This is a genomic window from Bacillus sp. ChL18, assembly GCF_026241425.1.
GTDB classification, from domain to species: domain Bacteria; phylum Bacillota; class Bacilli; order Bacillales; family Bacillaceae; genus Bacillus; species Bacillus velezensis.
Window position 1 is genome coordinate 111,983 of the sequence record NZ_JAPHWE010000001.1, and the last position, 230,686, is coordinate 342,668.

Genomic DNA, 230,686 nt, shown 5'->3' on the forward strand with positions numbered 1-230,686 from the left:
AAACTGAACAAAGAACAAATTTCAGGCTTATTGGATTCACTTGACTTCACTCCGATTTTTCGGTCAGTGTTATGGGCTGTGGCAATACCATTTTTCATTGTTTTAATAGCATGGTTTTTTTTCTATAGGAGGGAAACAGCAAAAATAGATAAACGATACATCATCTATGTTTTATTGAAAGAGTGTATAGATAACTACGATAAAATAAAGGGTCAAGTAGAACCAATTGAAGAAAATTAAAGGTGATAATAGTAAGCATCCTACGGGGTGCTTTTTGTTCGACAAATTTCGCAAACTATTCCATTGCCCTTTCATTTCATCAATAATAGGGTGGGAGGGAAAGAACTTGGATCAATTTTCATTTGTACAAGAGGCGGTAAGTAAAGGTAATGATTTATCTAGTGACTTGTTTGCTGTTTATATGGATATTGCGTCGACATTTCAGAATTACGAGACAACCTATGAGTATTTGTATGGAAAAACAAAAGAAGATGTTGATGCTAGAAAAAATTCAAATGGTGAACATATATTAATAGAGCCGATTATAATTCCTTCTGTTTCCAGTGCGTTATTTATTGGAATATATGGTGATTTTGAATACTATCTTAATTTAATTTGCAATGCTTATAAAACAAAACATGGTTATAAGATTGATCTAAAAGATATATCAGGAAATGGTATTGAAAGAGCTGTTTTGTATTTAACTAAAGTTGTTCAAGTGAGAGACTTAAAAAAAACACCTGAATGGAATAAAATAAAGCACTGGAATAGAATTAGAAATATTATTGTGCACAATAATCGAGTTATTAGAAATAAAGAAGATGAAGATTCAATTAATTTTTTGAATCTTAATATTAATAAAAAGCAAAATAGAGTGTATCTTTTAATAGATGATTGCAAAAGGTTTCATGATCTTATATTGAATTTTCTACGGATATGTATTTGAGTAGGTTTTTTGTTCGACAAATTTCGTAAATGTTCCATTGTCACTCACTTTTGCCGATAATATGGAGGGAGGGGGTGAACACTATGGATATTTTGCCGTTCAGGGACTTAATTCAAGATGGTTTAGGTAATTATTATGAGATTGTCAGCGTAGAGGGTGATGAACTAACAATAGTTAATTTCATTCTCTATAGAACTTTTACCAGGATTGTTAAAGAGGATTTTATAAAAGACTTCGAGAAATATGAAAATACGGTTTATGTTGGTCAACTTTTCATGGATATGTTAAACAGCAAAATCAATGGAATTAAAGAGGGGAAATTCCCAGGTAACATTTTCTTATTAGAGGATATACTAAAAAAATATAATGTTAGTAATTTACCTTTATACGAGAAACAAGCAAGCATAACTAGTAATTAAAAGCACTCTTCAAGGGTGCTTTTTTATATTCTCTGTAAACTGCGTCCGGTAAATCAGTCGTTGATATTTACTGATTTTGTTTCCATGTAGTTAATAAGAATCATTTATTATGCTCTACCATTTTTCCGCCTCTAATAATGTGTTAACATGTTTTTAATAAATCAGTATCTTTACAGCTAGCACAAGAAAAAAACAAGTTGTTAGAAAGTTGTAAGTAGACAAAATATTTCATATTTTATAAAATGTGGGTGTACTTAAAAACAAGCACCCGGAATTATGCAGATTGGAGAAATCAAAATGACTAATAAGAAAATTATCTTTGACATTATTATGTACATTATTTTCGGTGGGGTAAGTGTTTACTTATTTTCGCAAACTAATTTTGGGACAGGTGCGTTGATTTGTATTATTGTAATTTATCTTGCTGTTATCGGGTATAAAGTCAAACAGTTAGTCAGTCGGGCTGATTCTTAGGGTGCGTTAAGGGGGATTAGTAAGTGAAGAGGAAAAAAGTTTTGGCCGGAGTTTTGGCTGCGTCAATCGCTGCAGGTACAGTTTTACCAACAAGTTCTGCGTTTGCTAAAAACATTGAAGCACCTTCCTATGAACAGTTAAACAAGGATTTTAAAATCACAAGTGAAGTAATTAAGGATGACGGCAAACTAGTGGAGATTCAATACGCCAAACAAGGTGAGAAACACAAAGCTGTACTTAATGCAAAAGATCATACTGTTAAAGTAGATGGTGAATTGCAAAAAGGTTTGAGCTATGATTTTGATGAAAAGAAAGCAGAGATAGCAAATGGCACTCAAAATTCATCAGCGACAGATACATTCACAACAATGGCCGCGAAACCAAAGGCAGGATATAAGTATGTTGGAACGGTGTCTGGTCATACAAAAGAGTCTAAAAATGCAATCACCTTAGTGGGATCTTTATTTGGAACAATTCCTGGGCTTGGATGGGGTGCTAAGGCTGCAGGTGTCTTGTTTGCTTACTGGACCAAAGAACGAATCCCTGACGCTTATTACAAATATGATTTGTATGAAAAAGGTGCAATGACTAACTCATGGTATCAATATACTACAACTCAATTTTTTGAAGATAAAGCACATAAAAAGCCGATGGGTAAACCTTGGACAAGCAGCCCAACAAAAATCGACTTGCCTAATAGCTAACCGGGAAAGCAGGTGTTTAAGCCTGCTTTTTTATATTCTCTGTAAACTGCTTCCAATAAATCTCGGAAATACGAATGGCAGTTAACAGTCTGAGGACGAGGGGCAGTTTAGAAAGAATATGATTGGAGGGATTACATGAAAACAATTAATCAAGCCTTTGAGGAATTAGGAAAGAATCTAAGGTGTGCGGCTGAAAGGATGCCAACACCCAAGTCGCTATCCACAGAAGCTTTTATTATGTTGAGTAAAGGAGATAGAGCATGGAAACAATTTATGCGCGCCCATTTGAGACGTCATGGTTTATTTCGCTCACGTTCTTCTGTTTATCGTGTGTAGTCTGTTCAGGTAAATCAGAAAAGGAATAAGCATGGCAAGGCAACGTGATGAGTTAGACAAAATCTATAATACAGCACGCTGGAAGCGAGTAAAAAAAGCCGTTCTAATTAGGGACGGCTATTTGTGTTGTGAGTGACGTCGTCGTGGATTAATAGGAGACAAATACGGTCCACAATCTCATCACATTAAGAGATGATCCAAGCGGGGCATTTGATCTTGATAATCATAAAACGATCTGTTTAAAGTGTCACAACAGGAGGAACCCGGAAAGAAAGGTGGGGAGAAGGAAAAAACGATTATATGAAAGTAACACTTATAGCGGAAAATATGGAAGGGTTTTTCTCCATAATAGAGAATTTTTAGGGAAGGATATTAAAGCAGGTGAATCATATTCAAAGTCGTATTATCCTAAAAAGACAAAGTTTTTTATGTCCCAACATACTTCGGTAGCCGGCTGGAATGGTTCACTTCCTGATACTTCAACTGGAACATTGGCTCCTGCTCTTGCGAATAAAATAGCAATGCTGTATCCAGAGATAATAAATACTCACAGAAAAAAACAATGCCCTTACTGGCTAAAGCAAATTTCCCGGTTGTACCTGTTGATAAAAGAGAAAAATGGAATCACAGAACGGATCACAACCTTTTAAATCCTTGGTGGGATAAATATTAATAAGTAAGAGGTGGCTCAATGGCGGTTTTTGTTGAAAAAACGATCCAGGGTCTAAAAGAATTAATTGATGAAAAAGACCGCTTGAAAATTTTAGGGAATGAAGGAGCTCTTTTAGAAACAGAATGTACTTTCTTTAAAGGTGCAACAGATCTGGAGATTGAGAGTTTTGAGAAGAAAATAAAAGTCTCACTTCCTGAAGATCATAAAACCTTTTTAAAATTGCATAACGGAGCCAGAATATTTGATTTGTTGATTTACGGTGAGAATGTGGGTGGGGGTTTGCATATTCTTAATTTAGAAGAGATTGAAAAGTATATGCAAAATGGTTTTTTAGAGCCTCAGTTTATTCCCGTCGCACATCTGTTAGACGGATGTTATTTGTTAATTAACAAAACCAAAATGTCCACAGATCCAAACTATTTATGGTTCCGCGGATTTATTGAGTATGAACCAATGCAACTTAATTTTGAGATATTCTTAGATAGGTATATTTTATCTCAGGGATCAAGTTTTTGGGGATGGAATATCTATACTGCTGAGAATTATTATAGGACTCACCAGGGTGATGAGGATTAACCTTTCCTACAGTTGGGTTGGTTCATTTTTACTATTAGACTTCGATTTGAACTTTTAAAAATAGGTTTAATTTGGAAGACGAACCGATTAATTGGTGTATAGAGGATTTATAAAAAGCGCAGATACTCTGCGCTTTTTTATTTAAGTATTTTCCGAATCATTCGCAGCCCGTTTTTGGAAGAAGGATAACGGAAAGCGAAGTCGAAGCGGTTCGTTTGTTTGACGACGCTTTTTTTGTGCGTAAACGTGTTAAAGCTGTCAAATCCGTGATAGCTGCCGATGCCGCTTTCCCCGACGCCGCCGAATGGCAAATACGGCGTCGCAACATGCATTAACGTATCATTGATACAGCCTCCGCCAAACGACAGATTCTCTAAAACAGCGCGCTCAGTTTCTTTGTTTGTGGTGAAGAGATACAGGGCGAGCGGCTTTGGGCGTGATTGGACTTTCTCGATGACTTCATTGATATCGCCGTATGTAAACAGCGGAAGAATCGGCCCGAAAATCTCCTCCTGCATCACTGGAGAGTCATCCTTCACTTGATCTAGAATCGTCGGCGCTATTTTGTGGTGATCAGGATTAAATTGTCCGCCTGTAATCGGGACGCCATCATTCAGAAAGCTGAGCAGCCGCTGATAGTGGCGTTCACTGACGATTTTGCCGTACTGCGGATTTTGTTCAGGCTGAGGGCCGTAAAATTCACTGATCGCACGCTTCATTTCTTCTGTGAGCTTCGTTTTGATATCTTGGTGGACAAATAAATAATCCGGTGCGATGCAGGTTTGCCCTGCATTTGTAAATTTCCCGAAGACGATGCGTTTGGCGGCAAGCTGTATATCAGCATCCTTATGGACAATGCAGGGACTTTTGCCGCCGAGCTCCAAGGTAACGGGAATTAATTGTTTGGCGGCGGCCTCCATGACGATTTTTCCCACGGCAACGCTTCCAGTGAAGAAAATATAGTCAAAGGGCTGCTGTAATAACACAGTGCTGACGTCGGGCCCGCCCTCCGCCATAGCGACATAGTCACTCGGAAAAACGCTGCTGATGAGTTTGGAAAGAACAGCGGAAACCGCCGGGGTATATTCTGACGGTTTAAGAACGACTGTGTTTCCGGCCGCAATGGCTCCAATCAAGGGTGAGAGCGCCAGCTGCAAGGGATAATTCCAAGGCGCAATCACCAAAACGGTTCCATATGGCTCAGGGATAATGATGCTTTTCGAGCCTAGGTGAGTCAGAGGCGTTTTGACTCGTTTCGGTTTGATCCATTTTCCCAGCCGCTTCATCACAAAACTGATTTCCTCCAGTACAATTCCGATTTCTGTCGTGTACGACTCCTGTTCGGATTTGTGGAGATCCTGATAGAGAGCGGCTATGAGATCGGCTTCATGAGTTTTGACGGCTTGTTTCAGCTTCTGCAAAATGTTCAGTCTCGATTCTAGCTGTCTCGTATGCCCCGCCGCAAAATAGGCTTTGTGTTTGCTGACGATAGAGGGGATGCTGTTCATTCAGTCGCTCCTTTTTTGTAAGGTATGATGATTCATTATGTAAAAAATCGCTTCTGCTTGTCAAATGGGATTTTCTAATGTACATGTAGCTGAAAAGCCAGTTGGCACATAAAAAAAGCCCCGGACAGGGGCTTTTTTTAATAAAGAGAGGGAGCATCTGTCCATTATTCTGACAGCCCAAAAGAAAAACCCCGGACACATTGTCATCACAACATGTCCGGGGTTTAATCCAATGCTCTTTAAAGAGCGTTTTACTTAACGGGAGTAGAACTCAACGATAAGCGCTTCGTTAATTTCCGGAGCAAGCTCAGAGCGCTCTGGAAGACGAGTGAATGTACCTTCAAGCTTTTCAGCGTCGAAAGTAAGGTACTCAGGAACGAAGTTGTTTACTTCTACAGATTCTTTGATGATAGAAAGGTTTCTTGATTTTTCGCGAACACCGATTGTTTGACCAGGTTTTACTTGGTAAGACGGAATGTCAACGCGGCTTCCGTCAACGAGGATGTGACCGTGGTTAACTAATTGGCGTGCCTGACGGCGAGTGCGTGCAAGACCGAGCTTGTACACAACGTTATCAAGACGTGCATCTAAAAGAATCATGAAGTTTTCGCCGTGTTTACCAGTCATTTTTGCAGCTTTGTCAAACAATGTGCGGAATTGACGTTCGTTTACACCGTACATGTGACGAAGTTTTTGCTTTTCTTGCAATTGCAAACCGTATTCTGATAGTTTTTTACGCTGTCCCGGACCGTGGGGACCTGGTGCGTAAGGGCGTTTTTCTAATTCTTTACCTGTACCGCTAAGAGAGATTCCTAAACGGCGAGACAGTTTCCAAGATGGACCTGTATAGCGAGCCATAATGTGACTCCTCCTTTGGTTTTATTTTGTGGAAAATAAAAACCGTCTGTTCGATCCGACCGTGCACATTTTGTTTTCATGTATCCTCGCTCCAGCAGCAGAGAGTTACACGATACACCTTACAGCTAAGGAACAAAATGCAAACACAGAAGCTGAACAAAAAGGCTGCAATATTTCACACAAAGAACATTATATGATTTTTCTCCGCCGCCGTCAACCATTTCTCCATGAAGAGTGCCGGTTTATGATATAATGTACAAAAATGAGTAGTACATGTTTAGGTGATAAAAATGAAAAAACAAACAATTGATGAAGTGACGGCCTTTCATCAGAAAATGCTTTCTTTTTTCTTAACGAAATCTGAATCCGTCTCATTATCCGACTCGCTGTTATGGCTGGCCTCAGCTCTCGAATCCTGCTTTACATCTCTTTCATTGACCCTTTCACCGGCAGAATCAACACGTTTCACCATAAAAACAGAAGATGAACCGCATTATGCTCCGCTGAAAGAGAGCGACGGCCGCTTTATGATCAGGAATCAGACGTCCGGCAGATCCTTTTATCTGTGCTCGGAAGGCGGGCTGCCGATCCCGGAATCATTGCCTGAGATCGTTACTCAGTTTATTAATCAATCTGTGAGACAAAGCGGGCTGTTTGACAAAACGAAGCATCAGCGGAAAATTCACAGAATGACAGAAATGTTCCATTCGCTTTTGGACCAAAATGAGGTTTTGGAAAAACTGCAGGCAAGTTTGAGTACGGCTTTCCGGTCTTTCCGTTTTTCACTGTTTATCACGCAGGATCAGGATACGGACAGACAGCTTCCCGCAAAAGAATTACATATGGAAGGAAAAGATGCCGATCCGTCTGCCCTGAAGGTTTATTTATCGGGGAGACTGCTCAGAAAAGGCAGGTCATCTGCTTATCTGCCGATCAAAGGCCAGCAGGGGACTTATGGGGTTCTGAAGACGGAGGGGCTGCAGGATGCCGTTCTTTCGTGCAGTACTCTCAGTGAAATGCTGCTGCTTGCGGGCGCTGCGGGAAAAGCATTTGAAAATGCGCAGCTCTATGAGCAATCGAAAAAAAGCATTGCGAATCTGGAGCTCATTAATGAAACATCGCGCCAGCTGAATCAGCGCCTCAGACTCACTGATACGATGCGGGAGCTCGCCGCCATTATGACCCAATCGTTTCATGCGGAAGAAGTGGCTTTTTTTCATATTGATCATTTTGAGACGCAAAATCTGCTTCCGGGACATACCGCTTTTTTTAAGACAGAACGTGCGAACCCCTATATCAGCATTGTGAAAGAAAAGCTGTTCGAGGGAGAAAAGGGCGTGTTTATCGGCAGCGGAAAGACTGTATTCGGCGAAAACGGTTTCGGCTCGCTGATGGCGGTGCCGATGATCGAAAATGACACCGTCTTCGGGTTCGCGATTTTATTGAAAAAGGATTTGTATGCTTTTACGTTTGAAATGTATAAGCTTTTTCAAGCGCTCATTCACCATGCGACATTGGCGGTCACGAACTCCATGCTGCGCGACAGGCTTGAGCATCTTGTTCAGACAGACCAGCTGACGGAGCTGTATTCAAGAACCTATTTGGATGAGAAAATTCAATACAGCATGAAAATTCATAAACGCGGTGTATTCATCCTCGTTGATATCGATAATTTCAAAAATATTAATGATACATACGGTCATCAAACGGGAGATTCGATCCTGATTCAGGTGGCCTCCGTTATGAAGAACCATATTCGTGAGCATGATGTCGCTGCGAGGTGGGGGGGCGAGGAGCTGGCTGTCTATCTGCCGAATATCAACGTGTCATCCGGAGAACGCATCGCTAAAAGGCTGGTTCGCGCCATCCGGGAAAACACCGAGCCGCGCGTGACGATTTCCTGCGGCGTTTCCTGCTGGTCAAAGACCGGCCCGATGCCGTTGAAATTGCTCGTTCAGCAAGCGGATGAGGCGCTTTATATCGCCAAACGGAACGGCAAAAACCGGCTGATCATCCATCAAAACAGCACGACGACATAAAAAAGGAGCCGGCCTGCCGGCCGGGCTCCTTTTTTTATCCTAATCGTTTTTCAAGCGTTTCAACAAACTTTGCTAAATAGGTTTCGTCCGTTTCATCAAAACGGTTTTTCACGGGGCTGTCAATGTCCAGCACACCGATCACTTCACCGTTTACGCGGATCGGGAGGACGATTTCTGACTGGGAAGCCGCGTCACAGGCGATATGTCCCGGGAACGCATTCACATCGGCAATCCGCTGCACGTCGCCATTAGAGTAGGCAGTGCCGCATACGCCTCTGCCGAACGGAATGCGCACACAGGCAGGAAGTCCTTGAAACGGTCCGAGCACGAGCTCGCCCTCTTTAGCGAAGTAAAACCCCGCCCAGTTGACTTCATGTAATGAATGGTATAAAAGCGCTGACGCATTCGCGTAATTTGCGATCGCATCCGTTTCATCTTCTGTCATGGCTTCGAGCTGTTTAAGCAGAAGCTGATAACTTTTTTCTTTATCTTCGGATTGTTTTTCGACATGAAACATGGAAAACCCTCACTTTTTCTATAATATCAAACAAAGTTCCGGCCGTTCTGCCGGCATTTGTCGAGAAGTTCTTACAGGAACGGCGCCTTTCTGCTTGAATTGTTACACATAAAGGGGTGAGCCGTATGAAAGTAAGCACCAAAGACAAAATTATTAACGCCGCTGTCCAGCTGTTTAACCAAAAAGGTTATTCCGGCACGTCCGTCCGTGAAATCGCAAAGTCAGCTGATGTAAATGTTGCGCACATCTCCTACTATTTTAAAGGGAAAGGCGGATTAATGGAACATTTAGTTTCCGAGTTTTACGAAGGCTATACTGAAGCGCTGGAAAAAGCCGCCGTCAGTATGAACGGTGAAGACGCGCAGGAACGCATCCTGCGGGTGATTTTCGATATTTTATCCTATCAGCACGATAACCGTCAATTAACGCGGTTTGTGTACCGGGAAGTGACGATTGATTCCGTGCTTATCAGGGAAATTATGTCTACTTACTTAATGAAAGAAAAATATATTTTCCAGCTGGTGATTGAAGAAGGGCAGTCACGCCACAGACGGCTGACGCTGCCCGTGCCCCATTTTATTCTGCAATTGAAATCCCTCTTGATGATGCCGTATCTTCAGCCTCAATACATTACGGAGGTGCTCTATATGCAGCCTCATGAACCGTACTTTTATAAAAGGTATTTTGAAGAGGTGAAGATCTGGATCGAAAGCGTGTTCCGACGGCCTGATGCGGCGCTTATGAAGTAATGATGCTTTTGTACGTTTCGTAGGAACTGCCGACATCTTCCGCTTGATGGGCGTCCGACCCGAATATGAGCGGGATTTTTTTTTGCTTCGCCGTCTTAGCCATCCAATCCTCCATGTATACTTCCCCGGCAAACTTCTTTCTGAGCCCGGATGTATTCACATCCAGCTCCATTCCGTGTTCTTTCACGGCGTCAAGACAGCGGGTTGCAAGCTCTCTTATTTGAGGTGACATGCTGTAAGGGAAAAGGCGCGCGAATTTTTTGACGAGCGTGATATGGCCGACCCGTTTTGGCTTAAAGGGGCCGAGCGGTGTTACAATGGAAGAATACACAGTTTCATAGTATTGTTCATATACGGCTTCAACGCTTCCGAAGCGGTCGGCAAGCTGCTGAAAGGCGTGCTCGTCAAAATCCAGGCATATATAAGACGGACCGGTCTTCAAAAAATGAACGGATAAAATGCCGTCATCCAGTGAGGGGCCGTACGTGTTCAGAAACGCCGCGGTTTCCTCTTCATACCCTGTGATAAAATCGGTTTCTAGCCCAGTCAGAATGCTGATTTGTCCATCGTATTCCTTTTTCAGGTGTGACAGCCGCTCCAAATAAACCTCCATCTGTCTGAGATCCATCGCGCTGTCCTGAAGCGGTACGGGATCTTGAAATGACGGAGGAAGGGGGGCGTGCTCTGTAAATGTGATCGAGTCAAAGCCTCTTTCCAGGGCCTTTTCGACATATTGTTTCAGCGCATCCTTCGAGCCGTGAGGGCAAAAAGGCGTGTGGATATGAGCGTCTCGTTTTTCCATTTGTGTCACTCCATTAAAAAATTGCAGAATCCTGCCGAAATTATGCAAAAAGTTTTTGATTTCTGGTCAAAAAATGTTGGTTACATGGTATCATAATAACAATGAAAACGACAGATTTTCTCAATACATATATTGAAATCTTTCTGAATACATAAAACACCCTGACAGATTAAGAGAACAACAAGGGGGCTCATTATGGAGTTAGTCATCGGATTATTGGTTATACTGCTCGCGCTCTTTGCGGCGGGCTACTTTTTCAGGAAAAAAATTTATACGGAAATTGACCGGCTGGAGTCATGGAAGATTGAAATTTTAAACCGTTCGATAGTGGAAGAAATGTCCAAGATCAAACATCTGAAAATGACCGGAGAGACGGAAGAGTTCTTTGAAAGATGGCGCGAAGAGTGGGATGAAATTGTCACAGCCCATCTGCCGAAAGTAGAAGAGCTCCTTTATGATGCCGAAGAGAACGCCGACAAATACCGGTTTAAAAAAGCGAATCAGGTGCTTGTCCACATCGACGACCTTCTCACTGCAGCCGAATCAAATATAGAAGGCATACTGCGTGAGATCAGCGACCTTGTGACGAGCGAGGAAAAAAGCCGCGGAGAGATTGAACAGGTGCGTGAGCGGTATTCAAAAGCGCGGAAAAACCTTCTGGCGTACAGCCATCTCTACGGAGAGCTTTATAACAGCCTGGAGACGGATCTCGACGAAATCTGGAGCGGCATAAAAGAGTTCGAAGAAGAGACGGAAAGCGGCAATTACATCAAAGCGAGAAAAGTGCTGCTTGAACAGGACCGCAGACTGGATCAGCTTCAGACATACATAGATGACGTTCCGAAACTGCTTGCGGACTGTAAACAGACCGTGCCGAACCAAATTGCCAAGCTGAAAGACGGCTACCGGGAAATGACGGAAAAAGGCTACAAATTGGAGCATATTCAAATCGAAAAAGAGCTGGATACACTCACAAATCAATTGAAACGGGCCGAAAACGCGCTATTGGAAGAATTGGATGTCGACGAAGCGTCCGCCATTCTTCAGCTGATTGATGAAACCATTCAATCGATGTATGACCAGCTGGAAGGCGAAGTGGAAGCCGGACAGTCCGTATTAAGCAAAATGCCTGAGCTGATCATCGCGTATGAGAAGCTTGAGGAAGAAAAAGACCGCACAAAAACCGAAACGGAGCTCGTCAAGGAAAGCTATCAGCTGACGGCGGGTGAAATCGGCAGACAGCATGCCTTCGAAAAACAGCTGGAAACGATCGGCCGGCTCCTTGAGCAGGCGAGAGAAAAGCTTGATGGTGAGCATGTCGCTTACTCTCTATTGATTGAAGAAGTCGAGGCCATCGAAAAGCAGATGGAAGAGGCTCAGAAAGAACATGCCGAATACCGTGAAAATCTGCAGGCGCTCAGAAAAGAAGAACTGCAGGCGCGGGAAACGTTGATGCATCTTCGGAAAACCATTTTTGACACGGCCCGAATGCTGCAAAAAAGCAACGTGCCGGGAATTCCTGAACAAGTCAAGGACAAGCTCGAGACGGCAAATCATCATATAGAAGAAACCGTCAGCCAATTGGAAGTGCTGCCGCTGAACATGGAGGAAGCCGCCAAACATTTGGCTGAAGCCGAAAAGGTGGTTGAGGAAGTCAGCGAAGAGGCTGAAGATCTTGTGATTCAGGTGAAGCTGATTGAGCGGATCATCCAGTACGGCAACCGCTTCCGAAGCCAGAATCATATTTTATCCGAACAGCTGAAAGAAGCGGAACGGCTGTTTTACGCTTACAGCTATAATGAAGCTTATGAGATGGCGGCAGATGCTGTTGAAAAAGCAGCTCCCGGCGCCGTGAAAAAAATTAAAGCTGATCAATCTGCTTCATAGACGCATAAGCAAAAACTGCACCCTGATGGAAATCAGAGGTGCAGTTTTTTAGTTTCTCACGGAATATAAAAAGCGCCTGCGGCTGATATACGTCAAGCCACAAGCGCTGAATGTTACGATTTTGCTTTATTTAATTCGATGGGCGGGCTGGTAAAAAACGTGATGATGCAGCCGATGATCGCTCCGGCAATGCCCGGAAGCACCCAGCCGATTCCCATGCTGTAAAGCGGAAGATTTGCGTTTAAGAATGAATCTAATGATCCGAGCGGAATGCCTGCTGCCTTCAAACCGTCCAAGATACTGAACAGCCCTGTTCCGATCAGGCAGGCGATATAGACTTCCCGTCTTTCCTTAAAGATTTTATCAATAAAGGAAAGGACGATAATGACAATCGCCAGCGGGTAAATGGCTGATAAAATAGGAACTGAAAATGCAATAATCTCAGCAAGTCCGAAATTTGAAATCGCCAGACTGAACAGCGTGACAATCGTAACCACCATTTTGTATGATAAAGCGGGAATCAATTTTGAAAAATATTCGCCGCAAGATGTGACAAGCCCGATGCTTGTCGTTAAACACGCAACGGTGATGGCAGAGCCGAGAACGATGTTTCCCAGTGAACCGAACAGGTAATCTGATGAAGCTGATAAAATCTTTGCGCCTTCGCCGATCGGACCTACAGCGTCCGTGCTTGTCGCTCCCAAATAGGCCAAAGATAAATAAATGAATGTCAAACCTGCCGCTGCAATCAGACCCGCTTTAATACAAGCGGCGGCGAGCGCTTTACGCTGGGTGACGCCCCTGCTTTTAACAGCGTTGACGACAACGACGCCGAAGACGATTGAGGCGAGCGCGTCCATTGTTTTATAGCCTTCCAAAAATCCTTTGAACACCGGCGTTCCGGAATATGCCTGATGTACGGCGCCCAGTCCGCCCATCGGAGTGACAATGGCTTTTACGACGATGATTAAAATAATACCGAATTTAATAGGAGTCAAAATCTTTCCGACTCTGTCAACGATTTTGGAAGGATTAAGAGCTAAATAATACGTAATAGAAAAAAAGATCAACGTGAAAACAAATAAAGATAATCTTTCCGGAATGCCGCTTAAAAACGGAACTGCACCGATTTCATATGAAACGGTTCCGGTTCTCGGAATCGCGAAAAGCGGCCCGATTGATAAATAAAGCACAACGGTGAAAATAGTCCCGAATACCGGATGAGCTTTATCGGCAAGCCCTTTTGCGTCTTTGCCCGTTAATGCGATGGCGATAATACCCAAAAGCGGCAGCCCTACGCCGGTCAGTAAGAAACCGCCCATCGCTTTCCAGACATTATGCCCCGCCGCTTGCCCGAGCTCCGGCGGATATATCATATTTCCTGCCCCGAAAAAAAGTGCGAAAAGCATGAAACCGATAATAACGGTATCTTTGACAGGTAGTGAGTGTTTCATAAAAATCCTCCTAAATACTATGTTGAAATATTCTGTCAATTAATTGTCAGATAATATAACAAAACGAACATTACTTATTATATGGCAATGTACAGAGAAGTCAATACTCGATTTATTGCGAATTTATATTTACTTTTGTTATGGTAGCATAAATATCATACGATGTACCGTTTTCATTAAAGGAGTAAAAAAAATGATATATTTAGACAACAGCTCAACGACCGAGCCGTATGAAGAGGTTTTGGAAGTGTATAAACAGACGAGCAGCCGTTATTTCGGCAACCCTTCGTCTCTGCACCAGTTAGGAACTGAGACGGAACAGCTCCTTGAAGCGGCCGCTCAGCAAATAAAAAAAACCTTACGTTTAAAAAATTATGATATTGTATTTACATCAGGCGCGACTGAAGCGAATAACGCGGCGTTAAAGGGAGCAGCCTGGGCAAACATGAGTAAAGGAAGACATATCATTGCTTCGGCGATTGAGCATCCTTCTGTGACGGAGACGCTTGATCAGCTGACAGAGCTGTTCGGCTTTGAAGTCACATATCTTCCGGCCGATCAAAACGGCTTCGTTTCTTTGAAAGACGTCAAATCGGCTATCAGGCCGGATACGATAATCGTCAGCGTCATGCATGTCAATAATGAAGTCGGCTCCATTCAGCCCGTAAAGGAAATCGGCGGGTTTTTGAAGCAGCACCGGAATATTCTGTTTCATGTTGATCATGTGCAGGGTATTCATAAAGTTCCTCTGTCTATAGAAGAAGCGGGCATTGACCTTTGCACCGTTTCAGGGCATAAGTTTCACGGCTTAAAAGGGACCGGAGCGCTTATCGTCAAAAAAGGAACGCGGCTCATTCCGCTTATAACGGGCGGCTCGCAGCAAAAAGGCGTCCGCGCCGGAACAGAACACACGGCAGGCGCCGTTTCCCTTGCGAAAGCGATCAATCTTTCCGCGCGTGACATGAACGAGCGGCTTTCTTCTGTGGAGGCTGCCAAGAATGCGCTCATGGAAAGGCTGAGCGGGACGGACGGGGTCGTCATCAACACTCCCGCCGAAAACAGCGCGCCGCATATCATTAATTTTTCCGTTCCGGGCGTGAAGGCGGAAGTGCTGCTGCACATGCTTGAGGAAAAAGGAATATATGTCTCCACAACCGCGGCATGTTCGGCAAGAGAGCACAAACCGAGCCGTGTTCTTCTGAAAATGAATAAAGGCGAACAGATTGCATCAAGCAGCATCAGAGTCAGCCTGAACTTCAGCCATACGGCTGACATCACGGAGCCGTTTATGGCCGTGCTGGCGCCGGCTGTTCAAAAACTAAAAAAAATGATGAGGTAGCATATGAATTACGATCATATTTTAATCCGTTTTGGTGAAATATCCACAAAAGGAAAAAACAGACGCAGTTTTATTGAAAGATTAAAACAGAATATCCGCCTGGTATTAAAGGATTATAAAAAAGTAAAATACTTTTCAAACCGGGACCGGATGTCAATTACACTTAATGGAGAAAACCCGGAGGAAATTTGTTCCTTATTAAAGAATATATTCGGCATTCAAAGCTTTAGTCTCGCAATTAAATGCGAAAGCAAGCTGGAAGACATTAAAAAAACGGCTTTAGCCGCGATAGAAGGCGAATATAAACCGGGGAATACGTTTAAGGTCGAGACCAAACGGGCTTACAAACAGTTTGAATTAGATACGAATGCGATGAACGCTGAAATCGGCGGCCATATTTTGAAAAACACGGATGGATTAACCGTCGATGTGAAACATCCCGATATTCCGCTTCGGATTGAAATCAGGGAGGAAGCGACATTCCTGACCATTCGTAACGAAAAAGGCGCCGGAGGCCTTCCTGTCGGTTCCGCGGGTAAAGCGATGCTGATGCTTTCCGGCGGTTTTGACAGTCCGGTCGCCGGTTTTTACGCGATGAAACGGGGATTATCAGTTGAAGCCGTACATTTCTTCAGTCCGCCGTATACGAGTGAACGGGCAAAGCAGAAAGTCATGGATCTCGCGGGATGCCTTGCAAAGTTCGGCGGCAGTATGACGCTTCATATCGTGCCGTTTACAAAGACGCAGGAACTCATCCAAAAACAAATCCCGGAGAACTATACGATGACGGCGACGCGGCGTCTTATGCTGCAAATCGCGGACAGAATCAGAGAAGAACGAAAAGCGCTCGCGATCATTACGGGAGAAAGTCTTGGGCAGGTAGCGAGCCAGACGCTTGAAAGCATGTATGCGATCAATGCCGTGACGGCAACGCCGATTTTGCGTCCTTTAATCGGAATGGACAAAACAGAAATCATCGAGAAATCAAAAGAAATCGGCACTTATGAAACAAGCATTCAGCCGTTTGAGGACTGCTGCACCATCTTTACGCCGCCAAGTCCGAAAACACGCCCGAAAAAAGAAAAAATCGAGCACTTCGAAAGCTTCGTTGATTTTGAACCGCTGATTGCAGAGGCCGCTGCCGGCATCGAAACCATCACTGTTTACTCAGAGCAGGAAGCTCACGATAAGTTTGCCGGCCTGTTTTAAAACTGTATACAATTACCAAAGTTTTTTTGAATGAAGACATGTGTTTTATCACATTCTATACTCACAAGGAGGTGATACACATGTCACAACAATCAAACAGCGGAAACAGCAACCAGCTTTTAGTGCCAGGCGCTGCTCAAGCTATCGACCAAATGAAGTATGAAATCGCTTCTGAATTCGGTGTAAACCTTGGACCGGAAACAACTTCTCGCGCTAACGGTTCTGTCGGTGGAGAAATCACAAAACGTCTTGTCTCTTTTGCTCAGCAAAGCATGGGCGGAAGCAGCCAGCAGCAGTTTTAATCACAACTTCACATAATGGCTAAGAGAGCGGGGAATTCCCCGCTCTTTTTTCATGAGTATAGATAGAAGGCGGGAAGCAATTTATGCATATTTTTATTGTAATGGCCTATGTTTATGTATAATGGGGAAAGAAAGTGAGGAGTTGTTCGTGTTAAAACGAGAAGATTTAATCGCCCCAAAGAACTATAACCTTGTAAATGAAATCGAAAAGTTCAGCCGTTCCAAAGAGAAGAACGCGCTTATATGGGAAGATCAAACAGGCGGCAAGAAAGTCTGGACGTATGAAAAATTGATGGAAGAAACGAATAAAATCGGAGCCCGTCTGAAAGGTCTCGGATTTGAAAAAGGCGATAAGCTGATTGTCATGGTTCCGAGAGTGCTTGAAGCGTATGCCGTTTATTTAGCGATCTTAAAAGCGGGGATGGTCGTCATTCCTTGCTCGGAAATGCTGCGCGCCAAAGACCTTGAATACCGGATCAAACACGCCGAAGTGAAAGGCGCTATCGTTTATCCTTCATTTATAAACGCGTTTGACGAGGTGAATACCGAGCAGCTGGTGACATTGTCAATCGGTGAAAATGATGCCGGCTGGAAAAACCTCCTAACGATTGAAGCGGACGGAGACAGTTTTCAAACAGCTGATACAACAAGAGAAGACATGGCGTTTTTGTCCTATACTTCAGGCACGACCGGCCAGCCTAAAGGCGTTGTACATACACACGGCTGGGCCTTTGCCCATTTAAAAACATCAGCCGGTGCATGGCTGGATATTTCTGAAGACGATACAGTGTGGGCCACCGCGGCGCCCGGCTGGCAGAAATGGGTGTGGAGCCCGCTGCTCGCAATTCTGGGAAGCGGCGCGACAGGAGTCATTTATCACGGCAGATTCAACGCCAAGACGTATTTAGAGCTGCTGGAGCGCCATCAAGTAAATGTCTTCTGCTGTACCCCGACGGAATACCGCCTGATGGCAAAAGTGGAGGAGTTGGACAAATATGATCTTTCTGCCCTTCACAGCGCAGTTTCTGCGGGTGAGCCATTAAACCGGGAAGTCATTGACGTATTCCGGAAGCATTTCGGCATTAAAGTGAGAGACGGATACGGCCAAACGGAGAGCACCCTGTTAGTCGGCGTCCTGAAGGACATGGATATTAAGCCGGGAAGCATGGGCAAACCGACCCCTGGAAATCAAGTGGAGATTATAAACGATAAAGGCGAAATATGCGAAACTGGCGAAACGGGCGATATCGCCGTGCATTTGAGCACACCGGCCTTATTCAAGGAATATTATAAAGATCCTGAAAGAACGAAAAAGCAGATTCGCGGAGATTACTTTCTTACAGGAGACCGCGCGAAAAAAGACGAGGACGGCTACTTTTGGTTTGAGAGCCGCAATGATGACATCATCGTCAGCTCCGGATATACAATCGGGCCTTTTGAAGTAGAGGACGCGCTCGTGAAGCATCCGGAAGTGAAAGAATGTGCCGTCGTGGCGAGCCCGGATGAAATCAGAGGTTCAATCGTAAAAGCTTATGTCGTTTTACAAGACGATGAAAAGCGCAGTGACGAACTTGTCAAGGAACTGCAAAACCACGTAAAAACGATTACGGCGCCTTACAAATATCCGAGAGAAATTGAGTTTGTCGAAAGCCTGCCGAAAACGGCGTCCGCAAAAATCAGACGTGTGGAGCTGAGACAGCGTGAAGAACGGCTGAAGGCTGATAAAAAAGCATAATACAGGATAAAGGGTGAGCGGGGATGAAAGCGATTTGGCACGGCGGCACCATCTATACAATGCTGGACAAGAATCATGTCACTAAAGCCGTTTATACCGAAGAAGGCGTCGTCAGGCAGACGGGCAGCTTCCGGGAGCTCCAAGGAACATACGGTTCGCCTGATACAGAGGAAATCGATTTACATGGAGCTGTCATGTTCCCGGGATTTACGGACAGTCATATGCATTTAATCGGACACGGGGAAAAACAGCTTCGCCTCGATTTGTCGCAGCTGACGTCAAAAGAAGCGATATTGCGGGCCGCAAAAGAAGCAGAGCGTGAATTGGAAGATGGCGAATGGCTGATCGGCGAAGGCTGGGATGAAAATCTGTTTGAACGGCCGGTTTACGTCACGAAGCATGACCTTGACCCGCTCTTTCCCGACCGCCCCGTCCTGCTGAAGCGGGTATGCCGGCACGCCGCGGCGGTTAATTCGGCCGCATTGCGCGCGGCGGGAATTACAACCGAAACACCTGATCCAAACGGCGGGATTATCGTCCGGGACGGAACCGGTCCGACAGGCCTCCTGCTGGATAAAGCCCAAGAGCTTGTGACACAGGCCCTGCCGCCCGTCTCACTTCACTATGTCAAACGCGCGCTTCAAACGGCGATTACGGACTGCTGGTCAAAAGGCCTGACCGGCGGGCATTCAGAAGATCTGGCATACTACGGAGACGCGTCCGTTCCCGTTGCCGCGTACGAGTCATTAACCGGCAGCGGCCTTTATCCTTTTCGCGCCCATCTGCTCGTTCATCACGAAGCCGTCGACAGCTGGAGCGCTCTGGACAAAACGACCGGACCTTATCTGGAATACGGAGCGATGAAAATCTTCGCAGACGGCGCGCTCGGCGGCAGAACCGCTCTATTGAAAAAGCCTTATCACGATGATCCGTCAGTTTCCGGCGTTCAGGTGCATGATGACGAAACCCTTGCCGCTCTTGTTTATAAAGCGAGAGAGAAAGGGATGGAGATCGCCGTGCACGCGATTGGCGACCTTGCATTTGAAAAGGTGCTGGATGTTATCGAAAGATACCCGGCAAAGCCCGGACAGCTAGACAGGCTCATTCATGCGCAAGTATTAGATGACGGATTGATTGAAAGAGCCGCCCGGCTGCCGATCGGACTTGATCTTCAGCCGCATTTTGTGGCCAGTGATTTTCCGTGGGTGATTGACAGGCTCGGAGAAGAGCGGATGAAAACGGCTTTCGCCTGGAAAACACTGCTGTCAAAAGGGCTGCTGTGCGCCGGAGGTTCAGATGCCCCGATAGAACCGGCCGATCCGCTTCTGGGCATTCAATCGGCTGTGCTCCGTACGAGCAAGCAGCACCCGGAAGGGCCGGCCTATTATGAAAAAGAGTGCCTGACCGTGTACGAAGCCATTCAGCTTTACACGGAGGGAAGCGCGGCCATCATCCATAAAGAACATAGCCGCGGACGGATCGCCCCCGGCTATGATGCCGACTTTACCGTACTCAGCGGTGATCCGTTCAGAACGGACCCGAAAAAGCTTCATGAATTGGAAGCTGTCAAAACCGTCGTCGGCGGCCGTATCGTATATGAAAAAGAGGACAGGCAGTGATGCCCGTCCTCTTTTTTTATGATAAAAATGATCGTTTTACTTTTTCCCAGAAAGAGTTGTCTTTCAGTTTCACCGTTTTGATTTTTTTATCGGATAGTGTAATCTCAACCTTTTTGACATTCCGCGTGCTGAGCGCTTCATTATCAAGCCCGATAATCGGATGCTCATTGCCGTCCTGCACCACCTGCAGTGTCAGCTTCCGGTCTGAGCTTAAAATAAACGAAGATCCGAGTGTACGGTATGTGTTGTTGTTCAACGACGCCAGTTCGGATACCTGCATGCAGGAAATCAAAGGATCAACAACGGCGCCTGAAACAGATTTATTGTAGGCGGTGCTGCCCGTCGGGGTGGAAATGATCATCCCGTCTCCTCTGAACGTCTCAAAATGAAGATCATCAATTAACACATCCATCACAAACGTTTTAATAATGCTTGAACGGATGGAAACCTCGTTTAAACAGTGAAAATGATTGCTGCCGTCCACCGTGACGTGAATGAGCGGGTATTTTCTGACCTCAAGCTGTTCCGCGGTCATGCTGGCCGCCATTTTTTCAGGCTCATCGCTGTGAAAATCACAGTACAAATGGGCTTTCCCTTTTTTAGCGATGCCGACATACAGGCAGTCATCACGGAGTCCGGTTTTTCTGACGGCTTGCAGAAATGAGCCGTCGCTGCCGATGCTGGCGATAATTCCGGCATCCTCCGGTTGAGCCGCAACTGTAAAACCGTGCGATTCAGCAAGCTGCTTCAAAGAGCTGACTTGTTCTTTTGTTTCGTTGTTTTGTTTGTGGAAAAAATAAACATTGCGGCGAAGATCGGTCATATCCCCATTCCCCTTTGCTGTCATATTTACGTTTTTCTCCCAGCAGGTATTGTGTTAAAATACCTGTGGCAATAGTGTAACATGTTTCCTGTTTATCCGTTAAGGGAAAGCGCTTCATGAAAAAAATGAATCTTTTTTTACGGGGGAACGTACGAATATTGACAGAAAAGGAGGAGAACAAATGAATGCAAAAAGATGGATTGCGCTCGTCATCGCGCTCGGCATTTTCGGCGTATCAGTCATTGCAAGTGTGACCGTCGGGGTGCTGAAGAATATCGGAGATACAGGGTCTGACTTTGCATCACTGACAGATGACACAGAGGAAGTGACGCTGGATAAGGGCAGCCCCGGCAGTAAAATCGCCGTGCTTGAAGTGGACGGCACGATTGAGGATAACGGCGGGTCCGCTGGCCTGCTCAGCTCAGGCGGGTATGATCACAGATCATTTTTAAAACAGGTTGAGCGTGCAAAAGAAGATAAAAGCGTCAAAGGAATTGTGCTGAAAATCAATTCACCTGGCGGAGGCGTATACGAAAGCGCGGAAATACATAAAAAACTGGAAGAACTAAAGAAAGAAACGAAGAAACCGATTTATGTATCCATGGGTTCCATGGCGGCATCGGGAGGCTACTATATTTCAACGGCCGCCGATAAAATCTATGCTTCGCCGGAAACGCTCACGGGTTCACTGGGCGTCATCATGGAAAGCGTCAATTATTCCAAGCTCGCCGATGAGCTCGGCATCAAGTTTGAAACCATTAAAAGCGGCGCGCATAAAGACATCATGTCCCCGACCCGCGACATGACGAAGGAAGAAAGAAAGATCATGCAGACAATGGTCAACGATTCTTATGAAGGATTTGTCAATGTCATTTCAAAAGGCCGGCACATGTCAAAATCCGATGTGAAAAAAATTGCCGACGGCCGTGTCTACGACGGCAGACAAGCGAAAAAAATCGGCCTCGTTGATGAGCTCGGTTTTTACGATGATACGATCAGCGCGATGAAAAAGGACCATAAAAATATGAAAAACGCTTCAGTCATCACATACGAGGAAGGATTCGGATTAGGCTCGCTCTTTTCCATGAGCGCAGCGAAAATGTTTAAAAGCGAAATTGATTTTCTGAATATGAAAGAACTCATTTCGCAATCCGGTTCGCCGCGGATGATGTATCTCTATGCAAAGTAGGGGGGAAGAAAGAATGGACGCGACTTACGAAGGCTTTCACGGCAAAGAAGAGGAAGCCGAACAACAGAGGGCGCCCGAGCAGGCATATGCGGGCTTTTGGATCAGGTTTTGGGCGTTTCTTCTCGATTGGCTGGTGGTCTGGGGGCTAAACCATCTCATCGTTTCACCGATATTCACGCTGATGAAGCTCCCGGCAACAAGCGGAATGTTTACAATCTCAGCTTATTCCGTCACAACCCTGATCGTCTACCTCGCCTATTTTGTGTTCATGACGAAATGGTTTCATCAGACACTCGGCAAGATGGTCTTCGGGTTAAAGGTCACTTCTTTGACGCCCGGAAAGCCGCTGACTTGGAGCACCGTCATTTTCAGAGAAGCGGTGGGGCGTTATATCGATAAAATCTGGATTCTCTATATCGTCATTGCGTTTACGCCCAAAAAGCAGGGCATTCATGATCTGATCGCCGACACAACGGTGATTCACGAAGCGCTGTACCGAAAATAAAAGCAGTAAACCCGGAATAAACGTCCGGGTTTATTTTTTTTGGTTTTGGCGATAATGCTGCTAAGGAAGTGAAGCTTATGGGATATGCCGCAGCAGCTGTTATTCTCATTCTCATTTTGTTCTGGCTGCTCATGAGGATGAAAATCCACCTGACTTTCGAATATCTTCACGATAAAGATAACGACAAACTGACGTTTAAACTCTCGGCCTTATACGGGCTGGTCCGTTTTAAAAAAACGCTGCCCGTCATTAAAGTAAACAGCGAAGACGCGTCAATTGATGTCAAACAGGACACGAAATCAGAAATGAAAGGTCAGAAAAAAGAGAAGAAAAAAATCACATATGAAGATGTCAAACAGAGCATTCACAGAATAGAAATGATTCTGCACCAAGTCTTTCAGATGCGCCAAATCGGCGCCTCATTTCTTGCGGGAGTCCGTGTTACGAAGTTCGAATGGGTGACGGTTATCGGAATAAAGGACGCCGCCGTTACGGGAATCGCCGCCGGCGGATTGTGGGCCGTAAAGGGAGGCCTTACGGCGATGCTGTATGATCATCTGCGTTTCATACATAAACCGGTGTGCGAAGTCATTCCGTCTTTTCAAGTGCCTGCATCCAAGACGCATTTGCAGTGTATATTCTTTTTTCGTTTTGGACATCTTATAGGTGCAGCTTTCAAATTGCTCAAATACGGGCGGAACGGACTTTCTATCATACGAAAGAAACAGCCGGTTCCGGTTGCTTCAAAGAATGATTCATCAGTTTAAGGAGGAGCGCATATGGCAGACCATCCCATTCAAGGTTTAATGAAAACCGCTATGGAAAATTTAAAAGAAATGATTGACGTGAATACAATCATCGGCGATCCTGTTGAAACGCCTGACGGCAGCGTAATCTTAACGGTTTCAAAGGTCGGATTCGGATTTGCGGCGGGCGGAAGCGAGTTTGGAGGAAAGCCGGCTGAAAAAAGAACCGATGATGATGAAAGAAAAGAGCAGAAGCTCCCGTTCGGCGGCGGAAGCGGCGGCGGAGTATCCATTACGCCGATTGCGTTTCTGATTGTCGGAACAAACGGGGTGCGTATGCTTCATTTAGACGAAAACACCCATCTGATTGATAAACTGTTAGACTCCGCGCCTCAAACGATTGAACGCATCCAGCATATGTTTAAAAAGAATGAAAAAGGCCGGAACCAAAAAAGAACGGATATCGATTTATAACAGAAAAGTTAACTGCCGCCCGCAGTTAGCTTTTTTTACGATGCGGCATAACCTTTGCAGTTTGCATAAAACTCGACTATGATAGAGCTATACATAGATAAAGGGAGGAATCAGAATGGCTGAAATTACATTTAAAGGCGGAGCCGTGACGCTGATCGGACAAGAAGTGAAACCGGGTGACCAAGCTCCTGACTTCACGGTTTTGACAAACGGATTAGAAGAGAAGACATTAGCAGATATGAAAGGGAAAGTAACGATCATATCCGTTATTCCTTCCATCGACACAGGCGTATGTGACGCGCAGACACGCCGCTTCAACGAAGAAGCCGCAAAACTCGGTGATGTGAACGTTTATACAATCAGCGCCGACCTTCCGTTTGCACAAGCGCGCTGGTGCGGAGCGAACGGAATTGATAAAGTTGAAACATTATCGGATCATAAAGAGATGTCATTTGGTGAAGCATTCGGTGTTCACATCAAAGAACTTCGTCTTTTGGCGCGTTCCGTATTCGTCCTTGATCAGGACGGAAAAGTCGTTTACGCGGAATACGTAAGCGAAGCGACAAACCACCCGAATTATGAAAAGCCTATCGAAGCTGCAAAAGCGTTAATCAAGTAAAGAGAGAAAAAGAGCTCCGGGTGCTGCCGCGGAGCTCTTTTCATGGCAAGGAGGAAACAGCATGCAACACGACCATGTCGGTCAGATTTATGAACTTTTAGATGAAGCCGCCCAAGTGATAGCAGAAGGCCTTCAGATTTCTTATATTGAGGGGCTTGCGGAAGCGGGAGAGATGTATTTTCTCGAAAAGGCCGACCAGCTTCCGCTTCAGGAAAAGCAAACCGGCGAGCTTAACAGCCTGCTTGCGAAAGCAGACTTCAGAAAATGGGAGCATGAATGGATCCGCAAGGCGTTCCAGCTCGCCATTTTAAAAGGGCTCAAAGATAAGTCCCATCCGAACAGACAGATGACGCCTGATACGATCGGCCTTTTCATCAGTTACCTCGTGAATAAATTTACGGGCGGCCGAAAAGGCCTGACATTGCTGGACCCCGCCTGCGGCACCGGAAATCTTCTGCTGACCGCGGCAAACCAGCTTTCTGACAAAGCGGGAAAAAGCTTCGGCATTGAAATCGACGATGTCCTTCTGAAGATCGCTTATGCTCAGGCGAATCTGCAGGAAAAAGAAATGGAGCTGTTCTGCCAGGACAGTCTTCAGCCGTTATTTATCGAACCGGCCGATGCGGTCATCTGCGATTTGCCGGTCGGCTACTATCCGAATGACGAAGGCGCTGAAGCGTTTGAGCTGAAAGCGGATGAAGGCCACTCTTTTGCTCACCACTTATTTATTGAGCAGAGCGTCAAACATACAAAACCGGGCGGATACTTATTTTTTATGATTCCGAACCATCTGTTTGACAGCGCGCAAAGCGATAAACTGAAGCGGTTTTTTGCGGAAAAAGTGTATATCAACGCCCTTCTTCAGCTGCCGGCTACTATGTTTAAAGACGAAGCGCAGGCAAAGAGCATTTTAATCTTGCAGAAAAAAGGCGAAGACGCAAAGCCGCCGAAACAAGCGCTTTTGGCGAATCTTCCTTCTTTTGCGAACCAGCAGGCGATGCGGGAGATGATGGCAAAATTGGATCAATGGATTCAAACAGAAAAATAATGGCGAAAAAGCAGTGCGAGATGCAAAAACCCGCGCTGCTTTTGCTTTTTAAAATGAATGGAAATCAGGACGATAACACAAATTAAGGAAAGAAAATAACATTCCGTAAGACCGTGCCGTCCATTTGGCACAAATAAAATTTATCAGAAAATATCGACTTCATATTGTAAGCGGTACCAATGTGGATGTTGACTTGAAATGCTGGGTTGACAATGTTTAAATGGAAAAGTCAGATATTTTTTGGACTGCAGTTATGGTCTGGGAAAAAAGAACGAACAAACGAAGAAGAATTTTGATAGGAGCGTCATTTATGTCTAAAATTATTGCAATTAACGCAGGAAGCTCATCTTTAAAATTTCAGTTATTCGAAATGCCTTCAGAAAAGGTGCTAACAAAAGGTTTAGTAGAACGGATCGGTATCGCCGACAGCGTTTTCACAATCTCTGTTAACGGCGAAAAAAATACAGAAGTGACAGATATTCCGGATCATGCGGTTGCGGTGAAGATGCTGCTTCACAAGCTGACTGAATTCGGTATTATAAAGGATTTAAATGAAATTGACGGAATCGGCCACCGTGTGGTTCACGGCGGAGAAAAATTCAGCGATTCTGTTTTGCTTACGGATGAAACAATCCGTGAGATTGAAGAGATTTCAGAACTTGCGCCGCTTCATAACCCGGCTAACATCGTCGGCATTAAAGCCTTTAAAGAAGTGCTTCCGGATGTGCCTGCGGTTGCAGTGTTTGATACGGCGTTCCACCAAACGATGCCTGAGCAATCTTACCTGTACAGCCTTCCGTACGAATACTACGAGAAATACGGCATCCGCAAATACGGTTTCCACGGCACATCTCATAAATACGTGACACAGCGCGCAGCTGAGCTTCTCGGCCGTCCGATTGAAGACTTGCGTCTGATTTCCTGCCACCTCGGTAACGGCGCAAGTATCGCGGCCGTAGAAGGCGGAAAATCCATTGATACGTCAATGGGCTTCACACCGCTTGCGGGTGTTGCGATGGGAACACGTTCAGGAAACATCGACCCTGCATTGATTCCGTACATTATGGAAAAAACGGATCAGACGGCAGATGAAGTATTAAATACATTAAATAAAAAGAGCGGACTGCTTGGCGTATCCGGTTTCTCCAGCGACCTTCGCGATATCGTAGAAGCTTCAAAAGAAGGAAACGAAAGAGCGGAAACGGCTCTTGAAGTGTTCGCAAGCAGAATCCATAAATACATCGGTTCTTACGCTGCGAGAATGAGCGGCGTTGACGCGATTATTTTCACTGCGGGTATCGGTGAAAACAGCGTTGAAGTCAGAGAACGCGTGCTTCGCGGCTTAGAATTCATGGGTGTATATTGGGATCCTGCGCTGAACAACGTGCGCGGCGAGGAAGCGTTTATCAGCTACCCTCACTCTCCTGTCAAAGTCATGATCATTCCGACTGACGAAGAGGTCATGATCGCACGCGACGTTGTCCGCCTTGCACAGTAATGATCGAAAAAAGCACATCCTTTAGGGTGTGCTTTTTTATTGAATGCCCCAGAATCAAACGTTACGATATGTTTAATACATAAACGATGAGGTGAAGCAATGAGTGTGCATGAACATAAACAAGAAGCCCCGTCAGCCGTGCGCTGCAAGGTGATCACAGTCAGCGACACGAGAACGAAAGAAACCGACAAAAGCGGGCGCGTCATGATGGACTTCCTCAGGGAAGCGGGATTTGAAACGGTCGCTTATGACATTGTTAAAGATGAAAAAGATGAATTGCAGAAAGCCGTTTTATCCGGCTGTATGGATGAATATACAGATGCGGTGCTGTTAAACGGAGGGACGGGCATTGCCGAAAGGGATGTCACAATTGAAGCGGTCACGCCGCTGTTTTCAAAAGAACTTCCGGGATTCGGCGAGCTGTTCCGCATGCTGAGCTATACGGAGGACATCGGTTCCGCCGCCATTTTGTCCAGAGCGGCAGCGGGTGTGATCCAAAATACCGCAGTCTTCTGCACGCCCGGCTCCTCAGGCGCCGTAAAGCTTGCGATGAGTAAACTGATTATTCCTGAACTGCCTCATGTGCTCCGGGAACTCCGAAAAGATTTATAAATGTATAAAAAGGCTCTGCTCCGCTCAAAAAATTGGGTGGGGTTTTTTTTATAAAAGGCTTGAAAAAACAGAATTTACTTGTTACAGTGTATACATACAAAATGCATTTTTATTAATTGAAACTAATTTTTATACAAAAGGGAGCTTTTAACATGGCAGAACAAAAAAAGGTTGTATTGGCATACTCAGGAGGTCTTGATACTTCTGTAGCGATAAAATGGCTGCAAGAACAGGGATACGATGTTGTTGCCTGCTGCTTAGACGTAGGGGAAGGAAAGGATTTGGCATTCGTTCAGCAAAAAGCGCTGGAAGTAGGCGCCGTAAATTCCTATGTGATTGATGCGAAAGAAGAATTCGCCCGGGAGTACGCGCTCATTTCTATGCAGGCCCATACAATGTATGAAGGCAAGTATCCGCTCGTATCTGCACTATCCCGTCCGTTAATCGCGAAAAAACTCGTTGAAGTCGCGGAAAAGGAAAACGCGGTGGCCGTAGCGCACGGCTGCACGGGAAAAGGAAACGATCAGGTTCGTTTCGAAGTATCCATCAAATCATTAAATCCTGATCTGGAGGTCATTGCTCCGGTCCGTGAGTGGCAATGGTCGCGTGAAGAAGAAATTGAATATGCCGCAAGCCGGGGCATTCCGATTCCGATCAATCTTGACAGCCCGTATTCCATCGATCAGAACCTATGGGGACGCGCCAATGAATGCGGTATATTAGAAGACCCGTGGGCGGCGCCGCCTGAAGGGGCATATGACCTGACAGCATCTCTTGAAAACACGCCGGACGTTCCGGAAATCATCGAAATCGCATTTGAAGCCGGTGTTCCGGTTTCAATCGACGGCGTAACCTACCCGCTCGCTGATTTAATTCTCAAGCTGAACGAGACTGCCGGAAAACACGGCATCGGCCGGATTGACCATGTGGAAAACCGCCTGGTCGGCATTAAGTCCCGTGAAGTTTATGAGTGCCCGGGCGCGATGACTTTGATTACGGCTCACAAAGAGCTTGAGGATCTGACTTTAGTGAAAGAAGTGGCCCATTTCAAACCGGCAATTGAACAAAAACTGTCTGAAATCATCTATAACGGTTTATGGTTCTCGCCGTTAAAAGACGCGCTGCTTGCATTCTTGAAAGAAACTCAAAAACACGTCACCGGCGTCGTGCGCGTCAAGCTGTTTAAAGGCCATGCCATTGTAGAAGGACGTAAGTCGGAATATTCACTCTACGATGAAAAACTTGCGACATATACAAAAGACGATGCTTTTGACCATCACGCGGCAATCGGTTTCATTGAGCTTTGGGGGCTGCCGACAAAAGTAAACAGCATTGTGAAAAAGAAGGAGCAGATTGAAGCATGAAGAAGCTTTGGGGAGGCCGTTTTCAAAAAACACCGGAAAAGTGGGTCGATGAGTTCGGCGCATCCATCACATTCGACCAAAACTTAGTCAAAGAGGATATTACAGGGTCTCTCGCTCATGCGGCAATGCTGAAAAAATGCGGCATTCTGACGGAAGAAGAAGAAGGCGCCATCCGACAGGGGCTGCAGACCCTCCTGCAAAAAGCAGAGGAAGGGACGCTTGAATTCTCTGTTGATTATGAAGATATCCATTTGAATATTGAAAAAATGCTGATCGAAGAAATCGGACCGCTAGGCGGCAAGCTGCATACCGGCAGAAGCCGGAATGACCAGGTGGCGACCGACATGCATTTGTATTTGAAAGATCATGTCTCGCATATCATCGTGCTAATTGAACAGTTCCAAAAAGCGCTGATCGAAAAAGCGGAGGCCAATGTCGAGACCATTCTGCCGGGGTACACCCATTTACAGCGGGCTCAGCCGATTTCTTTCGCCCACCATCTGCTTGCTTATTTTTGGATGCTTGAACGGGATAAAGAGCGTTTTCGCGACGCTATGAAGCGGATTAACATATCGCCGCTCGGATGCGGGGCGCTTGCCGGAACTACGTTTCCGATAGACCGTAACTATTCGGCGGAGCTCCTCGGTTTTGACTCCATTTATGAGAACAGTCTTGACGGAGTCAGTGACAGAGATTTTATTCTCGAGTTTTTAAGCGGCAGCAGCATGCTGATGACGCACCTTTCGCGTTTATCAGAAGAAATCATTCTATGGTGCTCGCAGGAATTCAGATTCATTGAACTGGATGATACGTATGCGACGGGAAGCAGCATGATGCCGCAGAAGAAAAACCCCGACATGGCGGAGCTGATCCGCGGTAAAACCGGACGCGTATACGGTGATATGATGGGGCTTTTCACGATTATGAAAGGGCTCCCGCTCGCTTACAACAAAGACCTGCAGGAAGATAAAGAAGGCATGTTTGACACGGTGAAAACCGTTGAAGGAAGCCTTCAGATTTTCACGGGCATGATTGAAACGATGAAAGTAAACAAAGACATCATGAAACAAGCGACAAAACAAGATTTTTCAAACGCGACGGAACTTGCCGATTATTTAGCTAAAAAAGGCATGCCGTTCAGAGAAGCGCATGAAGTGGTCGGCAAGCTTGTGTACAGCTGCATTGAAAAAGGAATCTATTTAAGTGATATGGCATTTGAAGAATTCCTTCAAGCCAGCAGTCTCTTTGAAGAAGACATCTATACCGTGCTCGATCCGCATCATGCGGTTGAAAAAAGAATGAGCGCCGGCGGAACGGGTTTTCAGCAGGTAGAACAGGCGCTCGTAAAAGCAAAAGCCTGCGCCGGCATTTAATTTGCTGAAATTTCCTTCATATTTTCCCGTCATATCAGACACCCTACATCTATAAAGATGGGAGGTAGAAGGAATGCGCAAAGAACAAGACCGTTACATCTATGATGAAAAAGAAAGTGAAGAAACGGCCAGGCTCATCTCAGAGGCATACGAAAGCGGTTATGTCGGCATGGAGGAAGCCTCTGCTCCTTCAGAAAATTAAGCTGTCTGTAAAGACGGCTTTTTTTTCGTGCGGTCGAAGTGCAAAAAAGTGATATTGCCGTTTGTTTATAGTAAAGTAGAGGGAGAAACGTCTTGATTTTATTGAAGCGGCAACGTTGCCTGGGGAGGGTATTCAATGTGCGACATGCTCTAATCACTGCCGGTACAAAGGGATTGGGCCGAAAAGTGACTGAAATGCTTCTGGAAAAAGGCTTTTCTGTCACAGTGAATTACAGACAAGACGAAGAAGCGGTCGCCTGTCTGAAGGCGGATTATTCCGGATGCCATGACAGATTGCAATTCGTTAAGGGCGATGTAACCCGGAAAGAAGATCTCATGCGGATCGCCGATGCAGCCCTTCAGCGGTTTGGAAGGATTGACATACTGATTAACAATGCCGGGCCGTACATATTTGAGCGCAAAAAGCTTGCCGATTATTCCGATGACGAATGGTATGACATGCTTGAAGGGAATTTAAGCGCCGTTTTCCATCTGTTTAAAGCGGTTATCCCGGTCATGAGACAGCAGCGGTTCGGCCGGATTATTACATACGGTTTTCAAGGAGCGGACCATGCCCCCGGCTGGCTTCACCGTTCCGCTTTCGGAGCGGCTAAAGTCGGATTGGCTTCGTTAACGAAAACCATTGCGATTGAAGAAGCTGAATCAGGCATTACGGCCAATATGGTCTGTCCGGGTGATATTGTAGGAGATATGAAAGAAGCGTCTATAGAGGAAGCAAGACGGAAAATCGGCAAAGAAAAGACGCCGATCGGCAGGTCCGGAACCGGAGAGGATATTGCGAGAATCATCGCCTTTTTATGTGAAGAAGATTCCGATCTTGTAACCGGAACGGTCATTGAAGCAACAGGCGGGCTGAATGTGATTAACAGGCACCAATCCCTGTAAGTTTTTTCGTTTGTCAAAAAGGGAACTTGATAAATATTAATTTTTTATGAGGTGAAAACAATGAAAGTGACTTATCACGGACATTCTGTCATTCAAGTGGAAACGAAAACCCATAACATTATTTTTGATCCGTTTCTGACCGGAAACAGTCTGACAAATTTGAAACCGGAAGAAGTGAAAGCGGATGTCATCCTGCTTACTCACGGACACAATGACCATGTCGGAGATACAGAGCAGATCGCCAAACAAAACGATGCGCTCGTCATTGCGCCGAACGAGCTGGCCGTTTATCTCGGCTTTAAAGGTTTAAAGGTCCACCCGATGCATATCGGCGGGGCGCGCCAATTTGATTTCGGCAAAGTGAAACTGACACAGGCATTCCACGGATCGGCGGTCACTGATGAAGAAAACAAAACTATTACGTACACGGGGATGCCGGCCGGGATTTTATTGACGATTGACGGCAAAACGATTTTCCACGCCGGGGACACGGCGCTGTTCTCAGATATGAAACTGATCGGGGAACTGAATCACATTGACCTGGCGTTTCTGCCGATCGGTGATAACTTCACCATGGGGCCTGAAGATGCGAAACTCGCGGCTGAGTGGCTGAGAGCGAAACAGGTCGTTCCCGTTCATTACAATACATTTCCTGTCATTGAACAGGACCCTGACGCTTTCGCCGAAAGTCTGCCCGGAGGCGTCGGCAAAGTCATGGCGGCCGGCGAGACCATTGAGCTTGCCTGACATATGTGTCAAAGACCTTCTGAATCAAGCATTCAGAAGGTCTTTTTGTGATGCCGCCTTTTTTCAGGCGTCTCATTGCGAATGAATCCCCCGTACCCTTATAATAAAAGCAGAAGACTGTCCTTAGAGGTGAAACGCTTGGCAACAAAGCATGAACAAATCCTATCATACATAGATTCGCTTCCTGTCGGTGAAAAAATTTCGGTCAGAAGAATTGCGAAAGAAATGAAAGTCAGTGAAGGAACGGCTTACAGAGCAATTAAGGAAGCCGAAAACAAAGGATTCGTTTCCACTATTGAACGTGTGGGGACCATCCGGATTGAACAGAAGAAAAAAGAAAATATTGAAAAGCTGACATACGCCGAGGTCGTCAATGTGATAGACGGCCAGGTGCTCGGCGGAAAAGCCGGTCTGCATAAAACGTTGAATAAGTTTGTGATCGGCGCGATGGAGCTTGACGCGATGATGCGTTATACGGCGGCGGGGAACCTGTTAATCGTCGGGAACCGAATCAACGCCCACCGCCAGGCGCTTGAAGCGGGCGCGGCTGTTTTGGTAACAGGAGGGTTTAATACCGACGACAGCATTATCGAGCTGGCCGATATGCTTGAGCTTCCGATTCTCTCCACGAGCTACGATACCTTTACGGTAGCCGCGATGATCAACCGGGCGATCTATGATCAGCTCATAAAAAAAGAGATTGTGCTCGTGGAAGACATTTTGACGCCCGCAGATCGGACAGTGACGCTGTCCCCTAAGGATAAGCTGGAGAAATGGTACGAAAAAAACTATGAAACCGGACACGGCCGCTTCCCGGTTATCGATCAGCAGATGAAAATCCACGGAATCCTCACATCGAAAGATATCGCGGGGCATGACCGGTCAGTTCCGATTGAAAAAGTAATGACCAAAAACCCTGTCACGGTGATCGGGAAAACATCTGTCGCTTCAGCGGCTCAAATGATGGTTTGGGAAGGAATTGAAGTGCTTCCGGTGACAGACGGGCATCACAAATTGATCGGAATGATCAGCCGCCAGGATGTCTTAAAAGCGCTTCAAATGGTTCAAAAGCAGCCTCAGGTCGGGGAAAAGCTGGATGATATTGTTTCAAGGGGATTTAAAGAAGAGGAAGATGACAAAACGCCGGCCGTTTATCAATATGAAGTCACGCCGCAAATGACCAATCAGCTCGGCACGATTTCTTACGGGGTGTTTACGACGATTTTAACCCAGGCCGCCAGCCGATTTTTACGCTCCCGCAAACGCGGCGAGCTGGTCATTGAAAGCATTACGATTTTCTTCCTGAAGCCCGTACAGATGGAGTCGGTCATTGAAGTGAAACCGCGCATTTTAGAGGCGGGCCGGAAATTCGGGAAAATGGAAGTGGAAGTGTCAAGCCAAAGCGGCATCGTTTCAAAAGCGATGCTCATGGTGCAGCTGATGGAGAGAAGTTAAGGGACGCACCCGGGTCCCTTGGCATTCATTATGCGTGGTCCCTCTCCGCTTCCTTTGCATGGATGGGCTCATAATGCTTATAGGCTTTATACCCGGCCCATGCGCTGCCTGCTCCGATTAAAATGAAGACGCCGCCGATGACCAGGGTCAGGACGGAGTGAAACAGAATCATTTGGTTTACTCCGTACAAAAGCACCAGCGCGCCTAATGCCATACTTGATTTAGCCGAAAAACATTCCTTCTCCAGCGCCCGTTTCGTCTGGATTCCTTTTACTTTGTAATACACGTAAAAGCAGGCAGAAAGCCCGATGAGAAAAACAAAAACCAGCATAAATGAAATCCTCCATTATATGAGTTTGCAAAACCGTTTATACCGTTGCTGAAAGATTTTCCTTTTCCATGGATAAAGAGTATGATTAAATGAATAAAAACGAAAAGGAGAAAACGATGAAATCCGAACTGATCAGAACCATATCATTATATGACACCATTATCTTACATAGACATGTGAGGCCTGACCCGGACGCCTACGGTTCACAGTGCGGCCTTACGGAAATCCTGCGGGAAACGTATCCCGAAAAAAATATTTTTGCCGTCGGACAGCCTGAGCCGTCCTTGTCTTTTTTATATTCCCTCGATGAGGTGGATGACGAAACCTATAAAGATGCTCTTGTCATCGTGTGCGACACCGCAAACCAAGGCAGGGTCGACGATCAGCGCTACCATTCCGGCGCAAAGCTCATGAAAATAGACCACCATCCAAATGAAGATCCGTATGGCGATCTGTTATGGGTCGATACGAATGCAAGCTCCGTAAGCGAAATGATCTATGAGCTGTACCTGGAAGGAAAGCAGCACGGCTGGAAATTGAATACGAAAGCAGCTGAGCTGATCTACGCGGGTATCGTCGGTGATACGGGGCGTTTCTTATTCCCGAACACCACAAAAAAGACATTAAAATACGCGGGAGAGCTCATTGAGTTCCCATTTTCATCGTCAGAGCTGTTCAATCAATTGTATGAAACAAAATTAAATGTGGTGAAGCTTAACGGCTTTATTTATCAAAATGTGTCACTGTCTGAAAACGGCGTCGCTTCCGTTTTCATTAAAAAAGACATTTTGGAGACATATGGAACCACCGCTTCTGAAGCGTCGCAGCTTGTCGGAACACTCGGAAATATTTCGGGTATCCGCGCTTGGGTGTTTTTCGTAGAAGAAGACGATCAAATCAGAGTCCGGTTCCGTTCAAAAGGTCCGGTCATCAACGGAATTGCCCGGAAATACAATGGCGGCGGACATCCGCTTGCGGCCGGCGCATCCATCTTCAGCTGGGATGAAACCGATCAGATTCTTGCTGATCTGGAAGAGGTATGTAACGAACACAAGTAGAGGGGAGACCCTCTTTCTTAGTGTTCATCTGTCACGGGGATGAACCAGCAGCCGAAATCAGTCAGGTCTTCGTAGACGCGGAGATTACAGATTTGGAGTTCTTTTTTTATGAGGGAAGCGAGTGTGTCTGTTTCTGCATATGCGGAATAGCCTTGTCTGATTCGGGCTGCATGATCTTTTGCCAAGCGGCGTTCACTAAAAACCTCCATTTTCCCTTCCTCCCTTCAGAATCATTGAAAATGTCTCATCTACAGTTTATAAAAAAGCGGAGAAAAAAGCGACAGGTCTATGGAAATTTTTTAAAAATGACATAATTACGTCGCAAAAGAAATATGAATTTCGACAGACAATCTCGTATAAATCGTCAGTTCCTTTACTTCAGCCTTAAATTCCTTCTCATTTATGGTGTATATTTTGTTTTCGATCGTCCGTTTTAAAAGTTCCTTTGTTTTATACACGCTTTCAATATCCTTTGTGATGACTTCAGAAATATTATCTTTCACTTGTTCCTCAAATTTCATCTTGTCAGGCTGGGCGATTCTGTATTTTTCCCCATTGATCAGCTTCACATCAACACTTTGGATGAGAAGTCTTTGCTTATTATCCTCATTTAATTTATGAAGATCCTTCTGATAGATGGAGATTTGGTTTTTTAAATCCCGCGCGTGCTCCCGCTGCTTTTCAATTAACGTCACCTGTTCTTCCTGAAACGTTCCGTATGTAAACAGAAAGAACAGCCAGCTGACGATGGCTCCGCACATCATTCCCGCAAAAAAACGCTGCCATCCCGGTTTTTTATAATACTCGGGAATTCTCATGATGACATATTCTCCTGGGTCAGCCATGAAATAATCAGCCAGCCGGTCTGCGCGCCGCCCATTGCTGAAATAATTAAAAGAAGCTGTTTGAAGATGTCGCGCGTGTTGCCTTCAAACAGCCCCCGCTCGAAACTGTATACCGCGTCAAATGTTCCCCCGATGGCCGCGACAAGCGCCCAGATCTTCAGCCTGTTCGCCAATTTTGTGATCGCTGTCAGCGGAGGCTCGCCTGATAAATAAGCCCCGAGGCCGCCGATCAGCGCGCCGCCGAGCAACACACCGAGGGCGATAAAATAACTGCTGATGAAATTCGCCATAAATCCGGCTTCCTGATCCATATATACACCACCTCACTTTTCTATCATATTGAGCGAAACGGACAAGTATGATGATGAGTCAAAAAAAGAACGTTTGTTTCTTAAGAAAACCCGTCTTATAATGTAGAAAGGCAAAATGAACGTATGAGAAAGGAGTGGCGGCATTGTCTTTTGTTCACCTGCAAGTACATAGCGGCTACAGCCTGTTAAACAGCGCCGCTTCTGTAAAAGAGCTTGTTACACAAGCGAAGGAACTCGGATATTCATCATTGGCGCTGACGGACGAAAATGTGATGTACGGCGCCATTGAGTTTTATAAAGCGTGCAAATCAAACGGAATTAAGCCGATTATCGGTCTGACGGCTTCTATATACACGGACGATACGGAGCTTGAAGCACACCCGCTCATTCTTTTAGCAGAGACAAACACCGGCTATCAGAACCTGGTGAAAATCTCAAGTGCGCTGCAATCCATGGCAAAGGGCGGCATGAAGCGAAAATGGATGAAGAGCTATCGTGAGGGGCTGATCGCCATTACGCCCGGTGAAAACGGCTACATTGAAAGCCTGCTTCAAGTCGGGAAGTTTGAAGAAGCGGTCCGGGCTGCCGAAGGATTCCGGGAGCTGTTCGGAGACGGCCGTTTTTATTTAGGGTACCAGCCGTTTAAAGGACATGAGACGTTATCAGAAGAGATTCTCCGCCTGTCAGCCGAAACGGAAATCGCTGTCTGCGCTGCGGGGGATGTCCGTTATATCAAGAAAGAAGATCAAGATGCGTACCGCTGTCTGTGCGCTATTAAAGCCGGAGAGAAGTGGGAGGATCAGAGCGGGGATCTGCCGGACTTATACTTGAGGACGCCTGAAGAAATGGCAGAGCTTTACACGCGGCATCCGGAAGCGATTGAAGCAGCCGCGCGTATCGCCCGGCAATGCCGGGTCGATGTCAGCCTCGGACAGACACAGCTTCCGTCTTTTCCGGCACCGGACGGCAAATCAGCCGATGACTATTTGGCGGAGATCTGTCATGAGGGGCTGCGCCTCCGTTTCGGCACTCCTGATGAGCGCGCTGTCCGCCGGCTTGAATATGAGCTGGACATCATCAGGCGCATGAAATTCAGTGATTATTTTCTCATCGTATGGGACTTTATGAAGTACGCGCATGAAAAGGGCATTGTGACAGGCCCGGGAAGAGGGTCCGCGGCAGGCTCGCTTGTCGCTTACTCCCTTTTCATTACCGACGTGGATCCGCTTAAACATTCTCTGCTGTTTGAGAGATTTCTTAATCCCGAGCGGATCAGCATGCCGGATATTGATATCGATTTCCCTGATACGAGAAGGGATGAGGTCATTCAGTATGTACAAAATAAGTACGGGGCCATGCACGTCGCCCAGATTATCACCTTCGGGACATTGGCCGCAAAGGCGGCGTTAAGGGATACCGGGAGAGTGTTCGGAATCAGCCCGAAAGAAGCCGACCAGCTTGCCCGCCTGATTCCGTCAAAACCGGGAATGACGCTTGAGGAGGCGAGGCGGCAGTCCGCTCAGCTGAACAGGCGGCTGTCCGAATCCGCCGTTCTTCATAAAGTGTTTCAGATCGCAAGGAAAATTGAAGGTCTTCCGCGGCACACGTCAACACACGCGGCCGGGGTCGTTCTCAGTAAAGAGCCGCTTTCGGAAGTTGTCCCTCTTCAAGAAGGGCATGACGGCGTGTATTTAACGCAGTATGCGATGGATCACTTGGAAGATCTCGGTCTTTTAAAAATGGACTTTTTAGGTTTGCGCAACCTGACGCTTATTGAATCCATTAAAACGATGATTGAAAAAGAAACGAATACGAAAATTGATTTTTCCGAGATTTCTTATCAGGATGAAAAAACGTTCTCACTATTGTCAAACGGTGATACGACGGGTATTTTCCAGCTGGAATCATCAGGAATGAGAAACGTGCTGAAGCGCCTGAAGCCGTCAAGACTGGAAGACATTGTCGCGGTTAACGCGCTTTACAGGCCGGGACCGATGGAAAATATTCCGTTATTTATCGACCGGAAACACGGGCGGGCGCGTGTGGAAGTGCCGCACGAGGATGTAAGAAATATTCTCAGTGACACTTACGGCGTCATCGTCTATCAAGAACAGATAATGATGATCGCCTCGCGCATGGCAGGGTTTTCATTAGGTGAAGCGGATCTGCTCAGACGGGCTGTCAGCAAAAAGCAAAAGGACATTCTGGACAGAGAGCGAAGCCATTTTGTTGAAGGGTGCATAAAAAAGGAGTATTCTGTAGTCACTGCAAACGAGGTCTACGATCTGATTGTAAAATTCGCTAACTACGGATTCAACAGAAGCCATGCTGTCGCATACAGCATGATCGGCTATCAGCTCGCCTATTTAAAAGCGCATTATCCGTTATATTTTATGTGCGGGCTGTTGACGAGCGTCATCGGCAATGAGGACAAAATATCGCAATATCTGCATGAAGCGAAGGGGAGCGGGATTCAAGTCCTTCCGCCGTCAATAAACAAAAGCGGTTTTCCGTTTGCGCCGGAAAACGGAGCCGTCAGATACAGTTTGCGGGCCGTTAAAAACGTAGGCGTCTCGGCAGTGAAAGATATTTATAAAGCAAGAACACATAAACCGTTCGAGGATCTTTTCGATTTCTGCTTTCGCGTACCCGCAAAAAGCGTGAATCGGAAAACCATCGAAGCCCTTATATTTTCTGGCGCCATGGACGAATTCAATCAAAATCGCGCCGCCTTGCTGGCCTCCGTTGATGTGGCTTTAGAGCACGCTGAACTTTTTCGTGCAGACGATGACCAAATGGGATTGTTTTTGGAAGAATCGTTCTCCATTAAGCCAAAATATGTAGAGGCTGAGGAATTTCCGCTCGTGGACAAGCTTCGGTTCGAAAAAGAAGCTCTCGGTGTTTATTTCTCAAGCCATCCTTTATCTGCTTTCAGGGATCTCCTGAAAAAAAGGGGGGCGCAAGCGATCACAGCAGCGCGGCAGATGCCGAAGGGGCAGCTGTCAATCGGCGCTTTGCTCGCGGGCATCAAAACGATTCGGACAAAGACAGGTCAGCATATGGCGTTTCTCACATTAAGTGATGAAACGGGAGAAATGGAAGCCGTCGTGTTTCCTGACCAATATAGAAGGCTGTCTCCGCTGTTAGAAGAAGGCGCGCTTTTATTCGCCGCCGGGAAAATGGAAGAGCGTCAGGAGAAGACACAATTCATCATGTCATCCGCCTCTCTTCTTGAGCAGACGGAGGCAGACAGAGCGCCGTCTGTTTACATCAAAATCGAAGGCAGCCGGCACAATCAGGAGTTTTTGGAAAAGATGAAGCGTATTTTACTGGAGCATAAAGGGGAAACCGGCGTTTATCTTTATTATGAAAAAGACAAGCAGACGATCAGGCTGCCGGATACTTTTCATATTCAGGCGGACCATCAGGCGTTATACCGTTTAAAAGAGCTGCTGGGCCGCGAAAACGTCGTGTTAAAATAGTGGTAACAATAATCGTTTTGTTATACAATTGAAACAATTGTGCTATCTTATTTAAAGATTCTGAAATTTTTCACCTCCAGCGATTGTACCAGTCTATGCGGCAGAATATGTAACAAAGTACTTAAAAGGAGTGTTTAGAATGTCATTAAGAGAAGAAGCGTTACATTTACACAAAGTAAATCAAGGAAAGCTGGAATCAAAAGCAAAGGTAGAAGTCAGAAACGCGGACGACTTAAGCCTTGCCTACTCTCCCGGAGTAGCTGAGCCTTGTAAAGAGATTTATGACGATAAAAATAAAGTATATGACTATACAATGAAGGGGAACATGGTAGCAGTCGTAACAGACGGATCAGCCGTTCTCGGTCTCGGTAATATCGGGCCTGAAGCTTCACTTCCGGTCATGGAAGGGAAAGCGGTGCTGTTCAAAAGTTTCGCGGGCGTGGATGCATTCCCGATCGCGCTTGACACAAACGATGTGGACAAAATCATTGACACTGTGAAGCTGCTTGCACCGACATTCGGCGGTGTCAACCTTGAAGATATTGCGGCGCCGAACTGCTTCATTATCGAAGAGCGCCTGAAAAAAGAAACAAACATTCCGGTTTTCCACGATGATCAGCACGGCACTGCCATCGTAACCGTTGCCGGACTTGTAAACGCGCTGAAATTATCAGGAAAATCCATGTCATCCATTAAAGTTGTGGCAAACGGAGCGGGAGCGGCAGGCATCGCGATCATCAAGCTTCTTTACCATTTCGGCGTACGCGACATCGTAATGTGCGACTCTAAAGGGGCGATTTACGAAGGGCGTCCGGCCGGCATGAACGCAGTGAAAAACGAAGTGGCGAAGTTTACAAACCAAGACCGCAACGACGGTTCGCTGCAGGATGTCATTAAAGATGCAGACGTCTTTATCGGCGTATCAGTCGAAGGCGCGCTGACGAAAGAAATGGTGGAAAGCATGGCGAAAGATCCGATTATCTTCGCAATGGCCAACCCGAATCCGGAAATCATGCCTGAAGACGCGCGCGCAGCCGGCGCAAGCGTAATCGGAACAGGCCGTTCTGATTTCCCGAACCAGGTCAACAACGTTCTGGCATTCCCTGGAATTTTCCGCGGGGCGCTTGACGTTCGCGCGACTCACATCAACGAAGAAATGAAAATTGCTGCGGTTGAAGCGATTGCTTCCCTCGTTTCAGAGGAAGAATTAAGCGCTGATTATGTCATCCCGGCTCCATTTGACAAACGTGTGGCTCCTGCCGTTGCGAAAGCTGTTGCGAAAGCAGCGATGGAAACGGGCGTCGCCAGAATTACGGTCGATCCTGAGGAAGTGGCTGAAAAAACAAGACAGCTCACAGTCATCGGCGAATAATAACACAAAAATGAAATGGCAGCGCGTTGGAAAAAAACAACGCGCTGCTGTTCAATATACGGACTGCTGGCATTTTTTTAAGGGCAGGTCTTAAAAAAATTTCAGCAGAATCCTTATTTCTTTTGAAAACGCTGACAGATAAGGCTGAACAACGCTTTTTACGGTATGAAATCCGTCCGTTTCCGTCTGTTTTGCAGCAAAAAATGTCGAATGGAGGATGACACCGTTTGACAAAAAAAGTACAATAGTTTCGGTAAAGTTATTATTAAGTCTATCTAATCGGAAGACATGCAGTGAAGAGAACCCTTCACAAAAGGGAGGTAATCATTTGTTAAAGGATATATTCACAAAAAAGAAAAAATATGCTTCCGTGCCGTCTGAGCAGGCAAAACATGATGTTCCGGAAGGCATTATGACAAAGTGCCCCAAATGTAAAAAAATCATGCTCACAAAAGAGTTAGATAAAAACCTGCGCGTCTGCATGAACTGCGGGCACCATTTCCCGATGAATGCAAAGCAGCGCATTGAAAGCCTCCTGGATGAAGATTCATTCGAAGAATTCAACCAGGGAATGATATCTGAAAACCCGCTCGGTTTCCCGGGATACTTAGAAAAAATCGAAAAAGACCGTGAGAAAACATCGCTGAATGAAGCGGTGGTTACCGGAAAAGGAACCATCAGCGGATTCCCTGCCGTGATCGCGATCATGGATTCAACATTTCGAATGGGCAGCATGGGTTCGGTTGTCGGCGAAAAAATCACGCTTGCAATTGAAAAAGCAAAAGAGGAAAAAGTCCCGTTTATCATCTTTACCGCTTCCGGCGGCGCACGTATGCAGGAGGGGGTCTTAAGTCTTATGCAAATGGCCAAGACAAGTTCTGCATTAAAACTGTTCAGTGAGGAGCAGGGACTGATTATTTCTGTCATGACCCATCCGACGACAGGCGGCGTATCGGCCAGTTTCGCGTCGCTCGGTGATTATAATTTCGCTGAACCGGGCGCCTTGATCGGATTTGCCGGAAGACGTATTATTGAACAGACGATCGGGGAAAAACTGCCGGAAGATTTCCAGACGGCGGAATTTTTATTAAAGCACGGCCAGCTTGATGCGGTGATTCACCGAAACGACATGAAAGACAAACTCGCATTTCTGCTGGACATGCACCAAACAGGAGGTGAGCATGAGTGGCTGCAAGATTAGAATTTGAAAAACCAGTGATTGAACTGCAGACGAAAATCGCCGAACTGAAAAAATTCACCCAAGATTCGGAGATGGATTTAAGCGCTGAAATCGCAAGGCTTGAAGACCGGCTCAGCAAGCTCCAGGATGAGATTTATAAAAACCTGAAGCCGTGGGACAGAGTGCAGATCGCACGCCTTCCCGACCGGCCGACGACGCTTGATTACATTCAATACCTGTTTACCGACTTTTTTGAGTGCCACGGAGACAGAACATACGGAGACGATGCTGCGATTGTCGGCGGAGTCGCCAAATATCACGGCATGCCGGTCACCGTCATCGGTCATCAGCGCGGAAAAGACACGAAAGAAAACCTTGTCCGCAATTTCGGGATGCCTCACCCTGAGGGCTACCGCAAAGCGCTTCGTCTCATGAAGCAGGCGGATAAGTTCAACCGCCCGATTATCTGCTTCATCGACACGAAGGGAGCGTACCCGGGTAAAGCGGCGGAGGAACGGGGACAAAGTGAAGCCATCGCCAAGAACCTGTTCGAGATGGCCGGCCTGACAGTGCCTGTCGTTTGTATCGTCATCGGGGAAGGCGGCAGCGGAGGCGCGCTTGCGTTAGGTGTGGGCAACCGCATGCTGATGCTTGAGAACTCGACGTATTCCGTTATTTCTCCTGAAGGAGCCGCGTCCATTTTGTGGAAAGACTCCAGCCTTGCGAAAAAAGCGGCCGAAACCATGAAGATTACTGCGCCCGATTTATTAGAATTAGGAATTATTGATGATATGATTAAAGAAGTGAAGGGCGGAGCTCACCATGATATCAAGCAGCAGGCGGGCTACATTGACGGTATTCTTAAAGAAACGTTAAAATCTCTTCTTCAATTGAACGCCGAAGAATTGATCTCACAGCGCTATGAAAAATATAAAGCAATCGGGAAAGTTTCGGTTGAGGATCAATATATCGGGGTAAACTGAATAGACGTGAAGCCTATGGCTCACGTTTATTTTTTGTGATTTTTGTGATATTCCTTAAATTTTATTTAAAAACAATTTATTTAATTGTATAATAGGTAAGGTTTCATGGGAGCTCAGGCGTCCCTTTTCATTGTTTTAGGGCAATGATCATGATATGTTTAACATATATATGTTGCTGAGGTGAATAGGAAATGAAGCGTATAGGAGTTTTAACGAGCGGCGGGGATTCCCCGGGTATGAACGCTGCGGTGCGCGCGGTTGTGCGGAAAGCTATCTACCACGACGTCGAAGTGTACGGAATTTATAACGGTTATTCAGGATTAATCAGCGGAAAAATAGAGAAACTGGAGCTTGGTTCGGTCGGTGACATCATCCACCGCGGCGGAACAAAGCTGTATACGGCCAGATGTCCTGAATTCAAAACAGTTGAAGGCCGTGAAAAAGGAATCGAAAATTTAAAGAAACTCGGCATTGAAGGTCTTGTCGTCATCGGCGGAGACGGTTCATACATGGGTGCGAAAAAATTAACGGAACACGGGTTTCCGTGTGTGGGTGTACCGGGTACGATAGATAATGACATCCCGGGAACTGATTTTACGATCGGATTTGATACGGCGTTAAACACCGTAATTGATGCGATTGATAAAATCCGTGACACCGCTACGTCTCATGAGCGTACATACGTTATTGAAGTGATGGGGCGCCATGCGGGCGACATTGCTTTATGGGCAGGTCTTGCAGGCGGAGCGGAATCAATTTTAATTCCTGAAGCGGACTACGATATGCAGGAAATTATCGGCCGTTTGAAGAGAGGGCACGACCGCGGCAAAAAACACAGTATCATCATCGTTGCAGAAGGGGTAGGCAGCGGAGTTGAATTCGGAAAACGCATCGAAGAAGAAACGAACCTTGAAACACGGGTATCCGTTTTAGGGCACATCCAGCGCGGCGGATCTCCAAGCGCTTCTGACCGGGTTCTTGCAAGCCGCCTCGGCGCTTACGCGGTTGAGCTTCTGCTTAAAGGAAAAGGCGGACGCTGCGTAGGTATACAAAACAACAAGCTTGTAGACCATGATATTATAGAAATTTTAGAATCAAAACATACTGTTGAACCAAACATGTATCAGCTTTCAAAAGAACTGTCTATTTAAGGCGGAAGAAGCTGAAGATTTCAGAAGGAAGTGAACGAGTTGAAAAAAACAAAAATCGTTTGTACAATCGGTCCGGCCAGTGAAAGTGTAGAAATGCTGACAAAATTGATGGAAGCGGGTATGAACGTTGCTCGTCTGAATTTTTCACACGGTGATTTCGAAGAGCACGGCGCAAGAATCAAAAACATCAGAGAAGCAAGCAAAAAGCTCGGCAAAAACGTGGGGATTCTCCTCGATACGAAAGGTCCGGAAATCCGTACGCACGATATGGAAAACGGCGCGCTTGAGCTTCAGGCGGGAAATGAAATTATCGTTTCTACGAAACAGGTGCTGGGAACGCTTGAAAAATTCTCAGTTTCTTATGAAGGCTTGGCAGACGACGTGTCAGCAGGGTCTATCATCCTGTTGGATGACGGTTTAATCGGATTGGAAGTGCTAGAATCAAATCCGGAAAAACACGAAATCAAAACAAAAATCTTAAACAGCGGCACGCTGAAAAATAAAAAAGGCGTAAACGTTCCCGGCGTCAGCGTCAACCTTCCCGGAATTACTGAAAAAGACGCCAAAGACATCGTATTCGGTATCGAGCAAGGCGTTGATTTCATCGCTGCGTCATTTGTACGCCGTTCTACGGATGTCCTGGAAATCCGCGAACTGCTTGAAGAGCATAACGCGTCTGACATTCAAATCATTCCTAAGATCGAGAACCAGGAAGGCGTGGACAACCTGGATGCGATCCTGGAAGTATCTGACGGCTTAATGGTAGCGCGCGGAGACCTAGGCGTAGAGATTCCGGCCGAAGAAGTGCCGCTCGTGCAAAAAGAAATGATCAAAAAATGCAACGCGCTCGGCAAACCGGTTATTACTGCGACACAAATGCTTGACAGCATGCAGCGCAACCCTCGCCCGACACGCGCTGAAGCAAGTGACGTTGCCAACGCCATTTTCGACGGCACAGATGCTATCATGCTTTCCGGTGAGACGGCTGCGGGACAATATCCTGTTGAAGCGGTTCAAACAATGTTTAACATCGCCACACGCACGGAAGAATCTCTGAACTACAAAGAAATTCTGTCTAAACGCAGAGATCAGGTCGGCATGACGATTACCGATGCGATCGGCCAATCAGTTGCACACACGGCGATCAATCTGAGTGCGGCAGCTATCGTTACCCCTACAGAAAGCGGGCATACGGCGCGTATGATCGCCAAATACCGTCCGCAGGCTCCGATTGTAGCGGTTACGGTCAATGAGTCTGTATCACGCAAACTCGGCCTTGTATTCGGTGTATTCCCGGCAAGCGGCCAAAACGCGACTTCAACCGATGAAATGCTTGAAGACGCGGTTCAAAAATCACTTGACAGCGGCATCGTGAAACGCGGTGATCTGATTGTCATTACAGCAGGTTCTGTCGGTGAATCAGGCACGACGAATCTGATGAAAGTCCACACTGTCGGCAGCATTATCGCAAAAGGACAAGGCATCGGACGCAAATCTGCATTCGGTCCGGTCGTTGTTGCAAAAAATGCGAAAGAAGCTGAACAAAAAATGACAGACGGCGCAGTATTGGTTGCTTCAAGCACTGACCGCGACATGATCGCTTCACTTGAAAAAGCATCAGCGCTCATCACTGAAGAAGGCGGTCTGACAAGCCATGCAGCCGTTGTCGGTTTAAGCTTGGGCATTCCGGTTATCGTCGGTCTGGAGAACGCAACTTCAGTTTTAACAGAAGGACAGGTTATCACAGTTGACGCTGCCCGCGGCGCTGTGTATGAAGGCCGCGCAAGCGTTCTTTAAACAGCTTTAAAAAAGAGAGGGGGGGTTCTCCCTTCTCTCTTTTGTCTTTAGGCTGATTTTCCTATTCCCATGCGGGCGGTGACGCGCTTTTAGAAGGGCAGGAGGGCAGAAAAATGAGAGTGTTATTCTTACTGTTTATCGTGTGTCCGGCAATTGAAATCGGCTTGTTTCTGCTGGCGGGAAAATGGCTCGGTATTTTTCCGACCTTCCTTCTCATCATTTTGACAGGCGTGTTAGGCGCCTTGGTGGCAAAAAGACAGGGAACCGATGTGTATCATCGGGTGATGCGCGACCTGCAGCACGGCAAAATGCCGGGGGAAGCGCTTCTTGATGGAATATGCGTCTTTTTCGGAGGCCTGCTTTTGATGCTTCCGGGTTTTCTGTCCGATATTGCAGGGGCCTGTCTTCTGATTCCGTTCACTCGGAACCGCATGAAGCCGCTTTTGTTCAAATGGCTGAGAGGAATGTCAAAAAACAAGCGGATCATTATCAAATAAAAACGGCAGCCTTCTTACAGGGCTGCTGTTTTTATTTGGATTGAACAGTAATATAGGCCCATATTTCTTTTAAAGCGCCCGTTGTGATAAAGGCCTGAATGAAAACGAGCAGCGCGGGCCCCGCAGCCAGTCCTAAAATTCCGAACAATTTAAAGCCGGCAAACAGGGCGATTAAGGTCGCAAGCGGATCAAGCCCGATTGACCTGCTTAAAATTTTCGGCTCCGTCAGCTGGCGCTGAATGAGAACCACAATATATAAAACACCGAGACCGATCGCTTGAGGAAGCTGACCGGCAATGGCCAAATACATAATCCAGGGAACAAAGACCGACCCGGCGCCGAGATACGGGAGTAGGTCCACCAAGCCGATAAAAAAGGCGATGGTTGCCGCATGCTCAATCCCTAAAAGAAAAAGTCCGATAAAGACAATGATCATCGTGAAAAGTATGAGCACGGCCTGCGCCTTAATGAAACCTGCCATCGCTTTTTTCAGCTCTCCCGATACGGCCTTGGCGTTTGCCGAAACCCGTTCCGGAAGAATGGAATAAAGCAGCGCCTTCAGCTTATGCCAGTCCTTTGTCATAAAAAAAGTAGCCAGCATTGCGAAAATGAAGACGGCAGCTGTATTGGGAAGGAAGGCAATCCATTTCGGCACCAGCTCCAAAAGATGTGAAAGCATCAGCCCCGCATTTTTAGCGGCTGTATCACCGAGGGTCTGAATATGCGTCACGATGGATGCCTGCTGATTGGTTTCCAGTCCGTTAAATAGGACGGTCAGCTCGTGGTACAATGGCTGAATGCGGGAAGTGAACAGCTCTTCACAATACGTCATAAAGGCGCTGATATGAGGAGGGAGCGTTTTGGCCAGATAGGCGGTTCCCGAAATGATTTCCGCAACGAGAAATGTCGCCGCGCCAAGAAGAATAAGCAAAAAGAAGACCAGGACAATGACAGTATTGACTGACCGGGGCAGCCCCGTCAGTTTGTCCAGCCAGTCAACAACGGGAATGATCGCTGATGACAGAATAAGGGCGATCAGAAACGGATAAGTTAACGGAAATGAGGCGTAACCGGCCGCTAAAGCGCCGCCGGCCGCAGCGAGTACAAACAGCGCGCGGAAAAAAACAGTTGCATAGTGCGGGTTCACATCGATCCTCCTCTCGGTCGGCACGTCCTATTACATTAGTTTATTCGTCAAAAAAAAGGATATGAATACAGATATGATGAAAGAAGGTGCTTTCAGGATGTTTACACAGGCGAATTTATTTTTACTATTATTGCTGGCCATCGCATTGATAGCCAAAAATCAGTCATTGCTTTTTGCCGTCGGCTTTCTCATTGTGATAAAAGCTGTAGGTCTTGATCAGAAACTATTTCCGGTTATTCAGTCAAAAGGCATCAACTGGGGAGTCACCGTCATTACAATCGCCGTTTTAGTGCCGATTGCCACAGGTGATATCGGTTTTAAACAGCTCGGAGAAGCAATGAAATCATATTATGCGTGGATCGCTCTCGGTGCCGGGATCGCGGTTGCCTTAATCGCCAAAAACGGTCTCACCTTATTGGAAAACGACCCTCATATTACAACGGCGCTGGTCATCGGCACGATACTTGCCGTCGCGCTTTTCGGAGGCGTCGCCGTCGGCCCGTTAATCGGCGCCGGAATCGCCTACTTGGCCATGCAAATCGTTAAAATATTCACTTCGTAAAGTAAAAAAGCGGCGTAAAGCTGCTTTTTTTTGTGGAGAAAATTAGAGTTTGCACTTGCGCATTTTGTAATTCAGACAAATGCCATTTGAATGGATTAAAAGCTGATGGAATTTATGCGCTGATACCAAAGCAAAACTTGAAGTGTTGTCAAAATAAGCGGAGACCCTTTCCTTCAATTTGAAAGTTTGTTAAATTTATAATGAGAATGAAAAAACACAATTCGGTTGGTAGTCCGGATGCATGATTTAAAATGTCAGTAACCTTCCCCTCCTCGGGATGTCCATCATTCTTCAGTAAATTTAGGAGGAGGGAATCGTTATGAAATTAACGGTTTACTACGATGGTCAGTTTTGGGTAGGAGTCATTGAAGTTGTGGATGATGGGAAATTAAGAGCAATTCGTCATTTGTTTGGACAAGAGCCAAAGGATTCAGAAATAATGCATTTTGTTAATAATCAACTTTTACAGACTCTCTCCCACACTGAACAAGAAGGGGTTTGTGTTAAAGCAAAATCTAAGAAGTTAAACCCAAAAAGATTACAACGGCAAGCTTCTAAAGAGATGAAAAATATCGGGATATCAACTAAGGCACAAAAAGCGATAAAACAGGAGCTTGAAGCAAGAAAAGAAAAGAAAAAACACCTGAATAGAAAACAAAGAGAAAAAATAAAGGAACAAAAATATTTAATCAGAAAACAAAAAGCAAAAGAAAAGCATAGGGGAAAATAGTTGGAGAGCCCGATGAAGCCCTTCGATTGAAAAGTTGAGCGGCATCAGTTAGTTTCTTCGGACTGTTTTGAAAAAAGAAGTAGAAATCGAGCCCTTCTCGAGATGAGGAGGGTTTTTCTGCATTTATTTAAATTCACTTACATCAGTAAATGAGTCAGTTTCAATTGATGAAAGGTTTGATGAGGATATTTACGGGCTGAAAACAGCAAATGCAGTCAAACGATTCCAGTCTATGTGCGGCATGACTGCTGACGGCATTTTGGCCAAAGACTAGGTAAATTACTAAAGAATCTAAGGTTAGTATTTGGGTTTTAATATTTGAGTAGGGGGAAATAATGCTATCACTTAATAGAGCTTTAAAATTACGTGATTTAGAAGTTTTTCGTGTGCTGAAAGATGGTAACATTTTATCTTACGTAATAATTGAAGATACTCGAAAGCCATTTACAGAAGAAGACAAAAAATTAGAACCATTGTGTTATATGGACGAAGAAGATATTAATGCGATTTTAAATGTTTTTAAGATTTCAATTGTTAATGATGAAAAATTAAATGAAGATGATTCAATTTCTATAAGATCTTACTTTTCCGAATTTGTTAATCATACAAATTTAACGAATTTTATTATTAAAGAATATGTTCAAAAGGATTTATATGATTACGATGATGAAGATGACATCATTTTTTTTAATAGAATTTTACGTAGTATAGGATCAGATTATGTTATCAAAGAATTTGACGATATAAATTGGATTTATTTATCTCAAGATTGATTTCTTATTTAGATTTTGAAGGGGTACAGAAGATAATTTCTGTACTTCTTTTTAAGGAGAAAAATAGACTTCTAGTTTCTCTTTATAGCAAAATCGTAAGTTCAGCACCCGCAAGGGGTGTATATAAGTGCTTTATTGTCATGGATGTTCTATTTCCAAAATCGCTATCATTTTTTGTTATTTTAGGTTAATTAGGAAAATTGAGGTATTTGCAGAAAATAAGAAATTAGTGGAAAATAAATCAAAAGAGGAGGATGGGAATGCATGGTGGAGTCTCAACTTCAAATACAGCGGGGGATTGTTTGTATGAATATTAAAAAAGCAATTTGTTTCTCTGTCTCTGCTTTCGCTATTACGTTCGGTGTAATTGCTTTTGTTGGAAACACGACTCATCTTCATCATAATGCAGCCAAAACTGATAACGAGGTAATACAACTAGCTGCGCGACTGCAAACATGATTTCGAAACAAAAAAAGATGTGGCCTTTTTAGGGCTGCATCTTTTTTTGTCATGTATTTTCGTTTTTTCTCTTTTTAGGCGGGACTGCGGCTGCTGCATTTATAAGCATGGTAACAGGTTATGTGAAGTCCGCAGAAAAATACAAATGGATCGTTATATACACAAAAGCGAAATACGAAGTAACAACAAAGATATATAGAAAATTTGAGCCAACTAAAACCAAGACATGGATTTCTGAAGCTGATCCGAACATTGATTCAGTCGAGTAAACAAAATAACCCTCTTCTCCGGTAAAGAAGGAGGGGGAATTTGCGGTGAAGTTGTCGCGCCTGTCCTTTTAAACTCCCCTAAAACTCCCCCAATTGAAAACATGAGAATACATGGTTTTACAAAGCACTTGAAAACAAACGATTAAATTTATCAACGAAAAGCCTTGATATATAAGGCTTTTAAAACATTTTTAGTTAAAAGTCTACAAATTAATCAGATTATTGTTTATAATAAGAATAGGCTTAAACTTAAATAAGCTTATAAGAATTTGTTATGTTCCTCTATAAGCATACTGGTTATGTAATCGCAACCATTGAAATGTAAGCATTTTCTTAAAGGGGAAAGGGATTGTTTGCATGACTCATTTTAAGTAAGCCGTATGTTTTATATACTCTTTAAAGGGGAATTTTGATTGAAAAGGAGAGGTTGAATATGACAGCAACACGCGGTCTTGAAGGGGTTGTAGCAACAACATCATCTGTAAGCTCTATTATCGACGATACCCTTACATATGTAGGGTACGATATTGACGACTTGACAGAGAATGCAAGTTTTGAAGAAATCATTTATTTGCTGTGGCATCTGCGCCTGCCGAATCAAACGGAACTTGCTGAACTGAAAAAACAGCTTGCGAAAGAAGCTGCCGTTCCACAAGAAATCATTGAGCACTTCAAATCCTATCCCCTCAATAACGTACATCCAATGGCTGCGCTCCGGACGGCGATTTCATTACTCGGTCTGACTGACAGTGAAGCCGATGTCATGAATCCGGAAGCGAACTACAGAAAAGCCATCCGTCTGCAGGCGAAAGTGCCGGGCATTGTCGCCGCTTTCTCAAGAATCCGCAAAGGACTTGATCCTGTTGAACCGAAGGAAGAGTATGGAATCGCGGAGAACTTCCTTTACACCTTAAACGGTGAAGAGCCTTCTCCGATCGAAGTGGAAGCGTTTAACAAAGCGCTCATTCTTCATGCGGATCATGAGCTGAATGCATCAACATTTACGGCGAGAGTATGTGTCGCCACCTTATCTGATATTTACTCAGGCATCACTGCCGCCATCGGCGCTTTAAAAGGACCGCTTCACGGCGGAGCCAATGAAGCCGTCATGAAAATGCTGACAGAAATCGGCGAAGTGGAAAACGCCGAGCCTTATATTCGCAGCAAAATGGAGAAAAAGGAAAAAGTAATGGGCTTCGGACACCGTGTGTATAAGCATGGAGACCCGCGCGCCAAACACTTAAAAGAAATGAGCAAACGCCTGACGAATCTGACGGGTGAAAGCAAATGGTACGAGATGTCAATCCGTGTCGAAGAAATCGTAACGTCGGAGAAAAAACTCCCGCCTAACGTTGATTTCTATTCCGCATCTGTATACCACAGTCTCGGCATTGATCACGATCTGTTCACGCCGATCTTTGCGGTCAGCAGAATGTCAGGATGGATCGCCCATATTCTTGAACAGTACGATAACAACCGCCTCATCCGCCCGCGCGCTGATTACACGGGTCCGGATAAGCAGACTTTTGTTCCGATTGATGAAAGAGCCTGATCAAACGGGAGGCTGGTGATTTTCATGTCGTTAGCCTCTTGTTAATCAAGCCCGGATTGGTTTACAATTTTGATAGAATCTTGAGAAAAGTCATTTTATTTTCTATACAAGAAAAATAAAATGTTTTCTAAATATGAATTACATACTGGGAGGTAATATTGTGTCACAAGGTGAAAAAATTACAGTCTCTAATGGAGTATTAAACGTACCAAATAATCCGATTATCCCGTTTATTGAAGGCGACGGCACAGGCCCTGATATTTGGAACGCCGCTTCTAAAGTATTGGAAGCCGCTGTTGAAAAAGCATATAAAGGCGAGAAAAAAATCACGTGGAAAGAAGTTTATGCCGGTGAAAAGGCTTATAATAAAACAGGTGAGTGGCTTCCTGCCGAAACGCTGGAAGACATCAGAGAGTACTTCATCGCCATCAAAGGTCCTCTGACGACACCGGTCGGCGGCGGTATCCGTTCTCTGAACGTGGCGCTGAGACAGGAGCTTGATTTGTTTACGTGCCTGCGCCCTGTCAGATATTTCACGGGAGTGCCTTCTCCGGTCAAACGTCCTGAAGATACGGATATGGTCATTTTCCGCGAGAATACGGAAGATATTTACGCCGGAATTGAGTATGCGAAAGGTTCTGAAGAAGTTGAAAAGCTGATCAGCTTCCTGCAAAATGAAATGGGTGTTAACAAAATCCGTTTCCCTGAAACGTCAGGAATCGGCATCAAACCTGTTTCTGAAGAAGGCACAAGCCGCTTAGTCAGAGCTGCCATTGAGTATGCGATCGAAAACGGCCGTAAGTCTGTCACGCTTGTCCACAAAGGAAACATCATGAAGTTCACTGAAGGGGCATTTAAAAACTGGGGCTACGAGCTTGCCGAAAGAGAATACGGAGATAAAGTATTCACTTGGGCTGAATATGACCGCATTGTCGAAAAAGACGGAAAAGAAGCGGCTGATAAAGCGCAGAGCGAAGCGGAAGCGGCAGGAAAAATCATCGTCAAAGACAGCATCGCTGATATTTTCCTTCAGCAGATCTTAACCCGTCCGAGCGAATTCGACGTCGTGGCGACAATGAACTTAAACGGAGACTATATCTCTGATGCGCTTGCCGCTCAGGTAGGCGGAATCGGAATCGCGCCGGGAGCGAACATCAACTATGAAACAGGGCATGCGATTTTCGAAGCGACTCACGGAACGGCTCCTAAATATGCCGGCCTTGACAAAGTCAACCCGTCATCCGTCATCCTTTCAGGAGTGCTTCTTCTTGAACACCTGAACTGGAATGAGGCTGCCGACTTGATCATTAAATCTATGGAAAAAACGATTGCTTCAAAAGTAGTAACGTACGATTTTGCCAGATTAATGGACGGTGCAACTGAAGTGAAATGTTCAGAGTTTGGTGAAGAGCTAATCAAAAACATGGACTGAACCTAAAGCAGACTTCTAATGAAGCCAAAAAAGGAGAAGAGAATCATGGGAAAAACACGCAGTAAAGTTTCTGTTATCGGAGCAGGATTTACGGGAGCGACAACAGCCTTTCTTACAGCTCAAAAAGAGCTTGCGGACGTTGTGCTCGTTGATATTCCGCAATTAGAAAACCCGACAAAAGGAAAAGCGCTAGACATGCTCGAAGCAAGTCCGGTCCAAGGATTTGACGCGAAAATCACAGGCACGTCCAACTACGAGGACACAGCCGGTTCTGATATCGTCGTCATCACAGCCGGAATTGCGAGAAAACCGGGCATGAGCCGTGATGATCTCGTATCTACAAACGAAAAAATCATGAGAAGCGTCACACGTGAGATCGTGAAATATTCTCCTGACTGCATTATCGTTGTATTGACAAACCCTGTTGATGCGATGACGTATGCGGTGTACAAAGAATCAGGCTTCCCGAAAGAACGCGTCATCGGACAATCCGGAGTGCTTGACACTGCGCGATTCAGAACATTCGTCGCTGAAGAATTAAACCTGTCTGTAAAAGATGTGACCGGTTTTGTTCTTGGCGGACACGGTGACGACATGGTTCCTCTCGTCCGTTATTCCTATGCGGGCGGCATTCCGCTTGAAACGCTTATCCCGAAAGACCGTCTTGATGCGATTGTAGAACGCACAAGAAAAGGCGGCGGGGAAATCGTCAACCTTCTCGGAAACGGAAGCGCCTACTACGCGCCTGCTGCGTCACTGACTGAAATGGTAGAAGCCATTTTGAAAGATCAGCGCCGCGTGCTTCCGACCATCGCTTACTTAGAAGGCGAATACGGTCATGAAGGCATTTACTTAGGCGTACCGACGATTATCGGAGGAAACGGCCTAGAGCAAATCATCGAGCTTGAACTGACAGACTATGAAAAAGCGCAGCTGAGTAAATCAGTTGAATCTGTCAAAAACGTGATGAAAGTATTGTCATAAGAAAAAAGGGAAGGCTTCCGAATCAGAAGCCTTCCTCTTTTTACAATTAATGAAAGCGTTTTCTTTTTCCCTGAGCGATCCTTTCTCTGAAAATGATCAAAAAGGCGAATTGTCTGAACGGGCAGTATTGGATAAAATGAAATCATAAAGTGATATGCAACACATAAAATAGAGAAAATTGGATGTCGGGGAAAATAGACAGCGGAGGGCGCAGCATGAACAAAAAAATTTTAGTTGTAGATGATGAACAATCTATCGTTACTCTTTTACAGTATAATCTGGAACGGTCCGGCTATGATGTCATCACCGCATCAGACGGCGAAGAGGCTCTGGAGCAGGCAGAGAATGAAAATCCGGATTTAATCGTACTGGATGTCATGCTGCCGAAAGTGGACGGAATCGACGTCTGTAAACAGCTCAGACAGCAGAAAATGATGGTTCCGATCTTGATGCTGACAGCAAAAGATGAGGAGTTTGATAAAGTGCTGGGACTGGAGCTCGGAGCGGATGATTACATGACAAAGCCGTTCAGTCCGCGGGAAGTCACTGCGCGGGTGAAAGCCATTTTAAGAAGGGCTGACATTTCTTCGCTGTCACAAGGCAGAGAAGAGGAAAAGGACGGGCAGATTCTCATCGGCGAGCTGAAAATTCTTCCGGAGCATTACGAAGCGTACTTTAAGTCAGAACAGCTGGAACTGACGCCTAAAGAATTTGAACTGCTTCTGTATTTGGGAAAACATAAGGGAAGAGTGCTGACGAGAGATCTTCTGCTGAGCGCGGTCTGGAACTATGATTTTGCCGGGGATACCCGGATTGTTGACGTTCATATCAGCCATCTGCGCGACAAAATCGAATCAAATACCAAAAAACCCATCTATATTAAAACAATCAGAGGTTTGGGGTATAAACTGGAGGAGCCAAAAATGAATGAATAAAGTCCGTGTGCGTCTGTTCGCTTTACTCGTTGTATGTATCATATTGGTTTTCAGTGTTCTCGGCCTTTTTTTACAGCAGCTTATTTCTTCATCCGCTGAAGAAAGAACGGCGGATCAGCTGAAAAAGGAATCGGTATACATAGCGGGCCTTCTTGACACCGGCCGAATCGGCAATAAAAGCAATGAAACGGTAATCCGTGACGCCGGCCGCACCCTCGGTATAAACGTCGCCGTGCTCAACGAGAAGGGTGACGCCGTATATCATTCCGGCAGTCATGCTGATGATTCAGCCGTAAAGGAGTTCATTTCTCACAATAAAAGTGAGGAAGCCGTACAGTCGAAAAGCAAAGTCATCCGCGGCACTGCCGTAAAAAATGGCGCCGGGAAAATTGCGGGGTATGTACTCGTTTCCTCTGAGATCAACGGCGGTTCAAGCGTTGCCGGAGAAATGTGGGGCATGCTGGCAGCAAGTCTTTGTACCGCTTTTATCATTATCGTTTTCTTTTATACAAACATGACGTCCCGTTACAAAAAATCAATCGACGCCGCGACAAAGGTGGCGACGGAGCTGTCCAAAGGGAATTACGACGCCCGCTCCTACAGCGGCTACGCAAGGCGGTCGGACCGTCTTGGGCGTGCGATGAACAGCCTGGCGGTCGATTTAATGGAAATGACGAGAACGCAGGATATGCAGCGCGATCGTCTGTTAACCGTTATTGAAAATATCGGATCCGGTTTGATTTTAATAGACGGGAGAGGTTTTATCAATCTCGTGAACCGGTCATATACGAAGCAGTTTCATACAAAGCCTGAACGTCTGCTTCGGCGCCTTTACCATGATGCGTTTGAACATGAGGAGATCATTCGGCTTGTCGAAGACATTTTTATGACAGAGACGAAAAAATGCCAGCTGCTCAGACTTCCCATCAATATTGAGCGGCGCTACTTTGAAGTTGACGGCGTTCCGATCATGGGCCCCGACGATGAATGGAAGGGCATCGTCCTCGTCTTTCACGATATGACGGAAATTAAAAAATTGGAGCAGATGAGAAAGGACTTCGTCGCCAATGTCTCCCATGAACTGAAAACACCGATCACCTCGATTAAAGGATTTACGGAAACACTGTTAGACGGAGCGATGAAAGACGAAAAGGCGCTTTCAGACTTTCTGTCTATCATTCTGAAAGAAAGTGAGCGGCTCCAATCTCTCGTGCAGGATTTATTGGATTTATCCAAGATGGAGCAGCAAAACTTTACGATGCGCGTAGAGTCCTTTGACGCTGCAAAAATTCTGCATGAAATTGAAGCGCTTTTGCGGCATAAGGCTGAGGAAAAAGGCATCAGCTTTCAGCTCGATCTCCCGGAAGAGCCGATTTTTGTGACGGGTGACGCGCACAGGCTGAAGCAGGTATTTTTGAATCTGGCGAACAATGCCCTGACCTACACGCCTGAAAAAGGGACGGTGGGGATTTCGGTACATGTGAAAGAAACCGTTGTCGATATCAAAGTGTCCGATACGGGAATCGGCATTCAGAAGGAAGAGATCCCGCGGATATTTGAGAGATTCTACCGCGTGGATAAAGACAGAAGCCGCAACTCGGGAGGAACCGGGCTCGGCCTCGCCATCGTGAAGCACTTAATAGAAGCCCATGAAGGTAAAATCGAGGTCACAAGCGAGCCGGGACAGGGCACTGTATTTACCGTGACGCTGAAGCGGCAGCCGGAAGCGTGATCAGCTTTACAAAGGATTAACAATTTCTTCATGACCTGTTAAACCTATCTTGTTAGGATATAACAGAACCCCTTCATCCAAGGAGCCAATTTTGACGGCGGGAACGTGTTTTCTTGTTCCCGTCCTTTTTTGCGTTTTCACGGGGTTCGCTCATTTTCCTTTCAAATTGAACTTTGTTAAAATAAGAGAAGCTGTGAGATTAAAAAATAGAGGAATGACGAGCTTTTGCTCTTAGGAGGATATTGAATGACGGAACGAAAAAAATTAGTGCTTGTCGACGGAAACAGTCTGGCATACCGGGCGTTTTTTGCATTGCCGCTTTTAAGCAATGAAAAAGGCATTCATACAAATGCCGTATACGGGTTTGCGATGATTTTAATGAAAATGCTGGAAGATGAAAAGCCGACCCACATGCTGGTGGCTTTTGATGCGGGAAAAACCACTTTCCGCCACAGCACGTTTAAAGAATATAAAGGCGGAAGACAAAAAACGCCGCCGGAGCTTTCAGAACAGATGCCGTTCATCCGCGAGCTCCTTGATGCCTACAAAATCAGCCGCTACGAGCTTCCTGAATATGAAGCGGACGATATTATCGGCACCCTTGCCGTATCTGCTGAAAAAGAAGGCTTCGAAGTAAAGGTAGTGTCGGGGGACAAGGACTTAACCCAGCTTGCAACCGGGAAAACGACCGTTGCCATTACGAGAAAAGGCATTACCGACGTGGAAGATTACACGCCGGAGCACGTGCAGGAAAAGTACGGTCTGACCCCTTTGCAAATCATTGATATGAAGGGATTAATGGGGGATTCATCCGATAACATACCGGGCGTCCCCGGCGTCGGAGAAAAAACCGCGATTAAGCTCTTAAAGCAGTTCCATTCGGTTGAGAAACTGCTTGATTCCATTGATGAAGTCAGCGGAAAAAAATTAAAAGAAAAGCTTGAAGAATATAAGGAGCAAGCCCTGATGAGCAAAGAGCTGGCGACGATTATGACAAATGCGCCGATTGAAGTCAAGCCCGAAGATTTAGATTACAAAGGGTTTGACCGTGAACAAGTTGTTGCCATTTTTAAAGAACTCGGTTTTAATACGCTTCTTGAGCGGCTCGGTGAAGAAAGCGGGGAAACGGCGGAAGAAAATTTTGAAGACATCAATGTCGAAACGGCAGAAGAAATCACCGAAGATATGCTCGTTTCGCCGTCCGCTTTGGTCGTCGAACAAATCGGTGATAACTATCACGAAGAACCGATCCTCGGCTTTTCCATCGTGAATGAAACAGGTCTTTATTATATTCCGAAAGAAATCGCCATTCAGTCTGAAGCTTTTAAATCTTGGGCTGAAGATGAATCGATGAAAAAGTGGGTGTTCGACAGCAAACGTTCCGTCGTCGCTTTGCGCTGGCAGGGAATTGAGCTGAAGGGAACGGAATTTGACGCGCTTCTTGCTGCCTACATTATAAACCCGGGCAATTCGTACGACGATGTCGCGAGCGTAGCGAAAGAATACGGGCTGAATATCGTTTCAAAAGATGAAGCGGTATACGGAAAAGGCGCAAAGCGCGCCGTTCCGGCTGAAAAAGAGCTTGCCGATCATCTCGCGCGGAAAGCGTCTGCCGTTAACAGCCTTCGTGACAAACTGCTGCACGCGCTGGAAGAAAATAATCAGCTTGAATTATATGAAGATCTCGAACTCCCGCTTGCGCTTATTCTTGGAGAAATGGAATCAATGGGCGTCAAAGTGGATGTTGAAAGACTGAAGCGAATGGGCGAAGAGCTCAAGGCAAAGCTGAAAGAATATGAAGAAAAAATCCATGACATCGCCGGTGAGCCGTTTAACATCAATTCACCAAAACAGCTCGGCGTCATTCTGTTTGAAAAACTCGGCCTGCCGCCAGTAAAGAAAACAAAAACAGGCTATTCCACTTCAGCCGATGTGCTTGAGAAGCTCGCCGACAAACATGATATCGTCGCTTATATCCTGCAATACAGACAAATCGGCAAGCTTCAATCGACTTATATAGAAGGGCTGCTGAAGGTCACGCGCAAGGATTCTCATAAGGTGCATACACGATTCAATCAGGCGTTGACTCAAACCGGACGCCTCAGCTCAACGGACCCGAACCTGCAAAATATTCCGATCCGGCTGGAGGAAGGGCGGAAAATCCGTCAGGCTTTCGTACCGTCCGAACCGGACTGGCTTATTTTCGCCGCCGATTATTCACAAATTGAATTAAGGGTGCTTGCGCATATTTCAAAAGATGAAAATCTGATCGAAGCGTTTACGAATGACATGGACATTCACACAAAAACCGCCATGGACGTGTTTCATGTCAGTGAAGATGAAGTGACACAAGCGATGCGCCGCCAGGCAAAGGCCGTCAATTTCGGCATTGTTTACGGCATCAGTGATTACGGGCTGTCACAAAACCTCGGCATCACCCGGAAGGAAGCGGGCGCTTTTATAGACCGCTATTTGGAGAGCTTCCCTGGCGTCAAGGCATATATGGAAGAATCGGTACAGGAAGCGAAGCAAAAAGGATATGTCACGACACTTATGCAGCGCCGCCGCTATATTCCTGAGCTGACAAGCCGCAACTTCAACCTGCGGAGCTTTGCGGAACGGACGGCCATGAATACGCCGATTCAGGGAAGCGCCGCCGATATTATTAAAAAAGCCATGATTGACATGGCAGCTGAGCTAAAAGAGAAAAACCTGAAGGCACGACTGCTGCTTCAGGTGCACGATGAATTGATTTTTGAAGCGCCTAAGGAAGAAATTGAAATATTAGAGAAGCTGGTTCCTGAAGTGATGGAGCATGCTTTGGCATTAGACGTGCCGCTGAAGGCGGATTATGCTTCAGGGCCGTCTTGGTACGATGCAAAATAAACAGAGAAAAAGGAAGTGATGATTGTGCCGGAATTACCAGAAGTTGAAACGGTCCGGCGCACTCTGACCGGTCTTGTGAAGGGGAAAACGATTGAATCGGCGGATATCAGATGGCCGAATATCATCAAAAAACCCGCCGAGCCGGAGGAATTCGCGCGGCAGATTGCAGGAGAAACAATCCGATCCATCGGAAGAAGGGGAAAGTTTTTGCTTTTCCATCTGGATCATTATGTCATGGTGTCCCACCTGCGGATGGAGGGGAAATACGGTCTTTATCAGGCCGATGAGCCTGACGATAAACATGTGCACGTCGTGTTTCACATGACGGACGGAACACAGCTCCGCTACCGGGATGTCCGGAAATTCGGCACGATGCATTTGTTTGCGCCGGGAGAGGAATTGAATGCATTACCGCTTTCACAGCTCGGGCCCGAACCCGATGATGAAGCATTTACCGCTGCTTATTTAAAAGAGCGGCTTGCAAAAACGAACCGCGCGGTGAAAACAGCCCTGCTCGATCAAAAAGCGGTCGTCGGCCTCGGCAATATTTATGTCGATGAAGCTTTATTCCGGGCGCGTATTCATCCTGAGACAAAAGCGAACAGTCTGTCAGACGGGCAGATAAAAACGCTTCATACAGAAATTAAAGACACCCTTCAGGAAGCAATTGACGCGGGCGGGAGCACCGTCCGGTCTTATATCAATTCTCAAGGGGAAATCGGAATGTTTCAGCTCAAACATTACGTATACGGCAAAAAGGATGAGCCGTGCAAAACGTGCGGCACGATGATTTCTAAAATCGTGGTCGGCGGAAGGGGGACGCATTTTTGCGCCCGCTGCCAAAAAAAATCATAAACTGAAGCTGTACAAGCAGGCGGCAGCAGAATGACTTTTTTCTAACACAGTTGATGACCTTTCTCCATATATATATTGTGATTCACCCAATAGGCATATGTCACAATTGCCGATCAAGAGAAAGGGAGAAACGGATATGGAGATTGTTTCTTTGCTGCTTTTGGCTTTTGCTGTCAGCTTGGACAGTTTTTCAGTCGGGTTTACGTATGGTTTGAGAAAAATGAAAATCCCGTTCAAAGCGATTGCCGTGATCGCTTGCTGTTCAGCCTCTGTGATGTTTATATCCATGCTGATCGGCCATTTTCTGACAAAGATTTTTCCCGTATCCGTCACGGAAAAACTGGGCGGGCTGATCTTAATCGGAATCGGGGCATGGGTCATCTGGCAATTTTTCAAACCGGCTAAAGAGCCGGATTACTTATTGCATGAAAAAACGCTACTTAATCTTGAAGTGAAATCGCTCGGCATCGTCATTCACATTTTGAAAAAACCGACCAGCGCCGATATTGATCAATCCGGAACCATTAACGGAGTCGAGGCGCTTCTGCTCGGTATCGCCTTATCCATTGACGCGTTTGGCGCCGGACTGGGAGCGGCCATTCTCGGCTTTTCTCCGGTTATGATGAGCGTGACTGTCGGGCTGATGAGCTCGCTGTTTGTTTCACTCGGCATAAACGCGGGGCATTTGCTTTCAAGATGGAATTGGATAGATAAAATGACATTTTTGCCGGGAGTCCTGCTGATTATCATCGGGATTTGGAAAATGTAAGAAGGAGTGGGCTTTTTGAGCTTGGTCATCGGTTTAACGGGAGGCATCGCAAGCGGCAAAAGCACGGTAGCGCGTATGCTGATCGACAAAAAAATAACAGTCATTGATGCGGATGTCATCGCAAAACAGGCGGTGGAAAAAGGAATGCCGGCTTACGGACAAATTGTGGAAGCATTCGGAAAAGACATCCTGCTGGAAAATGGCGATATTGACAGAAAAAAACTCGGTTCTATCGTTTTCACTGACGAACAGAAGCGTCTGAAGCTGAATCAGATCGTTCATCCGGCGGTACGTGCGGAAATGCTGAAACAGCGGGATGAAGCCGTTGCGCGAAAAGAGCAGTTCGTCGTTTTGGATATACCGCTTTTGTATGAAAGCGGGCTTGATTATCTTGTCGGCAAGGTGCTCGTCGTCACCGTACCGGCAGACATTCAGCTCAAACGGCTGATGGAGCGGAATTCCCTTACAGAAGAAGAAGCGATGAGCCGGATAACGTCGCAAATGCCTTTAGCGGACAAAACAAAAAAAGCTGACGCCGTCATTGATAACAGCGGCAGTCTTGAATATACAAAGCACCAGCTTGAGGAAGTATTGAGCGGCTGGGCATAAACAAACACCGTTCGGAAAGCCGAACGGTGTTTTTCTGGTTAAAAATCAAAATTGTCAGGGTCAGGACCGACACGGAGATTTTCGTTCAGATCATCAATCCGCTTCATATCGTCAGCTGACAGTTCGAAATCAAAGACATTTGCATTTTCTTCAATACGGTGTTTTTTAGTTGATTTCGGAATGGTGATGACACCGTTCTGTAAATCCCAGCGCAAAATCACTTGAGCGGCTGATTTGCCGTACTTCTCAGCGATCTCCTGTAAGACGGGATGATCAAGCAGCTGCCCTTGCATCAATGGCGACCACGCTTCAAGCTGAATGCCTTGTTCAGTGCAGAAAGCAAGCAGTTCTTTCTGTGTCAGACGCGGGTGGTACTCCACCTGGTTGATCATCGGCTTGATTTCCGTTTCTTTCATGAGATGTTTCAGATGGTGAATTTGGAAATTGCTGACCCCGATCGCCTTAATGCGTCCATCCCTGTAGAGGGTTTCGAGCGCCCGCCACGCATCGATGTACTTTCCTTCGACAGGCCAATGGATCAAATATAAATCCAAATAATCTAAACCGAGTTTTTCTAAGCTTGTGTCAAACGCTTTTAACGTTTCTTCATATCCTAAATCGGCATTCCACACTTTTGACGTGACAAAAATGTCTTCACGTTTTAATCCCGCTTCTTGCAGCCCTTGGCGGATGCCTTCGCCGACACCTTCTTCATTTCCGTAAATCGCGGCGGTATCAACGCTGCGATAGCCGTGCACCAATGCCGTTTTCACCGCGTTGACGAGTTCCGCGCCTTCCTCTACTTTGAAAACGCCGATGCCGAACCAAGGCATCTCTACTCCGTTATGCAATGTTGCTTTTGCTTGTAAATGTGTTGTCATGTATATATTCCTCCTATTAGTTGTCTGTTGAAACAATCAAAATGCGCTGAAGAAAAACTCACCTCCTTTCAAGGGCAGTGCGATCCCGCTTTTCAAGCTTCCTGCTCCATCCGGTTAATACGACGGCGCTGAGCACCATCAGCGCCCCGATCCAAGCGGTATGAATGATTCCGATTGAGTCTGTAATGATTCCGCCGGCAAACGAGCCGATCGCGATCCCGGCATTGAATGCCGCGATATTTAAGGCTGATGCTGTATCAACGGCGCTTGGCGCAAAACGTTCACTCAGCATCACGACATATACCTGAAGCCCCGGCACATTCATAAACGCCAACAGCCCCATGAAAATAATGGTGATCAGCCCGGCTGTTTTAAACGGCGCGGTAAAAGTCAGAACAAACAGCACAGCAGCCTGGACAATGAACATATAAAACAAGGCTTTCAGCGGATTCCGGTTTGATAAACGGCCGCCAATCATGTTTCCGATGGCAATCGCAATTCCGTAAATGAGCAGGATGGCCGCGACGGTTTCTTTCTGGAAACCGGTTACCTCCTGAAGAAGCGGAGATAAATACGTAAACACGACAAACGTTCCGCCGTAGCCTAACGCGGTAATAATAAATAAAAGCAATAACCGGCCGTTTGTGACGAGTTTGACCTGCTCGGAAAATGCGGTTTTCGTTCCTTTGCGCAAATGTGACGGAACGAGAAGCGCGTTTGTGAGGAATGCGATGATTCCTACTGCCACAATGACGGCAAATGCGATTCTCCATCCGAATTGCTGGCCGAGATAGGTGCCGAACGGAACGCCGGTCACCGTAGCCACCGTCAGCCCCGTAAACATGATAGAAATCGCGCTTGCTCTTTTATGCTCCGGCACGATATTGGCGGCGATTGTTGCCCCGATTGACATGAAAATGCCGTGGGAAAAAGCCGAAATAACCCGTGCCGCCAGTAATATGCCGATTGAGGAAGCGCTCGCTGCGAGTGTATTTCCGGCGATAAAAATTAACATCACCCAGAGCAGCAGCGTTTTCCGCGACATGCCGGATGTGAGAGACGTTAAAACCGGCGCGCCGAATGTCACGCCCAGAGCATACATGGAAACGGTAAGTCCCGCCGTTGTCACAGGTATATGCAGATCTTGAGATATAAGCGGCAGCAGCCCGACGCTGATAAATTCGGTTGTGCCGATCGCAAAAGCGCTGACGGCTAATGCCAGCAGTGCTGGTAAATAGCTTTGGCGATGTGAAGACATCTGTTTTCCTCCTTGAACGATAATGTATGGTTGAAATGATGCCGGGTAAACGATATAAGTATAAGAGTACATTCCTTTTCAGCCGGCAAATGTCATTATGATCGATAGAAGTGTCATTGAAAAGAACGTACTTTTAAGTGCCATAGGCACTTTTTAGTTCCTATAGATGAGGAGGAATTACCGTTGCTGAAGAAAAAATACAATATATCCGTAGAGGCGGCGCTTGAAGTGATCGGCGGAAAATGGAAGTGTGTGATCCTCTGCCACCTCATGCGCGGGAAAAAACGGACAAGCGAATTGAAACGGCTTATGCCGGACATCACCCAGAAGATGCTGACACAGCAATTGCGGGAGCTGGAAGCTGACGGCGTCATCAATCGGATCGTATACAATCAGGTGCCGCCGAAAGTGGAATACGAGCTGAGTGAATACGGGCACAGTCTGGAGAGAATTTTAAACGCGCTGTGTGACTGGGGCGCGATGCATATTGCTAAACGGTACGGCGAGGTGTCTTCCGTTTTAGAGGACAGCATTTTAAATGACAAATTCAAAGAACCGGGACAAATATAAGAAAAAAGCAGGCAGCCTGAGACGCTGATCCTGCTTTTTTTATGGAAGAAAGATCATTTTATATGCAAAAAAACCGATTGAACAACATATTGATCGGTATAAGGGTGGATTTTTATCAAGTTGTACTGGCGGATTTCTTTTAATGTGTTATACTATATATAAATAAAATTAAATTAGAGTGGCATATTAAAAAGGGGTGACCTGAGCATGAAGGTAAAAGTAGCAATCAACGGGTTTGGAAGAATCGGAAGAATGGTGTTCAGAAAAGCAATGGAAGATGATCAAATTCAAATAACAGCCATTAATGCAAGCTATCCCCCGGAAACGCTTGCTCATTTGATAAAGTATGACACAATTCACGGCAAATACGATCAAGAAGTTGAGACCTCCGACGACAGTCTGATCGTCAACGGAAAACATATTATGCTGTTCAATCGCCGGGACCCGAGAGAGCTTCCGTGGAAAGAATGCGGAATAGACATCGTCGTAGAGGCAACGGGGAAATTTAATTCAAAAGAAAAAGCGATGAGCCATATTGAAGCAGGGGCGAAAAAAGTTATTTTAACGGCTCCGGGCAAAAATGAAGACGTTACCATTGTCATGGGAGTAAATGAAGAGCAGTTCAATCCCGATGAACATGTCATTATTTCAAATGCATCCTGCACGACAAACTGTCTTGCGCCGGTCGTCAAAGTGCTTGATCAGGAATTCGGGATTGAAAGCGGCCTGATGACGACTGTTCATGCTTACACGAATGATCAAAAAAATATCGACAATCCGCATAAAGATCTGCGGAGGGCGAGAGCGTGCGGAGAATCCATCATTCCGACTTCTACAGGCGCGGCTAAAGCGCTGTCGCTCGTGCTGCCTCATTTGAAAGGAAAACTTCACGGTCTTGCTTTGCGTGTTCCCGTTCCGAATGTGTCATTAGTGGACCTTGTCTGCGATCTGAAAACAGATGTGTCGGCCGAGCAAGTGAATGCCGCTTTCCAAAGAGCCGCAAAAACGTCGATGTACGGAATTCTTGATTATTCGGATGAGCCGCTCGTTTCTTCGGATTATAATACGAATTCACACTCTGCGATCATCGACGGACTGACAACGATGGTGATGGAAGACCGAAAAGTAAAGGTGCTCGCCTGGTATGACAATGAATGGGGATATTCCTGCCGGGTCGTTGATCTTATCCGTCACGTCGCCGCGCGAATGAAACACCCGTCAGCTGTGTAGACTAAAGATCATGGACATTTGTTAGAAAAACACCCTTAACGGCATATTCGCAAAAAACACACCTTGCAAAATAAACTTAAACACAGTATACTATCTTTCGTGAACTTCTTGCTCGTGACTGCTTCGGAATTACTTAAAGGGTTAGGACCTCTCCGGACTAACTTTCCCCCGTGGTAAATGGCCGGGTCAGTTCTCGGAAATTCACTTTTTTAATTCTTGTTAAGGGGGGTCCATGATTATGGAAACAATGGGGCGTCACGTCATCTCCGAGCTGTGGGGATGCGATTTTGATAAGCTCAATGACATGGATTTTATTGAAAAAACGTTTGTAAATGCTGCTTTGAAATCAGGAGCTGAAGTGCGCGAGGTCGCATTTCACAAATTTGCACCGCAAGGCGTAAGCGGAGTCGTTATCATCTCTGAGTCACATTTAACGATTCACAGTTTTCCTGAACACGGATATGCAAGCATTGATGTTTATACTTGTGGAGACCTGGATCCTAATGTGGCTGCGGATTACATTGCGGACGCATTACATGCAGATACAAGAGAAAACATTGAAATACCGAGAGGAATGGGGCCTGTACAGATTAAACAGGCACAAGCGAAAGTACTGTAATTTTCAAAACGCAAACACAAGGGAGCTAAGCTGAAAAAGCCATTACGCGCTTTGAAGCTGATGCTCCTTTTCTAATGTAAAAAAACAGCATTGCTTTTTCTTTAAGCATTTTTTTTGTAAAATAGAAAAGATAAGGCCGGTCTATCGGCTCTCCCAACAAATAGGCTCATCCTAGAAACGTTGGCGGGCATTTACCGGAAGCTTGCGAACCGCATTACAGCAACGAAACAGATGGGAGCTGATCCAATTTGAAATGTCCTTCATGCCAGCATAACGGTTCCCGCGTACTTGATTCACGGCCTGCGGACGAAGGGAAATCAATCCGCAGAAGGCGGGAATGCGAAGCCTGCCATTACCGCTTCACTACATTTGAGAAGTTTGAAGAGATGCCTCTGATCGTCGTGAAAAAAGAAGGCGTCCGGGAAGAATTCAGCCGTGAAAAAATGCTGCGCGGGTTAATTAAAGCTTGTGAAAAAAGGCCCGTTCCTTTAAAAACATTGGAAGACATGTGCTTTGACATTGAAAAAGAGCTGAGAAACCAAGGTGTATCTGAAGTCAAAAGCGAACTTGTCGGAGAAATGGTAATGGACCGTCTGGCGAAAATCGATGAGGTGTCTTATGTCCGCTTTGCTTCCGTCTACCGGCAGTTTAAGGATATAAACGTGTTTATCGATGAATTGAAAGATTTAATAAAGAAAGAACGCTGAGAGAGCTAAGAGATTGTGTCTGGCTCTTTTCTCATGAGCAAAATTGGCATTTGATAGATCGCAGAAACGGTGTAAAATGAGAGTAGAAACATATCGGAAGGTTTGAGAATCATGGCTGACTATTGGAATGACGTATTGCCTGTAGATCCTTATACGGTCAAAAGCCGTTCGCTTCTTCAGGATGTCGACAGACAGGTTTTGACACATCTGTACCAGCCGCTGATCGGTTCATTTGCATTCTCCCTTTATATGACCTTATGGGGGGAGCTTGAGCAGAACCGCTTGTGGGGAGCGGAATCCACGCACAGGCAGCTGATGGGCATGATGCAGTCAAATTTAAAAAAGATTCATCATGAACAGGGAAAGCTTGAAGGGATCGGGCTGCTGAAAGTGTATATCCGGGAGTCCGAGCAAAAAGAGCGGATGTTTATTTATGAGCTGCTGCCCCCGCTCAGACCGAATGATTTTTTTGAAGACGGCATGCTGAATGTCTTTCTTTATAACAGAGTCGGTAAAACGAAATACCAGCAGCTGAGACAATTTTACACGCATCCTTCCGTCGGCGCGGGCGCAAGGGAAATTACCCGTCCGTTTAATCACGCCTTTGCCTCTTTTCAGCCGAGTGAATGGAAAATGACGCCTGATATGGAAGAGGCGATGAAGCTCCCTGAGGACTATGAGACGGCGTCTGTCGGACAAGCGCCTTCCTATACGGTGACGGAGGAAGTGTTTGATTTTGAGCTTTTCATGGCGGGACTGTCAGAAACGATAATACCGCGCAAATCAATCACACAGGATGTGCGGGAGAGCATTAAAAAGCTTTCATATTTATACGGAATAGATCCTATCTCCATGCAGCACGTCGTCATGACCGCAATTAATGAACAGGATACGATAACGGCCGAAGCGCTGAGGAAAGCGGCCAGCGACTGGTACCAAATTGAAAGAAGCGGAAAGCTTCCGGAACTGATTGATAAAACACAGCCTGTCACCTTGAGAGAAAACCGAACGGAAAAGGACGATTCATTGAACGGCGAACTCATCGCACAGCTTGAGACCATATCACCGAGAAAGCTTCTTCAGGACATTGCGGACGGCACCGAGCCGTCAAAAGCCGACTTGCAGATTATCGCCGATATTATGTTCGAACAAAAGCTTGAGCCCGGCGTCACCAATGTGCTGATTTATTATGTCATGCTGAAAACGGATATGAAGCTGTCCAAAAACTATATCCAAAAAATCGCCGCCCACTGGGCCAGAAAGAAAGTCAAAACGGTACGGGAAGCAATGAAGCTGGCAATAGAAGAGCACAGGCAATATCTTGATTGGGCGGACGGCAAAACAAACGGCGCGGCGCGCGGCAAAAAAACCGTCCGGGAAGAAAAGCGCCCTGATTGGATGAAAGAAGAAGAAACCGGGAAGAAACAAGAACAGCCGGCTCTTTCCGCGCAGGATCTTGAGGAACAGAAGAAAAAAATGATGGAAGAAATGAAAAAACTGAAAAAATACTCTGCCTATTGAGACAGAGAAGCGGGGTGATATTGAATGGAACCGATCAGCCGATCCTTAGAAGGCGTGACGAAAAGACCTGACTTTCAAAAACGCCTGGAACGAATGCAGCAGCAAGTCATGGCTGACGAAGACGTCCAGGCTTTTTTGAAGGAACAGAAAGATGTAATCAATCAAAGCATGATTGACAGAGGGTTAAATAAACTGTACGAATTCGTTCAGCAAAGCAAACAGTGCGCCTTCTGTTCGAAAGACAGCCGGACGAACAGCCTGCTTGAAGGCTATCATCCGAAGCTTGTGATCAACGGGCGTTCCATCGATATTGAATATTACGAATGTCCGGAAAAGAGAAAGCTCGACCGCCAGAAAAGGCAAAAGTCCCTGATGAAGAGCATGTATATTCAGCAGGATCTTCTCGGCGCGACGTTTCAGCAGATCGATATTACCGATCCGAGCAGAGTCGGCATCTTCCAGCATGTGACGGATTTTCTGAAGAGCTATAATGAAACGGGAAAAGGCAAAGGGCTGTATCTGTACGGAAAATTCGGAATCGGAAAGACATTTATTTTAGCCGCCATTGCCAACGAGCTGGCGGAAAAAGAGTATTCATCAATGATCGTATATGTTCCCGAATTTGTCAGAGAGCTGAAAAACTCGCTCCAGGATCAGTCGTTGGAGGCGAAACTGAATATGGTGAAAACCACGCCCGTACTGATGCTTGATGACATCGGAGCGGAGTCAATGACAAGCTGGGTAAGGGATGAAGTTATCGGCACCGTGCTTCAGCACAGAATGAGCCAGCAGCTTCCCACTTTCTTCTCGTCTAATTTTTCACCAGACGAGCTGAAGCATCATTTTACGTATTCACAGCGGGGAGAAAAGGAAGAAGTAAAAGCGGCAAGACTGATGGAGCGGATTTTATATTTGGCTTCGCCCGTCCGTCTTGACGGGGAAAACCGCCGCCGTTCATGATGCCGGCGTCCAATGGGAAGGATTTGAGGGAATGAGGAATAAGAAGGCTGTCACTTGGGCTACGGCTGCGGCGGGAGCGGGTCTTTTGCTGTGGGCAAACCGCAAATATCTGAATCTGTCGCCTAAGGAGATCCGGCTGTGGATATTATCGTTCGGTATTTTTGCGCCGCTTGTGTTTATCGGAATTTCCATCGTCAGGCCTTTTGTGCTGTTTCCCGTATCAATCGTTTCCGTCGCCGGAGGATTGGCGTTCGGCCCGTTTTTCGGCACCGTGTATACGCTGGCGGGCTCAATGGGCGCTGCCGCCGCGTCATTTTTTGCGGCGGGGCTGTTTGCCTTTAATGAGAAAAGCCGTCATGGAAAAATGGAAGCCATTCAAAAGCAGATGAAAACCAATGGCTTCTTTTATATTTTTATCCTGCGCATTCTGCCTGTTAACTTTGATGTGATCAGCTATGCCGCAGGCCTATCGAAAGTCAGGCCGATGACGTATTTTTTGGCGACCGCAGCGGGCATCATTCCGGGGACGATCGTCCTGAATGTGCTCGGCGCGAGCTTTATGTCCGGCAATGTGCTGACCGTACTCTGCGTGATCTTTCTTTACATCGTATTTTTATCGCTTCCCGTTATATTTAAAAAGAAGGTGCGCCATTTGTTCGGCGGTGAAAGCTAACCTTTACGTCTATTTTAAAAACATCCCCCATATACTTGTAACAGATGCCGTAAGGGGGGACAAATATGCTTGAAGTGATCTTTGAAGATGACCACGATACCGCCGCTTTTTTACATCTCATTCAGCAATCGGACGACCGGAGACATTTTATTGTCCGTGAAGGCACAAAAAAAGTCGGAATCGCAAGGTCTGAAACGGCTTTTTGCGTTCAGCGCTTTATTGAGCCGATACTTGTCAGGTTTTTTTTGGAATGCAAAGAAGACGAGCATATGCTTTCGCTTATTGAGGATGCATACTGCTTCACCGATCAGGATGAACAGCAGCAAATCCTTCAGCTTGCACACAGCATTATGGAAGGAGAGTTGGATGATCATCCGTTCGAGCCGAAGAAAGAGCCGCGCACACAGTTTATTTCAGATGCGCTCCGGACGATTTCACTTGATGCGGGTGTTTTTTCCGTGCGTTCGTTTCAGACGTTCCGGCTCGGCAGGTATTATGAGCGGCTCAGAGAATACGCAGAGGCCGCGATAGATGAATACCGGATGGAACAGGAATATCAAAACTTTATTCAGTCTCTGAGAGATTATGTGACATCCAATCCGCCGCGGATGAAGAAAGTCCGCATCGTACATGACCGGGCTTTTACGCTGTGGGAGCTGCGCTATTTGTCAGAACGGGAACAGAAAAAATACATAGACAGACGGTTTGTCCGGGAGCACCCGATGTATATAGATTCCCATCTCCTTGCGCCGCTGATCTCCATTGCGCCTGAGACGGTAGAACTGTATACGGACAAACCGGAGCATATGATGTCCAGAACGATTCAAAACGTGTTTCAGGAGAGGGTGCGCCTTTTTCCGCTGGGCGCGTTTGCAGCCGAGAAGACGGAAGGATAGCCGCACGGACGGCCTTGTGTAGGCGGCAGGGCTGTCTGTGCGAAATCAGACGGAAAACCGAGTTGCATTTTTCTCGCAGACATTTTATAATACATAAAAGATTAATGATTGCTACACGTATTGATAAGGACATGAAGCATTGATACCGGCTTTATAAGAGAGGAGAGCCCTAGGCTGAAAGCTTTCCAGCTATGGATCATTGTCTTTACCGCCTTTGAACTTCAGCTGTGAACGCCGGAAGAAGCGCCAGTAATAGCTGACGGGAACTTCCGTTACAGAGTTTAGAGCCGCAGGTGCCGAAACAATCGGCCGCGCGGAAAAAAGGGTGGAACCACGATTCCGTTTATTTAACCTCGTCCCTTTCATAGGGGGCGGGGTTTTTGATTTGCATAAAAAAGGAGTGACGAAGATGTCAGATATGATCAACATCACATTTCCGGACGGAGCGGTAAAGGAATTTCCGAAAGGAACAACAACAGAAGATATCGCGGCATCCATCAGCCCGGGATTAAAGAAAAAGTCTTTAGCCGGAAAACTGAACGGACAGGAAATTGATTTAAGAACGCCGATTCAAGAGGACGGTGCCGTAGAAATCATTACAGAAGGCACAGAAGAAGGTTTGAACATCATGCGCCACAGCACGGCGCATTTATTGGCCCAGGCGATAAAACGCATTTATAAAGATGTGAAATTCGGAGTCGGCCCCGTCATTGAAAACGGGTTCTATTATGACGTTGAAATGGAGCAGGCGCTGACGCCGGATGACCTTCCGAAGATTGAAAAAGAAATGAAACGCATCGTAGGTGAAAATCTGCCGATCATCCGAAAAGAAGTGAGCCGTGATGAAGCAAAAGCCATGTTTGCGGAAATCGGCGATAATCTGAAGCTTGAACTGCTGGATGCCATCCCAGAAGACGAAACGGTCTCCATTTATGAGCAGGGCGAATTTTTTGACCTGTGCCGCGGCGTGCACGTGCCGTCTACAGGCAAAATTAAAGAATTTAAGCTGCTGAGCCTTGCGGGCGCATACTGGCGCGGCGACAGCAAAAACCAAATGCTTCAGCGCATTTACGGCACAGCCTTCTTTAAAAAGGATGACCTGAAAGAGCATTTGCGGATGCTTGAAGAAGCGAAAGAGCGTGACCACCGAAAACTTGGCAAAGAATTAAAATTGTTCGCCAACTCTCAAAAAGTCGGACAAGGCCTGCCGCTCTGGCTGCCGAAAGGCGCGACCATCCGCCGCGTGATCGAGCGCTACATTGTGGATAAAGAGCTGAGCCTCGGTTATGAGCACGTCTATACGCCTGTTCTCGGAAGCAAAGACCTGTACGAAACATCAGGGCACTGGGATCATTATCAGGATACGATGTTCCCGCCGATGGAAATGGACAATGAAACACTCGTGCTCCGTCCGATGAACTGTCCTCACCATATGATGATTTACAAGCAGGACATTCACAGCTACCGTGAGCTTCCGATCCGCATCGCCGAGCTCGGAACGATGCATCGTTATGAAATGTCAGGGGCGCTTTCAGGTCTTCAGCGCGTACGCGGCATGACGTTAAATGACGCGCACATTTTCGTCCGCCCTGATCAGATTAAAGAAGAATTCATCCGCACGGTCCGTTTGATTCAAGACGTATACGAAGACTTCGGCCTGAATGATTACACATTCCGCCTGTCTTACCGCGATCCTGAAGACACGGAAAAATATTTTGATGATGATGAAATGTGGAACAAAGCGCAGTCCATGCTGAAGGCGGCAATGGACGAAATCGGCCATGACTATTATGAAGCGGAAGGCGAAGCGGCGTTTTACGGCCCTAAGCTTGACGTGCAGGTGAAAACGGCGATCGGCAAAGAAGAGACATTGTCAACTGTACAGCTTGACTTCCTTCTTCCGGAACGCTTTGATCTCACTTACGTCGGGGAAGACGGCAAACAGCACCGTCCTGTCGTTATTCACCGCGGCGTCGTGTCAACGATGGAGCGTTTCGTTGCTTTCTTAATCGAAGAGCACAAAGGCGCCCTTCCGACATGGCTTGCGCCGGTGCAATTCCAAGTCATTCCTGTATCACCGTCCGTGCATCTTGACTATGCGAAAAAAGTGCAGGAGCGCCTGCAGCGCGAAGGCCTGCGTGTCGAGCTTGACAGCCGGGACGAGAAAATCGGCTATAAAATCCGTGAAGCGCAAATGCAAAAAATCCCGTACATGCTTGTGGTCGGTGACCAAGAAGCGGAAAACGGCGCGGTAAATGTCCGGAAATACGGCGAGCAGAAATCAGAAACCGTCTCATTGGACGATTTTGTGAAAAAGGCTGTAGCCGAAGCGAAAAAATAACCGGAAATACAAAAAACCCCGTTCATCCAGAATGGGGTTTTTTTGCGTATAAAATTATCTTTCTTTTTGTTTCTCTATAATCGCAAACAGCTCGTGAAGATCGCTGATCACGTAATCAGGCGCAATGTCCGTATCATTTTTCTTTTGCGTCCGGTTTACCCAGACTGTCGTAATACCTGCCCGTTTCGCTCCCAATATATCAGTATTGAGGTTATCTCCGACCATAATGGCGTCTTCTTTTTTCAGGTTCAGGAGGCCGAGGCAATGTTCGAATATGGAGGCGTCGGGTTTCCCTTTTCCGAAAGCGCCTGAGATGACGATTTCATTAAAATAAGGCGCGAGTTCAGGAACGCCGGCGAGTTTTTCTTTCTGCAGGCTGGGATCGCCGTTTGTCAGCAGAAGCAATTCATAAACACCTTTCAGCTTATCAAGCACAGCAAATGTTTCATCATACACATACGGACGCTGTCTGCGTTCCGCCGCGAAAAACTCCGCCAAATATTCGCCGTAAGCCGCATCGTCTATACCGACGCTTTTTAAGCCGTTCGTCCAGGCGTTTCGTCTGTATTCCGGCGCAATCCGATTCAGCTGTTTAAATCCTTCGCTGACCGGCTCGGAAAAATTCGCCCATAATCCTTCAAACGGATTAATGCCGATCATGACCGTATAAGGATAGGTTTCGTATGACATATACAATTCCCGTGCCGCTTTCCGAACCGCCTCTTCAAATGTATGCGGGTCAAGGCCATATTTTTTTTCCGCTTGTAAACATGTTTCCCTGAATGTTGTTCTGACGCTTTTTTCATCCCATAACAGTGTATCGTCCAAATCAAAAAATACGGCTTTCATGATCTTCTCCTCTTTGTTATATTCTGAAACTCTCTGCCGCAAGGCTCCCGTTTATTCTACAATAGATATATAGACTGTGAAAGATTTGTTTTCAGATGATTTGAAAAAAACAGGCAGGTTTGTGTCAGATTCTGTCTCAGGCTCTGAAACGTGATAAAATAAAATTTGAAAGAACAGGTGAAAAGTATGCTGCATTTGATCATCATGATGCTGGAAAGAGTCGGAATTATCGTCATATTGGGATTTGTTCTGGCTCATACCAGATTGTTCAGACAGGCGCTCCAGCAGCCTGAGAGCTATAAAGGCAAAGCGGTGCTGATTTCAATTTTCTCGCTGTTCAGTATCATCAGCAACTATACGGGAATAGAAATTCAGCGGAATACAATCATGAATAATGACTGGGTGTTTCAAATTAATCCGTCCGGTTCAATTGCCAATACAAGAATTATGGGCGTTGAAATCGGCGGACTCTTAGGCGGCCCGTATGTGGGGATCGGCGTCGGCATACTGGCCGGCCTGCATCGTTTATCACTCGGCGGCGCGACCGCAGTCAGCTGTGCCGTCTCATCCGTTTTAGCGGGCATTTTGTCCGGCTGGATCGGACGGTATTTCAGAAAACGCTATGCGATGCCGACACCGCGGGTGGCCGCGCTTGTCGGACTCGGGATGGAATCACTGCAAATGCTGCTCATCCTCTTGATGGCCAAGCCGTTTTCTGATGCTTGGACGCTTGTGAGCATCATCGGCATCCCGATGATATTGGTAAACGGGTCAGGGACTTTTATTTTTCTTTCGATCATTCAGTCGATTATCCGGAAGGAAGAACGGGCGAGAGCCCTTGAAACCCACAGGGTGCTGATGATTGCCGATCAGACGCTTCCGTTTTTCCGCCAGGGGCTGAATGAAAGCTCATGCAAAAGCGTCGCCGCCATCATTCACAGGCAAACAGGAACGGACGCGGTATCGCTTACGGATAACGAAAAGATTTTGGCGCACGTCGGCGCGGGTGCCGACCATCATATTCCGTCTGAAAGCCTGATCACCGGGTTGTCAAAACGCGTCATTAAAACGGGTCATATTATGAAAGCGACATCAAAGGCAGAAATTGAATGCACGCACGATCCCTGTCCGCTGCATGCGGCGATTGTATTGCCGCTGACGTCAAACGGCAAAACGATCGGGACGCTGAAAATGTACTTTAAAAGCCCGTCAGGTTTAAGCCGGGTTGAAGAAGAGCTTGCAGAAGGACTCGCCATGCTGTTTTCCACCCAGCTTGAACTCGGCGAGGCGGAACTGCAGAGCAAATTGCTGAAAGACGCAGAAATAAAGGCGCTTCAGGCACAGGTCAATCCGCATTTTCTGTTTAATGCGATCAATACGATTTCTGCTCTTTGCCGTACGGATGTGGAAAAAACCCGAAAGCTTCTGCTGCAGCTCAGCGTCTATTTCCGTTCCAATCTGCAGGGGGCAAGGCAGCTGCTCATCCCGCTTTCTAAAGAACTAAACCATCTGCAGGCATATTTATCATTGGAGCAGGCCCGTTTTCCCGGGAAATATAAAATCAGCCTTGAAATCGAACGCGGTTTGGAGGACATCGAAATTCCTCCTTTTGTGCTGCAGATCCTCGTCGAAAATGCGCTCCGCCATGCATTTTCAAGAAAGCAGGACAGCTGTGCCGTCAATGTCAGCGTGGTATCCGCCGGTCAATCGGTTTTAATGCGGGTTGGAGATAACGGGCGGGGAATTGATCCGGAATTGCTGTCCGTGCTCGGAAACCGTCCGCTCCCGTCTAAAGAAGGGACGGGAACCGCGCTTTACAATTTAAATCAGCGGCTGATCGGGCTGTTCGGCCCCAAAGCAGCCCTGCGATTGGAAAGTGAGGCCGGCAAAGGTACGGACGTATCATTTGAGCTGCCTTTGAAACTGATGACTAAAGGAGAAGAACATGCTGAAGGTGTTAATCGTTGATGATGAAATGCTGGCAAGAGATGAATTAGCTTATTTGCTGAAACGGACGAATGAAGTAAGTGACATAAACGAAGCTGAAAATATTGAATCCGCTTTTGACAGCATGATGGATCAAAAACCGGATCTGCTGTTTTTGGACGTTGATTTGTCAGGAGAAAACGGATTTGACATTGCCAAACGGCTGAAAAACATGAAAAATCCGCCGGCCGTCGTTTTTGCGACGGCGTATGACCAATTTGCTTTAAAAGCCTTTGAAGTCGACGCGCTCGATTATTTAACAAAGCCTTTTGATGAAGAAAGAGTGCGCCAGACGATCAGAAAGTTTAAAAGAGTGAAGCAGGACAGGGCAGGTGCCGTCTCAGAGCAGCCGTCCGCAGCCGGAGCGCATAAACTGGCTGTATCAGCCGGTGAATCTATTGTCATTTTAGATACGAAGGACATTATTTTCGCCGGCATGGAAGACGGGCACGTTTCCGTCAAAACGTTTGCCGCGTCTTATTCCGTTCATGAAACTTTGGCTGTCATTGAGAAAAAACTGCCTGAGACGGGTTTCTTGAGAGTGCACCGCGCGTTCATCGTGAATACGGAGCATATTACGGAAATTCATCCTTGGTTTAATTCGACGTACAATCTTATCTTAAAAGACGGCTCTAAAATTCCCGTCAGCCGTACATACGCCAAGGACTTAAAAAAGCTGCTTCATATTATATGAGGCGGCTTTTGCATTTCAGCAGCCGTTTTTTGCATTTCAGAATGAATATTCAGCCGTTTATTATGAAAGCGCTTTAAAAATTGATTTCTCTTTTATAATGGACCTAACAAAGAGAAAGAGGTGAAGAAAATGAGTGCGAAAAAAGTGTACGGATTTCTGACACAAGCATTTATTTTTGCCGTAATTATGCTCATATCTAATGGGATTGCAGCGATTGTCCCCATTCCTATACCCGCTTCCGTAGTAGGTTTGGTGTTATTATTTGTCCTCTTATGCCTGAAAGTGATTAAGCTTGAACAAGTAGAAACGCTGGGAACATCATTAACGTCACTGATCGGATTTTTATTTGTCCCGTCGGGCATCTCCGTGATGAATTCACTTGGCGTCATGCAGCAGTACGGCGTGCAGATCGCACTCGTCATCTTACTCGCCACCATCATTCTGTTAGGGGCGACGGGCCTTTTTTCTCAGCTGATCTTGTCTGTCAGCCAAAAACGTCAGAAGACTGCTCCTGAAAAACAAACGGTGCGCCGTTCCAATCAGGAAAAAGAACTTGTGCAGCATTAGGAGGGAAATCGGATGAGTCCATATTTCGGTATTGTCGTTTCACTTGCGGCCTTTGGCATCGGCACGTATTTATTTAAAAAAACGAGAGGCTTTTTCCTCTTCACCCCGCTGTTTGTCGCGATGGTGCTTGGAATCCTTTTTCTGAAGCTCGGCGGTTTTTCATATGAAGATTATAAAAGCGGAGGAGACATTATTAAATTCTTCCTGGAGCCCGCGACGATCGCTTTTGCCATCCCTTTATACAAACAGCGTGACAAACTGAAAAAATACTGGTGGCAGATCATGTCTTCTATCATTGTCGGCTCTATCTGCTCAGTGACGATTGTCTATTTGATCGCAAAAGGCATTCATCTTGACGCGGCCGTTATGAAAAGCATGCTTCCGCAGGCGGCGACAACGGCAATTGCCCTTCCGCTGTCAAAAGGAATCGGCGGCATCACCGATATCACCGCTTTCGCCGTTATTTTCAACGCCGTTATCGTCTATGCTCTGGGCGCTTTATTCTTAAAACTGTTTAAAGTAAAGCACCCAATCTCTAAGGGACTGGCTCTCGGCACATCAGGACACGCACTCGGTGTTGCGGTCGGTATTGAGATGGGGGAAGTAGAAGCGGCAATGGCAAGTATCGCGGTTGTCGTCGTGGGAGTGGTGACGGTGCTGGTCATTCCGGTATTCGTTCAGCTCATCGGAGGATAAACCCGGGTCATAGACCCGGGTTTTTTATTGTCCGGCAGCATCTGCGGGCGGCAAAGAACGAAATTTCACATTTTTCCTTGCGCTCACACTGGCATCGTGTTAAAATGAAAAAGTTGATCCGGAGAAGTCATTCTTGACTAATGATCCGGTATTGTGTAGAATAGTTATTGAATTGAATATAAATCACAAGCAGAGGCACCCGCTTCTCACCTGATTGACACATTCATGTAGTTGGCAGGTTGACCGTACATTTTTATTTATGCAGATGTTCGTAGTGTGGGTGTGTTGTCATGCCCGCACTTTTTGTTTGCCTGCAGAATGCAGTCAAAAAGCGTTGTGAATCAATTCGAAGAAACTATGGAGGTGGCTCATTATTAGCAAAGATCAATTGGTTAATGAGGGTATCCGTGCACGTGAAGTTCGTCTGATCGGACAAAATGGCGATCAGCTCGGCATCAAGTCCCGTCAGGAAGCACTTGAAATCGCCGGCCGCGCAAATCTTGACCTTGTGTTAGTTGCAGCAAATGCAAAACCGCCTGTCTGCCGCATCATGGACTACGGTAAGTTCAGATTCGAGCAGCAGAAAAAGGACAAAGAAGCACGCAAAAATCAAAAAATCATTAACTTAAAAGAAGTTAGATTAAGTCCGACGATCGATGAGCATGACTTTAACACGAAATTGCGCAATGCGATTAAATTCCTTGAAAAAGGCGATAAAGTGAAAGCTTCTATCCGCTTTAAAGGGCGCGCAATCACTCATAAAGAAATCGGCCAGCGCGTATTGGACCGTTTCTCTGAAGCATGTGCGGAAGTTGCGACAGTCGAAACAAAACCAAAAATGGACGGCCGCAGCATGTTCTTAATGCTCGCGCCGAAAAACGAAAAGCAATAAGGAGGAAATCCCATGCCAAAAATGAAAACTCACCGCGGATCTGCTAAACGTTTTAAAAAGACAGGTTCTGGGAAGTTAAAACGTTCTCATGCATACACAAGTCACTTATTCGCCAACAAATCCCAAAAGCAAAAGCGTAAGCTTCGCAAGGGTGCTATTGTGAGCGCAGGAGACTTCAAACGCATCAAACAACAGCTTGCCAACATCAAGTAATCGGACAAGGAACAATTAGGAGGGAAATATAATGCCAAGAGTAAAAGGCGGAACTGTGTCGCGTCAGCGTCGTAAAAAGGTTCTTAAATTAGCAAAAGGTTATTTCGGTTCAAAACATAGATTATACAAAGTAGCAAACCAGCAGGTCATGAAATCTGGAAACTACGCTTTCCGTGACCGTCGTCAGAAAAAACGTGACTTCCGTAAGCTTTGGATCACTCGTATCAACGCAGCTGCTCGTATGAACGGTCTTTCTTACAGCCGTTTAATGCACGGTCTTAAGCTTTCAGGCATCGAAGTAAACCGCAAAATGCTTGCTGATCTTGCTGTAAACGATCTTACTGCTTTCAATCAGCTTGCTGATGCTGCTAAAGCTCAGTTAGACAAGTAAGTTGAAAAAGCCGCTCTCTTTCCGGGAGCGGTTTTTTTACGTAAAGGGTGACAATCAATGGCTCTCTTCATTTACGCCGTATTGATAAACGGATACGGCTTTTGGATCATGGGCGCTGATAAAAGAAGAGCAAAGGCGCACCGGTGGAGAATATCAGAGAAACGAATATGGCTCACAGCCGCCATGTTCGGCTCACTCGGCGTATGGATCGGCATGCGCACCTTCAGGCATAAGACGAAACACAAATCCTTTTTATACGGGGTGCCGCTGCTTTTTCTCACTGAAGCCGCCCTTGTGCTGATGTATTTGATGTAAAACATAAAAAGCAGGAGAGCTTATCGCTCGCCTGCTTTTTTCGCTTTTTTGATGGGCTGGTCCCAATCAATCTTGCAATTCGGATACCGCTCCAATACCTTTTTTTCGACTTCTTCAAAATCACCTGCAGAAAAGCGGTTCAGCTTTTCCGGATTTTCGGTCCATACAAATATTGTATGGATAAACAGCGGATGATCTTTGGAAGGGATATGCTTTTCTCCTTCAAAGAGCACTCCTTTATAAGTAAGCTGGAGATTTTTTCGCGTGTTTTTCTGTTCGTCAATAAAATAAAAATTCTCTTTTGATTGCGCCAGTCTGAGCCTTCTTTTCGGGTTTGCGTAGAATTTGACGCACATGTAAATAAAATAAATAAGAAGTGCAAGCAAGACAATCCTCAATACTGTAATGGCCATATGTGTGAAGGCACCTCCTCACCTTTGTCATGATCTGATGTAATACGAAAAACAAAACAAAAGGTTTCATTTTTTTAAAAGAAATAGATAAAAACATTTACCCGTTTTTCAGGCGAATTAATCGTATGCTTCAGCATTGGTTTTGTATAATAAGAAGGGTAGTGAAAAAAAGGAGGTTTATTGATGACAAAATTAGATGAAACGCTCACCATGCTGAAAGCGTTAACGGATGCAAAAGGGATACCGGGAAATGAGAGAGAAGTCAGACAAGTGATGAAATCATACATAGAACCATTTGCCGATGATGTCACAACAGACCGGCTGGGAAGCTTAATCGCCAAAAAAACCGGCAAAGAAAACGGTCCGAAAATCATGATCTCAGGGCATTTAGACGAAGTCGGTTTTATGGTGACGCAAATCACTGATAAAGGCTTTCTCCGCTTTCAAACCGTCGGCGGCTGGTGGTCTCAGGTCATGCTGGCCCAGCGCGTCACCGTCGTGACAAAAAAAGGGGACATCACGGGGATCATCGGTTCGAAACCGCCTCACATTCTGCCTCCTGACGCCAGAAAAAAAGCCGCCGATATTAAAGAGATGTTCATCGATATCGGGGCGTCCAGCCGTGAAGAGGCAATGGAATGGGGCGTTCTTCCGGGTGACCAGATTGTGCCGTATTTTGAATTTACAGTGATGAACAATGAAAAGCATTTATTGGCGAAAGCATGGGACAACCGTATCGGCTGTGCGATTGCCATCGATGTATTAAAAAATCTGAAAAACAGTGATCACCCCAATGAAGTATACGGGGTCGGAACCGTTCAAGAAGAAGTCGGGCTGCGCGGGGCGAAAACAGCAGCACATACGATCCAGCCTGATATCGCGTTCGGTGTGGATGTCGGAATTGCCGGAGATACACCGGGAATTTCTGAAAAAGAGGCGCAAAGCAAAATCGGTGAAGGGCCGCAAATTATTCTGTATGACGCGTCAATGGTATCTCACAAAGGGCTGCGCGACCTTGTCGTGAACACGGCGGAAGAAGCGGGAATTCCGTATCAGTTCGATTCCATTGCCGGAGGGGGCACGGATTCAGGTTCCATTCACTTAACCGCAAACGGAGTGCCGGCGCTGTCCATTACGATCGCGACGCGCTACATTCACACTCATGCCGCTATTTTGCATCGGGATGATTATGAGAATACGGTAAAATTGATCACAGAAGTGATTAAAAAATTAGATCGGGAAACGGTTGACCGTATTACTTATCAATAAAGATACGGAAGAATCTGCTTTTTTAAGCAGATTCTTTTTTTTGTCTGTACAAATATGAACCCTGCGTCTACAATAAGAGAAGACATAGAAAAATCTGACAACACTTTTTTGAAAGCGCTTTAAAAAAGGGAGGGTTTACAAATGAAAAACAGATTCAGACGCATGATCCGCTTTTCGTGCGCAGCCGTTACAGCCGGGCTGCTGATGATGTCTTCATCTCCGGCATCTGCCGCGTTTTGGGGGGCATCAAATGAATTGCTTCACGATCCGACAATGGCGAAGGAAGGAAACACGTGGTACGCTTTCGGAACCGGTTTGGAAGGGGAGAGGGGACTTCGCGTCTTAAAGGCGGGCAGCGGCGGCGTATGGACCGTTCAGAAATCAATCTTTACTTCTCCGCTGTCATGGTGGGGCAATTATGTGCCGAATTACGGGCTGAATCAATGGGCCCCCGATGTTCAATATTTTAACGGAAAGTATTGGCTGTATTATGCCGTTTCTTCATTCGGCAAAAATACCTCCGCGATCGGCCTTGCATCATCTACAAGCCTCAGTTCGGGAAACTGGAAGGACGAAGGGCTCGTCATCCGTTCAACAAGCGCCAATAACTACAATGCAATTGATCCGGAGCTGACAATTGATAAAGACGGAAACCCTTGGCTTGCCTTCGGTTCTTTTTGGAGCGGCATTAAGCTGACAAAGCTTGATAAAAATACAATGAAACCGACGGGATCACTTCATTCCATCGCTGCCAGACCGAATAACGGCGGAGCTTTGGAAGCGCCGGCCATCACCTACCAGAACGGCTACTATTACTTAATGGTGTCGTTTGATAAATGCTGTTCAGGCGTGAATAGTACGTACAAAATCGCTTATGGAAGAAGCAAAAGCATCACCGGCCCATATCTCGATAAAAGCGGGAAAAGCATGTCAGAAGGCGGAGGGACGATTCTTGACTCCGGCAATGACCGTTGGAAAGGCCCGGGCGGTCAAGACATTGTGAACGGGAATATTTTAGTGCGTCATGCGTATGATGCCGAAAACAGCGGAATTCCGAAGATGCTCATCAATGATATCGATTGGAGTTCAGGCTGGCCTTCCTATTAATCGAGCAGCCGGGCATGTGTGTCCGGCTTTTTTACTTGCAATAAAAGATTGACAGTTTGATTCCTCCTTAACTATAATAAAATTGTTCGTACAAATAAAAGGATTAAAGTTTTTTAGTTTATATTCGTACGTATATTTTTTTAAAAAATGCAAGCGCTTTATTTTGATGGGAAGGGGAAATGAATGTGCTTCAGAACAAAGAATATGAATTTTGGTTTGTAACGGGAAGCCAGCACTTATACGGAGAGGAAACGCTGCAGCTTGTCGATAAACACGCAAAGGGAATATGTGACGGCCTCAGCGGGGTGTCATCAAGATACAAGATCAGGCATAAACCGGTTGTCACGTCATCTGAAACAATCAGAGAGGTTTTGCGGGAAGCGCAGTATCAAGAAAACTGTGCCGGGGTCGTGACGTGGATGCATACATTTTCCCCTGCGAAAATGTGGATTGAAGGTCTTTCCGCTTTTCAAAAGCCGATGCTTCATCTGCATACCCAGTATCATCGCGACATCCCGTGGGAAACGATTGATATGGACTTTATGAACAGCAACCAATCCGCTCACGGAGACCGGGAATACGGATATATCCAGTCAAGAATGGGGCAGACGAGAAAAGTCATCGCAGGCTATTGGGATGATGAGGAAGTCAAACATGACATTTCGCAATGGATGAACACGGCTGCCGCTTGGAATGAAAGCAGGAATATTAAAGTAGCCCGGTTCGGCGATAATATGCGGAATGTGGCGGTTACTGACGGAGACAAAGTCGGCGCCCACATTCAATTCGGCTGGCAGGTTGACGGGTACGGAATCGGCGATCTTACCGAGGTGATGAACAACGTCACCGACGCAGAAATTGAGGCGCTTTATGAGGAATACGACAACTTGTATGTCATCAGCGACGAAACAAAACGGGATGAAGCAAAAGTTGCTTCCATTAAAGAACAGGCGAAAATTGAACTCGGATTAACGGCCTTTCTCGAACGGGGCGGATATACAGCGTTTTCGACCTCGTTTGAAGTTTTGCACGGAATGAAGCAGCTTCCGGGTCTTGCCGTTCAGCGTCTCATGGAAAAAGGGTACGGATTTGCCGGCGAAGGCGATTGGAAAACGGCTGCCCTTGTGCGAATGATGAAAATAATGGCGGACGGAGAACAAACCTCCTTCATGGAAGATTATACGTACCATTTTGAACCGGGTCGTGCGATGATTCTCGGATCACATATGCTTGAAGTATGTCCGACGATCGCCCTTGATCAGCCGAAAATCGAAGTCCATCCTCTCTCAATCGGAGGGAAGGAAGATCCGGCCCGGTTGGTCTTTAACGGAATCGGCGGTTCAGCCATCATCGCCAGCATCATTGATATCGGTGGGCGATTCCGTCTCATTCTGAATGAAGCGGAAGGCAGGGAAATTGATCATGATATGCCGAATCTCCCTGTGGCGCGGGTGCTGTGGAAGCCGGAGCCATCGCTGAAAACAGCTGCGGAAGCATGGATTTTGGCGGGAGGCGCCCATCATACTTGTATGTCCTTCCGGCTTACGGCTGAACAGATGCTTGACTGGGCTGAGATGGCAGGCATTGAAAGCATCTTTATTTCCCGCAATACCGAAATACATGAGCTGAAAAAAGAGCTGAAATGGAACGACGCATTATACCGGCTGGGAGGGAATTAATATGGCGTATACGATTGGTGTTGATTTCGGCACATTGTCCGGCCGGGCGGTGCTTGTCAATGTCCGCACGGGCGAAGAAATCGCGTCTGCGGTAAAAGAATATACTCATGCTGTCATTGACCGCACGCTGCCGAAGACGGGTGAAAAACTCCCTCGGGACTGGGCGCTTCAGCATCCTGCTGATTATATCGAAGTTCTGGAAACGGCGATTCCGAACCTGCTTGAGCAGGCGGGCGCTGATCCAAAAGACGTGATCGGCATAGGAATTGATTTTACCGCCTGCACGATTTTGCCGATAGACGGCGCGGGGCAGCCGCTTTGTATGCTGCCGGAATTTGAAAGGGAGCCCCACAGTTATGTGAAGCTGTGGAAGCATCATGCAGCTCAAAAACATGCAGACCGTTTGAACACGATTGCCGAAGATACAAATGAAACATTCCTTAAAAGATACGGCGGTAAAATTTCTTCCGAATGGATGATCCCGAAAATCATGCAAATCGCGGAAGAAGCGCCGCATATATACAAGGCGGCAGATCAGATTGTGGAAGCGGCAGACTGGATCGTCTATCAATTGTGCGGTTCATTGAAGCGAAGCAACTGCACGGCCGGCTACAAAGCAATCTGGAATGAGGATACGGGGTATCCGCCGGATCATTTTTTCGAAAGGCTCAACCCGTTAATGAAAACGATTACAAAGGATAAATTAAGCGGCTCCATTTATTCAGTCGGGGAAAAAGCAGGAGGTTTGACCGAAAAAATGGCGGAGCTGACCGGGCTTCTGCCGGGGACGGCCGTTGCCGTCGCCAATGTCGACGCTCACGTGTCAGTGCCCGCGGTCGGTATTACAGAGCCGGGGAAAATGCTGATGATCATGGGAACGTCTACCTGCCATGTGCTGCTCGGCGACGAAGAACATATCGTCCCCGGTATGTGCGGGGTCGTCAATAACGGCATCTTGCCCGGATATGCGGGATATGAAGCGGGGCAGTCCTGTGTCGGCGACCACTTTGAATGGTTCGTCAAAACGTGCGTTCCGAGAGACTATGAGAAGGAAGCTGAGGATAAACACATAGACATTCACGAGCTGCTCAGCAAAAAAGCAGCTGAACTTGTTCCCGGGGAAAGCGGCCTTCTCGCGCTTGACTGGTGGAACGGAAACCGGTCAACCTTGGTGGACGCCGATTTGACGGGCATGTTGCTCGGCATGACGCTGCACACGAAGCCGGAAGAAATCTACAGGGCATTGATTGAAGCGACAGCGTTCGGAACGAGGATGATTATCGAAACGTTCCGGGAAAACGGCGTTCCGGTCGAAGAGCTTTACGCAGCCGGAGGAATCGCCGAAAAAAATCCGTTTGTCATGCAGATTTATGCAGACGTCACAAATATGGATATTAAATTATCCGGGTCTCCGCAGGCGCCTGCACTGGGCTCCGCGATTTTCGGAGCGCTCGCCGCGGGACGGGAAAACGGGGGATTCTCCAATATTGCTGAAGCATGCGCGCATATGGGGAAATTAAAAGACGGCTTTTATGCCCCGAACCGGGAAAGAGCTGAGATTTATGACAGCTTATATGCGGAATATAAAGAGCTCGTACACTACTTCGGCAAAGAAAACAATGTTATGAAACGCCTGAAAGCCATTAAAAACCGTGATTTTGCGAAAGGAGGGAGCCGCCATGCTTGAAGCGTTAAAAGAAGAAGTGCTCGCCGCCAACCTGAAGCTTGAGGAACATAACCTTGTCACGTTTACATGGGGGAATGTCAGCGGCATTGACAGAGAGAGCGGGAGAATCGTCATTAAACCGAGCGGTGTCGATTACAGTGAGCTGACCGCTGACAAACTGGTCGTCCTGAATGAGGACGGAGACATTCTCGAAGGCTCGCTGAAGCCGTCTTCTGACACGCCGACCCATCTTTATCTGTATAAAGCGTTTCCGGCTATCGGCGGAATCGTTCATACTCACTCCCGCTGGGCGACGAGCTGGGCGCAGGCCGGAAGAGACATACCCGCTCTCGGAACGACTCACGCGGATTACTTTGAAAGCGCTATACCCTGCACGAGGGAAATGTATGAAGAAGAAATTGTGAAAGATTACGAATATCATACAGGCAAAGTCATAGCCGAAACCTTTCAAAACGAACCGTATGAACAAAATCCGGGTGTTCTCGTCCACAGCCACGGCCCGTTCTGCTGGGGAACGGACGCGCTGAATGCCCTGCATAACGCCGTTGTGCTCGAAACGGTAGCGGAAATGGCCTACCATTCGCTTATGCTGAACAAACAGCTCAGTCCGATCGACAGAGTGCTGCATGATAAGCATTTTTACAGAAAACACGGGGCGAATGCTTATTATGGCCAAACTTGACGCAGCCGGGTTTCTGATTGATTTAGACGGAACCGTATTCAGGGGGCGGGAGCTGATTGACGGCGCAAAAGAAGCCGTTCATACCCTTCAGTCACTGGGCAAAGCCGTTGTCTTTTTAAGCAACCGCGGCAATCTATCAAGAGCAATGTGCCGAAAGAAACTGCTGGGTGCCGGTATCCGCACGGATGAACGGAGCATCGTGCTGTCCTCCAGTGTGACGGCATCATTTTTAAAGAAGCATTATCCTTTGTCAAAGGTGTGGGTGTTAGGAGAGAAAGGGCTGACTGATGAACTCGCTTTAGCGGGTGTCGCCCTGGCGCAAAACCCGCAGGCGGCAGACTGGCTTGTCATCTCCCTGCATGAAACCGTCACCTATGAGGATCTGAATCTCGCTTTTAAGGCGGCTTCCTCCGGCGCGCGCATCATCGCCACGAACCGGGACCGCTCCTTTCCGAATGAAGGCGGCCATGCCATGGACGTCGCGGGAATGATCGGGGCCATTGAAGCATCCGCCGGAGCAAAAACTGAGCTTGTCATCGGCAAACCGTCTTGGCTGATGGCTGAGGCGGCATGTGAAGCGCTCGGACTTCCCCCTGAGGAATGCGCCATTATCGGAGACAGCCTCGAATCAGATATCGCAATGGGCAGCCTGTACGGGATGAAAAGCGTATTGGTTCTGACGGGGTCGGCCAAACTTGGGGAGCCCCGTCTATATGAACCTGACATCGTCCTTGATTCTATTAAAGACCTGACAGAATTAGCGAAGGAGGGAATCCTTTCATGAAACGTTCTCCTGAGGACATTCAATCCGAGTTTGACAAGGAAGGGGCCAGCCGCTCACCGATTCAAATAGAAGATATCGTGATCGGGGCGAATGCAAAAGAAGAGCTTCTCAGATTTCTGCAAAAAAAATGCTGGAATCATCCGGTCATCGTCTGTGACCGTAACACGTACGAGGCGGCGGGACGTCTGTTTGCGGAAGAATTGAGGGCAGGCGGGATCAAAGCGTCAAAAGTCATCATTCCGGAGCATGAAGCCGGGGCCGCCGCGGCTGATGAGAGGACATTGGTCTATACGCTGATCAATCTCGCGGAAGAGACGGATGTCATCATTGCGGCCGGTGCAGGAACGATTCACGACATTACGCGGTTTGCCGCCTACCAGCGCGGATTGCCGTTTATCTCATTCCCCACCGCTCCGTCAGTCGACGGTTTTACATCGGCGGGAGCGCCGCTCATATTAAACGGAATCAAAACGACGATTCAAACGAAAGCGCCCATCGCCTTATTTGCGGATACGAATGTATTAAAAGAAGCGCCCCGTTCAATGACAGCCGCGGGCTTCGGAGACATGATCGGAAAAATAACATCGCTGGCAGATTGGGAGATTTCCCGCAGGCTTGCGGGTGAGCCGTACTCAGAAGCCGGGGCGAAGCTTGTGAAAGACGCGCTTTGGCAGTGCATTGATCACCGCGCTGACATTGCCATGGGAACGGAGGCCGGCATTCAGATACTGATGGAAGCGCTGATCGTTTCGGGTCTTGTCATGCTTGCGCTTGACCACTCCCGCCCCGCCTCAGGAGGAGAACATCACATCTCGCATTGGATTGAGATGGAAATGCTGAAGGCAAAACAGCCTCCGATTCTCCACGGTGCGAAGGTCGGCTGTGCGTGCGCGGTGCTGAGTGATATTTACAAAGAACTGGCTTGTCACGAAAAGCTTGCTGAACTGCCGCCGCACTTTCGCGAGGCGATTCAATCTGCATATGAAGGGCTGCCCGACGGCAAGACAATTGCCGGGTGGCTCGCATCTGCGGGAGGTCCCGCCTGTTTCGATGAGATCGGTGTGGAAAAGGAGCTTGTCAGCGATGCGCTTAAGCATGCGCACACATTGCGGGACCGTTATACCGGTTTAACCATCATAAATGCAAATGCAGCGCTCTTTGCACATCATTTGCATCTATAGCCGCGCGGCCTAAAGTGGAAGGGGTAATGACATGAAAAAAACGACCGCTGTATGTTTGGTGCTGATGATGCTCTTCTTGTTTACCGCCGGCTGTTCACAAGAACGGACTGCCGGCCGGCCGGGAGAAACGGAGCTGACGTTTTGGACGTTTAACGGTCTGCACGAACAGTTTTATCAGGAAATGGTCAAAGAATGGAATCAGAAATATCCGGAGCGCAAAATCAAGCTGAATACCGTTGTTTATCCTTATGGACAAATGCATGATAATTTATCGGTTTCGCTGATCGCGGGTGAGGGGCTTCCCGATATAGCCGACGTGGAATTAAGCCGGTTCTCGAACTTTCTGAAGGGGAAGGATATCCCGCTTGCCGATCTGACGCCGCTGATTGAAAAAGACCGCGATAAGTTTGTGGAAGCGCGTCTGGCCTTATACAGCAAAAACGGAAAATTGTACGGCCTTGATACACATGTGGGGACGACCGTCATGTTTTACAACATGGATATCATGAAAAAAGCGGGCGTTGATCCCGCCTCCATTAAGACATGGGAAGATTACCGGCGGGCAGGGAAAAAAGTGCGTGAGGCCGCTGGGAAACCGATGGGAACGGTTGAAACAAACGACTCCGCCACATTCCTATCCATGATTTCGCAGCAAGGGTCAGGCTACTACAGCAAAAACGGAAAATTGATTCTGAACAGCAAGACGAATACAGACACACTGAATTATGTAAAGGACATGGTAAATGATAAAACCCTTCTGCCGGCTCCCGGCGGCGGCCATCACAGCGAAGAATACTACGGTTTTATGAATCAGGGCGGGGCAGCCTCAGTGCTGATGCCCATTTGGTACATGGGACGGTTTATCGATTATATGCCTGATTTAAAAGGCAAAATGGCGATTTACCCTATGCCGGCCTGGAAAGAAGGCGGTGACAGATCAGCGGGTTTAGGCGGAACAGCCACCGTCGTGCCGAAGCAGGCTGAACATCTGAAGCTCGCGAAAGAATTTCTCGGTTTTGCGAAAGGTTCGAAGGAAGGGAATATAAAGCTTTGGACGGTGCTCGGCTTTGACCCGCTCCGCTGGGACGTGTGGGATTCAAAAGAATTGAAGGAGAAAAACAAGTACACGGATTTCTTCCGGAACGGTACGTCAATTTTTTCCTCGCTCCTTGAAATAAAAGATGAGATCAATCCGATTTATCTGCATGAAGACTTCTCTAAAGCGGCTGATCTCGTTGTCAGACAAGTGCTGTTCGATGCGCTGAAGACGCAGGAAAAAACACCTAAGGAAGCCTTGGACGAGGCGGCAGAGCAATTAGAGAAATAGGAGAAGCCGCCCTATTTAACAGTGAAAGCGGGGGAGCTTTTATGAGACCTGTAAAGACAGAGACAGCGCAAACCGTTTCTGCAGTCCGGAAGAAGCCGCGCCGGCGCAATGTGCTGTATTCAAAAAAAGCGGTGCCTTATCTTTTTACGGCGCCATTTATCATTTCGTTTCTCGTTTTCTTTTTGTATCCGATCATCAGCGTGTTTATCATGAGCTTTCAGCGGATACTGCCGGGAGAAATTACATTTGTCGGGTTTTCCAATTATACCGCTCTTCTTAATCCAACCTTTTACACCGCACTGTTTAACACATTGGAATATACCTTCTGGACGCTGATCGTGCTGATTCCAGTGCCGCTTCTTTTGGCGGTGATTCTGAATTCGAAGCTCGTCAGGTTCAGAAATGTGTTTAAATCGGCTCTGTTTGTACCGGCTTTAACATCGACGATCGTAGCGGGAATTATTTTCCGTCTGATGTTCGGAGAAATGAATACGTCGCTTGCAAACGAGCTGATGATGAAGCTTGGCGCATCACCCCAAAACTGGCTCAACAACAAAGGTACCGGCATGTTTTTAATGGTGCTGCTTGCGTCATGGAGGTGGATGGGCATTAACATTCTTTACTTTCTGGCCGGATTGCAAAACGTGCCGAAAGAATTGTATGAAGCGGCTGAAATTGACGGGGCGAGTACGTGGAAAAAGTTCCGGCATATTACCCTTCCATTTTTAAAGCCGGTGTCCGTTTATGTGTTAACGATCAGTATTATCGGCGGTTTCAGAATGTTTGAGGAAAGCTATGTGCTTTGGCAGAATAATTCCCCGGGCAATATCGGCCTCACACTTGTCGGTTATTTATATCAGCAGGGGCTTGCATACAACGAAATGGGGTACGGGGCCGCAATCGGAATTGTCCTTTTGCTTGTCATCTTACTAGTCAGCCTTGTTTCACTGAAACTGTCCGGTTCGTTTAAAGGGGAGGGATAAGCGTTGCGTAACAATCACATGTTTTCCGTGTACAGAGTCGCGTTTACCTTGTTTTTTATCATGCTGAGCCTGTTGTATATCTTTCCGATGATCTGTCTATTGCTCGGTTCTTTAAAGCCGTCATCTGAGCTGATGCGCATCGGGCTGAATCTGCGTCTTGATCCGGATGTGATGAGCCTTGATAACTACACCTATTTGTTCAACGGGGGGAGCATTTATTTCAAATGGTTTTTTAACAGCCTGCTGCTCGGCGTTCTCACCACGGTTCTCACGCTGTTTTTTTCCTCTTTGATCGGCTACGGACTCGGTGTCTACGAATTTAAAGGCAGAAATATTATTTTTGTTCTTGTGCTGATCATTATGATGGTGCCTCTTGAAGTGATGATGCTTCCGTTGTTCAAATTGACGGTGGGTCTTCATTTGATCGATTCTTATACGGGGGTGATTCTGCCGTTTATTGTGTCGCCTGTCGCCGTGTTCTTTTTCCGGCAATATGCGCTCGGACTTCCGAAGGATCTGCTTGATTCAGCGAGAATGGACGGCTGCACCGAATTCGGCATTTTTTTCAGAATTATGGCGCCGCTCATGAAACCGGCATTCGGGGCAATGATCATTCTTCAATCTTTAAACAGCTGGAATAACTTTTTATGGCCGCTGATCGTGCTTCGATCGAAAGAAATGTTTACGCTTCCAATCGGACTTTCAGGGCTGCTGAGTCCGTACGGCAACAACTATGACATGCTGATTTCCGGGTCCGTTTTTGCGATACTGCCGGTGATCATCATATTCTTGTTTTTCCAAAAATACTTCATTTCCGGCCTCACAGTAGGCGGAGTGAAGGGATAGAGAGAGGGAGGAAATAATGAAAAAAGCGGGGATTACAGCAGATAAAGAATATATCATCGGTGAAGTGGACAAACGGATGTACGGATCATTTATAGAACATATGGGCCGGGCGGTGTATGAAGGCATTTATGAGCCCGGACACCCGAAAGCCGACAAGGACGGGTTCAGAACAGACGTGCAGGAGTTAATCAAGGAATTGCAAGTGCCGTTCATCCGCTATCCGGGAGGGAATTTTCTCTCAGGCTACAATTGGGAGGACGGCGTCGGGCCGGTGAAGGACCGCCCGCGGAGGCTTGATTTGGCATGGCAGACGACAGAAACGAACGAAGTGGGGACGAATGAATTTTTAACGTGGGCGAAAAAAGTGAACGCCGAAGTGAATATGGCGGTCAATCTCGGGACGAGAGGAATCGATGCCGCCCGGAACCTCGTCGAATACTGCAACCATCCTGAAGGGTCGTACTGGAGCGACTTACGAAAATCGCACGGATATGAAAAACCTTACGGCATCAAAACATGGTGCCTAGGAAATGAGATGGACGGCCCTTGGCAGATCGGTCATAAAACGGCGCATGAATACGGACGGCTCGCCGCTGAAACGGCAAAGGTGATGAAATGGACGGACCCGACGATCGAATTGGTGGCTTGCGGAAGCTCAAACAGCGGCATGCCGTCCTTCATCGAGTGGGAGGCCGAGGTGCTTGAGCATACGTACGAGCATGTGGATTACATCTCACTGCATACGTATTACGGCAACCATGAAAATGATCTTGAAAACTATTTGGCGAAGTCGATGGATTTAGACCATTTTATTAAATCCGTCACAGCCGTATGTGATTATATGAAAGCGAAAAAACGCAGCAAAAAAACGATTCACCTTTCTTTAGATGAATGGAATGTGTGGTATCACTCAAATGAAGCGGATAAAAAAGTGGAGCCATGGATTACGGCCCGGCCGATTCTCGAAGACATCTACAATTTTGAAGACGCACTGTTGATCGGTTCACTGCTGATTACGATGCTGCAGCATGCGGACAGACTAAAGATCGCCTGTCTCGCCCAGCTTGTCAACGTAATTGCGCCTATTATGACTGAAAAGGGCGGAGAAGCATGGAGACAGCCGATCTTTTATCCTTACATGCACGCCTCTGTCTACGGGAGAGGGACTTCAATGAAGCTGCTGGTCACCTCCCCGAAATACGACTCAGCGGATTTTACGGATGTGCCGTATGTTGATGCCGCGGCCGTTTACCATGAAGAGGATGAAGCACTGACCATTTTTGCCGTCAACAAAAGCAAGGAACTGATGGAAACGGAGATAAAGCTGAGAGGGTTTGAAGATTACCGCATTATTGAGCATATCGTGCTGGAGCATCAGGATATGAAAGCGACCAATCAAAAAAACAGAAAAGAAGTCATTCCGCACTCCAACGGAACGTCTTCGGCAAATGCTCAAGGGATAACGGCTCATTTTACTCCGCTGTCCTGGAATGTCATCCGTTTATCAGGAAAATAATGTTCCGAAAAGCCGGGCTGCGCCGCCGGCTTTTTTTTACGCAAAAATCATCTCTTGTTATCTGATAATTGTGATAATATTTAGAAAAAGAGAAAAGGGGCTGGGATTAAATGAATGCGATTACAATCGTCATAGCGTCTATATGTATTCTGGCGATCGCCTATCGGCTTTACGGTACCTTTATGATGGTCAAAGTATTAAAAATCAATGATCAGACACCGACTCCGGCCCATGTGCTTGAGGATGGGAAAGATTATGTGCCGACGAATAAGTGGGTGTCATTCGGCCACCACTTCGCGGCAATCGCCGCTGCCGGCCCGCTTGTCGGACCGATTCTGGCAGCTCAGTTCGGCTATCTGCCCGGGCTTTTATGGCTGTTAATCGGGGCGGTGATCGGAGGAGCCGTGCACGATATTGTCGTATTGTTTGCATCAATGCGGAAAAACGGGAAAACGCTTTCTGAAGTCGCCAAAGAAGAGCTCGGCCCGGTGGCGGGTTTTTGCACGGGTCTCTCGATGCTGTTTATCATTACGATCACGATGGCGGGGCTGTCCATGGTTGTGCTGCACGCGCTTGAGAAAAACCCGTGGGGAACGTTTGCGGTGGGGATTACGATTCCGATCGCGATGGGGGTCGGCCTCTACTATAAAAAAACGGGCAATCTCAAACTCGCATCAACTGTCGGGTTTCTTTTGTTAATGGCCGGTGTTGTCATCGGGCCGCAGCTGCAGACAACGGCTCTCGGGGACATGCTGACACTGGATGCGAAAACGCTTGCAGTGGCGCTTCCTGTCTATGCGTTTTTCGCCGCGGCGCTTCCGGTTTGGCTTTTGCTGGCTCCGCGTGACTATTTAAGCAGTTTTATGAAAATCGGGGTTTTTGCCGCTTTGATCGCAGGCGTCTTTTTCGTCAATCCCGCCATTAAATTCCCGGCCGTAACGGAGTTTATTCACGGCGGAGGGCCGGTGATCGCGGGTCCTGTCTGGCCGTTTATTTCAATAACGATTGCCTGCGGCGCCATTTCGGGCTTTCATGCATTTGTCGGTTCCGGCACAACGCCGAAAATGCTGGATAAATGGAGTGATATAAAGCCGGTTGCTTTCGGAGCGATGCTTGTGGAATGTCTCGTCGGAATTATGGCGCTCATTGCAGCTGCCGCTCTTGAGCCCGCCGACTATTTTGCCATTAACAGCACGCCTGAAATATTCCGCACCCTCGGGATGAATGTCGTCCATCTGCCTGAATTGAGTAAAGAAATCGGGCTCAGTCTGGAAGGAAGAACGGGCGGCGCTGTTACGCTTGCCGTCGGAATGACGTATATCTTTACGGAGATTCCGTTTTTCAGTCATTTGGCTTCATACTTTTTTCAATTCGTCATTATGTTTGAAGCGGTGTTTATTTTAACGGCGATTGATGCGGGAACCCGTGTCGCCCGGTACTTGATTCAAGAGTTTTTCGGAGAGGTCTATAAGCCGCTGAAAAAAACAGACTGGCTGCCGGGCTCAATTTTCTCAAGCGCGCTCGCCTGCCTGCTGTGGGGCTATCTTCTGTATTCGGGCGACATCAGCTCCATTTGGGCGCTGTTCGGCGTATCCAATCAGCTTATGGCGTCTGTCGGCTTAATTATCGGTGCGACCGTCGTATTAAAAATAGCGGATAAGCGGCGCTATATGCTGACATGCCTGATTCCTCTCGCTTATTTGTACGTGACCGTCAACTATGCGGGTTATTGGATGGTGCGGTATGTGTATTTGAACCCCGAAGCGGCGGGATACAACGTGCTGAATGGCGTTTTATCCATTATCATGCTCATTCTCGGGCTTGTGATTATCATTGCGGCTGTGAAAAAATGGGCGAATGTATGGCGTGATCCGAGTGCCAGACTGGAAGCTTCAATACCCGGATAAATCCGCGGCCGTCCGAACATTGCAGCATCATAAAAAAAGCAGAGAGCCGATCGGTCTCTCTGCTTTCATCTTATGACAAATCCGCCGCTTCCAAAAGGTAATCCGCCAAATGAACCGCGCGGACACGGCCTGTTAATCCTTCGCGCAAAATGCCGAGCTGCATTTGCAGAAGGCATCCGGGATTGGCTGTCACGATGACGGCCGCCTCCGTTTTTCCGGCGGCTTTCATCTTGCTGTCTAATATTTTCATAGACATCTCTGACTCTGTTATATTATAAATTCCCGCCGACCCGCAGCAGCTGTCGGCCTTTTCCATTTCTCTGTACTCAGCCCCTTTAATGCTTTTCAAAAGCGTGCGCGGTTCCTCTGACGTATGCATCACATTGCGGAGATGGCAGGAGTCCTGATATGTGACGATATGAGGAGACTGTGCCCGCAGGTTTTTTTGATGGAATTTCAGATCAACCAGTACGGATGAAAAGTCTTTGAGCTTCCGGACGAATTGTCCGGCACGTTCCGCCCATCCGGGTTCATCTTTCAGTAAATGCGGATATTCCTGAAGAAAGGCGCCGCATCCGCCGGCGTTTGTAATAATATAATCAGCGTCAAGCGCCTCAAAAGCCGCGATATTCCGCTTGGCCAGTTCTTTTCCCATCTCTTTTTCTCCGCTGTGCCCGTGAAGCGCGCCGCAGCACGCCTGGCCGTCCGGAACCGCGATTTCACACCCGGCCGCCTGTAAAAGCGCCGTTGTCGCATGATTTGTCGCTAAAAACATCGTATCCATTAAGCAGCCCGAGAAAAATGCGGCCCGTTTTTGGACGGGACCCGCGGCATGAAGAAAACGCGGCCTTTCCTTCATGTCTTTCCGTTTCGGGACGGGCGGGAGCACTTGTTCCATTGTGCGCAGATGTTCAGGCAAAACGCGCAGCATACCGGTTTTTCTGACGGCGGTCTGCAGTCCCGATCTTTGGTATATTCCGAGAAGATTCACGGCTGTCTGCATGCGGTTTTGATGAGGGAAAAGCCCGGTGAAGGCGGCTTTCCGCAAGAGGCGCACGCCCGGCTTATGTTTTTTATTTTGATGAATGATATCCCTCGCTTCTTCAAGCAGCTGTCCGTAATTGACCCCTGCCGGACAAACGGGCTCGCATGCCCGGCATCCGAGACACAGCGAAAGTGAGCGCTCGACATCTTCATCCGGCTCGATCAGTCCGTCAGTGACGGCTTTCATCAGGGCGATCCGGCCGCGCGGCGAATGGGATTCTTGAAATCCCGATTCGATATAGGTCGGACAGGAAGGAAGGCAGAAGCCGCAGCGCATACAGTTCAGCAATTCACCTTCATCCATGCGGTTTTTGAATTCTGTTTGAATGTGTTTCTGCTCTTTAGCCGTTGTCATTTCATCACCACCACGCGTTTCCTTGATGAATTGGCGAATATTTTTCCCGGATTCAGCAGATTTTGGGGATCAAGCGCTTGTTTGATCGCTTTCATGGCGGTGATGCCTTCTGTTTTCAGTTTCATTTCTAAATACGGCGCTTTTACGATGCCGACCCCGTGTTCACCCGTTATCGTTCCGCCCAGCTCAATCGCTTTTTCAAAAATGGCGGCAAAAGCTTTTTCGACACGTTCCATCTCCTCTGTATTTCGGATATCGGTGGTGCACGTCGGATGGAGGTTGCCGTCTCCGGCATGGCCGAATGTGCAGATGGACAGGCCGTATGTTTCTGCAATCTCGTTAATGGCTTTGACCATGCTGGCAATTTGTGATCTCGGCACGGTCGCATCTTCCAGAATCGTTGTCGGTTTCAGCCGGGCAAGGGCTGATAATGCGGACCGTCTGGCCTCTGTAAGCGCGAATGCCTCTTCCTCGGTTTCAGCCGTTTGGACGGATACGGCTGCTCCGTTTTTACAGATGGCTTCGATTTTTTCCATATCTCGTCTGACCGTGTCGATGTCACCGTCCTGTTCGATCAGCAATACCGCTTTTGCGTCGGTCGGAAGCCCGATCTTGGCGTAATCTTCAATGACCTGCAGTGTCGGCTGATCCAGAAATTCGAGTGTCGCCGGAATGATTTTTTCAGCGATGATGGCAGAAACCGATTCCGCAGCCGCTTCAATATGTTCATAGAGTGCAAGCAGCGTTTTTTTCGTTTCCGGCTTCGGAACCAGCTTTAAAGTCGCTTCCGTCACAACGCCGAGCGTCCCTTCTGATCCGACGAAAAGCCGGGTCAGATCATAACCGGCGACATCCTTTGTCAGCTTTCCTCCTGTGCGAATGATATCGCCTGAAGCCAAGACGGCTTCAAGGCCGAGGACATAATCCCGGGTGACGCCGTACTTCAGTCCGCGCAGCCCGCCGGAATTTTCATTAATATTCCCGCCGATCGTCGATATTTTCATGCTGCTCGGATCAGGCGGATAAAATAAACCTTTTTGTTCAACCGCACGGATCATATCTTGCGTGATCACGCCCGGCTGGACGGTTGCCGTCAAATTTTCTTCATCGATTTCCAGAATGCGGTTCATATGTTTGAATAAAAGCACAAGCCCGCCTTCAGACGGACATGTGCCGCCGCATAAGTTTGTGCCTGAACCCCTCGGCACGATCGGAATGTCATGTCTGCTGCAAATCGTTAATATACGGGACACGTCATCCGCGCTGCGGGGGGCGATTACCGCATCCGGCATGGCTTGCAGCTGAGGAGCCGCATCATAAGAATACACAAGACGGCCCGCCGCTGAATCATCATAATTCTCCTTCCCGACCGTCCGGATGAACGCTTCTTTTGCCTCTCGTGAAATCATGTTCTCCCAACCTCCCTGATAAGAAAAGCGTTTTCATTTAATTGTAAAGAAAAACGATTCCGCACACTATGGAGAAACATATGAAAAATGATGATATGATTACGTGATTTTTGTATGTTGATCTAAAAAGCGCAGCGCCAAATAAAAAGCTGTTATATCTTCAGGGCGGTCGAGATTCATATTTGTCAGTGATTCCAGTTTGGAAAGACGGTAGCGCAATGTATTGATATGAATATGCATGTCGTCGGCGGTGCGCTTTAACGATAATTGCCGGTCGAAAAAGGCGCGCAGCGTATCCAGAAGTTCTTCCCGGTCCAGTACATGCTCGAGAACCCGCCGTGAAAACTCCGACCGCGTGCCGGGTGCGATATCGGCAAGACACATATCCAGTTTTAAATCTTCTTCAAAGACGGCCTGCTTGTCATCGATTCCGGCTGAAAGTGCTTTATCCGCCTGTTCGTATGATTCCGTGAGGCGCTCTCCCGGAACGATCCGTCCGATGCCGGCGGTGACAGGCTGCCCGAAAACGGCGCCGATCTTTTTAATGAGCTGTGTTTTGGAAGCCGAATTTGCTTCATGATTAATGAGAATGCGTTCATTTCCCCAGCGGACAAACAGGTCTTCAGGGCATTCGTACTGCCAGAGCCGCCCGAGCTCCTCCGCTTTATATTGCTCATAACGGCCTTGAATGAGTATGATCCGGCGGTATGCGTGAAGGTCTGCGCCGATGAGCTTTGCTTTTTCTAAAAAGCCCGGAGACCATTCTTTCAGCTGCAGCCAATCAACCATAAAGGATTCAAGCATTCTCGCACGCCACTGCGCTTCTTCCATATGGCGCGTTTCTTTAATAAACAGCTCCGTCATTTTTCTGAGCAATTCTCCGAAAGGCAGGATATCGTCAGGGTCTCCTGTCAGGCCGAATACTCCGATCACTTCATGGCCTGAAAAAACGGGGAGGTTCAGTCCTGCTTTTACGCCCTCGAGCCGTTTTTCATCTTCTTTCGTAATGATGACATTCCGTTTTTCGCGCGCGCAGATCAGTGCGCCTTCATGAAACCATCCGGCGCGCGCCTCGTTGGTGCCCGCGATGATCATTCCTTTTGTATCGGCAATAATCACTTCGCGGCTGTACATATGTTTGACTTCGGCAATCAATTTCTTTGCCAGTTCCGGCTGTAACTGCATGGCGATCCCCCTCGCCATTATTATACAAAAAAAACCGGGTGTCCCATCACCCGGTTCATGTTTATTGCGCAGGTTTTAATCCGCCTTCAAGTGTTTTGAGCATTTCATTTTTTTCTGAGTCCGACGCATGCTGCCAAAGAACTTCGAATAAGACGCCGAGGCCCGGAAGCATTTTTTCTTCACCGCTTTGGATGGCGTCAACGATAGTATGCTCCAGCTGATCCTGGTTATTGCCGGTTACATTGGCAATAACGGCGTTGCGTAAATTAAGATCCATTACAACCGCTCCTTTTTTCTGAATGTGATACGCATATTCTTACCGCGCACGCGGTTTATTATGTGCTGTTCTTAAGATATAATAACAACATGCATGAAAAAAGGAGAGCACAGACATAAAGTGAAACGAATCGACTCTGCAAAAAACCAAAAAGTGAAGGACTGGAAAAAACTTCACACAAAAAAAGAGAGACTTAAAACGAATACATTTCTGATAGAAGGAGAGCATCTGGCAGAAGAAGCGCTCAAATCAAAGGGAACGGTAAAAGAAATTCTCGTAAACGATGAGAGCGCCATCCCGGCCGATCTGGACATGAGCATTCCGTGCTACGTGCTGAGCGAAGACGCGTTTTCAGCCGTGACGGAAACAGAAACGCCGCAGCGGATCGCCGCGGTCTGCCATATGCCGGATAAGCAGCCTGATCAGCTGAAGCGGCTGCTTCTGATTGATGCCGTGCAGGACCCGGGGAATTTAGGAACAATGATCAGAACGGCAGATGCGGCGGGCATCGACGCCGTTGTCCTTGGTGAGGGAACAGCAGACCCGTACAATGGAAAAACGCTGCGTTCAGCACAAGGATCTCATTTTCATATTCCCATTTTGAAACGTCCGCTTGATGAGTTCACCGCTGAGCTGAAATCACAAGGCGTCGCGATCTACGGCACGGCGCTTGAAAACGGTGCGGCTTATCAAAGCGTGAAGCCTGAAGAATCGTTCGCGTTAATCGTCGGGAACGAGGGGGCGGGAGTGGACGCCGGCCTTCTGCAAAAAACGGATCTCAACCTGTACGTTCCGCTGTACGGGCAGGCGGAATCGCTGAATGTGGCGGTAGCGGCCGCCATCCTCGTTTATCATCTCAGAGGATAGGTTGCGAAAAGCCTTGGATTTCACTATAATAGATAGCAATAATGTAAAAACCGTGACAGAGGACGTCAATTTTTGCACACACTGCCTTCCAGGGAGAAAATGCCGCTGACTGAGAGCATTTTTATCGCAGCACAAAAATTGATTTTCACCTCTCGAGTTGTCACCGGGACCGCGCCAAACGCGCGTAAAGGTGAACCGGAACGATCGTTTCCGTTATGTCAATGAAGCTGTCGGCAGATGAAGTCTGCCTTAAAAAGGGTGGTACCGCGGCCACAACTCGTCCCTTCTCTCAAGGGGCGGGTTTTTTTGTTTTCTGAAAAAGGCATAGAACGGTTTGGTTTACATAAAAGGAGGATGCATGATGGAAGAGAAGCTTAAACAGCTCGAACTGGAAGCTGCAGAAAAAGTAGAAGCGGCGGGTTCATTAAAAGAAGTTAACGACATTCGGGTGCAATATCTCGGAAAAAAAGGGCCGATTACAGAAGTTCTCCGCGGCATGGGCAAACTGTCCGCCGAAGAGCGCCCGAAAATGGGAGCGCTCGCCAATGAAGTGAGAGAGCGCATTGCAGCAGCCATTACGGCGAAAAATGAACAGCTTGAACAAGAAGAAATGAATAAAAAACTCAGCAGCCAGACGATTGACGTCACATTGCCGGGCAGTCAGGTAAACATCGGCGGCCGCCATCCGCTTACGGTCGTTATTGAAGAAATTGAAGATTTATTTATCGGCATGGGATATACCGTCGAAGAAGGCCCTGAAGTGGAAACGGATTATTACAACTTTGAGGCGCTGAACCTGCCGAAGGAACATCCGGCCCGCGACATGCAGGACAGCTTTTACATTACAGAAGAAATGCTGATGAGAACGCAGACGTCACCGGTGCAGACGCGCACGATGGAAAAGCATAAAGGAAAAGGCCCCGTCAAAATCATTTGTCCCGGTAAAGTGTATCGCCGCGACAACGATGACGCGACCCATTCCCATCAATTCATGCAGATCGAGGGTCTCGTCGTCGACCGCAAAATCAGCATGAGCGACCTGAAAGGCACGCTTGAATTGGTCGCCAAAAAAATGTTCGGCCAAGATCGTGAAATCAGGCTCCGTCCGAGCTTTTTCCCATTCACAGAGCCTTCTGTCGAGGTGGATGTGACCTGCTTTAAGTGCGGCGGACAAGGCTGCTCCGTCTGCAAAAAAACAGGCTGGATCGAAATTCTCGGCGCCGGCATGGTTCATCCGAACGTGCTGAAAATGGCCGGATTCAATCCTGAGGAATACCAGGGTTTTGCTTTCGGAATGGGTGTGGAACGAATCGCGATGCTGAAATACGGCATTGAAGATATCCGCCATTTCTATACCAATGATGTCAGATTCATTTCGCAGTTTAAACAGGCGTAAGAGGAGGATACACATGTTTGTTTCTTATAAATGGTTAGAAGATTACGTTGACTTGCAGGGAATCGACCCGGCCGTGCTTGCAGAAAAAATTACGAGAGCCGGTATTGAAGTTGAGGGTATCGAGTATAAAGGGGAGGGCGTAAAAGGCGTTGTCATCGGACAAGTGCTTGAGCGCGAACAGCACCCGAATGCCGACAAGCTCAACAAATGCCTTGTTGATATCGGTGCGGAGGAACCCGTGCAGATTATCTGCGGCGCCCCGAATGTTGATAAAGGACAGAAGGTTGCCGTTGCAACGGTCGGAGCCGTGCTTCCCGGCAATTTCAAAATTAAAAAAGCCAAGCTGCGCGGCGAAGCGTCTCACGGCATGATCTGTTCCCTTCAGGAGCTCGGCATTGAAAGCAAGCTCGTGGCGAAAGAATATGCGGAAGGCATTTTCGTTTTTCCGAATGATGCTGAAACGGGAGCTGACGCAATGGCGGCCCTTCAGCTTGATGATGCGATTTTAGAATTGGGCTTAACGCCGAACCGCGCCGACGCGATGAACATGCTTGGCGTGGCTTATGAAGTTGCGGCTATCCTCGGCGCAGAGGTAAAGCTTCCGGAGGCTTCATATGAAAAAGCGGCAGAAAAAGCGGCGGATGCTGTTTCCGTTAAGGTTGAAGATACGCAGGCCAATCCGCATTATGCCGCAAAAATCATTAAAAACGTCAAAATCGGCCCGTCTCCGCTATGGATGCAGACGAAGCTGATGAATGCAGGCATCCGCCCGCATAATAACGTCGTGGACATTACAAACTTCGTCCTCCTTGAGTACGGACAGCCGCTTCACGCTTTCGATTACGACCGGTTCGGTTCAAAAGAGGTCGTCGTCAGAAAAGCGGCGGAAAACGAAACCATCGTGACGCTGGATGAACAAGAGCGCAAGCTGTCAAGCAGCCATTTGGTCATCACAAACGGAAAAAAAGCGCAAGCCGTTGCGGGAGTCATGGGCGGAGCTGAGTCTGAAGTCCGCGAAGACACCACTGCGATTTTACTGGAAGCCGCTTATTTCGACGGACAGACCGTCCGCAAAGCGTCGAGAGACCTCGGACTGAGAAGCGAAGCGAGCGCCAGATATGAAAAAGGCATTGATCCGGCCCGTGTTTTGCTGGCGGCTGAACGGGCCTGCAGTCTCATTCAGGCATATGCCGGCGGAGAAGTGCTCTCAGGCACGGTTGAAGAAAATCATCTGAAAATCGAAGCAAACAACATTCACGTGTCTGTTGAAAAAGTGAACGCCGTACTCGGCATGACAATCGCTAAAGAAGAAATCATCAGCATTTACAAGCGCCTCGGGTTTGCAGTCGGTGAAGCTGAAGACGTTCTCGTCGTAACGGTGCCGTCGCGCCGCGGAGATATTAGAATAGAAGAAGACCTGATTGAAGAAGCGGCGAGATTGTACGGGTATGACAATATCCCGTCCACGCTTCCGGAAACGGCCGGCACGACAGGCGGCTTGACACCGTATCAGGCAAAACGCCGGAAAGTGAGACGTTTCCTTGAAGGAGCGGGTCTTTCACAAGCGACCACTTATTCATTAACGAATGATAAAAAAGCGGCCGCTTTTGCGATCGAAAAATCATTCAACACGATGCTTGCTCTGCCAATGAGCGAAGAAAGAAGCATTCTCAGACACAGCCTCGTGCCGAATCTTCTTGAAGCCGTTTCATACAATCTGGCCAGACAGACTGATTCCGTTGCTTTATATGAAACGGGTTCTGTATTTCTGACGAAAGAAGAAAACACAAAACCGGTTGAAAAAGAACGGGTTGCCGGAGCTGTAACCGGATTGTGGCGCAAAAATTTATGGCAGGGTGAGAAAAAGCCGGTTGATTTCTTCGTCGTCAAAGGAATCGTTGAAGGCCTGCTGCATCAATTGAATGTGTCAGACCGGGTTGAATTTGTCCAGTCAGAACGCAAAAACATGCATCCCGGCCGGACGGCAAACATTCTATTGAACGGTTCGCTTGCCGGATTTATCGGCCAGGTGCATCCGGCAATGGAAAAAGAGCTGGATATCAAAGAAACGTACGTGTTCGAGCTTGATCTGCACGCGCTTCTGACCGAGGAAACAGAACCTGTCGTGTATACGCCGATTCCGAAGTACCCGTCCGTCACGCGCGACATTGCGCTTGTGGCAGATAAAACCGTTACAAGCGGACAGCTCGAAGCCGTGATCAAAGAAGCCGGCGGCGCGCTGCTGAAAGAAGTCACCGTATTTGATGTGTACGAAGGTGAGCATATGGAAGAAGGCAAAAAATCCGTCGCCTTCTCGCTCCAATATGTTAACCCTGAACAAACATTGACAGAAGAAGAAGTGACAAAAGTACATGAAAACGTGCTGAAAGCGCTGGAAGAAACGTATCAGGCCGTATTAAGAGGATAAAGAAAAAGCTTGCAGATCACTCTGCAAGCTTTTTTATTATGACCGCTTCCGTTCAACAAGGCGTTTCGCTTTTTGCGTATTGGCAAAATGAAGTTTGGTGAACGTTCTGAGCGCACCTTCTCCCTTATTGATGATCAGCTTGGCGGCAGCTTCATCGACGTGCGGCCCCGCGCCTTTTGGAATCGTCATCCCAGCCTCTCGGGAAAGCTTATCCATTTCAATTAAGAAAGAATATCGCGCAATGATAGAGGCTGCGGCAACGGAAAGATGTATGCTTTCCGCTTTCGTGCTGAAAAACGTTTTTTCTTTTACGATATCCCGTCCGGAAAGATGCTTAAAATAAATGCCGGGCTCTGCGAATTGGTCAATCAAAATCGCTTCCGGTTTAACGCCGTTCATTTTTCTCAGCAGATTGGAAATCGCCTGATTATGAAGGAGCGCCTTCATTTTTCCTTGGCTCATGCCTTTTTCCTGCATCTGATTGTATTTTTCGTTTTTTAACACAAGCAGGCTGTAAGGAATGGTTTTAATTAACAGTTTGGCGATTTCAATAATCTGCGGATCTTTTAAATCCTTCGAATCCTTCACACCGAGTTCTTTCATTAAAGAGAGCTTTGATTTGTCGGCGTAGGCGCAGGCAACTGTTATCGGCCCGAAGTAATCGCCTGTTCCGACTTCATCAGAGCCGATCACTGACATGGAGGCAATGCCCGCCGGGGGAGCGTAGAGCGGGTCGGCCGCTTTTTTGACGGTTTTCTTTGCTTTCGGCGCCTCAGCCGTTCCCCAGCGGGCCGCTTCTGTGCCGGCATTTTTTCCTTGAAAGAGAACCTTGCCCGAGCGGTAGGCTGTAATGGTACAGCCCGGAGGCTTAGCCTGGAAGACGGCGCCCTGCGGAACGGCGGGAGTAAGGGAGCCGGCATAGGATTGTTTCATTTGTTCCATTGCGGAAGCGGATACTTTTATAACAGAATGGGACACGATATAATCTCCTTTTTTGGCACTTTTCACTGTATATACCAGTGTATCATAACAGCCTGAGGCTCGTCTTTCCATTCAAACGATAATCGTGGTATGATAGGAACTAGGATTCTCGCGGAATGGAGGAGAAACGTTGTCTGACGGCAAAAAAACCAAAACGACAGTAAACATTTACGGCCAGCACTTCACCATTATCGGGGAAGAAAGCAAAGCGCACATGCGCCATGTGGCCGGAGTGGTTGATGATAAAATGAGAGAAATCAACGAGAAAAATCCATATCTTGATATAAATAAGCTCGCTGTATTGACTGCGGTCAATGTCGTGCATGATTATATGAAACTGCAAGAAAAATATGAAATACTGGAGCGGCAGCTTAAAGAAAAGGAATGAACACCATATGATAGATATCATCATCTTAGTTTTGCTCTTAATGGGCACATTGCTTGGATTAAAAAGAGGATTTATCCTCCAATTTATATATTTAACGAGTTTCATCCTCTCGATTGCGTTTGCGGCGCTTTTTTACAAAAACCTGGCCCCGCATCTGAGCTTTATACCCGCGCCTGATTTTTCCGGCGGGCAGGCGGCTCTGTCTTTTATTAAAGGAAACGTAGAGACGGCTTATTACAACGCGATCGCGTTTGTCATTTTGTTTATCATCGCAAAGATTCTGCTTCGGATTATCGGAGCGGCGCTTAATATTATCGCCAGCATTCCGGTCATTAAACAGATCAACAAACTGCTGGGCGGGGTGCTCGGATTTCTGGAAGTCTATTTATTTGCGTTTATCCTGTTATACGTCGCATCCGTACTGCCGGTAAGCGTGCTTCAGGATATGCTCGCACAATCGACGCTTGCAAATATCATCACACATCATACGCCGTATCTGTCAGGGCTCCTGCAAGAACTGTGGGCCCAGTACGGGGCATAAAAAACTTCTCTTGACCGGAGAAGTTTTTTTCAAGCTCTGCGCCAGTTGTGCCGGAGGAGAAAAATTTGTATGATGAAAAGCAGGAAACGACTGGGGGGTTAACAGTATGCATAAAAAAGATATCATCAGGCTGCTTGAAACGATTGCGGTCTATATGGAACTGAAAGGGGACAACCCGTTTAAAATATCAGCCTTCCGAAAAGCGGCAGCGGTGCTTGAGCAGGATGACCGCAGCCTGTCGGAAATCGACGACATGATGTCTATATCCGGCATCGGAAAAGGCACTTACGGCGTCATTCGTGAATATATGGAGGAAGGTGTGTCCGGCACGCTTCTCCAATTGCAGAAAGAAGTTCCGGAAGGCTTGGTTCCTCTTTTGAAGCTTCCGGGCCTCGGCGGCAAAAAAATCGCCAAGCTGTATCAGGAACTGGGCGTTCATGACGCGGAATCGCTGAAAGAAGCGTGCGAGCAGCAAAAAGTACAGGGGCTCGCCGGTTTCGGCAAAAAAACGGAGGAGAAAATCCTTCAGGCTCTCGGAGAAGCCGGAAAACAGCCGGAACGTTTTCCGATCGGCTATGCGCTCGGCATTGCTTCAGTAATTGAAGAACATTTGGCCCGGCTGACGGATATTCAGAAATATTCCCGGGCCGGCAGTCTCAGAAGAGCGCGGGAAACCGTAAAAGATCTGGATTACATTATCGCTACAGATCATCCGGAGGCTGTCAGAGAACAGCTTCTTTCCCTCCCGAACGTAAAAGACGTGATAGCGAGCGGGGATACAAAAGTATCAGTCATCCTGACCTTTGAATATGAGACGAGTGTGGATTTCCGGCTTGTGACAGAGGAACAGTTTGCCACCACGCTGCATCATTTTACCGGTTCTAAAGATCACAATATTAAAATGCGCCAGCTGGCGAAAGAGCGCGGTGAACGGATCAGTGAATATGGAGTAGAAACCATAGAAACGGGAGACGTCAAAACATTCCCGAGCGAAGAAGCGTTTTACGCCCACTTCGGTCTGCCGTTTATTCCTCCTGAGCTCAGAGAAACCGGGCAGGAGGTCGACACGTACCGGGAAGAAACGGATCTTGTGGAGCATAAAGCGATAAAAGGCGATCTCCACATGCACTCAGCCTGGAGTGACGGCGCTTTTTCCATCAGAGAAATGGCAGAAGCGTGTATGGCAAAAGGCTATCAGTACATGGCGATCACCGACCATTCCCAATATTTAAAGGTAGCCAACGGGTTAACGGCCGAACGGCTCAAAAAACAGGCGGAAGAAATTGACGCGTTAAATGCTGAATTTGAAAATTTTCATATTTTTAAAGGCGTAGAAATGGACATTCTCCCCGACGGTTCGCTCGATTATGATGACAGTGTTCTGTCTGAAATGGATCTTGTCATCGCGTCTATTCATTCAAGCTTCAGCCAGCCGGAGCATGTCATTATGAAACGGCTTGAACAGGCGCTGACGAATAAGCACGTGGACATTATCGCCCACCCGACGGGACGCCTGATCGGCAGACGGGCCGGCTATGAAGTCGACATCGACATGCTGATTGAACTCGCCGCCAAAACAAATACGGCGCTTGAACTGAATGCAAACCCCGCGCGCCTCGATTTGCGGACTGAGCATCTGATCAAAGCAAATGAAAAAGGTGTGACTTTGGTCATTAATACAGATGCCCATAATATCGAGATGCTCGATGATATGAAAACGGGCGTGACCGCTGCGCGCAAAGGGTGGACGGAGACAAAACATGTGTTAAACGCCCGGCCGCTACACGAGGTCAAAGCATTTCTGACGCGCAATGATTAAGTAAGGAGGATCACAAAACCGTGCAGCAAAAAGTGTTATCATCACTTGAATTTCATAAAGTAAAAGAACAGATTACCGCACATGCCGCCTCATCGCTCGGCCGGGAGAAGCTTCTGCAGCTGAAACCTTTGACGGATCTCTCAGACATCCAAAAACAGCTGGATGAAGTCGAAGAAGCATCCGCGGTCATGCGCTTGAGAGGCCATGCTCCGTTCGGCGGCCTGACCGACATAAGATCCGCTTTACGGCGGGCGGAAATCGGCAGTGTGCTGACGCCGGCGGAATTTACCGAATTGTCTGGGCTGCTGTATGCCGTTAAACAAATGAAGCATTTTATCAGCCAAATGACAGAAGACGGCGTTGGCATTCCGCTGATACAAGCCCATGCAGAAGAGCTGATTACATTAGGCGATTTGGAAAGGGAGATTAACTCCTGCATTGATGACCATGGGGAAGTGCTTGATCATGCGTCTCCCGCTTTAAGGGGAATCCGCACGCAGCTCAGGACGCTTGAATCAAGAGTCAGAGACCGGCTTGAATCGATGCTGCGTTCATCTTCCGCTTCTAAAATGCTGTCTGACACCATCGTTACGATTCGGAATGACCGCTTTGTCATCCCGGTCAAACAGGAATACAGATCAAGCTACGGCGGAATTGTCCACGATACATCTTCATCCGGTGCGACACTGTTTATTGAACCGCAGGCGATCGTAGATATGAACAACTCGCTTCAGCAGGCGAAAGTAAAAGAAAAACAGGAAATCGAACGAATTCTCCGAATGCTGACGGAGCATACGGCTGAACACACACAAGAAATCGCTCAAAATGTGGAAGTGCTGCAGACACTGGATTTCATTTTCGCCAAAGCGAGATACGCAAAAGCAATGAAGGCGACAAAACCACTCATGAACGGAGACGGTTTTATCCGGCTGAAAAAAGCGCGCCATCCGCTGCTGCCCCAAGATCAAGTCGTGGCCAACGATATTGAACTGGGCGGAGATTACTCAACGATCGTTATCACGGGACCGAATACGGGCGGTAAAACCGTTACGTTAAAAACACTCGGGCTGCTGACGATAATGGCGCAGGCAGGATTGCACATACCGGCTGATGAAGGATCGGAAGCAGCCGTATTTGACAATGTGTTTGCCGATATCGGCGATGAACAGTCGATCGAACAAAGTCTGAGTACGTTCTCATCCCACATGGTCAATATCGTCAATATTTTAAAAGACGTGTCTGAAAACAGTCTTGTGCTGTTTGATGAACTCGGTGCCGGAACAGATCCGCAGGAAGGAGCGGCGCTTGCCATGAGCATCCTTGACGAAGTTCACCGGACAAACGCCAGAGTGCTTGCGACAACCCATTATCCGGAACTGAAAGCATACGGATATAACAGACAAGGCGTCATGAATGCCAGCGTTGAATTTGACATCGAAACGCTTTCGCCTACTTATAAGCTTCTGATTGGAGTGCCGGGCCGAAGCAACGCATTTGAAATCTCAAGACGCCTTGGGCTTCCGGAGCATATCATCGGCCAGGCGAAGTCAGAAATGACCGCCGAACATAACGAAGTCGATCTGATGATCGCATCGCTTGAAAGAAGCAAAAAAAGAGCGGATGAAGAACTTTCTGAAACCGAATCAATCAGAAAAGAAGCAGAAAAACTGCACAAAGAGCTTCAGCAGCAAATCATTGAGCTGAACGCCCAAAAAGATAAAATGATGGAAGAAGCCGAACAGAAAGCTGCGGAAAAACTGGAAGCCGCCGCAAAAGAAGCCGAACAGATCATCCGCGAACTCCGGTCCATCAAGCAAGAACACAGATCCTTTAAGGAACACGAGCTGATTGACGCCAAAAAACGTCTCGGAGACGCGATGCCGGCTTTTGAAAAATCAAAGCAGCCGGAAAGAAAGACAGAGAAAAAACGCGAGCTGAAGCCGGGCGACGAAGTAAAGGTGCTCACATTCGGACAAAAAGGGGCGCTGCTTGAGAAAACCGGCGAGAAAGAATGGAACGTCCAAATCGGCATCCTCAAAATGAAGGTGAAGGAAAAAGATCTTGAGTTTCTCAAATCGGCTCCTGAACCGAAAAAAGAAAAAGCAATCACCGCCGTAAAAGGGAAGGATTATCACGTATCCCTTGAACTTGACCTCAGGGGAGAGCGTTACGAAAACGCCCTCAGCCGCGTCGAAAAATATTTAGATGACGCGGTGCTTGCCGGCTATCCGAGAGTGTCCATCATTCACGGAAAAGGCACGGGCGCCCTCCGAAAAGGGGTGCAGGATCTTCTGAAAAACCACCGCAGTGTGAAAAGCTCGCGGTTCGGGGAAGCGGGAGAAGGAGGATCAGGCGTAACGATTGTCGAACTAAAATAAAAAGGGAGTAAACGTCATGAATGCTTTTTGGGAAAATGAGCTTGTTGAAATCGCGGCTTATTACAGTGTAGCCGTCTTGTGTCTCGTCATTTTTCTGACCGTGTTTGAATTGGTGACATCCTATAAAAACTGGGTGGAAATCCAAAAAGGCAATCTTGCGGTGGCAATGGCGACCGGAGGGAAAATTCTCGGTATCGCAAATGTCTTTCAGCACAGCATCGCCCAGCATAATTCGCTTTTGCAAATGATCGGCTGGGGCGTATACGGATTTATTATGCTTTTAATCAGCTATTTTATCTTTGAATTTCTGACGCCCCGGTTTAAAATTGATAAGGAAATTGAAAAAGATAACAGAGCTGTCGGCTTTATTTCATTTGTCATCTCAGTCGGCCTGTCATTTGTGGTGGCCGCCGGGATTTAAGGGGACGGGGAAAAATGGAGAAGCTTGCGAAAGTGCTGCTGTCGGCAGCGGGAATTTTTCTGTTCATCGGACTTATTTATCTGGTCATGACATCTTAATACTGAAAAAAGGCTGCCGAACTAAAATCGGCGGCCTTTTTTATTGAGAATACCAGTTTATGCAGGCCGTATCAGAGCAAATGACGGCTTCCCAACTCATGGCGCGGACAACAGACGGCATGTCTTGATCTTCCATGAGAAAGAGTGTCGTAAAAGAATCATATATGCTCATAAAAGCCGCGCGCCGTTTTTCGTCGGCAATGATCATGTCAGCCCGCAGCAATCCGCATACATCCGAAGCCGCCGTTTGATTGAGTGAAAATATGCCTTTCTCTTCGACAGGCTCATAATAAGTGCAGCGCTTTATGCCTTTTGAACGGAACACATCCAAAAGTCCCGGAATTAAAAATGGTTAAGTAATATCGTCGCTCGGCAAGTACAGATCGGGATGAAGCCGATTAAACAGCCTGGCGGATTCAGGATGTGCATATTCATCCCGAAGTGCCATGACAGCAGTCATAAGCGCAAGCGCCGTCTCTTTTTCAGAGCGCAATCCGCAAACGGTCATGACGGTTTGCCAGGAAACGGGTCTGCCCATCGCGATGATCTCCTCATCACTCGGATACCTATGTTCATAAGGCCGTTTGCGCTTTTGCTCTTCCCACCCATCAGGCATCCGGACAAAGGGATGGAGCAAAAAGGCGGCTGACGTAAACGGCTTCGGCAGCTGGCGCAGGATAGGAACTCCTTCTTCAAAATGCAGCGTTTCCAGCAAACTCAACACCTCCTGAAACTCGAAATTTCACATGAAACGCTTTCCAATTCCAATCACCCTTCTGCTATAATAATAGCGTATAGGAAAACAGAAGGGAGAGGTATTATGCAGTCTGAAAAGCCATGGCTTTCTCAATATCCCGAAGAGATTCCGCATGAGCTTGAATTTACCGATCAAACCCTGCCATCCAATCTGACAAACTCCGCAGCTCAATTCCCGAACCATACCGCCATTTATTTTCTCGGAAAAAAACTCACATTCCAAGACGTTCTCACAGATTCGTTAAAGCTAGCCGCTTTTTTACGCAAAACAGGCCTGAAAAAAGGGGACAGAGCCGCCATTATGCTGCCCAATTGTCCGCAGTCGGTCATCGCTTTTTACGGCGTATTGTTTGCCGGCGGCATTGTCGTTCAGACCAACCCTCTCTACACGGAACACGAGCTTGAGTATCAGCTGAAAGACAGTGCGCCGCGCGTGATCATCACCCTCGATATGCTGTTTCCGAAAGTGATAAAAATGAAAACGTTATCACTCATCGAAGGCATTATTACAACAAGTATAAAAGACTTTTTGCCGTTTCCGAAAAATATGCTGTATACGCTCACGCAAAAACAGCAGGTTCATATTGATTATGACGGCTGCGAACAAATTCACAAATTAGCGGATATTTTAAAAAACGAAAGAGCGGAGGAAGCAGAGCCATTTGATATTGACCCTGTGCATGACATCGCCGTGCTTCAATACACGGGCGGAACAACCGGCTATCCGAAAGGCGTCATGCTCACACATCGGAACATTCAGGCCAATACAGAAATGTGCGCCGCCTGGATGTACAAAATGAAAAAGGGAGCCGAAAAGGTGCTCGGCATCGTGCCTTTTTTTCATGTGTACGGATTGACCGCCGTGCTCAATTTTTCCATTATGCAGGGATGTGAAATGATCCTTCTTCCCAAATTCAATCCTTTGGATACCTTGAAAACAATCGACAGGCTGAAGCCGACGGTTTTTCCCGGGGCGCCGACGATTTACATCGGGCTGTTGCATCATCCGGAGCTGAATAAATATGATCTGTCCTCCATTGAAAACTGTCCGAGCGGTTCAGCGGCGCTGCCGGTTGAGGTCAAACAGAAATTTGAAAAAGTGACCGGAGGAAAGCTTGTGGAAGGCTACGGATTATCCGAAGCATCACCGGTTACCCATTCAAACTTCATCTGGGGAAAAAATAAACCCGGCAGCATCGGCTGTCCCTGGCCCAATACCGACGCCGGAATCTATTCAGAAGAAAAAGGCGGGCTTGCGGAGCCGTATGAACACGGCGAGCTGATCGTAAAAGGCCCTCAAGTCATGAAAGGATACTGGAATAAGCAGGAGGAGACGGCGCGTGTCATCAGAGACGGCTGGCTGTTTACCGGGGATATGGGATATATGGATGAGGAAGGATTTTTCTACATCGCCGACAGGAAAAAAGACATCATCATTGCCGGCGGATACAACATTTACCCCCGAGAGGTGGAAGAGGCGCTGTATGAGCATGAAGCCGTTCAGGAAATCGTCGTAGCGGGCGTTCCTGATTCCTACAGGGGGGAAACGGTGAAAGCATTTATCGTTTTGAAAAAAGGCGCCGAGGCAGATGCCGATGAGCTTGATGCGTTTGCAAGAGAGCGGCTTGCGCCGTACAAAGTCCCGAAGCTTTACGAATTCAGAAAAGAGCTTCCGAAAACGGCCGTCGGAAAAATATTAAGAAGGCGTTTAGTCGAAGAGGAAGATGCTTCCCGTGAAAACAAGGTGCCTTAAAAGAAAAACTTGACAAAATCCGGATTCCTTTTTATCATGAAGTTATGAATGAATAGTCATTCATTTATCGAAGGAAGGAACGATGACATTGAACCAAAAACGGCCAAAGTATATGCAGATTATTGATGCAGCAGTAGAAGTCATAGCGGAAAACGGCTATCACCAATCACAGGTGTCCAAAATCGCCAAGCAGGCCGGCGTTGCGGACGGCACCATCTATTTATATTTCAAAAACAAAGAGGATATACTCATTTCTCTTTTTAAAGAAAAGATGGGCCAGTTCATTGAACGCATGGAAGAAGAAGTGAAAGAAAAAACGACGGCAAAAGAAAAACTCGCTCTCGTTATTAAGCAGCATTTCACACTGCTCGGCAATGACCGCCACCTCGCGATTGTGACCCAGCTTGAGCTCAGACAGTCGAATATCAAGCTGCGCCTGAAAATCAATGATATTTTAAAAGGTTATTTAAACATGCTGGACACCATTTTGACCGAAGGAATCAAGTCGGGGGAATGGAAAGACAATCTCGACGTCCGCCTCGCCCGGCAGATGATATTCGGGACGATAGATGAAACAGTGACAACATGGGTGATGAACGATCAGAAATATGATCTTCCGGATTTGTCAGACAAGGTATTGGAGCTGTTGGTGTCAGGAATTCATCAAAACTAAAGGGGGTTGACGGATGAACAGCCTTTCGATGGCGGTAGAACAATCTGTTGCGGTGATCACCATTAATCATCAGCCGGCCAACGCGCTGTCCGGTGCGGTTTTAGATGAGTTGTCCGGTCTGTTCGACCGATGTGAAACAGATGACAGCGTCAGAAGCATCATCATTCGCGGTGAGGGAAAATTTTTCTCGGCGGGCGCCGATATAAAGGAATTTACGTCGCTTGAGAATCTTGAGCAATCTTCTGCCATGGCGGATAAAGGCCAGCAGCTGATGGAAAGAATTGAAGGGTTTCCGAAGCCCGTTATCGCGGCGATTCACGGCGCTGCGCTCGGCGGCGGCCTTGAGCTTGCCATGGCCTGCCATATCAGAATCGCCACATTGGATGCAAAGCTCGGCCTGCCCGAGCTGAATCTCGGCATTATTCCGGGCTTTGCCGGGACGCAGCGGCTTCCCCGGTACGTCGGTACGGCGAAAGCGCTTGAAATGATCGGCACTTCAGAACCTGTGACCGGAGAAGAAGCGCTCAGCCTCGGCCTTGTCACGATAGGCGCCGAACATGAGGAAGAGCTGCTGCAAAAAGCGAAAACGCTCGCGGGCAAATTTGCGGAAAAAAGCCCGCAGTCGATGGCTTATCTGCTTGAGCTCCTTTATTCAAACAAGATCTATTCTTATGACGGCGGCTTAAAGCTTGAAGCAAAGCGCTTTGGGGAAGCATTTGCATCAGATGACGCAAAAGAAGGCATTCAGGCATTTCTCGAAAAAAGAAAGCCTCAATTCGGTGGGCGAAGATAAAGGGGATAAGATTATGAATCTATTTGTACTGATGAAACGGACGTTTGACACAGAAGAGAAAATCGTCATTGAAGCAGGAAAGATTCAGGAGGACGGGGCCGAATTTATCATTAATCCGTATGATGAATACGCCATTGAAGAAGCCATTCAGCTGAAGGAAGAGCACGGCGGAACCGTTACCGCCGTAACCGTCGGCGGAGAAGATGCGGAGAAAGAACTGAGAACCGCCCTTGCGATGGGCTGTGACCAGGCGGTGTTAATCAATATTGAAGATGATCTGAGCGATCCTGACCAATACTCCATTTCAACTATCTTATATCATTATTTCAAGGACCGGGAATATGATCTGATTCTCGGCGGAAATGTCGCGATTGACGGCGGTTCAGGCCAAGTGGCTCCAAGGCTTGCCGAACTGCTGAACATTCCTTGCGTCACAACGATCACAAAACTGACAATCAGCGGCGATGAAGCTGTGGCAGAGAAAGACAATGAAGGGGATACCGAAATCATTAAAACCTCACTTCCTTTAGTCATCACGGCACAGCAAGGCTTAAACGAGCCGCGCTATCCGTCGCTTCCGGGCATTATGAAGGCGAAGAAAAAACCGCTGGAAGAACTTGAGCTCGATGATCTCGACATTGATGAAGATGAAGCCGCACCGAAGCTCAAAACGATCGAACGTTTTCTGCCGCCGCAAAAAGAAGCGGGCAGACTGATCGAAGGAGAAGCCGCTGAGCAGGCGAAAGAGCTTGTGTCACTGCTGAGAAAAGAAGCCAAAGTCGTATAAACCGATATTAAAGAAACTGGGGGATGTCAGAATGGGAAAAAAAGTGATCGTACTCGGAGAAATTCGTGACGGCGCCTTACGGAACGTCACCTTTGAAGCCATAGCAGCAGGCAAAACCATTTCCGGCGGAGGAGATGTCATCGGCGTGCTGATGGGAAAAGGCGCAGCTGATGCAGCATCAGAACTCATTCAGTACGGCGCCGACAAAGTATTTACGGCCGATGTGCCGGGGCTTTCTCAGTATACGGCGGACGGATATGCCGCGGTTCTCGGGGATCTGATCGAAAACGAAAAGCCTGATGCGGTCATTTTCGGCCACACTTCTATGGGAAAAGATTTGTCACCTAAGCTTGCGGCCCGGTTTGAAACGGGGCTGATTTCAGACAGCACGGATGTAAGCGTTACCGGAGACAACATCGTTTTTACAAGACCGATTTATTCGGGCAAAGCCTTTGAACAGGTGATTTCAACCGATCCGTTCATTTTGGCGACAATTCGGCCGAATAATATTCAGGCATTAGAAAAAGACGCGAACCGGACGGGTGATATTGAAGAGCTTGCGGCACCTCCGGCAGATTTGCGGACGGTCATTGAAGAAGTAGTCAAAAAAACGGCGGACGGCGTGGATTTATCAGAAGCGAAAATTATCGTAGCAGGCGGCCGCGGTGTAAAAAGCAAAGATGGATTTGAACCGTTAAAAGAACTTGCCGAGGTGCTCGGAGCAGCGGTGGGCGCTTCACGCGGCGCGTGTGACGCGGACTATTGCGATTATTCTCTTCAAATCGGCCAGACGGGAAAAGTCGTCACGCCGGATTTGTATATCGCCTGCGGCATTTCCGGAGCGATTCAGCACTTGGCGGGCATGTCAAACAGTAAGGTCATTGTTGCCATTAACAAAGACCCGGAAGCGGAAATATTTAAAATAGCGGACTACGGAATTGTCGGCGATTTGTTCGAAGTGGTTCCGCTTCTGACGCAGGAATTTAAAAATGCCAATATTCATTCATAATCATAAACCCTCTGGCTTATTTGTCAGAGGGTTTTGGTTTGTGTTAATTGGTTCGTACAAATTGCAGATTAATAAAACAACGGATTGACATGTACGAACCAATGTAATAAGCTTTTGTAAAGCGCTTACAAACTTATCCATTCAGCACACATCCCAGATACATAGATCGTCTCTAGTGCTTTCATTCTTATTAAGGGGAAGGAATGATCAAGTTTGTCTCACAATACGGCAGTCATTCAAACTGATATCACACGGGGAACCATTAATAAAAACATATACGGACATTTCGCGGAACACCTGGGAAGAGGCATATATGAGGGCATCTGGGTCGGAAAAGATTCCGATATTCCGAATACCGGCGGGGTCAGGACGGATGTCGCCGCCGCCCTCAAACAGCTTCAGATTCCCGTCCTCAGATGGCCGGGCGGCTGTTTTGCAGATGAATACCATTGGGCAAACGGCGTAGGGAAACGCAAAACCATGCTGAATACCCATTGGGCAGGAACGATTGATTCCAATGAATTCGGCACGCACGAGTTTATGATGCTTTGTGAACTGCTCGGCTGCGAACCGTACATCGCCGGAAACGTCGGCAGCGGAACGGTTAAAGAAATGGCTGATTGGATTGAATACATGACGTTTGAAGCGGGCACGCCGATGTCCGACTGGAGAAAAGAAAACGGGCGGGAAAAACCGTGGAAGCTGAAATATTTCGGAATAGGAAATGAGAACTGGGGCTGCGGCGGAAACATGCATCCTGAGTATTATGCCGACCTTTACAGAAACTTTCAAACCTATGTCCGCAATTACAGCGGTAATGAAATCTATAAAATTGCGGGCGGCGCGAATGTCGACGATTACCGCTGGACTGAAACTTTAATGAAAAAAGCCGCGGATCTCATGGACGGGCTGAGCCTGCATTATTACACAATACCGGGCGACTTCTGGAAGGGGAAAGGATCAGCGACGGAGTTTTCGGAAGATGAATGGTTCATCACGATGAAAAAAGCGGCGCATATGGATGAATTGATCACAAGGCACAGTGCCATCATGGATCAGTACGATCCCGAAAAAAGAGTCGGGCTGATCATTGATGAATGGGGCACGTGGCTTGATCCTGAGCCGGGCACGAATCCGGGCTTTCTGTATCAGCAGAATACGATCCGCGACGCCCTTGTCGCAGCCACGCATTTTCACATTTTTCATCAGCACGCAGACCGCGTACAGATGGCCAATATCGCGCAAACCGTCAACGTGCTTCAGGCAATGATCCTGACAAAAGGGAAAGAAATGCTGTTGACGCCGACGTATCATGTGTTTGATATGTTTAAGGTGCATCAGGACACTTCTTTTTTGGCGACAGAAACAAAAGCAGCCGGGTACGAATGGAATGACGGCCGGCTCCCGCAAGTCAGCATTTCAGCGTCCAAACAGCAAAACGGAGACATACATATCAGCATTTGCAATATCGATCATCTGCACAAAGCTGATGTGAAGATTGAACTGCGGGGCATGAAAAAGACAGGGAAGCCTTCGGGAACGATTCTGCACGCGGAAAAAATGAATGCCCATAATACATTCAGCAGTCCGGAAAACGTCAAACCGAAGCCTTTTTCCGGGTTTGCTCAAAAGGGCGGAAAACTTGAGGCGGAGCTTCCTCCGATGGCGGTTGTATTAATCACGCTGCCTGCGGACCCATCTTAAGTTTTGAACGCCCGCCGCCCGGTTATAATATACTGTATAAAAAAGATTATTTCCGGCGGGTTCGGGAGAAAATAATATAAGCATTAAATTAGCATGAACGAATGGGAGATGCTATACTAAAAATCATCATTTGACAATTGGAGGAATAACAAAATGGCTATCGTAAAAGCAACTGATCAATCGTTCTCAGCTGAAACAAGTGAAGGTGTCGTATTGGCTGATTTCTGGGCTCCTTGGTGCGGACCTTGTAAAATGATCGCGCCCGTTCTTGAAGAGCTCGATCAAGAAATGGGAGACAAACTGAAAATCGTCAAAATCGACGTGGATGAAAACCAAGAAACTGCCGGTAAATACGGCGTCATGAGCATCCCGACACTTCTCGTATTGAAAGACGGAGAAGTCGTTGAAACATCTGTCGGTTTCAAACCGAAAGAAGCTCTTGAAGAGCTTGTAAACAAACATCTGTAAGCCGAAAGCTTCCGTTACGGCAGGGCGATTCCTTTTAAAGGGAATCGCCTTTTTTGATCTTCCAAAAGCTGAGAATGGAGAAAAACAAATGTTCGTGATACACTGAATGGACACGAGAAATGAATGTAAGGAAGGGTAACGTATGAATAAACAACTGAAAGAAAAGCTGGCCCTCCTTCCCGATCAGCCGGGCTGTTATTTAATGAAAGACCGTCAAAAAACAGTCATCTACGTGGGGAAAGCGAAAGTCTTGAAAAACAGGGTGCGCTCTTATTTCACCGGTTCTCATGACGCAAAAACCCAACGGCTTGTGACGGAGATTGAGGACTTTGAATATATCGTGACTTCCTCCAATCTTGAAGCGCTTATTTTGGAAATGAATCTGATTAAAAAATACGATCCGAAATACAATGTCATGCTGAAAGATGATAAAACCTATCCCTTTATTAAAATCACCCATGAACGCCATCCGCGGCTGATTGTCACCCGGAATGTCAAAAAAGACAAAGGACGCTATTTCGGCCCGTATCCGAATGTGCAGGCGGCGCGGGAAACGAAAAAACTTCTGGACCGCCTTTACCCGCTCAGGAAATGCTCAAAGCTTCCGGACCGCGTCTGTCTCTATTATCATCTCGGACAATGCCTCGCCCCATGTGTAAAGGATATATCTGAGGAGACAAACCGCGAGATTGTTGAAGACATCACCCGTTTTTTAAAGGGAGGGCATAACGAAATCAAAAAAGAGCTCAAAGCGAAAATGGCAGAAGCGGCGGAAAAGCTTGAATTTGAACGGGCTAAAGAATTCCGCGACCAGCTTGCTCACATCGAATCGACGATGGAGAAGCAAAAAATGACCATGAATGACCTTCTGGACCGCGATGTGTTTGCATATGCCTACGATAAAGGCTGGATGTGCGTCCAAGTCTTTTTCATTCGCCAAGGAAAACTGATCGAACGCGACGTCAGCATGTTTCCGATGTATCAGGAAGCGGATGAAGAATTTCTGACCTTCATCGGCCAGTTCTATTCCAAAAACAATCACTTTCTGCCTAAGGAAATTCTGGTGCCTGACAGCGTTGACAGGGACATGATCACGGAGCTGCTGGAAACCGCCGTGCATCAGCCGAAAAAAGGCCCGAAAAAAGAGCTGCTTTTGCTTGCGCACAAAAATGCGAAAATCGCTCTGCGGGAAAAATTCTCGTTAATCGAGCGGGATGAGGAACGGTCAATCGGTGCAGCCGAACGGCTCGGCGAAGCGCTGAATATTTACACGCCGCATCGGATTGAAGCGTTTGACAACTCCAATATTCAAGGCACAAACCCCGTATCGGCCATGATTGTCTTTATTGACGGAAAACCGAATAAAAAGGAATACCGCAAATATAAAATTAAAACCGTAACAGGGCCGGATGATTACGGCTCAATGAGGGAAGTCGTCAGAAGAAGGTACACGAGGGTGCTCCGCGAAAATCTTCCGCTGCCGGATTTAATCATCATTGACGGCGGAAAAGGGCAGATTAACGCGGCGCGCGACGTGCTCGAGAATGAGCTCGGCCTTGATGTCCCGGTAGCGGGATTGGCGAAAGATGATAAACACCGAACATCCAACCTTTTGATCGGCGACCCGCTTGAACCGGTGTTTCTGGAGCGGAACAGCCAAGAGTTTTACCTGCTTCAGCGTATTCAGGACGAAGTTCACCGTTTTGCGATCAGCTTTCACAGACAGATCCGGGGAAAAAGCGTCTTTCAATCCGTTCTGGATGATATCCCCGGAATCGGCGAAAAACGCAAAAAAATGCTCTTAAAACATTTCGGATCTGTCAAAAAGATGAAGGAAGCAAGCCTTGACGAGATCAAAAAAGCGGGTGTGCCGGCCGCGGCGGCCCAGCTGCTGTTTAAAAAATTAAAAAAATAGTATTGTGCTTTTCTGAAAAATCTGCTAGAATGTGAACTAATTTCATAAGATCGTGTTATATGGTGAAGATAGAGGTGCGAACTTCAATAGTAAGCCTTTGGAGAATGATGGATTCTGCGAAAAAGGCTGAAAGGGGAGCGTCGCCGAAGTGTATCACATCCCATCGGTGTGATTTGCTGGCCTTGCATTAAATAAATGTAAGGCTGTCAAGAATTCATTTTCTTGGAGGGCTATCTCGTTGTTCATAATCAATCGTAATGATATGAAAAAGCAATGAGAGCTATTCCTCTCATTGCTTTTTTTATTGTGGACAAAACGCTCTTTTCTCCTCACCCGCACGAACCAAAATGTAAAGGGTGGTCTAGTATGGGTCTTATCGTACAAAAATTCGGAGGCACTTCCGTCGGCTCTGCCGAAAAAATTCAAAATGCCGCAAATCGCGCCATTGCTGAAAAGCAAAAAGGCCATGATGTCGTAGTCGTCGTTTCAGCAATGGGAAAATCAACCGACGCGCTCGTTAACCTCGCGGCTGAAATCACATCTGAACCAAGCAGACGCGAGATGGATATGCTTTTGTCTACGGGAGAGCAGGTCACGATTTCGCTTTTGGCCATGGCGCTTCAGGAAAAAGGATATGACGCCGTCTCTTATACGGGCTGGCAGGCGGGTGTCCGCACGGAAGCCGTTCACGGTAATGCGAGAATTACGGATATTGATATCACGGCGATTCGTTCGCAGCTTGCAGAAGGCAAAATTACAGTCGTTGCCGGTTTTCAGGGCGTAACGGAAGACGGAGGCATCACGACGCTCGGACGGGGCGGTTCCGATACGACGGCGGTCGCTCTTGCAGCAGCGCTGGAAGCGGATAAATGCGACATTTATACAGATGTTCCGGGCGTATTTACGACAGATCCGCGGTATGTCCGGTCAGCGAGAAAACTGGCGGGAATTTCTTATGATGAAATGCTGGAGCTTGCAAATCTAGGAGCGGGTGTTCTTCACCCGCGGGCGGTTGAGTTCGCGAAAAACTACCAAGTGCCTTTGGAAGTGCGGTCAAGCACAGAACATGAAGCTGGAACATTAATTGAGGAGGAATCATCAATGGAGCAGAATTTAATCGTCAGAGGAATTGCATTTGAAGACCAGATCACGAGGGTGTCCGTTACAGGCCTTGCAAGCGGATTGACAACACTTTCAACAATCTTCACCGCGCTGGCAAAACGAAACATCAACGTTGACATTATTATTCAGACACAGTCGGACGATGGGGAAGCGGATATTTCTTTCTCGGTGAAAACGGAAGATGCCGCGCAAACGGTCGCCGTGCTTGAAGAATATAAAAACGCGCTTGACTATGAAAAAATTGAAACCGAAAGAAAACTGGCGAAAGTCTCCATTGTCGGGTCGGGCATGGTTTCAAATCCCGGCGTCGCCGCGGACATGTTTGCCGTACTGGCGGAAAAAAATGTACAAGTCAAAATGGTGAGCACATCTGAAATAAAAGTATCAGCGGTTGTCAGCGAAAATGATATGGTGAAAGCGGTCGAAGCGCTTCATGATGCGTTTGAGCTTTCTAAACAGCCGTCTGCCGTATAAACGGGCAGGCAAAAAGGCGGGACTTGGAGTCACCGCCTTTTTTCAATTATACAGGGTCCTTCATATCCCATTTTACAGTCAGGACGACTTTATCCGCTCTCTTTTTTACCTGTTCATAAGATTCTGCAATCTGATCGTTCATCAATTGAATCTGTTCGGCTATAAAACCGGCTTCAAGCTGAAAACAAGGCTCTTTCTGATGTTTGAGCCTGCTGGATACGAGCGGTCCTTCCAGTTCGAATTCCAGTTCTTGTTTTTTTGATCCTGCGTTTGTCAAAGTTCCCCAGCCGGCTTTTTCAAAAAAGGCGGGGATTTCTTCCCACGATTGAAGAGGAAATTTGCGGGCGAGGCGTTTTCCCGCCCAATACATCATGGATGAATGCTCCGGGCCGAGGATATCCGGAAGCACGATTTCCCGGATTAATTCGTAGCCGTATGCGCTGACGTCGAGTTCAGTTAAAGGTTCTAAAGCTGCTTCATAATTATTCTTCATATTATGTATTCCCCTCTCTCCTTCGTTTATTATAGCTTAAACATGGGGGAGGATTACAGGATGATCCTATAAAACACGCGAAAAAATGTGAGAAAGATATCGCAGGAAAATAAAATTTTCCCTCCAGATAATCAATTCCGAAAATTATAATTTATGTACACGTTTTCTTGACGCCCTTTTGAGGGAGGAGTAAAATGAAATTGTCAATAAATTTTAATAAAGTGCTTACAATTGAAACGAAGTGGGGGCAGAGATTTTAGTACATTTCGCACTTAAATCAAACAGGGGGTAAAGTAATGTCTGGGAACAGAGAGTTTTATTTTCGAAGATTGCATTCCTTGCTCGGTGTTATTCCGGTCGGCATCTTTTTGATCCAGCATTTAGTCGTCAACCAATTTGCCGCAAGGGGAGCGGATGCGTTTAACAAGGCGGCCGGCTTTATGGACAGTCTGCCGTTCAGGTATGCGTTAGAAATTTTTATTATTTTCTTACCTTTAATTTATCATGCGGTTTACGGTGTGTACATAGCATTTACTGCGAAAAACAACGCTGGCCACTACAGTTATTTCAGAAACTGGATGTTTGTGCTTCAGCGTGTCACTGGTATTCTCACCCTTATTTTCGTCAGCTGGCATGTATGGCAGACGCGGATTGCCGCGCAGATGGGCGCTGAAGTCAACTTCGATATGATGGCGAATATTCTGAGCTCGCCGTTTATGCTCGGTTTTTACATTGTAGGCGTTTTATCGGTCATTTTCCACTTTTCAAACGGCTTATGGTCTTTTGCGGTCACATGGGGGATCACGGTCACGCCGCGTTCTCAAAGAATTTCGACTTACGTGACGCTGATTATATTTTTAGCGCTTTCATACGTAGGTTTAAAAGCGATTTTAGCGTTTGTGTAAGAGAACTAGATTACTAGAGGGAGAGGGGCTATCATGAGTCAATCAAGCATTATCGTAGTCGGCGGGGGTCTTGCCGGCCTCATGGCGACAATTAAAGCAGCGGAATCAGGCACGGCCGTTAAATTGTTTTCCATCGTTCCGGTCAAACGCTCTCACTCGGTCTGCGCGCAGGGCGGGATAAACGGAGCTGTCAACACAAAAGGGGAAGGAGACTCTCCGTTTGAGCATTTTGATGACACGGTATACGGAGGCGACTTTTTGGCAAACCAGCCTCCTGTAAAAGCGATGTGTGAAGCGGCGCCGTCCATTATCCACTTATTGGACCGCATGGGGGTTATGTTTAACAGAACGCCGGAAGGGCTCTTGGACTTCCGCCGTTTCGGGGGTACACAGCATCACAGAACCGCATACGCGGGAGCGACGACGGGTCAGCAGCTTCTTTACGCACTGGACGAGCAGGTGCGCAGATATGAAGTGGCGGGTCTTGTCACAAAATATGAAGGCTGGGAATTCCTCGGCGCCGTTCTTGACGATGAGCGCACGTGCCGCGGTATCGTAGCCCAAAATCTGACCAATATGCAAATCGAGTCATTCCGTTCTGACGCCGTTATTATGGCGACGGGAGGTCCCGGAATCGTATTCGGCAAATCAACAAACAGCATGATCAACACGGGATCTGCCGCATCAATCGTCTATCAGCAGGGCGCTTATTATGCAAACGGCGAATTTATCCAAATTCACCCGACAGCAATCCCGGGGGACGATAAACTGCGTCTGATGAGTGAATCGGCGCGCGGCGAGGGCGGAAGAGTCTGGACGTATAAAGACGGAAAACCTTGGTACTTCCTTGAGGAAAAATATCCGGCTTATGGAAACCTCGTGCCGCGGGATATTGCGACACGTGAAATCTTTGACGTGTGCGTGAATCAGAAACTCGGCATCAACGGTGAAAACATGGTGTATCTCGATCTGTCGCACAAAGATCCGAAAGAGCTTGACGTTAAGCTTGGCGGCATTATCGAAATCTATGAAAAATTCATGGGCGATGACCCGCGCAAGCTTCCGATGAAAATTTTCCCTGCCGTTCACTATTCAATGGGCGGACTGTGGGTTGATTATGATCAGATGACAAGCATCCGCGGACTGTTCGCAGCGGGAGAATGTGATTATTCAATGCACGGAGGAAACCGTTTAGGGGCGAACTCTCTGCTTTCCGCTATCTACGGTGGAATGGTGGCCGGACCGAATGCGGTGAAATATGTTTCCGGACTTGAAACATCAGCGGAAGACCTGTCTTCTTCATTATTTGATTCCTATGTGAAAAAAGAAGAAGAAAAATGGGCCGATATCATGAAGATGGACGGCGACGAAAATGCTTACGTGCTTCACCGTGAGCTCGGAGAATGGATGACGGCCAACGTCACGGTGGTCCGCCACAACGACAAGCTTTTGAAAACGGATGACAAAATCCAAGAGCTGATGGAACGCTTTAAGAAAATCAATATCAACGATACGACAAAATGGAGCAACCAAGGGGCGATGTTCACCCGCCAGTTCTCCAATATGCTTCAGCTTGCCAGAGTCATCACGCTCGGCGCATATAACCGAAATGAAAGCCGGGGAGCGCACTATAAACCGGATTTCCCTGAAAGAAATGACGATGAGTGGCTCAAAACGACGATGGCTAAACATGCCGGTCCGTTTGAAGCTCCGGAATTTGAATATCAGGATGTCGATGTATCACTGATTGCGCCCCGTAAACGCGACTACTCGAAGAAGAAGGTGGCGAAATAATCATGAGTGAGAAAAAGATACGGTTTATCATTACACGTCAGGATACGCCCGAAAGCGCGCCATACGATGAAGAATTCGAAATCAATTACCGCCCGAATCTGAACGTGATTTCCGCCCTGATGGAAATCCGCAGAAACCCCGTGAATGCAAAAGGAGAGAAAACCACTCCGGTCGCATGGGACATGAACTGTCTTGAAGAAGTATGCGGCGCCTGCTCCATGGTCATCAATGGGAGACCTCGCCAGTCATGCACGGCGCTGATTGATAAGCTGGAACAGCCGATCCGTCTGAAGCCGATGAAAACATTCCCGGTTGTCCGTGACCTTCAGGTTGACCGCAGCAGAATGTTTGATTCACTGAAAAAAGTGAAAGCATGGGTGCCGATTGACGGAACTTACGATTTGGGGCCGGGGCCGAGAATGCCGGAAAAACGCCGCCAGTGGGCATATGAATTGTCTAAATGCATGACATGCGGCGTCTGCCTCGAAGCCTGCCCGAACGTCAACAGCAAGTCGAAATTCATGGGGCCTGCCCCGATGTCGCAAGTGCGTCTGTTTAACGCCCATCCGACGGGCGCGATGAACAAAGCAGAACGTTTAGAAGCGTTAATGACAGACGGCGGCCTCGGAGATTGCGGGAATTCACAAAACTGTGTTCAATCCTGCCCGAAAGGCATTCCGCTTACGACTTCAATCGCTGCTTTGAACAGAGATACCAATTTACAAGCATTCCGTAATTTCTTCGGAAGCGACAGAGTATAAGAAAGAGAAAAAGAGCCTCTTCCGCACGGGAGAGGTTTTTTTATAAGGAGCTGAAGGTGATGAAACAACCGCAATATATTGATATCCCGTTTGAAGAATGGAGACAGTCGTTTTCTTTCTTTACTGAAGTATCGGTTCGTTTTTCAGAAACGGATATGTTCGGCCATATGAATAATGTAACCCCTTTCATCTATTTTGAAGAAGCACGGATCGCTTATTTTAAACAGCGAGGCATAACGGCGCAAAACTCGGAAACGATGACGGTCGTCGCAAGCCAGCAGTGTGACTATATGCGTCAGGTGATGCCGTATGAAAATCTGCGGATTTATGTGAAAGCAAGCGCTGCCGGAAATGCGTCCGTCACCCTTCATTACCTTGGAGAAAATGAGTCGGGCCTCCCGTGCTTTACAGGTTCCGTCGTTATGGTTCAAGTGTCGAAGAAAAGCGGCAAAGCGGTCAGCTGGACGGAGCGGGAGAAAGGCATTCTGCTCGCCTGAACGGATAACTATTTCTCTAAGAGACGTCACCTCCGAAGCGCCCTTTACATATGATATCTTGACTATATAAACCCATTCGTTTCAGATTCGCTCTCACCTTAGCAAGGAGGGTTACAATACTTGAAGGAGAAAGATTTTCAATCAAAGCCGCTGCTGACCAAAAGAGAAAGAGAAGTATTCGAATTGCTCGTTCAAGACAAGACAACAAAGGAAATTGCAAGCGAGCTATTTATCAGTGAAAAAACTGTACGGAATCACATTTCAAATGCCATGCAGAAGTTAGGTGTGAAAGGGCGTTCGCAAGCTGTTGTCGAGCTTCTTAGAATGGGTGAGCTAGAGCTCTGATTCTTGCCGGTTTTCCTTCTTTTCGAGAAGGAGCCGGTTATTTGCGTTGGCGCCCGGGCTGATGGGCATGCGGTGAAAATCCCGTTTTTCCTTTTTCTCCGTCAGTCTTGCATTTTCTTAAAAAAAGAAGGAAAATAGACACGGAGCGCATAGCCCAGAAAGATCCTTGAGTGAGGGATGGACAAATGACATCAAAATCTGTAGAGCATGTTGCGGATATCGAAAAATCACTCCGCCATATCGCTGCGATCATTAAACAAAAAGGAAGAGAAATCCTTAACCAATATGCAATTACACCGCCGCAATTCGTGGGGCTTCAATGGCTTTATGAATTAGGGGATATGACAATAGGCGAATTATCAGGCAAAATGTATTTGGCTTGCAGCACGACGACGGATCTGATAGACCGCATGGAAAAAAATAAGCTTGTCGAGCGGGTCAAAGACCCGGCTGACAGACGGGTCGTCAGAATTCATCTTCTCGCTGAAGGAGAGCGCATTATCCAAGAAGTGATTTTGAAAAGACAGGCTTATTTGCGGGATATGTTTGCGACATTTTCCGAAGAAGAAACAGCCGCTTTCGAAAAATCATTATTGAAACTGCAGCATGAAATGAAAAGAAAATGAGGCGATTTTGTTGGAACAGCCGATAGGAGTCATTGATTCCGGGGTTGGCGGGTTAACCGTTGCTAAGGAAATCATGAGACAGCTACCGAAGGAAAATATCATCTATGTGGGAGATACAAAACGCTGCCCGTACGGCCCGCGTCCTGAAGAAGAAGTTCTTCAATACACGTGGGAAATGACCGATTACCTGCTGGAAAACCACCATATCAAAATGCTCGTGATCGCCTGCAATACGGCCACGGCCATTGCCTTGGAGGATATTCAGCGCAAAACGGATATTCCGGTTGTCGGCGTCATTCAGCCGGGTGCGAGAACGGCGATAAAGGTCACGAAAAACCAGCATATCGGTGTCATCGGCACGGTCAATACCATTAAAAGCAGAGCGTATGAGCAGGCGCTGCTCGGGTTAAACGCAGAACTTCAAGTTGAGAACACGGCTTGTCCGCTGCTCGTGCCGTTTGTGGAAAGCGGACGGTTTCTTCAGGAATCAGCGGAGGAAGCGGTTGAAGCATCGCTTGAACCTTTAAAAGGTACATCAATTGACACCTTGATTTTAGGATGTACGCATTATCCGATTTTAAAAGATCCGATTCAGAACTATATGGGAGAGCATGTAAAAATCATTTCCTCCGGAGACGAGACGGCGAGAGAAGTGAGCACCATCTTGTCTTATAAAGGTTTGTTAAACCAATCGAAACATGCACCGGAGCATCAATTTCTTACAACGGGAGAGCGGAACGGCTTCGCAAAAATTGCCGAAGACTGGTTCGGCCACGAAATCGGCCATGTCGAGTGCATCTCCCTTCAAGAGCCGGTCAGAAAATAAATCAAAAAACCCGCTGTTTACGGCGGGTTTTTTTGCGCTTCCCGGTCTATTTCCCGGATAGGGCTCGTATACATCATAGTACAAACAGCCTTAGGAGGGAAAAGTATGCTGAAAAAAGGACCTGCAGTCATTGCTGCAACATGTCTTACTTCGGCTTTTGTGTTATCTGGATGCGGTTTGTTTCAATCCGATAAAACAGCCGGGGAAATTGACCCGCCTCAAGACATTTCATATGTAAAGGATGAAGCGGGAATTCAGGCAAAACCAAAGCAGTCAGAGAAAAACGGCACTTCTAAAGCCGACCAGCCGGCCAATACAGTCATGCGAGAGCTGTATCTGATTGATAAAAACGGCTATGTCGCAGCACAGACACTGCCACTTCCGAACAGTGAGGGAACCGCAAAGCAGGCCCTTGAGTATTTGGTTCAGGGAGGGCCTGTGTCAGAAATCCTGCCGAACGGCTTCAGAGCGGTGCTCCCTGCGGATACGACGGTAAATGTCGATATTAAAAAAGACGGCACTGCTGTCGCTGATTTTTCGAAGGAATTTAAAAACTATAAAAAAGAAGACGAACAAAAAATCCTGCAATCGATTACATGGACGCTTACCCAATTCAGCTCAATAGATAAAGTCAAAATCAGAATCAACGGGCACGAGCTGAAAGAAATGCCTGTGGGCGGCACGCCGATTACGGGCGACTTAAGCAGAAAAGACGGGATTAATATTGAAACGGCCGGAGTGAATGATCTGACAGACACCCACCCGCTGACTGTATATTATCTGGCGGAAACAGAGACGAGCGAATACTACGTGCCTGTCACAAAGCGGATTGACAATTCGGAAACAAATGACATCACCGCTGCCGTTGAACAGCTCGCCGGCGGACCGGGCAAAGCAAGCGGGCTTTTGACGGACTTTAATAACGATGTTAAACTTCTCAGCAAGCCGAAAGTGAAAGACGGCCAGGTTACACTGGACTTTAACAGCTCCATTTACGGAAGCGCCGACGAAAAAACAAAAATGGTATCATCGGGCGTACTGGACAGCATCGTCCTCACGTTAACCGAACAGCCGTCGATCAAAAGTGTTTCTATAAAAGTAAACGGAAAATCAGAACTGGTGAATGAAAAAGGAGAATCCCTTTCAAAACCTGTTTCGAGGCCGTCACAAGTGAATACGGGTAGTTTTTAATTTGCGATTTTTGATATACTAGTAAAAAAGAGGTTAGCGTTCCGGCTGCCTCTTTCTTTATTCACAATCCGGAACAAAAGGTTTATGTACATATAATCGGAGGTAAAATATGAGACACGACGGAAGACAGCACGATGAGCTGCGCCCTATCACATTTGATTTGGATTTTATCACTCACCCGGAAGGCTCTGTTTTAATTACAGCGGGAAATACGAAGGTCATCTGTAATGCATCTGTGGAAGACCGGGTGCCGCCATTTTTACGCGGCGGAGGAAAAGGCTGGATCACCGCGGAATACAGCATGCTTCCCCGCGCGACGAATCAAAGAACGATAAGAGAATCTTCAAAAGGAAAGGTCTCCGGCAGAACGATGGAAATTCAGCGGCTGATCGGGCGCGCGCTCCGGGCCGTCGTTGATTTGGAGAAGCTCGGCGAACGGACGATCTGGATCGACTGTGACGTCATTCAAGCTGACGGCGGAACAAGAACGGCTTCCATTACCGGCGCCTTCTTGGCAATGGCCATTGCGATCGGCAAACTCGTAAAAAGCGGCGTTATCAAAACCTCTCCTGTGACAGATTATCTCGCGGCCATTTCTGTCGGGATGGATAAAGAAGAAGGCCTTCTTTTGGATCTGAATTATGAAGAGGATTCGGCGGCTGAAGTCGACATGAATATCATCATGACGGGAAGCGGACGTTTTGTAGAGCTTCAAGGGACGGGCGAAGAAGCCACATTCTCCCGTGAAGATTTAAACGGACTGTTAAGCCTTGCCGAAAAAGGAATCCAGACGCTTATTCAAAAGCAAAAAGAAGTGCTGGGAGAAACATTGCCTGAACTGAAATAAGAAAGAGAGGCCTGATCACCGTGAAAGAAGCCATTATTGCGACACACAATCAGGGAAAAGTGAAAGAATTCAAGGAAATACTCGAACCGAAAGGCTACAGCGTCTCTTCTTTGGCGGAAATCGGATTTACGGAAGAAATTGAAGAAACCGGACATACCTTTGAAGAAAACGCCATCTTAAAAGCGGAAGCCGTGGCAAAAGCCGTCAACAAAATGGTCATTGCAGACGACTCCGGTTTATCGGTGGACAACCTTGGAGGCAGACCGGGCGTTTATTCAGCCCGTTATGCCGGAGAAGCAAAAGATGATAAGGCGAATATGGACAAGGTGCTGTCAGAATTAAAAGGCATCGAAAAAGAGCAGCGCACGGCCCGTTTCCGCTGCGCCCTTGCCGTCAGCATGCCGGGGCAGGAAACAAAAACGGTCGAAGGTCATGTTGAAGGGTATATTGCGGAAGGACCCGAGGGGGATAACGGGTTCGGCTATGATCCCATTTTTATTGTGAAAGATAAAGATAAAACCATGGCCCAGCTGACAAGCGCTGAGAAAAACAAAATCAGCCACAGGGCTGAGGCGCTCAAGAAATTGTCAAAGCTGCTTGATTCATAAGGGGGAGCGTATGCAATGAAAGTGCTGATAATAAGTGACAGTCACGGCCTTGAAGACGAGCTGGAGACGATTGCAAAGCGGCACGAAGACGAAGCGGATCTGATGATTCATTGCGGTGATTCAGAGCTTGACGCCGCACATCCGGCGCTTACGCCATATCACACGGTAAAAGGCAATTGCGACTTTGGCGGCGGGTTTCAGGATGAACTCCTTCTGGACGCCGGTTCAAAGAAAATTCTGGCCGTTCACGGGCATCTTCACGGCATTAAACAGTCACTTTTAACTGTTTTTTACCGGGCGGAAGAGCTTGGGGCGGATATCGTCTGCTTCGGCCATTCACATATTGCCGGGAGTGAAGTGCTCCGGGGCAAGCTTTTGATTAATCCGGGCAGCATCCGTCTTCCGAGAGTCCGCAATGTGAAAAGCTATGCCATTCTTACTCTTACAGAAAGAGAAGGCGCCGTGACATTTTACGACGAAACGGGTCGGGAATTGAAGGACTTGGGGAATACAATCAGTTTTTAACAAGTGATGGGGGAGATTTCATTCTTCCCCATCAAAAGTTTTTAAAAAAATATTGACTTATGATTTGAACCTGTATATAATAAATCTTGTCGCTGATACATAAAGCAAAAGCTGTCCCAGTAGCTCAGCTGGATAGAGCAACGGCCTTCTAAGCCGTCGGTCGGGAGTTCGAATCTCTCCTGGGACGTACAAAAAAAGAGCTGGTGACATCAGAGTGAAAACTGATGCCGCTGGCCTTTTTTATCGGATGACTATATTGTCAATTCGCTGATATCATGGTAAAATGATCAGCAGATATTTGTTTTTCATGTCCCAGTAGCTCAGCCGGATAGAGCAACGGCCTTCTAAGCCGTCGGTCGGGAGTTCGAATCTCTCCTGGGACGTATAAAAAAACCTCAAGCCCTGACAATGGGTTTGAGGTTTTTTTGTACTTTATTTTTTATTTTACGAAACAAAAGTTCCGTATTTGATGAAAATTGTAAAGTAATTTTAATATAAATGAAACTTAACGTAATATTTACCGTAATAAATATATGTATAAAGATACTTAAGGCGCCCTCGAGTGATAAATTATCTAATTTCTATCATACATTTTGTCAATAATCAATAGAAAGACAGCAGGAGGAATTAGCTTTTGAAGTACACATTTGCATATAAAAATCACAATATAGAAACGATCTTTTGCGGAAAAGACGAGCTGTTTGAGGAACTGAAGCAATTTTTAATCACTCAATGCGGTTTAATCATTGTTGAGGTTTCAAGGGCTGATTACTATACGGAGCAGGAAATGAATCAATGGAATGACCGTTATACTTTGTGAATAAGAAAAGAAACCGGCCGTGTGAGACCGGTTTTTGTATCATCTGAATCCGCTTGGAGCGCTGAAGCCCCCGGCATGGCCGCTGAAACCGCCTCCGAGCGCGCCGGGATGTGCCCCGGCGCCGAGGCTTCCGCCGACGTCACTGAAGGTTTGGCCGTAGTACCCGGATGTATAAGGGTATGGGACGAATTGCTGCCCGGCGAATGACAGCGTGCTTTGCGGGGTCTGCTGTCCGTATCCGGATGACGGGAATCCCTGCTGAAAAGAAGGGCCGCCTTGATATGGTGCTGTATGCATCGGGGCCGGAGGATAGTAAGACTGCGGCGGTAAGACCGGTAAAGGCGGAAATCCAGGAGGCAGGCCCTGCATGCCTGATAACATCTTATTCATGACATCACTCATTTCTTACGAGATAAGAACAGTGTATGCGTATATCTGTATAAAGAGCCTGTTCAATCGAACGGAATATCTGACAAGCATGCCGGAAGGACAGAGAAAAATCGTGTAATAAAATGTGACATATTCGTATATGAACGGAAAAATTTCATGTAATCTTGAGAGATTAATAAAAAAATGATAAAAACTTTTAATATTTACAGATCCCTTTGTACCAGTAATGAAAGCGTATACAAAGTAGATTGATTAATCTAAATTGTCTAATAATTATAAAAATGCTGTTGACACTGTCTGCAAACGGGCGTAATATGAGTTCAAACAAAAATAAATAAATGATTCACGCTAAAAAGAAAAATCATAAAACACTGAAAAAACAAACAAAAGAAGGTTCTTTTTTAATAAAAGAGCTGCCATAATAAAAAGCGCAGAAGAGGATAAGTAGCTTTGATGAAGTTTTTCACAGAGAGCCGGTAACGCTGAGAGCCGGTAAAACAAATCAAAGTGAACTCCCCTCAGAGTGCCGGTCTGAAATATGAAGAGTAGGACTCGGCCGAGTGAACGCAATGTTTACTCGTTATCAAAACGGATAATCATTATCCATGAGACGGTCTGCATATGACCGTAAACAAGGGTGGTACCGCGGAGAGCAAAGCCTTTTCGCCCCTTTTGGCTATCGCATGAAATGCTTGGCTGAATGTGGGTGGGAAGGCTTTTTTATTTGCGTCAGCCGGCGCTGCGTTTTATGAATTGGATTTTAGAAGGGAACATTGAAAAGGAGGAACTGAAAATGGGCACAAATGTACAGGCGGATTCTTTGTCTGCCGATTGTACAAAAACAATGAACGGGGCTCTGATGCTGATTGAATCACTAAAGAAAGAAAATGTCGAGATGATCTTCGGCTATCCGGGGGGAGCCGTCCTTCCGATTTACGATAAACTGTATCAATCAGGGCTGGTCCACATCCTGCCCCGCCACGAGCAAGGCGCGATTCACGCGGCAGAAGGGTATGCGCGGATCTCCGGAAAGCCGGGGGTTGTGATTGCAACCTCAGGACCCGGCGCGACAAATTTAGTTACCGGTCTTGCGGATGCGATGATTGATTCACTGCCGCTCGTAGTATTTACCGGGCAGGTGGCCACTTCGGTCATCGGCAGCGACGCTTTCCAGGAAGCCGACATTTTAGGAATTACGATGCCGATTACGAAACACAGCTACCAAGTCCGCCGTCCGGAAGATCTCCCCCGTGTGATTAAAGAGGCTTTTCATATCGCCACGACGGGAAGACCGGGCCCGGTATTAATTGATATACCGAAGGATGTCGCAGCATTTGAAGGGGAATTCAGATATGATCACGAGATCAGCCTTCCGGGTTATCAGCCGGTAAAAGAGCCTAACTATCTGCAGATCCGAAAGCTCGTGGAAGCTGTCAGCAGTGCGAAAAAGCCGGTTATTTTAGCCGGAGCGGGTGTTTTGTACGGTAAAGCTTCAGAAGATTTAAAAAATTATGTCGAACAGCAGCAAATTCCTGTAGCCCACACGCTTCTCGGTCTGGGCGGTTTCCCGGCAGACCATCCTCTATTTCTGGGAATGGCGGGGATGCACGGCACATACACAGCGAACATGGCGCTTTACCACTGTGACTTGTTGATCAGCATCGGAGCGCGGTTCGATGATCGTGTGACCGGAAATCTGAAGCATTTTGCAAAATCGGCCAAAGTAGCGCATATCGATATTGATCCTGCTGAAATCGGAAAAATTATTGAAACGCAGATTCCGGTGGTCGGCGACAGTAAAATCGTCCTTCAGGAATTATTGAAGCAAAACGGAAAACAGGGACAGACAGAGGAATGGAAACAGCAGCTTTCAGAATGGAAAGAAGAATATCCGCTTTGGTATACAGACAACAGAGAAGAGGGCTTGAAACCCCAAAAGCTGATTGAGTATATTCACCAATTCACAAACGGAGAGGCGATTGTGGCGACGGATGTCGGCCAGCACCAGATGTGGGCGGCTCAGTTTTATCCTTTTCGAAAGGCTGATAAGTGGGTGACCTCGGGGGGGCTCGGCACAATGGGCTTCGGCCTTCCGGCGGCTATCGGAGCGCAGCTGGCTGATCGTAACGCCACGGTCGTTGCCATCCTCGGAGACGGCGGTTTTCAGATGACCCTTCAGGAATTAGATGTCATCCGGCAGCTGAATCTTCCTGTCAAAGTGGTTATCTTGAACAACGAATGTCTGGGCATGGTCAGACAGTGGCAGGAAATCTTCTATGAAGAACGCTACTCTGAATCCAAATTCTCGGCGCAGCCTGACTTTGTCAAATTGTCAGAAGCCTACGGCATTAAAGGCGTCCGGATTTCATCGGAAGAAGAGGCGGAAGAAGAGCTTAAAAAGGCGCTTTCATCAAAAGAACCGGTCGTTATTGACGTCCGGGTCGCCAAAAGCGAAAAAGTATTCCCGATGATTGCGCCGGGTAAAGGACTTCATGAAATGGTGGGGGTGAAACCTTGAAACGCATTATCACATTAACGGTGGTCAACCGCTCGGGAGTATTAAACCGGATCACCGGCCTGTTTACAAAAAGACACTATAATATCGAAAGCATCACTGTAGGCCACACGGAAACAAGCGGTGTTTCAAGGATTACATTTGTCGTCCATGTGGAAGGCGAAAATGACGTAGAGCAGCTGACAAAGCAGCTTAACAAACAAATTGACGTCCTGAAAGTGACGGATATTACAAACCAATCGATTGTACAGCGTGAGCTGGCATTAATCAAAGTTGTTTCCGCACCGTCGGCCAGAACGGAAATCAATGGAATCATTGAGCCGTTCAGAGCTTCCGTCGTTGATGTCTCAAGAGACAGCATCGTCGTTCAGGTTACCGGCGAATCTAATAAAATCGAAGCGCTCATAGAGCTTCTCAAACCTTACGGCATTAAAGAAATCGCGAGAACGGGCACAACGGCTTTTGCGAGGGGAACCCAGCAGAAGGCGTCATCCAATAAAACAATTTCAATTGTATAACACAAAAAAGGGAGAGATTAAAATGGTAAAAGTATATTATAACGGTGATATCAAAGAGAACGTATTGGCGGGTAAAAAAGTAGCAATTATCGGTTACGGTTCACAAGGTCATGCACACGCGCTGAACTTAAAAGAAAGCGGAATTGATGTCATTGTCGGCGTCAGACAAGGCAAATCATTTACACAGGCCCAAGAAGACGGTCATAAAGTCTTTTCGGTAAGAGAAGCGGCTGCCCAGGCTGATATCATTATGGTTCTTCTTCCGGATGAACAGCAGCAAAAAGTATATGAAGCTGAAATCAAAGATGAATTGACGGCGGGCAAGTCATTGGTATTCGCACACGGATTTAACGTCCATTTCCATCAGATCGTGCCTCCTGCTGATGTAGATGTCTTCCTTGTCGCTCCTAAAGGGCCGGGACACCTTGTCAGAAGAACATATGAACAAGGCGCAGGCGTACCGGCATTGTTTGCCATCTATCAGGATGTATCAGGCGAAGCGAAAGATACGGCTCTTGCTTATGCAAAAGGAATCGGCGGAGCGCGTGCGGGCGTTCTTGAAACAACATTTAAGGAAGAAACGGAAACGGATTTGTTCGGTGAGCAGGCTGTTCTGTGCGGGGGTTTAACGGCGCTTGTCAAAGCGGGTTTTGAAACGCTGACAGAAGCCGGCTACCAGCCTGAACTCGCATACTTCGAGTGTCTGCACGAACTGAAGCTGATCGTAGACTTGATGTATGAAGAAGGCTTGGCGGGCATGAGATACTCTATCTCCGATACGGCTCAATGGGGAGATTTTGTATCAGGGCCGCGCGTAGTCGATGCAAAGGTAAAAGAATCGATGAAACAAGTATTAACGGATATTCAAAACGGTACATTCGCGAAAGAATGGATCGTGGAAAACCAAGTGAACCGTCCTCGTTTCAATGCGATCAATGCAAGTGAAAACGAGCATCAGATTGAAAAGGTCGGCAGACAGCTTCGTGAAATGATGCCGTTTGTCAAACAAGGCAAAAAGAAGGAAGCGGTGGTCTCCGTTGCGCAAAATTAATGTTTTCGACACGACCCTTCGTGACGGTGAACAATCCCCCGGGGTCAACCTCAATTCCCGGGAGAAACTGGCGATAGCCAAGCAGCTTGAAAGACTCGGGGTGGACATTATTGAAGCGGGATTTCCCGCTTCATCCCGAGGTGATTTTTTAGCCGTGCAGGAAATCGCAAGAACGATTAAAAATTGTTCGGTAACAGGGCTTGCCCGATCTGTCAAAGGTGACATCGACGCAGCCTGGGAAGCGCTGAAAGACGGGGCCAGCCCGCGGATTCACATCTTTATCGCCACCTCTGACATTCATCTGAAGCATAAGCTGAAAATGACGCGGGAAGAGGTTAAGGAAAAAGCGGTTGAAATGGTGAAGTATGCAAAAGAACGCTTTCCGATCGTTCAATGGTCAGCAGAAGACGCATGCCGCACAGAACTTCCGTTTCTGGCTGAAATCGTAGAAAAAGTGATTGATGCCGGCGCGAGCGTCATCAACCTGCCGGACACTGTAGGTTACCTGACGCCGGCTGAATACGGAAACATCTTTAAATATATGAAGGAACACGTTCCGAATATCAGCCGGGTAAAGCTCTCAGCCCATTGCCACGATGATCTCGGAATGGCGGTTGCCAACTCACTTTCGGCAATTGAGAACGGCGCTGATCAAATTGAATGCGCCATTAACGGCATAGGAGAAAGAGCCGGGAACGCCGCACTAGAGGAAATCGCCGTTGCGCTTCATGTCAGAAATGACGCGCATCAAGCCGATTCATCTCTCAATCTTCATGAATTGAAGCGGACGAGTGATCTTGTCAGCAAACTGACGGGCATGGCCGTTCCCCGCAACAAAGCAATCGTCGGAGATAACGCTTTCGCACATGAGTCCGGCATTCACCAAGACGGTTTCCTGAAAGAAAAATCAACATATGAAATCATTTCACCGGAACTTGTGGGCGTGACTGCTGATGCACTTGTACTCGGAAAGCATTCCGGGCGCCACGCGTTCAAAGACCGCCTGAATACGCTTGGATTCCAGTTTGATAGTGATGAAATCAATAAATATTTTACGATGTTTAAAGAACTGACCGAAAAGAAAAAAGAAATCACCGATGATGACTTGATTTCTCTTATTTTAGAAGAAAAAGTGACAGACAAAAAAATCGGCTATGAATTTTTGTCTCTGCAAGTGCATTACGGGACGTCTCAGGTGCCGACTGCAACAGTCTCTTTAAAAAATCAGGAAAACGAACAGCTGATGCAAGAGGCGGCAACGGGGGCGGGCAGCGTAGAAGCCGTTTATAATACGCTCGGGCGCTGCATCGATAAAAATATTGAACTGACAGACTACCGCATCCAATCCAACCGGAAAGGCGAAGACGCGCTGGCTCAGGTTTACGTCAGAGTGACCGTGAACGGAAAAGAATCATCAGGGCGGGGAATCGCGCAGGATGTTCTGGAAGCTTCTGCAAAAGCATATTTGAACGCCGTGAACCGGCAATTGGTGCTGGATTGCAATATAGACGGATTAAAGAGACAGACTGCGGTCGGCTCGTAATAGAAAGGAGAACGTTTGATTTGAAAAAACGCATTGCTTTGCTTCCCGGTGACGGAATCGGACCGGAAGTGGCGGAATCAGCGGCAGATGTATTGAAAAGCGTTGCCGAACAATTCGGACATGAATTTGAATTTGAAAACGGACTGATCGGGGGAGCGGCCATTGACGCCCATCAAAACCCCCTTCCTGAGGAGACGGTGGCTCTTTGTGAAAGATCCGACGCCATCCTGCTCGGGGCAGTCGGCGGACCGAAATGGGACCAAAATCCTCCGGAGCTCAGACCGGAAAAAGGCCTGCTCGGCATCAGAAAAAAACTCGGCCTGTTTGCCAATCTGCGTCCCGTGACCGTATTTGAAAGCCTGTCTGAGGCGTCTCCGCTGAAAAAAGAATATATCAGCGGCGTCGACTTTGTAATCGTCAGGGAACTGACGGGCGGCCTCTATTTCGGAGAACCGAGCAGACAGTATGTCAATGAAGCGGGAGAAAAGGAAGCGGTCGATACTCTTTTTTATAAGAAAGAAGAAATCGCACGCGTTGTCAGAGAAGCTTTTAAGATGGCTGCCGGCAGAAAAGGAAAAGTGACGTCCGTTGATAAGGCGAATGTGCTTTCTTCAAGCAGGCTGTGGCGGGAAACCGCAGAGGAAATCGCAAAAGAATTTCCTGACGTGACGCTTGAACATATGCTTGTCGATAATGCCGCGATGCAGCTCATCTACGCTCCGAGCCAATTTGACGTCATCGTAACTGAGAATATGTTCGGCGATATTTTAAGCGATGAAGCCTCCATGCTGACAGGCTCGCTCGGCATGCTGCCGTCAGCCAGTTTATCAAGTTCAGGTCTTCACTTGTTTGAACCCGTGCATGGATCTGCGCCTGACATCGCAGGTAAAGGGATGGCCAATCCGTTTGCGGCGATTTTATCAGCGGCGATGCTTTTGAGAACATCTTTCGGGCTTGAAAACGAAGCGCAGGCGGTGGAAAAAGCGGTCGCAAAGGTTCTTGCAGACGGCAGCCGTACACGTGATATCGCCCGGGACGGCCAATATGCCGGAACGCATGACATTACTGAAAAAGTAAAAGCCGCATTAGCCGGCTCGAATACAAAATCTATAGTGTGACGCTTTAAAGAAAGCGGTCTTAGTTCATAGGTAGAGGGAGGAAACAAAGATGATGCCTCGAACAATCATCGAAAAGATTTGGGATCGGCATGTTGTAAAAAGCGGTGAAGGAAAACCCGACCTTCTCTATATTGATCTGCACCTAATTCATGAGGTGACGTCTCCTCAGGCGTTTGAAGGGTTAAGGCAGAAGGGAAGAAAGGTCAGACGGCCGCAGAACACATTCGCGACGATGGACCACAATATTCCGACCGTCAACCGTTTTGACATTAAAGATGAAGTCGCAAAGCGCCAAGTAACCGCGCTTGAACGGAATTGCGAGGAGTTCGGCGTCCGTCTTGCGGATCTTCACAGCGCAGACCAGGGGATCGTTCACGTAGTCGGACCTGAGCTTGGTCTGACACTACCGGGGAAAACGATCGTTTGCGGAGACAGCCATACATCGACTCACGGCGCGTTCGGAGCGCTTGCCTTCGGTATCGGCACAAGTGAGGTGGAACATGTTCTTTCCACTCAGACACTGTGGCAGCAGCGGCCGAAAACGCTTGAAATCCGCGTTGACGGAACGCTCCAAAAAGGAGTGACCGCGAAGGATGTCATCTTGTCGGTCATCGGAAAATACGGGGTGAAATTCGGTACTGGATATGTCATTGAATACACCGGGGAAGTATTCAGAAACATGTCTATGGACGAACGCATGACCGTCTGCAATATGTCAATAGAGGCGGGAGCACGGGCGGGACTGATCGCTCCTGATGACACGACGATCGAATATTGTAAAAACCGTAAATACGCGCCTAAAGGCGAAGAGTTTGACAAAGCCGCCGCAGAATGGAAAGCGTTAAAAACCGATCCGGGCGCCGTATACGATCATTCCATCGTGTTAGACGGCAGCGAGATTTCTCCAATGGTAACATGGGGCGTCAATCCCGGCATGGTTCTCCCGGTCGATGCCCAAATACCGGCGCCGGAAACGATTGATTCTGAAGACGGTAAAAAAGAAGCCATCCGCGCGTACCAATACATGGGAATCTCACCGAATCAAAAAATTGAAGATATTAAAGTCGAGCATGTGTTTATCGGCTCCTGTACAAATTCGCGGATGACCGATCTTCGCCAGGCTGCAGATATGATCAAAGGCCGAAAAGTCGCCGACAGCGTCAGAGCCATTGTGGTGCCGGGTTCTCAAAGCGTGAAACAGCAGGCCGAAGAAGAAGGGCTGCACCGCGTGTTTCTCGAGGCCGGCTTTGAATGGAGAGAATCAGGCTGCAGCATGTGCCTCAGTATGAACAATGATGTCGTGCCTGAAGGGGAACGATGCGCTTCCACTTCCAACCGCAACTTCGAAGGCAGGCAGGGAAAAGGCGCGAGAACACACCTTGTCAGTCCGGCGATGGCGGCAATGGCGGCCATTCACGGGCATTTCGTCGATGTAAGAAAGTTTTATCAAGAAAAAACAGTTGTGTAAGGAGTGCGCGAAAAGATGGAACCTTTAAAAACGCATACGGGAAAAGCGGCTGTCTTAAACCGGATCAACGTCGATACGGACCAGATTATTCCGAAACAGTTTTTGAAAAGAATTGAAAGAACAGGATACGGCAGATTCGCGTTTTTTGATTGGAGATACCTTGAGAACGGTGAGCCTGATCCTGAATTTGAATTAAACCGCAAAGTCTATGAAGGCGCGTCCATATTAATTGCCGGAGAGAATTTCGGCTGCGGATCATCCCGTGAGCACGCTCCTTGGGCGCTGGATGATTACGGCTTCAAAATCATCATTGCTCCGTCATTTGCCGATATTTTTCATCAAAACTGTTTTAAAAACGGTATGCTTCCCATCCGTATGCCGTATGATCAGTGGAAAAAACTCGCCGGTCAATATGAAAATCAGTCTCTTAACATGACGGTTGACTTGGAAAACCAGCTCATTCACGACAGTGAAGGAAAAGAGATTTCATTTGAAGTCGATCCGCACTGGAAGGAAATGCTGATTAACGGTTATGATGAAATTTCATTAACGCTTCTGCTGGAGGACGACATTCAGCAGTTTGAATCGAAAAGAAGTTCATGGCTTCAAGCCTGAAAAAAGCCGCCCGGCATCTGTCCGGCGGCTTTTTTCACCGTGCGCGCCATCCTTTCTTGTGTTTCCTGACGCGTGTTGATACACTTGAACAAAATAGCGCCTGAAAGGAAATAAAGTATGACGCATGACAAGAAAAAAGCTGATATCATTCCTTTCCCCCGTCTGAAAGAACGCTTGGTTGATAAAGGGATGGCCGCGATGAAGGATAAACAGTATCAGGAGGCCCTCGAACTGTTTTCAGAGGCGGTAAGCCACGGCGATACCGAGTCCGACGTGCATTTAGGCATGGCGATTTGTTTTCTGGAACTCGGGGAATTGGAAGAAGCAAAACAAGTTTGCGAGAAAATGCTGAATGAAGGGTACGGCCATTATTTCACCGTACTGCAGGTGTACATGACCATTTTAATTCAGCTGAAACAATATGAAGAAGTCAAAAGCACAATTGAAGCTGTGCTGGAAGAAAACCAGCTGCCCGCAGAAAGTGCGGAGCAATTCTACCGGCTGCTCGAATTCAGCCGCAAAATGACCGATCCCGATCAGCAGGATGAAGCGTGGGAGGAGGAATACGAGGACATTCTTGATGCGGAAAAAGTGCTGAACAGCCCCGCTGAACAAATGAATCTGATTCATTCTCTCAAAGACCGCAATATTGCAAAATACACGGGTCTCTTAAAAACGATTCTTCAAGATCCGGGCGCTCATCCGCTTATCAAGACGATGATTTTGACGCTGATGGCGGAGCATGACTACAGCAAGCCGGTCCATATTACAAAATTCGGCGATTCAATGACCGCGATACCGAGTGAAACCGTTCAGCCTGATGCGGCTCCGATTTTGCACCGCGTTCTCCGGGTGCTTGATGAAACGCTCGGCAATGAAAACCCTACATTATACGCTGCCGTCGAGGAGCTGTGGAGAAGGCATCTGTACGTCCTGCACCCTTTTATGCCGAAGTTTTTGAACGCTGATTTATGGGCGGCGGCGCTTCATAAGGTCGGTTACGAGATGCACGGCATTGACATTGAGCCGGAGGAACTTCATATGATGTACGAGTTTGACAGCCGCGAACTCGAAGAAGCCTGCACGATGATTAAGGATATTGAAGAAATTTCTTATTTGTAAATCACGCCATATAGTTGAAAGCGGTAGGCGTTATGTTATAATATAGTGGTTGTATTTATGTATAGCGGTTTAACTGAAATGAGAATTACGGTTGGACAGGCTGCCAGTTCATTACATAATGATTCTGACTCAAAGCGGTTTTTTCTTTGACAAAGCCGCGGATTGCTTTAGAATGGAAGACCGACACAACCTGAATAGATTTTTGGAGGGAAACACATGTCTGTAAAATGGGAAAAACAAGAAGGCAACGAAGGCGTATTAACGGTTGAAGTTGATGCGGATACGTTTAAAACAGCTCTTGATGATGCATTTAAAAAAGTAGTAAAACAGGTTTCTATTCCTGGATTCCGCAAAGGGAAAGTTCCCCGCGGTTTATTCGAACAGCGTTTCGGCGTTGAAGCTCTTTACCAGGATGCTTTAGATATTTTACTTCCTGTAGAATACCCTAAAGCGGTTGAAGAAGCCGGCATTGAGCCTGTAGACCGCCCTGAAATCGATGTTGAAAAAATCGAAAAAGGCGAAAGCTTGATTTTCACTGCAAAAGTGACTGTAAAACCGGAAGTGAAACTTGGCGACTACAAAGGCTTAGGAATCGAAAAAGATGACACTGCCGTTACTGACGAAGATGTACAAAACGAACTTAAAGCGCTTCAAGAGCGTCAGGCTGAGCTTGTCGTGAAAGAAGAAGGCGCTGTTGAAAACGGCGATACAGTCGTTCTTGACTTCGAAGGTTTCGTTGACGGGGAAGCGTTTGAAGGCGGAAAAGCTGAGAACTACTCACTTGAAGTAGGATCAGGTTCATTCATCCCGGGCTTCGAAGAGCAGTTAACAGGCCTTGAAGCAGGCGCTGAAAAGGATGTTGAAGTAACATTCCCTGAAGAGTACCACGCTGAAGAGCTTGCCGGAAAACCAGCTGTTTTCAAAGTGAAAATTCATGAAATCAAAGCGAAAGAGCTTCCTGAGCTTAACGACGAATTCGCAAAAGACATTGACGAAGAAGTTGAAACGCTTGCTGAATTAACTGAGAAAACAAAAAAACGCCTTGAAGAAGCAAAAGAAAACGAAGCTGACGCTAAATTGCGTGAAGAGCTTGTTCTGAAAGCATCTGAAAACGCTGAAGCTGATGTTCCTCAAGCGATGATCGACACTGAGCTTGACCGCATGCTGAAAGAATTCGAACAGCGTCTGCAAATGCAAGGCATGAACCTTGAGCTTTACACTCAATTCTCAGGCCAAGACGAAAACGCGTTAAAAGAGCAAATGAAAGAAGATGCCGCAAAACGCGTAAAATCAAACCTGACTCTTGAAGCGATCGCTCAAGCTGAAAACCTTGAAGTAACAGACGAAGAAGTTGAAGCTGAGCTGACTAAAATGGCTGAAGCTTACAACATGCCGGTTGAAAACATCAAGCAGGCAATCGGTTCAACTGACGCGATGAAAGAAGATTTAAAAGTTCGAAAAGCAATTGATTTTCTTGTAGAAAACCGTTAATATGGTTCATAATAATAGACATAATAAAACAGGGCGCGATTAATTCGTGCCTTGTTTTGTACAATTATGATATAACTCTTTTTCTTGGGGCAAGATAGTCATTGCCGGGCTGTTTTTCGTCATACATATAGAATGTGCAAGTGCGAAACACATTGTTACCGTCTTACTGGAAAGTATGGTAAAATGCAATACATACTCGATCGTAGCAAGAACCGTTTTCTTTTGCCCTTCAGGTAAAAGAAAAAGTGAGACAAGATTAAGGGGTGAAAGAATGTTTAAATTCAACGAGGAAAAAGGACAATTGAAATGCTCGTTCTGCGGAAAAACGCAAGATCAGGTTCGTAAGCTGGTTGCAGGACCGGGTGTATATATATGCGACGAATGTATTGAGCTCTGTACAGAAATCGTAGAGGAAGAGCTTGGTACGGAAGAAGAAGTCGAATTTAAAGACGTTCCGAAGCCGCAGGAAATCCGCGAGATTCTGAATGAATATGTCATCGGACAGGATCAGGCGAAGAAATCACTTGCGGTTGCGGTATACAACCATTACAAACGCATCAATTCCAACAGTAAAGTGGATGATGTCGAGCTTTCTAAAAGTAATATTTCTTTAATCGGACCGACTGGAAGCGGGAAAACACTTCTTGCCCAGACGCTTGCCCGTATTCTGAACGTGCCGTTTGCGATCGCGGACGCTACATCTCTGACTGAAGCCGGATATGTCGGTGAGGACGTAGAAAACATCCTCCTCAAGCTGATTCAGGCAGCGGACTATGATGTGGAAAAAGCGGAAAAAGGCATCATTTATATCGATGAAATCGATAAAGTAGCGCGAAAGTCTGAAAACCCGTCCATTACACGTGACGTATCAGGCGAAGGCGTTCAGCAGGCGCTGCTGAAAATTCTTGAAGGAACGGTTGCAAGCGTGCCGCCTCAAGGAGGACGCAAACATCCTCATCAGGAGTTCATCCAGATCGATACGACGAACATTCTGTTCATTTGCGGCGGTGCATTTGACGGCATTGAACAAATTATCAAGCGCCGTCTCGGACAAAAAGTCATCGGTTTCGGCTCAGATAATAAAGCGGCAGACCTGGAAAAAGAAGAACTGCTTTCTAAAGTTCTTCCGGAAGACTTGCTCCGTTTCGGTCTGATTCCTGAATTCATCGGCCGTCTTCCTGTCATTGCGAGCCTTGAGCAGCTTGACGAAACGGCACTGGTTGAAATTCTGACTAAACCGAAAAACGCACTCGTCAAACAATACCAGAAAATGTTAGAACTTGATGATGTCGAGCTTGAATTTGAAGACGAGGCATTATCTGAAATTGCGAAAAAAGCGATCGAGCGAAAAACAGGCGCACGCGGCCTGCGTTCTATCATTGAAGGCATCATGCTTGACGTCATGTTTGATCTGCCGTCCCGCGATGATATTGAAAAATGTGTCATTACCGGAGCGACAGTCGCAGACGGTGAAGCACCGCGTCTTGTATTAAAAGACGGCACAGTTGTCGGCCAAGATAAAACATCAGCATAACATGACAAAACCTCCTGACTCGAATTGATCAGGAGGTTTTTTTCTTGTCCTGACCCTTCTGAAAATGTTTATTCCGGGCTTAGCTGGGAGATACTAGCGGACAGAGGAATGAATTGGATACATAAATCGTTTTTTCAGGAGGGACCAGCATGAGTTGGACAGGGATCGCATTATTTGTACAGCTGTTTTTCGGGATAGTCATCGGATTATACTTTTGGAATCTGCTCAAAAACCAGCGTACACAAAAAGTGACGATAGATAAAGAATCAAAAAAAGAAATGGAACAGCTGCGCAAAATGCGCGCCATCAGTTTATCAGAACCTTTATCAGAAAAGGTGCGGCCGAAAAGCTTTCAGGACATTGTCGGCCAGGAAGACGGAATTAAAGCGTTAAAAGCAGCGCTTTGCGGACCGAACCCGCAGCACGTCATTATTTACGGTCCTCCGGGAGTCGGAAAAACGGCTGCGGCGCGGCTGGTATTGGAAGAAGCGAAAAAACATAAACAGTCACCGTTTCAAAAGCAGGCTGTTTTTGTTGAACTTGATGCGACGACCGCGCGGTTTGATGAACGGGGGATTGCCGATCCGCTTATCGGTTCAGTGCATGATCCGATTTATCAGGGAGCGGGTGCGATGGGCCAAGCAGGCATTCCGCAGCCGAAACAGGGGGCTGTGACCCATGCTCACGGCGGGGTATTGTTTATTGATGAAATCGGCGAGCTTCATCCGATTCAGATGAATAAAATGCTGAAGGTGCTTGAAGATCGAAAAGTATTTTTAGACAGTGCGTATTACAGTGAAGAAAATACGCAAATACCGAATCACATTCATGATATTTTTCAAAATGGGCTTCCGGCAGATTTCCGTTTGATCGGAGCGACAACGAGAATGCCGAATGAAATTCCGCCGGCCATCCGTTCGCGCTGTCTTGAAGTATTTTTCCGCGAGCTGGAAAAGGATGAACTTAAAATCGTTGCGAAAAAAGCAGCCGACAAAATTCAGAAAGAGATTTCTGACGAAGCTCTCAGTGTGCTGACCACATATACGAGAAACGGACGTGAAGCCGTCAATATGATCCAGATCGCCGCCGGCATGGCGGTGACTGAGGACAGACAAGAAATTACGACAGAAGATATAGAATGGGTTGTTCATTCCAGTCAGCTTACACCTAAAAATGAGCAGAAAATCGCCGATGAACCGCAAGTCGGCATCGTGAACGGACTTGCTGTCTACGGGCCGAACAGCGGCGCATTGCTGGAAATCGAAGTGAATGTCACACCTGCGCAGGACAAAGGAAGCCTGAATATCACGGGAATTGCAGAGGAAGAAAGCATCGGCAGCCAATCGAAGTCGATCCGCCGCAAAAGCATGGCGAAGGGATCTGTAGAAAATGTTCTGACGGTTCTGCGCACAATGGGCATCAAACCTTCAGACTATGACATTCACGTCAATTTTCCGGGCGGAGGCCCGATTGACGGACCTTCAGCAGGTATCGCGATGGCCGCAGGGATTTTTTCTGCGATTCACAGCATCCCGATCGACCATACAGTGGCGATGACGGGAGAAATCAGCCTGACGGGGCTTGTCAAACCGATCGGCGGCGTCATTCCGAAAATTAAAGCCGCAAAACAGGCCGGAGCAAAAACGGTCATTATCCCATATGAAAATCAGCAGTCCATTCTGAAACGAATAGACGGAATCACCATTAAAGCGGTAAAAACGTTCCAGGAAGTGCTGGACGTCATATTGGTTGACCCTCCTTCAGAACAAAAACCGTTTGATATCCAAATGAATAAAGAATCCGTATAAACCCCATTTTTATAATGGGGTTTTTTTATGGAGGACATCTTTTCCTTTTTCAGAACAGAAAGAAAGGGTATACTACGAAGAGACTGTTTTATATACAGGGCAGGCGGATAAGCCGATTTTGCCCGATCCCGGAATTGTACAACGATGAAAAAGTTGTATTATAATGGTTCATACTAAAGTCACGGAGGTGTCAGTCACATGGCAGAAGATACAAAACGCAGCATCCCGCTCCTCCCTTTAAGAGGCTTATTGGTATACCCGACAATGGTTTTACATTTAGATGTAGGCCGTGACAAGTCGGTTCAGGCTCTTGAACAGGCAATGATGCATGATCATATGATTTTTTTAGCCACTCAGCAGGATATTTCGATAGACGAACCGGGTGAAGAGGATATTTTCGCCGTCGGCACTTATACAAAAATTAAACAGATGCTGAAGCTGCCCAACGGTACGATCAGAGTGCTTGTAGAAGGAATTCAGCGGGCGCAGATCCTTGAATACACCGAACTCGAAGATTATACTTCGGTCGATATACAGCTGATGCATGAGGATGATTCAAAAGACGTGGAAGACGAAGCGCTTATGCGGACGCTGCTGGACCATTTTGACCAGTACATAAAAATTTCTAAAAAAATCTCCGCAGAAACGTATGCGGCTGTGACTGATATTGAAGAGCCCGGCAGAATGGCGGATATCGTCGCTTCTCATCTCCCGCTGAAATTAAAGGACAAGCAGGACATTTTAGAAACGGCGGATATTAAAGAACGTCTGAATAAGGTCATCCGTTCCATTCATAATGAAAAAGAAGTGCTGGAGATTGAGAAAAAAATCGGTCAACGCGTCAAACGTTCGATGGAACGCACTCAAAAGGAATACTACTTGCGTGAACAGATGAAAGCCATTCAGAAGGAGCTTGGCGACAAAGAAGGAAAAACCGGCGAAGTTCAGTCGCTCACGGAAAAGATAGAAGAAGCAGGCATGCCTGAGCGTGTCAAAGAAACGGCGCTTAAGGAATTAAGCCGTTACGAAAAAGTGCCGTCAAGCTCAGCGGAAAGCTCTGTTATCCGCAACTATATTGACTGGCTCATCGCCCTTCCGTGGTCGGATGAAACAGAAGATAAACTTGATATTAAAAAAGCCGGGGAAATCTTAGATAAAGAGCACCACGGCTTAGAGAAAGTGAAAGAGCGGATTTTGGAGTATTTGGCCGTGAAACAGCTGACGAAAACGCTGAAAGGGCCGATTCTTTGTCTGGCCGGACCTCCGGGAGTCGGTAAAACATCTCTTGCAAAATCAATCAGTACGAGCATGGGGCGCCGTTTTGTGAGAATTTCACTGGGCGGAGTGCGCGATGAGTCTGAAATCCGCGGGCACCGGCGCACATACGTCGGAGCGATGCCGGGCCGTATTATACAGGGGATGAAAAAAGCCGGCAAACAAAATCCGGTCTTTCTCCTGGATGAGATCGACAAAATGTCGTCTGATTTCAGAGGCGATCCGTCTTCGGCGATGCTTGAGGTGCTGGATCCGGAACAAAACAGCACATTCAGCGACCACTATATTGAAGAGACGTTCGATTTATCGAAAGTGCTGTTTATCGCGACTGCGAATAACCTTGCTTCCATACCGGGACCTCTCAGAGACAGAATGGAGATTATCAGCCTGTCAGGCTACACTGAAAACGAAAAGCTGGAGATCGTGAAAGACCACCTGCTTCCGAAACAAATCAAAGAGCACGGGCTCACAAAGAGCAACCTGCAGATTCGGGATCAGGCGATTACGGACATCATCCGCTACTATACGAGGGAAGCCGGCGTGAGAACGCTTGAACGCCAGATTGCCGCCATTTGCCGAAAGGCTGCGAAAGCCATTGTGTCTGAGGAGAGAAAACGCATTACCGTTACAGAGAAAAATCTGGCCGACTATCTCGGAAAACGGATATTCAGATACGGACAGGCGGAAACCGAAGATCAAATCGGGGTTGTCACGGGGCTTGCGTATACGACGGTCGGCGGAGATACGCTGTCAATCGAAGTGTCATTGTCACCGGGAAAAGGAAAGCTGATTTTGACCGGGAAGCTTGGAGATGTCATGCGGGAATCAGCGCAGGCCGCTTTCAGTTATGTCCGCTCGAAAGCGGAACAGTTCGGAATCGACCCGAAATTCCATGAGAAGTATGACATTCATATCCATGTCCCTGAAGGAGCGGTGCCGAAAGACGGCCCTTCTGCCGGAATTACGATGGCCACGGCGCTCGTTTCAGCATTAACGAACCGTGCGGTAAAACGCGAAGTCGGTATGACGGGAGAAATCACGCTGCGGGGCCGCGTGCTTCCGATCGGCGGACTGAAAGAAAAGGCGCTCGGCGCGCACAGAGCGGGCCTGACTACTATTATTGCGCCTAAAGATAACGAAAAAGATATAGAGGATATTCCAGAAAGCGTCAGAGAAGGACTGAAGTTTATATTCGTTTCTCACCTGGATGACGTTTTGGAACATGCCTTAGTAGGAGAGAAGAAATGAAAGTCACAAAGTCAGAAATCGTGATCAGCGCGGTCAAACCCGAACAGTACCCTAATGGGGGGCTTCCGGAAATCGCGCTGGCGGGAAGATCAAATGTAGGAAAGTCATCTTTTATCAATTCATTAATCAATCGGAAAAACTTGGCCAGAACGTCATCAAAACCGGGGAAAACACAGACCCTAAACTTTTACATCATCAATGATGAATTGCATTTTGTCGACGTTCCCGGGTACGGATTTGCGAAAGTTTCCAAAAGCGAGCGGGAAGCATGGGGGAGAATGATTGAAACCTATATGACGACCCGTGAAGAGCTGAAAGCCTGCGTGCAGATTGTCGACCTCAGGCACGCGCCGTCTGCTGAAGACGTGAACATGTATGAATTCCTGAAGTATTACGGCATTCCCGTCATCGTTATCGCGACAAAAGCGGATAAGATTCCAAAAGGAAAATGGGACAAGCACTTAAAGGTTGTCAAACAGACGCTTGATATGGATCCTGAAGATGAGCTGATTTTATTTTCCTCTGAAACGAAAAAAGGCAAAGATGAAGCATGGGGAGCCATTAAAAAAATGATCAGCCGGTAATGAAAAACCCAAAACGCAGTGCGTTTTGGGTTTTATCGTATAGTTTTGTTCCGCTTGATAAACAATAATAAAAGGCTGATTCCGATGAAAACATACGGCCAGTATGTTTTGAAGTGTTCCGTCGGAATATGGACGGACTCCAGCCATGCCGTAATTTGTTTAAAGAAGTATAAAAAGAGGGAAAAACCAATCATGGCAGCCGCTTCGTATACATATTCTTTTCTGGCTGCCGCAAATAAGGAGAATCCGAAGACGAAGAGAATCATTTCAAAATCTCCCGGCCACCATGAGAGCTCAGGTTTGGCGAAAAAGTGTAAACCTATGCCGAAAAGAAGCATGCCGATCAGGACGTGAGGCCCGGCCGCTTCCTTTTTGCCCTGGTACGAGAGCATGGCGCCCAAGAGCATAAGGAGCACCGGCCATTCCTCCTGATTCGCAAACAGGTGAACCTGTCCGCTCTGAAGCCATGCGAATAATGAAGCGGCAAGCAGAAGTCCCGGTAATAAAATTGATGTTTTTTTCATCCTGTCACCTACCCGCAGTAAAGGATTTTTAGTATGATGATTACAGTGGAAACGAGCTTTTTATACTATAGCACAACATTTTTGAAATCTGTTCACATTTTTTCCGAAGAAACTATGTTATAATCATTCTAAATAATAAATTCTATGTTAGAATGATTATAAATAAATTGCGATGTACGGGGGTGCATGAAAGCGATGCATATTCTTGTTGTGGGAGTAGATTATAAATCCGCCCCTATTGAAATACGCGAAAAAATAAGTTTTCAGCCGGATGAGCTTGCAGAAGCGATGCTCCGTTTAAAAGAAGAAAAAAGCGTTCTTGAAAACATTATCGTGTCAACCTGCAACCGCACCGAAATATATGCGGTGGTCGACCAGCTTCATACCGGCCGTTATTATATAAAGACATTTTTATCCGAATGGTTCTCGCTGCCGAAAGAAGAGCTGTCTCCGTTTCTGAAATTTTATGAGAGCGACGCGGCGATCGAGCATTTATTCCGTGTGGCGTGCGGCTTGGATTCCATGGTCATCGGAGAAACGCAAATACTCGGCCAGGTCCGCTCGAGCTTTAAAACGGCGCAGGCAGAAAAGACGATCGGCACCATTTTCAATGAGCTGTTTAAACAGGCGGTGACCGTCGGCAAACGCACGCATGCCGAAACCGATATCGGCGCCAATGCCGTTTCCGTCAGTTACGCCGCCGTTGAACTCGCGAAAAAAATCTTCGGCTCATTGTCAAATAAGCACATTTTGATTCTCGGTGCGGGAAAAATGGGCGAGCTCGCCGCAGAAAACCTGCACGGTCAGGGCATCGGCAAAGTAACGGTCATCAACAGAACGTTTTTGAAGGCAAAAGCGCTTGCTGACCGTTTCTCCGGAGAAGCGCGCAGCTTAAACCAGCTTGAACATGCACTTGCTGAAGCTGATATTTTAATCAGTTCGACAGGCGCAAGTGATTTCGTCGTGTCTAAAGAAATGATGGAGAGAGCGGGCAGACAGCGGAAAGGCCGTCCGTTATTTATGGTGGATATCGCTGTGCCGAGAGATCTCGATCCGGCGCTGAACGATCTTGAAGGTGTTTTTTTGTATGATATTGATGACCTTGAAGGAATCGTTGAAGCCAACTTACAAGAACGCCGTGAAACCGCTGAAAAAGTCGAGCTGTTTATTGAAGCGGCAATTGTTGAGTTTAAGCAGTGGCTTAATACGCTCGGCGTTGTGCCGGTCATTTCGGCGCTGCGTGAAAAGGCGCTGTCCATCCAGTCCGATACGATGCAGAGCATTGAGCGTAAGCTGCCTCATCTGACGGTAAGAGAGAAAAAACTTCTCAGCAAACATACGAAAAGCATCATTAACCAAATGCTGCGCGACCCGATTCTGAAAGCGAAAGAGCTTGCGGCTGAAGCGGATTCAGATGAAAAGCTGAAGCTGTTTATGCAGATTTTCGATATTGAGGAAGAGGCCGGCCGCCAGCTGGACAAAAGCCTGGATAACCGCCAGACGGTTCATTCGTTTCAAAAGGCAGAAGCAAAAACGGGCTTACGTCCGCTTGTAAGTGAGTGAGGGCTGTATGATTGATACAGCAATGGCAAGACTTAATGAAGCGACAATTGTTATTTATGCAGTAAGCGTCCTTTTTTACTTTATAGATTTTCTTCAACACAACCGGAAGGCTGGGAAAATGGCCTTCTGGTTGCTTTCTATTGTCTGGACTCTGCAAACCGTCTATCTTTCTTATTTCATGTGGCAGACGGGCAGATTTCCGGTCTTGAATATTACAGAGGCCCTTTACTTTTATGCGTGGGTGCTTGTCACGCTCTCACTTGTGGTCACGCAGATTCTGCGGGTTGATTTTATCGTGTTTTTCACGAATGTCATCGGTTTCTCGATGATTGCGATCCATACGTTTTCACCGACGGATCAGCATTCGGCCGCTTTTTCCGGCCAGCTGGTCTCAGAGCTTTTAGTCATTCATATTACAATGGCGATTCTGTCTTACGGCGCTTTTTCCCTTTCTTTTGTTTTTTCGCTTCTTTATCAGTTTCAATATTCTTTATTAAAGAAGAAAAAGTGGGGAAAATGGCTGTTGAGAATTGAAGATTTGTCAAAACTTGATTATATGGCTTACGTTTTAAATGTCATCGGGGTTCCGATGCTGCTGTTGAGCCTGATATTAGGCGTGATCTGGGCGTATGTGTCGCTGGAAACGCTGTACTGGTTTGATTCAAAAGTGCTCGGTTCGTTTATTGTGCTGCTTTTATACAGCTACTATTTATATATCAGAATGATTAAGGAACTGCAGGGAAAAGTGGCGGCGTTATGGAATTCAGCATGTTTTCTCGTGCTGATGATTAATTACTTCCTGCTCGGAAGCCTGTCGCAATTCCATTGGTTCAGTTAACGCACGCGCCCAAACAGATTCGGGAGGAAAGAAAATGAGAACGATTAAGGTAGGTTCCAGACGGAGCAAACTGGCTATGACCCAGACAAAATGGGTGATTAACAAATTGAAGGAATTGAACCCTTCCTATAACTTTGAAATCCGGGAGATTGTCACAAAAGGCGACCGCATCCTCGATGTTACGCTGTCAAAAGTGGGCGGCAAAGGTTTGTTTGTCAAAGAGATTGAACAGGCGCTGCTGCATCAGGAGATTGATATGGCGGTTCACAGCATGAAAGACATGCCCGCCGTTTTGCCTGAGGGTCTTGTCATAGGCTGCATACCGAAACGTGAGGATCCGCGTGATGCGCTGATTTCAAAGGGGCATCAAAAGCTGGACGGCATAAAAGAAGGGGGCATCATCGGCACCAGCAGTTTAAGAAGAAGCGCCCAGATTCTTGCTGAACGCCCTGACCTTACAATTAAGTGGATCAGAGGCAATATCGATACGAGACTTCAAAAGCTTGAAACGGAAGATTACGATGCTATTATTTTAGCGGCTGCGGGGCTTTCGAGAATGGGCTGGAAAGATGATGTCGTATCTGAATTTCTCGAACCGGACCGCTGTCTGCCTGCGGTCGGCCAAGGCGCTCTTGCCATTGAATGCAGAGAGTCGGATGAGGAGCTTTTGAAGCTGTTTGCGCAATTTACCGATGAGTATACGCAGCGCACGGTGGCAGCCGAACGGGCTTTCTTACACGCGATGGAAGGCGGCTGCCAAGTGCCGATAGCCGGGTATGCGTCCGTTAATGACCGGGATGAGGTTGAATTGGTCGGTCTTGTCGCGTCTCCGGACGGAAAGACGATTTATAAAGAAACAGCGGCGGGACATGATCCGGAAGAAATTGGAAAACGCTGTGCGGCGATGATGTCTGAAAAAGGAGCCAAAGCATTAATCGACAGTGTAAAACAGGAGCTCGATCAGGATGGCAAATGACCTTCCTTTACAAGGAAAGACCGTGCTTGTCACCCGGAACAAAAGACAGGCCGCACCGTTCCGAAAAAAAGTGGAGGCGCTCGGCGGAACGGCTGTTTCCGCTTCGCTGATCGCTTTTCAGGAAGCGCTCCCGGATGAATGTGCGGACAGTCTCCGGGAAGACCTTTCTGAGCCGGGCTGGCTTGTGTTTACAAGCGTAAACGGTGTCCGGTTCTTTTTTTCCTATCTTGATCGGCACGGTCTTGCGCTTTCGGGACGGAAAAAAATCGCAGCCGTCGGTGAAAAGACTGCGCGCGCCCTGAAAGAGCGGGGAGCCCGGACGGATGCGATGCCTGACGAGTATGTGGCGGAATGTCTGGCTGATACTTTAAAACGGCACGCATCAGCTGCCGAACCCATTTCAGTGATAAGGGGCAATTTATCACGCGATGTCATAAAAGCGGAGCTTGAGCCGCTTGGCTATCAAATAAGGGAATGGGTGTTATACAATACCATTCAGGATGAAAAAGGCATGGACGAGCTGAGACGGGCTGCATCCCGATCTCATTTTGATTTTATTACGTTTACCAGCTCATCGGCGGTGCATACGTTTATGCACGCTGTCGGAGACGGAGAAAAAGCGTGGGAAAACAGCGGTGCGAGCTATATCAGCATCGGCCCTTTGACAGAGAAAGCGCTCTTGGAATACGGGATCTCATCCCATGTGCCTGACACTTATACGATTGAAGGCATGCTGGACGTCATGTGCAGCATGTCGGGAAAGGATTGATAATGATGAATCAAACATTTAACAGACACCGCCGTTTGCGCGCGAACGCTGCGATGAGAGATTTAGTAAAAGAAACACGTCTTCACCCCTCAGATTTTATTTACCCGTTATTTGTCGTTGAAGGGCTCGAAGGAAAAAAAGAAGTTCCTTCCATGCCGGGGGTTTATCATGTATCACTCGATTTGTTAAAGGATGAAATGGCTGAGCTGATATCGCTCGGCATTAAGTCGGTCATCGTTTTCGGCGTGCCGGAAGAAAAAGACGCCTGCGGAACCCAGGCTTTTCATGATCACGGCATTGTGCAGAAAGGGATTGCTGAAATTAAAAAGCATTATCCTGAAATGATCGTAATCGCTGATACATGCCTCTGTGAATACACGGATCACGGCCATTGCGGCGTCGTGAGAGACGGAGAAATCTTAAATGACGAGTCGCTTGAGCTGCTGGCGCAGACAGCCGTCAGCCAGGCCAAAGCCGGCGCTGACATCATCGCTCCTTCAAATATGATGGACGGTTTTGTCACAGTGATAAGGGAAGCGCTCGACAAAGAAGGATTCACGAATATTCCGATCATGTCTTATGCCGTGAAATATTCAAGTGAATTTTACGGTCCGTTCCGCGACGCGGCTGACAGCACGCCGCAGTTCGGCGACCGAAAAACATATCAGATGGATCCGGCCAACCGCTTGGAAGCGCTCCGTGAGGCTGAATCAGACGCGGCAGAAGGCGCTGACTTTTTAATCGTCAAACCGTCTATGTCATACTTAGATATTATGCGTGATGTGAAAAACCGCCATCACCTGCCGCTGGTCGCATATAATGTGAGCGGGGAGTATTCCATGGTGAAAGCGGCAGCCCAAAACGGCTGGATTAAAGAAAAAGAAATGGTGCTGGAAATTTTAACGAGCATGAAACGTGCAGGAGCCGATCTGATTATGACGTATCATGCAAAAGACGCAGCAAAATGGCTTGCTGAGTAACGATTTCATTTGACGGGAGCTGAGGCAGATGAGAAGCTATGAAAAATCAAAAGCCGCTTTTAAAGAAGCGCAGAAACTGATGCCGGGCGGAGTGAACAGCCCGGTGCGCGCGTTTAAATCAGTTGATATGGATCCGATCTTTATGCAGCGCGGAAAAGGATCGAAAATTTTTGATATTGACGGCAATGAATATATCGACTACGTCCTGAGCTGGGGGCCGCTCATTTTGGGCCACACGAACGACCGGGTCGTTGAAAGCCTGAAAAAAGTAGCCGAGAACGGGACAAGTTTCGGGGCATCTACTGAAGTGGAAAACGAACTGGCCAAATTGGTCATTGACCGTGTGCCGTCTGTTGAAATCGTGCGGATGGTCAGCTCCGGCACAGAGGCGACAATGAGCGCCCTGCGTCTGGCAAGAGGATATACCGGCCGCAACAAAATTTTGAAATTTGAAGGCTGTTACCACGGCCATGGTGATTCGCTGCTGATCAAAGCGGGATCCGGAGTGGCGACACTCGGCCTGCCGGACAGCCCGGGCGTGCCGGAAGGAATAGCGATGAATACGATTACCGTTCCATACAACGACTTGGAAAGCGTTGCACTCGCATTCCGGGAGTACGGTGAAGATATTGCCGGGGTCATTGTTGAACCGGTAGCAGGCAATATGGGCGTTGTTCCGCCGCAGGAAGGCTTTTTACAAGGACTTCGCGACATTACGGAACAGTATGGCGCGCTGCTCATTTTTGACGAGGTCATGACCGGTTTTCGCGTGGATTATAACTGTGCGCAAGGGTATTTCGGCGTGACGCCTGACTTAACGTGTCTCGGCAAAGTCATCGGCGGCGGTCTTCCTGTCGGTGCGTATGGCGGAAAAGCTGATATTATGGAACGAATCGCGCCGAGCGGTCCGATCTACCAGGCGGGAACATTGTCAGGAAATCCGCTTGCCATGACAGCGGGACTTGAGACGTTACAGCAGCTCACACCTGAATCTTACCAAGAATTTGTGAAAAAAGGCGATATGCTTGAAGAAGGCATTTCAAAAGCAGCTGAAACACATGGCATTCCGCACACGTTTAACCGGGCGGGGTCAATGATCGGCTTCTTTTTCACAAATGAGCCTGTCATTAACTATGAAGCAGCCAAATCTTCTGATTTAAAGCTGTTCGCCAAATATTATAAAGGGATGGCTGACGCAGGCGTATTTCTGCCGCCGTCTCAATTTGAAGGATTGTTTCTCTCCACTGCGCATACAATGGAGGATATTGAAAAAACCATTCAAGCCGCTGAGAAAGTGTTCCGGGCGATCAGCCGCTGATACCGAGAAGCCGATGCAAGCAAGACTTGTATCGGCTTTTTTCAATGCCTCCATTATCATATTTCCCCGGATTGCGGCATACACCTTTAGTGACATCTAATTGTATGGATTAGATGAAAGGAGGATATGAACTTGCCGCATAATCACCGATTGCAATTTTCTGTTGAAGAATCAATCTGTTTCCAAAAAGGACAGGAAGTTTCTGAATTACTTTCGATTTCATTAGACCCTGACATCAGAGTGCAGGAAGTAAATGATTATGTCTCAATTAAAGGATCATTAGAACTTACTGGCGAGTACAACATAGATCACAGCAGTCATTTTGAAGAGCTTGATAGGGAGCTGAGGCATGTAGAGGCAGTGAGGGCGAGGGAGGATGGCACGGCCGAGCTCATTCATTGTTTCCCGGTGGACATTACGATTCCGAAAAATAAAGTGAGCCACCTCAATGATGTTTTCGTATTTATCGATGCCTTTGATTATCAGCTGACGGATTCAAGGATCTTAACCATTCAAGCTGATTTGGCAATTGAAGGGCTGCTTGAGGAATCCGAGCCAAAAGAGCCGGAGATCCCTTTGTACGTGGCGCCTGAATTTGCCAGAGAAGAAATGATCAATCTTGCCGGACATCATTCTGAGGACCAAAACGAACCAGAATTAATGATACGCCATGAGCCTGAAATACCTTTGACTGTATCAGAAGAAGCAGCACAAGAAACCGAGAAGAACGAGGAAGAAATCCCGCCTTTAATCAGGCTGGAGGAAGAAGAGCAGGAAGCAGCCCCGATTCTGAGGGAGCGGGAAGAAGAGCAGGAAACTGCCCCGATTTTGAGGGAGCGGGAAGAAGAAGAGCAGGAAACTGCCCCGATTCTGAGGGAACGGGAAGAAGAAGAGCAGGAAGCAGCCCCGATTCTGAGGGAGCGGGAAGAAGAAGAGCAGGAAGCAGCCCCGATTCTGAGGGAGCAGGAAGAAGAAGAGCAGGAGACTGCCCCGATTCTGAGGGAGCAGGAAGAAGAAGAGCAGGAGACTGCCCCGATTCTGAGGGAGCAGGAAGAGGTGCCGAAACCTGTTTCATTTACTGAGCCTCCTCCTCCTGTTTCCTTCCAACACGAAGAAGAGCGGGAAGAAGCTGAGGAGCCTGCAATCATGTCGGCTGTGAGGAATGAACCTGTATTTGAGGATGATTCAGCAGAAGTGCAGGAAGAGCCAAAAGATGATATAGAACCGGTTTTCCCTGCGTTCACTCTGACTCCGCATGCAGAAAAACCAAAAATTGCAGAACAGCCCTTCCTTCAAAAAGAAGAGCAGCCAGAGGCCGAGCCGCTTCTCCGTCAGAGCGATCATGAGGCGGCAGAAGACGAAGATGAGCCTGCGGTTTTTCAAGAAGAGCAGGCGCCCGTTTATCGCGAGTTCGTTCCGGAACGGCAGGAAGAGGAGTTTTACAGCGCTCCTAAGCTGCTTGAAGAAGAGGCTCAGGATGAAGAAGGGTTTGAAATTGAGGTAAGGAAGATGGCGCTGCCGGAGGAGGAAACCGGGAAGCCTCTCGATTTGTCATTTCAGTTTTCCAAACTGCCGCCTGAGGAGCCGGCGCAAGCTGAACAGCCTGAGCCGCTTAAGCCTGAAAGAAAGAATGAAGAAGCGGCACCGGGAACCGAGCAGAAGGAAAATGACAACTCTCATTACTTGACAAAATTATTTACAAGGGAAGAAGAAAAGTTTTCAAGAATGAAAATTTGTATCGTACAGCAGCAAGATACTATCGACCGGGTGTGTGAACGATATGACATAACATCCCAGCAGCTCATCAGAACGAATGCTTTATCGTTTGATGACGAGCTTGAAGAAGGTCAGCTTCTGTATATACCTGAATATAATAACAGCCATGCGTAAGCACAAAGAGGCCGTAAAAATGTGGTGAATGGAATGGAAGCAGTCCAATCAGTGCTTCAGGAATACGGGCTGGCGGCTGAGTATATTGAGCCTGTCAGCCCGCATGTTTGGAAGGTCTACTCAAACTACGGCATTTTTGCTTTGAAACAGCTCAAGCCGGCCCGCAGCAGTGAATTTACGGATATTATGATTGAGATTGAGGAGAAAGGCTACCGATCATTTGTGCCGATCTGCCGCACGTATGCCGGCGATTTTTTTGCGGGAAGACAGACGGAGAATTCTTATTATTTAATGCCTTGGCTTCAGTACGATCAGGAAGAGGAACGGGATCAAAAACATGTTTACCTTTTTAAAGAGGTCGCGAAGCTTCATTCTGCGACTGTGCGGGACATCCAAATCCGGACTGAAGATATCAGCGGCTTTTATGAAGCAACGAAAAGAGATTGGGAAAATGATAAGCTTGTCTATGAACAATTCGCCGACCGGGCGGAAAAAGAGTGGTATCTTTCACCTTTTGAACTGCAGGCTGTTACGTATCTTACAGAAACGGTTTCCGCCGTCAATTTTGCTCTGGAACGTCTGGAAGAATGGTTTGACGCGGCAAAGGGTCATGACAAGACGAGAGCGGTGATCAACCACGGCAGCCTATCGAGCCGCCACTTTCTGTATAATGATGCGGGATCGGGCTTTTTCACGAATTTCGAGAAAGCTGCGCTGGGCCCTCCGCAAAACGACCTGCTCGGCTTTTACTCCAGAATGTTCAGAAGCTATCCGAAAGCATGCCCGGAATGTCTGGACTGGTTTTATACGTATCACAAATCATTCCCGCTCCGTGAAGCGGAAATCAGCCTGTTTCTCAGCTATATGGCTTATCCGTCCGCCATGTACAAAGTGCTGAAACGGTATCAGACCGGCCAAAGGGGCTCTGAAAAAGAAGAGTGCACGCAATTATTAAGAGCGTTTTGGCAGATGAAAAATGTTGAGCCTTTTCTCATGAAGGTTCATCAGATTGAACGGGAGAAAAAAATAAAAGCGGAAAACGAGTCCTCTTCATAACGGGACTCGTTTTTTTATATCCATTCCAAATGCAGGGCGCACGCTAAAAACAGCAGGATGGCAAGCAGCAGGACATCAAAAGTCGTCGGAAAGAAAATCGTCCTGATCCCCTGAAAGATCGTAATCGGGATTATGACTTGCGCGGATACAAGGCGGACCTGTCTGGCCCACTGGGGGAGCGAATAAGAATTGAATTTTTTTCTCACGGGCAATTCCTCCTCACATTCGCCTTTCTATGTATCGTATGTAAGGGAAAGGGCGGGGTGCATGCCCATTTATGTATGATGGCAGCGGTTTTTGGAAAAGATGATTGACGAATCAAAAACACTTTTACTATAATAAAGAACATAATAAATAAGATCATGAGCTGATATAAATACACCTGCTTTGAACGGGAAGAGTACAAGAAAGACGCATGAAGAGAGAGAAGCTACTGTGCTGAAAGGCTTCTTATGCCGTCTCATTGGAAGGTCGCCCGGGAGCATAATTTCTTGAACATACAGTAGAGAAATTCGGGCCGCACCCGTTATCCGTTTAAGTGCATGAACAAATCTGTTCATGAAAAAAGGTGGTACCGCGAAAGAGCTTTTCGTCCTTTATCAGGATGAAGGCTCTTTTTTAGTTGCTCAGCCATTTCTAAACATGCTGGAGGGTTATCATGGATACAAATGAACAAACAATGCCGACAAAATATGATCCGTCTGCGATTGAAAAAGGCCGCTATGATTTTTGGCTGAAAGGAAAATATTTTGAAGCGGGCGGCGATCAAACGAAACAGCCGTATTCTGTCGTCATTCCGCCGCCGAATGTGACGGGCAGGCTGCACCTCGGACATGCGTGGGATACGACGCTGCAAGATATCGTTACGCGTATGAAACGCATGCAGGGCTATGACGTGCTCTGGCTTCCGGGCATGGATCACGCCGGCATCGCCACTCAGGCAAAAGTCGAAGCGAAACTCCGTGAACAGGGCACAAGCCGTTATGACCTCGGCCGTGAAAAGTTTTTAGAAGAAACATGGAAGTGGAAAGAAGAGTATGCTGATTTCATCCGCAGCCAATGGGCCAAGATGGGACTCGGACTCGATTATTCACGTGAACGTTTCACTCTTGATGAAGGGCTGAACAAAGCCGTGCGGGAAGTATTCGTCAAGTTGTACGAGAAAGGCTTGATTTACAGAGGCGAATATATCATCAACTGGGACCCTGCCACAAAAACGGCTTTATCCGATATTGAAGTGATTTATAAAGACGTACAGGGCGCGTTTTATCATTTGCGCTACCCGTTAGCAGACGGTTCAGGCTCAATTGAAATCGCGACCACCCGTCCGGAAACGATGCTTGGCGACACGGCTGTCGCGGTTCATCCTGAAGATGAGCGCTACAAGCACTTAATCGGCAAAACGGTGATTCTGCCGATTACAAACCGCGAAATTCCGATCGTCGGCGATGATTATGTTGATATGGAATTCGGATCAGGCGCCGTTAAAATCACGCCTGCCCATGATCCGAATGACTTTGAACTCGGAAACCGCCACAATTTAGAGCGGATTCTCGTCATGAATGAAGACGGAACAATGAATGAAAAAGCGCTGCAATATAACGGCATGGACCGGTTTGAATGCCGCAAAAAACTCGTCAAAGATCTTCAGGAATCCGGCGTTCTCTTTAAAATCGAAGACCATATGCATTCTGTCGGCCACAGTGAGAGAAGCGGCGCCGTTGTTGAGCCGTACCTGTCCACACAATGGTTTGTCAAAATGCAGCCGCTGGCCGATGCTGCGGTTGACCTTCAGTCAAAAGAAGAGAAAGTTCACTTCGTTCCTGACCGGTTCGAGAAAACGTACCTGCACTGGATGGAAAATATCCGTGATTGGTGTATTTCCCGTCAGCTGTGGTGGGGCCACCGCATCCCGGCTTGGTATCACAAAGAAACAAAAGAAGTGTACGTCGGCCTTGAGGCGCCTGAAGACAGCGAAAATTGGGAACAGGATTCAGACGTGCTTGATACATGGTTCAGCTCCGCGCTTTGGCCGTTTTCTACAATGGGCTGGCCTGATGAAAACGCTGAAGACTTTAAGCGGTATTACTCAACCGATGTTCTTGTAACGGGATATGACATTATTTTCTTCTGGGTATCCCGGATGATTTTCCAAGGTCTTGAGTTTACCGGCGAGCGTCCGTTCAAAGACGTGCTGATTCACGGCTTAATCCGTGACGAGCAGGGCAGAAAAATGAGTAAATCCCTTGGGAACGGCGTGGACCCGATGGATGTCATCGACAAGTACGGAGCGGATTCCCTGCGCTACTTCCTGGCAACCGGAAGTTCACCGGGACAGGATCTCCGTTTCAGCTATGAAAAAGTGGAATCCACATGGAATTTCGCAAATAAAATTTGGAACGCCTCCCGTTTTGCATTAATGAACATGGACGGCATGACGTATGACGAGCTTGATCTGTCCGGTGAAAAATCAGTTGCTGATAAGTGGATCCTCACAAGACTGAATGAAACGATAGAAGACGTAACACAGCTTGCGGATCGTTATGAATTCGGTGAAGTCGGACGCCACCTGTACAACTTTATCTGGGACGATGTGTGCGACTGGTATATCGAAATGGCGAAGCTTCCGCTGTACGGGGAAGATGAAGCGGCGAAGAAAACAACCCGTTCTGTTCTGGCATACGTGCTTGACCAGACGATGCGTCTTCTTCACCCGTTTATGCCATTCTTAACGGAAGAAATCTGGCAGCATCTTCCTCATGAAGGCGAGTCAATCACGATCAGCTCTTGGCCGGTTCCGGTGCCGGAGCATACGGATAAAGAGGCAGCGGCGGATATGAAACTGCTCGTTGAATTAATCCGTTCTGTCCGCAATATCCGGAGCGAAGTCAACACGCCGATGAGCAAGCAGGTTGAGCTTTACATTAAAACAGCTACCGAAGACATTGCCGGCCGCCTTGAAAAGAACCGTTCTTACGTTGAACGCTTTACGAATCCGAGCACGCTGAAAATCGGGACGGATATCGCTGCGGCAGACAAAGCGATGACAGCGGTCGTCACCGGAGCGGAAGTCATTCTGCCGCTTGAAGGGCTGATTAACATTGATGAGGAGATCGCCCGTCTGCAAAAAGAATTCGACAAGCTGACAAAAGAGGTCGAACGCGTTCAGAAAAAACTCGGCAACGAAGGATTCATTAAAAAAGCTCCTGAGCATGTCATTGAAGAAGAACGCGGAAAAGAGAAAGACTACACGGCAAAACGCGAAGCTGTCCGGCAGCGGATTGCAGAGCTGAAAGGCTGATAAAACAGCGGGGCGGTTTCCTAAGAAACCGCCTTGTCGTATAAAAGAGGGGATTTCATTGTTTAATACGTACAAAGAAGCGATCAGCTGGATTCACGGCAGACTCAAGTTCGGCGTTAAGCCGGGCCTTCTCCGTATGGAAAAGCTGATGGAAAAACTGGAACACCCGGAAAAGAACATTCGCGCTATTCATGTGGCGGGCACAAACGGCAAAGGATCTACCGTCGCTTTTATCCGTTCCGTGCTTCAAGAAGCCGGTTATACGGTCGGCACGTTCACATCGCCTTACATTATTACGTTTAATGAGCGTATCAGCGTCAACGGCACGCCGATTTCTGATGAGGAATGGAGAACGCTCGTTAATGACATAAAACCGATAGTCGATGAGCTTGATAAGACCGATGCCGGAACGGTGACAGAATTTGAAATCATTACAGCGTGTGCATTTTTATATTTTGCGAAGCGGGCTGATATCGATTTTGTCATTTTTGAAGCGGGACTGGGCGGCACATTCGATTCAACCAATATTGTGAATCCGCTCCTGTCGGTCATTACAAGTATCGGACATGACCATATGGCGATTTTAGGAAATACCATCGAGGAGATCGCCGGGCAGAAAGCCGGTATCATTAAAAATTCCATTCCGGTCATTACGGGCGTCAATCAGCCGGAAGCACTCGGCGTTATTGAAGCGGAAGCCGAAAAAAAGCAGGCTCCGTATCAGTCACTATATAAAACGTGCAGACTGTTTAATGAAGCGGCGCTTCCGTCCGGTGAAAGCTTTTCGCTGGAAACGGAAACGAAATGCTATGAAAACATTCAAACGTCGCTGATCGGCATTCACCAAAGGCAGAATGCGGCATTGGCGATATTGGCCGCTGAATGGATGAATCGTCTGGGAGCCGCAGCCATTTCTGAAGAAGCAATGCGAAACGGCCTGAAAAAAGCATCGTGGCCGGGCCGGTTTGAACGTCTTCAAAGCCGCCCTTTAGTGTTTGCGGACGGCGCACATAACGAAGAAGGCGTTGACACACTGACAGAAACGATCAGGCAGCGCTTTGCCGATAAAAACGTCCATGTCGTATTCAGCGCATTAAAAGACAAACCGTATCAGGAAATGATTAAAAAGCTTGAAAACGAAGCGGACTCTATTCACTTTGTATCATTTGACTTTCCGCGTGCTTCAAGCGCCGAAGCCCTTTATAACGCAAGCAGTCTAGCGGATAAGAGCTTCGATGAGAACCCGGACAGTGTGAAAGAATGGATAGATCAAAAAGACGGGGCGGATGATGTCATCATCATTACCGGTTCCTTATATTTTATTTCAGAAATGAGAAAGCGGCTTATCTGACAGCCCCTCGGATGCCCGGCAGACCCTTTTCAGGTTTTGCCGGGTGTTTTTATGCTGAAAATATATTTTCAGCCATTTCAGTCAGGTTGTTTTTCTTTGCTATAATCTGAGCCAGATTGATAGTAAAGGTGTGGTCTGAGTGCTTTTGATTCTGTTTTTTCTCGGTTTGATTTTCGGTTCTTTTTTTTATACAGCAGCGTGCCGTATCCCGCTTCGAATCTCGGTTGTTTCGCCGCGTTCAGCCTGTTCGTTTTGCCGCTTGCCGCTCTCCTGGGGGGAGCTTGTGCCCGTCGTTTCTTATATTCTGCAAAGAGGCAGATGCAGAAACTGCCGTGCAAAGCTGTCGGTTATGTATCCGGCGGCGGAATGCTGGACGGCGTGTTTATTCACGGCTGCAGGCATTCATTTCGGTTTCTCAAAAGAACTGTTAGTCGCGCTGTTATTTCTGTCTCTGCTCATGATTGTTACTATGACGGATCTGCAATATATGCTGATTCCTGACAAAGTTCTGCTGTTTTTTCTTCCGCTTTTCATCGCCGGGCGTATGTTTTCTCCGCTGGATTCATGGTACGCAGGGTTTGTCGGAGCCGTTTGCGGATTTTTTCTGCTTGTTTTTATCATGTTTGTCAGTAAAGGAGGCATCGGCGCAGGTGATGTGAAACTGTTTGGGGTGATCGGTCTGACGCTCGGCGTGAAGCTCGTGCTCATTGCATTCTTTCTTTCCGTTATGATCGGAGCCGTATACGGTATGTGCGCCGCAGCCCGGGGCAGGCTTGGTAAAAAGCAGCCATTTCCGTTTGCGCCGGCCATCTCAGCCGGGAGCGCTTTGAGTTATTTATACGGTGAAGAGCTGTTTTCGTTTTACATCAAGCTCGCTTCAGGCGGGGCTTGAAAAATTTGGCGAACGTTTTTTGGACAAGACGACAAAAGTCTTGTTCTTTTTTTTTACGCCTATGCTAAAGTGTGAACCATGATCAGTTCAAGGTACGGCCAAGACGAATGCAAGGGGGAAGAGACGTTGAAAAAAAGGAAGAGCAAAAAGCACAGCAAAGCCAAAAACAATGCCCTTAAAGTAACCATTAACGGACAAGAAGAAACGATGTATGGACAAGAAGATGTGAAAGAAGGCGGGGAGAAGACCGTCACATTTTCAAATTGGGAAGAAACAAAAAAGGCGGAGCAGGAGACCGCCGCCTCCCATGAAGATCCGAAAGAAGAAGATTTCAATTGGGATCATGAGAAGAATTCTGAGGTATTTGAAGATGACCCGAAAGTCGTGCCGCCATACCAGAAGAAAAAAACAGGCCCTCATTTTCCGAAAAAAAAGCAGCCGTCTTCTCCAGTTAAAAAAGCGGTCACGACAATTGCCGTTGCGGCTGTTTTAGGCACCGGGCTCGGCCTTGTCGCCTTAAATATGTCGGGAAGTAAAGAAGCCGCCGCTCCAGCATCAGCTGACAAAGGTTCACAAGGGCAGACGGTGAAAGCGGGAGATGTTTCTAAAGACAAATCTGAAACAGCCGGCACAGGAGATGCGGAATCTTCAGAGGGAAACTATAAAACATATGCGGTGCAGGCCGGAAAATTTTCATCAGAAAAAGGAGCGAAGACGCTTGTTGACCAGCTGACTGAAAAAGGATACTCGGCCGTTTCTTTGGCAAAAGAAGACGGATACACATACGTGATCGCCGGGCTTGCAGCGGAAAAAAGCTTATCACAGCAATTGGGTCAGACACTGATAGACCATGATTTTGAGGCTTGGGGCGGAAAAGAGCTCAGCTTTGCGGTCGATTCAGGACTGGAAAACTCTTTTAAACAGGCATCTGAGCTCTCCGCCAAAGCGATTACCGGCAAAGATCTTTCAAAAACGGAAGTGGCTGAAGCGGCAAAAGCGGCAGACGGCGCAGACGCCGCTGACAAAAAGCAGAAAGAGGCCGTGCTTCAAGCGCTGAAAGAACTGGAAACGTCGGGTTCAGAATCCGGCTGGAAAGCCCAAAAAGAGCTTTTAAGTGTTGTGAAATAGTATCTCATTTCCCGTCATCCGGCGGGATTTTTTATTTTGTCATCAAAAAGTTATTTTTCTGAAATTGTGGTTGCCCGTTTGATTTGGTAGGATAGACAAGTATCTTTTTTTCTTAAGCAAACCCTGAAAGGATGACAATCATGACAAAACGCTTAATACTCGCATCACAATCTCCGCGAAGAAAAGAACTCCTTAATCTTCTTCAGATTCCTTACAGCATTATTGCAAGCCGCACAGAAGAAAAATTAAATCGAAACCTTTCGCCGGAAGAAAACGTCCAATGTTTGGCCGAGCAAAAAGCCGGAGCTGTATTGGCCGAAAATCCCGATGCAGTCGTTATCGGGGCTGACACGATGGTGTGCATAGACGGCGAATGCCTCGGCAAACCGTATGACAGAGAAGAAGCAGCACACATGCTGCGGAGGCTTTCCGGCCGAAGCCATCAAGTCATTACGGCGGTCAGCATTCAGACGCATGACCGGAAAGAAACGTTCTGTGACACGACGGAAGTGACGTTTTGGCCGCTCAGTGAAGACGACATACAGCTCTACATTGAAACAAAAGAACCGATGGATAAAGCAGGTGCATACGGCATCCAAGGAAAAGGCGCGCTTTTAGTGAAAAAAATAGACGGTGATTTTTATTCTGTCGTCGGGCTTCCTGTCGCTAAAACAATGAGAGCCTTGAAAGAATTTAATATAAAAGCTTGATGTTCAAACCGGGAAGGGGAACAAGGAGGGGTTGATCATCCGTGATCTGCCGTTAAAATTAAGAGATTTCCCCGAAAAAGAAAAACCGAGAGAGCGGCTTCTGCACTTCGGAGCCGAACATCTCTCTAACAATGAATTGCTCGCCATCCTGCTGCGGACGGGAACGAAACATGAGTCCGTCATGAACCTCGCTCACCGGCTGCTGCGGACGTTTGACGGGCTGCGACTGTTAAAAGGCGCCTCTGCCCAGGAGCTTTCCAGCATTCCCGGAATCGGCACGGTGAAAGCCGTTCAGATTCTTGCCGCAATTGAGCTGGGGAGCCGCATTCATAAGACATCCGCCGGGGAGCATTGCGTCATCCGCTCTCCGGAAGACGGGGCGAAGTATGTGATGGAGGATATGCGCTTTTTATCCCAGGAGCATTTTGTCTGTTTATATTTAAATACCAAAAATCAAGTCATTCATAAACGCACCGTTTTTATCGGAAGTCTGAATTCATCTATTGTCCACCCGCGGGAGGTGTTTAAAGAAGCTTTCAAACGATCCGCCGCGTCCTTCATTTGTGTTCACAATCATCCTTCAGGAGATCCTACACCGAGCAGGGAAGATATAGAGGTAACCAGACGGCTTTTTGAGTGCGGAAATTTAATCGGCATCGAGCTGCTGGATCATTTGGTCATTGGTGACAAAAAATTTGTGAGTTTAAAGGAAAAAGGATATTTGTAACACTTTTTTTTTCGTTGATTTAAGATATAATAGATTTTATGAGTTTTTCCCTTTAGGGTATTTTTGCTTTAAGAAAGGAAGATACATACATATGTTCGGAATTGGTACAAGAGACCTTGGTATAGATTTGGGAACCGCGAATACGCTTGTGTTTGTTAAAGGAAAAGGAATCGTAGTGAGAGAGCCGTCTGTCGTTGCTCTGCAAACGGATACGAAGTCCATCGTTGCGGTCGGTAACGATGCGAAAAACATGATCGGAAGAACTCCGGGCAACGTGGTTGCGCTCCGTCCGATGAAAGACGGCGTTATCGCTGACTATGAAACAACTGCGACAATGATGAAATACTACATTAATCAGGCTGTGAAAAATAAAGGATTGTTTGCGAGAAAGCCTTACGTTATGGTGTGTGTGCCGTCAGGTATTACGGCCGTTGAAGAACGGGCGGTCATCGACGCGACAAGACAAGCGGGCGCACGTGACGCTTATCCGATTGAAGAACCGTTTGCGGCAGCAATCGGCGCGAATCTTCCGGTATGGGAGCCGACGGGCAGCATGGTCGTTGATATCGGCGGCGGAACAACTGAAGTGGCGATCATTTCTTTAGGCGGCATTGTCACGTCTCAGTCAATCCGCGTAGCCGGTGACGAAATGGACGACTCAATCATCAGCTATATCAGAAAAACATATAATCTGATGATCGGTGACCGTACGGCGGAAGCTATTAAAATGGAAATCGGTTCAGCAGAAACCGGTGAAGAAAATGCGTCAATGGAAATCCGCGGCCGCGATCTTCTGACAGGTCTGCCGAAAACGATCGAAATCACGGGAACGGAAATTGCAAATGCACTTCGTGATACAGTTCTCTCAATCGTTGACGCGGTGAAGAGCACGCTTGAAAAAACACCGCCTGAGCTGGCCGCTGATATTATGGACAGAGGTATTGTATTAACAGGGGGAGGCGCCCTGCTCCGCAATCTCGACAAAGTCATCAGCGACGAAACGAAAATGCCTGTTCTTATCGCTGAAGATCCGCTGGATTGTGTTGCGATCGGCACTGGAAAAGCACTGGAACACATCCATCTTTTCAAAGGAAAAACAAGATAATCAGGAGTTAAATAGAAGAGGTGTATCACGATGCCGAACAAACGGTTAATGCTATTACTTCTGTGTATTATCATATTGGTGGCTATGATTGGATTCTCGCTGAAGAACGGCCGTAATACCACCTGGCCTGAAAAGCTGATCGGTGATACGACGGGAGTATTTCAAAACATTTTTCACACGCCTGCCGAATATTTTGCAGGGTTCTTCGGGGACATAAAAGACCTGAAAAACACGTACAAGGAAAACGAACGCTTAAGACAAAAGCTGGACGGACAGACACAATATGAAGCGAAGCTCCAAGAACTCAAAGATGAAAACAAGAAGCTGCGTGATGAACTCGGGCATGTCAAATCAATTTCCGACTATGATCCGATTTTAGCGACCGTTATCGCCAGAAACCCTGATCAATGGTACAAGCAGATCATGATCAATAAGGGAACGAAGCAGAAAGTGGCCAAAGACATGGCTGTCACGAACGAAAAGGGTGCGCTGGTCGGGAAGATCAAAAGCAGCGGACTCAACAGTTTCACATCCGCCGTTCAGCTGCTGAGCGATGTTGACCGCAATAACAGAGTAGCCACCAAAATCTCCGGCAAAAAGGGAAGCAAAGGCTACGGTTTAATTGAAGGGTATGATAAAAAGAAACAGACTCTGAAAATGACCATCCTTGAGCCGGATGAAAAACGTGAAGTGAAAAAAGGCGACCTCGTGGAGACATCCGGAACGGGCGGCGTATTTCCTCAAGGGCTGACGGTCGGGGAAGTGACCGATGTAGAATCAGATGCTTACGGCCTGACGAAAATCGCTTACGTGAAACCGGCTGCCGACTTGTACGATCTTGACCATGTCATCGTCGTGAACCGAAGCGTAGCAACAGGGGAGGAAGGATCGTGAAACGTTTCCTTCTCCCTTTGATTATGATTTTGGTCTTTTGTGCGGAAAGCATCTATACCGATCTGGTGCGTTTTCCTTTCGTTTCCGTCGAGCAGCAGGTCGTTCCGCATTTTCTTTTGCTTGCGCTGATTTTTATGTCCGCTTATATTAACCAAAAGCATGCGGTGATCTACGGTTTGATTTTCGGATTTCTTTATGACATCAATTATACGGGTGTTTTAGGCGTTTATATGTTTGGTTTTGCCGGTTTATGCTATCTGGCGGCCAAAGCGTTTAAAGTGCTGCAGACAAACGCCCTGATGGTCATTCTGGTTGCGGTGCTGAGCGTATGTGTGCTTGAATTTTACGTCTACGGCATTCAGACGTTAATCCGCAGCGGCACAATGACATTTAACGATTTTGTCATTCAGAGGTTCTTGCCGACAGCTTTGCTGAATATTGCGGGAGCCGTTATATTAGTCCTGCCCTTCAGGCTGTTTTATATAAGTCTGAAGAAAGAATTAAGAGATGAGTAAAAAGGATTTTATCTTTTTTTGACGAAAAGAGTATGTTGTTGAGGTGAACATTGATGAAGACCAAAAAGCAGCAATATGTAACAATAAAAGGAACAAAAAACGGCTTAACATTGCATCTGGATGATGCGTGTTCTTTTGATGAGCTTCTCGATGGTCTTCAAAACATGCTGTCGATTGAACAATATACTGATGGCAAAGGCCAAAAAATCAGTGTTCATATTAAACTCGGGCATCGGTATCTGTATCAGGAACAGGCAGAGCAGCTGACTGATCTGATCGCGTCAAAGAAAGATTTAGTCGTGCATTCAATTGACAGTGAAGTCATCGCCAAAGAAGAAGCGCAGCGGATGAAAGAGGAGCAGGAAATTGTTTCTGTTTCCAAAATCGTCCGTTCGGGCCAGGTGCTTCACGTGACGGGAGATTTGCTTTTAATCGGAGATGTGAATCCCGGCGGTACGATCAGAGCCGGAGGAAATATATTTGTTCTCGGTTCATTAAAAGGGATTGCCCACGCGGGTTATAACGGAAATAACCGGGCTGTGATCGCCGCATCAGAAATGATGCCGACACAATTGAGGATCAATCACGTGTTAAATCGCTCCCCAGACCACATTCAAAAAGGGAACGACATGGAATGTGCTTATTTAGATACTGACGGAAATATGGTCATTGAACGCCTTCAGCAATTGGCTCATTTAAGACCTGATCTAACAAGGCTTGAGGGAGGAATGTGAAATTGGGTGAGGCTATCGTAATAACTTCGGGAAAAGGCGGAGTAGGTAAAACAACAACATCTGCAAACCTCGGTACCGCCTTAGCCATTTTAGGGAAGCGCGTCTGTTTGGTAGACACAGATATCGGACTGCGCAACCTTGATGTCGTAATGGGTCTTGAAAACAGAATTATTTACGACTTAGTAGATGTAATTGAAGGCAGATGCAAGACGCATCAGGCGCTTGTCAAAGACAAACGTTTTGATGATCTGCTTCATTTAATGCCGGCTGCCCAGACAAGCGACAAGACGGCTGTTGTCCCTGAGCAGATCAAATCGCTTGTGCAGGAGCTTAAGCAGGAATTTGATTATGTCATTATTGATTGTCCGGCCGGAATTGAACAAGGCTATAAAAATGCCGTCTCCGGAGCTGATAAGGCGATTGTTGTGACGACGCCGGAAATATCAGCGGTGCGGGACGCTGACCGCATTATCGGACTTTTGGAGCAGGAAGATATCGAACCGCCGCGCCTTATCGTGAACCGCATCAGAAATCACCTGGTGAAAAACGGTGACACGATGGATGTGGATGAAGTTGTTCATCATCTGTCTATTGATCTCCTCGGAATCGTTGCTGACGATGATGAGGTGATCAGGGCTTCAAATATCGGCGAACCGATTGCCATGAATTCCAAAAACCGCGCCAGCATTGCGTACCGCAATATCGCCCGGCGCATTTTAGGAGAATCCGTTCCTTTGCAGGTGCTTGAAGAGCAGCAAAAAGGGATGATGGCGAAAATCAAGTCATTTTTCGGCGTGCGTTCATAATATATACCAGAATACAAAGATCTGATGAAGCCCAGCTTATCAGGTCTTTTTTGTTTTTCAAGAGCGCATATTTGCAATGGACAAGACATAGGATGTACAAACCCAACGATTGCAAAGGATGATGGCGATGAGTCACAGAGCTGATGAAATTAGAAAAAGACTGGCCAAAAGAAGAAAACAGCGGCCTGAATCAAAACGGACTTTCGTTCAAAACGCCCAAACGCAGAATTTTCCCGCGTGGCAGACGGTCAAGGAGCAGGAAAAGCACAAACTTCTTCCGGACTACGAATATCAAACGGAACACCCGCCCGAATTTAACGGACGGCATCCATTGATCAGCGCTCATTCTATTATTTTAAAATGCCTGCTGGCCGCCTGTCTCGTACTGATCTCCGCTATTGCCTATAAAACTGACAAACAGCCGCTGAGTCAGATCAAACCGGCGATCGCACAAACCTTTCAAAAAGAATTTCAGTTTGCTGCCGTAAGCAATTGGTTCGTATCTTCCTTCGGAAACCCGCTCGCTTTTCTTACGCCGGGAACGAAAAAGAAGGACGGTCAGGTGGCGGTCAGTCAGGATATGGCCGTTCCTGCCGCGGGGAAAATCCAGCAGGACTTTCAAAATAACGGAGAAGGCGTCGTCGTCGAAACCGCCAGCGAAGCCATTGACAGCGTAAAAGAAGGCTACATTATGGAAGTGAGCAAAGATAAAAAAACAGGGCTGACGGTGAAGGTGCAGCATGCCGACAATACCAGCAGCATTTACGGCCGGCTAAAAGATGTTAACGTTTCATTGTACGACTTTGTCGATAAAGGGAAAAAGATCGGTTCGATCAAGCTCAACGATAAAAGTAAAGGCCAGTACTATTTCGCGATCCAGGATGGCGATAAATTCATAGATCCGATCCAGGTGATCACATTTGATGAATAAATGGCTCATCCTCCTTTTTAAAATTCATGTCCATCCTTTTCTTTGGATTATCATGGGGCTTGGTCTTATGACGGGGCACATCAAAGCGCTGCTGTGTCTTTTGCTGGTCGTATCCGTTCATGAGCTGGGGCATGCTGCTCTGGCTGTGTTTTTTTCCTGGCGCATTAAACGCATCTTTCTGCTCCCTTTCGGCGGGACGGTTGAGGTGGAAGAGCACGGAAACCGGCCGCTTAAAGAGGAATTCGCGGTCATCCTGGCGGGCCCGCTTCAGCATGTGTGGCTTCAGGCGGCAGCCTGGCTCTTTTTCATGTCAGGCTTTGCAAGTGAGCAGACATTTGAGATGTTTACCTTTTATAATCTCTCCATTCTTTTCATCAATCTTTTGCCGATCTGGCCGCTTGACGGCGGAAAGTTCGTGTTTTTATACTTCTCTAAACAAATGGCTTTTCAAAAAGCGCATCTTCTCAGCCTGCAGACATCGGCCGTTTCCGCGCTTTTGCTCTGCTGCTGGATTGTGCTGGCCGTCCCCCTTCAGGTCAGCGCATGGGTGCTGTTCGTCTTTCTCGCCGCTTCTTTATGGGATGAATATCGGAAGCGGCATTATATTCAGCTGAGGTTTCTTTTGGAGAGATACTACGGCAAAAACCGCGATGTCGCCATGCTGCATCCTTTGACGGTCGCGGCCGACGCCAAAGTAAAGCATGTCATGGCCGAATTCAAACGGGGATGCAAGCACCCCATTATCGTTGAAAAAGCCGGCGAAAAGCTCAGCCAGCTCGATGAAAATGAAGTGCTTCATGCGTATTTTGCCGATAAACGGACAGATTCTTCTATGGAAGACCTGCTGCTGCCTTACTAGAAATAGATTGACATATCCTTTTGGTTCTGATATATTTTTTAATGTTATGGATGTAGCACCAATGCTACAACCGCTCGGGACAGGTGATAAGAGCTTTAAAGCCCCCTGTTGCTGGCGAGTCTTAGTCTAATAGGAGGTGCAGAGAATGTACGCAATCATTAAAACAGGCGGAAAACAAATCAAAGTTGAAGAAGGTCAAACTGTTTACATCGAAAAACTTGCTGCTGAAGCAGGTGAAACAGTGACGTTTGAAGACGTATTGTTTGTTGGCGGAGACAGCGTGAAAGTCGGCAACCCAACAGTTGCAGGCGCGACAGTTACAGCTAAAGTTGAAAAACAAGGCCGTGCGAAAAAAATCACTGTTTTCCGTTACAAGCCAAAGAAAAATGTTCATAAAAAACAAGGTCATCGTCAGCCTTATACTAAATTGACAATCGAAAAAATCAACGCGTAAGCATGATTGAGGCAACAATTCGAAGATCCCGGAATGACGGGGGCATTTTGTCCTTTGAAATGACGGGACATGCCGATTTTGCTGAACATGGACGAGATCTCGTATGCGCCGGGGTCACAGCTGTCGTTTTCGGAGCGGTCAATGCGGTTATCGCGCTGGCTCCTCTCGAACCGATTCTTGATATAGGCGAGGACGGGGGTTATTTCTACTTTGAATTCCCTGAAGCCGCTGATCAGGAAGCTTTGCAAAAAGCGCAGCTGCTGATTGAAGGCATGATTGTTTCTCTTGAAACGATCGAGCGGGATTACAGTGAACACTTACGGTTGACTGCAAACCAAATATAGGAGGTGAGTTACATGCTTAGATTAGATCTTCAGTTTTTCGCTTCTAAAAAAGGTGTAGGTTCTACAAAGAACGGACGTGACTCTGAATCTAAACGTTTAGGCGCTAAACGTGCAGACGGTCAATTCGTAACAGGCGGATCTATCCTTTACCGTCAACGCGGAACGAAAATCTACCCAGGTGAAAACGTGGGCCGCGGAGGAGATGACACTCTTTTTGCTAAAATCGACGGAACTGTTAAATTCGAACGTTTCGGCCGTGACCGCAAAAAAGTGAGCGTATATCCTGTAGCTCAATAATGACACAAAAAACTCCGGTCGTTGACTGGAGTTTTTTTTGCAGTAAGCGGAGTAACATCAAGAATGAAAAGCAGAGGATGCGTGAGTGAACCCCGCCTTGAATGAGGACATCAGCTTCCCATACCCACTGGATATGTTCCCCAAGCAGTGATACCAAAAATGTTTCTGCCTGGCATCCGCATTGTATGCGATCCGAAAAAGGAACATGATGAACCAGGAAAAACAAGTGTTTTTTTAACAAAGCCTTCTCTGTTATAATTCATAGTACACACTTATCAAGACTCCTAAAAAGAAATTAAACGATTGGGAGTGCGAAAATGAAGGATGTATCGAAGAAACAAGAAGAACCTGTAAGCGATGCGGCTCTGATCAATGAGCTGATCCAATTAATGGGCCATTTCCGTCATGATTGGATGAATAAGCTGCAGCTGATAAAAGGAAACTTAAGTTTGCAGAAGTATGACAGGGTCGTTGAAATTATTGACGAAATGGTCATAGATGCAAAGCACGAATCAAAGCTCTCAAACCTGAAAGCCCCGCACTTGGCGTTTGACTTTCTTACATTTAATTGGAAGTCCCGTTATATGAGACTCGAATACGAAGTGCTCGGAGAAATTAAAGATTTATCGGCATATGATCAAAAGCTGTCGAACCTGATGAGAAAACTGTTTCATCTGTTCGGTCTGGCAGTAAGCAATGAAAGTGAAAATCATCTGACCGTATCGCTGCAGACGGATCACCCTGACAGACAGCTTATTGTATATCTCGATTTTCATGGAACGATTGCAAATGCAGATGTGTTTGATGAATTTCGCAAATCCCGGTATGAGGACTTTGATGTCATGCAATTTGAGCTGACCGGCCATGAATGTGTGGCCGAAATTGGAATGAACTAGCGGTTTTTTACGGTTTAGAACGGAGGATATTATGTTTGTAGATCAGGTGAAAGTATATGTAAAAGGCGGCGACGGCGGTAACGGAATGGTTGCGTTCCGCCGTGAAAAATATGTGCCGAAAGGCGGGCCTGCCGGCGGTGACGGAGGTAATGGAGGCGACGTCGTTTTTGAGGTTGATGAAGGACTGCGCACGCTCATGGACTTCCGGTACCAGCGGCATTTCAAAGCGATACGCGGCGAGCACGGCATGTCTAAAAACCAGCACGGCAGAAATGCGGACGATATGGTTGTTAAAGTTCCGCCCGGCACAGTCGTAACGGATGACGATACAAAACAGGTCATTGCCGATCTGACTGAGCACGGGCAGCGCGCCGTCATCGCAAAAGGCGGACGCGGCGGACGCGGAAATACCCGCTTTGCGACACCGGCCAACCCGGCACCGCAGCTGTCAGAGCACGGAGAGCCCGGAAAAGAGCGCTATATCGTGCTTGAACTGAAAGTGCTTGCAGACGTAGGTCTCGTCGGCTTCCCGAGCGTCGGAAAATCTACGCTGCTGTCTGTCGTTTCATCGGCAAAGCCGAAAATCGCCGATTATCATTTTACAACGCTTGTTCCGAATCTGGGCATGGTGGAAACGGATGACGGAAGAAGCTTCGTCATGGCGGATTTGCCCGGTTTGATTGAAGGAGCGCATGAAGGAGTCGGCTTAGGCCACCAATTTCTCCGCCATATCGAACGGACGCGCGTCATCGTTCACGTCATTGACATGTCTGCGATGGAAGGCCGTGATCCGTATGAGGATTATGTGACCATTAATCAGGAGCTCAGTGAATATAATCTGAGGCTGACGGAGCGTCCGCAGATTATCGTTGCGAATAAAATGGACATGCCCGAAGCGGCTGAAAATCTTAAAGCGTTTAAAGAAAAGCTTCAGGATGACCATCCTGTCTTCCCGATCAGCGCGGTGACGAGAGAAGGGCTCCGCGATCTTCTGTTTGAAGTCGCCAACCAGCTGGAAACAACTCCTGAATTCCCGCTGTATGATGAAGAAGAACTGGCGGAAAACCGCGTAATGTACACGATGGAAGACGAAGAAATTCCATTTAACATTACCCGTGATCCGGACGGTGCGTTTGTGCTTTCAGGTGACAGTCTGGAACGCCTCTTTAAAATGACTGACTTCTCCCGTGACGAATCCGTCAAGCGTTTTGCAAGACAGATGCGCGGTATGGGCGTTGATGAAGCGCTCAGAGAACGCGGTGCTAAAGACGGCGATATCATCCGGCTTCTGGAATTTGAATTTGAATTTATTGATTAAAAAAACGGAGAGCTTGCAATGCAGGCTCTCTGATGTAAAAGGGAGGGGTGCAGGTGAAAGAAGAGACATTTTATTTAGTGCGTGAAGACGTTCTGCCTGATGCGATGCGGAAAACCCTTGAAGTCAAAAAGCTGCTCGACAGAAAAAAGGCTGAATCGGTTGCAGATGCCGTGCAAAAAGTTGATTTAAGCAGAAGCGCTTTTTACAAATACCGAGATGCGGTTTTCCCTTTTTACACGATGGTTAAAGAACAAATAATCACACTTTTCTTTCATTTGGAGGATCGGTCAGGCGCGTTATCCCAGCTTTTGCAGGCGGTGGCTGACTCAGGAAGCAACGTGCTTTCCATTCACCAGACGATTCCGCTTCAGGGCAGGGCGAATGTCACGCTCTCAATCAGTACGTCCGCAATGGAAGAAAACATTCATACGTTAATGAATAAACTGAGAAAATTTGATTTTATAGAAAAAGTTGAGATCTTAGGGTCAGGCGCGTAAGGAGAGAAGAGACATGAAAGTCGGTTATTTAGGGCCAGAAGCCACATTTACACATCTAGCAGTCAGTTCCTGCTTTCAAAACAGCGTGACACAAGCACCTTATCAAACAATACCGGCATGCATGGATGCGGCGGTTGCGGGAGAAGTTGATCTTGCATTTGTTCCTTTGGAAAACGCGCTGGAAGGCTCGGTTAACTTAACGATTGACTATTTGATTCATGAGCAGCCTCTTGCGATCGTGGGGGAAATGACGCTGCCGATTCACCAGCATCTGCTCGTTCACCCTTCGAGAGAAAATGAGTGGAAAAAGCTTGAGAAAATTTATTCACATTCCCATGCGATTGCGCAATGCCACAAATTTCTTCACCGGCATTTTTCGTCCGTTCCTTATGAGTATGCGAAGTCAACAGGTGCGGCTGCCAAGTATGTCAGTGAGCATTCGGACCTTCCGATCGGCGTGATTGCAAATGAAATGGCCGCCGCTACATACGGATTGAGCATCGTGAAGCGGGATATTCAGGATTATCAGGACAACCACACGAGATTTGTCATTCTTTCGCCTGAAAAAGACGTCTCATTCGAAGTGAATGCGAAACTGTCTTCACGGCCGAAAACGACGATGATGGTAACGCTTCCCCAAGATGACCAATCAGGTGCGCTGCACAGGGTGCTGTCCGCTTTTTCATGGAGAAACCTGAATTTATCAAAGATCGAATCGCGCCCGACAAAAACGGGTCTCGGCAACTATTTCTTTATTATTGATATTGAACAGGCGATGGATCAGGTTCTCATTCCCGGTGCCGTTCAAGAGATGGAAGCCCTCGGCTGCCGGGTCAAGCTTCTGGGAACATATCAATCATATTCGATATAAAAAAAGCCCTTCAGGGGGCTTTTTTTTAATCTTTTATTAAAATACCCGCGTCGTCCAGCGCTTGGCAGGCTTGGTCAATCCGCTCTTTTGTCGGGGCGCTTAACGTATGAAGGTGCACGCCTCCGGTCAGCTGTGAAAGGTAAGCGGCATTTGTCGAGTTAATGTGATCCATGAATTGTTTGACTTCTTTCCGTGTGCTGACTCTTATGGCGGCGGTTAAATCGCCGTATACGGGGTGTTCAATAATGACGTCTTTTATGGTGACGCCTTCATCGACAATGAGTTCAAGCTCTTCTTCCGTCCGCTCCGGGCCGTGCAGACAGGCGACAATCCGTTCGGCGTTATTTCCGCCGCCGGCATTCATGCTGATGTATAAGTAGCCTTGGCTCGTCGCGATGATCGGCTCGTTTTTTGCTTTCAAGAGTGATATGTCCTGCACGATCACCTGTCTTGAGACATTTGCTTTTTTTGCCAATTCGCCTCCTGTTAATGGCGAGCCGGCTTCTTTCAGCCAATGAAGCAGCATGTCGCGTCTTTTCTCCCCAGTAAGCTTCGTTCCTTCTGTCAAATTGCTGATTCTCCTTTCTTTTGCTCCCATAGCGCCGTAAATGTATGTATCAGCATATCGAGCTGTTCACATGTTGTTTCGTTTCCGAATGAGATCCGGAAAAACTGCCGCGCTTCCCGTTCGGTTTTTCTCAGCGCCTTCATAGCTGAAGAAGGGCCGTGGCTGCCGGCGGAACATGCGCTCCCGGTTGAGATGCAAATATCGTTACGATTACATTCTAACATAATATATTGTCCTTCAAAGGAGTGAAAAAAACACCCGACAATGTGGGGCAGGCATTCACCGCCGGTTTCTTCCTCTGAAAATGAAATGGGAAGGCCTTGACGCCGAATTTGGTCATACAAATAATTCCTCAGCCTGTCAGCATGCTCACGGTGTTCCTCCATATGTTTCACTGCATACTCCGCAGCGGCGGTAAAAGCGCCGATGGCCGGCACATTCACCGTACCGGGCCTGAACCCGTTTTCATGCACGGTATGCGGATAAACCGGGTTCCAGCTGACACCGGGCCGAATGTAAACAGCCCCGGTGCCTTTCGGGCCGTATACTTTATGACCGGAGACGGAAAGGGCGTCGATTCCCGCCTGATCCGCATCAATCGGCAGTTTGCCGAAACTTTGAACACAATCGCAATGAAGCAAAATGTTTCTCTGGTGAAGAAAAGCGGCCAGACGATTCACAGGCTGGATGAGGCCGGTTTCTGAATTGGCGTGCTGTATGGAAACGAGCCCCGTGTCAGGACGGATATGAGCCGCCAGTATGTCCTCGGTTATAAGGCCGTTTTCGTCTGGATATATGATGGTGACATCAATTCCCCGATCAGCTAAAAACGCCGCGGCATTATGGATCGAATGGTGTTCCATTGCGGTCGTAATAAAATGTTTTTTGTAATCGGGCAGACCGTCCAGCAATGATTGGACGGCCAAGATGTTCGCTTCCGTTCCGCCGCTTGTAAAGTAAATGCCGTCTGGCGCTCCGCCGATCAATTTTCCTGCAGAATGTCTGCAATATTCCAGCACGTCCGCCGCTCTTCCTCCGGCGTCATGAAGGCTGCTTGCATTGCCGTATACCTCTGTGCTGAGATGCTGAAAGACTTTCGCGGCTTCTTTGCTTAAAGGCGCTCCCGCCGCGTAATCAAGATAAATCATACAGCCCGTCTCCTATCCGTTTATGTTAAAAAAAAGCTTGAGTTTATTTTATCGTTGTGTAAATATAGGTGTCAAGACAGGTGTAAATATAACAGGAGGGTGATGTATGTCTGAAAAAACAATTATCGTCATTGGTTCGGGGACGGCGGCCCTTGCCTGTGCTTCCTCATTTCCTCCATCATACCAAGTGACCGTCATCACAAAGAGAAACGTATCGAACAGCAATTCGCATTATGCTCAAGGCGGGATTGCTGTTTCATACGCAAAAGATGACTCTATAGAATCCCATGTGAACGATACACTGTATGCGGGATGCGGACACAATGACGTAACAGCCGTGCGGCATTTGCTGAAAAGCGGACAGAGCATGATAAACAGGCTGATAGAAGGCCATTTCCCTTTTGATACGAAGTCGGACGGAACGTTTTGTCTCGGCAGGGAAGGCGCTCATTCCAAAAGGAGGATTCTGCACGCCGGGGGAGATGCGACCGGACGGATGTTGGTTGAGTTTCTGGTTCAGCAGCTGAGGGACGGCATACGGATCATTGAACACGAGACGGTTGTTGATCTGCTGATTGAACACGGACGATGCGCAGGCGTTGCCGTAAAGGATGCTTCAGGGACTGTTTCTTACAGAAGAGCGGATTGTGTAGTGCTTGCATCAGGCGGCTGCGGCAGTTTGTACCAATATCACACAAATGATTCCGCCATAACGGGAGACGGCATCGCTCTTGCCTTCCGCGCTAGAGCTGAGATCACGGATATGGAGTTCACCCAGTTCCACCCGACCCTCCTTGTGAAAAACGGGACTGTGTACGGCCTGATTTCTGAAGCAGTGAGAGGAGAAGGCGGATATTTAGCGGATCGCTTCGGGCGCAGGATCATGGCTGGCAGACACGCGCTTGAAGATTTGGCGCCCCGGGATGTGGTTTCACGGGCGATTTATGAAGAAATGAGGAAAGAAAATCCTGTTTTTATAAATTGCAGCCGAATAGCCGATTTTAAGAAACGTTTTCCGACCATAACAGGTATTTGTCAAACAGCCGGTGTTGATCTTGAAAGCGGGATTCCTGTAGCACCCGGAATGCATTTTTTAATGGGCGGAGTAAAAGCCGATACCTGGGGGGAAACGTCCGTGCCTGATTTGTACGCCATAGGCGAGACCGCCTGCACAGGCTTGCACGGGGCGAACCGCCTTGCGAGCAACTCACTGCTGGAAGCGCTGGCAAGCGGGCAACGATGTGCTGAACATATCACTCAAACGCCGTTAAACGGAAGATATAAAAAAACCCCGAAGAAATCTGACGTCATCTTAGAAGTGCCGGACACAACGCTTCATGTGCTCCAAGCCAAAATGACAACCGGAGCGGGCATCGTCAGGGATAAAGAAAACATGCAGGCGCTGGCATCCTGGCTTAACAACGTATCTGTGCGTCATATAAATGTGAAGGATATCACAATAGAACAAGCCGAGCTATCCTGCTTATGGAAGACTGCGCAACTTGTTGTGACCTCAGCCCTTATTCGGGAAGAAAGCAGGGGCGCTCATTTTCGCGCTGATTTTCCCGGGACGGAGAAAGAGTGGCATGGAAAACAAATCATTCATTCAACATCTGGAACAGTTATCAGAAAAAACGAAAGGATTGGGGAACTATGGACATTCTGCAGCTGAAACAAATGCTGACTCATTTTTTTCAGGAAGATATCGGAACGGGTGATGCGACGTCACAAGCGATTTTTTCTGATCAGCAATGTAAAGCGCGAATCATCGCAAAAACAGACGGCGTGTTTGCCGGAGAAGCCGTTATCCGTGAAGGATGGAAGCTTTTACACGATGATATCCGCATCCGCTCCCTGAAAAAAGACGGAGAACGGATGAAAAAAGGAGACGTGCTTGCTGAAATGGAAGGCCAGGCGGCGGCTCTTCTTACGGGGGAGCGGGTCATTCTGAATCTCATACAAAGAATGTCAGGCATTGCGACAATGACGGATGAGGCCAAAAGGCGTCTTGATGATCCGTCCATTAAGATTTGTGATACGAGAAAAACGACACCCGGGCTCAGAATGCTGGAAAAATACGCCGTTCGGGTCGGAGGCGGCTTTAATCATCGCTTCGGCTTATATGACGGCATCATGATAAAAGATAATCATATTGCCGCCTGCGGATCGATAAAGGCGGCCGTGGAGCGGGCAAGAAAAGCGGCGGGGCAGATGCTTGCGGTGGAAGTCGAAATCGAATCCGAACAGCAGCTGCTCGAGGCAATAGAAGCGGGTGCAGACGTTATTATGTTTGACAACTGTCCGCCCGAGTCCGTCCGGCGTTTTGCAGGCATGACACCGGGACATATCAAAACGGAAGCATCCGGAGGCATAACGCTCGACACATTGCCCGCCTATAAGGGAACGGGCGTCCAATATATTTCACTCGGATTTCTGACTCATTCAGTAAAAAGCGCCGACATCAGCATGGATGTTGAGGCTGCGGAACAGGGGGATTTTTAAGATGTCTATTTTTGACGTGCTAACTGCATCAGCCGAAATGATGCCGAGCCATTATAAAGACATGAGCACCGGAGAAATGGAAAAGCGGGTCGCCGCCATTAAACGGGCTTTCGGAAAGCGTCTGTTCATTCCGGGGCATCACTATCAAAAAGACGAAGTAATACAATTCGCCGATACGGCAGGTGACTCCCTGCAGCTTGCTCAAGTGGCAGAAAAAAATAAAGAGGCGGAATATATTGTGTTTTGCGGCGTGCATTTTATGGCGGAAACCGCTGATATGCTGACTGATGATAACCAAACCGTCATTTTGCCTGACATGCGCGCCGGATGCTCGATGGCTGATATGGCAGATATTCAGCAGACGGACAAAGCATGGCAAGAGCTTCAAGAACTGTACGGTAACACCATTATTCCGTTAACATATGTTAACTCGACGGCGGAAATTAAAGCATTCGTCGGACGGCACGGGGGAGCGACCGTCACCTCTTCGAATGCCCGGAGTGTGCTGAAATGGGCTTTTAAACAAAAAGAGAGAATTTTATTTTTGCCGGATCAGCATTTAGGCAGAAATACGGCCTATGACCTCGGCATTCCGCTGACAGAAATGGCTGTATGGGACCCGGTGCAGAACCGATTGCTTACTGACCATCCGGAAAACATTAAGGTTATCCTTTGGAAAGGGCATTGCTCCGTACACGAAAAGTTTACAGCGGAAAATATTTCACAGCTGCGGCAGCGGGATTCCGGCATCCGCATTATCGTTCATCCGGAATGTTCGCGGGAAGTGGTCTCGCTCAGTGACGACAGCGGGTCTACCAAATACATTATTGATACGATTGAACAGGCTGAACCGGGAAGCAAGTGGGCGATCGGCACGGAAATGAATCTTGTCCAGCGCCTCATTCACTCGCACCCGGATAAACAGATTGAATCATTGAATCCCGATTTGTGTCCGTGTCTGACAATGAACAGAATCGACCTGCCGCATTTATTGTGGTCGCTTGAGCAGCTTGAAAAAGGCGAGCCGAAGGGTGTCATTAAAGTTCCGGAAGCGGTTCGGACAGATGCGCTTCGTGCTTTGAACAGAATGCTGAGTCATACGTAATTATAAAAATTTCCCCTCCTTCCCGAAATTTTTTATCATCATGCCCAGTCCACCGGCATATAGTGTGAAGAAACGTATTGTAATGACAAATGTACCGTTCACGTTTTGTGCATAGGAGGGGAAAACGTTGAAAATTCATATCGTTCAAAAAGGCGATTCGCTCTGGAAAATAGCTGAAAAATACGGAGTTGATCTTGAAGAGCTAAAAAAACTGAATCATCAGCTTAGCAATCCAGACTTAATTATGCCTGGAATGAAGATAAAGGTGCCTTCAGAAGCCGTTCCGGTCAGAAAAGAACCTAAGGCCGGCTTCGGAACGTCTGCGCATAAGCATGAGCATCCATATGCCAAAGAAAAACCGAAATCAGTTGTGGACATTGAAGACACCATACCGGAAGAACCAAAGCCGTCAATTCCGTATGTGCCGCCAATCCCTGAAAAGCATGAAAATGTGCTGCCGGAAGCTGATATGAACCAATATTACCCGTCCAATCAGCTGTTTCAGCCGTGGTCGCCTCCTAAGCCGGAGGAACCGGTGACACATTTTGTCGAGCCGAAAGAAAAAGAGCATGACAATAACATTCCACAACAGGAGGAAATGATCAACATGGAAAACGCGAATTACCCGAATATGCCAAAGGCGCCTGAAGCCGGAAAGATGGAAGAAGAAAACGCCGCTTATCATCTGCCGAATATGCCAAACATTCCGAATGTCCCGTTTCCGAATATGCCGGCCGTTGAACCGCCTTTTATGCATTACCCGATGCCGTGCATGCCTTGTCCTTGTCCGGTTCCGGTGACACCGATGCTGCCGGGTTCTGGATTATGCCACCCTTGCTTCCCGGTAGGCGGAGGTTTCGGCGGTTTTGGAGGAGGTTTTGGAGGCTTTCCGGTAATGCCGATGCCGTTACCGTACGGATTCCATCATCCGGGATTTGGGCCGCAAGCGGGTTACGGTGAATATGAAAACCAGGCCCATGAAAATGCAGAGCATTATGATGGTTCTGCATCTGGTTTCGGCGGTGCTCCTTACGGTCAAATGCCGTATTACGGCGGATATTCGTCACATTACGCAAACGCACCTCATCATGATGGGAAATATAAGGATGATGATTGCGGCTGCCATGATTCACATCATCACCATCATCACCACCACGGTTCACATCACCATCACGCAAATATGCCTGTGCAGCCGTATCCGAATATGGGTGCAAACGCAGGACATTTTATGCCTTACGGCGGAGCAAATCCCAATGTCGCGCCGAATCAGCCGAGTCCAAATCAAGTATTCGGACGGCCGGAGGAAGAAGAAGATTAATGTTTCGGGACGATGTATGTCGTTCCTTTTTTTATGTCCAACTGAGGAATGGACATAACTGACAAGCTTAAACCCGCCGCCCGCCGCACATCCTAAACATGAGCGGAAAACGCTCAAACAGCGATGAATCCACGGGGGGTTTTTCCATTGGGTAAAAAACTGATGACGATCGCGGGCGTTTTAGCCGTGACGGCAAGCTTAACGGCATGCGGAGCAAATAATGCCATGAATGACGGACGCTACAATCAGTCAACACGTCCGGTCGGATATTATTCGAATGATAATGGTAACGGCAGAGGCCAGTACGGAATGGACCATCAAGGACCCGTTTCTGAAATGATGGAAAACCGAAACGGCCGTCATAATACGACAAACGTGTCCGACCAGTACGCGCCTAATGACGGGGTTCCGTTAACGACGGACGGCACATATAACGGCCGAAATGTCAATACGCCGCCGGCAGCAATGTCTTATAATGGGTATGACAACGCCGAAAACATCAGGTTGGCGGCAAAAGTTGCAAACCGCGTGAAAAAAGTAAAAGGCGTACAGGATAGTCAGGTCATCGTGACTGACACGAGAGTCGTCATTGCCGTCAGAACAAATCATCCTTTTACGAAAAATGATGATAAACATGTCAAACATGCGGCCAAAAAATTCGCGGACGGCCGTACAATTCAAGTGTTTACCGACAACGCTACTTTTACAAAGCTGCAAGACATGAACAGAAACAGCCGTTAAACGGACTGCCGGATGATTTCATCCGGCAGTATTTTTATGGATAAATCTTCATCATTTCTTTACATATTCTTAAAACACTCTTTATATTGCGGTGTTAACATAAAAGTAATAAAACGTAACGGAGGGGCCGGGATGAAAAAAACGGAGCATGACAAAAGCCGCGGAGCAAAAACTGTGTATCTGACCGTAAGGGGATACCGGCTCAAACTGACGCCCGGACAAATGAAACTGATTTCAGCCGGCCGGGCATAATCATCGAGGCAGCCCTCATATAGAGGCTGCTTTTTTTCGGCTGGAACAGACAAATGAAAGAAAACGATTAAGCATCGGCATCTTTGGTCAAACTAGCATCAAGAGTTTGATTGAATAAAGAGGTGTTATTGGTGAAACGAATTTGCGGTGCTCGTCTATTGTTTATGCTTATCTTATCAGCTGCGGTCCTGATTTGCGGAGGAAAAGGCGCATACGGGGCGGAGGTTGAGCATTACGGGCCGCTTCGGGTGCATGTCCAGCTGGAAAAGGTCTATCTTGACGGTGATGTCGGCATTGAACATACGGATGAAACCGTTTTAGCGATGGAGGATTTTTGGGCCGCATACGCCGGCTGGACGCTCGTTGAGCAGAAAAAAGGCTTCGTCCTTTTCCGTAAGCATGTTGATGACATTTCTCCGCTCAGTAAGGTTAACGGTTATATCGGTGTCACGGACGGAGGCGTCATCTCCACTTTTCACGGCCGTCCCGGATCGCTGGCTGAGCCGATTCAGTCTTTCTTCCAGATTGATATAGGAAGGCTGGAAAGCCGATTGCAAAAGCACTTGGAACACGGCATACCGTACAGGACAAAAGCGGAGTTTGAGAGCGTGATCGATCATATTAAGACTTACAGCGGCTGACTTTGACGCAAGACATGTGACACATGTCTTTTTTTTTCTGAATGGAAGGTGTCAAAGCGAACATACGTTAACTTTTCTATAAGACTTTGGCTGTTTTTGTGTTACAATGATAAGCAGTCAAAGAGGTGAATAGGTGTGATTGAATTCGTGAAGGGGACGATTGATTACGTATCTCCCCAATACATCGTGATTGAAAACGGCGGAATCGGCTATCAGGTCTTCACTCCGAATCCGTTTATTTATAAGGTAAGCAATCAAGAGACCATTTTTACGTATCATCATATAAAAGAAGACGCCTTTTCTTTGTACGGTTTTTCAACCCGGGAAGAAAAAGCGCTTTTCACAAAGCTGCTGAACGTCACCGGCATCGGGCCTAAAGGGGCCCTCGCCATCCTCGGTTCCGGTGATCCCGGAGCCGTCATCGAAGCGATCGAACAGGAAGATGAAGCCTTTTTGGTGAAATTTCCGGGGGTGGGCAAAAAAACGGCGCGGCAGATTATTCTTGATTTGAAAGGCAAACTGGCCGACGTCGTGCCTGAAATGATTGACAACCTGTTCAATCATGAAGCGCGCATTGAAAAACAAGAGGCTGAAACGGCGCTTGACGAGGCGCTTGAAGCGCTCCGGGTTCTCGGCTACGCCGAAAAAGAAATTAAAAAAGTGCTTCCTCACTTAAAAGAGGAAACGTCGCTTTCAACAGATCAATATGTGAAAAAAGCATTGCAAAAATTATTAAAGTAAGGTGATGTTCATGGATGAACGGCTCGTTTCAAGTGAAGCAGACAGCCATGAATCAATAATCGAGCAAAGCCTCAGGCCGCAGAATCTTGCCCAGTACATCGGCCAAAAGAAGGTGAAAGAAAATCTGCGCGTGTTTATCGATGCGGCGAAAATGAGGCAGGAAACGCTGGACCACGTTCTTTTATACGGGCCTCCGGGTCTCGGGAAAACAACGCTTGCGTCTATCGTGGCCAATGAGATGGGTGTGGAGATGCGGACGACGTCAGGTCCCGCCATCGAAAGACCGGGAGATTTGGCAGCCATTTTGACGGCGCTCGAACCAGGGGATGTGCTGTTTATTGACGAAATTCACAGGCTGAACCGCTCAATTGAGGAAGTGCTGTACCCGGCGATGGAGGATTTCTGCCTTGATATCGTCATTGGAAAAGGCCCGTCCGCCCGCTCCGTCCGTCTCGACCTTCCCCCTTTTACGCTTGTAGGAGCGACGACAAGAGTCGGATTATTGACCGCACCGCTCAGAGACCGGTTCGGGGTGCTGTCGCGCCTTGAATACTATACGCAGGAAGAGCTGACAGATATCGTGTCAAGAACGGCTGACGTTTTTGAAGTAGATATCGAAAAAGCCCCGGCTCTGGAAATCGCCAGACGGTCAAGGGGAACACCGCGGGTTGCAAACCGGCTTCTCAGAAGGGTGAGAGATTTTGCCCAGGTGCTCGGCGACAGCCGCATCACGGAAGAAATCGCTCACGACGCGCTCGAACGTCTTCAAGTCGATGCGCTCGGCCTTGACCACATTGACCATAAGCTGCTGATGGGCATGATCGAAAAATTCAGCGGCGGTCCCGTCGGCCTTGATACGATTTCCGCGACAATCGGCGAAGAACCGCATACAATAGAGGATGTGTACGAACCGTATCTGCTGCAGATCGGATTTCTCCAGAGGACGCCGAGGGGACGGGTCGTGACTCCCGCTGTGTATGAACATTTTCGATTGGAGGCGCCCGCCCGTGACTGACTTTCCGAAGGTTCTCATGGTTCTCGGTGCCGTTTTGCTTATTGCCGGCGCAGTCTGGCACTTAGTCGGAAGGCTGCCCGGAGATATTTTCGTTAAGAAGGGAAATGTTACATTTTTCTTTCCCGTTGTCACTTGTATTGTGATCAGTGTGATACTATCCATTCTGCTTAATTTTTTCGGCAGAATGAAATAACAATAGACAGAATTAAGGTGAAATGATGAAAGTCGATTTATTTGATTTTGAACTGCCTGAACGCCTCATTGCCCAAGTGCCGCTGAAAGAGCGTGACGCATCGCGGCTGATGGTGCTCGACAAACAGACGGGCGGGCTGACGGACAGTTCATTTAAAGAGATTGTAAGCTTTTTTAATGAAGGGGATTGCCTCGTCTTGAACAATACCCGTGTGCTGCCTGCAAGATTATTCGGCACAAAAGAAGATACGGGAGCGAAAGTGGAGCTTCTGTTATTAAAACAGGAAGAAAATGATACATGGGAAACGCTCGTAAAGCCGGCGAAACGCGTAAAAAAAGGAACGGTCCTGACATTTGGCGACGGCCGGCTGACAGCGGTCTGCACAGAGGAGCTTGATCACGGAGGCAGAAAAATAGAATTCCGGTATGACGGGATTTTTTACGAAGTGCTTGAATCACTCGGTGAAATGCCGCTGCCTCCTTATATTAAAGAGCAGCTTGATGATAAAGAACGGTATCAGACCGTCTTTTCAAAAGAAATCGGATCTGCCGCAGCTCCGACGGCCGGACTTCATTTTACGGAAGAGATTCTGGACGAGCTGAAGCAAAAGGGTGTGCGGATTGAATTTATCACACTTCATGTGGGACTCGGCACATTCCGCCCGGTCAGTGCGGATGATGTGGAAGAGCATAACATGCACGCGGAATTTTATGAAATGACGGAAGAAACCGCCGCCTCTTTAAACGAGGTCAGAAAGGCGGGTGGGCGCATTGTGTCGGTCGGGACGACATCAACGCGTACCCTGGAAACCATTGCCGGCGAGCATGACGGCGTATTTACAGCTTCAAGCGGCTGGACGTCCATCTTCATTTATCCGGGATATGAATTTAAAGCGATTGACGGCATGATCACCAATTTTCATCTGCCGAAATCTTCGCTTATTATGCTCGTTTCTGCGCTTGCCGGCAGAGAGCATGTTCTTTCCGCCTACCGTCATGCGGTAGAAGAGGAATATCGTTTCTTCAGCTTTGGCGACGCCATGCTGATTATCTAATTTGAATGACAGGAGGCCTCATACAAAGTGGCTGAACAACCGATACGTTATGAATTTATAAAGGAATGCAAACAAACGGGAGCGCGCCTGGGCAGAGTCCATACGCCCCACGGCTCCTTTGAGACGCCTGTATTTATGCCGGTCGGCACGCTTGCTACGGTAAAGACGATGTCTCCGGACGAGCTGAAATCTATGGATGCGGGCATTATTTTAAGCAACACGTACCATTTATGGCTCCGCCCGGGACACGACATTGTAAAAGAAGCGGGCGGGCTTCATAAGTTTATGAACTGGGACCGCGCGATTTTAACGGATTCCGGCGGTTTTCAGGTCTTTTCATTGAGCAAGTTTCGTAATATAGAAGAAGAAGGCGTTCATTTCCGCAATCACTTAAACGGAGACAAGCTGTTTTTATCTCCGGAAAAAGCGATGGAAATTCAAAACGCCCTCGGCTCTGATATCATGATGGCGTTTGATGAGTGTCCGCCGTATCCGGCAGAGTATGATTACATGAAACGCTCTGTGGAACGGACCAGCCGCTGGGCGGAACGCTGCCTGGAGGCGCACGGGCGCTCAGATGAGCAGGGGCTGTTCGGAATCGTACAGGGCGGAGAATACGAAGATCTGCGGACACAAAGTGCAAAAGACTTGGTTTCGCTTGATTTTCCGGGTTATGCCATAGGCGGATTATCTGTCGGCGAGCCGAAGCACGTCATGAACCGAGTGCTTGAGTTTACAACTCCGCTTTTACCGAAGGACAAGCCGAGATATTTAATGGGTGTGGGTTCACCGGATGCCTTAATTGACGGCGCCATCCGCGGCGTGGATATGTTTGACTGCGTACTGCCGACCCGGATTGCCCGAAACGGCACGGTGTTTACGAATGAAGGGCGTCTGAATATGAAAAACGCCAAATATGAGCGTGATTTCCGTCCGATTGACGAAGAGTGCAGCTGCCATACATGCCAAAATTACTCCCGCGCTTACATCAGACATTTGATCCGCTGTAATGAAACGTTTGGAATTCGATTAACAACTTACCATAACCTTCATTTTCTGTTACACTTAATGGAGCAGGTCAGACAAGCCATCCGGGAGGATCGTCTTGGTGATTTCCGAGAAGAGTTCTTTGAGCGTTACGGCTATAATAAGCCAAATGCGAAAAGCTTCTAAATAAAACCATTCTTGAAAGGAGGGAAACAGATGGGTACTTTAGGCACAATCGTTCCTATTATTTTAATGTTTGCAGTGCTTTATTTCCTGCTCATCCGTCCGCAGCAAAAGCAGCAGAAGGCCGTACGCCAGATGCAGGAAGAGCTGAAAAAAGGGGATACAGTGGTGACAATCGGAGGATTGCACGGCACTGTTGATTCAATTGATGAAAGCAAGGTCGTCATTAAAACAGGTGATAACACCCGTTTAACATTTGACCGCCGCGCAATCAGAGAAGCTTCCGCTGAATAACAGCGAAGCTCATACATACAAAAAAAGAGCGGATTCTCCGCTCTTTTTTTATTACGCTGATCTGCTTCCTTTCAAATTCACTCCGAAAATGCCGCCCAGCATGCTGACTCCCAAAAAGCCGAGATGAAACAAAAGCTGACCGGATGTAAACGTTTTTCCGAACCCTAAATATTGAAACAGCAAGATGATTAATGAAAAACAGACGGCGGTTAACGCTCCGATCATCCAGCCTTTTTCCTTCGCTTTGCCGCCCGATATAAAACCGCCCGCAAATAAAGAAAGAAAGGAAAGCGCGGTGATCAGCCAGCTGAAAGATGATTCTTCCATTGAGGTAACCGTCAGTAAAAGCGAAATCGCCAAACTCGTAAGAAGCATCACCGCAAAGATAGCCACTAAGCCGTACAAGACGCCTCTTCCCACTTGTTTCGTTTCTTCCATTTTTATCTCCTCTCCGCTCTGCGGCCTGATATATGACAAGCCGGAGCCCGTCTTTTTCTAAATGTATTCTCTGAATGTTCGAATTAGACGTAAATGCATGATGTTCAGCCCGTTTCTTACATAATTCAGAGCCGATGGCAAATGCTATGACCGTTGGAGGTGCGATATGGAAGATATTTTCGTTATTACGTTTCGTACGATTGTGCTTTATTTTATCATTCTTGTGATTTTCAGACTGATGGGAAAACGGGAAATCGGAGAACTGAGCATTTTAGACCTTGTCGTCTCCATTATGATTGCCGAGATTGCCGTATTGGCAATTGAAAATGTAAAAGATAAGCTTTTGCATACAATTGTGCCGATTGTCGTTTTAATGATTATTCAAGTAAGCCTTGCTTTTATTTCGCTCAAAAGCCAAAAAATACGGCAGCTGCTTGACGGCAAACCCACCATTATTATAAAACAGGGAAAAATTGATGAACGGGCGATGAGATCGCAGCGCTACAATTTTGACGATCTTCTTATGCAGCTGAGGGAAAATAACATCGATAGAATCTCTGACGTGTCATACGCCATTTTGGAGTCTTCAGGCAAACTGTCGATCGTCAAAAAGAAAAACAATAAGGATAAGCAGATGGAAACATCGCTTATCGTTGACGGGGTCATTCAGAACGAGCACCTGGACAGAATCGGGAAAGATAAACACTGGCTCGAAAAAAATTTAGCAAAAAGAGGATATCGCGATCTTTCGGTTATATCATTCTGCACGTTTACGGACGGCGCTTTTTTTATTGATCTTAAAGATGAAAAAGGGGAGCCATAAATGGGTTTTACCGCGTCACGAACTTGCCGATGACCGGAATCCGGATCAGCTCTTCCCTTTTAATCAGCCTGAATAACAGAAGAAGCGCTATGTACAAAATCGCGGTCATTGCAATCCAGCCTGTGAGATTAACAGCCTCTGACCCTGAAAAATGAACGGCGTGTTTGATGATGCGGCTGACATAACCGCAAATGAATATGACGGCAAAACAGAGCGCGTATTCTTTTATTTTAATGCTGATCGGAAGCACCTTGCTTACGGTGGCCGCATGCAGCAGGGTGACAAGGACCATCCCCGTTACAATCGCAAGTGCGGCGCCCATGATGCCCAAGGAAGGCCTGGTCGCCAAAACAAAAATCAGGCCGGTTTTGACAGCGGCGCCGATAAAACTGTTCATCATGGCGGCCCCGGCTAAATTGAGAGCCTGCAGCACCGCCTGAAGGGGCCCCTGAAAATAGTAAAGCAGAAAAAACGGCGCCATCACTTTAACAAATACCGCCGCATTAGTTGATCCGTACATGACGGACATCAGTTCATCAGCGAAAGAGAATAAAATAACCACCGAAATGCCTCCGCTTAAAAGACACAGCCTCATCGCCTGTTCCAGACGGTATTCGACAACTTGCAGCTTTTTTTGCTCCATCCCTTCACTAATCGCAGGAACAAGCGCCGTTGACAGAGAATAGGTTATAAAGCTGGGCAGCGTCAAAACCGTCATGGCAAATCCGGTCAGCTCCCCGTACTGGCTGGTGGCGGCAGCGGTGGCCACTCCTGCAATCGCAAGGCTCTGCGCGACGACAATAGGTTCAAAAAACCAAGATAAATTTCCGATGAAGCGGCTTCCGGTTGTCGGGAGCGACACGCTCATCAGCTGGCGGAAGGTTTCTTTTCCATTTGCAATCGACTTGAAAAATTGTTTTCTGATTCTGATTGTTTTATTTGCTTTAAAACAAATGAATAAATAAATAAGAGAGGCAAGCTCCCCGATGACAGACGAAATCATGGCTCCGGCTGCGGCATATTCAATCCCGTACGGCAGAAACACCGTCGTGCAGACTGCGACAAGTGAAATCCGCACGATCTGCTCAAGCACTTGGGAAAACGCCAGCGGGTTCATATTCTGCCTTCCCTGAAAGTAACCGCGCAGCACGCTGGAGATCGCGATAATCGGCACGACGGGCGTAATCGCCAGAAGCGGGTAAACCGTGCGCTGATCCGTCAGCATCGTTTCGGACATAATCGGCGCAAAGCATAAAAACAGCGGCGTGAAGATGAGACTTAATATCCCGGTGACGGTAAGCGACATCACTAAAATGTGTTTCATTTTCTGCCGGTCCCCCCGTGCGCTTGCTTCAGCGACAAGTTTGCTGATGGCAACGGGGAGGCCGAATTGTGTCAAAGTGGTGGCCAAGAAAAATGTCGGGGCAGCCATCATGTATAAACCGACCCCTTCTTCACCGATAAACCGGGCGATAACCACCCGGTTGACAAAGCCGAGCATTCTCGTAATCATCCCGGCTGCGATGAGAATAAGAGTGCCCCTTAAAAAAGTCTGTTTTGCCATTTTATAAACCCCTGCCTTCTCAAACTACCTGGAATCATATACAATAAAGATATGCGCCGATGTCGTCCGAGCATGACAAGTCTTCGAGAAAAATGGAAAAAGGAGCGAGCGCCCAGTGGAGAAACATCCCGCCGAAATGTACAAAGATCATTTGCGGCCTTTCTTGTACAGTAAACTTGAAGAGTTCAAAATCCTCGGATACGATGATGTTGAGCACGAGAGTTTATGGTCATACTTAATACATAAAAAGTGGAAACAGAAAAAGGAACTGCCGCTGCATGAATTGGCCGGCAATATTTTATCAGTTAAAATTGGCGATTTTATGAACTATGCAACCGTCGAAGCTTTTAAGTCGTCTAATTGGCTGGAAAGCGATGAGGGTCAGGAAGCTTTAGATGAACTGCTGAGATAATGATTTGACGGCATAGGTTTAAGGAGGAAATACATAATGAAAAAAGGACGCTTGATTGCGTTTTTCCTGATCGTATTATTGATCGGCACAGGGCTGGGGTATTTTACAAAACCGGCTGCCAATAATATTACGTTAGGATTGGATTTACGCGGCGGGTTTGAAGTTCTGTACGATGTGCAGCCCGTCAAAAAAGGCGATAAAATCACAAAAGACGTGCTCGTCAGCACGGTGCAGGCGCTGAACCGCCGGGCTAACGTTCTCGGCGTAAGCGAGCCGAACATTCAGATTGAAGGAAATAACCGCATCCGCGTACAGCTGGCGGGCGTCACGAATCAGAACAGGGCGCGCGAAATTCTGTCAACGGAAGCGCAGCTCTCGTTCAGGGATACGAATGATAAAGAGCTTTTAAACGGCTCTGATCTCGTGGAAAACGGCGCGAAGCAAACCTTTGATCCGACGACGAACGAACCGATTGTCAGCGTTAAGCTGAAGGATGCGGATAAGTTCGGAGAAGTGACGAAAAAAGTCAAGAAAATGGCGCCTAATAATCAGCTTGTGATCTGGCTTGATTACCAAAAAGGCGATTCATTTAAAAAAGAAGTCGGCAAAAAACATCCGAAATATGTATCCGCTCCGAATGTGAGCCAGGAATTAAACACGAAGGATGTCACGATTGAAGGTCAATTCACCGTTCAAAAAGCGAAGGACTTGGCCAATATTTTAAACGCGGGCGCGCTGCCTGTGAAACTGACCGAAAAATACTCTACTTCAGTAGGGGCGCAATTCGGACAGCAGGCTTTGCATGATACGGTAGAGGCCGGCATCATCGGGATTGCACTTGTTTTCTTATTTATGCTGCTTTATTACAGACTGCCTGGACTCATAGCGATAATTACGCTTTCTGTGTACGTGTATATTACGCTTCAAGTGTTTGACTGGATGCAGGCGGTGCTGACGCTTCCGGGTATTGCGGCGCTCATTTTGGGTGTCGGGATGGCGGTTGATGCCAACATCATCACCTATGAACGGATAAAAGAAGAACTGAAACTCGGCAAATCCGTCCGCTCAGCTTTCCGTTCAGGGAACAGACGGTCATTCGCGACGATTTTCGATGCGAACATCACAACGATCATCGCAGCGGTCGTGCTCTTTATTTTCGGGACAAGCTCTGTAAAAGGGTTTGCGACGATGCTGATTCTGTCAATTCTGACAAGCTTTATTACAGCTGTCTTCCTTTCAAGATTCCTGCTCTCCCTTCTCGTGGAAAGCAGATGGCTTGACCGGAAAAAAGGCTGGTTCGGCGTCAAGAAAAAACATATTATGGACATTCAAAAGACCGACGAAAATACTGAACCGCATACGTCATTCCAGAAATGGAATTTCACGAGCAAGCGAAAATATTTCTTTATTTTCTCAAGCGCTGTAACCATTGCGGGAATTATCATCTTACTGGTCTTTAAGCTCAACCTGGGAATCGATTTTGCAAGCGGTGCGCGGATTGACGTGCAGAGCAATCATGCATTGACGGCGCAGCAGGTTGAAAAAGACTTTGACTCTCTCGGCATGGAGCCGGAAAACATCGTGCTTTCTGGTAAAGAGAACCATGTTGCCGCGGCTCGGTTTGTCGGAGAGCCGTCTAAAGAAAAAATCGCTGAAATCAAAACGTACTTTAAGGACAAATACGGATCTGAACCGAACGTCAGCACGGTATCGCCGACAGTCGGAAAAGAACTGGCCCGTAATGCCTTATATGCTGTCGCCATTGCATCAATCGGCATCATTATTTACGTGTCAATTCGTTTCGAGTACAGAATGGCTGTCGCCGCAATTGTATCCCTGCTGTATGACGCTTTCTTTATCATCGCGTTTTTCAGCATTACCAGGCTGGAGGTCGATGTCACCTTTATCGCTGCTATTCTCACCATAATCGGTTACTCGATAAATGATACGATCGTTACATTTGACCGGATACGTGAGCAGATGAAAAAACGTAAGCCGAAGTCATTTGCCGATCTGGAACATATCGTGAATCTGAGCTTGCAGCAAACCTTTACACGTTCGATCAATACGGTCTTGACCGTTGTGATTGTTGTCGTCGTGCTGCTCATTTTGGGCTCATCGTCAATTACAAACTTCTCCGTCGCCTTATTGGTCGGTTTATTGACGGGCGTTTATTCCTCTCTTTACATCGCCGCGCAGCTGTGGCTTGTATGGAAAGGTAAAGAATTTAAAGGGAAAAAATCAATCGAAGAGTAAAATGGGAACAGGCTGTCTTGCAGAAGGCAGCCTGTTTTTTCAGGCCGCATTGAACTTAAAACCTGCATTTGCTATAATGACATACGCTTACATAATCAATCATCATTGTAAAAACATGTAGGAGGGTTCTTATGAACGTTCGTGAGTCGGAGCTTCCGGGCATCGGCCAGAAAGTAGAAGTCATTACGAAAAATCACGATAAAATCAGTATTATTCTTCATGATGACGGCAGAAAAGAGCTCTATTACTTCGATGAGAATGATCATGACGAATGCTTGGCATCCGTTGAATTTAACGACGAAGAGGCGAGGCAGATTTCCGCTATTTTAGGCGGGATGACGTATAAGCCGAAAGCGCTGGAATCTGTGGAAGTCGCGCTTGATGACCTCGTCATTGAGTGGTTTAAAGCCGAATCTCATGCACCGGCTGTCAGCCGTACAATCGGAGATTTGGAGACCAAGAAACATTACAACGTCCAGATTATTGCGATCGTAAAGAAAAACCGGCAAAAACAGCTGAGCCCCGGCATTGATACCGTAATTGAAGCAGGGGACACCCTCGTCATATCGGGAGAAAGAAGCGGACTGAAAAAGCTGGTCCGCGAGCAGTTAACGGCGCGGATTTCCTGAGACCGGGGTTTACTCCCGGGAAAATGGGGGAAAAGATAAGAATGAACAATTGGGGGCAGACGCATGAATAAACAATGGACTATTATATTCGCTTTACTATTTACTTTGATTGTCGCCATCTTTGCTGTCATTAACGTGCGGGCGGTTGAGGTTGATTATCTGTTCGGAACCGCTGAATGGCCGCTGATTTTAGTCATTTTAGGCTCTGTGTTAATGGGAGCGCTGATCGTGTTTTCAGCCGGTATCTTTCAAGTGATGAAACTGAAGCGCGAAATTAAAATGCTGCGGAAAGAAAACAGGTCCGCAGGTGAATTGACGGCTGATTCGGACGGCCAAAAAACAGCCGCGCCGCCGGAAGAAATGCTTGAAGAGAAAAAAGGATCAGAATAACATTTGAAACCCCTCAGTCCGCTCTAGTATAATAGGGTGGTTGAGGGGTGAATTTATGTTAGCGTCAAAAATGCGCTGGGAAATCCAGCAGCCGGATCAGGAAAAAGTCAAATCACTCACAGAACAATTGGACATAACACCTCTTGTGGCATCACTGCTTGTAAAAAGAGGTTTTGATACTGCCGAAAGCGCAAGGCTGTTTTTACATACAAAGGATGCAGACTTTTATGACCCGTATGAATTAAAGGGAATGCGGGAAGCAGTTGATCGGATAAAACTGGCGGTTTCTCAAGGGGAACCGATTATGATTTACGGAGATTACGATGCAGACGGCGTTACAAGCACGTCGGTGATGCTGACGGCACTCAGACAGCTGTCGGCGGACGTTGAATTTTATATTCCCGACCGTTTCACAGAAGGCTACGGCCCGAATGAACAAGCTTTCCGCTCCATAAAAGAGCGGGGATTTTCGCTGATCATTACAGTGGATACGGGAATCGCCGCCGTCCATGAAGCTGAAGTCGCAAAAGAGCTGGGCTTAGACGTCATTATTACCGACCACCATGAGCCGGGACCCGAGCTTCCTGACGTATTTGCGATCATCCACCCGAAGCAGCCGGGCTGCGGCTATCCGTTTAAAGAATTGGCCGGCGTCGGTGTGGCGTTTAAGCTTGCCCACGCGCTTACGGGTTCTTTGCCGGAAGCTATGCTGGACTTGGCGGCAATCGGTACGGTTGCAGATCTGGTGCCTCTTCATGATGAAAACAGATTAATTGCGTCACTCGGGATCGAAAGGCTTCGGACGACAAATCGGCCGGGCCTCAAAGCTCTGATTAAGCTTTCCGGCGGAGATATCGGACAAGCTGATGAGGAAACGATCGGATTTCAGGTCGCACCGAGGCTCAATGCCGTCGGAAGAATAGAACAGGCCGATCCCGCCGTGCACCTGCTGATGACTGAAGATCAGTTTGAAGCGGAGGAACTGGCTTCGGATATTGACCGGCTGAATAAAGAGCGGCAGAAAATGGTGAAAACCATGACCGAAGAGGCTGTTGAAATGGTTCAGCAGCAAGGCGGAAACCCGTCTGCCATTGTAGTGGCAAAAGCCGGCTGGAATCCGGGAGTCGTCGGTATTGTCGCATCGAAGCTGGCTGAACGTTTTTACCGGCCCGCTGTTGTGCTTGGGATAGATGAGGAGCAGGGAATCGCTAAAGGGTCGGCGCGAAGCATCAGAGGCTTCAACCTTTTTACGAGCCTTTCACAGTGCAGAGACATTCTTCCTCATTTCGGGGGGCATCCGATGGCGGCGGGAATGACGTTGAAGGCTGAAGATGTGGCGGAATTAAGGGACAGGCTGAATCAAATGGCTGAAGAAACCCTTACGGAAGAGGATTTTATACCCGTTCAGGAGGTTGATCTTGTCTGCGGCGTAGAAGACATAACCGTTGAAAGCATTACAGAATTGAATATGCTGTCGCCGTTCGGCATGCTTAACCCTAAACCGCATGTGATGGTGAAAAATGCCGTGCTTGATGATGTGCGCCTGATCGGAGCGAATAAAAACCACGTGAAAATGACGGTGAAAAGTGATTCCGCCGTCCTTGACTGCGTCGGCTTTAACAAAGGAGAGCTTGAAGCCGGAGTTGTCCCCGGATCAACGATTTCCATTGTCGGCGAGATGTCCATTAATGAATGGAACAACAGAAAGAAGCCCCAGCTGATGATTAAAGATGCTGCGGTGCCGGAATGGCAGCTTTTTGATATCAGGGGCAAGCGGACGTGGGAAGACACGGTCACCGCGCTGCCGAAGGAAAAACGGGTGCTCATCAGCTTTAACGAAAAAACCGCTCAGAAGCTCCGTGAAAAAGAGCTGTCGGGCGAGCTGGCCGGGATCACTTCGGAATCCGAGGCGGAAGCTCTCCAGCTTGACGGAAAATATGCCGTTTTTCTGGATGTGCCGCCGTCAGCGGATCGTCTGCAGCATTTGCTTGACGGAAAGAAGCCGGAACGGATTTATTTTGTTTTTATCAATCATGAAGAACATTTCCTGTCCTCATTTCCATCGCGGAATGATTTCAAGTGGTTTTACGCATTTCTCTTGAAAAGGGGCGCTTTTGACTTCGGCAAGCATGGTTCAGAGCTTGCGAGACACAGAGGATGGTCAATTGACACAATCAATTTCATGACAAAGGTGTTTTTTGATCTCGGTTTTGTTAAAATAGAAGATGGTGTGCTGTCTGTCGTGAGCGGCGCGAAAAAACGCGACCTGGCAGATTCGCAAACCTATCAGGTAAAACAGCAGCTGATGGAATTAGACCAGAAGCTCAATTATTCCGCAGCCCATGAGCTGAAGGAATGGCTGAATAAGCTGATGAACCAAGGTTCAGAAGCTTATGAAAGTACGAGGAGGACATAGAACAGATGGATCTTAAAAAATACGTAACAATTGTGCCCGATTACCCGAAAGAAGGCGTACAATTTAAAGATATTACGACATTGATGGACAAAGGCGACGTATACCGTTACGCCACTGACCAAATTGTTGAATATGCAAAAGAAAAAGAAATTGATTTAGTTGTCGGGCCTGAAGCGCGCGGCTTTATTATCGGCTGTCCGGTTGCATACGCTCTCGGAGTCGGCTTTGCGCCGGTTCGGAAAGAAGGAAAACTTCCGCGTGAGGTCATTAAAGTCGATTACGGTTTGGAGTACGGAAAAGACGTACTGACAATTCATAAAGATGCGATTCTGCCGGGACAGCGCGTGCTGATTACTGATGACTTGCTTGCAACAGGCGGCACGATCGAAGCAACGATTAAGCTAGTCGAAGAACTGGGCGGCGTCGTAGCCGGTATTGCGTTCTTAATCGAGCTTTCTTACCTTGACGGCAGAGACAAGCTTGACGATTACGATATTTTAACATTAATGAAATATTAACCGCATATGGAAAAAAGCACTCGTGTCAGGGTGCTTTTTTCCTATTATTTCATCATCCTGACAGATTCTTTAGGTGTTTTGAACTTCTGCCCTTTACATCTCTCGTTTTTTTCTTGATAATAAACTAATACAGTTTACATTTAAAAAAGGTGATTCCATGGCGAACGAACAAGTATTGACTGCCGAGCAAGTAATAGATAAAGCGCGCACTTATCTGCCGGAGGAGCAGATTGCGTTTGTTGAGAAAGCTTACCTGTATGCGCAAAACGCGCATCGCGAACAGTACCGCAAATCAGGTGAGCCGTACATCATTCATCCGATTCAGGTGGCGGGAATCCTCGTCGATCTGGAAATGGACCCTTCCACAATTGCGGGCGGATTTCTGCATGACGTGGTAGAGGACACGGATGTCACCCTCGACGACCTGAAGGAAGCATTTTCTGAAGAAGTGGCGATGCTTGTCGACGGCGTGACGAAGCTCGGTAAAATTAAGTATAAATCTCAAGAGGAGCAGCAGGCGGAAAACCATCGAAAAATGTTTGTCGCTATGGCTCAGGATATCAGAGTCATATTGATCAAGCTGGCGGATCGCCTTCACAATATGCGGACGTTAAAGCATCTTCCGCAGGAAAAGCAGCGGAGAATTTCAAACGAAACGCTGGAAATTTTCGCTCCGCTGGCCCATCGGCTCGGGATTTCTAAAATCAAATGGGAGCTTGAAGACACCGCTCTCCGTTATTTGAATCCTCAGCAATATTACAGAATCGTCAACCTCATGAAGAAAAAGCGCGCGGAACGCGAACTTTATGTCGAAGAGGTTGTCAATGAAGTGAAAAAACGCGTCGAAGAAGTGAATATCAAAGCGGACTTTTCAGGCCGTCCGAAGCACATCTACAGCATTTACCGCAAGATGGCGCTGCAAAATAAACAGTTCAATGAAATATATGATCTGCTCGCTGTCCGTATTCTTGTCGGAAGCATTAAAGACTGCTACGCCGTACTCGGCATTATTCATACGTGCTGGAAGCCGATGCCGGGCAGATTCAAAGATTATATTGCGATGCCTAAGCCGAATATGTATCAGTCGCTGCATACGACCGTAATCGGGCCTAAAGGCGATCCGCTGGAAGTGCAGATCAGAACGTTTGAGATGCATGAGATCGCTGAATACGGGGTGGCCGCACACTGGGCATATAAAGAAGGCAAGGCTGCAAACGAAGAAGCGACATTTGAGAAAAAACTGTCCTGGTTCCGTGAAATTCTTGAATTCCAAAACGAGTCTACCGATGCGGAAGAATTTATGGAATCGCTGAAAATCGATCTGTTTTCTGACATGGTATACGTATTTACGCCAAAAGGCGATGTCATTGAACTGCCGTCAGGCTCTGTGCCGATTGATTTTTCCTACAGAATCCACTCGGAGATCGGCAACAAAACAATCGGGGCGAAAGTGAACGGAAAAATGGTGACGCTTGACCATAAGCTCCGGACGGGCGACATCGTCGAGATTCTGACGTCCAAGCATTCATACGGTCCGAGTCAAGACTGGGTCAAACTGGCGCAGACGTCCCAGGCGAAACACAAAATCCGCCAATTCTTTAAGAAACAGCGCCGTGAAGAAAACGTCGAAAAAGGCCGTGAGCTTGTCGAGAAAGAAATTAAAAATCTTGATTTTGAAGTGAAAGATGTTTTAACACTCGAAAATCTTCAAAAAGTTGCCGACAAGTTCAATTTCTCAAATGAAGAGGATATGTACGCGGCGGTCGGGTATAACGGCATTACCGCTCTTCAGGTGGCCAACAGGCTCACCGAAAAAGAACGGAAGCTGCGTGACCAGGAAGAGCAGGAAAAAATCGTTCAGGAAGTCACTTCCGAGCCGAAACATTATCCGCAAGGGAGAAAACGGGAAGCGGGTGTGCGCGTAAAAGGCATTGACAACCTTCTCGTCCGCTTGTCGAAATGCTGCAACCCGGTGCCGGGCGACCATATCGTCGGTTTTATTACAAAAGGGCGCGGTGTATCCGTTCACCGGGATGACTGTCCGAACGTCAAAACGAATGAAGCGCAGGAACGTTTGATCCCCGTTGAATGGGAGCATGAATCACAGGTTCAAAGACGCAAAGAATATAACGTTGAGATTGAGATTTTGGGGTATGACCGTCTCGGGCTTTTAAATGAGGTGCTCCAAGCCGTAAATGAGACGAAAACCAACATCTCCTCTGTCTCCGGCAAATCCGACCGCAATAAAGTCGCTACGATTCATATGGCGATTTTTATTCAAAACATCAATCATCTGCACAAAGTGGTCGAGCGGATTAAGCAGATCAGAGACATCTATTCAGTCCGGCGGGTAATGAACTAAAAGGAGCTTGCTATGAAATTAGTTGTTCAGCGTGTAACAGAAGCAAGTGTGACGGTTGACGGCGCTGTCGCCGGCCGGATCGGACCCGGCATTATGGCGCTTGTCGGCATCACTCATGAAGATACAGAAGAAGATGCCGCTTACTTGGCGGATAAAATCGTGAATCTCCGGATTTTTGACGATGAAAGCGGCAAGATGAATTTATCGCTTTTGGATACGGGCGGGGAGATTTTATCCGTTTCCCAGTTTACGCTTTACGGCGAAACGAAGAAAGGGAGACGCCCGAATTTTATGAATGCGGCTAAACCGGATCAGGCAGTGCTCCTTTATGAAAAGTGGAACGAGCTCCTTCGGGAAAAAGGAGTCAAAGTGGAAACCGGAATATTCGGAGCCATGATGGATGTTCAGCTGACGAATTCCGGGCCGATTACATTGATTATGGATTCTAAACAATAAAAAAAGCTGCCGTTCGGCAGCTTTTTTTATGATTGAAAATAATGTTCCAATCCGCTTTCAATTCCGTCTGTCACTTTTTCCTGGTAAGAGCCGCTATGTATGATTGTTTCTTCTTGCGGTTGACTGAGATAGCCGAGCTCATACAGCATGGCAGGCCGTTTATTTTCCCTCAGGACGTAATAATCTCCAAACAGAACGCCGCGATCCGGGATAGGGGAACGCTTCACTACTTCAGAATGGACGTCTGAGGCAAGCTGGCGATCCTTAGACGGACTGTAATAATAAGCCGTGCTTCCCCGCGTTGACGTATCGGCATAGCTGTCATAGTGAATGCTGATAAAGGCATCCGCATTCCGGTAATGAGAGGTTGAAACCCTGGCCTGCAGGCTGATAAAAGTATCATCCTGTCTGGTGATATACACGTTTGCACCGGATGCCCGCAATTTTTGGGCCAGCAGCTTAGCGGTTTTAATGGTTACGTTTTTTTCAAACTTTCCGGAGTAGCCGATCGTTCCGCTGTCTTTTCCTCCGTGTCCGGGATCAACGACAATCGTTTTGTTTTTAAGTGAGCCGCTGCCGCCTGACGTGTTAGGAGAAGGTGCTTCACCTGTTTCCTCACCGCTTTTTGACGTTTGTACGACCCAGTTTGCCACATATGCGGTTTGTCCGTTTTCAAGCTTGACTTCATACCATTTGCCGCTTGAGCCGACAATCGGGTAGGCTGCGCCTTTATCTGCTCTTTTTACGATAGAAGCGGAAGTCGAGGCCGAGCTCCTTAAGTTGGTGCCGCCGTAAACAATATACGCTTTTTTCGAGGAGCTTGAGCCCGCAGAACCGTCTCCCCAGCCGGATGCGCTGTCCGATGAGTCAGAATCCTTTATGATGTAGTGGCTTGCTGCCCAGCCTTTTTGCCCGTTTGCTTCAATTTTCAGCCAGCCGTGGTCTTCACTTATGATGGAAACCTTTGTTCCGCGTGATAATTTAGTCATAATCGCTGAATCATGTGATGCTGCACTTCTGACATTCAATGAAGAAACGCCGACCGTCCCGTTTTTTGACCCGCTTCGGGCCGAAGTTGCTTTCGTATCCGATCCGCCGCTGTCCGCGGTGACGTATTCGGAAGAAACCCATCCGGTTGTGCCTTGATAAGAAATGTTCACCCATCCGCTGTTCTTGTCCAGCACGGATGCATGTGCGCCTTGCGGAAGTTTGCCGATGACTTCATAAGATGTCCCCGGGCCTTTTCTGATGCGGAGGTCAGGATCGGTCGAAGTGACCGTTCCGCTTGTTGCGGATGAATTGTCTGCTCCCCCGGCTGTTTTTGATATCAGCCAGGAAACGACCCATCCGGTTTTACCGGGGCTCAGCTGAAGCTGCACCCAGTCTCCCTCTTCTTTAGCGATCGGGTATCTTTCCCCTTTTTTTACTTCAGCCTTAATTCCATAGCTCAGGCCGGGACCGCCTCTGACATTGATCTTGTCTGTCGCGATGACCGCTTCTCCCTCTGCGGCGATTGCGGTGTGGAATGACGGAAGAAGCGCTGTGATGATGACGCCGCATAAAATAAGAGCAAGAGTTCTCTTCTTCATGGCTGTCCTCCTTTCTGAACTAACTAAAATACATTCTTGTATAATATCGTATTTTCCTTGCTGAATGTTAAATAAAAATAAAATGGTTTGTTTATACTAGTCATAAATACAGCGAAAAGGTGTGCAAATCATGAAATATCAACCAAAAATGGGACGCGCGCTGCACGATGCGGAAGGAAATCTGCACTTCAGTGATCAGAGCGACAGAGAAAAGGCGGGGTTTCTTGAAGAGACGGCGACGGAGTTCGGTCTCTTATCGAAAGAAGCGGTCGCAAGGAAAAACAGACGGAATAAAACTTGACAGGGGAGTGCAATCCCATTATTATAATAGAAATTGATGTACATAAGTCATGATAACGATTTTGAACCGATAATGGAGAAGAGTAGGTCAGAATGCATGGAGAAGAGAGGAACCGCCCCGGGCTGAAAGCGGATCCGCACTGCATCTTTCTCGAAACAACACTCCGGAGGTTCCCTGCTGAACGCTTTTGCAAGTCATTAGGCAGCGGACGTGAACCTGCGTTAAAGGTCAGAGCGGGGATGCTTCGGCATTCCAACTAGGGTGGCACCACGGGTATAACTCTCGTCCCTACTATACATGTATAGTAGGAGCGGGAGTTTTTTTATTTGAAGAAAGACATTAAGGAGGCCTGTAACATGGCATATCACATTCCGAGAGGCACACAGGACATACTGCCGGGTGAATCAGACAGATGGCAGTTCGTCGAACAAATTATGAGGGAGACGTGCCGCACTTATCAATATAAAGAAATCCGCACGCCGATTTTCGAGCATACGGAATTGTTCGCAAGAGGCGTCGGTGAGTCTACAGATATCGTGCAGAAAGAAATGTACACGTTTGAAGACCGTAAAGGGAGAAGCCTGACGCTTCGGCCGGAAGGAACAGCTGCCGCAGTCCGTGCGTTCAATGAAAATAAATTATTTGCGAACCCGGTGCAGCCGACGAAACTTTATTATGTCGGACCGATGTTCCGTTACGAACGTCCGCAGACGGGGCGTTTCCGCCAATTCTATCAATTCGGAATTGAAGCGATCGGCTCCAAAGATCCGGCCGTGGATGCAGAAGTCATTGCGCTTGCGATGAGTATTTACCGTAAAGCCGGTTTGAAACATGTCAAGCTTGTGCTGAACAGCCTTGGTGACCAGGAGAGCCGCAAATTCTACCGGGAAGCGCTCGTCAAACATTTTGAACCGCGCATCGGAGAATTTTGCTCAGACTGCCAGTCGCGCCTGCACACAAACCCGCTCAGAATTCTTGACTGCAAGAAAGACAGAGAGCATGAACTGATGAAAACGGCTCCGTCCATTCTTGATTACTTAAATGAAGAATCAGCCGCTTATTTTGAGAAAGTAAAACAATACTTAAACGATCTCGGCATCCCGTTCGAAATAGATCCGAACCTTGTCAGAGGGCTTGATTATTATAACCATACCGCTTTTGAAATTATGAGCAATGCCGAAGGATTCGGAGCGATTACAACACTTGCCGGCGGGGGCCGCTATGACGGGCTTGTTGAACAGATCGGCGGACCTGAAGCGCCGGGTATCGGATTTGCGATGAGCATCGAACGTCTGCTGGCAGCCATTGACGCTGAGAAAACAGAGCTTCCCGTCAATCAGGGGATTGACTGCTACATCGTGACGCTCGGAGAAAAAGCGAAGGATTATTCCGTTTCCCTCGTGTACAAACTGAGAGAAGCGGGCATCTCAAGTGAAATCGATTATGAAAATAAAAAGATGAAGGGCCAATTCAAAACGGCTGACCGTCTCGGCGCACGTTTTATTGCGATTTTAGGGGAAGATGAGCTTGCTCAGAATAAAATCAATGTAAAAGATGCGGAAACAGGAGAGCAGCGTGAAGTGGTGTTAGACGAGCTGATACAAGTGTTAAAGGCAGATCAAAAGCAGTGAAGGAGAGGAACGCTATGTTTGGAAGAACATATTATTGTGGCGAGATAACTGAAAAAGCGATTGGCGAAACCGTCAAACTGAAAGGGTGGGTGCAGAAGCGGCGCGATCTCGGCGGCTTGATTTTCATTGATTTGCGTGACCGCTCGGGTATTGTACAAGTCGTGTTCAACCCTGACGTATCGAAGGAAGCCCTTGCCGCAGCGGAAGCAATCAGAAACGAATATGTGCTTGATATCGAAGGCACGGTTTCTGCCCGTGAAGAAGGCACGGTGAATCCCAACCTGAAAACCGGTAAAATTGAAATCAAAGCTGAAGCGGTGACGGTGCTCAGTACGGCGAAAACGCCTCCGTTTCCGATCAGTGACCAGGCGGCTGACGTTTCTGAAGATGTCCGGTTAAAACACCGCTATTTGGATTTGCGCCGCCCGGCGATGTTTCAAACATTGCAAATGCGCCATCAAGTCACAAAATCCATCCGCCATTTCTTGGATGAAAACGGATTTCTTGATATTGAAACACCGATTTTAACAAAAAGCTCTCCCGAAGGCGCCCGTGATTACTTAGTGCCGAGCCGGGTGCATGAAGGAGAATTTTACGCCCTTCCGCAATCTCCGCAGATTTTTAAACAGCTTCTGATGGTGTCGGGCTTTGAACGGTATTATCAAGTGGCCCGCTGCTTCCGCGATGAAGACTTGCGTGCCGACCGCCAGCCGGAATTTACGCAGATTGATATTGAAATGTCCTTTATGAGTCAAGAAGACATCATGGCTCTGGCGGAAGAGATGATGGCGAAAGTCATGCTCGAAACAAAAGGTGTTGAAGTACCGCTGCCGCTTCCGCGAATGACATATGAAGAAGCGATGAACAGCTACGGTTCCGACAAGCCCGACACCCGCTTCGGCATGCTGCTGACGGACGTGTCAGACATAGTGAAAGATACTGAATTTAAGGTGTTCTCATCAGCCGTGGCAAACGGCGGCGTTGTAAAAGCGATCAATGTCAAAGGCGCTGCCGGCGACTATTCCAGAAAAGATATCGACGCGCTCGGCGTTTTTGCCGGAAATTACGGCGCGAAAGGTCTCGCTTGGGTGAAAGTTGAAGCTGACGGCGTAAAAGGCCCGATTGCGAAATTCTTTGATGAAGAGAAGCAGGCAAAACTGGCTGAAGCGCTTGATGCTTCTGAAGGCGATCTGCTCCTGTTCGGCGCTGATAAGTTTGAGGTTGTGGCTCAATCCCTCGGCGCGCTTCGCTTAAAGCTCGGCAAAGAACGCGGCCTGATTGACGAAAGCCTCTTCAACTTCCTGTGGGTTGTGGACTGGCCGTTACTGGAGCATGACGAGGAAGAAGGCCGTTTCTATGCGGCTCACCACCCGTTTACAATGCCTGTCCGTGAAGATCTTGACCTGATTGAAACGGCGCCTGAAGATATGAAAGCGCAGGCTTACGACCTCGTCTTAAACGGCTATGAACTCGGCGGAGGCTCAATCCGTATTTTTGAAAAAGACGTTCAGGAAAAAATGTTCGGGCTTCTCGGCTTTACAAAAGAAGAAGCGGAGGAGGAGTTCGGATACCTTCTCGAAGCCTTTGAATACGGCGCACCTCCGCACGGCGGAATCGCGCTCGGCTTAGACCGTTTGGTTATGCTTCTCGCGGGCCGCACAAACTTAAGAGATACGATCGCTTTCCCGAAAACGGCAAGCGCAAGCTGCCTTCTTACGGAAGCGCCCGGCGAAGTGAGCGACGCCCAGCTTGAAGAACTTCACCTTTCTGTCAAAAGAAAAGTGAAACAGTAAAGATCAGCAGTTTGTTTCTTGAAAATCAAAATCTGCTGTGATATGATTTTGACAAGTTAAATAAAGTCCTGATGTGTTAGTTGTACACCTAGTTTTGACCGAACATTTTTTTGATTTGGGAGCCCGTATTTTTAAATGGCGTACATGCCTCTTTTCATTCGTTAAGAGGACTTACAAGATTTAAAAAAGGGCACCCACCTGCTGAGAGCGGGTTCAAAACGAAGGAAAGCTGCAACGGCACAATTGGGACTTTATTTTTTGTGCGCTAAAACCAGCGGCTTTTTGACAAGCCGAGTTTATAAAACCAGAATGTGGAGTGAGGTTCTTGTTACATCAGTTTTCCAGAAATGAGCTAGCGATTGGAAAAGAAGGGCTGGACACGTTAAAAAACAGCACGGTGGCCGTTCTCGGCGTCGGCGGAGTCGGTTCATTCGCAGCCGAAGCATTGGCAAGGTCCGGAGTGGGGCGGATCGTGCTTGTCGATAAAGATGATGTTGACATTACAAACGTAAACCGCCAGCTGCATGCGCTCTTGTCGACGGTGGGACAGCCGAAAACAGACTTGATGAAAGCGCGGATCGCGGATATTAATCCGGATTGCGATGTCGTCGCCTTAAAAATGTTTTATACAGAAGAGACATATGAGCAGTTCTTTGAGTATCCGCTTGATTACGTCATTGACGCGTCGGATACGATTCATTATAAAATTCATCTGATGAAAGAATGTCTGAAACGGAACGTCCCGCTGATTTCAAGCATGGGAGCGGCGAATAAAACAGACCCGACACGCTTTCAGATTGCTGATATTTCAAAAACCCATACCGATCCGATTGCCAAAGTCGTCCGCACAAGGCTTCGCAAAGAGGGCATTAAAAAAGGCGTACAGGTCATTTTTTCTGATGAAAGCCCGATCGTCATCCGTGAAGACGTCAGAAAAGAAGTCGGGAATGATGAAGCGAAAATCCGCAAAGCGCAAATGCCGCCGTCTTCCAACGCCTGGGTTCCGTCAGTGGCCGGTCTGATTATGGGCGGACATGTTGTCATGGAGCTCTTAAAGGACATCGACATTAAACGGGTTAAAGATAAATAAAAAGAAAAACAGCCTTCTTCAGGAAAGGCTGTTTTTTTATTTGAATCCGCCGTTTACACGAAAGATTTTGGCTGGTATCAAAAAAGACAAGAACACATAGGGTGTCCTTGTCCGGTTATTTTTTCTGCTTCATCAGTTTTTCATACACTTGCTTTATGGCGGCTTCAAATTTCCCCGTTTGTTTCGGTTTATAGTATTGCTTGTTTTTTAACGGATCGGGCAAATATTGCTGTTCGACCCATCCGTTTTCGAAATCGTGAGGATATTGATAGCCGATCCCGCGTCCGAGCTCTTGGGCCCCTTTATAGTGGGCGTCTTTTAAATGTTTCGGCACATCGCCGATTTTACCCGTCCTGATGTCTTTGAGAGCCTCATCAACGGCTGAGATGGCGGAGTTTGATTTTGGCGAGAGGCATAATTCGATTACCGCATTGGCCAGCGGAATTCTCGCTTCCGGAAAGCCGATCCGTTCTGCGGTCTGAATCGCGCTCAGCACCCGGGGGCCTGCCTGCGGGCTTGCGAGGCCGATATCTTCATAGGCGATCACGAGAAGCCTTCTTGATATGCTTTCAAGATCGCCGGCTTCGATCAGACGGGCCAGATAATGAAGGGCGGCGTTTGCGTCCGAGCCTCGGATCGATTTTTGGAAGGCGGATAAGACGTCATAATGCGCATCGCCGTTTTTATCATGAGTATAGCTTTTTTTCTGCAGACATTCTTCCGCTGTTTCCCGTGTAATCCGGACCGTGCCGTCGCTTGATTCCTTTGTGGAGAGCACGGCAAGCTCCAGTGCGTTCAAAGCGGAGCGGACGTCTCCCCCGCACCCTTGTGCGAAATGATCCATCGCGTCGTCGTCCACCGAAACGCTGTAAGAACCGAGTCCCCGGTGTTCATCTGTGAGCGCTCTTTTCAATGCCTGCTTGATCAGATCGGGTGTTAACGGTTCAAGCTCAAATATCTGGGTCCGGCTTCTGATGGCCGGGTTAATGGCATGATAAGGGTTGGCGGTTGTCGCGCCGATTAAAATAATCATGCCGTTTTCTAAATAGGGCAGCAGAAAATCCTGCTTTCCCTTATCAAGCCTGTGCACTTCGTCAAGGATTAAAATGACCTGGCCTGACATTTTCGCTTCCTGTACGACAATCTCCATGTCTTTTTTATTATGAATGACGGCATTCAATTTCCTGAATGCGATGCTTGTCGATCCTGCGATCGCTGTGGCGATGGATGTTTTTCCGATGCCCGGCGGTCCGTACAGGATCATGGATGATAAGTGCTTTGCACGCACCATTCTGCCGATGATTTTATCTTCTTTGACCAAATGTTCCTGGCCGATAATGTCTTCGATATTGGCAGGCCGCATCCGATACGCCAGTGGTTTCATGTACATCTCTCCTTACATATACAGGGTAACGGAAAACGGACGATTAGAAAAGCGAATTGCGGCGGGCCCCGTGTTTCAATGAAAATTAGGATAAGTTATGTTATAATAACAGTTGGTCTATAAGATACTAAACAGATTATTCATATCCATTTACTTGTATAAATTAACAATTAGAATTGACTGGGGTGTTCATATTGAAAATATCGACAAAGGGAAGATACGGGCTCACCATTATGATTGAATTGGCGAAAAAGCACGGAGACGGTCCGACGTCGCTCAAAAGCATCGCCCAAACAAACAGCCTTTCTGAGCATTACTTGGAACAGCTTGTATCACCGCTCAGAAACGCCGGACTCGTAAAAAGCATCAGAGGCGCTTACGGGGGTTACGTGCTCGGGGGCCAGCCTGAAGAGATAACGGCCGGAGATATTATCAGAGTGCTGGAAGGGCCGATCAGCCCGGTAGAAGTGCTTGAGGATGAAGAGCCTGCCAAGCGGGAGTTATGGATCCGCATCCGCGACGCTGTAAAAGACGTGCTGGACAGCACGACGTTAGAAGACCTTGCGAGCTACACGGACGGCGAGCAGGAAGCTTATATGTTCTATATTTAAACCAGAGGTGTATAGACAATGGAACGGATTTATTTAGATCATGCCGCGACTTCCCCGATGGATGAGCGTGTGCTCGAAGAGATGAAGCCCCATTTCTTCGGCAGTTTCGGCAACCCGTCAAGCATTCATTCATTCGGGAGAGAATCCCGGAAATGGGTCGATGAAGCGAGAGCGGACATCGCGCGCGAAATCAGTGCGAAAGAACAGGAAATTATTTTCACAAGCGGCGGCACGGAGGCTGATAATTTAGCGATTTTCGGAACGGCTGCCGCCCGGAAGAATGAAGGAAAGCATATCATTACGACCGCTGTTGAGCATCATGCTGTGTTGCACGCCTGCGAAAAGCTGGAAGAAGACGGCTTTGAGGTGACATACCTTATCCCCGGCCCTTCAGGACGGATCAGTGCAAATCAGGTGAAAGAAGCGCTCCGTGATGATACAATCCTTGTTACCGTCATGTATGGCAATAACGAAGTCGGAACCATTCAGCCGATTGACGAAATCGGAGAGCTGTTAAGCGGGCATCAGGCCTATTTTCACACAGATGCCGTCCAGGCATTCGGTTATATGCCGATTGACGTGAAAAAAAGCAGAATTGACATGCTGTCTGTTTCCGGTCACAAGCTTAACGGGCCTAAAGGGACAGGCTTTTTATATGTAAATCAAGAGGTGAAGCTGTCACCGATTCTTCTCGGGGGAGAGCAGGAACGAAAGCGCCGCGCGGGGACGGAAAATGTACCGGGCATCGCCGGCTTAAAAGAAGCGGTCGTCCTTTCAAACCGTGAGAGGGAAGAGAAAACAGCGAAGTATAAGGAGTTTAAGAACATCATCATGAGCACGCTGGAAAAATCCTGCGTAACAGCGGAGGTGAACGGAGATGCCGAGAAATGCCTGCCTCATATTTTAAACCTTTACTTTCCCGGTGTGCCGGTGGAAGCGCTGCTGGTCAATCTTGACATGGAAGGCATTGCCGTCTCCAGCGGATCTGCTTGTACAGCGGGATCCGTTCTTCCGTCCCATGTGCTTACGGCCATGTTCGGAAGTGAGAGCGGCAGGCTGACTTCGTCAATCCGCCTCAGCTTCGGCCTCGGCAATACGGTGGAACAAATCGAAACAGCCGCCGAAAAGCTTGCCGCCGTCGTTAAACGGCTTGCTTAAAACGGCGGACTTACGTTTTTAATGGAGTGAATGCAAATGGAAAAACGGCCGGAGGATACAAGAGTCGTAGTCGGCATGTCCGGCGGCGTGGACTCTTCCGTGGCGGCCCTTCTGCTGAAGGAGCAGGGCTACGATGTAATCGGAATCTTTATGAAAAACTGGGATGATACGGACGAAAACGGTTTTTGCACGGCGACGGAAGATTATGAAGACGTCATCCGGGTCTGCAACCAGATCGGAATTCCGTATTATGCCGTCAATTTTGAAAAGCAATATTGGGAAAAGGTATTTCAATATTTCCTTGATGAATATAAAGCCGGAAGAACCCCCAATCCGGATGTCATGTGCAATAAAGAAATTAAGTTTAAGGCTTTCTTGGATCATGCTCTGTCACTCGGCGCTGATTATCTTGCGACGGGCCATTACGCCCGCGTGGACAGAAGCGCAGGTACAGTGCGCATGCTCCGCGGCCTGGATGAAAACAAGGACCAGACTTATTTTCTGAATCAGCTCAATCAGGAACAGCTCAGCAAAGTCATGTTCCCGATCGGTGATCTGCAAAAAAGCCGCGTACGGGAAATCGCCAAAGAAGCGGAACTTGCGACAGCTGCGAAAAAAGACAGCACGGGAATCTGCTTTATCGGCGAACGCAACTTCAAAACGTTTCTCAGCCAATATCTCCCCGCTCAGCCGGGCGATATGATGACAATGGACGGAGAAGTAAAAGGGCGTCATGACGGTCTGATGTATTATACAATCGGACAGCGCCACGGTCTTGGAATCGGCGGAAGCGGCGAGCCGTGGTTCGCCGTCGGTAAAGATCTTGAAAAAAACATTCTGTATGTTGATCAAGGATTCCATAATCCGCTTCTGTATTCCGATAAGATCACGGCGACAAATGTCAGCTGGACGCGTCCCGGTCTGATGGACGGCGGCGAAATGACATGCACGGCGAAATTCCGCTACCGTCAGGAAGATCACAAAGTAACGGTGAAAATGACGGGTGATGATGAAGCGGAAGTCATTTTTGACGGGCAGGTACGCGCCGTTACGCCGGGACAAGCCGTCGTTTTTTATGACGGAGAAGAGTGCCTCGGCGGCGGAACGATAGACGACGTTTATAAAGACGGAACAAAACTGTGGTACGTATAACACATGTAAAAAACCTCAACTCGCATGTTGGGGTTTTTTAGCGAAAGGAAGTTAAAAATGGATTATAATAAAATCGGGATTGACGCCATGCAGGAGGGCGATTTTGAAAAAGCGGCAGAGGCCTTTACGAAAGCGATTGAGGAAAACGGGCAAGATCCGGTGCCGTATATCAACTTCGCAAATCTGCTTTCTTCTGTGAACGAACTCGAACGGGCGCTTGCATTCTATAACAGAGCGCTCGAATTGGACAATTCGGCGGCAGCCGCTTATTACGGTGCGGGAAACGTATATGTGATGAAAGAATCGTTTCCCGAAGCGAAGGATATGTTTGAAAAAGCGCTTCGCTCCGGAATGGAAAACGGAGATTTGTTTTATATGCTGGGGACCGTTCTCGTTAAATTAGAGCGGCCGAAGCTTGCACTGCCGTATTTGCAGCGTGCCGTTGAATTAAACGAAAATGACACGGAAGCACGCTTCCAGTTCGGAATGTGCCTCGCAAATGAAGAAATGCTGGATGAAGCTCTGGCGCAGTTTGAGACGGTGATCGAGCAGGACCCAAGCCACGCGGACGCATTTTATAATGCCGGAGTCGCTTACGCGTACAAAGAAAATCGTGAAAAGGCGCTTGAGATGCTGGAAGGCGCAATCGGCATACAGCCTGATCATATGCTTGCGCTTCATGCGAAACAGCTTATCACCCAGTCATAACAAAAGGAGGGAAGGCTCGTGGATCAGCTGAACATCGAAGAACAGCCGTATGTAAAAGGCGTCATTCATACGGTCATTTATCATAATGACACCAACCTGTATACAGTGCTGAAAGTCAAAGTTGCAGAAACGTCTGAGGCGATCGAAGACAAGGTCGTATCCGTAACGGGCTACTTCCCTCTGCTGCAAGAAGATGAGACCTACACATTTTACGGAAAAACCGCCACGCATCCTAAGTTCGGCCTGCAATTTCAGGCTGAACACTTTAAAAAAGAAATTCCGACCACAAAAGAAGGGATCATTCACTACTTATCAAGTGATCTGTTTGAAGGAATCGGAAAAAAAACGGCGGAAGAAATCGTCAAAAAGCTCGGAGACGGCGCGCTCAATAAAATTTTGACGGATGCGTCGGTGCTTTACGATGTGCCGAAAATGTCGAAAAAGAAAGCGGATAAGCTTGCCGGAGAGCTGCAGCGGCATCAGGGGCTTGAGCAGATTATGATCTCTCTGAACCAATACGGTTTCGGGCCCCAGCTATCAATGAAAATATATCAGGCCTACGAAACGGAAACCCTGGAGAAAATTCAGGAAAATCCTTATCAGCTTGTAAAAGACGTTGAAGGCATCGGCTTTGTGAAAGCTGACGAGCTGGGCGGAAAAATGGGTCTGTCAGGAAACCACCCGGAGCGGATCAAAGCGGCAATCTTATATACGATTGAATCGACCTGTCTTTCAGAAGGCCATACGTACATAGAGACAAAGCAGCTGATTATCAATACGCAAACGCTTCTGAATCAGTCAGCTGAAGGCGGCCGCGTCACGGAAATGGATGCGGCTGACGGCATCATCGCCCTCGGGGAGAGTAAGGATATCGTCATTGAAGGAGAACGCTGCTATTTTCCGTCCTTGTTTTACGCGGAACAAAATGTCGCAAAACGCGTGCTCGACATTGCGGCTCAGACGGAGTATGCCGATCAATTTCCTGAATCGGAATTTCTGCTTGCGCTCGGTGAACTGGAAGAACGGATGAATGTTCAATACGCACCAAGCCAAAAGGATGCCATTCAAAAAGCGCTGTCTTCACCCATGCTTTTACTGACCGGAGGACCTGGGACGGGGAAAACGACCGTTATTAAAGGAATCGTGGAATTATACAGTGAACTGCACGGAGTATCGCTTGACCCCGGTGATTATAAAAAAGACGAGACGTTCCCGGTGCTGCTTGCCGCGCCGACGGGAAGAGCCGCAAAACGGATGAGCGAATCTACGGGTCTGCCGGCTGTTACGATTCACAGGCTGCTCGGCTGGAATGGCGCTGAAGGCTTTACCTACAATGAAGATCAGCCGATTGAAGGGAAACTGATCATTATAGACGAAGCGAGTATGCTCGATATCTGGCTCGCCAGCCATTTGTTTAAGGCGCTTCCTAAGCACATTCAGCTCATTGTCGTCGGTGATGAAGACCAGCTTCCTTCAGTAGGACCGGGGCAGGTGCTGAGAGACCTTTTGGCTTCTGAGGTGCTGCCGACCGTGCGCCTGACAGATATTTACCGTCAGGCTGAAGGATCATCCATTGTGGAACTTGCGCATGATATGAAAAAAGGACTACTTCCAAAGGGGCTGACCGCGCCGACTAAGGACCGCTCATTTATCCGCTGTAATTCTTCACAGATTAAAGAAGTCGTGGATCAGGTCGTCTCGAACGCGTTAAAAAAGGGGTATACCTCCAGGGATATTCAAGTGCTTGCCCCGATGTACAGGGGAAAAGCGGGAATTAACGAGCTGAATATGCTTCTTCAAGACATCATGAATCCGCCGAAAGAAAAAAGGCGGGAGCTGAAATTCGGTGATGTCGTCTACAGGACGGGCGATAAAATATTGCAGCTTGTCAACCAGCCGGAAAACAATGTGTTTAACGGCGATATCGGCGAAATCGTGTCCATTTTTTATGCCAAAGAAAATACGGAAAAAGAAGACATGGTCGTCGTCTCGTTTGACGGCAACGAAATCACCTTTACGAAAAAGGATTTCAGCCAGTTTACCCACGCTTACTGCTGTTCCATTCATAAGTCGCAGGGAAGCGAATTCCCGATTGTCGTCCTGCCTGTCGTCAAAGGCTACTATCGAATGCTCAGGAGAAATCTGCTTTATACCGCCATAACAAGAGCGAAAAAATTTCTGATTCTTTGCGGAGAAGAAGAAGCGCTTGAATGGGGCGTCAAAAACAATGATGCCACCGTCAGACAGACGTCGCTTAAAAACAGGCTCACAGAGCAGACTGAAGAGATGGATGCGGAACTGGCCGCCCTGCAAAAAGAGCTGCCGTTCAGTGTATATGATGCGAACATCGGAATGGAAGGTATCACGCCGTTTGACTTTATGGAAGAAAAAGCGTAAATAAAACCCGGAGCATAAACATGCGCCGGGTTTTCGCCTGTGGAAGTCATTTCAAAGTATGCTGCCCGGCTTCTTGGCAAAACCTATACGTGTTCAACAAAAGGTGGTTGATCACACTTTGAGAACATGCCATGCAGCTGAAGGACGAACAGTATATGACGAAAACACCGGGCGCAGTCTCGGGATGATATCGGATGTATGTTTCTCTCTGGACGGCCGGTTTCTCGGTTTCGTGCTGGAGCAGAAACGCCTGTTTCACAACCGCCATCTTTTTTTAGAGGCAAGTGATATAAAAGAGATGGAACAAGAAGCCGTAGCTGCCGGTCATGCTCATTTGCAGCCTTTGCCGAAGAGCTGTTTCACCTTTGAACAGATTAAAATGCAGCCGGTGAAATCGCCCGATGGTGAAATGTTCGGTTTGCTGGAAGATGTATACTTTTGTTTGGACAGGGGCATAATCGTAGCATATGAACTCTCGGACGGCTTCTTTTCAGATCTGGCTGGCAGACGCCAAGTGCGCCGCGCCGCCGATACGCTTATTGAAGCGGGGAAAGAAGGCATCGTCCTGAACGGATAAGAGGTGTAGTCTGTGCTTGTATGTCCGAACTGCAAAAGTAAAGATATCGGCAAAATCGGCGTAAACCAATACTATTGTTGGGGCTGCTTCATTGAGCTGACGGTGGCCAAAGGCAAAATTGCGACACATCAAGTAGAGGAAGACGGCACGTTAAGCAGTCTTGATGATTTGTTTTCTGAAGACGAACGCAGTATCAATTTTTAAAGTTGAAAGGAGATACGCGCGATGGGCAGAACAATGACCTCTCTGTTGGCTTTAGGAGCTGGAGCCGTTATGTATCGTATGGCTTCTCAGTCCGATATGCTGAATAAAAAAGGTATGAAACGGATGAGAAGACGAGTCATGAAAATGTTTTAAGCAGAAAAAAGGATACTTCTCCGGAAGTATCCTTTTTACGTTTGTCTCGCTTCCAGCCGTCTGGCTGCGAGAGACAGGCTGTAATTGACCGCGAAATACATCAGGGCCGCCAGCAGAAAGATCGGGAAAAAATATCCTCCGTCAGCGCTTTGTCCGTTTAAAATCTGCGCGTTATGAATCAGTTCGGGCAGAGCGATGACGACCGCAAGTGACGTATCCTTTAATAAGGAGATAAACTGGCTCACAATCGGAGGAACCATACGCCTGAGCGCCTGCGGCATGACGACGAGAAAAAGAGTCTGCGTGTATGTCAGTCCTGAAGAACGCGCCGCTTCAATCTGTCCTTTGTCAACGGATTGCAAACCGCTTCTGATGATTTCTGACAGCATGGCCGATTCAAAAATCGTCAGCGCCGTGATGGCGGCCGCGGTAATTTCCAGTTTGATCCCGATTTCCGGAAGGGCAAAAAACGTAAAGAAAATGATTAATAACAGCGGCAGGTTGCGGATGGTTTCCACAATGGCCGCTATACTGCCCGAGACGATAGGAATTTTCGCATAGCGCAAAGTGCCGGCGGCAAGCCCGAAAATAAAACTCAGGACAATGGAGATCAGCGCAACATAAAGTGTGACCAAAAAGCCGTCCCATAAAAACAGCAGATGGTCAGGTGTATAGGCGCCGCTAAAATCCATGTTTTTCACTCTCCTTCTCTAATAACTCTTTCCGAGACGTCTTTCCAAATAGTGAACCCCGATGCTGAGCGGGATCGTTAATATCAAATAAAAAAGCGCGACGAAAATATAGACATCAAACACGACAAGAGTGCTTGAGGAAACGAGATCCGCCTGATACATCAAATCGAGTCCCGCCACCACTCCGAGTATTGATGAGTTTTTGACAAGGTTGAGAAATTGGTTTCCGAGCGGGGGAATCACGATTTTTACGGCCTGAGGAAGAATGATATATCTCATCGCCTGACTGTAGGTGAAGCCTGACGATCTGGCCGCTTCCATCTGCCCTTTGGAGACAGTCTGAATTCCGGCTCTGATGGCTTCTGCGATAAAGGCGGACGTATAAATCGTCAGCGCAATCGTTCCCGCCTGAAAGCCGTCCAGTCTCAGCCCGGCGTTCGGAAGTCCGAAATAAAAAACGAATGTGATGAGGAGAAGCGGGATGTTCCGGATAAATTCCACATACGCAGTGCCGATCCATTGAAGGGGTTTGAAAGCCGTGATTCTCATGACTGCGATCAGAACGCCCAGCGCAAAACTGCCTGCCAGCGCGACGAAGCTCGCAAGCAATGTGTGCAGGAAACCGTCCATATACATATCGAAGTTTTCCGTTAAAATTGAAAAGTTCATCTATGTCACTCCTTATAAAACGGGGATGAGCATGGCTGCTCATCCCGCGGTCCTTTCTATTTTGCCGGTTCTTCTTTAATCCATTTTTTATAGATTTTTTCGTACCTGCCGTCGGCTTTCATTTTTTTCAAAGAGGTGTTGATTTCCTTGATGAGTCCGGATTGGCCTTTTTTGACGGCGATTCCGTAAGGTTCATCGGTGAAGGTTTCGCCTGTCAGCTGATATTGTTTATTTTCATCTGCCATGCCGTATAAAATCGCATTATCGGTTGTGAGCGCATCTCCCTGTCCCGCTTTAAGCGCAGTGAACGCTTCGGCGTAATTTTCAAATTCCAGCACTGAGGCGTCAGGCGCTTTTTCTCTGATGTTTTGTGAGGAAGTAGAGCCTTTTACCGCCAATACTTTTGAGCCTTTTCCCAGGTCTTCGGTGCTTTTGATGCTGCTTCCTTTTTTGACGAGCAGGGATTGCCCGGCTTCAAAATAAACATCTGAGAAATCAACTTCTTTTTTCCGCTCATCCGTTATCGTCATCGTGGCGGTGATGGCATCGATATCGCCGTTTTGCAGCATCGGAATTCTCGTTTTTGACGTCACTTCTTTAAATTCCGCTTTCTTCTCATCCCCCAGAATATCTTTTGCGAGCTGTTTTGAGATATCAATATCGAAGCCTTCAATATCACCGGAGCTTGGGTTTTTCAGCCCGAATAACCTCGTGTCGGTTTTGACGCCGAAGATGATTTTGTCTCTGTCTTTAATAGAGGCTAACGTGTCTTTTCCCGTTCCTTTTGAATCCCCGGACGTTTCTTTCCCTCCGCAGGCTGCCAGCATAAAGACGGCCAGCAGTGATATCAATCCGAATGACAACCATTTTGTTACGCGTGACATAAGCGCTCCTCCGTTTCTTTTCAGTGATTTAAAATACGGCTTAAGAATAAACGCGCCCTCTCTTCACGGGGGCTTTCGTAAAATTCAGCCGGTGCAGCTTCTTCTAAGATGGCTCCGCCGTCGATAAACACGATGCGGTCCGCCACTTCTTTTGCGAATCCCATTTCATGTGTGACGACTGCCATGGTCATGCCTTCCTTTGCGAGTGTTTTCATGACATCCAGCACTTCCCCGATCATTTCCGGATCAAGCGCGGATGTGGGTTCATCAAACAGCATAATTTCGGGCTTCATCGCAAGCCCCCTGGCGATGGCGACACGCTGCTGCTGGCCGCCCGAAAGCTGTGAAGGATAAGCGTCCGCTTTTTCCGGTATACCGACTTTTTTCAAATAGTATAAGGCCGTTTCTTTTGCTTCTTCTTTTGATTCCTTAAGCACTTTGATCGGTGCGAGCATGATGTTTTGCAGAACGGTTTTGTGCGGGTACAGATGAAAATGCTGAAACACCATGCCGATATTGCGGCGGACCTGATTTATATCCGTTTTCTTGTCATGGATGGAGACGCCGTTTACCGTTAAGGCGCCTCCATCAACTGTTTCCAGCTGATTAATGCAGCGGAGAAGCGTGCTTTTTCCCGATCCTGAAGGTCCGATGATAACGACGACTTCCCCTTTTTTAATGTGCAGATTAATGTTTTTCAGCACGTGGAAATGTCCGTAGTGCTTATTTACATCCTGAAATGAAATCATGGCCATCCTCCTTAAAAAAACATGAGTCATATTGACTGGACAGTTTTTGAAATCCTTTAACACATTACGATGGTTATACAGATTTTTATGAATATTATTTAGATTATTTCGTAATTTCTGATAATTATTTCCGTCAAGAGGTCTGCGTCATAAGGCGGAGTTTATGAAAGGGGAATAATTCCGGCTTTCTGTCAAAAGATAAAGCAAGAGGTGAAACGTCATGCTTCAAAAACCGCTGCAGCTCTTAATGTGGACGGCTGTATGTCTGCTCGTTTTGTTAACAGTGTATGTCTTTTGCATGCTCGATATGTTATGGTCTCCCATTTGGCTTGTTATAAAATCTCTCTTTATTCCTATATTCATCGCAGTATTTATTGCTTATCTTTTACTTCCGATTACTGAATGGCTTCATAGAAAAGGGATGCCTAGAACTTTAAGCCTGCTTCTGATTTATTGCCTGTTTTTCGGCGGAATCGGCTGGGGGGTTTATAAAGGGGTTCCTGTTTTAATTGAACAGCTGCAGGATCTGTCTGAGAGCATTCCCGGTCTTGCCAAAAACTACAACAGTATGCTGAAGCATCTGCATAATCACACGGATCATTGGCCTGACGGCATGCACCATCGGATGGACAAAATGATTCAGCAGACAGAAACGTTTCTTGCCGGCACGATTGAAAGCACGATCAGAAGCATCCGTTTCGTGCTTGATTATATCCTGATCGCGGCGACGATTCCTTTTCTCGTGTTCTATATGGTGAAGGATATAGACGTCATGAAAAAGACAGTCTGGTATTTGACGCCGAAGTCCTGGAGAAAAAGGGGGAGTGAATTTCTGCGGGATGTGGACGACTCTCTCGGTGATTACATCCGCGGTCAGCTTCTCGTTTGTTTTTTGCTCGGGTTAATAGCCGGCGTTTCATTTTGGCTGTTCGGGCTTCCTTACCCGCTGATTTTGGGTCTTGCCATCGGGATTACGAATGTCATCCCGTATTTCGGTCCGTTTATCGGCGCTGTACCGGCGCTGCTCCTTTCGCTGGCGATTTCTGCTAAAGCTGTGATCATCGTAATCGTCACGATTTTTATTCTGCAATTTATAGAAGGAAACATTTTGAGCCCGCTTATTGTCGGGCGCAGTCTCAGAATGCACCCCGTCGTGATCATGCTGGCGCTCCTTGCCGGAGGAGAGCTCGCGGGCATTCCCGGCATGATTCTCGCTGTACCGGCGGCAGCCGTTTTAAAAGTGACGGCCATACACTTTTTGCGAATCAGGACGGAACATTGACATTCGGGTTCTGCTTGTCTATAATTTCGAGTAGAATACATACGAATCTCGAGTGACGGATATGAGTACGCCGAAGCCCTGTTTAAGAGAGAAGCTCCGATACGCTGAAAGGAGCTTCAGCAGAAGATCGGCGGAAGCTAATCCTGAGTGCAGTTAAAGGCTGCCGCAGTCCTGCGTTACGGGATGAAAGGTGACAGGCCTTTTTCGGCCTGTAATCAGGGTGGTACCGCGAGACAGCTCTCGTCCCTGTGTGAACGCATGGTTTGCATAGGGAGAGAGCTTTTTTGCTGTCGCAAAAGAGAATTTCGGGTAGTGATAAGGAGGAATATAGATGAAACACTTAACTTCTGCTGAAGTGCGTCAAATGTATTTAGATTTCTTTAAAGAAAAAGGCCATGCCGTTGAACCGAGCGCCTCATTGGTTCCGCATGAAGATCCGTCTTTATTATGGATCAACAGCGGCGTTGCGACGCTGAAAAAATACTTTGACGGCCGCGTTGTGCCGGAGAATCCGAGAATTGTAAACGCGCAAAAATCAATCCGTACAAATGATATTGAAAATGTGGGGAAAACGGCGCGCCACCACACGTTCTTTGAGATGCTCGGAAACTTTTCCATCGGTGATTATTTTAAAGAAGAAGCCATCACGTGGGCATGGGAGTTTTTAACGAGCGAAAAGTGGATCGGCTTTGATCCGGAGCTGCTGTCTGTAACGGTTCACCCTGAGGATGAAGAAGCTTATACGCTATGGGCGGAAAAAATCGGCGTTCCGGAAGAAAGAATCATCCGTCTGGAAGGGAACTTCTGGGATATCGGCGAGGGCCCGAGCGGACCGAATACGGAAATTTTCTATGACCGCGGCGAGAAATACGGCAATGACCCGTCAGATTCTGAATTGTATCCGGGGGGCGAAAATGACCGCTATCTTGAAGTGTGGAACCTGGTATTCTCAGAGTTCAACCACAACCCGGACGGCACGTACACACCGCTTCCGAAGAAAAACATTGATACGGGCATGGGGCTTGAACGGATGGTCTCCGTGATTCAGGATGTCCCGACAAACTTTGACACTGATTTGTTTATGCCGATTATTGAAGCAACAGAGCGCATTTCCGGAGATGCTTACGGAAAGGATGCAGTGAAGGATACGGCCTTTAAAGTGATCGCCGATCATATCAGAACGGTCGCATTTGCGGTAAGCGACGGAGCTCTGCCGTCAAATGAAGGGCGCGGGTATGTACTGAGACGCCTCTTGCGCCGGGCTGTGCGATACGCGAAAACCATCGGTATCAGCCGTCCGTTTATGTATGAGCTGGTACCGACTGTTGCGGGAATTATGGACGCTTTCTATCCGGAGGTGAAAGAAAAGCAAGAGTTTATCGCCAAAGTCATCAAAACGGAGGAAGAGCGCTTCCACGAAACATTAAACGAAGGTCTGGCCATTTTATCCGACGTGATAAAGAAAGAGAAGGAAAAAGGCAGCGGCATCATCTCCGGAAAAGACGTATTCAAACTGTACGATACGTACGGATTCCCGGTTGAATTAACGGAGGAATACGCGGAAGATGAGCAAATGAAAGTTGACCATAAAGGCTTTGAAGCCGAAATGGAAAAACAGCGTGAACGGGCGAGAAATGCGCGCCAAGATGTAGGAAGCATGCAGGTGCAGGGCGGCGCATTGCGCGACATTACCGCAGAAAGCACATTTGTCGGCTACAGTGCCGTAAAAGCTGAAGCGAAGGTGATCGAGCTTCTTCATGACGGGCAATTAATCAGCGAGGCGCATGAAGGGGATACCGTTCAAATCCTACTTGACAAAACGCCTTTCTATGCTGAAAGCGGCGGACAGATCGGTGACAGAGGAGTGCTGAGAAGCGAGCAGGCTGTCGTAACCATTAAAGACGTGAAAAAAGCTCCGAACGGTCAGCATGTACACGAAGGCACGGTGGATAGCGGCACGATTCAAAAAGGCGCAAGCGTGACGGCTGAAGTGGAAGATCAAATGAGAAGCGGCGTGGTGAAAAACCATACGGCAACCCACCTTCTGCACCAGGCGCTGAAAGACGTTCTCGGCACACATGTCAACCAAGCGGGTTCACTCGTTACCGAAAACCGTCTGCGTTTTGACTTCTCTCATTTCGGTCAAGTGACGAAAGAAGAACTTGAACGCATTGAAGGAATCGTCAACGAAAAAATCTGGGAGAGCATTCCGGTAGCGATTGATTTGAAACCGATCAATGAAGCGAAAGAAATGGGCGCAATGGCCCTGTTCGGCGAGAAATACGGCGATATCGTCCGCGTCGTACAAGTCGGAGATTACAGCCTTGAGCTTTGCGGCGGATGCCATGTCACGAATACGGCAGAAATCGGTCTGTTTAAAATCGTATCCGAATCAGGGATCGGCGCAGGTACGCGAAGAATCGAAGCCGTAACAGGAAAAGGCGCTTATCAGGAAATGAACAGCCAGCTCAGCCTTCTGCAGCACGCTGCGGACGAGCTGAAATCAAACGTAAAAGACGTACCGAAGCGAATTCAGTCTCTTCAAGCGGAGCTGAAGGAAGCGCAAAGAGAAAATGAATCATTGCTCAGCAAACTCGGCAATGTGGAAGCCGGAGCCATTCTGTCTAAAGTAAAAGACATCGGCGGCGTAAAAGTGCTGGCTGAAAAAGTAAATGCGAAAGACATGAACCACCTTCGCACTATGGTGGATGATCTGAAAGCGAAGCTCGGTTCTGCGGTCATCATTCTCGGCGCCGTGCAAAACGAGAAAGTCAACCTTTCAGCAGGCGTGACGAAAGACCTGATCGAAAAAGGCCTTCACGCCGGCAAAATGGTCAAACAAGCGGCTGAAGTCTGCGGAGGCGGAGGCGGAGGCCGTCCGGACATGGCGCAGGCCGGCGGAAAGCAGCCTGAAAAATTGGAAGAGGCGCTCGCATCTGCGGAAGATTGGATAAAATCCGTTTTATAATCCTTTCAACTAGTGTAGAATGATGATAAGATGAGGACCTCAGGCTGAACTTTGCCTGCGAATTTGGGAAAGAGGTGCAAAACGGTGAGCTCGTTTGATAAAACGATGAAATTTAATTTCTCCGATGATTCTGCTGAAACAAACGTCGAAGAAGTGCTGAATACGGTATATGATGCGCTTCAGGAAAAGGGGTACAATCCTATCAACCAGATTGTCGGATACTTGCTGTCTGGAGATCCTGCATACATTCCTAGGCATCGCGACGCCCGGAACTTAATTCGCAAACTGGAACGTGACGAATTAATTGAGGAATTGGTAAAATCCTATCTAGAACAGCATAAAGAGGCGTAAATACATTCATGAGAATATTGGGACTTGATCTTGGAACGAAAACACTCGGCGTAGCTTTAAGCGATGAAATGGGCTGGACCGCTCAGGGCATTGAGACGATAAAAATAAACGAGGCTGAAGGAGATTACGGTCTGGACCGTTTATCCGAGCTGATGAAAGACTATAATGTAGAGAAGATCGTGCTCGGTTTTCCGAAAAACATGAACGGGACGATCGGTCCGAGAGGCGAAGCCAGCCAAACATTTGCGAAACTGCTTGAAACAGCGTACAATGTCCCTGTTGTGCTGTGGGACGAGCGTCTGACGACGATGGCGGCTGAAAAAATGCTGATCGCGGCTGACGTCAGCAGGCAAAAACGAAAAAAAGTCATTGATAAAATGGCGGCTGTCATGATCCTTCAAGGATATCTGGACAGTTTAAACTAAGAGGTGAAAGAAATGGAACACGGCGAAAAACACATTACAATTGTCGATGATCAAGGCAACGAACAGCTTTGCGAAGTGCTGTTCACATTTGAAAACGACACATTCAACAAATCTTACGTACTTTATTATCCGATTGATGCTCAAGACGATGATGAAATCGAAATTCACGCTTCAAGTTTCGAACCGAACGAAAACGGTGAAGACGGCGAACTGATGCCGATTGAAACCGATGAAGAGTGGGAAATGATCGAAGAAACGCTGAACACGTTTTTAGCGGAAGAAGACGAAGAATAAAATGAACGGAAAAAGCCGGAGCGCATATGCGCTTCGGCTTTTTTTTGTAATAAATTGCCGAATGCACATGAATCATGTAGTATAAGAGCTGTTGGGAGGAAAATACTTGTATGAATATCAATCAGACTAAAAATTCATTTCCGCGTAAAAACAAAAAAACGACGATAATACTGTCCTCCGTGATCGCTCTGCTTATCATCATTTGCGGTGCTTTTTTCTATGGGAAATCTCTGCTGTCCCCGGTTGACAAAGGCAGCAAAACGGCAGTCAATATTAATATTCCGAGCGGTTCTTCCGTTTCGGCAATCGCTGAAATTCTTGAGGATCAGCATGTCATCAAAAGCAAAAAAGCATTTCAGCTGTATGTGAAGTATAAAGGCGCTTCCGGGTTTCAGGCGGGATTTTACCACCTGAATAAAGGAATGGATGCGGATACGATTATCAAAAAACTGACCGCGGGATCAACGGGATATGCCTTTCAGATCTCCGTTCCTGAAGGAAAACAGCTTACACAGATTGCGGATGCGATCGCAAAAGAAACATCATATTCAAAAGAAGAGATCATGGCGAAACTGGATGACAAAACATTCATCGGCAAACTGAAAAAACAGTTTCCTGATACGATAACGGACGCACTTTCAAACAAGAAGCTCAAGCATCCGCTCGAAGGCTATCTGTATCCGGCCACATATCCGTTTAATGATCCGGATGCATCGCTTGACACGATTTTGACGGCAATGATTCAGGAAACAAACACCCGTATCGAAACGTATAAATCTGAACTGGAAAAAAAGAAACTTTCCGTCCATAACGCTCTGACGATGGCATCACTTATTGAAGAAGAAGCCACCGCCAAAGCCGACCGTCACAAAATCGCCAGCGTTTTTTACAACAGGCTCGAAGAAAAAATGCCGCTGCAGACTGACCCGACGGTATTATATGCGGCCGGTAAGCATAAAAGCCGGGTCTACTACAAAGACCTGAAAATTGATTCTCCGTTTAATACGTATAAACATAAGGGGCTGCCGCCGGGACCGATTGCAAATGCCGGTGATTCATCATGGGAAGCGGCTCTCCGCCCTGACAAAACGGATTATCTTTATTTCCTTGCAAAATCAAACGGCGAGGTCGTTTTCACCAAAACATTAAAAGACCATAATAAAGCGAAGGAAAAGTATATTTCCAAAAAAGACAGCGAATAAAAGGAGGGCAAAAGCTCTCCTTTTATTCCATTCTGAAAGGTTTTATGATAAAATATATCGGGTTGTTTACTTATGGATAAAGAAGTGTCTTAAGAGAGTGTCCCCGCGGATTCGTCAGGGGCACTCCTTTTTAGAACGGAGGCTGTTTGCCGTGAATGATCGGTATGAACAAATAAACGAGTATATAAACGCGATGCTGAAGCCTCGGCCTGATAAAGTGAAAAAGCTTGAAGCCTATGCAAAAGAGCACCATGTTCCGATTATGGAAGAAGCGGGCATTGAAGTGCTGCTTCAAATGCTGTCGATTCAACAGGCGAAAAACATTTTGGAAATCGGCGCGGCAATCGGATATTCCGCCATACGGATGGCGCTTGAGCTTCCGGATGCGAATATTTACACGATTGAACGGGACGACAAACGCTATGAAGAAGCTGTGAACAATATAAAAGACTTTGAAATGGAAAACCGGATTCACGTAATGCACGGGGATGCGCTGGAACTTTCTGAGTCTGTCCGTGTCACGGCTCCTTATGATGCCATTTTTATCGACGCGGCCAAAGGCAAGTACACGAACTTTTTTGAGCTCTATGAACCGATGCTTGCGCCGGATGGAGTCATTTTTACGGACAATGTTCTGTTTAAAGGGCTGGTGGCACAAAATCACTCGGACATTGAGCCGAAAAGAAGACGGAAGCTTGTTGAAAAAATTGATCAATATAACCAATGGCTGATGGACCGGCCTGACTATCAAACGGTCATACTGCCGGTCGGAGACGGCATCGCCATCAGTAAAAAGAAGAGGTGAAGGATCATGAAAAAACCTGAACTTTTGGTGACTCCGACTTCTGTACAGGATATTCTTCCGCTCATTCAAGCGGGCGCAACGGCCCTGTTAGTCGGAGAACAGAGATACGGCCTGAGACTGGCCGGTGAATTTTCAAGAGAAGATATAAAAGAAGCCGTAAAGACAGCTCATCAGGAAGGCGCGAAAGTGTATGCCGCCGTCAATGCTATTTTTCACAACGAAAAAGTGGACGAGCTGAACGGCTATCTTGCCTTTTTGCAGGAGGCCGGCGTTGATGCGGCTGTTTTCGGTGATCCGGCCGTTTTAATGGCGGCGCGTGAAGCGGCTCCCGAGCTTAAACTGCACTGGAGCACGGAAACAACGGGAACCAACTACTATTCCTGCAATTACTGGGGACGCAAAGGCGCACGGCGGGCAGTGCTGGCTAAGGAATTAAATATGGACAGCATCATTGACATAAA

226 protein-coding genes, 2 tRNA genes, 1 other RNA gene, 1 pseudogene, 1 riboswitch and 6 other annotated features (2 of these 237 cut by a window edge) are annotated in these 230,686 nt (G+C 47.2%); of the genes and pseudogenes, 195 read left to right on the forward strand and 35 right to left on the reverse strand.

Going from position 1 to position 230,686, the window contains the following annotated elements; translation table 11 throughout:
- The 7 genes from OQ477_RS00720 to OQ477_RS00745 form a co-directional block, all read left to right on the forward strand.
- Positions 1-240: the final stretch of a hypothetical protein gene (locus tag OQ477_RS00720; protein ID WP_265971089.1), read on the forward strand. Its footprint begins 402 nt before the window's first position; 240 of the gene's 642 nt are visible here — the last part of the coding sequence; its start codon lies off the left edge, out of view; its stop codon occupies positions 238-240.
- Between the two features lie 106 nt (positions 241-346).
- Positions 347-946 (forward strand): hypothetical protein, encoded by a 600-nt coding sequence (locus tag OQ477_RS00725; RefSeq protein WP_265971091.1) that lies wholly within the window; start codon positions 347-349, stop codon positions 944-946.
- Between the two features lie 83 nt (positions 947-1,029).
- On the forward strand, positions 1,030-1,365 hold the full coding sequence (locus OQ477_RS00730) for a hypothetical protein (RefSeq protein ID WP_265971092.1): 336 nt from the start codon (positions 1,030-1,032) through the stop codon (positions 1,363-1,365).
- Positions 1,366-1,662: 297 nt separating this feature from the next.
- Positions 1,663-1,839, forward strand: coding sequence for a hypothetical protein (locus tag OQ477_RS20895; protein ID WP_045506830.1), 177 nt, complete (start codon positions 1,663-1,665; stop codon positions 1,837-1,839).
- 23 nt (positions 1,840-1,862) lie between these two features.
- The gene (locus OQ477_RS00735; protein ID WP_044801556.1) at positions 1,863-2,543 is read left to right on the forward strand and encodes a hypothetical protein; all 681 of its coding nucleotides are present in this window, start codon (positions 1,863-1,865) and stop codon (positions 2,541-2,543) included.
- A 135-nt stretch (positions 2,544-2,678) separates the two neighbouring features.
- Positions 2,679-2,879: a hypothetical protein gene (locus OQ477_RS00740; RefSeq protein WP_265971094.1), complete on the forward strand. Its 201-nt coding sequence runs from the start codon at positions 2,679-2,681 to the stop codon at positions 2,877-2,879.
- Positions 2,880-3,570: 691 nt separating this feature from the next.
- Positions 3,571-4,128 carry an SMI1/KNR4 family protein gene (locus tag OQ477_RS00745; protein ID WP_265971096.1) on the forward strand — a complete coding sequence of 186 codons (558 nt, stop codon included), beginning with the start codon at positions 3,571-3,573 and terminating at the stop codon, positions 4,126-4,128.
- A gap of 137 nt (positions 4,129-4,265) precedes the next feature.
- Here the strand turns inward: OQ477_RS00745 and OQ477_RS00750 are convergent, their stop codons facing one another.
- Positions 4,266-5,636 carry an aldehyde dehydrogenase gene (locus tag OQ477_RS00750; protein ID WP_265971097.1) on the reverse strand — a complete coding sequence of 457 codons (1,371 nt, stop codon included), beginning with the start codon at positions 5,634-5,636 and terminating at the stop codon, positions 4,266-4,268.
- A 255-nt stretch (positions 5,637-5,891) separates the two neighbouring features.
- A complete protein-coding gene (gene rpsD, locus OQ477_RS00755) occupies positions 5,892-6,494 on the reverse strand; it encodes a 30S ribosomal protein S4 (protein WP_003152406.1) in 603 nt (200 codons plus the stop codon).
- Between the two features lie 290 nt (positions 6,495-6,784).
- On the opposite strand from rpsD, the gene OQ477_RS00760 reads away from it, so the two are divergent.
- Positions 6,785-8,533, forward strand: a complete 1,749-nt coding sequence (locus OQ477_RS00760) for a sensor domain-containing diguanylate cyclase (protein WP_265971098.1) — start codon at positions 6,785-6,787, stop codon at positions 8,531-8,533.
- Positions 8,534-8,567: 34 nt separating this feature from the next.
- On the opposite strand, the gene OQ477_RS00765 is transcribed toward OQ477_RS00760, so the two are convergent.
- Entirely contained in the window at positions 8,568-9,050 is a 483-nt protein-coding gene (locus tag OQ477_RS00765) for a GAF domain-containing protein (protein WP_061581285.1), read from the reverse strand.
- Positions 9,051-9,175: 125 nt separating this feature from the next.
- On the opposite strand from OQ477_RS00765, the gene refZ reads away from it, so the two are divergent.
- Complete coding sequence (gene refZ / locus OQ477_RS00770) at positions 9,176-9,799, forward strand: forespore capture DNA-binding protein RefZ (protein ID WP_007408038.1); 624 nt, start codon at positions 9,176-9,178, stop codon at positions 9,797-9,799.
- Here refZ and hisJ read toward each other — a convergent pair.
- On the reverse strand, positions 9,789-10,601 hold the full coding sequence (hisJ, locus tag OQ477_RS00775; RefSeq protein ID WP_265971099.1) for a histidinol-phosphatase HisJ: 813 nt from the start codon (positions 10,599-10,601) through the stop codon (positions 9,789-9,791). The two genes, refZ and hisJ, sit on opposite strands and share 11 nt — an antisense overlap.
- Before the next feature lie 195 nt (positions 10,602-10,796).
- Between hisJ and ezrA the strand changes: the two genes are divergently transcribed.
- Complete coding sequence (gene ezrA, locus OQ477_RS00780) at positions 10,797-12,488, forward strand: septation ring formation regulator EzrA (RefSeq protein ID WP_265971100.1); 1,692 nt, start codon at positions 10,797-10,799, stop codon at positions 12,486-12,488.
- Positions 12,489-12,601: 113 nt separating this feature from the next.
- On the opposite strand, the gene brnQ is transcribed toward ezrA, so the two are convergent.
- Positions 12,602-13,942, reverse strand: a complete 1,341-nt coding sequence (gene brnQ / locus OQ477_RS00785) for a branched-chain amino acid transport system II carrier protein (RefSeq protein ID WP_007613107.1) — start codon at positions 13,940-13,942, stop codon at positions 12,602-12,604.
- Between the two features lie 193 nt (positions 13,943-14,135).
- On the opposite strand from brnQ, the gene OQ477_RS00790 reads away from it, so the two are divergent.
- From OQ477_RS00790 to OQ477_RS00810, 5 genes are all read left to right on the forward strand, one after another.
- The gene (locus OQ477_RS00790; protein WP_265971102.1) at positions 14,136-15,281 is read left to right on the forward strand and encodes a cysteine desulfurase family protein; all 1,146 of its coding nucleotides are present in this window, start codon (positions 14,136-14,138) and stop codon (positions 15,279-15,281) included.
- 3 nt (positions 15,282-15,284) lie between these two features.
- Positions 15,285-16,490: a tRNA uracil 4-sulfurtransferase ThiI gene (gene thiI / locus OQ477_RS00795; protein WP_007408042.1), complete on the forward strand. Its 1,206-nt coding sequence runs from the start codon at positions 15,285-15,287 to the stop codon at positions 16,488-16,490.
- Between the two features lie 80 nt (positions 16,491-16,570).
- Positions 16,571-16,792 carry an alpha/beta-type small acid-soluble spore protein gene (locus OQ477_RS00800; RefSeq protein WP_007408043.1) on the forward strand — a complete coding sequence of 74 codons (222 nt, stop codon included), beginning with the start codon at positions 16,571-16,573 and terminating at the stop codon, positions 16,790-16,792.
- A 148-nt stretch (positions 16,793-16,940) separates the two neighbouring features.
- On the forward strand, positions 16,941-18,527 hold the full coding sequence (gene mbcS, locus OQ477_RS00805) for an acyl-CoA synthetase MbcS (protein ID WP_032866515.1): 1,587 nt from the start codon (positions 16,941-16,943) through the stop codon (positions 18,525-18,527).
- A 23-nt stretch (positions 18,528-18,550) separates the two neighbouring features.
- Positions 18,551-20,146 carry an amidohydrolase gene (locus OQ477_RS00810; RefSeq protein WP_265971106.1) on the forward strand — a complete coding sequence of 532 codons (1,596 nt, stop codon included), beginning with the start codon at positions 18,551-18,553 and terminating at the stop codon, positions 20,144-20,146.
- A gap of 16 nt (positions 20,147-20,162) precedes the next feature.
- Here OQ477_RS00810 and OQ477_RS00815 read toward each other — a convergent pair whose 3' ends face one another.
- Positions 20,163-20,969 carry an NAD kinase gene (locus OQ477_RS00815; RefSeq protein ID WP_265971108.1) on the reverse strand — a complete coding sequence of 269 codons (807 nt, stop codon included), beginning with the start codon at positions 20,967-20,969 and terminating at the stop codon, positions 20,163-20,165.
- A gap of 181 nt (positions 20,970-21,150) precedes the next feature.
- Between OQ477_RS00815 and sppA the strand changes: the two genes are divergently transcribed.
- The 14 genes from sppA to OQ477_RS00885 all read left to right on the forward strand — a co-directional run bounded on the left by sppA (position 21,151) and on the right by OQ477_RS00885 (position 33,706).
- A complete protein-coding gene (gene sppA / locus OQ477_RS00820; RefSeq protein ID WP_007613097.1) occupies positions 21,151-22,158 on the forward strand; it encodes a signal peptide peptidase SppA in 1,008 nt (335 codons plus the stop codon).
- 13 nt (positions 22,159-22,171) lie between these two features.
- Positions 22,172-22,663 (forward strand): RDD family protein, encoded by a 492-nt coding sequence (locus OQ477_RS00825; RefSeq protein ID WP_007408048.1) that lies wholly within the window; start codon positions 22,172-22,174, stop codon positions 22,661-22,663.
- Positions 22,664-22,740: 77 nt separating this feature from the next.
- Positions 22,741-23,430, forward strand: a complete 690-nt coding sequence (locus tag OQ477_RS00830; protein ID WP_025649721.1) for a DUF2953 domain-containing protein — start codon at positions 22,741-22,743, stop codon at positions 23,428-23,430.
- Between the two features lie 12 nt (positions 23,431-23,442).
- Positions 23,443-23,883, forward strand: a complete 441-nt coding sequence (gene ytfJ, locus OQ477_RS00835) for a GerW family sporulation protein (RefSeq protein WP_003152423.1) — start codon at positions 23,443-23,445, stop codon at positions 23,881-23,883.
- A 115-nt stretch (positions 23,884-23,998) separates the two neighbouring features.
- Entirely contained in the window at positions 23,999-24,502 is a 504-nt protein-coding gene (tpx, locus tag OQ477_RS00840) for a thiol peroxidase (protein ID WP_007613091.1), read from the forward strand.
- Positions 24,503-24,563: 61 nt separating this feature from the next.
- Positions 24,564-25,550, forward strand: a complete 987-nt coding sequence (locus OQ477_RS00845) for a class I SAM-dependent methyltransferase (protein WP_130570710.1) — start codon at positions 24,564-24,566, stop codon at positions 25,548-25,550.
- A gap of 310 nt (positions 25,551-25,860) precedes the next feature.
- Positions 25,861-27,048: an acetate kinase gene (locus OQ477_RS00850; RefSeq protein ID WP_029326031.1), complete on the forward strand. Its 1,188-nt coding sequence runs from the start codon at positions 25,861-25,863 to the stop codon at positions 27,046-27,048.
- A gap of 99 nt (positions 27,049-27,147) precedes the next feature.
- Positions 27,148-27,660, forward strand: a complete 513-nt coding sequence (locus tag OQ477_RS00855; protein WP_265971109.1) for a MogA/MoaB family molybdenum cofactor biosynthesis protein — start codon at positions 27,148-27,150, stop codon at positions 27,658-27,660.
- A gap of 152 nt (positions 27,661-27,812) precedes the next feature.
- On the forward strand, positions 27,813-29,024 hold the full coding sequence (locus tag OQ477_RS00860) for an argininosuccinate synthase (RefSeq protein ID WP_003152428.1): 1,212 nt from the start codon (positions 27,813-27,815) through the stop codon (positions 29,022-29,024).
- A complete protein-coding gene (gene argH, locus OQ477_RS00865; protein ID WP_265971110.1) occupies positions 29,021-30,397 on the forward strand; it encodes an argininosuccinate lyase in 1,377 nt (458 codons plus the stop codon). Before OQ477_RS00860 ends, argH begins: the two co-directional genes overlap by 4 nt.
- A gap of 73 nt (positions 30,398-30,470) precedes the next feature.
- Positions 30,471-30,599: a hypothetical protein gene (locus tag OQ477_RS00870; RefSeq protein ID WP_007408056.1), complete on the forward strand. Its 129-nt coding sequence runs from the start codon at positions 30,471-30,473 to the stop codon at positions 30,597-30,599.
- A 137-nt stretch (positions 30,600-30,736) separates the two neighbouring features.
- Positions 30,737-31,504 (forward strand): SDR family oxidoreductase, encoded by a 768-nt coding sequence (locus OQ477_RS00875; protein ID WP_265971111.1) that lies wholly within the window; start codon positions 30,737-30,739, stop codon positions 31,502-31,504.
- A 60-nt stretch (positions 31,505-31,564) separates the two neighbouring features.
- Positions 31,565-32,251, forward strand: a complete 687-nt coding sequence (locus tag OQ477_RS00880) for a metal-dependent hydrolase (protein ID WP_007613083.1) — start codon at positions 31,565-31,567, stop codon at positions 32,249-32,251.
- A gap of 138 nt (positions 32,252-32,389) precedes the next feature.
- Positions 32,390-33,706: a CBS domain-containing protein gene (locus tag OQ477_RS00885; RefSeq protein ID WP_007408058.1), complete on the forward strand. Its 1,317-nt coding sequence runs from the start codon at positions 32,390-32,392 to the stop codon at positions 33,704-33,706.
- A 28-nt stretch (positions 33,707-33,734) separates the two neighbouring features.
- Here OQ477_RS00885 and OQ477_RS00890 read toward each other — a convergent pair whose 3' ends face one another.
- Positions 33,735-34,037: a YtpI family protein gene (locus OQ477_RS00890; RefSeq protein WP_003152434.1), complete on the reverse strand. Its 303-nt coding sequence runs from the start codon at positions 34,035-34,037 to the stop codon at positions 33,735-33,737.
- Between the two features lie 116 nt (positions 34,038-34,153).
- On the opposite strand from OQ477_RS00890, the gene OQ477_RS00895 reads away from it, so the two are divergent.
- On the forward strand, positions 34,154-35,095 hold the full coding sequence (locus tag OQ477_RS00895) for a DHH family phosphoesterase (protein ID WP_003152435.1): 942 nt from the start codon (positions 34,154-34,156) through the stop codon (positions 35,093-35,095).
- 17 nt (positions 35,096-35,112) lie between these two features.
- Here OQ477_RS00895 and OQ477_RS00900 read toward each other — a convergent pair whose 3' ends face one another.
- The 3 genes from OQ477_RS00900 to OQ477_RS00910 all read right to left on the reverse strand — a co-directional run bounded on the left by OQ477_RS00900 (position 35,113) and on the right by OQ477_RS00910 (position 36,251).
- Positions 35,113-35,304: a hypothetical protein gene (locus tag OQ477_RS00900; protein WP_007408061.1), complete on the reverse strand. Its 192-nt coding sequence runs from the start codon at positions 35,302-35,304 to the stop codon at positions 35,113-35,115.
- Positions 35,305-35,409: 105 nt separating this feature from the next.
- Complete coding sequence (gene ytrI / locus OQ477_RS00905) at positions 35,410-35,913, reverse strand: sporulation membrane protein YtrI (protein WP_007408062.1); 504 nt, start codon at positions 35,911-35,913, stop codon at positions 35,410-35,412.
- On the reverse strand, positions 35,910-36,251 hold the full coding sequence (locus OQ477_RS00910) for a YtrH family sporulation protein (RefSeq protein WP_003152438.1): 342 nt from the start codon (positions 36,249-36,251) through the stop codon (positions 35,910-35,912). The genes ytrI and OQ477_RS00910 overlap by 4 nt, the downstream gene beginning before the upstream one ends.
- A 143-nt stretch (positions 36,252-36,394) precedes the next feature.
- On the opposite strand from OQ477_RS00910, the gene dnaE reads away from it, so the two are divergent.
- The 7 genes from dnaE to OQ477_RS00945 all read left to right on the forward strand — a co-directional run bounded on the left by dnaE (position 36,395) and on the right by OQ477_RS00945 (position 46,713).
- Positions 36,395-39,733, forward strand: coding sequence for a DNA polymerase III subunit alpha (gene dnaE / locus OQ477_RS00915; RefSeq protein WP_265971112.1), 3,339 nt, complete (start codon positions 36,395-36,397; stop codon positions 39,731-39,733).
- A 139-nt stretch (positions 39,734-39,872) separates the two neighbouring features.
- Positions 39,873-41,105 carry an NAD(P)-dependent malic enzyme gene (locus OQ477_RS00920; RefSeq protein WP_007613079.1) on the forward strand — a complete coding sequence of 411 codons (1,233 nt, stop codon included), beginning with the start codon at positions 39,873-39,875 and terminating at the stop codon, positions 41,103-41,105.
- Between the two features lie 328 nt (positions 41,106-41,433).
- A complete protein-coding gene (gene accD, locus OQ477_RS00925) occupies positions 41,434-42,306 on the forward strand; it encodes an acetyl-CoA carboxylase, carboxyltransferase subunit beta (RefSeq protein ID WP_071181928.1) in 873 nt (290 codons plus the stop codon).
- On the forward strand, positions 42,291-43,268 hold the full coding sequence (gene accA, locus OQ477_RS00930; RefSeq protein ID WP_007408067.1) for an acetyl-CoA carboxylase carboxyl transferase subunit alpha: 978 nt from the start codon (positions 42,291-42,293) through the stop codon (positions 43,266-43,268). The genes accD and accA overlap by 16 nt, the downstream gene beginning before the upstream one ends.
- A gap of 191 nt (positions 43,269-43,459) precedes the next feature.
- Positions 43,460-44,419, forward strand: coding sequence for a 6-phosphofructokinase (gene pfkA, locus OQ477_RS00935; RefSeq protein ID WP_007408068.1), 960 nt, complete (start codon positions 43,460-43,462; stop codon positions 44,417-44,419).
- Positions 44,420-44,458: 39 nt separating this feature from the next.
- Positions 44,459-46,216: a pyruvate kinase gene (gene pyk, locus OQ477_RS00940; RefSeq protein ID WP_007613076.1), complete on the forward strand. Its 1,758-nt coding sequence runs from the start codon at positions 44,459-44,461 to the stop codon at positions 46,214-46,216.
- A 113-nt stretch (positions 46,217-46,329) separates the two neighbouring features.
- On the forward strand, positions 46,330-46,713 hold the full coding sequence (locus tag OQ477_RS00945; protein WP_012118168.1) for an FxsA family protein: 384 nt from the start codon (positions 46,330-46,332) through the stop codon (positions 46,711-46,713).
- 31 nt (positions 46,714-46,744) lie between these two features.
- Here the strand turns inward: OQ477_RS00945 and ytvI are convergent, their stop codons facing one another.
- Positions 46,745-47,860, reverse strand: coding sequence for a sporulation integral membrane protein YtvI (gene ytvI / locus OQ477_RS00950; RefSeq protein ID WP_038459470.1), 1,116 nt, complete (start codon positions 47,858-47,860; stop codon positions 46,745-46,747).
- A gap of 97 nt (positions 47,861-47,957) precedes the next feature.
- On the opposite strand from ytvI, the gene OQ477_RS00955 reads away from it, so the two are divergent.
- From OQ477_RS00955 to coaE, 14 genes are all read left to right on the forward strand, one after another.
- Entirely contained in the window at positions 47,958-48,422 is a 465-nt protein-coding gene (locus OQ477_RS00955) for a DUF441 domain-containing protein (RefSeq protein WP_007408072.1), read from the forward strand.
- A 319-nt stretch (positions 48,423-48,741) separates the two neighbouring features.
- A complete protein-coding gene (locus OQ477_RS00960; protein ID WP_265971113.1) occupies positions 48,742-49,152 on the forward strand; it encodes a YjdF family protein in 411 nt (136 codons plus the stop codon).
- Between the two features lie 163 nt (positions 49,153-49,315).
- Positions 49,316-49,426 carry a peptidoglycan-binding domain-containing protein gene (locus OQ477_RS20900; protein WP_416346524.1) on the forward strand — a complete coding sequence of 37 codons (111 nt, stop codon included), beginning with the start codon at positions 49,316-49,318 and terminating at the stop codon, positions 49,424-49,426.
- Positions 49,427-49,487: 61 nt separating this feature from the next.
- Positions 49,488-49,925: a terpene synthase gene (locus tag OQ477_RS00970; protein ID WP_265971114.1), complete on the forward strand. Its 438-nt coding sequence runs from the start codon at positions 49,488-49,490 to the stop codon at positions 49,923-49,925.
- Positions 49,926-50,189: 264 nt separating this feature from the next.
- Positions 50,190-50,384 (forward strand): hypothetical protein, encoded by a 195-nt coding sequence (locus OQ477_RS00975; RefSeq protein WP_265971115.1) that lies wholly within the window; start codon positions 50,190-50,192, stop codon positions 50,382-50,384.
- A 702-nt stretch (positions 50,385-51,086) separates the two neighbouring features.
- Positions 51,087-52,205, forward strand: coding sequence for a citrate synthase (citZ, locus tag OQ477_RS00980; protein WP_265971116.1), 1,119 nt, complete (start codon positions 51,087-51,089; stop codon positions 52,203-52,205).
- 160 nt (positions 52,206-52,365) lie between these two features.
- On the forward strand, positions 52,366-53,637 hold the full coding sequence (icd, locus tag OQ477_RS00985) for an NADP-dependent isocitrate dehydrogenase (protein ID WP_003152454.1): 1,272 nt from the start codon (positions 52,366-52,368) through the stop codon (positions 53,635-53,637).
- A gap of 45 nt (positions 53,638-53,682) precedes the next feature.
- Positions 53,683-54,621 (forward strand): malate dehydrogenase, encoded by a 939-nt coding sequence (gene mdh, locus OQ477_RS00990; protein ID WP_003152455.1) that lies wholly within the window; start codon positions 53,683-53,685, stop codon positions 54,619-54,621.
- Positions 54,622-54,836: 215 nt separating this feature from the next.
- On the forward strand, positions 54,837-55,556 hold the full coding sequence (locus OQ477_RS00995; protein WP_014418615.1) for a response regulator transcription factor: 720 nt from the start codon (positions 54,837-54,839) through the stop codon (positions 55,554-55,556).
- Positions 55,549-57,288 carry a two-component system histidine kinase PnpS gene (gene pnpS, locus OQ477_RS01000; protein WP_265971117.1) on the forward strand — a complete coding sequence of 580 codons (1,740 nt, stop codon included), beginning with the start codon at positions 55,549-55,551 and terminating at the stop codon, positions 57,286-57,288. The genes OQ477_RS00995 and pnpS overlap by 8 nt, the downstream gene beginning before the upstream one ends.
- 246 nt (positions 57,289-57,534) lie before the next feature.
- A complete protein-coding gene (gene polA, locus OQ477_RS01005) occupies positions 57,535-60,174 on the forward strand; it encodes a DNA polymerase I (protein ID WP_265971118.1) in 2,640 nt (879 codons plus the stop codon).
- 24 nt (positions 60,175-60,198) lie between these two features.
- Positions 60,199-61,029 (forward strand): DNA-formamidopyrimidine glycosylase, encoded by an 831-nt coding sequence (mutM, locus tag OQ477_RS01010; protein WP_265971120.1) that lies wholly within the window; start codon positions 60,199-60,201, stop codon positions 61,027-61,029.
- Between the two features lie 136 nt (positions 61,030-61,165).
- Positions 61,166-61,798: a sporulation membrane protein YtaF gene (gene ytaF, locus OQ477_RS01015; protein ID WP_003152461.1), complete on the forward strand. Its 633-nt coding sequence runs from the start codon at positions 61,166-61,168 to the stop codon at positions 61,796-61,798.
- 15 nt (positions 61,799-61,813) lie between these two features.
- Positions 61,814-62,407 (forward strand): dephospho-CoA kinase, encoded by a 594-nt coding sequence (coaE, locus tag OQ477_RS01020; RefSeq protein ID WP_032873708.1) that lies wholly within the window; start codon positions 61,814-61,816, stop codon positions 62,405-62,407.
- 38 nt (positions 62,408-62,445) lie between these two features.
- On the opposite strand, the gene OQ477_RS01025 is transcribed toward coaE, so the two are convergent.
- Together OQ477_RS01025 and OQ477_RS01030 are read right to left on the reverse strand one after the other, a co-directional pair.
- Positions 62,446-63,288 (reverse strand): aldo/keto reductase, encoded by an 843-nt coding sequence (locus OQ477_RS01025; protein ID WP_003152464.1) that lies wholly within the window; start codon positions 63,286-63,288, stop codon positions 62,446-62,448.
- A 58-nt stretch (positions 63,289-63,346) separates the two neighbouring features.
- Positions 63,347-64,546: an MFS transporter gene (locus OQ477_RS01030; protein ID WP_265971124.1), complete on the reverse strand. Its 1,200-nt coding sequence runs from the start codon at positions 64,544-64,546 to the stop codon at positions 63,347-63,349.
- 183 nt (positions 64,547-64,729) lie between these two features.
- Between OQ477_RS01030 and OQ477_RS01035 the strand changes: the two genes are divergently transcribed.
- From OQ477_RS01035 to thrS, 9 genes are all read left to right on the forward strand, one after another.
- On the forward strand, positions 64,730-65,116 hold the full coding sequence (locus tag OQ477_RS01035) for a winged helix-turn-helix transcriptional regulator (RefSeq protein WP_003152469.1): 387 nt from the start codon (positions 64,730-64,732) through the stop codon (positions 65,114-65,116).
- Between the two features lie 207 nt (positions 65,117-65,323).
- On the forward strand, positions 65,324-66,346 hold the full coding sequence (locus OQ477_RS01040) for a glyceraldehyde-3-phosphate dehydrogenase (protein ID WP_007408083.1): 1,023 nt from the start codon (positions 65,324-65,326) through the stop codon (positions 66,344-66,346).
- 238 nt (positions 66,347-66,584) lie between these two features.
- A complete protein-coding gene (gene speD / locus OQ477_RS01045) occupies positions 66,585-66,965 on the forward strand; it encodes an adenosylmethionine decarboxylase (RefSeq protein WP_003152471.1) in 381 nt (126 codons plus the stop codon).
- A 248-nt stretch (positions 66,966-67,213) separates the two neighbouring features.
- On the forward strand, positions 67,214-67,672 hold the full coding sequence (gene nrdR / locus OQ477_RS01050; protein ID WP_003152473.1) for a transcriptional regulator NrdR: 459 nt from the start codon (positions 67,214-67,216) through the stop codon (positions 67,670-67,672).
- 111 nt (positions 67,673-67,783) lie between these two features.
- A complete protein-coding gene (locus OQ477_RS01055) occupies positions 67,784-69,193 on the forward strand; it encodes a replication initiation and membrane attachment family protein (protein WP_265971125.1) in 1,410 nt (469 codons plus the stop codon).
- A gap of 24 nt (positions 69,194-69,217) precedes the next feature.
- On the forward strand, positions 69,218-70,153 hold the full coding sequence (gene dnaI, locus OQ477_RS01060) for a primosomal protein DnaI (RefSeq protein ID WP_012118157.1): 936 nt from the start codon (positions 69,218-69,220) through the stop codon (positions 70,151-70,153).
- A 31-nt stretch (positions 70,154-70,184) separates the two neighbouring features.
- On the forward strand, positions 70,185-70,826 hold the full coding sequence (locus OQ477_RS01065) for a TVP38/TMEM64 family protein (RefSeq protein ID WP_265971126.1): 642 nt from the start codon (positions 70,185-70,187) through the stop codon (positions 70,824-70,826).
- A gap of 65 nt (positions 70,827-70,891) precedes the next feature.
- On the forward strand, positions 70,892-71,722 hold the full coding sequence (ytxC, locus tag OQ477_RS01070; RefSeq protein ID WP_045208428.1) for a putative sporulation protein YtxC: 831 nt from the start codon (positions 70,892-70,894) through the stop codon (positions 71,720-71,722).
- A 409-nt stretch (positions 71,723-72,131) separates the two neighbouring features.
- A complete protein-coding gene (gene thrS, locus OQ477_RS01075; protein WP_265971128.1) occupies positions 72,132-74,063 on the forward strand; it encodes a threonine--tRNA ligase in 1,932 nt (643 codons plus the stop codon).
- A gap of 54 nt (positions 74,064-74,117) precedes the next feature.
- On the opposite strand, the gene OQ477_RS01080 is transcribed toward thrS, so the two are convergent.
- A complete protein-coding gene (locus OQ477_RS01080; RefSeq protein WP_014418604.1) occupies positions 74,118-74,912 on the reverse strand; it encodes an HAD family hydrolase in 795 nt (264 codons plus the stop codon).
- A gap of 186 nt (positions 74,913-75,098) precedes the next feature.
- Here OQ477_RS01080 and OQ477_RS01085 point away from each other — a divergent pair, with 186 nt between their 5' ends.
- The 8 genes from OQ477_RS01085 to OQ477_RS01120 all read left to right on the forward strand — a co-directional run bounded on the left by OQ477_RS01085 (position 75,099) and on the right by OQ477_RS01120 (position 80,666).
- Positions 75,099-76,880: a sensor histidine kinase gene (locus OQ477_RS01085; protein WP_017418328.1), complete on the forward strand. Its 1,782-nt coding sequence runs from the start codon at positions 75,099-75,101 to the stop codon at positions 76,878-76,880.
- Positions 76,858-77,592: a LytR/AlgR family response regulator transcription factor gene (locus OQ477_RS01090; RefSeq protein ID WP_007613024.1), complete on the forward strand. Its 735-nt coding sequence runs from the start codon at positions 76,858-76,860 to the stop codon at positions 77,590-77,592. Before OQ477_RS01085 ends, OQ477_RS01090 begins: the two co-directional genes overlap by 23 nt.
- A gap of 129 nt (positions 77,593-77,721) precedes the next feature.
- Positions 77,722-78,159, forward strand: a complete 438-nt coding sequence (lrgA, locus tag OQ477_RS01095) for an antiholin-like murein hydrolase modulator LrgA (RefSeq protein ID WP_007613022.1) — start codon at positions 77,722-77,724, stop codon at positions 78,157-78,159.
- 12 nt (positions 78,160-78,171) lie between these two features.
- Positions 78,172-78,855, forward strand: a complete 684-nt coding sequence (gene lrgB, locus OQ477_RS01100; protein ID WP_007408093.1) for an antiholin-like protein LrgB — start codon at positions 78,172-78,174, stop codon at positions 78,853-78,855.
- A gap of 181 nt (positions 78,856-79,036) precedes the next feature.
- Positions 79,037-79,167: a sequence feature (ribosomal protein L20 leader region), on the forward strand.
- A 58-nt stretch (positions 79,168-79,225) separates the two neighbouring features.
- A complete protein-coding gene (infC, locus tag OQ477_RS01105) occupies positions 79,226-79,747 on the forward strand; it encodes a translation initiation factor IF-3 (protein WP_071543361.1) in 522 nt (173 codons plus the stop codon).
- Positions 79,748-79,759: 12 nt separating this feature from the next.
- A complete protein-coding gene (gene rpmI, locus OQ477_RS01110; RefSeq protein ID WP_003152493.1) occupies positions 79,760-79,960 on the forward strand; it encodes a 50S ribosomal protein L35 in 201 nt (66 codons plus the stop codon).
- Between the two features lie 31 nt (positions 79,961-79,991).
- Positions 79,992-80,351, forward strand: coding sequence for a 50S ribosomal protein L20 (rplT, locus tag OQ477_RS01115; RefSeq protein ID WP_007613019.1), 360 nt, complete (start codon positions 79,992-79,994; stop codon positions 80,349-80,351).
- A 57-nt stretch (positions 80,352-80,408) separates the two neighbouring features.
- A complete protein-coding gene (locus OQ477_RS01120) occupies positions 80,409-80,666 on the forward strand; it encodes a DUF1294 domain-containing protein (protein ID WP_061862462.1) in 258 nt (85 codons plus the stop codon).
- Between the two features lie 20 nt (positions 80,667-80,686).
- Here OQ477_RS01120 and OQ477_RS01125 read toward each other — a convergent pair whose 3' ends face one another.
- Positions 80,687-81,079: a hypothetical protein gene (locus tag OQ477_RS01125; protein WP_003152498.1), complete on the reverse strand. Its 393-nt coding sequence runs from the start codon at positions 81,077-81,079 to the stop codon at positions 80,687-80,689.
- Between the two features lie 183 nt (positions 81,080-81,262).
- On the opposite strand from OQ477_RS01125, the gene OQ477_RS01130 reads away from it, so the two are divergent.
- The 12 genes from OQ477_RS01130 to cstA all read left to right on the forward strand — a co-directional run bounded on the left by OQ477_RS01130 (position 81,263) and on the right by cstA (position 96,047).
- A complete protein-coding gene (locus OQ477_RS01130; RefSeq protein WP_007408096.1) occupies positions 81,263-82,348 on the forward strand; it encodes a M42 family metallopeptidase in 1,086 nt (361 codons plus the stop codon).
- A 141-nt stretch (positions 82,349-82,489) separates the two neighbouring features.
- Positions 82,490-83,455, forward strand: coding sequence for a glycoside hydrolase family 43 protein (locus OQ477_RS01135; RefSeq protein ID WP_265971131.1), 966 nt, complete (start codon positions 82,490-82,492; stop codon positions 83,453-83,455).
- Between the two features lie 185 nt (positions 83,456-83,640).
- Positions 83,641-85,134 (forward strand): L-arabinose isomerase, encoded by a 1,494-nt coding sequence (araA, locus tag OQ477_RS01140; RefSeq protein WP_265971132.1) that lies wholly within the window; start codon positions 83,641-83,643, stop codon positions 85,132-85,134.
- Position 85,135: 1 nt separating this feature from the next.
- Complete coding sequence (araB, locus tag OQ477_RS01145) at positions 85,136-86,821, forward strand: ribulokinase (protein ID WP_265971133.1); 1,686 nt, start codon at positions 85,136-85,138, stop codon at positions 86,819-86,821.
- Positions 86,814-87,503, forward strand: coding sequence for an L-ribulose-5-phosphate 4-epimerase (gene araD / locus OQ477_RS01150; protein WP_265971134.1), 690 nt, complete (start codon positions 86,814-86,816; stop codon positions 87,501-87,503). The genes araB and araD overlap by 8 nt, the downstream gene beginning before the upstream one ends.
- Positions 87,481-88,287 (forward strand): HAD-IIA family hydrolase, encoded by an 807-nt coding sequence (locus tag OQ477_RS01155; protein ID WP_407966282.1) that lies wholly within the window; start codon positions 87,481-87,483, stop codon positions 88,285-88,287. Before araD ends, OQ477_RS01155 begins: the two co-directional genes overlap by 23 nt.
- Positions 88,284-89,468 (forward strand): sn-glycerol-1-phosphate dehydrogenase, encoded by a 1,185-nt coding sequence (locus OQ477_RS01160; RefSeq protein WP_265971135.1) that lies wholly within the window; start codon positions 88,284-88,286, stop codon positions 89,466-89,468. Before OQ477_RS01155 ends, OQ477_RS01160 begins: the two co-directional genes overlap by 4 nt.
- Positions 89,469-89,499: 31 nt before the next feature.
- Positions 89,500-90,795: an ABC transporter substrate-binding protein gene (locus tag OQ477_RS01165; RefSeq protein ID WP_265971137.1), complete on the forward strand. Its 1,296-nt coding sequence runs from the start codon at positions 89,500-89,502 to the stop codon at positions 90,793-90,795.
- Positions 90,796-90,836: 41 nt separating this feature from the next.
- On the forward strand, positions 90,837-91,778 hold the full coding sequence (locus tag OQ477_RS01170) for a carbohydrate ABC transporter permease (protein ID WP_265971139.1): 942 nt from the start codon (positions 90,837-90,839) through the stop codon (positions 91,776-91,778).
- Between the two features lie 18 nt (positions 91,779-91,796).
- Entirely contained in the window at positions 91,797-92,624 is an 828-nt protein-coding gene (locus tag OQ477_RS01175; RefSeq protein WP_007612991.1) for a carbohydrate ABC transporter permease, read from the forward strand.
- Positions 92,625-92,640: 16 nt separating this feature from the next.
- Complete coding sequence (locus OQ477_RS01180; protein ID WP_265971140.1) at positions 92,641-94,140, forward strand: alpha-N-arabinofuranosidase; 1,500 nt, start codon at positions 92,641-92,643, stop codon at positions 94,138-94,140.
- A 110-nt stretch (positions 94,141-94,250) separates the two neighbouring features.
- Positions 94,251-96,047, forward strand: coding sequence for a carbon starvation protein CstA (gene cstA, locus OQ477_RS01185; RefSeq protein ID WP_265971141.1), 1,797 nt, complete (start codon positions 94,251-94,253; stop codon positions 96,045-96,047).
- Between the two features lie 70 nt (positions 96,048-96,117).
- Here the strand turns inward: cstA and OQ477_RS01190 are convergent, their stop codons facing one another.
- The 4 genes from OQ477_RS01190 to sspI form a co-directional block, all read right to left on the reverse strand.
- Positions 96,118-97,446, reverse strand: a complete 1,329-nt coding sequence (locus tag OQ477_RS01190) for a (Fe-S)-binding protein (protein WP_265971142.1) — start codon at positions 97,444-97,446, stop codon at positions 96,118-96,120.
- The gene (glcD, locus tag OQ477_RS01195) at positions 97,443-98,855 is read right to left on the reverse strand and encodes a glycolate oxidase subunit GlcD (RefSeq protein WP_015417962.1); all 1,413 of its coding nucleotides are present in this window, start codon (positions 98,853-98,855) and stop codon (positions 97,443-97,445) included. The genes OQ477_RS01190 and glcD overlap by 4 nt, the downstream gene beginning before the upstream one ends.
- A gap of 99 nt (positions 98,856-98,954) precedes the next feature.
- On the reverse strand, positions 98,955-100,040 hold the full coding sequence (locus OQ477_RS01200; RefSeq protein WP_265971143.1) for a CdaR family transcriptional regulator: 1,086 nt from the start codon (positions 100,038-100,040) through the stop codon (positions 98,955-98,957).
- Positions 100,041-100,101: 61 nt separating this feature from the next.
- Positions 100,102-100,317, reverse strand: coding sequence for a small acid-soluble spore protein SspI (gene sspI, locus OQ477_RS01205; protein WP_003152527.1), 216 nt, complete (start codon positions 100,315-100,317; stop codon positions 100,102-100,104).
- 120 nt (positions 100,318-100,437) lie between these two features.
- Here sspI and OQ477_RS01210 point away from each other — a divergent pair, with 120 nt between their 5' ends.
- The 3 genes from OQ477_RS01210 to pheT all read left to right on the forward strand — a co-directional run bounded on the left by OQ477_RS01210 (position 100,438) and on the right by pheT (position 105,008).
- Positions 100,438-101,184: a TrmH family RNA methyltransferase gene (locus OQ477_RS01210; protein WP_007408111.1), complete on the forward strand. Its 747-nt coding sequence runs from the start codon at positions 100,438-100,440 to the stop codon at positions 101,182-101,184.
- 361 nt (positions 101,185-101,545) lie between these two features.
- Positions 101,546-102,580 (forward strand): phenylalanine--tRNA ligase subunit alpha, encoded by a 1,035-nt coding sequence (pheS, locus tag OQ477_RS01215; RefSeq protein WP_003152530.1) that lies wholly within the window; start codon positions 101,546-101,548, stop codon positions 102,578-102,580.
- Positions 102,581-102,593: 13 nt separating this feature from the next.
- Positions 102,594-105,008 (forward strand): phenylalanine--tRNA ligase subunit beta, encoded by a 2,415-nt coding sequence (gene pheT / locus OQ477_RS01220; protein WP_265971144.1) that lies wholly within the window; start codon positions 102,594-102,596, stop codon positions 105,006-105,008.
- 36 nt (positions 105,009-105,044) lie between these two features.
- Here the strand turns inward: pheT and rnhC are convergent, their stop codons facing one another.
- Positions 105,045-105,986: a ribonuclease HIII gene (gene rnhC / locus OQ477_RS01225; protein WP_007408113.1), complete on the reverse strand. Its 942-nt coding sequence runs from the start codon at positions 105,984-105,986 to the stop codon at positions 105,045-105,047.
- 133 nt (positions 105,987-106,119) lie between these two features.
- Here rnhC and zapA point away from each other — a divergent pair, with 133 nt between their 5' ends.
- From zapA to OQ477_RS01250, 5 genes are all read left to right on the forward strand, one after another.
- Positions 106,120-106,377, forward strand: coding sequence for a cell division protein ZapA (gene zapA, locus OQ477_RS01230; protein WP_007408114.1), 258 nt, complete (start codon positions 106,120-106,122; stop codon positions 106,375-106,377).
- Positions 106,378-106,384: 7 nt separating this feature from the next.
- Complete coding sequence (locus tag OQ477_RS01235) at positions 106,385-106,918, forward strand: CvpA family protein (protein WP_038459421.1); 534 nt, start codon at positions 106,385-106,387, stop codon at positions 106,916-106,918.
- Between the two features lie 106 nt (positions 106,919-107,024).
- Complete coding sequence (polX, locus tag OQ477_RS01240; protein WP_265971145.1) at positions 107,025-108,737, forward strand: DNA polymerase/3'-5' exonuclease PolX; 1,713 nt, start codon at positions 107,025-107,027, stop codon at positions 108,735-108,737.
- Positions 108,738-108,757: 20 nt separating this feature from the next.
- A complete protein-coding gene (locus tag OQ477_RS01245; protein ID WP_265971147.1) occupies positions 108,758-111,115 on the forward strand; it encodes an endonuclease MutS2 in 2,358 nt (785 codons plus the stop codon).
- 16 nt (positions 111,116-111,131) lie between these two features.
- Positions 111,132-111,536, forward strand: a complete 405-nt coding sequence (locus OQ477_RS01250) for a DUF350 domain-containing protein (protein WP_003152541.1) — start codon at positions 111,132-111,134, stop codon at positions 111,534-111,536.
- Between the two features lie 138 nt (positions 111,537-111,674).
- On the opposite strand, the pseudogene OQ477_RS01255 reads toward OQ477_RS01250, so the two are convergent.
- Positions 111,675-112,358 (reverse strand): annotated as a pseudogene (locus OQ477_RS01255) (DUF2711 family protein).
- A gap of 96 nt (positions 112,359-112,454) precedes the next feature.
- On the opposite strand from OQ477_RS01255, the gene OQ477_RS01260 reads away from it, so the two are divergent.
- The 9 genes from OQ477_RS01260 to OQ477_RS01300 all read left to right on the forward strand — a co-directional run bounded on the left by OQ477_RS01260 (position 112,455) and on the right by OQ477_RS01300 (position 123,088).
- Positions 112,455-114,143: an AMP-binding protein gene (locus tag OQ477_RS01260; RefSeq protein ID WP_265971149.1), complete on the forward strand. Its 1,689-nt coding sequence runs from the start codon at positions 112,455-112,457 to the stop codon at positions 114,141-114,143.
- 88 nt (positions 114,144-114,231) lie between these two features.
- Entirely contained in the window at positions 114,232-114,816 is a 585-nt protein-coding gene (locus OQ477_RS01265) for a TetR/AcrR family transcriptional regulator (protein WP_007408119.1), read from the forward strand.
- 13 nt (positions 114,817-114,829) lie between these two features.
- The gene (locus OQ477_RS01270) at positions 114,830-115,609 is read left to right on the forward strand and encodes an enoyl-CoA hydratase (RefSeq protein WP_007612950.1); all 780 of its coding nucleotides are present in this window, start codon (positions 114,830-114,832) and stop codon (positions 115,607-115,609) included.
- Positions 115,610-115,622: 13 nt separating this feature from the next.
- Entirely contained in the window at positions 115,623-116,396 is a 774-nt protein-coding gene (locus OQ477_RS01275; protein ID WP_007612949.1) for an electron transfer flavoprotein subunit beta/FixA family protein, read from the forward strand.
- 31 nt (positions 116,397-116,427) lie between these two features.
- The gene (locus OQ477_RS01280; protein ID WP_265971150.1) at positions 116,428-117,405 is read left to right on the forward strand and encodes an electron transfer flavoprotein subunit alpha/FixB family protein; all 978 of its coding nucleotides are present in this window, start codon (positions 116,428-116,430) and stop codon (positions 117,403-117,405) included.
- A gap of 213 nt (positions 117,406-117,618) precedes the next feature.
- The gene (locus OQ477_RS01285) at positions 117,619-119,109 is read left to right on the forward strand and encodes an alpha-N-arabinofuranosidase (protein ID WP_265971151.1); all 1,491 of its coding nucleotides are present in this window, start codon (positions 117,619-117,621) and stop codon (positions 119,107-119,109) included.
- Positions 119,110-119,262: 153 nt separating this feature from the next.
- A complete protein-coding gene (gene trxA / locus OQ477_RS01290) occupies positions 119,263-119,577 on the forward strand; it encodes a thioredoxin (protein ID WP_003152560.1) in 315 nt (104 codons plus the stop codon).
- 142 nt (positions 119,578-119,719) lie between these two features.
- Positions 119,720-121,492: an excinuclease ABC subunit UvrC gene (gene uvrC / locus OQ477_RS01295; RefSeq protein WP_265971152.1), complete on the forward strand. Its 1,773-nt coding sequence runs from the start codon at positions 119,720-119,722 to the stop codon at positions 121,490-121,492.
- Positions 121,493-121,553: 61 nt separating this feature from the next.
- Positions 121,554-121,733, forward strand: a riboswitch (Lysine riboswitch).
- A gap of 125 nt (positions 121,734-121,858) precedes the next feature.
- Complete coding sequence (locus tag OQ477_RS01300; protein WP_032873773.1) at positions 121,859-123,088, forward strand: aspartate kinase; 1,230 nt, start codon at positions 121,859-121,861, stop codon at positions 123,086-123,088.
- A 46-nt stretch (positions 123,089-123,134) separates the two neighbouring features.
- On the opposite strand, the gene OQ477_RS01305 is transcribed toward OQ477_RS01300, so the two are convergent.
- On the reverse strand, positions 123,135-123,581 hold the full coding sequence (locus OQ477_RS01305; protein WP_007612940.1) for a YslB family protein: 447 nt from the start codon (positions 123,579-123,581) through the stop codon (positions 123,135-123,137).
- Positions 123,582-123,877: 296 nt separating this feature from the next.
- Here OQ477_RS01305 and sdhC point away from each other — a divergent pair, with 296 nt between their 5' ends.
- The 14 genes from sdhC to OQ477_RS01375 all read left to right on the forward strand — a co-directional run bounded on the left by sdhC (position 123,878) and on the right by OQ477_RS01375 (position 133,326).
- Positions 123,878-124,486, forward strand: a complete 609-nt coding sequence (gene sdhC / locus OQ477_RS01310; protein ID WP_265971154.1) for a succinate dehydrogenase cytochrome B558 — start codon at positions 123,878-123,880, stop codon at positions 124,484-124,486.
- A 33-nt stretch (positions 124,487-124,519) separates the two neighbouring features.
- The gene (sdhA, locus tag OQ477_RS01315; RefSeq protein ID WP_003152573.1) at positions 124,520-126,280 is read left to right on the forward strand and encodes a succinate dehydrogenase flavoprotein subunit; all 1,761 of its coding nucleotides are present in this window, start codon (positions 124,520-124,522) and stop codon (positions 126,278-126,280) included.
- Positions 126,281-126,282: 2 nt separating this feature from the next.
- On the forward strand, positions 126,283-127,041 hold the full coding sequence (gene sdhB / locus OQ477_RS01320; protein WP_003152575.1) for a succinate dehydrogenase iron-sulfur subunit: 759 nt from the start codon (positions 126,283-126,285) through the stop codon (positions 127,039-127,041).
- A 59-nt stretch (positions 127,042-127,100) separates the two neighbouring features.
- The gene (locus OQ477_RS01325) at positions 127,101-127,538 is read left to right on the forward strand and encodes an acyl-CoA thioesterase (RefSeq protein ID WP_012118126.1); all 438 of its coding nucleotides are present in this window, start codon (positions 127,101-127,103) and stop codon (positions 127,536-127,538) included.
- Between the two features lie 120 nt (positions 127,539-127,658).
- A complete protein-coding gene (gerE, locus tag OQ477_RS01330; protein WP_003152579.1) occupies positions 127,659-127,883 on the forward strand; it encodes a spore germination transcription factor GerE in 225 nt (74 codons plus the stop codon).
- Between the two features lie 185 nt (positions 127,884-128,068).
- Positions 128,069-128,509, forward strand: a complete 441-nt coding sequence (locus tag OQ477_RS01335) for a MarR family winged helix-turn-helix transcriptional regulator (protein WP_003152580.1) — start codon at positions 128,069-128,071, stop codon at positions 128,507-128,509.
- Positions 128,510-128,516: 7 nt separating this feature from the next.
- A complete protein-coding gene (gene racE, locus OQ477_RS01340; RefSeq protein ID WP_012118125.1) occupies positions 128,517-129,335 on the forward strand; it encodes a glutamate racemase in 819 nt (272 codons plus the stop codon).
- Between the two features lie 105 nt (positions 129,336-129,440).
- Entirely contained in the window at positions 129,441-130,526 is a 1,086-nt protein-coding gene (locus tag OQ477_RS01345; RefSeq protein WP_265971155.1) for a GerMN domain-containing protein, read from the forward strand.
- A gap of 109 nt (positions 130,527-130,635) precedes the next feature.
- A complete protein-coding gene (rph, locus tag OQ477_RS01350) occupies positions 130,636-131,373 on the forward strand; it encodes a ribonuclease PH (protein WP_007612934.1) in 738 nt (245 codons plus the stop codon).
- Positions 131,374-131,384: 11 nt separating this feature from the next.
- Entirely contained in the window at positions 131,385-131,981 is a 597-nt protein-coding gene (locus tag OQ477_RS01355; RefSeq protein ID WP_087920775.1) for an XTP/dITP diphosphatase, read from the forward strand.
- Positions 131,982-131,996: 15 nt separating this feature from the next.
- Positions 131,997-132,506 carry a YfcE family phosphodiesterase gene (locus OQ477_RS01360; protein WP_038459402.1) on the forward strand — a complete coding sequence of 170 codons (510 nt, stop codon included), beginning with the start codon at positions 131,997-131,999 and terminating at the stop codon, positions 132,504-132,506.
- A 113-nt stretch (positions 132,507-132,619) separates the two neighbouring features.
- A tRNA-Arg gene (locus OQ477_RS01365) sits at positions 132,620-132,693 on the forward strand.
- Positions 132,694-132,815: 122 nt separating this feature from the next.
- Positions 132,816-132,889 (forward strand) — tRNA-Arg (locus tag OQ477_RS01370).
- Positions 132,890-133,140: 251 nt separating this feature from the next.
- Positions 133,141-133,326, forward strand: coding sequence for a hypothetical protein (locus tag OQ477_RS01375; protein ID WP_265971156.1), 186 nt, complete (start codon positions 133,141-133,143; stop codon positions 133,324-133,326).
- Positions 133,327-133,365: 39 nt separating this feature from the next.
- On the opposite strand, the gene OQ477_RS01380 is transcribed toward OQ477_RS01375, so the two are convergent.
- Positions 133,366-133,716, reverse strand: a complete 351-nt coding sequence (locus OQ477_RS01380) for a hypothetical protein (protein ID WP_020954258.1) — start codon at positions 133,714-133,716, stop codon at positions 133,366-133,368.
- 422 nt (positions 133,717-134,138) lie between these two features.
- Positions 134,139-134,390: a binding site (T-box leader), on the forward strand.
- A 119-nt stretch (positions 134,391-134,509) separates the two neighbouring features.
- On the opposite strand from OQ477_RS01380, the gene ilvB reads away from it, so the two are divergent.
- From ilvB to yihA, 13 genes are all read left to right on the forward strand, one after another.
- Entirely contained in the window at positions 134,510-136,234 is a 1,725-nt protein-coding gene (gene ilvB / locus OQ477_RS01385) for an acetolactate synthase large subunit (protein ID WP_265971157.1), read from the forward strand.
- Positions 136,231-136,749, forward strand: a complete 519-nt coding sequence (gene ilvN / locus OQ477_RS01390) for an acetolactate synthase small subunit (RefSeq protein ID WP_003152598.1) — start codon at positions 136,231-136,233, stop codon at positions 136,747-136,749. Before ilvB ends, ilvN begins: the two co-directional genes overlap by 4 nt.
- A 22-nt stretch (positions 136,750-136,771) precedes the next feature.
- Complete coding sequence (ilvC, locus tag OQ477_RS01395; RefSeq protein ID WP_003152600.1) at positions 136,772-137,800, forward strand: ketol-acid reductoisomerase; 1,029 nt, start codon at positions 136,772-136,774, stop codon at positions 137,798-137,800.
- Positions 137,787-139,343 (forward strand): 2-isopropylmalate synthase, encoded by a 1,557-nt coding sequence (locus OQ477_RS01400; protein ID WP_007612906.1) that lies wholly within the window; start codon positions 137,787-137,789, stop codon positions 139,341-139,343. The genes ilvC and OQ477_RS01400 overlap by 14 nt, the downstream gene beginning before the upstream one ends.
- 20 nt (positions 139,344-139,363) lie before the next feature.
- Positions 139,364-140,461, forward strand: a complete 1,098-nt coding sequence (leuB, locus tag OQ477_RS01405; RefSeq protein ID WP_085342234.1) for a 3-isopropylmalate dehydrogenase — start codon at positions 139,364-139,366, stop codon at positions 140,459-140,461.
- 49 nt (positions 140,462-140,510) lie between these two features.
- Positions 140,511-141,929 carry a 3-isopropylmalate dehydratase large subunit gene (leuC, locus tag OQ477_RS01410; protein ID WP_265971158.1) on the forward strand — a complete coding sequence of 473 codons (1,419 nt, stop codon included), beginning with the start codon at positions 140,511-140,513 and terminating at the stop codon, positions 141,927-141,929.
- 15 nt (positions 141,930-141,944) lie between these two features.
- Positions 141,945-142,544, forward strand: coding sequence for a 3-isopropylmalate dehydratase small subunit (gene leuD / locus OQ477_RS01415; RefSeq protein WP_007408146.1), 600 nt, complete (start codon positions 141,945-141,947; stop codon positions 142,542-142,544).
- Between the two features lie 117 nt (positions 142,545-142,661).
- Positions 142,662-143,666, forward strand: coding sequence for a DNA damage checkpoint antagonist DdcA (ddcA, locus tag OQ477_RS01420; protein WP_206584076.1), 1,005 nt, complete (start codon positions 142,662-142,664; stop codon positions 143,664-143,666).
- A gap of 216 nt (positions 143,667-143,882) precedes the next feature.
- Entirely contained in the window at positions 143,883-145,157 is a 1,275-nt protein-coding gene (gene tig / locus OQ477_RS01425; protein ID WP_003152618.1) for a trigger factor, read from the forward strand.
- 271 nt (positions 145,158-145,428) lie between these two features.
- Positions 145,429-146,691, forward strand: a complete 1,263-nt coding sequence (gene clpX / locus OQ477_RS01430; protein WP_007612899.1) for an ATP-dependent protease ATP-binding subunit ClpX — start codon at positions 145,429-145,431, stop codon at positions 146,689-146,691.
- Positions 146,692-146,840: 149 nt separating this feature from the next.
- On the forward strand, positions 146,841-148,499 hold the full coding sequence (gene lonB, locus OQ477_RS01435) for an ATP-dependent protease LonB (RefSeq protein ID WP_265971159.1): 1,659 nt from the start codon (positions 146,841-146,843) through the stop codon (positions 148,497-148,499).
- A 198-nt stretch (positions 148,500-148,697) separates the two neighbouring features.
- Positions 148,698-151,022: an endopeptidase La gene (gene lon, locus OQ477_RS01440; RefSeq protein WP_101670111.1), complete on the forward strand. Its 2,325-nt coding sequence runs from the start codon at positions 148,698-148,700 to the stop codon at positions 151,020-151,022.
- A complete protein-coding gene (gene yihA / locus OQ477_RS01445) occupies positions 151,019-151,606 on the forward strand; it encodes a ribosome biogenesis GTP-binding protein YihA/YsxC (RefSeq protein ID WP_007612895.1) in 588 nt (195 codons plus the stop codon). The genes lon and yihA overlap by 4 nt, the downstream gene beginning before the upstream one ends.
- 32 nt (positions 151,607-151,638) lie before the next feature.
- Here yihA and OQ477_RS01450 read toward each other — a convergent pair whose 3' ends face one another.
- On the reverse strand, positions 151,639-152,130 hold the full coding sequence (locus tag OQ477_RS01450; RefSeq protein ID WP_265971160.1) for a hypothetical protein: 492 nt from the start codon (positions 152,128-152,130) through the stop codon (positions 151,639-151,641).
- A 195-nt stretch (positions 152,131-152,325) separates the two neighbouring features.
- Between OQ477_RS01450 and hemA the strand changes: the two genes are divergently transcribed.
- From hemA to ysxE, 8 genes are all read left to right on the forward strand, one after another.
- The gene (gene hemA / locus OQ477_RS01455; protein WP_003152628.1) at positions 152,326-153,693 is read left to right on the forward strand and encodes a glutamyl-tRNA reductase; all 1,368 of its coding nucleotides are present in this window, start codon (positions 152,326-152,328) and stop codon (positions 153,691-153,693) included.
- A 7-nt stretch (positions 153,694-153,700) separates the two neighbouring features.
- Complete coding sequence (locus OQ477_RS01460; RefSeq protein ID WP_007408154.1) at positions 153,701-154,531, forward strand: cytochrome c biogenesis protein; 831 nt, start codon at positions 153,701-153,703, stop codon at positions 154,529-154,531.
- Positions 154,532-154,565: 34 nt separating this feature from the next.
- Complete coding sequence (gene hemC, locus OQ477_RS01465; protein WP_012118114.1) at positions 154,566-155,507, forward strand: hydroxymethylbilane synthase; 942 nt, start codon at positions 154,566-154,568, stop codon at positions 155,505-155,507.
- A complete protein-coding gene (locus tag OQ477_RS01470; protein ID WP_265971164.1) occupies positions 155,497-156,276 on the forward strand; it encodes a uroporphyrinogen-III synthase in 780 nt (259 codons plus the stop codon). Before hemC ends, OQ477_RS01470 begins: the two co-directional genes overlap by 11 nt.
- 5 nt (positions 156,277-156,281) lie before the next feature.
- Positions 156,282-157,256, forward strand: coding sequence for a porphobilinogen synthase (hemB, locus tag OQ477_RS01475; RefSeq protein ID WP_029326045.1), 975 nt, complete (start codon positions 156,282-156,284; stop codon positions 157,254-157,256).
- Between the two features lie 28 nt (positions 157,257-157,284).
- Positions 157,285-158,574, forward strand: a complete 1,290-nt coding sequence (gene hemL / locus OQ477_RS01480) for a glutamate-1-semialdehyde 2,1-aminomutase (protein ID WP_265971165.1) — start codon at positions 157,285-157,287, stop codon at positions 158,572-158,574.
- Between the two features lie 132 nt (positions 158,575-158,706).
- Positions 158,707-160,464, forward strand: coding sequence for a LysM peptidoglycan-binding domain-containing protein (locus OQ477_RS01485; RefSeq protein WP_265971166.1), 1,758 nt, complete (start codon positions 158,707-158,709; stop codon positions 160,462-160,464).
- Positions 160,465-160,497: 33 nt separating this feature from the next.
- A complete protein-coding gene (gene ysxE / locus OQ477_RS01490) occupies positions 160,498-161,520 on the forward strand; it encodes a spore coat protein YsxE (RefSeq protein ID WP_265972399.1) in 1,023 nt (340 codons plus the stop codon).
- 14 nt (positions 161,521-161,534) lie between these two features.
- Here ysxE and OQ477_RS01495 read toward each other — a convergent pair whose 3' ends face one another.
- Positions 161,535-161,726 (reverse strand): hypothetical protein, encoded by a 192-nt coding sequence (locus OQ477_RS01495; protein ID WP_007612879.1) that lies wholly within the window; start codon positions 161,724-161,726, stop codon positions 161,535-161,537.
- A 172-nt stretch (positions 161,727-161,898) separates the two neighbouring features.
- Positions 161,899-162,120, forward strand: a binding site (T-box leader).
- Positions 162,121-162,178: 58 nt separating this feature from the next.
- Between OQ477_RS01495 and OQ477_RS01500 the strand changes: the two genes are divergently transcribed.
- The 20 genes from OQ477_RS01500 to pheA all read left to right on the forward strand — a co-directional run bounded on the left by OQ477_RS01500 (position 162,179) and on the right by pheA (position 180,150).
- A complete protein-coding gene (locus OQ477_RS01500) occupies positions 162,179-164,821 on the forward strand; it encodes a valine--tRNA ligase (protein WP_265971168.1) in 2,643 nt (880 codons plus the stop codon).
- Positions 164,822-164,879: 58 nt separating this feature from the next.
- Entirely contained in the window at positions 164,880-166,172 is a 1,293-nt protein-coding gene (locus OQ477_RS01505; protein WP_072589421.1) for a bifunctional folylpolyglutamate synthase/dihydrofolate synthase, read from the forward strand.
- 139 nt (positions 166,173-166,311) lie between these two features.
- Positions 166,312-167,064, forward strand: coding sequence for a prepilin peptidase (locus OQ477_RS01510; RefSeq protein WP_265971172.1), 753 nt, complete (start codon positions 166,312-166,314; stop codon positions 167,062-167,064).
- A 126-nt stretch (positions 167,065-167,190) separates the two neighbouring features.
- Complete coding sequence (locus OQ477_RS01515) at positions 167,191-168,192, forward strand: SPOR domain-containing protein (protein WP_265971173.1); 1,002 nt, start codon at positions 167,191-167,193, stop codon at positions 168,190-168,192.
- Between the two features lie 140 nt (positions 168,193-168,332).
- Complete coding sequence (locus OQ477_RS01520) at positions 168,333-168,902, forward strand: Maf family protein (RefSeq protein ID WP_265971174.1); 570 nt, start codon at positions 168,333-168,335, stop codon at positions 168,900-168,902.
- 31 nt (positions 168,903-168,933) lie between these two features.
- Positions 168,934-169,629: a RadC family protein gene (gene radC, locus OQ477_RS01525; RefSeq protein WP_007408165.1), complete on the forward strand. Its 696-nt coding sequence runs from the start codon at positions 168,934-168,936 to the stop codon at positions 169,627-169,629.
- Positions 169,630-169,720: 91 nt separating this feature from the next.
- Positions 169,721-170,734 carry a cell shape-determining protein MreB gene (gene mreB, locus OQ477_RS01530; RefSeq protein ID WP_003152647.1) on the forward strand — a complete coding sequence of 338 codons (1,014 nt, stop codon included), beginning with the start codon at positions 169,721-169,723 and terminating at the stop codon, positions 170,732-170,734.
- Positions 170,735-170,764: 30 nt separating this feature from the next.
- Entirely contained in the window at positions 170,765-171,628 is an 864-nt protein-coding gene (mreC, locus tag OQ477_RS01535; RefSeq protein WP_007408166.1) for a rod shape-determining protein MreC, read from the forward strand.
- Positions 171,625-172,143 carry a rod shape-determining protein MreD gene (mreD, locus tag OQ477_RS01540; RefSeq protein WP_007408167.1) on the forward strand — a complete coding sequence of 173 codons (519 nt, stop codon included), beginning with the start codon at positions 171,625-171,627 and terminating at the stop codon, positions 172,141-172,143. Before mreC ends, mreD begins: the two co-directional genes overlap by 4 nt.
- A 53-nt stretch (positions 172,144-172,196) precedes the next feature.
- Positions 172,197-172,877: a septum site-determining protein MinC gene (gene minC / locus OQ477_RS01545; RefSeq protein WP_003152653.1), complete on the forward strand. Its 681-nt coding sequence runs from the start codon at positions 172,197-172,199 to the stop codon at positions 172,875-172,877.
- 2 nt (positions 172,878-172,879) lie between these two features.
- Positions 172,880-173,683 carry a septum site-determining protein MinD gene (gene minD, locus OQ477_RS01550; RefSeq protein ID WP_003152655.1) on the forward strand — a complete coding sequence of 268 codons (804 nt, stop codon included), beginning with the start codon at positions 172,880-172,882 and terminating at the stop codon, positions 173,681-173,683.
- A 127-nt stretch (positions 173,684-173,810) separates the two neighbouring features.
- Positions 173,811-174,614, forward strand: a complete 804-nt coding sequence (locus OQ477_RS01555) for a M23 family metallopeptidase (protein WP_007408168.1) — start codon at positions 173,811-173,813, stop codon at positions 174,612-174,614.
- A complete protein-coding gene (locus OQ477_RS01560) occupies positions 174,607-175,473 on the forward strand; it encodes a M50 family metallopeptidase (RefSeq protein WP_007408169.1) in 867 nt (288 codons plus the stop codon). Before OQ477_RS01555 ends, OQ477_RS01560 begins: the two co-directional genes overlap by 8 nt.
- Positions 175,474-175,531: 58 nt before the next feature.
- Positions 175,532-175,605, forward strand: a sequence feature (ribosomal protein L21 leader region).
- 13 nt (positions 175,606-175,618) lie between these two features.
- Positions 175,619-175,927: a 50S ribosomal protein L21 gene (gene rplU, locus OQ477_RS01565; RefSeq protein ID WP_003152660.1), complete on the forward strand. Its 309-nt coding sequence runs from the start codon at positions 175,619-175,621 to the stop codon at positions 175,925-175,927.
- A gap of 2 nt (positions 175,928-175,929) precedes the next feature.
- Positions 175,930-176,271 carry a ribosomal-processing cysteine protease Prp gene (locus OQ477_RS01570; RefSeq protein ID WP_012118103.1) on the forward strand — a complete coding sequence of 114 codons (342 nt, stop codon included), beginning with the start codon at positions 175,930-175,932 and terminating at the stop codon, positions 176,269-176,271.
- 12 nt (positions 176,272-176,283) lie between these two features.
- Complete coding sequence (rpmA, locus tag OQ477_RS01575) at positions 176,284-176,568, forward strand: 50S ribosomal protein L27 (RefSeq protein WP_003152662.1); 285 nt, start codon at positions 176,284-176,286, stop codon at positions 176,566-176,568.
- Between the two features lie 317 nt (positions 176,569-176,885).
- A complete protein-coding gene (locus tag OQ477_RS01580; RefSeq protein ID WP_032873815.1) occupies positions 176,886-177,464 on the forward strand; it encodes a sporulation initiation phosphotransferase B in 579 nt (192 codons plus the stop codon).
- 31 nt (positions 177,465-177,495) lie between these two features.
- Positions 177,496-178,782: a GTPase ObgE gene (gene obgE / locus OQ477_RS01585; protein ID WP_007408172.1), complete on the forward strand. Its 1,287-nt coding sequence runs from the start codon at positions 177,496-177,498 to the stop codon at positions 178,780-178,782.
- A gap of 53 nt (positions 178,783-178,835) precedes the next feature.
- A complete protein-coding gene (gene thrR / locus OQ477_RS01590) occupies positions 178,836-179,279 on the forward strand; it encodes a transcriptional regulator ThrR (protein ID WP_007408173.1) in 444 nt (147 codons plus the stop codon).
- Between the two features lie 13 nt (positions 179,280-179,292).
- Complete coding sequence (gene pheA / locus OQ477_RS01595) at positions 179,293-180,150, forward strand: prephenate dehydratase (RefSeq protein WP_003152668.1); 858 nt, start codon at positions 179,293-179,295, stop codon at positions 180,148-180,150.
- A 25-nt stretch (positions 180,151-180,175) separates the two neighbouring features.
- On the opposite strand, the gene OQ477_RS01600 is transcribed toward pheA, so the two are convergent.
- Complete coding sequence (locus OQ477_RS01600) at positions 180,176-180,718, reverse strand: transcription repressor NadR (protein ID WP_039063359.1); 543 nt, start codon at positions 180,716-180,718, stop codon at positions 180,176-180,178.
- Positions 180,715-181,866 carry an IscS subfamily cysteine desulfurase gene (locus tag OQ477_RS01605; protein ID WP_072589417.1) on the reverse strand — a complete coding sequence of 384 codons (1,152 nt, stop codon included), beginning with the start codon at positions 181,864-181,866 and terminating at the stop codon, positions 180,715-180,717. Before OQ477_RS01605 ends, OQ477_RS01600 begins: the two co-directional genes overlap by 4 nt.
- 106 nt (positions 181,867-181,972) lie before the next feature.
- Here OQ477_RS01605 and nadB point away from each other — a divergent pair, with 106 nt between their 5' ends.
- The 13 genes from nadB to yajC all read left to right on the forward strand — a co-directional run bounded on the left by nadB (position 181,973) and on the right by yajC (position 192,892).
- A complete protein-coding gene (gene nadB / locus OQ477_RS01610; protein ID WP_265971180.1) occupies positions 181,973-183,538 on the forward strand; it encodes an L-aspartate oxidase in 1,566 nt (521 codons plus the stop codon).
- On the forward strand, positions 183,520-184,368 hold the full coding sequence (nadC, locus tag OQ477_RS01615) for a carboxylating nicotinate-nucleotide diphosphorylase (protein WP_265971181.1): 849 nt from the start codon (positions 183,520-183,522) through the stop codon (positions 184,366-184,368). The genes nadB and nadC overlap by 19 nt, the downstream gene beginning before the upstream one ends.
- Position 184,369: 1 nt before the next feature.
- Positions 184,370-185,473 (forward strand): quinolinate synthase NadA, encoded by a 1,104-nt coding sequence (nadA, locus tag OQ477_RS01620; protein ID WP_265971182.1) that lies wholly within the window; start codon positions 184,370-184,372, stop codon positions 185,471-185,473.
- 127 nt (positions 185,474-185,600) lie between these two features.
- Complete coding sequence (safA, locus tag OQ477_RS01625) at positions 185,601-186,791, forward strand: spore coat assembly protein SafA (RefSeq protein ID WP_265971183.1); 1,191 nt, start codon at positions 185,601-185,603, stop codon at positions 186,789-186,791.
- 147 nt (positions 186,792-186,938) lie between these two features.
- A complete protein-coding gene (locus OQ477_RS01630; RefSeq protein WP_014721606.1) occupies positions 186,939-187,532 on the forward strand; it encodes a YhcN/YlaJ family sporulation lipoprotein in 594 nt (197 codons plus the stop codon).
- Positions 187,533-187,664: 132 nt separating this feature from the next.
- Positions 187,665-187,784: a hypothetical protein gene (locus OQ477_RS20980; protein WP_007612850.1), complete on the forward strand. Its 120-nt coding sequence runs from the start codon at positions 187,665-187,667 to the stop codon at positions 187,782-187,784.
- 131 nt (positions 187,785-187,915) lie between these two features.
- Positions 187,916-188,425: an intercompartmental signaling factor BofC gene (locus tag OQ477_RS01635; RefSeq protein ID WP_265971185.1), complete on the forward strand. Its 510-nt coding sequence runs from the start codon at positions 187,916-187,918 to the stop codon at positions 188,423-188,425.
- A 135-nt stretch (positions 188,426-188,560) separates the two neighbouring features.
- Positions 188,561-189,166, forward strand: coding sequence for a Holliday junction branch migration protein RuvA (ruvA, locus tag OQ477_RS01640; RefSeq protein ID WP_007612848.1), 606 nt, complete (start codon positions 188,561-188,563; stop codon positions 189,164-189,166).
- A gap of 10 nt (positions 189,167-189,176) precedes the next feature.
- Positions 189,177-190,181: a Holliday junction branch migration DNA helicase RuvB gene (ruvB, locus tag OQ477_RS01645; RefSeq protein ID WP_007408185.1), complete on the forward strand. Its 1,005-nt coding sequence runs from the start codon at positions 189,177-189,179 to the stop codon at positions 190,179-190,181.
- Complete coding sequence (locus OQ477_RS01650) at positions 190,174-190,374, forward strand: DUF2905 domain-containing protein (protein WP_265971187.1); 201 nt, start codon at positions 190,174-190,176, stop codon at positions 190,372-190,374. The genes ruvB and OQ477_RS01650 overlap by 8 nt, the downstream gene beginning before the upstream one ends.
- A 25-nt stretch (positions 190,375-190,399) precedes the next feature.
- The gene (gene queA / locus OQ477_RS01655; protein ID WP_003152692.1) at positions 190,400-191,428 is read left to right on the forward strand and encodes a tRNA preQ1(34) S-adenosylmethionine ribosyltransferase-isomerase QueA; all 1,029 of its coding nucleotides are present in this window, start codon (positions 190,400-190,402) and stop codon (positions 191,426-191,428) included.
- Between the two features lie 27 nt (positions 191,429-191,455).
- Positions 191,456-192,601, forward strand: coding sequence for a tRNA guanosine(34) transglycosylase Tgt (gene tgt, locus OQ477_RS01660; RefSeq protein ID WP_014305500.1), 1,146 nt, complete (start codon positions 191,456-191,458; stop codon positions 192,599-192,601).
- Positions 192,602-192,631: 30 nt separating this feature from the next.
- Positions 192,632-192,892 carry a preprotein translocase subunit YajC gene (gene yajC, locus OQ477_RS01665; protein ID WP_007408187.1) on the forward strand — a complete coding sequence of 87 codons (261 nt, stop codon included), beginning with the start codon at positions 192,632-192,634 and terminating at the stop codon, positions 192,890-192,892.
- Positions 192,893-192,943: 51 nt separating this feature from the next.
- Here yajC and OQ477_RS01670 read toward each other — a convergent pair whose 3' ends face one another.
- Complete coding sequence (locus OQ477_RS01670; RefSeq protein ID WP_003152697.1) at positions 192,944-193,330, reverse strand: TIGR04086 family membrane protein; 387 nt, start codon at positions 193,328-193,330, stop codon at positions 192,944-192,946.
- Positions 193,331-193,496: 166 nt separating this feature from the next.
- Between OQ477_RS01670 and OQ477_RS01675 the strand changes: the two genes are divergently transcribed.
- On the forward strand, positions 193,497-194,153 hold the full coding sequence (locus OQ477_RS01675) for a DUF421 domain-containing protein (RefSeq protein ID WP_224182138.1): 657 nt from the start codon (positions 193,497-193,499) through the stop codon (positions 194,151-194,153).
- A gap of 7 nt (positions 194,154-194,160) precedes the next feature.
- Here the strand turns inward: OQ477_RS01675 and spoVB are convergent, their stop codons facing one another.
- Positions 194,161-195,717 (reverse strand): stage V sporulation protein B, encoded by a 1,557-nt coding sequence (spoVB, locus tag OQ477_RS01680; protein WP_007408188.1) that lies wholly within the window; start codon positions 195,715-195,717, stop codon positions 194,161-194,163.
- A gap of 115 nt (positions 195,718-195,832) precedes the next feature.
- On the opposite strand from spoVB, the gene OQ477_RS01685 reads away from it, so the two are divergent.
- From OQ477_RS01685 to dtd, 8 genes are all read left to right on the forward strand, one after another.
- Positions 195,833-196,129, forward strand: a complete 297-nt coding sequence (locus OQ477_RS01685; protein ID WP_003152702.1) for a post-transcriptional regulator — start codon at positions 195,833-195,835, stop codon at positions 196,127-196,129.
- Between the two features lie 36 nt (positions 196,130-196,165).
- On the forward strand, positions 196,166-198,385 hold the full coding sequence (secDF, locus tag OQ477_RS01690; RefSeq protein WP_265971188.1) for a protein translocase subunit SecDF: 2,220 nt from the start codon (positions 196,166-196,168) through the stop codon (positions 198,383-198,385).
- 131 nt (positions 198,386-198,516) lie between these two features.
- Entirely contained in the window at positions 198,517-199,014 is a 498-nt protein-coding gene (locus tag OQ477_RS01695; protein WP_101670095.1) for a cation:proton antiporter regulatory subunit, read from the forward strand.
- Between the two features lie 63 nt (positions 199,015-199,077).
- Positions 199,078-199,404 carry a LapA family protein gene (locus tag OQ477_RS01700; RefSeq protein WP_014418528.1) on the forward strand — a complete coding sequence of 109 codons (327 nt, stop codon included), beginning with the start codon at positions 199,078-199,080 and terminating at the stop codon, positions 199,402-199,404.
- A 55-nt stretch (positions 199,405-199,459) separates the two neighbouring features.
- On the forward strand, positions 199,460-201,820 hold the full coding sequence (gene recJ, locus OQ477_RS01705) for a single-stranded-DNA-specific exonuclease RecJ (RefSeq protein ID WP_265971189.1): 2,361 nt from the start codon (positions 199,460-199,462) through the stop codon (positions 201,818-201,820).
- Positions 201,821-201,825: 5 nt separating this feature from the next.
- Positions 201,826-202,338 carry an adenine phosphoribosyltransferase gene (locus OQ477_RS01710; protein ID WP_003152714.1) on the forward strand — a complete coding sequence of 171 codons (513 nt, stop codon included), beginning with the start codon at positions 201,826-201,828 and terminating at the stop codon, positions 202,336-202,338.
- A 157-nt stretch (positions 202,339-202,495) separates the two neighbouring features.
- Entirely contained in the window at positions 202,496-204,700 is a 2,205-nt protein-coding gene (gene relA / locus OQ477_RS01715) for a GTP diphosphokinase (RefSeq protein WP_003152716.1), read from the forward strand.
- 12 nt (positions 204,701-204,712) lie between these two features.
- Positions 204,713-205,156, forward strand: coding sequence for a D-aminoacyl-tRNA deacylase (gene dtd / locus OQ477_RS01720; protein WP_007408194.1), 444 nt, complete (start codon positions 204,713-204,715; stop codon positions 205,154-205,156).
- A gap of 26 nt (positions 205,157-205,182) precedes the next feature.
- Here dtd and OQ477_RS01725 read toward each other — a convergent pair whose 3' ends face one another.
- On the reverse strand, positions 205,183-206,745 hold the full coding sequence (locus OQ477_RS01725; RefSeq protein ID WP_265971190.1) for an SH3 domain-containing protein: 1,563 nt from the start codon (positions 206,743-206,745) through the stop codon (positions 205,183-205,185).
- A 130-nt stretch (positions 206,746-206,875) separates the two neighbouring features.
- Here OQ477_RS01725 and OQ477_RS01730 point away from each other — a divergent pair, with 130 nt between their 5' ends.
- From OQ477_RS01730 to OQ477_RS01750, 5 genes are all read left to right on the forward strand, one after another.
- Complete coding sequence (locus OQ477_RS01730; protein ID WP_003152722.1) at positions 206,876-207,046, forward strand: YrzK family protein; 171 nt, start codon at positions 206,876-206,878, stop codon at positions 207,044-207,046.
- Between the two features lie 60 nt (positions 207,047-207,106).
- Positions 207,107-207,339 (forward strand) — a binding site (T-box leader).
- A 63-nt stretch (positions 207,340-207,402) separates the two neighbouring features.
- Complete coding sequence (gene hisS, locus OQ477_RS01735; protein WP_224182143.1) at positions 207,403-208,677, forward strand: histidine--tRNA ligase; 1,275 nt, start codon at positions 207,403-207,405, stop codon at positions 208,675-208,677.
- A 14-nt stretch (positions 208,678-208,691) separates the two neighbouring features.
- On the forward strand, positions 208,692-210,470 hold the full coding sequence (gene aspS, locus OQ477_RS01740) for an aspartate--tRNA ligase (RefSeq protein WP_007408199.1): 1,779 nt from the start codon (positions 208,692-208,694) through the stop codon (positions 210,468-210,470).
- Between the two features lie 62 nt (positions 210,471-210,532).
- Positions 210,533-210,724, forward strand: a non-coding RNA gene (gene ssrS, locus OQ477_RS01745) — 6S RNA.
- A gap of 71 nt (positions 210,725-210,795) precedes the next feature.
- Positions 210,796-211,560, forward strand: coding sequence for a ThiF family adenylyltransferase (locus OQ477_RS01750; protein WP_012118080.1), 765 nt, complete (start codon positions 210,796-210,798; stop codon positions 211,558-211,560).
- A 115-nt stretch (positions 211,561-211,675) separates the two neighbouring features.
- Here OQ477_RS01750 and OQ477_RS01755 read toward each other — a convergent pair whose 3' ends face one another.
- Positions 211,676-212,944: a replication-associated recombination protein A gene (locus OQ477_RS01755; protein WP_029326053.1), complete on the reverse strand. Its 1,269-nt coding sequence runs from the start codon at positions 212,942-212,944 to the stop codon at positions 211,676-211,678.
- A 194-nt stretch (positions 212,945-213,138) separates the two neighbouring features.
- Here OQ477_RS01755 and cymR point away from each other — a divergent pair, with 194 nt between their 5' ends.
- The 8 genes from cymR (at position 213,139) to OQ477_RS01795 (ending at position 219,904) form a co-directional block, all read left to right on the forward strand.
- Positions 213,139-213,555, forward strand: coding sequence for a cysteine metabolism transcriptional regulator CymR (gene cymR / locus OQ477_RS01760; RefSeq protein ID WP_003152730.1), 417 nt, complete (start codon positions 213,139-213,141; stop codon positions 213,553-213,555).
- Between the two features lie 18 nt (positions 213,556-213,573).
- On the forward strand, positions 213,574-214,713 hold the full coding sequence (locus tag OQ477_RS01765) for a cysteine desulfurase family protein (RefSeq protein ID WP_265971193.1): 1,140 nt from the start codon (positions 213,574-213,576) through the stop codon (positions 214,711-214,713).
- 36 nt (positions 214,714-214,749) lie between these two features.
- The gene (mnmA, locus tag OQ477_RS01770) at positions 214,750-215,865 is read left to right on the forward strand and encodes a tRNA 2-thiouridine(34) synthase MnmA (RefSeq protein WP_012118077.1); all 1,116 of its coding nucleotides are present in this window, start codon (positions 214,750-214,752) and stop codon (positions 215,863-215,865) included.
- An 87-nt stretch (positions 215,866-215,952) separates the two neighbouring features.
- Positions 215,953-216,573, forward strand: coding sequence for a tetratricopeptide repeat protein (locus tag OQ477_RS01775; RefSeq protein ID WP_265972401.1), 621 nt, complete (start codon positions 215,953-215,955; stop codon positions 216,571-216,573).
- Between the two features lie 18 nt (positions 216,574-216,591).
- Positions 216,592-218,970: an ATP-dependent RecD-like DNA helicase gene (locus OQ477_RS01780; RefSeq protein WP_017418224.1), complete on the forward strand. Its 2,379-nt coding sequence runs from the start codon at positions 216,592-216,594 to the stop codon at positions 218,968-218,970.
- A gap of 118 nt (positions 218,971-219,088) precedes the next feature.
- On the forward strand, positions 219,089-219,547 hold the full coding sequence (locus OQ477_RS01785) for a PRC-barrel domain-containing protein (protein WP_025649674.1): 459 nt from the start codon (positions 219,089-219,091) through the stop codon (positions 219,545-219,547).
- Positions 219,548-219,559: 12 nt separating this feature from the next.
- On the forward strand, positions 219,560-219,751 hold the full coding sequence (locus tag OQ477_RS01790; protein ID WP_003152738.1) for a hypothetical protein: 192 nt from the start codon (positions 219,560-219,562) through the stop codon (positions 219,749-219,751).
- A gap of 21 nt (positions 219,752-219,772) precedes the next feature.
- Positions 219,773-219,904, forward strand: a complete 132-nt coding sequence (locus OQ477_RS01795) for a YrzQ family protein (RefSeq protein WP_003152741.1) — start codon at positions 219,773-219,775, stop codon at positions 219,902-219,904.
- A 35-nt stretch (positions 219,905-219,939) separates the two neighbouring features.
- On the opposite strand, the gene OQ477_RS01800 is transcribed toward OQ477_RS01795, so the two are convergent.
- From OQ477_RS01800 to OQ477_RS01815, 4 genes are read right to left on the reverse strand one after another with little or no spacing between them, the layout of a single operon-like run.
- Positions 219,940-220,596, reverse strand: coding sequence for an amino acid ABC transporter permease (locus OQ477_RS01800; protein WP_032873869.1), 657 nt, complete (start codon positions 220,594-220,596; stop codon positions 219,940-219,942).
- 18 nt (positions 220,597-220,614) lie between these two features.
- Positions 220,615-221,265: an amino acid ABC transporter permease gene (locus OQ477_RS01805; RefSeq protein ID WP_265971195.1), complete on the reverse strand. Its 651-nt coding sequence runs from the start codon at positions 221,263-221,265 to the stop codon at positions 220,615-220,617.
- Between the two features lie 56 nt (positions 221,266-221,321).
- A complete protein-coding gene (locus OQ477_RS01810; protein ID WP_265971196.1) occupies positions 221,322-222,149 on the reverse strand; it encodes a transporter substrate-binding domain-containing protein in 828 nt (275 codons plus the stop codon).
- 20 nt (positions 222,150-222,169) lie between these two features.
- Positions 222,170-222,898 carry an amino acid ABC transporter ATP-binding protein gene (locus OQ477_RS01815; RefSeq protein WP_265971197.1) on the reverse strand — a complete coding sequence of 243 codons (729 nt, stop codon included), beginning with the start codon at positions 222,896-222,898 and terminating at the stop codon, positions 222,170-222,172.
- 220 nt (positions 222,899-223,118) lie between these two features.
- Between OQ477_RS01815 and OQ477_RS01820 the strand changes: the two genes are divergently transcribed.
- From OQ477_RS01820 to OQ477_RS01855, 8 genes are all read left to right on the forward strand, one after another.
- Positions 223,119-224,180, forward strand: coding sequence for an AI-2E family transporter (locus OQ477_RS01820; RefSeq protein WP_007612803.1), 1,062 nt, complete (start codon positions 223,119-223,121; stop codon positions 224,178-224,180).
- A 43-nt stretch (positions 224,181-224,223) separates the two neighbouring features.
- Positions 224,224-224,431 (forward strand) — a binding site (T-box leader).
- An 80-nt stretch (positions 224,432-224,511) separates the two neighbouring features.
- Positions 224,512-227,148: an alanine--tRNA ligase gene (gene alaS, locus OQ477_RS01825; protein ID WP_265971198.1), complete on the forward strand. Its 2,637-nt coding sequence runs from the start codon at positions 224,512-224,514 to the stop codon at positions 227,146-227,148.
- Between the two features lie 84 nt (positions 227,149-227,232).
- On the forward strand, positions 227,233-227,499 hold the full coding sequence (locus tag OQ477_RS01830) for an IreB family regulatory phosphoprotein (protein WP_012118070.1): 267 nt from the start codon (positions 227,233-227,235) through the stop codon (positions 227,497-227,499).
- A gap of 8 nt (positions 227,500-227,507) precedes the next feature.
- A complete protein-coding gene (gene ruvX / locus OQ477_RS01835; protein WP_003152750.1) occupies positions 227,508-227,924 on the forward strand; it encodes a Holliday junction resolvase RuvX in 417 nt (138 codons plus the stop codon).
- 12 nt (positions 227,925-227,936) lie between these two features.
- Positions 227,937-228,218, forward strand: coding sequence for a DUF1292 domain-containing protein (locus OQ477_RS01840; protein ID WP_003152751.1), 282 nt, complete (start codon positions 227,937-227,939; stop codon positions 228,216-228,218).
- A gap of 110 nt (positions 228,219-228,328) precedes the next feature.
- Positions 228,329-229,420 (forward strand): endolytic transglycosylase MltG, encoded by a 1,092-nt coding sequence (mltG, locus tag OQ477_RS01845; protein ID WP_265971199.1) that lies wholly within the window; start codon positions 228,329-228,331, stop codon positions 229,418-229,420.
- Between the two features lie 151 nt (positions 229,421-229,571).
- Positions 229,572-230,225 (forward strand): O-methyltransferase, encoded by a 654-nt coding sequence (locus tag OQ477_RS01850; RefSeq protein ID WP_265971201.1) that lies wholly within the window; start codon positions 229,572-229,574, stop codon positions 230,223-230,225.
- Between the two features lie 6 nt (positions 230,226-230,231).
- On the forward strand, positions 230,232-230,686 hold the 5' portion of the coding sequence (locus tag OQ477_RS01855; protein ID WP_007408214.1) for a peptidase U32 family protein. 475 nt of this gene lie beyond the right edge of the window; the window shows 455 of its 930 coding nt (coding positions 1-455); its start codon is at positions 230,232-230,234; the stop codon falls past the right edge of the window.

What these genes read in the sequence shown, in the direction of transcription:
- OQ477_RS00730 (WP_265971092.1), top strand. Translation starts at nt 1,030, where the DNA reads ATGGATATTTTGCCGTTCAGGGACTTAATTCAAGATGGTTTAGGTAAT.
- OQ477_RS20895 (WP_045506830.1), top strand. Translation starts at nt 1,663, where the DNA reads ATGACTAATAAGAAAATTATCTTTGACATTATTATGTACATTATTTTC.
- OQ477_RS00740 (WP_265971094.1), top strand. Translation starts at nt 2,679, where the DNA reads ATGAAAACAATTAATCAAGCCTTTGAGGAATTAGGAAAGAATCTAAGG.
- OQ477_RS00745 (WP_265971096.1), top strand. Translation starts at nt 3,571, where the DNA reads ATGGCGGTTTTTGTTGAAAAAACGATCCAGGGTCTAAAAGAATTAATT.
- OQ477_RS00750 (WP_265971097.1), bottom strand. Translation starts at nt 5,636, where the DNA reads ATGAACAGCATCCCCTCTATCGTCAGCAAACACAAAGCCTATTTTGCG.
- rpsD (WP_003152406.1), bottom strand. Translation starts at nt 6,494, where the DNA reads ATGGCTCGCTATACAGGTCCATCTTGGAAACTGTCTCGCCGTTTAGGA.
- OQ477_RS00760 (WP_265971098.1), top strand. Translation starts at nt 6,785, where the DNA reads ATGAAAAAACAAACAATTGATGAAGTGACGGCCTTTCATCAGAAAATG.
- OQ477_RS00765 (WP_061581285.1), bottom strand. Translation starts at nt 9,050, where the DNA reads ATGTTTCATGTCGAAAAACAATCCGAAGATAAAGAAAAAAGTTATCAG.
- refZ (WP_007408038.1), top strand. Translation starts at nt 9,176, where the DNA reads ATGAAAGTAAGCACCAAAGACAAAATTATTAACGCCGCTGTCCAGCTG.
- hisJ (WP_265971099.1), bottom strand. Translation starts at nt 10,601, where the DNA reads ATGGAAAAACGAGACGCTCATATCCACACGCCTTTTTGCCCTCACGGC.
- ezrA (WP_265971100.1), top strand. Translation starts at nt 10,797, where the DNA reads ATGGAGTTAGTCATCGGATTATTGGTTATACTGCTCGCGCTCTTTGCG.
- brnQ (WP_007613107.1), bottom strand. Translation starts at nt 13,942, where the DNA reads ATGAAACACTCACTACCTGTCAAAGATACCGTTATTATCGGTTTCATG.
- OQ477_RS00790 (WP_265971102.1), top strand. Translation starts at nt 14,136, where the DNA reads ATGATATATTTAGACAACAGCTCAACGACCGAGCCGTATGAAGAGGTT.
- thiI (WP_007408042.1), top strand. Translation starts at nt 15,285, where the DNA reads ATGAATTACGATCATATTTTAATCCGTTTTGGTGAAATATCCACAAAA.
- OQ477_RS00800 (WP_007408043.1), top strand. Translation starts at nt 16,571, where the DNA reads ATGTCACAACAATCAAACAGCGGAAACAGCAACCAGCTTTTAGTGCCA.
- OQ477_RS00810 (WP_265971106.1), top strand. Translation starts at nt 18,551, where the DNA reads ATGAAAGCGATTTGGCACGGCGGCACCATCTATACAATGCTGGACAAG.
- OQ477_RS00815 (WP_265971108.1), bottom strand. Translation starts at nt 20,969, where the DNA reads ATGACCGATCTTCGCCGCAATGTTTATTTTTTCCACAAACAAAACAAC.
- sppA (WP_007613097.1), top strand. Translation starts at nt 21,151, where the DNA reads ATGAATGCAAAAAGATGGATTGCGCTCGTCATCGCGCTCGGCATTTTC.
- OQ477_RS00825 (WP_007408048.1), top strand. Translation starts at nt 22,172, where the DNA reads ATGGACGCGACTTACGAAGGCTTTCACGGCAAAGAAGAGGAAGCCGAA.
- OQ477_RS00830 (WP_025649721.1), top strand. Translation starts at nt 22,741, where the DNA reads ATGGGATATGCCGCAGCAGCTGTTATTCTCATTCTCATTTTGTTCTGG.
- ytfJ (WP_003152423.1), top strand. Translation starts at nt 23,443, where the DNA reads ATGGCAGACCATCCCATTCAAGGTTTAATGAAAACCGCTATGGAAAAT.
- tpx (WP_007613091.1), top strand. Translation starts at nt 23,999, where the DNA reads ATGGCTGAAATTACATTTAAAGGCGGAGCCGTGACGCTGATCGGACAA.
- OQ477_RS00845 (WP_130570710.1), top strand. Translation starts at nt 24,564, where the DNA reads ATGCAACACGACCATGTCGGTCAGATTTATGAACTTTTAGATGAAGCC.
- OQ477_RS00850 (WP_029326031.1), top strand. Translation starts at nt 25,861, where the DNA reads ATGTCTAAAATTATTGCAATTAACGCAGGAAGCTCATCTTTAAAATTT.
- OQ477_RS00855 (WP_265971109.1), top strand. Translation starts at nt 27,148, where the DNA reads ATGAGTGTGCATGAACATAAACAAGAAGCCCCGTCAGCCGTGCGCTGC.
- OQ477_RS00860 (WP_003152428.1), top strand. Translation starts at nt 27,813, where the DNA reads ATGGCAGAACAAAAAAAGGTTGTATTGGCATACTCAGGAGGTCTTGAT.
- argH (WP_265971110.1), top strand. Translation starts at nt 29,021, where the DNA reads ATGAAGAAGCTTTGGGGAGGCCGTTTTCAAAAAACACCGGAAAAGTGG.
- OQ477_RS00870 (WP_007408056.1), top strand. Translation starts at nt 30,471, where the DNA reads ATGCGCAAAGAACAAGACCGTTACATCTATGATGAAAAAGAAAGTGAA.
- OQ477_RS00880 (WP_007613083.1), top strand. Translation starts at nt 31,565, where the DNA reads ATGAAAGTGACTTATCACGGACATTCTGTCATTCAAGTGGAAACGAAA.
- OQ477_RS00890 (WP_003152434.1), bottom strand. Translation starts at nt 34,037, where the DNA reads ATGCTGGTTTTTGTTTTTCTCATCGGGCTTTCTGCCTGCTTTTACGTG.
- OQ477_RS00895 (WP_003152435.1), top strand. Translation starts at nt 34,154, where the DNA reads ATGAAATCCGAACTGATCAGAACCATATCATTATATGACACCATTATC.
- OQ477_RS00900 (WP_007408061.1), bottom strand. Translation starts at nt 35,304, where the DNA reads ATGGAGGTTTTTAGTGAACGCCGCTTGGCAAAAGATCATGCAGCCCGA.
- ytrI (WP_007408062.1), bottom strand. Translation starts at nt 35,913, where the DNA reads ATGAGAATTCCCGAGTATTATAAAAAACCGGGATGGCAGCGTTTTTTT.
- OQ477_RS00910 (WP_003152438.1), bottom strand. Translation starts at nt 36,251, where the DNA reads ATGGATCAGGAAGCCGGATTTATGGCGAATTTCATCAGCAGTTATTTT.
- OQ477_RS00920 (WP_007613079.1), top strand. Translation starts at nt 39,873, where the DNA reads ATGTCATTAAGAGAAGAAGCGTTACATTTACACAAAGTAAATCAAGGA.
- pfkA (WP_007408068.1), top strand. Translation starts at nt 43,460, where the DNA reads ATGAAGCGTATAGGAGTTTTAACGAGCGGCGGGGATTCCCCGGGTATG.
- OQ477_RS00945 (WP_012118168.1), top strand. Translation starts at nt 46,330, where the DNA reads ATGAGAGTGTTATTCTTACTGTTTATCGTGTGTCCGGCAATTGAAATC.
- OQ477_RS00955 (WP_007408072.1), top strand. Translation starts at nt 47,958, where the DNA reads ATGTTTACACAGGCGAATTTATTTTTACTATTATTGCTGGCCATCGCA.
- OQ477_RS00960 (WP_265971113.1), top strand. Translation starts at nt 48,742, where the DNA reads ATGAAATTAACGGTTTACTACGATGGTCAGTTTTGGGTAGGAGTCATT.
- OQ477_RS00970 (WP_265971114.1), top strand. Translation starts at nt 49,488, where the DNA reads ATGCTATCACTTAATAGAGCTTTAAAATTACGTGATTTAGAAGTTTTT.
- OQ477_RS00975 (WP_265971115.1), top strand. Translation starts at nt 50,190, where the DNA reads ATGGTGGAGTCTCAACTTCAAATACAGCGGGGGATTGTTTGTATGAAT.
- citZ (WP_265971116.1), top strand. Translation starts at nt 51,087, where the DNA reads ATGACAGCAACACGCGGTCTTGAAGGGGTTGTAGCAACAACATCATCT.
- mdh (WP_003152455.1), top strand. Translation starts at nt 53,683, where the DNA reads ATGGGAAAAACACGCAGTAAAGTTTCTGTTATCGGAGCAGGATTTACG.
- OQ477_RS00995 (WP_014418615.1), top strand. Translation starts at nt 54,837, where the DNA reads ATGAACAAAAAAATTTTAGTTGTAGATGATGAACAATCTATCGTTACT.
- pnpS (WP_265971117.1), top strand. Translation starts at nt 55,549, where the DNA reads ATGAATAAAGTCCGTGTGCGTCTGTTCGCTTTACTCGTTGTATGTATC.
- polA (WP_265971118.1), top strand. Translation starts at nt 57,535, where the DNA reads ATGACGGAACGAAAAAAATTAGTGCTTGTCGACGGAAACAGTCTGGCA.
- ytaF (WP_003152461.1), top strand. Translation starts at nt 61,166, where the DNA reads ATGGAGATTGTTTCTTTGCTGCTTTTGGCTTTTGCTGTCAGCTTGGAC.
- OQ477_RS01025 (WP_003152464.1), bottom strand. Translation starts at nt 63,288, where the DNA reads ATGACAACACATTTACAAGCAAAAGCAACATTGCATAACGGAGTAGAG.
- OQ477_RS01030 (WP_265971124.1), bottom strand. Translation starts at nt 64,546, where the DNA reads ATGTCTTCACATCGCCAAAGCTATTTACCAGCACTGCTGGCATTAGCC.
- OQ477_RS01040 (WP_007408083.1), top strand. Translation starts at nt 65,324, where the DNA reads ATGAAGGTAAAAGTAGCAATCAACGGGTTTGGAAGAATCGGAAGAATG.
- speD (WP_003152471.1), top strand. Translation starts at nt 66,585, where the DNA reads ATGGAAACAATGGGGCGTCACGTCATCTCCGAGCTGTGGGGATGCGAT.
- OQ477_RS01055 (WP_265971125.1), top strand. Translation starts at nt 67,784, where the DNA reads ATGGCTGACTATTGGAATGACGTATTGCCTGTAGATCCTTATACGGTC.
- dnaI (WP_012118157.1), top strand. Translation starts at nt 69,218, where the DNA reads ATGGAACCGATCAGCCGATCCTTAGAAGGCGTGACGAAAAGACCTGAC.
- OQ477_RS01065 (WP_265971126.1), top strand. Translation starts at nt 70,185, where the DNA reads ATGAGGAATAAGAAGGCTGTCACTTGGGCTACGGCTGCGGCGGGAGCG.
- ytxC (WP_045208428.1), top strand. Translation starts at nt 70,892, where the DNA reads ATGCTTGAAGTGATCTTTGAAGATGACCACGATACCGCCGCTTTTTTA.
- thrS (WP_265971128.1), top strand. Translation starts at nt 72,132, where the DNA reads ATGTCAGATATGATCAACATCACATTTCCGGACGGAGCGGTAAAGGAA.
- OQ477_RS01080 (WP_014418604.1), bottom strand. Translation starts at nt 74,912, where the DNA reads ATGAAAGCCGTATTTTTTGATTTGGACGATACACTGTTATGGGATGAA.
- OQ477_RS01085 (WP_017418328.1), top strand. Translation starts at nt 75,099, where the DNA reads ATGCTGCATTTGATCATCATGATGCTGGAAAGAGTCGGAATTATCGTC.
- OQ477_RS01090 (WP_007613024.1), top strand. Translation starts at nt 76,858, where the DNA reads ATGCTGAAGGTGTTAATCGTTGATGATGAAATGCTGGCAAGAGATGAA.
- lrgA (WP_007613022.1), top strand. Translation starts at nt 77,722, where the DNA reads ATGAGTGCGAAAAAAGTGTACGGATTTCTGACACAAGCATTTATTTTT.
- lrgB (WP_007408093.1), top strand. Translation starts at nt 78,172, where the DNA reads ATGAGTCCATATTTCGGTATTGTCGTTTCACTTGCGGCCTTTGGCATC.
- rpmI (WP_003152493.1), top strand. Translation starts at nt 79,760, where the DNA reads ATGCCAAAAATGAAAACTCACCGCGGATCTGCTAAACGTTTTAAAAAG.
- rplT (WP_007613019.1), top strand. Translation starts at nt 79,992, where the DNA reads ATGCCAAGAGTAAAAGGCGGAACTGTGTCGCGTCAGCGTCGTAAAAAG.
- OQ477_RS01120 (WP_061862462.1), top strand. Translation starts at nt 80,409, where the DNA reads ATGGCTCTCTTCATTTACGCCGTATTGATAAACGGATACGGCTTTTGG.
- OQ477_RS01125 (WP_003152498.1), bottom strand. Translation starts at nt 81,079, where the DNA reads ATGGCCATTACAGTATTGAGGATTGTCTTGCTTGCACTTCTTATTTAT.
- OQ477_RS01130 (WP_007408096.1), top strand. Translation starts at nt 81,263, where the DNA reads ATGACAAAATTAGATGAAACGCTCACCATGCTGAAAGCGTTAACGGAT.
- OQ477_RS01135 (WP_265971131.1), top strand. Translation starts at nt 82,490, where the DNA reads ATGAAAAACAGATTCAGACGCATGATCCGCTTTTCGTGCGCAGCCGTT.
- araB (WP_265971133.1), top strand. Translation starts at nt 85,136, where the DNA reads ATGGCGTATACGATTGGTGTTGATTTCGGCACATTGTCCGGCCGGGCG.
- araD (WP_265971134.1), top strand. Translation starts at nt 86,814, where the DNA reads ATGCTTGAAGCGTTAAAAGAAGAAGTGCTCGCCGCCAACCTGAAGCTT.
- OQ477_RS01155 (WP_407966282.1), top strand. Translation starts at nt 87,481, where the DNA reads ATGCTTATTATGGCCAAACTTGACGCAGCCGGGTTTCTGATTGATTTA.
- OQ477_RS01160 (WP_265971135.1), top strand. Translation starts at nt 88,284, where the DNA reads ATGAAACGTTCTCCTGAGGACATTCAATCCGAGTTTGACAAGGAAGGG.
- OQ477_RS01165 (WP_265971137.1), top strand. Translation starts at nt 89,500, where the DNA reads ATGAAAAAAACGACCGCTGTATGTTTGGTGCTGATGATGCTCTTCTTG.
- OQ477_RS01170 (WP_265971139.1), top strand. Translation starts at nt 90,837, where the DNA reads ATGAGACCTGTAAAGACAGAGACAGCGCAAACCGTTTCTGCAGTCCGG.
- OQ477_RS01175 (WP_007612991.1), top strand. Translation starts at nt 91,797, where the DNA reads ATGTTTTCCGTGTACAGAGTCGCGTTTACCTTGTTTTTTATCATGCTG.
- OQ477_RS01180 (WP_265971140.1), top strand. Translation starts at nt 92,641, where the DNA reads ATGAAAAAAGCGGGGATTACAGCAGATAAAGAATATATCATCGGTGAA.
- cstA (WP_265971141.1), top strand. Translation starts at nt 94,251, where the DNA reads ATGAATGCGATTACAATCGTCATAGCGTCTATATGTATTCTGGCGATC.
- OQ477_RS01190 (WP_265971142.1), bottom strand. Translation starts at nt 97,446, where the DNA reads ATGACAACGGCTAAAGAGCAGAAACACATTCAAACAGAATTCAAAAAC.
- glcD (WP_015417962.1), bottom strand. Translation starts at nt 98,855, where the DNA reads ATGATTTCACGAGAGGCAAAAGAAGCGTTCATCCGGACGGTCGGGAAG.
- OQ477_RS01200 (WP_265971143.1), bottom strand. Translation starts at nt 100,040, where the DNA reads ATGCAGTTACAGCCGGAACTGGCAAAGAAATTGATTGCCGAAGTCAAA.
- sspI (WP_003152527.1), bottom strand. Translation starts at nt 100,317, where the DNA reads ATGGATCTTAATTTACGCAACGCCGTTATTGCCAATGTAACCGGCAAT.
- pheS (WP_003152530.1), top strand. Translation starts at nt 101,546, where the DNA reads ATGGAAGAGAAGCTTAAACAGCTCGAACTGGAAGCTGCAGAAAAAGTA.
- pheT (WP_265971144.1), top strand. Translation starts at nt 102,594, where the DNA reads ATGTTTGTTTCTTATAAATGGTTAGAAGATTACGTTGACTTGCAGGGA.
- OQ477_RS01235 (WP_038459421.1), top strand. Translation starts at nt 106,385, where the DNA reads ATGATAGATATCATCATCTTAGTTTTGCTCTTAATGGGCACATTGCTT.
- polX (WP_265971145.1), top strand. Translation starts at nt 107,025, where the DNA reads ATGCATAAAAAAGATATCATCAGGCTGCTTGAAACGATTGCGGTCTAT.
- OQ477_RS01250 (WP_003152541.1), top strand. Translation starts at nt 111,132, where the DNA reads ATGAATGCTTTTTGGGAAAATGAGCTTGTTGAAATCGCGGCTTATTAC.
- OQ477_RS01260 (WP_265971149.1), top strand. Translation starts at nt 112,455, where the DNA reads ATGCAGTCTGAAAAGCCATGGCTTTCTCAATATCCCGAAGAGATTCCG.
- OQ477_RS01270 (WP_007612950.1), top strand. Translation starts at nt 114,830, where the DNA reads ATGAACAGCCTTTCGATGGCGGTAGAACAATCTGTTGCGGTGATCACC.
- OQ477_RS01275 (WP_007612949.1), top strand. Translation starts at nt 115,623, where the DNA reads ATGAATCTATTTGTACTGATGAAACGGACGTTTGACACAGAAGAGAAA.
- OQ477_RS01280 (WP_265971150.1), top strand. Translation starts at nt 116,428, where the DNA reads ATGGGAAAAAAAGTGATCGTACTCGGAGAAATTCGTGACGGCGCCTTA.
- trxA (WP_003152560.1), top strand. Translation starts at nt 119,263, where the DNA reads ATGGCTATCGTAAAAGCAACTGATCAATCGTTCTCAGCTGAAACAAGT.
- uvrC (WP_265971152.1), top strand. Translation starts at nt 119,720, where the DNA reads ATGAATAAACAACTGAAAGAAAAGCTGGCCCTCCTTCCCGATCAGCCG.
- OQ477_RS01300 (WP_032873773.1), top strand. Translation starts at nt 121,859, where the DNA reads ATGGGTCTTATCGTACAAAAATTCGGAGGCACTTCCGTCGGCTCTGCC.
- OQ477_RS01305 (WP_007612940.1), bottom strand. Translation starts at nt 123,581, where the DNA reads ATGAAGAATAATTATGAAGCAGCTTTAGAACCTTTAACTGAACTCGAC.
- sdhC (WP_265971154.1), top strand. Translation starts at nt 123,878, where the DNA reads ATGTCTGGGAACAGAGAGTTTTATTTTCGAAGATTGCATTCCTTGCTC.
- sdhA (WP_003152573.1), top strand. Translation starts at nt 124,520, where the DNA reads ATGAGTCAATCAAGCATTATCGTAGTCGGCGGGGGTCTTGCCGGCCTC.
- sdhB (WP_003152575.1), top strand. Translation starts at nt 126,283, where the DNA reads ATGAGTGAGAAAAAGATACGGTTTATCATTACACGTCAGGATACGCCC.
- OQ477_RS01325 (WP_012118126.1), top strand. Translation starts at nt 127,101, where the DNA reads ATGAAACAACCGCAATATATTGATATCCCGTTTGAAGAATGGAGACAG.
- OQ477_RS01335 (WP_003152580.1), top strand. Translation starts at nt 128,069, where the DNA reads ATGACATCAAAATCTGTAGAGCATGTTGCGGATATCGAAAAATCACTC.
- OQ477_RS01345 (WP_265971155.1), top strand. Translation starts at nt 129,441, where the DNA reads ATGCTGAAAAAAGGACCTGCAGTCATTGCTGCAACATGTCTTACTTCG.
- rph (WP_007612934.1), top strand. Translation starts at nt 130,636, where the DNA reads ATGAGACACGACGGAAGACAGCACGATGAGCTGCGCCCTATCACATTT.
- OQ477_RS01360 (WP_038459402.1), top strand. Translation starts at nt 131,997, where the DNA reads ATGAAAGTGCTGATAATAAGTGACAGTCACGGCCTTGAAGACGAGCTG.
- OQ477_RS01380 (WP_020954258.1), bottom strand. Translation starts at nt 133,716, where the DNA reads ATGAATAAGATGTTATCAGGCATGCAGGGCCTGCCTCCTGGATTTCCG.
- ilvB (WP_265971157.1), top strand. Translation starts at nt 134,510, where the DNA reads ATGGGCACAAATGTACAGGCGGATTCTTTGTCTGCCGATTGTACAAAA.
- ilvC (WP_003152600.1), top strand. Translation starts at nt 136,772, where the DNA reads ATGGTAAAAGTATATTATAACGGTGATATCAAAGAGAACGTATTGGCG.
- leuC (WP_265971158.1), top strand. Translation starts at nt 140,511, where the DNA reads ATGATGCCTCGAACAATCATCGAAAAGATTTGGGATCGGCATGTTGTA.
- leuD (WP_007408146.1), top strand. Translation starts at nt 141,945, where the DNA reads ATGGAACCTTTAAAAACGCATACGGGAAAAGCGGCTGTCTTAAACCGG.
- ddcA (WP_206584076.1), top strand. Translation starts at nt 142,662, where the DNA reads ATGACGCATGACAAGAAAAAAGCTGATATCATTCCTTTCCCCCGTCTG.
- tig (WP_003152618.1), top strand. Translation starts at nt 143,883, where the DNA reads ATGTCTGTAAAATGGGAAAAACAAGAAGGCAACGAAGGCGTATTAACG.
- clpX (WP_007612899.1), top strand. Translation starts at nt 145,429, where the DNA reads ATGTTTAAATTCAACGAGGAAAAAGGACAATTGAAATGCTCGTTCTGC.
- lonB (WP_265971159.1), top strand. Translation starts at nt 146,841, where the DNA reads ATGAGTTGGACAGGGATCGCATTATTTGTACAGCTGTTTTTCGGGATA.
- lon (WP_101670111.1), top strand. Translation starts at nt 148,698, where the DNA reads ATGGCAGAAGATACAAAACGCAGCATCCCGCTCCTCCCTTTAAGAGGC.
- yihA (WP_007612895.1), top strand. Translation starts at nt 151,019, where the DNA reads ATGAAAGTCACAAAGTCAGAAATCGTGATCAGCGCGGTCAAACCCGAA.
- OQ477_RS01450 (WP_265971160.1), bottom strand. Translation starts at nt 152,130, where the DNA reads ATGAAAAAAACATCAATTTTATTACCGGGACTTCTGCTTGCCGCTTCA.
- hemA (WP_003152628.1), top strand. Translation starts at nt 152,326, where the DNA reads ATGCATATTCTTGTTGTGGGAGTAGATTATAAATCCGCCCCTATTGAA.
- OQ477_RS01460 (WP_007408154.1), top strand. Translation starts at nt 153,701, where the DNA reads ATGATTGATACAGCAATGGCAAGACTTAATGAAGCGACAATTGTTATT.
- hemC (WP_012118114.1), top strand. Translation starts at nt 154,566, where the DNA reads ATGAGAACGATTAAGGTAGGTTCCAGACGGAGCAAACTGGCTATGACC.
- OQ477_RS01470 (WP_265971164.1), top strand. Translation starts at nt 155,497, where the DNA reads ATGGCAAATGACCTTCCTTTACAAGGAAAGACCGTGCTTGTCACCCGG.
- hemB (WP_029326045.1), top strand. Translation starts at nt 156,282, where the DNA reads ATGAATCAAACATTTAACAGACACCGCCGTTTGCGCGCGAACGCTGCG.
- hemL (WP_265971165.1), top strand. Translation starts at nt 157,285, where the DNA reads ATGAGAAGCTATGAAAAATCAAAAGCCGCTTTTAAAGAAGCGCAGAAA.
- ysxE (WP_265972399.1), top strand. Translation starts at nt 160,498, where the DNA reads ATGGAAGCAGTCCAATCAGTGCTTCAGGAATACGGGCTGGCGGCTGAG.
- OQ477_RS01500 (WP_265971168.1), top strand. Translation starts at nt 162,179, where the DNA reads ATGGATACAAATGAACAAACAATGCCGACAAAATATGATCCGTCTGCG.
- OQ477_RS01520 (WP_265971174.1), top strand. Translation starts at nt 168,333, where the DNA reads ATGACAAAACGCTTAATACTCGCATCACAATCTCCGCGAAGAAAAGAA.
- mreB (WP_003152647.1), top strand. Translation starts at nt 169,721, where the DNA reads ATGTTCGGAATTGGTACAAGAGACCTTGGTATAGATTTGGGAACCGCG.
- mreC (WP_007408166.1), top strand. Translation starts at nt 170,765, where the DNA reads ATGCCGAACAAACGGTTAATGCTATTACTTCTGTGTATTATCATATTG.
- minC (WP_003152653.1), top strand. Translation starts at nt 172,197, where the DNA reads ATGAAGACCAAAAAGCAGCAATATGTAACAATAAAAGGAACAAAAAAC.
- OQ477_RS01555 (WP_007408168.1), top strand. Translation starts at nt 173,811, where the DNA reads ATGAGTCACAGAGCTGATGAAATTAGAAAAAGACTGGCCAAAAGAAGA.
- OQ477_RS01560 (WP_007408169.1), top strand. Translation starts at nt 174,607, where the DNA reads ATGAATAAATGGCTCATCCTCCTTTTTAAAATTCATGTCCATCCTTTT.
- rplU (WP_003152660.1), top strand. Translation starts at nt 175,619, where the DNA reads ATGTACGCAATCATTAAAACAGGCGGAAAACAAATCAAAGTTGAAGAA.
- OQ477_RS01570 (WP_012118103.1), top strand. Translation starts at nt 175,930, where the DNA reads ATGATTGAGGCAACAATTCGAAGATCCCGGAATGACGGGGGCATTTTG.
- rpmA (WP_003152662.1), top strand. Translation starts at nt 176,284, where the DNA reads ATGCTTAGATTAGATCTTCAGTTTTTCGCTTCTAAAAAAGGTGTAGGT.
- OQ477_RS01580 (WP_032873815.1), top strand. Translation starts at nt 176,886, where the DNA reads ATGAAGGATGTATCGAAGAAACAAGAAGAACCTGTAAGCGATGCGGCT.
- obgE (WP_007408172.1), top strand. Translation starts at nt 177,496, where the DNA reads ATGTTTGTAGATCAGGTGAAAGTATATGTAAAAGGCGGCGACGGCGGT.
- pheA (WP_003152668.1), top strand. Translation starts at nt 179,293, where the DNA reads ATGAAAGTCGGTTATTTAGGGCCAGAAGCCACATTTACACATCTAGCA.
- OQ477_RS01605 (WP_072589417.1), bottom strand. Translation starts at nt 181,866, where the DNA reads ATGATTTATCTTGATTACGCGGCGGGAGCGCCTTTAAGCAAAGAAGCC.
- nadB (WP_265971180.1), top strand. Translation starts at nt 181,973, where the DNA reads ATGTCTGAAAAAACAATTATCGTCATTGGTTCGGGGACGGCGGCCCTT.
- nadC (WP_265971181.1), top strand. Translation starts at nt 183,520, where the DNA reads ATGGACATTCTGCAGCTGAAACAAATGCTGACTCATTTTTTTCAGGAA.
- nadA (WP_265971182.1), top strand. Translation starts at nt 184,370, where the DNA reads ATGTCTATTTTTGACGTGCTAACTGCATCAGCCGAAATGATGCCGAGC.
- OQ477_RS20980 (WP_007612850.1), top strand. Translation starts at nt 187,665, where the DNA reads ATGAAAAAAACGGAGCATGACAAAAGCCGCGGAGCAAAAACTGTGTAT.
- ruvB (WP_007408185.1), top strand. Translation starts at nt 189,177, where the DNA reads ATGGATGAACGGCTCGTTTCAAGTGAAGCAGACAGCCATGAATCAATA.
- queA (WP_003152692.1), top strand. Translation starts at nt 190,400, where the DNA reads ATGAAAGTCGATTTATTTGATTTTGAACTGCCTGAACGCCTCATTGCC.
- yajC (WP_007408187.1), top strand. Translation starts at nt 192,632, where the DNA reads ATGGGTACTTTAGGCACAATCGTTCCTATTATTTTAATGTTTGCAGTG.
- OQ477_RS01670 (WP_003152697.1), bottom strand. Translation starts at nt 193,330, where the DNA reads ATGGAAGAAACGAAACAAGTGGGAAGAGGCGTCTTGTACGGCTTAGTG.
- OQ477_RS01675 (WP_224182138.1), top strand. Translation starts at nt 193,497, where the DNA reads ATGGAAGATATTTTCGTTATTACGTTTCGTACGATTGTGCTTTATTTT.
- spoVB (WP_007408188.1), bottom strand. Translation starts at nt 195,717, where the DNA reads ATGGCAAAACAGACTTTTTTAAGGGGCACTCTTATTCTCATCGCAGCC.
- secDF (WP_265971188.1), top strand. Translation starts at nt 196,166, where the DNA reads ATGAAAAAAGGACGCTTGATTGCGTTTTTCCTGATCGTATTATTGATC.
- OQ477_RS01695 (WP_101670095.1), top strand. Translation starts at nt 198,517, where the DNA reads ATGAACGTTCGTGAGTCGGAGCTTCCGGGCATCGGCCAGAAAGTAGAA.
- OQ477_RS01700 (WP_014418528.1), top strand. Translation starts at nt 199,078, where the DNA reads ATGAATAAACAATGGACTATTATATTCGCTTTACTATTTACTTTGATT.
- recJ (WP_265971189.1), top strand. Translation starts at nt 199,460, where the DNA reads ATGTTAGCGTCAAAAATGCGCTGGGAAATCCAGCAGCCGGATCAGGAA.
- OQ477_RS01710 (WP_003152714.1), top strand. Translation starts at nt 201,826, where the DNA reads ATGGATCTTAAAAAATACGTAACAATTGTGCCCGATTACCCGAAAGAA.
- relA (WP_003152716.1), top strand. Translation starts at nt 202,496, where the DNA reads ATGGCGAACGAACAAGTATTGACTGCCGAGCAAGTAATAGATAAAGCG.
- dtd (WP_007408194.1), top strand. Translation starts at nt 204,713, where the DNA reads ATGAAATTAGTTGTTCAGCGTGTAACAGAAGCAAGTGTGACGGTTGAC.
- OQ477_RS01725 (WP_265971190.1), bottom strand. Translation starts at nt 206,745, where the DNA reads ATGAAGAAGAGAACTCTTGCTCTTATTTTATGCGGCGTCATCATCACA.
- OQ477_RS01730 (WP_003152722.1), top strand. Translation starts at nt 206,876, where the DNA reads ATGAAATATCAACCAAAAATGGGACGCGCGCTGCACGATGCGGAAGGA.
- hisS (WP_224182143.1), top strand. Translation starts at nt 207,403, where the DNA reads ATGGCATATCACATTCCGAGAGGCACACAGGACATACTGCCGGGTGAA.
- aspS (WP_007408199.1), top strand. Translation starts at nt 208,692, where the DNA reads ATGTTTGGAAGAACATATTATTGTGGCGAGATAACTGAAAAAGCGATT.
- OQ477_RS01755 (WP_029326053.1), bottom strand. Translation starts at nt 212,944, where the DNA reads ATGAAACCACTGGCGTATCGGATGCGGCCTGCCAATATCGAAGACATT.
- OQ477_RS01765 (WP_265971193.1), top strand. Translation starts at nt 213,574, where the DNA reads ATGGAACGGATTTATTTAGATCATGCCGCGACTTCCCCGATGGATGAG.
- mnmA (WP_012118077.1), top strand. Translation starts at nt 214,750, where the DNA reads ATGGAAAAACGGCCGGAGGATACAAGAGTCGTAGTCGGCATGTCCGGC.
- OQ477_RS01775 (WP_265972401.1), top strand. Translation starts at nt 215,953, where the DNA reads ATGCAGGAGGGCGATTTTGAAAAAGCGGCAGAGGCCTTTACGAAAGCG.
- OQ477_RS01795 (WP_003152741.1), top strand. Translation starts at nt 219,773, where the DNA reads ATGGGCAGAACAATGACCTCTCTGTTGGCTTTAGGAGCTGGAGCCGTT.
- OQ477_RS01800 (WP_032873869.1), bottom strand. Translation starts at nt 220,596, where the DNA reads ATGGATTTTAGCGGCGCCTATACACCTGACCATCTGCTGTTTTTATGG.
- OQ477_RS01805 (WP_265971195.1), bottom strand. Translation starts at nt 221,265, where the DNA reads ATGAACTTTTCAATTTTAACGGAAAACTTCGATATGTATATGGACGGT.
- OQ477_RS01810 (WP_265971196.1), bottom strand. Translation starts at nt 222,149, where the DNA reads ATGTCACGCGTAACAAAATGGTTGTCATTCGGATTGATATCACTGCTG.
- OQ477_RS01815 (WP_265971197.1), bottom strand. Translation starts at nt 222,898, where the DNA reads ATGATTTCATTTCAGGATGTAAATAAGCACTACGGACATTTCCACGTG.
- OQ477_RS01820 (WP_007612803.1), top strand. Translation starts at nt 223,119, where the DNA reads ATGCTTCAAAAACCGCTGCAGCTCTTAATGTGGACGGCTGTATGTCTG.
- alaS (WP_265971198.1), top strand. Translation starts at nt 224,512, where the DNA reads ATGAAACACTTAACTTCTGCTGAAGTGCGTCAAATGTATTTAGATTTC.
- ruvX (WP_003152750.1), top strand. Translation starts at nt 227,508, where the DNA reads ATGAGAATATTGGGACTTGATCTTGGAACGAAAACACTCGGCGTAGCT.
- OQ477_RS01840 (WP_003152751.1), top strand. Translation starts at nt 227,937, where the DNA reads ATGGAACACGGCGAAAAACACATTACAATTGTCGATGATCAAGGCAAC.
- mltG (WP_265971199.1), top strand. Translation starts at nt 228,329, where the DNA reads ATGAATATCAATCAGACTAAAAATTCATTTCCGCGTAAAAACAAAAAA.